The following is a 225,125-nucleotide window of genomic DNA, read 5'->3' on the forward strand; positions in this document are numbered from 1 at the left end:
CTGCGGCGTGATCGCGGCGTCGATCTGCTCGGGCGTCACCTTGTAGTTCTTGTCGGCGCCGGCCTTGATGAACACCGGGGTGCCGCCCGCGAACTGGACGATGTCCGGATAGCTGACCCAATAGGGCGCCGGGATGATCACCTCGTCGCCGGCCGAGACGGTCGCGACCAGCGCGTTGAACAGCGTGTGCTTGCCGCCGACGTTGACGCTGATCTGCGACGCTTCGTAGGTCAGGCCGTTGTCGCGCTTGAACTTGGCGGCGATCGCGGCCTTCAGCTCGGCGGTGCCGTCGACGTTGGTGTATTTGGTCTGGCCCTTGCGGATCGCCTCGATCGCGGCCTCCTTGACGAAGTCGGGCGTGTCGAAGTCGGGTTCGCCCGCCGACAGGCCGATCACGTTGATCCCCTTGGCCTTCAGCTCGAGGACGCGGCTCGACATGGCGAGCGTGGGCGAGGGCGAGATGCGGTTGAGGGCAGGGGCGATGAGGCTCATGGCGCGGCGCTTTCCTGATTGGGACGGTTTGGAAACGGGCGCGCTATAGGGGAGCGGGGGCGAAGCCTCAACCGTCAGCTTGAGCCTTATTCGGGATGGCGGGCCCCGAAAGGCGATCGCGGCTTCAACCGCGCGCCGCCGCGGGCCGTGCGGCGATCAGGCCGCGCAGCGAATTGCCAATGAAGAAGCCGCCGTCGAGGTCGCCCGGCCGGAGGTCGCCCTCGACCGCCTCGCCTTCGTCGATCAGGCGTCCGCGCAGGATGCCGGGCAGCAGCGATCCGCCGCGCGGCGTGACCAGCCGGCCGTCGCGCGGCACGAAGATGCTGGTGAAGCTGCCCTCGGTGAGCAGCCCCTCGGGCGTCACGAATAGGACCTCGAAGGTTCCGGCCCGGCGGCGGGCGTCGTCGAGAAAGCTGCGGTCGCTGGTCTTGTGGAGCAGACGCGGGTCGCTCGCGGCGACGGGCAGCGCCGCGAGCGCGACGTCGACCGGCTCGGCCGGCCGCTCGGGAAGCGCGCGAACCTCGATCGCCAGCGCGCCGCTCGGCGCCAGCATCAGCCGAACCCGGGCGTCGCTGGTCAGGCGGAAGGTGGAAGCCTGGAGGTCGTTGCGGCAGTCATGGCGGTTGAACGCGAAGCCCAGCGCGTCGGCGCTCGCCTTCATCCGGGAGAGATGGCGTTCCAGCTCGACGAAACCGTCGAGCGCTTCGAACCGCATCGTCTCGATCAGATCGAACGACCCTGTCGTCATCGCGACCGCACGCCCCTGCTCACTATGCCACGCCCCAGATACGTTGCCGTCCACTCGCTGGTTTCGAGTCGGCAACGACGGTCAGTCTATCGGCAAGCCACCGATTCGCCTCGGAAATTTTCCGGGATGGCCGATCTCCGGCTGATCCGGTCGATGCGGCGCCTTGCAATGCCGCGCGCCAGCGATCATCTCGGGCCGCATGACCAGCCCTGCCATGCCGCCGCTCAAGGCCGCGATCATTCCCGTCACGGCCTTCCAGCAGAACTGCACCCTCATCTGGTGCACCAGCACCATGAAGGGCGCCTTCGTCGATGCCGGCGGCGATCTCGACCGGCTCAAGGCGGCCGCGGCCGAGCATGGCGTGACGATCGAGAAGCTGCTCGTCACCCATGGCCATATCGATCATTGCGGCGGCACCGGCATCCTGGCCGAGCAGCTCGGCGTGCCGATCGAAGGGCCACACCCCGAGGACCGCTTCTGGATAGCGCGGCTGGGCGACGACGGACGCAGTTATGGGATCGAGGGCCGGCCGTTCGAGCCCGACCGCTGGCTCGACGACGGCGACCAGGTGACCGTGGGTGATCTGGTGCTCGACGTCATCCACTGCCCCGGCCACACGCCGGGCCATGTCGTCTTCCATCACGCGCCGTCGAACCTGGCGCTGGTCGGTGACGTGCTGTTCCAGGGATCGATCGGCCGCACCGACTTCCCGCGCGGCAACCATGGCGACCTGATCGCCTCGATCACGCGCAAGCTCTGGCCGCTCGGCGGCGAGACGGCGTTCGTGCCAGGACATGGGCCGATGTCGACCTTCGCCCACGAACGCGCCACCAACCCGTTCGTCGGGGACCGGGTGGTCGGTGTTTGATTTTTTTGTTTAGCTCTCAGGCGCCGGGCGCAGGGCATCCGCCCTGCGTGGCTATCCTCGCATAAGCTCGGGCGGCCGCCACGGCTCGCTTTGCGAGCCGATCTCCGCCTACGGACTGCCCCCGGCAGTCCGCGGACCGGCTTCGATCCGGGACGCTGGCGCGTCCCGTTCCACCGCATGAGCTTTGTGTCGGAGCCCGACAGGGCTCCGCAAGCGCGAACGCGCGCCCGAGCTTATGCGAGGATAGCCAAGGTCGCGGATGCGACCGCCGGCGCCTGAGGCTCAACCGATCAATGCCCCGCGCCGAGGCTGTCGCTCGTCACCGTGGTGATCACGCCGTTCTTCGTCGTGTAGGGGATGGTCAGGGCATAGATGGCCAGGCCCAGCAGCACGCCCCAGGTCGTCAGGATGCCGACGGCGCGGAACGGGTTGGCGGTCTGGCGGTCCAGCCCGAACGGGTGCAGCACGCGCCCGATGATGTAGATGATGCCGGCACCCCACAGCCAGTTGTTGGTGCCGCGGGCGAATTCGATCAGCCCCATCAGAATCAGCACCAGCGGGGTATATTCGATGAAATTGAGCTGGGCGCGCATGCGGGCGGACAGCAGCGTATTGCCGCCGTCGCCAACCAGCACCTTGCTCTTGACCCGGACGGTGACGATCCGGATCGCCAGCCATATGTTCAGGATCGCGGCGGCTCCGGCGATCGTCAGCGTGATGGGCAGGATCATCTTTCCCCCTCCTTGCAATGAACTGCGTGCTTGGCAGGTCGCGGCGCTACTTGCAACGCGGAGCGAAATCGCTATAGGTCGCGCGCTCGCGGCGAGCCCGCCCCCCTGGGGGTCCCGGGCGTTCGTCGCTTTATTTGTTTAGCTAGGAACAGGTGCCGACATGGCCGTCCCCAAGAGAAAAACCTCGCCCTCGCGGCGCAACATGCGTCGCAGCCATCACGCGCTGACCGCCGAGGCGTTCCAGGAATGCCCGAACTGCGGCGAGCTGAAGCGTCCGCATAACCTGTGCAACGCCTGCGGCCACTATAACGGTCGCGAAATCATCTCGGTCGAGGCCTGACAAAAGGCCAAACGGGGGCATGAGCGTGGACGAGGCACCGCGAATCGCCATTGATGCGATGGGCGGTGATGGCGGGCCGGCGACGATGATCGCCGGCGCCGCGCAGGCGCGTGATCGCGATTCGTCCCTGCGTTTCACCTTCACCGGTGATGAAGCGGTGATTCGCGCCGAGACGGCGCGTTTCCCGCAGCTCGTCGATTCGATCATCGTCCATTGCGACGACGTGATCACCGGCGACGACAAGCCCAGTCAGGCGATCCGCCGCACCAAGAGCAGCTCGATGGGCGCGGCCATCCTCGCGGTGAAGGCCGGCGAGGCGGCGGCGGCGCTGTCGGCAGGCAATACCGGCGCGTTGATGGCGATCGCCAAGCTGTCGCTCCGGACGATGCACGGCATCGACCGGCCGGCGCTGGCCGCGCTGATGCCGACGCTCGGTGACAATGACCTGGTGATGCTCGACCTCGGCGCCAACACCGATTGCGATGCGCGCAACCTGGTCGAGTTCGCGGTGATGGGCGCCGCCTATTCGCGGCTTGCGCTGGGCATCGAATCGCCGCGCGTCCGCCTGCTCAATATCGGCACCGAGGAGCTGAAGGGCACCGGCGAGCTCAAGGAAGCCGCCGCGATGCTCCGCCAGCAGACCGGCGGCGCCTGGCGCTTCGACGGCTTTATCGAGGCCGACCGGCTGGGCCGGGGCGAGGCCGACGTGATCGTCAGCGACGGTTTCTCCGGCAATATCGCGCTCAAGTCGATCGAGGGTACCGCGCGCTTCATCACCGATCTGCTGCGCCGCGCCTTCTCCAGCTCGCTCCGCTCGAAAGCGGGCTTCATCCTGTCGCGCCCGGCGTTCGCGCTGCTGCGCCATCATCTCAATCCGAACAATCACAACGGCGCGGTCTTCCTCGGCCTCAATGGCCTGGTGGTGAAGAGCCATGGCGGCGCCGACGAGAATGGCATCGCCAACGCCATCGCGGTCGCGGCGAAGATCGCCCGTGAGGATTTGACCCGTCGGATCACCGACGATCTCGAGGATTTCCGCAGTCATGCGGTGCAGACGGAAGGGGTAGCGTGAGCGGACAGGCGATGCGGCGTGCCGTGATGATCGGCACCGGGTCGGCGCTTCCGCGCCGGCAGGTCAGCAATGCCGAGCTCGCCCGGACCGTCGACACTTCGGACGAGTGGATCGTCGAGCGGACCGGTATTCGCATGCGCTATGTCGCGGGCGAGGGCGAGACCACCTCGACCCTCGCGACCGAGGCCGCGCGCAAGGCGATCGAGGCGGCGGGGATCGCACCGTCCGACATCGGGCTGATCATCCTGGCGACGGCGACACCCGACCAGACCTTCCCCGCCTCGGCAACGATCGTCCAGTCCGCACTCGGCATCGACGACTGCGTGGCGTTCGACGTGCAGGCAGTCTGCTCGGGCTTCCTCTATGCGCTGTCGGTGGCCGACAGCATGATTCGCGGCGGCAGCGCCACCCATGCGCTGGTGATCGGCGCGGAGACGTTCAGCCGCATCCTCGACTGGGAGGATCGGACGACCTGCGTGCTGTTCGGCGACGGCGCCGGTGCGGTGGTTCTGAAGGCGGAGGAGGGCGGCGATCGCGGCGTGCTCGCGACCCGGCTCCACGCCGACGGCCGCCACAACCAGCTTCTCTATGTCGACGGCGGCCCGTCGACGACCCAGACCGTCGGCAAGCTCCGCATGAAAGGGCAGGAGGTGTTCCGCCACGCCGTCACCAACCTCGCCCAGGTGCTCCGCGAGGTGATGGAAGATGCCGGGCTGACCGTCGACGACATCGACTGGGTGGTGCCGCACCAGGCGAACCGGCGCATCCTCGACGCTACGGCACGCAAGCTCGGCCTGCCCGCCGATCGGGTGATCGTCACCGTCGACCAGCATGCCAATACTTCGGCCGCCTCGGTGCCGCTGGCACTCGACGTCGCGGTCCGCGACGGGCGGATCAAGCCGGGCGATCTGCTGGTGCTCGAGGCGATGGGCGGCGGCTTCACCTGGGGAGCCGCGGCGATTCGCTACTGATATCGTCGTGCTGGTCTTCGACCGATCCCGAGCGGATGTCGCTCAGGTGCCGCGCGGGCTTTGCCAAGCGGCGATGGATCAGGATCATCGCCGCTTGGGATGAACCCTTTGGAATCGGCTTTGATTCGCCCTCCGCTCGCCGTAAGGTGACCGATACTCAATATGATTGGGGGGCTGTATGGCGTTGGATCGGGGGACTTTGACGCGAGCGGATCTGTCGGAGGAAGTGCATCGCGAGATCGGCCTGTCGCGCGCGGATTCCGCGGCGGTGGTCGAGCAGGTGCTGGAGCATATGTGCCTCGCGCTCGCCCGTGGTGAGAATGTGAAGATCTCGGGCTTCGGCAGCTTCATCCTGCGGGAGAAGGGGCAGCGGATCGGGCGCAATCCCAAGACCGGGGTCGAGGTGCCGATCGCGCCGCGCCGCGTGTTGACCTTCCGTGCCAGCCAGATGCTCCGTGATCGAATTGTTTCGGGTAATTAAGGCGTATTTTCAATGACTTCTGGCGGAGAGAAGGCCGAAGACGCGTTCCGTACCATCGGGGAGCTTTCGGCCGAACTCGGCATCCAGCAGCATATCCTGCGCTATTGGGAAACGCGTTTTCCGCAGCTTCGTCCGCTTCAGCGGGCCGGGAATCGCCGCTATTACCGCCCCGCCGACGCGGCGCTGGTGCGGCGGATCCACAGCCTGCTCAACGAGCAGGGCTATACGATTCGCGGCGTCCAGAAGCTGCTGGCGCAGAAGGCGCCGCCCGCCGAGCAGACGCCCGAGCCGGCCACGCCCGCGCCGATCGCGCCGCAGCCGGTGCTGGTCGTGAACCAGTCGACCATCCCCTCTCCGGCGCGCGCCGAGTTGCAGGCGATTCGCGAATCGCTGGTCCAGGCGCTCGCGGCGGACATGGATTGAGCTGAAGCTCCGGTTTGTCAGCCTCTATCGTCATCCCGGCGAAGGCCGGGATGACGGGAGGGGGCTTCAGTCCTGATCCGGCCCCAGCCCCGGGTCCAGGTCCCTAGGCCGCACGAACAGCGACAGCAGGCCGCCATTGGGGCGGACGTCGTCCCAATGTTCGACCGGGAAGCTGATCTCGGCGATGCTCGCGGTCGGGAATTTCTCCTCGACCTGGTCGCGCGCCGCGTCGTCGGGGCGGTCGGGCACCAGCATCAGCACCAGATCCTCGAGCCCCGGATTATGGCCGACCAGCAGCAGGCTGTCATATTGGTCGTTCGCCTCCTGGACGACGTCGAGCAGCGACACCGCCGAGGCGAGGTAGACGCGCTTGTCCCAGGCGGGAGCGATCGTCTCGCCGGTCCCCTCGGCCAGATGCTCGATCGTCTCGACGCAGCGGACGGCGGGGGAGGAGACGACATGGTCGAAATGCATGTCGTGATCGCGCAGATATTGGCCGATCCGGTGCGCGGCGCGCTTGCCGCGGCCGTTCAGCGGACGGTCGAAATCCCGCGCGACCGGATCGTCCCAGCCCGACTTGGCATGGCGCAACAGCGTCAGCTTCTTCACGATCCCCGCGCTCTCCTTCGGCATGATCCGGTGATGCCCGAAAGATGCGACAGAAGGAAGAGCGCAGCGGCGCCCGATCGCGGCATGGGCCGGAACCGGGCGCCATTCCGGCTCAGAAGCGCCGGGTCACGGTGGCGAAGATGTTGCGTTCCGCCCCGATGAAGCAGTCGCCGCGCGACAGGCAGGCGGCATAATATTTCTTGTTGAACAGGTTGGTCGCGTTGATCGCGAACGACCAGTCGCGCCAGCTCAGCTCCGCCAGCGCGTCGAACAGCGTGTAGGATGGGGTGCGGACGATCCTGGTGCTGGTCGCGCCGATCGTCCGTGAATAGTTGACACCGACATAGCGGACGCCGCCGCCGAGGCGAAGGCTGGTGTCGGGGTCGACGGCGATGCTCTTGGTGCCCCACAGCGACGCGCTCTTCTTCGGGACATTGTCGAGCTGGACGCCGGTGTCGCTCGGTTCGGCCTTGTTGTAGCTGTAATTGGCGATGAGCTGGAAATTGCCCGGCAGGTCGCGGCTCGCCTCGACCTCGAAACCCTTAGAGGTCATCGTGCCGATCTGGGTCTGCCCGCGGATCGTGCCGCCGCTGCCGTCGTCCATGACGATCTCGACCGGGCGGTTATGCTCGCGGATGTCGTAGGCGGTCAGGGTGACGAGCGTCCGTGCGTCGGGATGGAACTTGACCCCGCCCTCGAACTGCCGGCCGGTCTTCGCCTTGAACGGATCGCCGGCGATCGTCGTGCCCGAGATCGGCTCGAAGGATTCGGTGTAGCTGAAGAAGGGCGACACGCCCTTGGCGATCTCGGCGATGATGCCGGCGCGGAAGGTGGTGGCGTTCTCCTTCTCCGCCACGGACCCCGCCGCCTTGGTGCGGACATGGTCGCGCCGCCCGCCGACGACGATCGACACGCGATCCCACAGCCGGACCTGATCCTGGATGTAGACGCCGATCTGCTTCTGGCGGGTATCCTCGCTATAGGCGAAGCCGGTCGGGATGCCGCCGCCATAATCGGACAGGGCGGCATAATCGATATTGTAGATGTCGATGAGTTCATAGCCGTAGCCGCCGGTCTTGCGGACACGGTTCCAGCTATAGTCGACGCCGGCCAGCACCAGATGCTCGATGCCGGCGCCGGTGTCGAACCTGAACTGGATGTTGTTGTCGGTCGAGAAGATGTTCATCCGGGCCTTGCTGCCCTCGGCATAGAGGCCGATCGTCCGCTTGGCGGGATCGAGATAGGGATCGTCCGGGTTGGCGTAGCTGTCCGGATAATGGGTCAGATAGGTGACGTCGCTGTCGATATAGCGCGCCTTGAGGCTGATCTTCACCTGATCGCTGAAGCGATGCTCGACGGTACCGGTGCCCTGCAGCAGGCGGCCGTCATAGCGGTCCCAGCCCGGCTTGCCGATGAACAGGTCGTTGCGCAGCTTGCCGTTGGGGTTCGGGTAGAGCGTGCCGACCAGCGGCAGGAACTGCGCGGTCGAGCCGCCGTCATCCTCCTGGTAGAGGCCGAGCAGGGTGACGTCGGTGTCCTCGCCCGGCTGCCAGCGCAGGGAGGGCGATACCATCACCCGGTCGTCGGGGACATGGTCGGTCTGGGTATCGGCGTCGCGGACACGGGCGACGATGCGCGCGGCGAGGCCGTCGGCCAGCGGCCCGGTCAGGTCGGCGAGCGCTTCCTTGCGGGCGAACGATCCGTAGCGCAGCGATACCTCGCCGGCCGTCTGGAACTCGGGCACCTTGGAGGCGAGGTTGATCAGCCCGCCGATCGAGCCCTGTCCGAACAGCACCGAGGCCGGGCCGCGCACCACGTCGACGCGGGAGAAATTGTACGGGTCGGCGCGGATGCTGGCATAATAGCTGAAGATGTCGCGCATGCCGTCGCGGAACTGGAGCGCGTTGATGCCGCGGATGAAAGCCCCGTCGACCCGGCTGTCGGGGCCATAGGGATTGGCGATCACGCCCGAGACGTAGCGCAGCGTGTCCGAAACCGAGAGCGCGCCCTGCGCCAGGTAGACGTCGTCGGTGACGACCGTCAGCGCCTGCGGCGTCTGGGTCAGCGGCGTGTCGGTCTTGGTGCCGCTGTTGGTGCGTTCGAGCAGACCGGTGACGATGATCTGCTGGCCGCCGTCGGCAGCGTCGACGTCCGCATCGGCGGCGTGGGCCGCGATCGGCAGCAGGGCGGTGGTCGCGAGGAGCGCAAGGCGCAGGGCGAGGCTGGGACGATTCATGGGTGACGAACTCCGGGATCAGAAGCTGCGGGTGAGTGAGAGGCGCCAGTTGCGCGGTTCCCCCGGCGTGACGCGGTCGACGCAACAGGCGTCGGGGAAGTAGCGCTTGTCGAACAGGTTGTTGACGTTGAGGCGGACGCCCCACGGCCCGAACCGGTAGGAGAGGCCGGCGTCGACCAGCGCATAGGAGGGCAGGGTGAACGCAGCGATCGGATCGGGCGCGCCGTCGCCGTCGACATCCTCGGGGAAGTTCGCGCCGACCTTGTCGCTGTTGTACTGGAAGGCGAGGTTCAGCCCGAAGCCGGCGAACGGCCCGCGCGGCACGACATATTCGCCGAACAGGTTGATGTTGTGCCTGGGCACGTTCTGCAGCCGCGCGCCGACCGGCAGGACATTGTCGCGGGTGATCTTCGCGTCGAGATAGGCATAGGCGATCGACAGCGTCCAGGCCGGGGTCGGCCGCCAGGTCGCCTCGACCTCGACGCCGCGGCTGCGCTGCTCGCCGGCGGTGATGTAGAAGAAGGGATTGGCCGGGTCCTCGGTCGCGACGTTCTGCCGGGTCAGCTCGAAGATCGAGACCATGCCGGTCAGCCGGCTGTCGGGGGTCTGCAGCTTGACGCCGGTTTCGATGTTGCGGCCGGTCTCGGGCGGCAGGGCGTCGCCGGCGACGGTGAAATAGCCGGCCTGCGGCACGAAGGACTTCGACCAGCTCGCATAGAGCGATGCGCCCGGCACGATCGCATAGGTCGCGCCGACCCGCGGGCTGAACTTGTGGTCCTTCACGCCGCCGTCGCTCTTCGCCCAGTCGTAGCGGCCGCCCAGGGTCAGCGTCGCGCGCTCGCCGAAGCGGACATGGTCCTGGATATAGAGGCCGGTCTGGTTGGACTTGCCGCCGCCGCCATAGGCGGCAGCAGGATCATGGATGAAGGGCGGGCTATAGTCAGGGGCGAGGATATCGAGCGGGTTGGCGGCGGGATCGAAATTGCCGCCGTGGTCGGCGAAGCGGCTGCGGTTCCGGCGATAGTCGAGGCCGACCAGTATCTCCTGCCTGATCGGGCCGGTCTCGACCTTCAGCGTGAAATGGCCATCGGTGGACAGGTCCTTGTCGCGCTGGCTGAACGGGCCGTAGACGTAGCGGCCGGCGACATGCCCCTGCTGGACGCCGTCGACCACCGCGCCGTCGACGAAGCCCGCCCAGAAGATCCAGTCGTTCCAGGAGACCTTGCGGTCCGTGTAGCGCAGCGTCTGGTCGAAGGAGAACGCGTCCGAGAAGCGGTGCTTGAAGGCGTAGCCGAGATGATAATAGCGCTGGTTGTGGATCGCCTTCGAATCCTTGCCGTTGATCGTGAAGTCGATCGGCAGCTTGCCATGCGCGCTCGGCAGCACCGTTCCCCAGGCTGAGACCGGAGACCAAGGCGAATCATGGTTGCGCTCGTAGCGGGTGAGCAGGGTCAGCTCGCTGTCCTCGCCCATCCGCCAGGTCAGCGCCGGCGCGATGTGGACGCGGTTCTTGTCGGCGAAGCGGACGAAGTCGTTGCTGTCGCGATAGACGAGGTTGAGCCGCGCGAGCAGGGTGCCCGCCGCGTCGAGCCGCATATTGGCGTCGATCGTCCCCTCGACGAGATCATAGGAGCCGGTGGCGAGGCCGAGGTCCACGAAATCGTCGTCGCGCGGTCGCTTGCTGACCAGGTTGACGATGCCGCCGAGCGGCGCCGATCCGAATAGCATCGACGCCGGGCCCTTCACCACCTCGATCTGCTCGAGGCCGGCGAGCTCGTTGTTCGATCCGGCGACGTTCTGGCTGATCAGCCCGTCGAGATAGATGCTGCCATAGGCCGCGTCGAAGCCGCGGATCTGATAGGCGTCATAATAGCCGTAGGTGCTGCTGCGCGAGACCCCGGCGACGCCGCGCAGCGCCTCGGCGAGGCGGACGACGCCGCGCGCCTTGAGCTGCTCGGTCGAGATGATCGAGATCGCCTGGGGCGTCTCGATCAGCGGAATGTCCGATTTGCCGGCATTGGGCGTGGCCCTCATCTGCTCGCCCAGGACGATGATGTCGTCCCGGCCCGCGGCGGCGTCCGCATCGGCTTCGGCCCCCTGCGCCGGCATCGCCAGCGCCGAGCCCGTCAGGGCGATAATGAGAGTCTTCCTGTTGAACGACATGCGCTTCCCCGATCTGTCGCTGCCGGTTCCCCGGCCGTCGGCAGGCTGGCTAATGCGAATCAAACGCAATAGCAATCCACTTGCGTATTGGGCTCGTAACTAATATCGAGTCGCAACAGCAAAATCGAACGTGTGGCAGGGCTGCCGTCGAACGGAGGCAGGGATCGTCAATGTCGCCCAGAATGCGCGGATGGATCAGGATCGGCTTTGCGGGCCCCGGCGCGGTGATCGTCGCATTGGTGGTGATGGCCGGCATGGCGCTGTGGCTGCCTGGCGGCGCGGCGGGGATCGACAATCTCGTCCTGCCGCTGGTGCTGGTGCCGCTGATCTGGGCAGCGCTGTTCTTCCACGCCTGTCTCGATTCGCGGCTCGGCCGGATCGCGCTCGTCGCGATCGGCCTGTTCGTCGTCCATGCCGGGCTGGTCGCGAACAAATTCCTCGATACCAAATCCCATGGCCAGCCGGCCGCCGCCGGGGAGGCACGCCGATGATCCACCTGCAGAAGGAAGACACCAAGCTGATGGTGGCCGTCCATGGCTGGTCGGGCATCATCCTCGGCCTGCTGCTCTACGCGGTCGTCGTCACCGGCATGGTGGCGGTGTTCGCGGAGGAGATCGGCATCTGGTCGGCCGGGCATGTCGAGACCAGCTCGGCGTTCGAGCGGCCGATCGACGCCACGGTGCGCGAGCTCGGCCGGCGCACGCCCGCCAGATATCACGAGGGCGCCGACCTGTTCGAGATCGGCGATCATGATCTCGGCGTCTTCTTCCATCGCCACGAGACCGACGCCGACGGCGATCTCGTCGCGCGCGGCATCTACTACCAGCTCGATCGCGACGGCAGGATCGCCAGCGAACGGCACGGCACCGGCGAGGAGGTGTTCGGCCCGCGCAACGACGACGCGTTGAGCAGCTTCCTGGTCGACACCCATGTCCGCCTGCACGTGCCGGATCCCTGGGGGCTGATCCTCACCGGCATCCTCGGCCTCGCCATGCTGGTCGCGGCGATCTCGGGCCTGCTGATCCACCGGCACCTGTTCAAGGACATCTTCACCCTGCGGCGGAAGGCCAATCCGGTGCTGGTCGACCGCGACCGCCACAGTGTCGCCGGAACCTGGAGCCTGCCCTTCGCCTTCCTGCTCGCCTTCACCGGCAGCTTCTTCTCCTTCTTCGGCACGATCGGGGTGCCGATCGTCGCGATGGCGGCGTTCGGCGGCGACGTGCAGGCGCTCAACGACGCGGTGTTCGGCAACCCGGCCAAGCCCGACACGCGGATCGTCGGCATCGGCAATCTCGATCGCATCGCGGCCGATTCGATCCGGCGGACCGGCGAGGCGCCGACCTTCGTCACGATCGAGAATTTCGGCCGGGCCGATTCGCAGGTGACCAGCTTCCATCCCCCGCGCGAGCGCGGGCTCGAACCGCAGACGCTGCTCTACAGCGGCGCCACCGGCGCGTTCGAACGGGTCAAGCCGTCGATCGGCACGAGGCCCTCGGCCGGCGGCACCCTCGCCGCGGTGATGGCGCCGATCCACTTCGGCAATTTCGCCGGGATCGTCTCCAAGGCGGTGTGGTTCGGGCTGGGCTTCGCGATGTGCTACGTCACCCTGACCGGCCTGCGCCTCTGGCTGGCGCGCCGCCGCGAAGGCTCCCGCTCGCTCGGCTGGCTCGAGCGCGCCGTGACGGTGGTCGGCTTCGGCCTGCCGCTCGCGCTGCTCGTGTCGGCCGCGGCGTTCCTGATCGCGATGCCGCTGGGCAGCGCGGTGTTCTGGACCCCGGCGGCGTTCGTCGGCGCTGCGCTGCTCGCCGTCCTCGGCGGCGTCGTGCTGCGCTCCAACGCGCTGCTCGATGCGATCGTGCAGAGCGCGAGCGCGGCTATCATGATCGCGCTGCCGATCCTCCGCCTCGCGACGGGCGGTCCCGGCTGGGCGCGCGCGATCGATGCCGGCCAGCCGGTGATCGTCGCGCTCGACATCGCCTTCGTGCTGGCGGGCGGCTGGATGCTGTGGCGCCTCCATGGCGATCGCCTGCGCCGAGAGGCCGCCGCACCCGCGCTCCAGCCGGCGGAGTGATCGCGATGCTCGCCCCGATCCTCGCTATCGCCTTCTCGACGGCGATCATCCTCATCCTCGGCCGCGGCGATCCCAAGCGCCGCCGCACCGCCCGGCTGCCGGGCGAAGGGCAGAGCGTGCGGACCCGCCGGCTGCTCGCCGCGCTCGCCTGCGTGCCCGGCTTCTACTGCATCCTCACCGGCGACCCGGCCGCCTTCTTCATCTGGCTCGGCGGCTGCGGGGTGGCGGGGTGGTTCGTCGCGCTAGGATTCGGCCAGGCCCGGCAGGACGTCGCCTGACGCTCCTGCATCGGTTGCCGGGCGGGTGCCGGCGGCCGCCGCGATCCGCGCCACCGCCTCGTCGAGGGTGACGCGCAGCACCGGTACCCCGCCCGGAAAGGCATCGAGCAGTCGCGACGGCGTCGCCGCGCCGAGCAGGACGAAATGGCCCCGGTCGCTGGCGCTGCGGATCAGCCGGCCGAACGCCTGACGCATCCGCGCGCGGACGATGCGATCGTCATGGACGCTGCCGCCGCCCGCCGCCTTGCGCGCGGCGTGGAGCACGGTCGGGCGCGGCCACGGCACCCCCTCCATCACGACCAGCCGCAGCGATTCGCCAGGCACGTCGACCCCGTCGCGCAGCGCGTCGGTGCCGAGCAGCGAGGCGTGCGGATCGTCGCGGAAGATGTCGACCAGCGTTCCCGTGTCGATCGGGTCGACATGCTGGGCGTAGAGCGGCAGCCCGTCGCGCGCGAGCCGGTCGGCGATGCGGGCGTGGACCGCGCGCAGGCGCGAGATGGCGGTGAACAGGCCCAACGTCCCGCCGCCTGCCGCGGCGATCAGCCGATGATAGGCCTGTCCGAGCTGCGCGACGTCGCCGCGCTTGAGGTCGGTGACGACCAGCACCTCGGCATGGGCGGCATAGTCGAAGGGGCTCGGCACCGCGATATGGCGCGGCGCATGGTCGAGATGGACGGTGCCGGCGCGCGCCTCGGCGATCGTCCAGTCCTCCCCGTCCCGCAGCGTCGCCGAGGTGACGAGCACGCCGTGCGCGGGCTTGAGCACGGTTTCGGCGAGAGGGCGCGAGGGATCGAGCCAGTGGCGGTGGAGGCCGATGTCGATCTCTCGCCCCTCGATCCGGTCGACGGCGAGCCAATCGACGAAATCCGGGTCGAGCGGGCCGCCGAGCCGGGCCAGCATGGCGATCCAGGCGGCGACGAGCTGGCCGCGCTGGGTGAGCCCGGCGATCGCGCCCTCGATCCGCGCCCGCGCCTGGCCGTCGAGCCAGTCGGGGCCGTCGTCCATCACCGCCGCCAGCCGCTGGCGCAGCCGCGCCATCGGACGCATCAGGCTCTCCAGCGCCTCGATCGCGGGCTGGGCAGCGTCGATCAGCGCCGGGTCGGGCTCGCCGACGTCGGTCTCCAGCCCATAGCCGGCGTCCTGCGCATTGGCCCGCGCATAGACGGTGGCGCGCGCCGCCGCGAGCAGCCGCTCGACCGGGCCGAGCGGCAGATTCTCGCCGAGCCGCCCCAGCCAGCCGTCGGCGGGCAGCAGCGTCGCAGCCGCTGACGCCGCCTCGATCGCGAGCGCGCCTTCCTCGTCATAGCTGGCGACGTCGGACAGCCGCGCCGACAGCCCGCGCCGCCGCCCGCGCGACTTGGCCTCCGGACCGATGATCCAGCGCCGCAGCTCGATCGTCTCCTGTCCGGTCAGCGCGGCGGCGAAGGTGGAGTCGGCGGCGTCGAACAGGTGATGTCCTTCGTCGAACACGATCCGGCCGAGCGGGTGACCCTCGTCGGCGCGGCGCTGGGCGAGGATCATCACCAGCGCATGGTTGGCGATGACGATGTCGGCGCCTTCGGAGGCGCGCGCGGCGCGCTCGATGAAGCATTTCCGATAATGCGGGCAGCCCGCATAGACGCATTCGCCGCGCCGGTCGGTCAGTGCGGTCGAACCGGCCCGGCGGAACAGCGTCGGCAGCCAGCCGGGGAGGTCGCCGCCCACCATGTCGCCGTCGCGCGTGTACATCGCCCAGCGCGCGACGAGCTGGGCGAGGATCGCCGCGCGGTTCTGGAAGCCGCCCTGGATCGCGTCCTCCAGGTTGAGCAGGCAGAGATAATTCTCCCGCCCCTTGCGGACGACCACCTTCTCGCGCCGCACCGCCGGGTCGGGGAAGATCCGGCGGGTCTCCTTGTCGAGCTGGCGCTGGAGCGCCTTGGTGTAGGTCGATATCCATACCGCCCCGTCGGCCTGCTCGGCCCAGAGCGAGGCGGGGGCGAGATAGCCGAGCGTCTTGCCGATCCCGGTCCCCGCCTCGGCAAGGACGATGTTCGGCCGCCCTTCGCCGAAGCGCGGATCGAAGGCGCGGGCGTTGGTGGCGGCATAGAGCTTCTGTCCATCGCGCGCCTCGGCACCTTCGCCGACGAGCCGCGCGAGCCGGTCGAGCGTCTCCGCCTCGCCGAGCTGGACGTTGCGCGGTTGCGGGCGGCCGCCGGCTTCGTCCCATTCGGGCAGGCGCGCGAACAGGCCGCGTTCGGGCCGGGCCGGCGCGGCCAGCACCCGGCCGACCGCCGCTGACCAGGGCCAGCGCAGCCGGGCGAGCGACTGGGCGCTGTTCCACGCGCCATAGGCTTCGGCCCAGCCGTCGGGTTCCGCCATCCGCGTCAGCAGTGCCTGCGCGGCCTCGATCAGGAAGGCGGGCGCGCGGGCGTCGTCGACCGGCGGAGCGAGCCCCAGGGCGCGGGCGAGCCCCGCTGGGGTCGGCACCGCGAAGCGCGCCGGATGGACGAAGGCGAACAGCTCGAGCAGGTCGAGGCCGGAGAAGTCGGCGATGCCGAGCCGTGCGGCCGTCACTGCGGCGTTGAGCACGATCATCGGCGTCTCCGCCGCCCGCGCCGCCGCCTCGCCCCGCCCGATCCCGCGTACCTCGCCGTCCGGCCCGGCGATCCAGATGCCGCCATGGGTCGCGTAGAGCGCGGGATAGGGGAGGGTGGGGGACATTCGACTCGCTATGTAGGAGGTCGGGAACGATTGGGGAACAGCTTCCGTTCAAGATCCTCCCCGCGCTGCGCGCGGGGAGGATCTTGGATGGTCCGCCGGCATGACGGTTTTTTTTCGGGCGGTCTGTCGCTACAGGGGCGCGATATGACCGACAGCATCACCCCCGCCGCCCTGCGCGAAGCCGCTCTCGTCTCCAAGGCCTGGCCCTATGAGGAGGCGCGCAAGCTGCTCAAGCGCTACGAGAAGGGCGCGCCGGCCAAGGGGCATGTGCTGTTCGAGACCGGCTACGGCCCGTCGGGCCTGCCGCACATCGGCACCTTCAACGAGGTGCTGCGCACGACGATGGTGCGCCGCGCCTATGAGGAGATGTCGGACGTCCCGACCCGCCTGATCGCCTTCAGCGACGACATGGACGGGCTGCGCAAGGTACCCGACAACGTGCCGAACCAGGAGATGCTGCGGGAGCATCTCGGCAAGCCGCTGACGAAGATTCCCGATCCGTTCGGCAAATATGAGAGCTTCGCGCATCACAACAACGCGATGCTGCGCGAATTCCTCGACCGCTTCGGCTTCGACTACGACTTCCGCTCGTCGACCGAGGCCTATGAGAGTGGCCAGTTCGACGAAGCGCTGAAGGATATCCTGCGCCATTATGACGGCATCATGGGGATCATGCTGCCGACGCTGCGCAAGGAGCGGCAGGCGACCTATTCGCCGGTGCTGCCGATCAGCCCGAAGAGCGGCATCGTCCTGCAGGTGCCGGTCGAGGTGGTCGATGCCGACCAGGGCCTGATCCGCTTCGAGGACACCAGTGTCCCTGGGGGCGAGACGATCGTCCAGTCGATCCTCGGCGGCAAGGCGAAGCTCCAGTGGAAGGTCGACTGGGCGATGCGCTGGGTCGCGCTGGGCGTCGATTACGAGATGTCGGGCAAGGACCTGATCGACTCGGTCATCCAGTCGTCGAAGATCGCGCGCGAGCTCGGCGCCCGTCCGCCCGAGGGCTTCAACTACGAGATGTTCCTCGACGAGAAGGGCGAGAAGATCTCCAAGTCGAAGGGCAACGGCCTCAGCCTCGAGCAATGGCTGACCTATGGGCCCGAGGAAAGCCTGGCCTTCTACGCCTATCGCGAGCCGAAGAAGGCGAAGCAGCTCCACATGGGTGTGATCCCCAGGGCGGTCGACGAATATTGGCAGTTCCGCGGCAATTATGCCGGCCAGCCGATCGAGCAGAAGCTCGGCAATCCCGTCCACCACATCCACGGCGCGACCGGGGATGCGGTGCCCGACAGCGTGCTGCCGGTCACGTTCGGTCTGCTGCTCAACCTCGTCGGGGTGATGGGCGACGCGTCGAAGGAGCAGGTGTGGGGCTATCTGGCCAATTATGTGCCCGACGCCTCGGCCGAGAAATATCCCGAGCTCGACCGGCTGATCGGCCATGCGCTCGCCTATCATCGCGATTTCGTCGCGCCGACGCTCAAGCGCCGCAAGCCGACCGACAATGAGGCGGCGGCGCTGCGCGCGCTCGACGCGAAGCTGGCGGCGATGCCGGCCGATGCCTCGGCCGAGGACATCCAGAACGAGGTCTATGCGATCGGCAAGGAGGAGGCCTATGGCTTCGCCTCGCTGCGCGACTGGTTCAAGGCGCTCTACGAGACGCTGCTCGGCGCCGAGCAGGGCCCGCGCATGGGCAGCTTCATCGCCCTCTATGGGATCGCCAACAGCCGCCGCCTGATCGCCGAGGCGCTGGCCTGACGATAATTTCGGGCAGCGGGAAACCCTTGCCCGCGACCGGCGTTACGCAGCCGGTCCATCCCCTTTCGGACTGGCATGGCGGCGACGCGCATGTCGGCCGCGCCGTTGCGTATCAGGCGGCGCGGCCACGCGGGGGGGGGCTTCATCTCGTGGAGGGCTAAGGCATCGAGCTTTTATCTGAGCCGCTCGTCCTGAGGAGGGATCGAGCCTTGGTGAAGGCCCGTCTCGAAGGATCCCGTGTCCTTCGAGGCGCCATTTCGCCTTCGCTCAATGGCTCCTCAGGATGAACGGAGAAGAGTGCGCCAAATGAAACGCTCGATGCTCTATCTCGACGCCTTGATCCAGGCGTCGATCTTCGCTTCCAGCACCGACATCGGCAGCGCGCCGGTATCGAGCACCTGGGCGTGGAAGGCGCGCGGATCGAACTTCGCGCCCAGTTCCTGCCTGGCCTTCGCCTTGAGCTTGAGGATGGTCAGCGCGCCGATCTTGTAGGCGAGCGCCTGGCCCGGAATGGCGATATAGCGTTCGACCTCGGCGGTGGCGTCGGCCTTGCCGATGTTCGAATGGGTCAGCATGTAGTCGAGCGCCTGCTCGCGGCTCCAGCCCTTGGCGTGGATGCCGGTATCGACCACCAGCCGCATCGCGCGCAGCATCTCGTCCGACAGGCCGCCGAAGCGCTGATAGGGATCGGTCTCCATGCCGAGGTCCTTCCACAGCGTCTCGGCATAGAGCGCCCAGCCCTCGACGAAGGCGGTGTTGCCGCCGAAGCGCATGAAGGCGGGCAGCGCTTCATTCTCCTGCGCCAGGCTGATCTGGAAATGATGGCCCGGCACCGCCTCGTGCAGGTAGAGCGTCTCCATGCCCGGCGTGGTCCGGGATTTCAGGTCATAGGTGTTGTAGTAGAAGACGCCGGGACGCGATCCGTCGGGGGTGCCCTGCTGATAGCTGCCACCCGCCTCGGTCTTCTCGCGATAGGGCTCGACCGCCTTGATCTCGAGCGGGCTCCTGGGGACCAGCGAGAATTGCTCGGGGATGCGCTGGTCGACGCGCTTGCCGATCCGGAAATATTCGTCGCGCAACCATTCGGCGCTGGGCGGCTGGAATTTGGGATCGTCGCGCAGGTAGACGAAGAATTCGGCCAGGCTGCCCTTGAAGCCGACCTGCGCCTTGATCTTCTCCATTTCGGCGGTGATCCGCGCCACCTCCTTCAGGCCCAGCTCGTGGACGTCCTCGGCCTTGAGCGGCAGGGTGGTGTTGACCTCGATCAGATGCGCGTAGAGCTTGTCGCCGCCCTTGAGCCCGACCAGCCCGACGCTGTCGCGCGCGACCGGCAGATATTCGTTCTTCAGGAAAGCGCGGAAGCGTTGATAGGCGGGGATGATGCCGTCGCGGATCGCAGCGGCGGTCGCGGCCCGCAGCCGCGCCTGGTCGGCGGCGGGGATGTCGGCGGGGAATTCCTTGACCGGGCCGTAGAAGGTCGAGCCCTCGATCCCCTGCGCGATCTGCAGGTCGAGCTGGTCGATCATGTTGTTGACGACCAGCTTGGGCTCGACGACGCCGGCCTTCATCCCCTGGCGGAAGCGTTCGATCCAGCGGTCGACCATCACCACATAGTCGCGATGGCGCTTCAGGTTGTTCTCATAGTCCTGGACGGTACGGAACGGCGCGGCACCGCCGCCCGAGGCGAAGCCTGGATAGAAGGTGTGGAAGCCGGAGAAATGATCGACCGGCTGGACCTTGGTGACGTCGATCAGGTCGGGCGCGAAGCCCTTCAGCGTCACCTCGGTCTGCCATTGGAACACGTCGTAGGCGATCTGGTCGGTGGGGGTGAGCTTCGACCGGTCGATCTTGTGGAGCGCGGCGAGGTCCGCCTCTGCGGCAGCCTTCTCGCCGGCATAGTAATCGTCGCTGACATAGTCGCCGAGCCGGTCGGCATAGCGCATGTCCCCGCGGAACATCCCGCTGATCGGGTTGCGCTTCAGCGACGCTTCGTCGCTGTCGTGGAACAGCCTTGCCAGTGCGGTGTCCTCGGCCGAAGCGGCAGGGGTGGCGGCAGGTTCGGCGGCCTGGACGGCGGGGAGGAGCATCGGGCTCATGGCCGCCAGGAAGGTCGCGGCGAGCAGCGTGGGACGAAGGGTCATGGAAGGAGGCATCCTGATGAGGTTATGCCTCCGTGCTATTCCCCTAACACAGTACATGCAAGCGGCCCCGGCATCGTGGGATGCCGGGGCCGCCGGGCGTCGTCGCCTTACCAGAAGAAGGAACGATGGACCTGGACGACGCGGCCGGTTCGGACGTTCACCAGGACCACGTCATTGCCGTAGCGCACCCAGCGGTTCACGCCGGTGGTGGCCGGCAGGCGGTAGCGCCACGGGTCGTTGATCACATAGCGCGAGCCGTAATAGGCCGGCGCGAAGCGATGTCCGGGGGCGATCGGCCGATAGACATAGCCGCGCGGGCCGACATAGGCGGGGCGGCGATAGACGTCGCGGTGCGACCGGCGATAGTCGCGCCAGTCCTCGCGTGCCTCGCGCCGGGCGTCGCGCAGGTCCTTGCGGGCTTCGCGGACGTCGTGGCGGTCGCCGTAACGCTGGGCGTCGCGCAGGTCGCGGCGCTGCTCGCGGACGTCGCGCTGGCTCTCGCGGGCCTCGCGCAGCGACTGGGCCTGGGCGATCGACGGAACCGCGACCGCAGCCATCAGCGCCAGGATGATCGGTGTACGCATCGGATTTCTCCTTCTCACTCTCACTTCCGAATATCGGTCGTGGCGGCGTCAATGATCGGCGCCAGCACAGGTTCCTGATTCGCACGATGCGACTGAACGCACCGGGAACGGAGCCGTCAGTGAAATGAAAGGAAAGGCAGGTTTCCGGCGACCATCCTGCCGAAGGTCTTCGAACGATGCCGGATCAGGCGGTGCGCTTGGCCAGATAGGCGTCGATCAGCGCGTCGCTCGCCGCGACCATGGTCGCGCATGGTCCCTGGCTGCCGAAGATGTGATGGGTCGCCATGCCACCCTCGATGACCAGCATCAGCCCGTCGGCGAGTTCCTCGGGGTCCTCGATGTCGAGCTGCCGGGTCACGCTCGCGATCATAGCGCGCATGTCGGCCTTGCAGTTTTCGAGCACGGTGCGGCCCGGATGGCCGGGTTCGGGAATCTCGACCGCGGTGTTGCTCATCGGGCAGCCGCGGAAATCGGGTGCGGCGACCTTGCGGGCGAAATAGCGCACCATGGCGCGGAGCTTGTCGCGCGGATTCTCTCCCCCCTCCTCCAGCACCGATTCGAGCGCTGCGCGGCTTTCGCGGCCGCTCTCTTCCAGGCAGGCGGCGATCAGATCGTCCTTGGAGGCGAAGGCGCGATAGAGGCTGGGCTTGGTCACGCCTGCCTTGCAGACGATCTCGTCAACGCCGACGGCGCGGATGCCACGATGGTAGAAAAGGTCGCGCGCCGCCTCGAACACCCGAGTCGCCGCGGTCTTCTTCAGACCCGTCATGTCGCCGCCACAACAGTCGGCCTTCTTCGATGCAGCCACCGGCAGTCCATCCTTGTCTACGACTACCATGTAACAGTTCGGTACGCCTGTTTCAATATGCCTGCAAAATCGTGTCAATAGCCTTTGTCAGCCATTGCCGGACGATGACGGCGCCGGGGCGATCACCGGATCGATCTTGGCACGCAGCTCGGCATATTCGGCAGCCGGAATGCTGTCGGCGACGATGCCGCCGCCCGCCCGCGCGACCAGCCGGGTCGGGGTGGCGGCGATCGACCGGATGATGATCGAGCTGTCCATCGCCCCGGTCGTCGCCAGCGCGAAGACGATCCCGAAAAAGGGGCCGCGCCCCGAATCCTCGATCGCGTCGATGATCTCGACCGCGCGGCGCTTCGGCGCTCCGGTGATCGACCCACCCGGGAAGGTCGCGGCGATCAGGTCGATCGCATCGTGCCCTGGCCGCAGCCGGCCATGGACCGCCGACACCAGGTGCCAGACCGAGGCGAAGCCTTCGAGTCGCGCGAGTTGCGAGACGGTGACGCTGCCTTCCTCGGCGACGATCGACAGGTCGTTGCGCAGCAGGTCGCAGATCATCAGATTCTCGGCCCGGTCCTTGGCCGACCGGGCGAGCCGCTCGCCGTTCCGCCGGTCCTCGCCGGGGTCGGCGGCACGGGGGGCGGTGCCCTTGATCGGCCGGGTCTCGATCGCGCCGGCCGCGTCGCACTGGACGAAGCGCTCTGGCGAAGCGCTGAGCAGCGCGCGGCTCCCGCCGAGATCGAGATAAGCGGCGAACGGGGCCGGGGTGCGGTGGCGCAGCGCGCGATAGGCGCCGGCGAGCGAGAGACCCGGCGGCCGGTCGGCGACGAAGCGGGTGCTGATGTTGGCCTGGTAGATGTCGCCCGCGGCGATGTAGGCGAGCGTCGCCGCGAGCATGGCGGCGTGGCGTTCGGGGCCGGTCTCCTCGATCCAGCGCAGGGGCGGCGTCGCCGCTTCGGTGGTGGGCGCGGCGGCGCCGAGCAGGTCATCGATTCGCTCGTCGGCGCTCATGTCGGCACGGGGCCGGGCAAAGGCCCAACAGCGGCGTGCCTGATGATCGAAGCCGAGGACCAGATCGTAGCGGCGCACGACCAGCACCGGCAGCTCGGGATCGTGCGGGTGTCGGCTGGCGACGCCCAGCGCGCTCGGGCCCAGCTCGTAAGATAGCAGGCCGATCAGCCCGCCGGTGAAGGGCAACGGCCCTTGCGCATGATCGGGCCGATGCAGATGGCGCAGTGCCGCCAGCGCGTCGTCTATCGAGCCGCCGGCGAGGATGACCTCCTCGGCCGGGTCGACCGCGACATAGGAGGCCGCCGAGCGTGGATCGCCCTCGGCGGCGCTGTCGAGGAAGGCGATGCCCGGCCGGTCGGCCAGCCGGGCGAACCAGTCGGCGGGATCGTTCCAGGGCAACTGCCGGATCGTCAGCGGCCCACTCATTTCGCCCGCGCCTTGATCCACAGGTGGCGGGCCAGCATCAGCGGCGGCATCCGCATCCAGTGCGAACGGACATAGAAGCCGAGCCGGTTGAATGGGCGGATGGAGCGGCCCCAGCCGTCGCGCGCCAGCAGGCGCCGGACGAACAATGTGTCGCGCATCCGGTCATGGCCGGCGAGGCGCGGTTCGACCGGTGTCGCGAACAGCCGGTCGGCGAGGCGCAGAGCCAGGGCGACCGGCTCGATCATCTGATGCCGGCGCGCGCGTGCGTCGAGCCGCGCCCAGAAGCCGGGCGCCGCCGCGAACAGGCGCAGCAGCCGATCGACGTCCCACAGGTTGCGCAGCCCGCCGGCCAGGTCGCCGTCGGCGAACAAATGGGTGGCGGCATGAACGATCATGTCGGCAGGGGAGAGGATGCGGAGCCCCGGTGCCACCTCGACGCTATCCTCGATCAGCGCGGCGGCGTCCGGCCGGCGCCGCGCGGTCAACGGCAGGATGCTGTGGTGGACGTCGATCATGCTGCCGCGATCGCGATGCACCAGCGGCGGCAACTCGTGCATCCAGCGGCGATAATAGGCCTGGCTGTAATCATCGTCCTTCGCCCATTCGAAGCCGGCGGCGAGCAGCGCCGCTTCGGCCTCGTCGAGCCGCTCGCGCGGCAGCAATATGTCGAGGTCGCCGACCACGCGGCCGATCGCGGCGGGCAGCCCGGCAAAGGCGAAGGCGCTGCCCTTGAGCAGGATCGGGGCGATGCCGAGCGGGGCGAGCGCGCGGCGCGCCATCTCTACCTCCCACAGCGCCTGGGTCCGGCCGAATTCGGCCTGCGCGCGGGCGTCCTCCAGGGCGCGGGCGACCGGCGCCGGCAGCGGCATGTCGGCGAGGCGATAGGCGAGGCTGCCGTCGAGCCGCTCGGCGCGGGCGATGGCGAGCAGGCTCGTCCAGCCATCGGGCGCGAGGCCGAGCGTCGAGACGGGATCGGCCAGCGCGGTCGCCAGTGCGCGCGCATCCTTCATGGCCAGGGCCTCACAGGCCGGCCTCGGCGCAGAACTGCTCGACGATCGCGATGCCGCTGTCGGTGTCGGGATAGGCGAAGCGCGCGGCCGGGATCGTCTCGACGATCCGCAGCACATGGTCGAAGGCCGGCTCGCCGAGGGCGATATAGTTGGTCGATCCCTCGGTCAGCCGCATGAACAGCTCGGACCGGCTGACCCCGTCGCTCGCCGGCTCGAACCCGTAGGAGGGGAACAGGATCAGCGCCGGCTCGGCCGGTTCGTCCATCCGCGCGATCGCCTCCGCATTGGGGCGCAGGTGGCGCAGCTCGCCCTTGGGCGTGGCGCTCAGATGCGGGCCGAAGCGGGCGGGATCGGCGACCCGCGCCTCGGCCTCGGCGATCGCGCTGTTCTTCAGGCTGATCGCGCGAGGGAAGGGGATCAGCCGGCCGGTCGCCAGGTCGATCATCACGAATTCGTCCGCCAGCAGCCGCCAGCCGCGTTCGGCGAGCAGCGCGGCGAGGGTCGATTTGCCCGAGCCGGAGTCGCCGGGCATGATCAGCGCCTTGCCGCCGCGCTCGACCGCCGAGGCGTGGATCAGCAGGTGGCGGCACTCGCCGAGCGCGACCTGCATGTTCATCGCCATCTCGATCGCCAGCAGGGCGTGGCCGAACGCCATCGGCACCGTGTCGGGCAGGTTGTGGTCGCCTTCGATCGCGACCTGCGGGCGGATCCAGCGGCGCCAGGGGCGTGGTGGGCCGATCCGCGCCGTCACCGTGGCGATGCCGTCGGCCGGCGCGGGATAGCCGGCATAGAGGCGGCGCAGCACCGCGATCGGCGCGGCCCAGGCCGACCCGATCCGGTAGGATATCGGCCCCACGCGGACGTCGAAACCGTGCATCAGCCGACCTCGACCAGGCCGATGCCGGCGAGATCGGTCAGCCGCGCCTCGACCACGGCGCGCGCCTCCGCGTCCTCGGGGAGGCCGAGCGTCGCGCAGAGCGAGGTCGTCAGCCGCGCCGCATCCATCGGCTTGGCGGCGAGCAGCGCCAGCATCTGGGGCAGCGGGCTGTCGAGGAAATGGGTCGCGCCGGACGGCCGATGGAAGACAAGGGTCATCCCGTCGATCGGGTGCGTCCGGCAATGCTGGGGGAAATCAGTGCGGTAGGTCGGCGTGGTCACCGGTCAGCCTTGGCCGGCCGCCTTACTGGCGGCTCGGACTCTGCAGCGAGGCATAGCAGGTATAGCCCTGTTTCCCCATGGTCAGCTTCTTGATGTAATTATTGTAGGCGTTGGTCTGCTGCGAGGTGTAGCCCGGATAGTTGGTGCCGTACTTCAGCGAATTCTTGACGTCCTCGCCGCTCAGCGGCTGCGACGGCGGCGGATAGCTGTTACCGGTGTTGGGGTTCACCACGTCGCCGTTGTTCTTGATCCACTTGTTCGGCTGGGTGGATTGCGGCACCGGGATCTGACAGGTCAGCGCCGAGACGGCGGCGTGGGCGATGCCGGGGCGGACCGTCACCACGGCGGCGGTGCCGAGCGCACCGATCCGCAGCATCGCGCGGCGCGTCTGCGCGGTCTCCGCTTCCCCGGGCGCGGCGGCGGCGGGCCGCTCCGCTTCGGGCTGATCGTCCTCGTTACGCATAATCATCCCCCACTCGTCCGGTCGTATTACCGCCAATCGCCGGTGGAGGCGAGGCCGGAATGTCGGGCTGGCTTTTATGTCCGATAGATTTCACAATTCGGTTATAATGGGGACGGATGAAGCATGAACCGCTGCCGGATATCGGCGAGGACGAGGTCGTGAAGCGGCGCGGCAGGGGCCTGCGTGCCGCCGTGGCGTTCGGGCTGGTGGCGGTGGCCGCCTGGCTGCTGTCGGCGCCGATGGCAGCGGCACTGGTGGTCGGCGTGATCGCGGCCTTCTTCGCCTGGATGCCGGCGGTGTCGCCGTACGAGCCGCCGGCGCTGATTCCCGCCCCGGTGCTCGACATGCCCGACCGCACCCAGGAGGTCATCGACGCCGTCGACGACGCGCTGCTGATCATCGAGCGGCAGCGGATCGTGACCGCCAACGACGCCGCCCGGCGTCTGTTCGGGGCGGAACGGGTGGAAGGCGATTTCCGGCTGGCGCTGCGGCATCCCGCGGCCGCCGACCTGATCACCTCCGACCGCGACGTCGATTCCCCGATCGAGATCGCGGGGATCGGCGACGCCGACCGGCGATGGGCGATGAGCGTCCGAGCCATCGCCGGGGGCGCCAAGCTGGTCACCCTGCGCGACCGCACCGAAAGCTGGATCGCCGAGCGGATGCGTGTCGATTTTGTCGCCAATGCCAGCCATGAGCTGCGCACGCCGCTGGCGACGATCATCGGCTTCATCGAGACGCTGGGCGAGGGCGGCGGTGCCGAGGACGCGGCGATCCGGGAACGTTTCCTGGGCATCATGATGGGCGAGGCGAAGCGCATGCAGCAGCTCGTCGACGACCTGATCTCGCTGTCGCGGATCGAGGCCGATCGGTTCTCGACGCCGCAGACCCCGCTCGCGCTGGGCCCCGTCGTCGAGGAGGTGGTGGGCGTGATCCGCTCGGGCATGCGCGACGACGGCGACCGGATCGAGCTGACCATCGCCCGCGTTCCCGAGGTGCGCGCCGATCGCGTCCAGATCGCCCAGCTGCTCCACAACCTGATCGGCAACTCGATCAAATATGGCAGGGCGGGGACGCCGATCCGGGTGCTGCTGGATTCGATGCAGGGCAAGGTGCGGCTCAGGGTGGCCGACGAGGGCGAGGGGGTCGCGGCCGAGCATCTGCCGCGCCTGACCGAGCGCTTCTACCGGGTCGATGCGGGCCGCAGCCGGTCGATCGGCGGAACCGGCCTCGGCCTGGCGATCGTCAAGCATATCGCCGAACGGCATCGGGCGGTGCTCGACATCGCGTCGCGGGTCGGAAAAGGCACGACCGTGACTGTCACATTTCCGGCCTTGTTGCCCGATGCATTGTCATCATAGTGCAACAACTAGCTCACATAGGCCGCGCCAAGGCGGCGCCGGCTTCCGGAGCCGAAGGGAAGTGAAGCGATGGCATCGGGACATACCGTCAAGGCGTTCGACGAGGATCTCGGCCAGCTCAGGGCGCTGATCTCGGAGATGGGCGGCCGCGCCGAGGCCGCCATCACCGGCGCGCTCGAGGCGCTGGTCAATCGTGATCTCGAATCCGCGGTCCGCATCGTCGAGGGCGACCGCAGGATCGACGAGCTGGAAGCCGAGGTCGAGCGCCAGGTGGTGCGGCTGATCGCGCTGCGCGCGCCGATGGCCGACGACCTGCGGGAGGTGCTCGCCGCGCTCAAGATCGCCGGCGTGGTCGAGCGGATGGGCGACTATGCCAAGAACATCGCCAAGCGGATCGCGCTGCTCCAGGAAGCGCGCGGCATGGAGGCGATGGCGGTGCTGCCGGCGATGGGCAAGATCGCGGCGGAGATGGTGCGCAACGTGCTCGACGCCTTCGTGCTGCGCGATGCCGAGGCGGCGATGGCCGTGGCCGCGCGCGACCGGGCAGTCGACGATTTCTACAACAGCCTGTTCCGCACGCTGCTCACCTACATGATGGAAAATCCGCACAATATCACGGCGTCGACGCATCTGCTGTTCATCGCCAAGAATATCGAGCGGATCGGCGACCATGCCACCAACGTCGCCGAAATGGTCTATTTCGCGGCGACCGGCCACCAGATGGCGGAACGCGCCAAGGGCGAAGACCCGCTCAGCGGAGATATTTGATGGCACGTGCCCGGGTACTGCTTGTCGAAGACGATGCGGCGCTCGCCGAACTGGTCAGCTGGCACCTCGAGCGCGAGGATTTCGAGGTCGAACGCACCGCCGACGGCGAGGAGGCGATCCTGCTGGCGCGCGAGACCCCGCCCGATCTGGTGCTGCTCGACTGGATGATCGAAGGCGTCTCGGGGATCGAGGTGTGCCGCCGGCTGCGCCGCCTGCCCGACACCGCGAACGTACCGATCATCATGCTCACCGCCCGCGGCGAGGAGGAGGATCGCGTCCGCGGCCTCGAAACCGGCGCCGACGACTATGTCACCAAGCCGTTCAGCCCGCGCGAGCTGGTCGCGCGCGTCGGCGCGGTGCTGCGCCGCGTCCGCCCGGCGTTGGCCGGCGAGCGACTGTCCTATGCCGACATCGAGATGGACACCGCCAGCCACCGCGTCCGCCGCGGCGGCGCGCCGATCAGCCTCGGGCCGACCGAGTTCCGCCTGCTCAAGCATTTCCTCGAGCATCCCGGTCGCGTATTCTCGCGCGAGCGGCTGCTCGATTCGGTATGGGGCCGCGACAGCGACATCGAGCCCCGCACGGTCGACGTCCATATCCGGCGCTTGCGCAAGGCGATCAACCTGGCCGATTCGCCCGACCTGATCCGCACCGTCCGCTCCGCGGGCTACGCCCTCGACAGCGAAGGCATCGTCTGACGGCGGAAAGCGATCGGACAACTGTGTTGTTCTTATAATACAGTTCTGCTAGTCTCCCGCATACAGCATCGGGAGAAACACCCATGTACAGCGAGAGCGATATCGATTCCGCGGTGCAGGCCGGGGCGCTCAGTCCTGACGCGGCCACCGCGTTGCGCGCCCATGTCGCTGCCCTGCGCGCGGTGCCGGCGGTCGACGAGGAGAGCTTTCGCCTGCTGACCGGCTTCAACGACATCTTCGTCTCGATCGCGACCGTATTGATGCTGGTGGCGATGGGCTGGATCGGCAACATGATCCGGCTGTTCGCGCCCGATCATGGCCCGTCGCCCTTCATCGGCTTCGCGGTCGCCTGCGCCGCCTGGGGCCTCGCCGAATATTTCACGCGCGAGCGGCGCATGGCGCTGCCCAGCATCATCCTGTTGCTCGCCTTCGCGGGCGGCTTGTTCGCCGGCCTGTCGATGCTGCTGCTGTCCGCGCTGGGCCTGACGGAGACGGGGCCGGGCGACGAGCGGCTCCTCGCCCTCGTCATGGCCGCGAGCGCGGCGCTGTCCGCGGGCGGCGTCTGGCTGCACTGGCGGCGGTTTCACGTGCCGATCACCGTGGCCGCCGGTGCGGCGACGCTGGCGGCGCTGCTGCTCGCGCTGGCGGTCGCGGCGGCGCCGGTGCTCGCCGATCATCTGCTCAAGCTGGTCCTGCTCGCAGGGGGCGGCGTCTTCGCCCTCGCCATGTGGTGGGACATGAGCGACCGCACCCGCACCACCCGCCGGTCCGACGTCGCCTTCTGGCTCCACCTGCTGGCGGCACCGATGCTGGTCCATCCGATCTTTGCCGGGCTCGGCATGCTCCACGGCGAAGCGGCCGCGGCGCAGGCGGCGCTGGTCATCCTGATCTATGTCGTGCTGGGGCTGGTCGCGCTGGCGATCGACCGGCGCGCGCTGATGGTGTCGGCGCTCGCCTATGTGCTGTTCGCGCTGTCGAGCCTGATCAAGCAGAGTGGTGCGGTCGATCTCTCCTTCGGGCTGACCGCGCTGATCATCGGATCGGCGCTGCTGCTGCTTTCCGCCTTCTGGACGGCGGCGCGGCGGCAGGTCGTCGCGCTGCTGCCGGCCGAGTTGGCGGTGAAGCTGCCCGTGATCGACCGGCTCCAGCCGGCCTGAGCCGGCTGGAGCTTCGAATCCATCCGCCAAGCGGAGCTTTCCTGAAGCGAATATAATTTTTTCTGGATTAATTTCTATCTAAACGATAGAGAAATGGGTGTGGGTTGAATTCTCAACATCTCAGGAAAGATCGATGAGCAGAAAACAGGGGGGCCGGACGCAGATCCAGAGCGTGGAGTCCGCACCGATCCCATTCGACGTCACTCCCCCGCCGGCCATGATGCCGGCCAAGGTCATGTGTTCGATGCGCGCCTGATCCGCGCGCTGAAACCACTCCCATAGACCGGCCCCCGCGCCAGCGCGGCCGCGATCGCGTTCCAGCGAACCGAACACGCGGCGATCCGCCGCGAAGGCGGGCCGGTCCCATTCTTCCATCGCCTCTCATGGCGGCGACCTGTGCCCCCGCGCACCGGCCGCTTCCGGTCGCGCGCGCCATGAACCTTCAAGAAAGATCCGCCGTGAACATCCAAGGATATCTGCCCGCCTCCTCCCGCCATGATCCGCGCATCGCCGCGTCGCGGCGGCGGGCGCTCAACAAGGCCCGCCTCTATCTGGGCCTGGCGTCGATCGGGCTGCTGGGCTGGCAGAACCCGGCGCAGGCCGAGGACCAGCCGGACGAGCAGGACTCGATCGTCGTCGTCGGCTCGCGCAGCGGCACTGCCCGCGCGCTCGAAAGCTCCGCGCCGATCCAGGTCGTCGGCGGGGAAACCCTGCGCGACACCGGATCGCGGACCCTGTCCGAGGCGCTCCAGCGGACGGTGCCTTCGTTCAACTTCCCGACCTCGGTGCCGTCGTCGAACGCCGCCAGCTTCGTGAAGGGCGTGTCGCTGCGCGGCCTGGCCGCCGACCAGACTCTGGTGCTGATCAACGGCAAGCGCCGTCATGCGACGGCGCAGCTGAACGCCGGCGGCGGCACGACCAAGGGCGCCCAGACGGTCGACCTGAACAGCATCCCGCTGAGCGCGGTGGAGCGGGTCGAGGTGCTGCTCGACGGCGCGTCGGCGCAATATGGCTCGGATGCGGTCGCCGGTGTCGTCAATATCGTCCTGAAGCAGGGCAGCGAGGGCGGCGACATCGCGCTGCTCTACGGCATCAACGACAAGGGCGACGGCAAGACCAAGAGCGTCGAGGGATCGTTCGGCCTGAAGCTTCCGGGCGACGGCTTCGTCCGTTTCGCTTTCGACGCGTGGGACATCGGCCGCACCCGTCTGTCGGTGCCCGACACGCGGCAGATGTATTTCGCCGGCGACCCGCGCGAGGCGAGCTATCCGAACCGCGACTGGTTCTACGGCAGCGGCGCGACCAAGCGGCAGAACATCTTCGTCAACGGCGAGACCACCGTCGGCGGGGTGACCTTCTACGCGCAGGGCAGCTATGGCTGGCGCAAGGACGAGGGCTTCGGCAACCTCCGCCAGCCCAATTCCGACCAGACGGTGCGCGCGCTGTTCCCGGACGGTTTCCAGCCCTTCCTCCACATCCGGTCGCGCGATGCCGCCGCCGCCGTGGGCGCGCGCTGGGGTTCGGCCGCCGCGGGCGATTTCGACCTGAGCGCCAATTACGGCCGCAACCGGGTCAAGAGCGTGGTGTCGAACACCAACAACGCCAGCCTTGGCACCGCCAGCCCCACCGCGTTCAACACCGGCGACCTGCTGAACGAGCAGACCAACCTCAACCTCGACTGGAAGCGCCCGTTCGCGGTGGCGTTCCTGCCGACCCCGCTGAACGTCGCCGCCGGCCTGACCTATCGGCACGAGGCCTATGAGGTGTTCGAGGGCGACTATGGGTCCTGGGCCAATGGCGGCGTGCCGATCCTCGACGGCCCCAATGCCGGCAAGGTCGCGACGCCGGCCTCGCAGGGCTTCGGCGGCTTCTCGCCCGACGATGCCGGGCGCCTCTCCCGCAACGTCTATGGCGGCTATCTGGAACTGGAGAATTCGCCGACCGAGAAGCTGCGGATCACCCTGTCGGGCCGGTTCGAGCATTATTCGGACTTCGGATCGACCACCAATGTCCGGCTCGCGACCCGCTACGAACTCACCCCGAAGCTGGCGTGGCGGTTCAGCGCGGGCACTGGCTATCGTGCGCCGTCGCTGGGCCAGTCGGCCTATTCGCGCACCATCCCGAACATCACCAACGGCGTGCTGGCCACCAACCGCCTCGCCCGGGTCGACAGCGTGGAGGCCCGCGCGCTGGGCGCGACGGCGCTGAAGCCCGAAAAGTCGGTCAACCTGTCGACCGGCTGGGTATGGACGCCCAGCCCGGCCTTCTCGGCGACGCTGGACGTCTACCAGATCAGCATCGACGACCGCATCGTCCTCTCCGAGACGCTGACCGGGGCGCTGGTCCGCCAGGTGTTGGCCAATGCCGGTTTCCCGACCTATTCGGGCCTGCAATATTTCACCAATGCGGTCGACACCCGCACCCGCGGCGTCGATGTCACGGCCCGCTACCGGTTCAACCTGGCGTCGGGCGCCAAGCTCGACCTGAGCGCCGGCTTCAACTGGAACGAGACCAAGATCACCCACGTCAAGGAAACCCCCGCCGTGCTGAGCGGCAGCGGGCTCGTCCTGATCGGGCGCGAGGCCTCGTCGCTGATCGAGGAGGCGAACCCCGACAGCTTCCTGCGGCTGGCCGCCGACTATAGCGCGGGTCCGTTCGACGCTCATCTCTCGGGCGTGCGCTACGGCGTCTACCGCACCCGCCACACCAGCAACCCGGCCTTCGACCAGCGCTACAGCCCGCAGGTCGTGGTCAATATCGGCGCCGGCTACGCGCTGTTCGATCGGGTCAAGCTGTCGGCGGGCGTCAACAACCTGTTCGGCAGCCATCCGGACAAGGTCCTGACCGCGATCCGCAACCCGGTCGTCTCGGTCTATTCAGGCCTGTCGCCCGAGGGCGGCGCCGGCCGCACCTATTTCGCCCGCCTCGGTTATTCCTTCTGAGCCACTTTCGCGGAGACTTGCCATGAAATCTGTCGTCCTGAGCGCCCTGCTCGCCATCGCCGGCCCCTCGATCCTCGCCCAGCCCGCCCAGGCGGCCGAGGGAGGGCCGGTGAAGGAGCATGGCACCCCCCAGGTCCGCGAGCAGGTCGTCCAGGCGATCGACGCCTGGCGCGCCGCCGTGGTGGCCAAGGATCGCGCCGGCCTCGAACGCGCCTATCATGACGACCTGACCTATGGGCATACCGACGGCGCGGTCCTGACCAAGGCCGAGCAGATCGCCCGGACCATCGTTCCCGACCGCGATTTCACCGCCGTCGACGTCAGCAACCTGGCGGTCCGTTCCTACGGCAATGTCGCCTATGTCACCGCGACCTACGCCTTCCACCTCCTGTCCAAGGGCGAGACGGTCGAGCGCATCTCGACCCTGCCCGGCCTCGACGTGTGGACCAAGGGGCCGAAGGGCTGGCAGCTCATCGCGCGCCAGCTCACCCGCACCGCGAAATAATCCTTCCCCGGTTCATCGAGAGGTTTCCATGACCAAGCGCTCCATCCGTTCGACCCTGGCCCTGCTGCTGGCCGGCACGCTGCTGCCGCTCGCCGCCGCCCAGGCCGATCCCTTCACGCCCGCCCAGATCGAAGCCGCCAACGCGCTGCAGGACCGGCACGTCACGCTCGACAACCATCTCGACATCCCGTTCGAGTTCGGCAGCGGCGATCTCGATGCAGGCAAGGACGGTGCGTCGCAGTTCGACCTCGTCAAGGCCGGACGCGGGCATCTGAAGGGTGCGGTGATAGCGATCTTCGTGCCGCAGGGCGCGCGCACCCCGGCTGGCTATGCGGCGGCGGCGGTGCAGGGCCGGAAGAAGCTGGCCGCGCTCCAGTCGGTCGTCGCGGAATATCCGCAGCGCGCGGCCTTCGCCAAGTCGCCGGCCGAGCTGGAGGCGATCGAGGCGTCGGGTCGCTTCGCGATCGTCCTCAGCATCCTGAACGGCCACCTCATCGGCAAGGATCTCTCGCAGCTCGACGCCTGGTACCGGGACGGCGTCCGCATCTTCGGCTTCACCCATGCGGGCAACAACGACCTGGCCGATTCCGCGCGGCCCAACCTGCTGCGCGGCGACAAGCTGGACGAGCATGGCGGACTGTCGCCGCTCGGCCGCGCGGCGGTCGCCAAGCTCAACGACCTGGGCATCGTGATCGACGTGTCGCAGATCTCGGGTCGGGCGCTCGCACAGGTGCTGTCGCTGACCCGCGCGCCGGTAATCGCCTCGCATTCGAACGCGCGCGCGATCATCGATCATCCGCGCAACCTCGACGACGCGCAACTGGCCGCGATCGGGAAGAATGGCGGCGTCGTCGCGATCAACGCCTACAGCTCCTGGGTCCGCCCGCTGCCGCAGGAGGCGATCGACCAGGGCAACGCCGTCCGCCGCCGCTATGGGGTGCCGGAAGAGAATAGCGTGGCGGGAATCCAGCCGCTGACCGATGCCGGCGTCAAGGTGCTGCCCGCCGAGCAGTTCGAACGGTACAGCAAGGAGTTCCACGCGATCACCGGCGATCCGCGCTATCGCGCTACGCTGGCGCAATATGTCGACCAGCTCGACTATGTGGTGAAGAAGATCGGCATCGATCATGTCGGCATCTCGTCGGACTTCAACCATGGCGGCGGCGTGATCGGCTGGAACGACGTCGGCGAGTCGGCGAACGTTACGGCGGAACTGCAGCGGCGCGGCTATAGCGAGGAGGATATCGCCAAGCTGTGGGGCGGCAATTTCCTGCGCGTCTGGGCGCAGGTGCAGGCGCTCGCGAAGGCGCCGGCAGGGCATTGAGCATGGACCGGCGACAGGCACTCCGGCTTCTCGCGGCATCGGCCTTCGCGCTCGGATCGACGCGGCCGGCGCTTGCCGCCTCGGGCGGCCCGCGCAAGGTGGTGGTCATCGGCGCCGGCATCCTCGGCGCGGCGATCGGCTATGAACTGGCCAAGCGCGGGGCGGAGGTGACGATCCTCGATCGCACCGGCCCCGCCGCCGGCGCCACCGGCAACAGCTTCGCCTATCTCAACGCTTCAACCAAGGCATCGTCGCGGCCCTATTTCGGGCTGAACTGGCTGGGCATGGCGGGATGGCGCGCCTGGCAGCAGGAGCCGGGCGCGGCCCTCCCACTGCGCTGGGGTGGCGCTGTCTACTGGAGGGGCGATGCGGCAGCGACGCAGCAACTCGCCGCCTCGCTCGGCACCGTGCGGGGCTGGGGCTATTCCGGCCAGGCCGTTGACGGCGCGGACATCCGCCGGCTGGTGCCGTCCGTCACCGTTTCCGGCGATCCGAGCGGGGCCTTCTTTCCCGAGGAGGGCAGCGTCGATCCGGCTGAAGCCGTGGCGGCCCTGCTGGCCCGAGCCAGGCAGCTCGGCGCGCGAACCGTCTTTCCGGCGGAGGTCATCGGACTGATCGTCGCGGGCGGGCAGGTGCGCGGGGTCCGCACCCGCGAAGGCGGACTGACCGCCGACGCGGTCGTCCTAGCGGCGGGGCTGGGCAGCGGGACGCTGGCGCAGAGCCTGGGCGTGCCGCTGCCGCTGACCTCCTCGCCCGGCATTCTCGTCCACACCAGGCCGCAGCCGCCTTTGCTCGACCGGCTCGTATTCGCGCCGCACAGCACCATCCGCCAGACCGTCGACGGCCGCATCGTCAGCAGCAGCAGCGGCCATGAGGGCGGCGGCGGCACCGGCGATCCCGCCGCGATCGGGCAGGCCATATTGGCCGGCGCGGCGGACTATCTGCCGCAGATTCGCGATGCGGCGATCGAGCGGGTCACGATCGGCCAGCGGGTGCTGCCCGGCGACGGCTTCCCGATCGTCGGTTTCGTGCCCAAGGTCGACAGGCTCTACGTCGCCGTGACCCACAGCGGCGTCACGCTGGCGCCGGTCCTGGGGCGCTGGGCGGCGACCGAAATCCTCGACGGGGCGCGGATCGACCTGCTCGACAGCTTCCGTCCGGCACGGTTCGCGGCCTAGTCGACGAGCTTCATCAGCCGTCGTTCGACGGGGGCGAGCACCGGCCCCAGTTCCTGGCCGCGCTTGAGGATCGTGCCGCCTTCGCCGATCAGCGCCCACATGCCCTGGCGGGTGCGCAGGGCGGGGCGCTTCTCGATGCGATATTCGGGCCGCTCGGCCGAGCGGCGGAAGGCGGCGAAGGAGGCGGCCTCGCGACCCAGGTCGATCGCGTAGTCACGCCACAGCCCGGCGGCGACCATCCGGCCGTAAAGATCGAGGATGCGGGTCAGTTCGAGCCGGTCGAACCCCACTTGCAGGGGCTTGGCCGGGAAGGGGGCCACCGTCCCCATCAGGCGGTTTCGCGATCCTCGTCGATCTTGGCGCGCGCGGCATCGCGCTCGTCGATCAGCTTGCCGATGCGGCCGCGCAGCACCTCCAGCTCGCAGCGCAGTATCTCCAGCTGCTGGGTCTGCGGATCGAAGCGCTCGCTGCAGGGCGTACCATAGGGCACGAAGCCCTTCTGATATTCGCGGGCGTCGACCAGCATCGGCTTGGCCGGAATGCCGACCACGACCTGGCCCTCGGCCACGTCCCGGGTGACGACCGCATTGGCACCGACCCGCGCGCGCGGGCCGACCGTGATCGGGCCGAGGATCGCCGCGCCCAGGCTGATGATCGCGCCGTCGCCGATCGTCGGATGGCGCTTGCCGCCCTCGCCGTTGGTCGGATTGGTGCCGCCCAGCGTGGCGCCCTGGTAGATGGTGACGTCGTTGCCGATCACCGCCGTCTCGCCGATCACGACGAAGCCATGGTCGATGAAGAAATTGCGGCCGATCTGGGCGCCCGGATGGATGTCGATCGCAGTGATCATCCGGGAGAAGTGGTTCACGAAGCGCGCGAGGAAATAGAGCTCGGCCTGAAACAGCCAGTGCGCCACGCGGTGGAGCCCCAGCGCCAGCACACCCGGATAGAGCAGCACTTCCCATCGGGACCGGGGGGCGGGGTCGCGCGCCTTGATCGAATCGAGGTAGGAAATCAGTCCGTCGAACATCCGAAATCCTTCAGGGCCCACTCCATCGGGAACGGCCAATATAGGCCGGCCGTTCCGCCCTGCAAAGATGTTCCTGAACGGTACGTGATAAGTCCAGCTTGTCAGGCAGCCGGTTTCCTCCCCGAAACAGGGAGGAAACCGGGGTTTTTCACACCGCCGTCGCGTGGACGGTGGCGGCGGCCTTGATCACCGCGCCGACGCGCGCGGCGGTCTGGATCACGTCCGCGGCGACGCCGTGCTGGCGCAGCACCTTCTCATGGCTGTCGATGCACAGGCCGCAGCCGTTCATCGCCGATACGGCGAGGCTGAACAGCTCGAAATCATCCTTCTCGATACCGGGCGAACCGATCACGTTCATCCGCAGCTTGGCCGGCATCTGCCCATATTCCTTGTTCGAGGCGAGATGGACGAAGCGGTAATAGACGTTGTTCATCGCCATCACCGCGGCCGCGGCGCGGGCGGCGTTGGCGGCCTCCGGGCTCAGCTTGCCGGCGACCTCGGCTTCGGCCGCCTCCACGATCGGCTTGTAGCCCGAGCCATGGGCGCAAGCGAGCAGCAGGCCATATTTGCGTTGCTCGGTCAGCGTCTGGTCGCCGAGCAGCGAGCCGACATTGAGTCGGATGTCCTTGGCATAGTCGGGCAGGGCGTCGGCGAATTCCTTGAGCGACATCGAATCTTCCTCTCGACAATCAGACAAAGGGGCGGGGTGGTGGTCAAAAAAAGGGCGCGGAGGCCGGCCATCGTCCTCCGCGCCCCGTTTGTCGCGCGCGTGGGGGGAACGCGCGCGACGGGCTACCTGAAAAGGGGATCAGGCAGCGGGCTTGAGAACCTCGTCGCCGGCCTTCCAGTTGCACGGGCAAAGCTCGTCGGTCTGGAGGGCGTCGAGGACGCGGATGGCTTCCTGCGGGTTACGGCCCTGGTTGAGGCCGTTGACCGTGACGTGCTGGATCACGTTGTGCGGATCGACGATGTAGGTCGCGCGATAGGCGACGCCGGCCTCCGGATCGACGATGCCGAGCGCGTTGGCCAGCTTCTTCTGGTTGTCGGCGATCCAGGGGAAGTCGCAATTGGCCAGACGCTCGTCCGACTTGCGCCACGCGAAGTGGACGAAATCGGTGTCGGTCGACGCGCCGATCAGCACGGCGTCACGATCGGCGAAATCCTTCTGCAGTTCGCCATAGCCGATGATCTCGGTCGGGCAGATGAAGGTGAAATCCTTCGGCCAGAAGAAGACGACCTTCCACTTGCCACCGGTATCGCCGGTGTCGATGGTCTCGCCGGCCGGAAGCGCGGAGATGCCCTGCTGCACGGGCAGGACGAACGACGGGAATTTGTCACCAACGGTAAGCGCCACGGGGGGTCTCCTTTTTAGGCGATGGATGATCCGGTGATGGCCATTTGGCAGGCTGGACCTGAGTGTTCAAATTGATTATTTCGCCACCAATGATCGAAGGAGGCGATGAATGGCCACCTACCTGCCCACCCTGAAGCAGCTTCAATATCTGGTGGCGCTTAAGGATCATGGCCATTTCGGCCGCGCGGCGGACGCCTGTTTCGTCACCCAGTCGACCCTGTCGGCGGGGCTGCGCGAGCTCGAATCCCTGATCGGCATAACCCTGGTCGAGCGGACGCGACGAGTCGTGCGCTTCACCCCGCTCGGCCTGCGCATCGCGGAGAAGGCGCAGCGCGTCCTGCGCGAGGCGGAGGAGCTGGGCGACCTCGCGCGTGCGGCGGGCAAGCCGCTGTCGGGCGACCTGCGCATGGGAGTGATCCCGACGATCGCGCCCTTCCTGCTGCCGCGCATCCTGCCGAAGCTCCGGTCGGCCTGGCCCGACCTCAAGCTCTACCTGCGCGAGGAGACGACGGGAGCCGCCTGCGACTCGCTCCATCGCGGCCATCTCGACTGCGTGCTGCTGGCGCTGCCCTATCATTGCGGCGACATCGAGTCCGTCGACCTGTTCCTCGACCGACTGTTCGTCGCTTTCCCCGAAGGCGAGATGGAGGGGCCCGCGCCCGGCATCGTCGCCGACGACATCGACGAGAGCCGGCTGCTGCTGCTCGAGGACGGGCATTGCCTGAAGGACCATGCGCTGGCCGCCTGCAACCGGCCGGAGCTGCGCGCCGAGGCGGCGATGCTCGGCACCTCGCTCCACACGCTGGTGCAGATGGTCGACAACGGGCTGGGCGTCACCCTGCTGCCGAAGATGGCGCTCGACGCCGGCATCCTCGAGAACACCCATGTCGTCGCCAAGCCGCTCGACGCCGACCATCCGGCCCGTCGCATCGCGCTCGCCTGGCGCCGGGGCTCACCGCGGGAGAAGGAGTTCAAGCTGCTCGCCGACGCCCTGCGCGAAGCGGAGTAGCCGGCTCCTCCTATGGGGCCATTCGTCCCGTGCGGAGCGCGATCGCCCAGTCGGGCCGCTGGCGCGCCTCGGCGGTGCGGGCCGCAGCCTCCCAGTCATAGTCGACCGCGACCAACTCGGCGGTCCAGCCGCCCTCGGCCTGCCGTTCGGCGATCGCATAGCGCGCCTGCGGCGTCCCGCTTTCCATGACGTGCGGAAAGGGCCGGTCGTCCGCATAGGCGGGCAGGCCGACCGAGCCGGGGTTGACGATCGTCTGCCCGTTCGGACGGCGATGGAGCCGAGGCAGGTGGGTGTGGCCGCACAAGATCAGCGCAGCGGTTTCCGCCCCGGTCCTGGCGGCGATCTCTTCCGTCGTCGCGGGACGCGTGCCCGCTGCGTCGACATGATCGAGATAATAACCGAGGTCGCTGTCCGGCGTGCCGTGGCAGAGCAATATGTCTGGCGTGAGCCGCATCGTCGCGGGCAGGGTCGCCAGCCAGGCGTGATGCGCGTCGGTCAGCAGCGGGGCGGTGTGAGCGTCCGAAGCCCCCATTTCCGCCGGGTCGAGGGTCAGGAGCTGTCGCTCGTGATTGCCCCGGATCGTCGGCAGGTCGAGTGCGATCAGCCGGTCGGCGGTGGCGGCGGGGTCGAGCGGGCCGGACAGGATGTCGCCGAGGTTGACGATCCGGTCGACGCCGCGCCGGGCGATGTCGGCCAGCACCGCGTCGAGCGCGGCGAGATTGCCGTGAATGTCGGAAATGGCGGCGATCCTCATCGCCGGGTCCTATCAGCTGGTGGGCAGCGAGACCATCCGGCCCGAATAGATCACCGGCCCGGTCGGCAGGCCGGTCGGCGATCCGCCCTTGGGCTCGACCGACACCGCGATCGTCATCTCCTGCTGCAGATCGAGCGCCATGCGGTCGAGCTCGGTCGCGCCGTCCTCGCGCATCAGGCCGATCGACTTGGGCGCGGCCTTGCCGGCGATCACCCAGAGTTCGAGGCTGTGGCCGGGGCGCGGCGCGACGTTCACCGGCATCACCCGCATCTCCTTGCGCTCACGGTCATAGGTGACCAGCAGCGCGGGCGCGCCGCCTTGCTCGCTGAGCGCGGCGACCGATTGGAACAGCGGCGAAGGGGCCTGCTGCGCGACCTGTGGCGCAGGAGCGGGCGGTCCGGCATGGGGCCGGAGTGCGACGCCGGTGCTGACCAGTGCGACGAGCGCGGCGGCGACCGTCGCGACCTGCCAGCGGCGCAGCCGGCCATTGTCGTTGGCCGGGCCGGCGCCCGCGCCGATCCGTGTCCACAGCCTGGAGGAGGGTGCCTCCTCCGGCACGGCGAGGAGCAGCGGGGACAGCCGCTCCTGCCACGTCGCCACCGCCGCGACGGCGGCGGGATCGGTCAGCAGCCGGCGCTCGAAGGCGCGGCGCTCGGCCTCGTCGAGCGTGCCGAGCACATATTCGCCGGCCAGCATATCGATGTCATCAGCCATCGAGACAGCCCTTCAGCCGGGCGAGGCTGCGATGCAGCCAGCTCTTGATCGTTCCGGTCGGATGGCCGAGCCGTTCGGCCAGCTCCTCGCGGCTTTCGCCGTTCAGATAGGCGGCGAGCACGAGCGCGCGCTGATCGGCATCGAGCCGGTCGAGGCAGACGCGCAGCGCCGCGAGCTGCTCGGCCGACACCTCCTGCGGATCGCGGAGCGCGTCGAAATCGAAATCCTCGTCGCGGGTGCGGCCGGCGGGCCGCTCGCGCCGGCGCAGGTCGATCGCGACGTTGCGCGCGATTGTCGCCGCCCATGTGATCGGGCTGCCGCGCCGGGCATCGAACCCCGCGGCGTTGCGCCAGATCTTCGCATAGGCTTCCTGCATCGCGTCTTCCGCCATCGCTCTCTCCGGCAAGATACGCAGGACCACGCCGAAAAGTTTTGCCGAGGTCCGCTCGTAGAAGCGAGCAAAGGCGGTGCGGTCGCCGTCGGCGACGGCCAGCAGCAGGTCGGGAAGCTCCTCGGCGCTCATCGTTCGGCGGTCTCCCCTGTCCTCGCGCCCCCGCCCTCCCAGCGCGCCGCGGCGGCATCGTCCTCGGCGCGCGCCTCGACCCAGCGGCTGGTGCCGTCGGCGAAATGCTCTTTCTTCCAGAAGGGCGCGCGCGTCTTGAGCCAGTCGATCAGGAAGCTGGTCGCCTCCAGCGCCGCCGCGCGATGTGGCGAGGCCGCTGCCGCCAGCACGATGCGCTGGCCGGGCAGCAGCCGGCCGTGCCGATGGATCGCGGTGACGCCGAGCAGGGGCCAGCGCGCTGCCGCTTCCCCGGCGATGCGCGCCATCATCGTTTCGGTGATGCCGGGATGATGCTCCAGCTCGAGCGCCTCCAGTCCGCCGCCGCCACGCACCACGCCGGTGAAGCTCGCGACGCCTCCGCCGCCGAGCGCCTCGAGCCGCGCCAGCTCGGCGCCGACGTCGAAATCGGCGGTCTGGACGCGGACGAGGATCGCCGCGCTCATCCGCCGGTCACCGGCGGGAACAGCGCGATCTCGCGTGCGCCGGCGATCGGGGCGTCGGGACCGACGAAGCCGTCGCCGATCGCGGCGCGCACCCGCGCCCGGTCGGCGAACGCCTCGGCATAGCCGCCGCCGCGCGCCGCCAGCCAATCGACCAGCGCCGCGACGGTCGCAACCTCGGCGGGTGGCGACACCGTCTCGGCACTGCGGCCGATCGCCTCACGGATCCGGGCGAAGTAAAGCAGTTCGATGGCCATGGTCCGGTCCGTGTCCGCTCAGTCCATGTGCCGGATGCCGACGCGGAGATAGTCCCAGCCGGTGATCAGCGTCAGCACCGCAGCGGCCCACAGGCTGAACAGTCCAACCTGCTCGATCCACCGCCATTCGGGCAGCGCGCCGCCCAGGATGATCGCGCCGAGCGAGACGAGCTGGAAGGTCGTCTTCCACTTGGCGAGCTGGCTGACCGGCACCGACACGCGCACGCCCGCCAGAAACTCGCGCAGGCCCGACACCGCGATCTCGCGCAGCAGGATGATCAGCGCCGCGATCGTCGCGAAGCCCGACACGTCGTCGGTGAGCACAAGCATCAGGATCACCGCCGCGACCATGATCTTGTCGGCGATCGGATCGAGGAAGATGCCCAGCCGGGAGACCGTGCCCTGCGCGCGGGCCAGATAGCCGTCGAAATAGTCGGTGATCGCCATCAGCGCGTAGAGCCCGAAGGCGATGGCATAGTCGATCCTGCCCGGCTGGGGCCACAACAGGAAGACGAGGATCGGCACCGCGAGGATGCGCGACAGGGTGAGAATGTTCGGCAAGGTCAGCATTCCGGCCATGCTCTAGCGCGGATGGAGAAAAGAGATAAGCCCCCTGCTGCACGGGCGGGAATATCCGGATGCCCGCGACCGTAGGGGCGGGGAACGGTCATCGAACCGACACGCCCCGACGTTATCGGCTTGGACCTCGCAACGGCTATCGGCTATGGGGAGACCCGAGCGATGCTTAGGGTCCAAACCCTCGACACATCCGATAAGGCGCAGAATCCCCGCATGACACCTTCTTTCCGGCTTCTCGCCAAGCGCCGGTTCCTGCCGTTGTTCACCACCCAGTTTCTGGGCGCATTCAACGACAATCTGTTCCGCACCGCGATGATCATGCTGGTGATCTACCGCATCTACAATGATCCGGCCCAGGAAGCGGCCTTTTCGGCGGTGGCGGGCGGGCTGTTCATCCTGCCCTTCTTCCTGTTCTCGGCGCTGTCCGGCCAACTCGCCGATTGCCATGACAAGGCGAGGATCATCCGCATGGTGAAGACCGCGGAGATCCTGATCATGATCGCCGGGGCGGCCGGACTGCTGCTCGGCAATATCCCACTGATGCTGCTGGCGCTGCTCTGCATGGGCGCGCACTCAACCTTCTTCGGGCCGATCAAATATGCGATCCTTCCCCAGCATCTCGACGACGATCAGGTGCTGCCCGGCACGGGTCTGGTCGAGGCGGGCACCTATATCGCCATTTTGGCGGGCACGATCGTCGGCGGCATGATTGCCGCCGAACATGCGGCTTTCGGCGTGCTGCTGGTCGCGGTCATCGGCTGGCTCGCCGGCCGGCAGGTGCCCCCGGCCCCGCCGCTGACCCAGGACGCGGGCGTCGATTTCCACATCGTCCGTTCGTCGATCCGGCTGGTATCGGACACGATGCACGTGCGGCGGCTGTTCCTGGCGATCCTCGCGATCAGCTTCTTCTGGGCGCAGGGCACGATCCTGGCGGCGCAGTTCCCGCCGCTGGTCAAGAATGTCCTCGGCGCCAACCAGGATGTCGCGACGCTGTTCCTGGCGATTTTCTCCGTAGGCGTGGCGATCGGCTCGATCGCGATCAACCGCATCCTCGGCGGAACCGTGTCGGCGCGCTGTTCGCCGGTCGCGGCGCTGGTGATGGGCGCTTTCGTCTGCGACATGTGGTGGACCGCCCATAACTGGCCGGCGCCCGACGGTACGCTCCGCCATTTCGCCGCCTTCATGGAGATGCCGGGATCCGAACGGGTGATGATCGACCTGCTCGGCATCGCGGTGGCGGGCGGCATGTTCGTCGTGCCGCTCTATGCCTTCCTGACCACCACCGTTTCGAAGGCGCAGACCGCGCGCACCGTGGCTGCCAACAACATCGTCAATTCGGGGGCGATGGTAGCGGCGACGCTGATCCTCGCCTCGATGGTCCATATGGGCGTATCGGTGGCGGAGACGCTGCTGATCGTCGCGGTGGCGAGCCTCGGGGCGTCCTATCTGGCCTGGAAGCTCCACAAGGCGTGCGACTGAGATCGCGCCTCCCTGTGGTCAGGGCAGCAGCGCGCTGAAGGCGATGATCCCCAGCACATAAGCGAGGATGAACAGGCGCAGGTCGTAGCGCCACCGCTCGCTGTCCGGATCGAATCGCATCGCCCATTCATGCAGGATGGCGGCGCGACGGGAAAGCCGCGCCGCCATCCATTCTCGCCCGCCCCGTCCCGCGAAGGGACGGGCAAGCCGTTATCCGTTCGCCGCCATTCCCGAGCTCTCCGCCGACGCCTCGGTCCCGTTCTGGCCGCGGCCGCGGAAGCGGGTGATGTTGTCGCGGGCCTGGTCGATCCGGTCGTGCGCCATGGTCGACAGATCGTCGGCGGCCTTGCGCAGGCGTTCGCCGCTGCTATTGGCCGCCGCCTTCAGCCTGTCCCGGTTCATGAAGATCGCGACGCCGGCAGCGACGATGCCGGCGATGACGCCGGCCGCGATCGACAGGCTGGTGCGATCTGTCGGGACCTTCCGGGCGGCGCGGGTCGCGCGGGTGCGGACCGAACGGATCGCGGTCTTGGCCTCGTCGGTCAGTGCCTGGGCGCGCGGCGTCCGCTTGGTGGCGGTGTTCTTGGCGGCGCCGCTGTTGCTGCTGGTCCGGCGGCGCGACGTCGAACGCGTGCCGCCCGACCGCGAGCGGGTGGTCGTGCTTTTCGTGGCCATGGTCTCTCTCCATTGAAGACAGCGGAAAATACTTGGGGAGAAAACGCCACGCTTCTAGGCGGGTTCCCCTTCATTCGGCCCCCGCTGCGACGAATCCTCCGTTGGCAAGGGCAGGCGGGTTGCTGTATCTGCTTTGTTCCATGGAGCGGCCCGATCAGCCAGAGGATGGGGAGGAAAGCGCCGAGGGTGGTCGCAAGATCATCCATATCGACATGGATGCCTTCTACGCATCGGTGGAGCAGCGCGATGATCCGGCGCTGAAAGGCAGGCCCGTCGCGGTCGGCGGCACGCGCGAGCGCGGCGTCGTCGCGGCGGCGAGCTACGAGGCGCGGAAATATGGCGTGCGGTCGGCGATGGCCTCGGCGCTGGCGCGGCGGCTGTGCCCCGACCTGATCTTCGTCCGCCCGCGCTTCGACGTCTATCGGGAGGTATCGCGCCAGATCCACCTCATCTTCGCCGACTATACCGACCTGGTCGAGCCGCTCTCGCTCGACGAGGCCTATCTCGACGTCACCAACAATCATCAGGGCATCGCCACCGCGACCGAGGTCGCCCGCCAGATCCGCGCCCGCATCCGGGCGGAGACCGGTCTCACCGCCTCGGCGGGGGTCTCCTACAACAAGTTCATCGCCAAGCTCGCCTCGGACCACAACAAGCCCGACGGGCTGTGCGTGGTCCGGCCCGACCAGGGCCTCGCCTTCATAGCCCGGCAGCCGGTCGGGCGCTTCCATGGCGTCGGGCCGGTGACGGCGGCGCGGATGGAGAAGCTGGGCATCCATACCGGCGCCGACCTGCGCCGGTGCAGCCGCGAATTCCTGGGCCAGCAATTCGGCAAGTCGGGCGACTATTTCTACCTCGCCGCGCGCGCCATCGATCACCGCGCGGTGCGGCCCGATCGGGTGCGCAAGTCGATCGGCTCCGAAAACACCTTCTTCCACGATCTCTATTCGCATGACGATCTGGCGGCGGCACTGCTCGAATCGAGCGAGACGGTCGCGCGCCATGCCGAACGGACCGGCAAGGCGGGGCGGACCGTATCGATCAAGCTGCGCTATTCCGACTTCCGTACCCTCACCCGCGCCCGCACGCTGCCGGCCCCGATCGCCGACGCGGCGCGCATTCAGGAGGTCGCGCTGGCGCTGCTCGCGCCGCTTGAACCGGTCGCGCTCGGCGTTCGCCTGCTCGGCGTCACCCTGTCGAGCCTGGGCGAGGGCGACGACGAGATGGTCGTGACCGCCGAGCAATTGGCGCTCGCCTTCGAATGACTATATAAGGCGGACCCAGCGAGAGGACGCCGCCATGGCCACCCCGATCAAGATCGACTTCGTTTCCGACATCTCCTGTCCATGGTGCGTCATCGGGCTGCGCGGACTGGAGCAGGCCATCGAGCGGACTGGCGGCGAGCTGTCGGTCGAGATCCATTTCCAGCCGTTCGAGCTCAACCCGACGATGGCGAAGGAGGGCGAGAACCTCGCCGAGCACGTCGCCCGCAAATATGGCTCGACGCCCGAGCAGTCGGCGGCGACGCGTGAGATGATCCGCGACCGCGCCGCGCAGGTCGGCTTTGCGATCAACCATGGACCCGACAGCCGCATCTACAACACCTTCGACGCGCATCGCCTGCTCCACTGGGCCGGCACCTTGGGCGGCGAGCGGCAGCGGGCGCTCAAGCACGCGCTGTTCGAATCCTATTTCACCGAGCAGCGCGACCCGTCCGACCGCGCCGTGCTGATCGACGCGGCGGCGGAGGCCGGGCTGGACCGCGACGAGGCCGCGGCGGTGCTCGGGTCGGACCGCTATTCCGCCGAGGTGCGCGACGCCGAGCATCTGTGGCAGCGGCGCGGGGTCCATTCGGTGCCGGCGATCATCGTCGACGATCGCTATCTGATCTCCGGCGGCCAGCCCGCCGACGTGTTCGAACAGGCGCTGCGCTCGATCGCGGCGGAGAAGGCCCCGGCCTGATTCAGAGCATCGAGCTTTTGTCCGGCTCGCTCATCCTGAGGAGGGACTGAGCCTTGGCGAAGGCCCGTCTCGAAGGATCCTTCGAGACGCCATTTCGCCTTCGCTCAATGGCTCCTCAGGATGAGCGGACTAGCTTATCGAGTCGCTAGGCGACGGCCTGCCGCGCGCCCTCGCGCGACAGGAAGCCCGCCAGGCGATCGGCGATGATCGCCTCGGCCTCGGCCATGATCCGGTCGATCAGCTGCTTGCAGGTCGGGATGTCGTGGATCAGTCCCTGGACCTGCCCGGCCCAGACCAGGCCCGCATCCAGGTCGCCGGTGCGCAGCGCCTCGCGCCCCTTGATGCCCGAGACATAGGGACGGATATCCTCGAACACGGCGTCGGGACGGGCCGATATCTCGACCACCTTGTCCGATACCGCGCTCTTCGCGACCCGGCCAGTATTGTGGAACTTGCGGAAGATCAGGTTGGTCGCGCGCTCGTCATTGGCGACGATGAAGCGCTTGATATTGTCGTGGATCGGCGCCTCGACCGTAGCGCAGAAGCGCGTGCCCATGTTGATCCCCTCGGCTCCCAGCGCCAGCGCGGCGACCAGGCCGCGGCCGTCGCCGAAGCCGCCGCTGGCAATCATCGGGATCTTCACCTTGTCGGCCGCCGCCGGGATCAGGATCAGCCCTGGGATGTCGTCCTCGCCCGGATGTCCCGCGCATTCGAAGCCGTCGATCGAGATCGCGTCGACCCCCATCCGCTCGGCCGACAGCGCATGGCGGACGGCGGTGCACTTGTGGATCACCTTGATCCCGTGCGCCTTGAATTCGTCGACATGCTCCTGCGGCTTGTGGCCTGCGGTCTCGACGATCTTGATGCCGCTGTCGATGATCGCCTGGCGATATTCGGCATAGGGTGGCGGATTGACCGACGGCAGGATCGTGAGGTTCACCGCGAAGGGCTTGTCGGTCATCGACCGGCAGCGGTCGATCTCGCGCCGCAGGTCATCGGGGGTCGGCTGGGTCAGCGCGGTCAGGATGCCGAGTCCGCCGGCGTTCGACACCGCCGCCGCCAGCTCGGCATAGCCGACCCACATCATCCCGCCCTGGACGATCGGATGCTCGATGCCGAGCAGTTCGGTGAAGCGGGTGCGCAGGGTCATCGGCTACCTGTGAAATCGGGTTTGCGCTTGGCAAGGAAGGCAGCGACGCCCTCCTGCCCGTCACGGCTGGAGATCGCGGAAGCGATCCCGCGCGCTTCCAGTTCGAGATGCGTTTCCCAGCTATTGGCGTAGGAATCCAGAAGCAAGGCGCGGACCGAACCGATCGCATATGTGGCGGACGCCGCCAGCTTCGCGGCGATCGCGGCACCCTCGGCGGCGAGCGTGTCGTCGTCGACGGCGCGGGTGACCAGGCCCATCGCCTCGGCCTCCTCGGCGCCGACCTTGCGGTTGGTGAGGATGATCTCCTGCGCGCGGCGCAGCCCGACGAGGCGGGGCAGCAGCCAGGTCAGCCCGCCGTCGGGCGACACGCCGAGCATGCCATAGGCCGGCGTGAAGCTGGCCGAGCGCGCCATCAGCACCACGTCGCCGCTCAGCGCCATGCCATAGCCGGCGCCGGCGGCCGGGCCGTTGACGATCGTGACCAGCGGCTTGCCCATGCGGGCGAGGTGCGACATCGCCAGATGCAGGGTGCTGGCGAGTTCGGCCGTGGCGGCGGCGGTCTTGTCGCCGGCGCCGGCCATATAGGCGACGTCGCCGCCGGCGCAGAACAATCGGCCCGCCCCGGTCAGCGTGACGCAGCGGATCGCCGGATCATATTCGCAGTCGAGTGCGGCGGTGACCAGCGCACGGGCGAGGTCGATGTCGAGGGCGTTGGCCGCCTCGGGCCGGTTGAGGGTGAGCTTCGCGACCGCGCCCTCGCGCTCGACGAGCAGGTTCGCGGCGCTCATCGCGGCGCCATCCGGATCGCGCCATCGAGGCGGATCGTCTCGCCGTTGAGCATCGGGTTCCTGAGGATGCTCTCCACCAGCATCGCATATTCTGCCGGGTCGCCGAGCCGGCTGGGATGCGGCACCTGCTGGCCCAGCGAATCCTGGGCCGCCTGGGGCAGGCCCTTCATCATCGGGGTCATGAAGATGCCCGGGGCGATCGTCATGACCCGGATCTTGTGCTGGGCGAGGTCGCGCGCGGCGCACAGGGTGAGGCCTGCGACGCCGGCCTTGGACGAGGCATAGGCCGCCTGGCCGACCTGTCCATCGAACGCGGCGACCGAGGCAGTGTTGACGATCACGCCGCGCTCCTCGCCGATCGGATCGGCCGCGACCAGCCGGGCGGCGAACTTCGACAGCGTGTTGAAGGTGCCGACCAGGTTGATCTCGATCACCTTGCGGTAGAGGTCGAGCGCGTGGGGGCTGCCGTCCTTGGCGACGATGCGCGCGGGCGGCGCGATGCCGGCGCAGTTGACGAGGACGCGGGCGATGCCGTGCTTCGCCTCCGCCTCGGCGATGCCGGCGGCGACGCTGGCGTCGTCGGCGACGTTGACCGCGACGAAATGGCCGCCGATCTCGGCCGCCGCCTTGGCGCCGTCATCGGCATTGAGATCGAAGATCGTGACCCTGGCGCCGTTGGCGGCGAGCATCCGGGCGGTTTCCCCGCCCAGGCCCGACGCGCCGCCGGTGACGATCGCGGCTATGCCCTTCAGTTCCATTCAGCATTCCCTTTCCTGCGCCGCAACGGCGGCTGCATCAGACCAGTTCGACCGCCATCGCCGTCGCTTCGCCCCCGCCGATGCAGAGGCTGGCGACGCCGCGCTTCAGCCCGCGATTCTGCAACGCGGCCAGCAGGGTCGCCAGCACGCGCGCGCCGCTCGCGCCGATCGGATGGCCGAGCGCACAGGCGCCGCCGTTGACGTTCAGCTTCTCCGCCGGGATGTTCAAGTCCTTGGCGGCGATCATCGCGACCACGGCGAAGGCCTCGTTGACCTCGAACAGGTCGACGTCGTCGACGGTCCAGCCGGCCTTCTTCAGCGCCTTCTGGATCGCCGGCACCGGCGCGGTGGTGAACAGGCCGGGCTCGTGCGCATGGGCGGCGTGGCTGGCAACCTTCGCCACGACCGGCAGGCCGAGTTTCTCGGCGACGCTCTGCCGGGTCATCACCAGCGCGGCGGCGCCGTCGGAGATCGACGAGGCGTTGGCGGCGGTGATCGTGCCGTCCTTGGCAAAGGCGGGCTTCAGCGTCGGGATCTTGTCGGGACGGGCCTTGCCGGGCTGCTCGTCGCGCTCGACCACGGTGGCGCCGCCGCGCGTCTCGATGGTGACGGGGATGATCTCGCGGTCGAAAGCGCCGCTCTCGATCGCGGCGTTGGCCCGGCTCAGCGAGCGGATCGCATAGTCGTCCTGCGCCTCGCGGGTGAGCTGGTAGTCGCGCGCCGAATCCTCGGCGAAGGCGCCCATCAGCTTGCCGGGCGTATAGGCGTCCTCCAGCCCGTCGAGATACATCGAGTCCTTGACCACGTCATGACCGATGCGCGCGCCGGAGCGATGCTTGGCGAGCAGATAGGGGGCGTTCGACATGCTCTCCATGCCGCCCGCGACGATGACATCGGCGCTGCCGGCGGCGAGCGCGTCGTGCGCCATGATCGCGGCCTGCATGCCCGATCCGCACATCTTGTTGACGGTGGTCGCCTCGACCGAGCGGGGCAGGCCTGCGCCGAGCGCAGCCTGGCGGGCCGGGGCCTGGCCGAGCCCGCCAGGCAGCACGCAGCCCATGAAGATCTGCTCGACCTTGTCGGCGTCGACGCCGGCGCGCTCGACCGCGGCCTTGACAGCGGCGGCGCCGAGCTGGGTCGCCGACGCGCCCGCGAGGGCACCCTGGAAGCCGCCCATCGGCGTGCGGGCATAGGAAGCGATGACGACGGGATCGGTACTCATGCTGATATCCTTCGTTTAAAGGGCGCGGGCGATCACCATCCGCTGGATGTCGGACGTGCCCTCGTAGATCTGGCAGACGCGGACGTCGCGATAGATTTTCGCAAGCCCGAATTCCTCGAGATAGCCGTAGCCGCCCAGTGTCTGGATCGCGCCCGAGACGATCGCCTCGGCGGCTTCGGACGCGAACAGCTTCGCCATCGACGCTTCCTTCAGGCAAGGCAGCCCCGCATCCTTGACGCTCGCCGCGTGGAGGACGAGCTGGCGCGCCGCCTCCAGCCGGGTGGCAAGGTCGGCGAGACGGAAGCCCACCGCCTGATGCTCGATGATCGGCTTGCCCATGCTGCGGCGGTCGCGCGCATAGGCGACCGCGATCTCCAGCGCCGCCTGCGCCATGCCGACGCATTGCGCGGCGATGCCGATGCGGCCCTGCTCCAGGTTGGCGAGGGCGATGTTGTAGCCGCGCCCCTCGGCCCCGAACAGCAGCCCGTCCTCGACGAACAGGTCGTCGAAGCGGATCGCGCAGGTGTCGGATGCCGCCTGGCCCAGCTTGTGCTCGACCTTGTCGACCGCATAGCCGGGGCTGTCGGTGGGGACGAGGAAGGCGGAGATGCCCTTCTTGCCGGCGGCCGGATCAGTCACCGCGAACACCATCGCCACCCCGGCGATCTTGCCCGAGGTGATGAACTGCTTGGCGCCGTTGAGCACCCAGCCGCCCTCGGCCCGCGTCGCGCGGGTGCGCAGCGCGGCGGCGTCGGAGCCGGCGTCGGCCTCGGTCAGCGCGAAGGCGCCGATCATCCGCCCGCCGATCAGCTCAGGCAGGAAGCGCGCCTTCTGCGCCTCGTTGCCCTCCTTCAGCAGGCCGCCGACGAGCAGGCTGTTCTGGATCGAGACGATCGTCGACAGCGCGCCGTCTGCCGCGGCGATCTCGATCAGCGACAGCGCATAGGAGACATAGTCGGCCCCGGCGCCGCCGACCGTTTCCGGCGCGACCATGCCGAGCAGGCCGAGGCCCGCCAGCTCCTCGAACAGCCCGGCGGGATAGCCGCCGGCGGCCTCGAACGCCTGGCTGCGCGGGCGGATCTGCTCCTGCGCGAACGCGCGCACCGCTTCTTGGATCGCGGACTGGGTCTCGGAGAGAATCATGGAACCTCGGCGAACAGGTTACTCATGGGTATATTGATTGCTGATCGGTTTTATGTCAACGCTCGGCGATGGAGACCGACGCCCCGGCATCCCCGTTCCGGACCCGCGAGCAGAAGGCGGAGGAGCGTTCGGCGAAGCGCCGGGCGCTGCTGATCGCCGCAGTGCGGATGTTCAACGAGCGTGGCTATCACGCGACCCTTCTCGAGGATGTGGCGGCAAGCCTCGGCGTGTCGAAGCCCACCATCTACCATTATCTCGGCAACAAGGAGCGGGTGCTGCTCGAATGCATCGCGCTTGGCATCGAGCAATATCATCGCGCGATCGACGAGGCGCGGGAGGCGCCGGGCAGCGGCCTCGACCGGCTGCGGCATTTCCTGCGCGCCTATGCCCGCGCGAACATGGATGATTTCGGCCGCTGCGTGATCCGCACAGGGCCCGAGCCGCTGTCGCCCGAAGGGCGGCAGGGCCTGCGCGAACGCAAGCGCCGGATCGACGCGGCGATGCGCGGCTTCATCGAGGAGGGCATTGCCGACGGCTCGATTGTGCCGACCGATTCGAAGCTGCTGGCCTTTACCCTGGCGGGCGCGCTCAACTGGCCCGCGCGCTGGCACGTTCCCGGCGGCGAGCTGAGCGCCGAGGAACTGGCGAGCCGGATGGTCGACATGCTGACCATCGGTCTCGCGCCGCGCTGAACCGCTTCTAGAGTCGGTTTGGAGTCAGTCTCAGTTAGATTGACCCGTTCGTCCCGAGCCCCTCGACTGCCTGCAAGGCAGGCGCTCGGGATGAACTTCAGCCATAGGCTGAAGTCGAGGGACGTCGGCTCCCGGAACGTGTCTCGACTTCGCTCGACACGAACGGATGGTTTCGATCAATCTGAAACTGACTCTAGAAAAGCCCCGCCAGCAGGTAGAAGCCCGCGCCGAATGCTGCGGCGGCGGGGAGGGTGACCACCCAGGCGACGACGATGCTGCTGGCGACGTTCCAACGCACCGCCGACAGCCGCCGCGACGAGCCCACGCCGACGATCGCGCCGGTGATGGTGTGGGTGGTCGACACCGGCACACCCAGCCAGGTCGCGGTGAACAGCGTGATCGCGCCGCCGGTTTCCGCGCAGAAGCCCTGCGCCGGGGTCAGCCGGGTGATCTTCGATCCCATGGTATGGACGATCTTCCACCCGCCTGCGAGCGTACCCAGCCCCATTGCCGCCTGGCAGCTGATCACCACCCAGAAAGGTACGTGGAAGGAGCCCCCGAGCAGGCCCTGCGAATAGAGCAGGACCGCGATGATCCCCATCGTCTTCTGTGCATCGTTGCCGCCATGGCCGAGCGAGTAGAGCGAGGCCGAGATGAGCTGCAGCCGGCGATAGCGCTTGTCGGCGGCGCCGGGCGAGCTGCGCACGAACACCCAGCTGGTGATCAGGACCAGCAACAGCGCGAGGACCAGGCCGATCGTCGGCGACAGCACGATCGCGAAGCTGGTCTTGAGCACGCCCGACCAGACGATCGAACCCACCCCGGCCTTGGCCGTGCCCGCACCGAGCAGGCCGCCGATCAGGGCGTGGCTGGACGAGGAGGGGATGCCGAGCAGCCAGGTGATCAGGTTCCAGCTGATTGCCCCCATCAGCGCGCCGAAGATCACATGGGCATCGATGATGTCGGCATGGACGATCCCCTTGCCCACCGTCTCGGCGACATGGAGGCCGAAGAAGAGAAAGGCGATGAAGTTGAAGAAGGCGGCCATCGCCACCGCCTGGTGCGGCTTGAGCACGCGGGTCGACACCACCGTCGCGATCGAGTTCGCCGCGTCGTGCAGGCCGTTCAGGAAGTCGAACGCCAGCGCGATGGCGATCAGCCCGACCAGCAGCGGGAAGGAGATGAGTTCCATGGTCAGGCGTGGTCGAGCACGAGGCCCTGGATCTCGTTGGCGACGTCCTCGAAGGCGTCGGTGATCTTCTCGAGATGGCTGTAGATCTCACGGCCGATGATGAAGGCCATCGGCGACTTGTCGCCCTTCGCCTTGAACAGCGTCTTGAGGCCGGCGGCGTGGATCTCGTCGGCATGGCCTTCCAGCCGGACTATCCGCTCGGTCAGGCTGTGCAGCCGGCCGGCGTTGCGGCCGAGGTCGCGCAGCAGCGGCATCGCGTCGGCGGTGATCCGGGCGGCCTCGACGATCAGCCCGGCCATGTCGCGCATCTGCGGCTCGAACTCCTGGACCTCGTAGAGCGTGATCGCCTTGGCGGTCTGGTTCATCTGGTCGATCGCGTCGTCCATCGATCCGATCAGGCTGGTGATCGCGGTGCGGTCGAACGGCGTGATCAGCGTCTTGCGGACGTCGACCAGAACGTCGCGGATGATGTCGTCCGCCTCGTTCTCCCGGTCGAAGATCTCCTGGCTGTGGAGCGGCATGTCCGGGCCGCCTTGCAGCAGTCGCCCGAGCGCGTCGGCGGCGGCGACGTTGAGCGCCGCGTGCGCCTCGAACTGTTCGAAGAAGCTGCCCTGCTTGGGCAGCAATGCCTGGAACCAGCGCACGATGGTGAACCTTTCTGCTGTATGGCGGCGGGTGGCCGTGACGACCCGTTCGGCAAGGCCGGGATTCCAGACCGGCGGGGTGAACCCGGCCAGGATGTCGCGAAGCTCCTCCTCGTCGACCGCGGCGGCCGCGGCTTGGGGGGTGAACCAGCGCAGCTCGCGCTCGTCCTTCTCTGGCCAGCTGTCCAGCTGCGTCGTCACCGAGAAGGGGAAGATGTCGACCGTCGCGGGGCGTGACGTGCCGTTGCGGCGCTGCTTGCGATATTGATAGGTGCCGATCGCATAGGGACAGGCGATGCCGACCAGGCCCGCTTCCTCATAGGCTTCGTGGCTGGCAGCCTCGTGGCTTTTCAGGCCTTTGATCCGGTTGCCCTTGGGCAGCACCCACCGTTTCGTCTCGCGCGAGGTGATCAGCAGGACCTCGGTCTGGCCTGCTTCGGTGGTGCGATAGGGCAGGACGGCGATCTGGCGAATGGTGCGAATCCCCCGGGCGTATCGGGGCTCCCTACAAATGTGACAATTTCGTTGCAATGCGCTGTTGGCGATTCGGTTCTCTGCCGTCGATCGATCGCCGCTTCATGCCTCTCCTGTCGTTCGTCGACCGCCACCGGACGTTCGTCGGCCGAAATCGACCTTTGTGGAGGCGGCGGCGCGGTCGGTCGAAGTGTCGATGCGGGTCAACGGCCCTTGGCATAGTTGGTTGCTCAACGGCGGTTCGGAAGCAAGCCCGGGGCGCCGCGGAACAGGGATTTTACCGGACGAAGGTCGCCACCCCCGTCCGGCGCACAACAGGAGACACGACATGACCCGTTCGACCAAGATCATCGCCGCCCTCGCCGCCGCCCTCGCCACCAGCGGCACCGTCGCCTTCCCCGCCTATGCGGCCGAAGGGAAGGTCTCGGCGGTCAGCTATGCCGACCTCGATCTCGCCAGCGCCGACGGCGCGGCTTCGCTGAAGAAGCGGGTGGAGCGCGCGGCCCGCGACGTCTGCACCTTCGAGGGCGACCGTTCGCTCGACGGTGCGATGGAAGCCAAGGCCTGCGCCAAGGTCGCCACCGCCCGGGCGATGCCCCAGGTCGAGCTGGCGCTCGCCAAGGCCGGCACCCAGCTCGCCGACAACGGCCGGATCACCGTCGCCGCCCACTGACCCGACACGGCCGGAGCCAGCCCGGTCCCTACCTAGCCTCCCGGGAATCCCCAAGCACCTGACCCCCCGGGAGGCACCGCCTTACACGCGGCCGGACTGGCAATTTCCACCGCGTGGGACGCACCCTCGGGTTCCCTTGCCCGGGGGTGCTTTCCGTTGTGCCCGGCTTTTCCGGCGCATCCGCGCCATGAATTCGCGGCCGGAACGGAACCCAATCCCGCCGCCGCGCGTCCTCCCCGCAGTTCACCCCGGCCGATGACCGGTCCGTCCATGACCGGTTGATTCCACGGCTGTTATTGCGGCGAGGAAATGAAATGCTGTCCCGGTCCCATCAGCCGGTGCTCGCGCCCCCGCCGGCGATCGATCCAGCGAGCCACAGTCTTTTCGTCGATTTCGACGGGACGCTGGTGCCGCTCGTCGACCACCCGGAACTGGTGCGCGCCGACACCGAACTGGTCGAGCTGCTGACGACGCTGCACCGGCGCTTCGCGGGGCGGGTCGCGCTGGTCAGCGGCCGATCGATCGCCCAGCTCGACCAGATGGTCGGGCCGGTCACCGCGGAGATCGCCCTCGCCGGCAGCCATGGCGCCGAGGTGCGCCGCGACGGCCGGCTGATCGAGCCGCCCAGGCCCGAGGGGCTCGACGGCGCGATCGCGGACGTCCGGCTGTACGGCGCCGGCCATCCCGAGATGATCATCGAGGAGAAGAGCCATGGCGTGGCGATGCACTATCGCGTCGCGCCGATCCTGGAGGAGCCGGTCAAGCGCCGCGCCCAGGCGATCGCGGAGCGCCACGGCCTTGTCGTCCAGCCCGGCAAGATGATGGTCGAGCTGCGCGGCCCAGGCTGGAACAAGGGCGAAGCGGTCGAGGCGCTGATGGCCGAGGCGCCGATGGCGGGCAGCCGCCCGGTCGTGATCGGCGACGACCTGACCGACGAACCCGCGCTCGCGGTGGCGGGCGCGATGGGCGGCTTCGGCGTGCTGGTCGGCGCCCGTCGCGAAAGCGCCGCGCTCTACGGCCTCGCCGACGTCGGGTCGGTGCGCCGCTGGCTGTGGGAGGTCGCCGCGTGACCGCGACGCTCGACCTCTGGCCGATCGGCAATTGCCAGGCGTCCGCACTGGTCGACCGCGCCGGGCGCTTCGTCTGGGCCTGCGTGCCGCGGGTCGACGGCGATCCGGTGTTCTGCTCGCTGCTGGACGACAATCCGCCGGCGGCGCCGGGCGCACGCGGCTTCTGGGAGATCGACCTCGAGGACTGCGCCGAGACCCGGCAGGACTATATCCGCAATACCCCGATCCTCGTCACCCATCACATCGACGCGGCCGGCAACGCGATCGAGGTGGTCGATTTCTGCCCGCGCTTCTTCCGCCATGGCCGGATGTACCGCCCGGTCGCCTTCTGCCGGATCGTCCGGCCCACCGCGGGCAGCCCCCGCATCCGCGTGCGGCTGCGCCCCGCGCACGACTGGGGGGGCGGCGAGCCCGAACGGACGCGCGGATCGAACCATATCCGCTACATATTGAGCGAGACGACCTTGCGGCTGTCGACCTCGGCGCCGGTCGGCTGGCTCGAAAGCGAAAGGCTGTTCCGGGTCGAGCGGCCGCTCCACTTCTTCCTCGGCCCCGACGAGAGCTTCATCGGCGACATCGGCGACACGCTCGACACCATGCTCGAACACACCGCGCACGAATGGCGCCGCTGGGTGCGGGCGCTGGCCACCCCGGTCGAATGGCAGGAGGCGGTGATCCGCTCGGCGATCACGCTCAAGCTGTGCCAGCACGAGGAGACCGGCGCGATCGTCGCGGCGCTCACCACCTCGATCCCCGAGCACGCCGATTCGCAGCGCAACTGGGACTATCGCTACTGCTGGATCCGCGACGCCTATTATACGGTGCAGGCGCTCAACCGGCTCGGCGCGCTCGACGTGCTGGAAAGCTATCTCGAATATCTCCGCAACATCGTCGACAATGCCAAGGGCGGTCACATCCAGCCGCTCTACGGGGTCGGTGGCGAGGCGACGCTGGTGGAGGGCGTCGCCCCCGCGCTCAACGGCTATCGCGGCATGGGGCCGGTCCGCATCGGCAACCAGGCCTATGCCCAGGTCCAGCACGACGCCTATGGCCAGATCATCCTGTCCAACGCGCAGGCCTTCTTCGACCAGCGGCTCTACCGCATGGCGGGCGAAGAGGATTTCCGCGCGCTCGAGAAGATCGGCGAGCGCGCCTGGCAGGTCCATGACCAGCCCGACGCGGGTCTGTGGGAGCTGCGGACCAGGAGTCAGGTCCACACCTATTCGGTGGCGATGTGCTGGGCGGCCTGCGACCGGCTCGCCAACGCCGCCGAGGCGCTGGGGCTGGGGGAGCGGGTCGGTTTCTGGCGCGCCCGCGCCGACGCCATCCGCGAGCGGATCGAAGCCGACGCCTGGCGCGAGGAGACGCAGCGCATCTCCGCGACCTTCGGTGGCGACGATCTCGACGCGAGCCTGATCCAGCTCCTCGACCTGCGCTTCGTCAAGCCGGGCGACGAGCGCTTCCAGGGCACGCTGCGCGCAGTCGAGGATGGGCTGCGGCGCGGATCGCACATGCTGCGCTACGCGACCGAGGACGATTTCGGTCTGCCGCACACCGCGTTCAATGTGTGCACCTTCTGGCTGATCGAGGCGTTATGGCTCACCGGGCGGACCGATGATGCAAGGGAATTGTTCGAAGAGATGCTGTCGCGCCGTACCCGCGCCGGGCTGCTGTCCGAGGATATCGATCCGGCGACGGGGGAGCTGTGGGGCAATTATCCGCAGACCTATTCGCTGGTCGGTGTGATCAACTGCGCCGCGCTGCTCAGCAAGCCGTGGAGCTCGGTGCGATGAGCCGGCTCGTCATCGTCTCCAACCGGGTGCAGCCGCCGATCGGCGAAGGCGGCAGCGGCGGGCAGGGCGGCCTCGCGGTCGCGCTGTCGGCGGCGCTGCGCGAATCGAGCGGCATCTGGTTCGGCTGGTCGGGCGAGACCACAGAGCAGTTCACCGGCCATATCAACCTGCAGCGCAATTTTGGCGTCACCACCGCGACGATCGACCTCGAGGAGCAGGACGTCGACGAATATTATAACGGCTATGCCAATCGGACGCTGTGGCCGCTCTTCCACTACCGGATGGACCTGGCCGAGTTCGAGAGCGGCTTCGCCGAGGGCTATGAACGGGTCAACCAGCGCTTCGCCGAGACGCTGGAGCCGCTGATCGAGCCGGACGACCTCGTCTGGATCCACGACTATCATATGTTCCCGCTCGGCCAGTATCTGCGCGACCGGGGGATTGCGAACCGGATCGGCTTCTTCCTCCACATCCCCTGGCCGCCCTATCGGCTGCTGTTGTCGCTGCCCAACCATCGCCAGCTCGTCGAGACGCTGTTCGCCTATGACGTGGTCGGCTTCCAGACGCGCGATTCGCTCGACAGCTTCCGTGACTATGTTCTCCAGGAGATGGGCGGTACGATCGCGGAGGATGGTAGGGTAACGGTCGGCGGCCGCTCGATGGTGGCGATCCACTGCCCGATCGGCATCGACACCGACAATTTCAAGGACGCAAGCCAGTCGACCGCCGCGCGCTACGCCCATTACCGGATGCGGCAGAGCGCCAACGGCCGCGACATGATCATCGGCGTCGACCGGCTCGATTATTCGAAGGGGCTGCAGGAACGCTTCCTCGGCTATGAACGGCTGCTCCAGCAGAACGACAACCTCCATGGCGAGGTGTTCCTGCTGCAGATCGCGCCGCCGTCGCGCAGCGACGTCCAGAGCTATCAGGAGATCCGTGCCTCGCTCGACGCGCTGTCGGGGCGGATCAACGGCGCCTATGCCGATGTCGAATGGGTGCCGATCCGCTACGTCAACCGCGGCTATCCGCGCGACCGGCTGGCCGGCATCTATCGCGCCGCCAAGGTCGGGCTCGTCACCCCCTTGCGCGACGGAATGAACCTGGTCGCCAAGGAATATATCGCCGCGCAGGACCCGGAGGACCCCGGCGTCCTGATCCTCTCCCGCTTCGCCGGCGCGGCCGAGCAGCTCACCGAGGCGCTGCTGATCAACCCCTACAGCGCCGAGGAGATCGCCGACGCGATCGAGCAGGCGCTGGCGATGTCGCTGGAGGAACGCCAGGCCCGCTGGCGCGCCTGCATGGACAATATCGAGAAGGAGGACGTGATGTGGTGGCGCCGCCGTTTCACCGCCGCGCTCGAAGGGGTGACCCAGTCGGCGGCGTGAACGAGGCCGGTCTCCGGCTTCCATCCCTTGACCCTTGGCGCCGCCATCCCTAGCTGGGCGGTGCGAGGCCACGTCCTCCCCCGCGCTGGCGGGCTTCAAGTCCGGGACGGCCCGGCAGCCCTTTGAAGAAGGAGGCTGCCATGGCCTGGGTGTTTCTGATCGTCGCCGGTGGACTGGAGGTCGTCTGGGCCTTCTTCATGAAGCAGTCCGAAGGCTTCACGCGCCCGGTGCCTGCCGCCATCACCATCGTCGCGATGATCGCCAGCTTCGCGCTGCTGTCCTGGTCGATGCGGTCGCTGCCGCTCGGCACCGCCTATACGATCTGGACCGGCATCGGCGCGGTCGGCGCCTTCCTGGTCGGCATCATGGTGCTGGGCGAGCAGGCGAGCGCGATGCGGATCGCGGCTGCGCTGCTGATCGTCAGCGGGCTCGTGCTGATGAAGCTGTCGTCCCAGGGATGAGCGGTGCCTTTGCCGAAGCGAACAGTAATCGCCCTCAATTTCGAGAGGGCCACTGCCGGCGCGCATGGAGCACGCGGAGAATTCGGATCCTGTCCCGGCCGACATCATAGATCAGAATGTAATTGGATGGACCGTCAACTCGCGCGTGCCACCCGCCCGGGCCGGCCCAGCGCCGGATGCCTGTCCAAGGGTGCTGATTTGGCTTCGAACAGTTCGTCGAGCGTCGCCGCGGCGGCCGGGTTGTTCGCCTCTATACTGTCATAGATGTCATCGCGATCCTGAATCGCTTCATGGGTCCAGTAGATGGCTTTCATTCAGAGCCGGTGATCCGCCGCAGCGTCGCAGCGCGGCGCGCCGCGAACTTCGCTTCCACGTCCGTCGCTGATATCAAACGCCCGGCATCGGCCGACTCCACGCCGAGTTGAACCTGCTGTCGGAACCAGTCCTCATATTCGGCCGCCTCGCGTTGGCTGGCGACATAATCGCGCATGAAATCCCGAATGAGCTGCGCGCCCGTGCGATCATGCGACTTGGCGGCATCGGCAAAGGCGCTTTTCAGCGCTTCATCGACCCGGAAAGTGAATGTGGCCTCGCCCATGCCGCCGATCTCCTGTGTTACATGATCAGTGCATGGTAACATAGGCGTCGCGATATTCAATTCGTCGGCGCCCGACGCCGATAGCTCAGAGCCTCGGCGATATGGACGCGCTGCACCGTTTCCGATCCCGCGAGGTCGGCCACGGTCCGGCTGACCCGCAGGACACGGTGATAGCCGCGCGCCGAGAGGCGCATCGCTTCGGCGGCCTGGGCGAGCAGCTTGCGACCGGCATCGTCGGGAGCGGCGACCGCGTCGAGCAGTTCGCCGTCGGCCTCGGCGTTGGTGCGGGCGCCGTGGGCCGCATAGCGCTCGGTCTGGATCGCGCGCGCGGCGGCGACGCGCGCGGCGACCTCGGCCGATCCCTCGGCGGGCGGCGGCAGGACGAGGTCGGCGGCGCTGACCGCGGCGACCTCGACATGGAGATCGATGCGGTCGAGCAGCGGGCCCGACAGCTTCGCCTGATAGTCGGCCGCGCATTTCGGGGCGCGTGAGCAGGCGAGGGCGGGATCGTCCATATGGCCGCAGCGACATGGGTTCATCGCCGCCACGAGCTGGACCCGCGCCGGGAAGGTGACGTGCGCGTTGGCGCGCGCGACCGAGACCTTGCCGGTTTCGAGCGGCTGACGCAGCGAATCGAGCACGGCGCGCTGGAACTCGGGCAGTTCGTCGAGGAACAGCACGCCGAGATGGGCGAGGCTGACCTCGCCGGGCCGCACCTTGATCCCGCCGCCGACCAGCGCCGCCATCGACGCCGAATGGTGCGGCGCGCGGAACGGGCGGGCGCGGATCAGCCGGCCGTCCTGCAATTCGCCCGCGACCGAAGCGACCATCGACACCTCCAGCGCCTCGGCGGGAGTCAGATCGGGAAGGATGCCGGGCAGGCAGGCGGCCATCAGCGACTTGCCGGCGCCCGGCGGCCCGCTCATCAGCAGGTTATGACCTCCGGCGGCGGCGATCTCCAGCGCGCGCTTGGCGGTTTCCTGGCCCTTCACCTGCTTCAGGTCGGCGAGCGGCGCGGGGGCCTCGGCGCTGCCCGGCGACGGCGGGGTCAGCGGCGCGCCGCCCTTGAAATGGCCGATCAGCGAGAGAAGGTCGGGGGCGCCGATCACCTCGATCGAGCCCGCCCAGGCGGCCTCGGGGCCTTGCGCCGCCGGGCAGACCAGCCCGAGATCGCGTTCCGAGGCGTGGAGCGCGGCGAGCAGCACGCCGGGCGCGGGCGCGACCCGGCCGTCGAGCCCGAGTTCGCCGACCACCACATAGGCAGCCAGCGTCTCGGCATCGATCACCCCCATCGCACCGAGCAGGCCCAGCGCGATCGGCAGGTCATAATGCGATCCTTCCTTGGGCAGGTCGGCGGGCGAGAGGTTCACCGTGATCCGCTTGGGCGGCAATGCGAGGCCGATCGCCGACAGCGCGGCGCGCACCCGCTCGCGGCTCTCGGCCACCGCCTTGTCGGGCAGGCCGACGACGATGAAGGCAGGCATGCCCGGCGCGACCTGCACCTGCACCTCGACCGCGCGAGCCTCCAGCCCGAGAAACGCGACCGTCGCGACATGCGATACCATCAACCAGCCCCCGATGTTCGCGGACTGTTCTAGAATCGTTACGCCGTTGCCGCAACGGCCGGGTCGTGCATCACTGGCTCAGCAGGTCGACCGTGCCGCTGTCGAAGCCCGAGACGCGCACCCAGCCGAGCTGGGTCGGCGGCACGCCGGCGAGGTCGACCGTATATTGCTTCCAGCTTCCGGGCGGCAGCGGCTCGGGCGCGGTGAACAGGAGCGACTGCGTATTGGTCGCCGCCATCGGCAGGCCCTTGGCGTCGTTGGAGCCCCATTCGATCTTGGCCTTGAGCCCACTCAGCCGCGCCGCGGTCGGATTGCCGAAGTCGAGCACGACGCGCGATCCGCTGGCATAGGGCTCGATATTGGCGATCGCGACGGCGATCCGCCCCATGTCGCCTTCGATCATGCTGTAGCCGGTGGCGCCGGGCTTCAGCGTGATCGCCTTGTGCGCGTCGGCGGCTTGCTCGACCTTGGCGAGGCGGGCCTCGATCGTCTTCAGCCGCTCCTCGGTCTTCGACCCGCAGGCGGTCAGCGCGGGCAGCAGCATCAGCATGCAGAGGGTGGTAGGGCGCATTTCATACTCTCCCGGATGTTCACCGCCGTTCCGAACGTCCGTGAAACGAAAAGGAGCCATCGTCCGTAACGAAATCCCGCTTCGGTCGACCGAGCCGGGGCGAATGGCATGAAACTGCGGCGGCGGACGCGACCGGCGATTGACTCATCCGGCCCTTTTGCCTAAGCGCGCTCCCGATATGTGGCTGCCGCATCGTTCGGCGGCCCCTTTTGTTTTGGATTTGAGGCAGAGACGATGAAGCGCACTTTCCAGCCGAGCAACCTGGTCCGCAAGCGGCGCCACGGCTTCCGTTCGCGCAGCGCCACCCCGGGTGGCCGCAAGGTGCTGGCGGCCCGCCGCGCGCGTGGCCGCAAGAAGCTGTCGGCCTGAACGGGACTCCCTACGCGGTGCTCCAGCGCCGCGCGGATTTTCTCGCGGCCAATGGCGGCAGGCGGGCGCCCATGCCCGGCTTCGTCCTGCTCGTCCGGCCCCGGGGCGATGACGATCCGGTCATGCGTCTCGGTATCACCGTCACCAAGAAGATCGGCAATGCGGTCGTCCGCAACCGCATGAAGCGGCGGTTCCGCGCGCTCGCGCGCGAGCTGCTGCCGGTTGCGGGAATAACGGGCGCCGATCATGTTCTGATCGGTCGCGCCGGCGGGGTCGAGCGCGATTTCGCGCAGCTCCGCGCCGAGCTGCTCAAGGCGCTCGGCAAGACCGCGCGATGATCGCCCGACTGATCATCCTGCTCGCCAGGGCCTGGCAGATGGGTCCGTCGCTGGTTCTTCCCCCCACCTGTCGCTATGTACCGAGCTGTTCGGCCTATACGATCGAGGCCGTCTCGCGCTATGGCGCGCTCAAAGGCGGGTGGCTGGGGTTCCGCCGGATCTGCCGATGCCACCCCTGGGGTGGGTCGGGTTTCGATCCGGTGCCCTGATCGCCAATCTGATCATCCAAGGAATTCCGGGAGTTTTTGGTGGAAAACCAGCGCAACATGATCCTCGCGATCGTCCTGTCGGCGCTCGTCCTGTTCGGATGGCAGTTCCTCGGTGACCGCTTCTTCCCGCCTGCCAAGCCGCCGGTGACGAAGATCGAGGGCGGCCAGGAGAAGGTTCTTCCCCAGCCCGGCGCCGATCCGGCCGCCGACGCTCCCAAGGCGATTCGCGCCCGCGCGACCGTGCTGCGTGAAACTCCGCGCGTCGCGATCGACACGCCCAAGCTCGCCGGCTCGATCAACCTGAAGGGCGCGCGGATCGACGACCTGGTGCTCAAGGCCTATCGCGAGACCGTCGCGAAGAACGCGCCGCCGATCCGCCTGCTCTCGCCGCTCGGCTCGCCCGAAGCCTATTATGCCGGCTTCGGCTGGACCGGCGACGGCGTCGACGCGCCGGGGCCCAACACCGTCTGGACCGCCAACGGCGGGAAGCTGACCCCGGAAACGCCGGTGACGCTGAGCTGGACCAACACGCGCGGCCAGCGCTTCGAGACCGTCATCGCGGTCGATCGCGACTATATGTTCACGATCACCCAGAAGCTGGTCAATGGCGGCGCGGGCGCCGTCGCGGCACGGCCCTATGGCCTGATCTCGAAGGACGGCGTGTCGAAGGACCCTTCGAGCTGGACCCTGCACACCGGTCCGATCGGCGTGTTCAACGACGCGGCCAATTACGACCTCAGCTTCAAGAAGCTCGACGAGGCCGGCCAGCCCGGCATCCGTTTCGCCAGCACCGGCGGCTGGCTCGGCTTCGGCGATAAATATTGGCTGACCGCGCTGGTCCCCGACAGCAAGGCGTCAGTCGACGCGGGCTTCCTGTCGACGGCGCCGCAGGTCTATCAGGCGGTCGAGAGCGGGCGCGCGCTGGTGATCGCGCCGGGCAAGGCCGCCTCGGTCTCGCAGCGCTTCTTCGCGGGCGCCAAGGAAGTCGCGCTGCTCGACCGCTACGAGAATGAGCAGGGCGTGCCGCTGTTCAGCCGTGCGATCGACTGGGGCTGGTTCCGCGTACTCGAGAAGCCGATCTTCTGGGTGCTCGACCAGGTGTTCAAGCTGGTCGGCAATTTTGGCGTCGCCATCATCATCCTCACCTTCCTGGTGCGCGGCCTGATGTTCCCGATCGCGCAGAAGCAGTTCCGCTCGATGGCCGGCATGCGCCGCGTCCAGCCGAAGATGAAGGAGCTGCAGGAGCGGCTGAAGGACGACAAGCCGCGCCTCCAGCAGGAGCTGCTCAAGCTCTATCAGGAGGAGAAGGTCAATCCGCTCGCGGGCTGCCTGCCGATCCTCGTCCAGATTCCGGTCTTCTATGCGCTCTACAAGGTGCTGATGGTGACGATCGAGATGCGGCACCAGCCCTTCGTGCTGTGGATCCGCGACCTGTCGGCGCCCGATCCGCTCCATATCCTCAACCTGTTCGGGCTGCTCGACTTCACTCCGCCGGCCTTTCTCGGCATCGGCGTGCTGGCGTTGCTGCTCGGCGTGTCGATGTGGCTGCAGTTCAAGCTCAACCCGCAGCCGATGGACGACGCGCAGAAGCAGGTGTTCGCGCTGATGCCGTGGATCATGATGTTCATCATGGCGCCGTTCGCGGCCGGCCTGCTGATCTACTGGGTTACCTCCAACTTCCTGACGATCGCGCAGCAGGCGTGGCTCTATCGCCAGCATCCGGTCGAGCCGGTGCCGGCAGCGGCCACCACCATCGTCGCGAAGAAGAAGTGAGCGAGGCCGACGACTTCGAGACGCTGATCGAGCCCGCGCGCAAGCTGTTCGCGGGCCCGGTCTCGTTCCTGAAGTCGGCTCCCGACCTGCGCTATCTGCCCGATCCGGTCGCGCCCGAGGTGGCCTTCGCCGGGCGGTCGAATGTCGGCAAGTCGTCGCTGCTGAACAGGCTGACCAACCGCGTCGGTCTCGCGCGCACGTCGAACACGCCCGGCCGCACGCAGGAGCTCAACTTCTTCGATGTCGGCGCGGACGAGGAGGGCGGCGTGCCGACACTGCGTCTCGTCGACATGCCCGGATACGGCTTCGCCAAGGCGCCCAAGGACATCGTCCGCAAATGGCGCCATGTCGTGAACGACTATCTGCGCGGCCGGGTCGTGCTGCGCCGCGCGCTGGTGCTGATCGACAGCCGCCACGGCATCAAGGACGTCGACCGCGAGATCATGGTGATGCTCGACAAGGCGGCAGTGACCTATCATCTCGTCCTGACCAAGGCCGACAAGATCAAGGCCAGCGAGCTCGCCGCCGTCACTGAGCGGACGGCGACCGAGGCCCGCACCCATGTCGCGGCCCATCCCCGGCTGCTCGTCACATCGAGCGAGAAGGACATGGGAATGGCCGAGCTGCGCGCGGCGATCCTCGACGCGATCCGGGCCTGATCCGGCCGATCCCGATTCCGTGGAAGTGAAACCGCCGATCGGCTAGACTCGATCCGGTTCAGGTTGAACCGGATCGAGTCCGCTTTTCTTTGTTCGCCGTGATTTCCGAGCCGGCAGATGATTCCATCTGCCTCGAAATCACTCTACAGCCGCGGGCATCCATGCATGGGAGGCCCCGATGACGCTCAGCATCTATATCGGCAACAAGGTCTATTCGAGCTGGTCGCTGCGCGGCTGGCTGGCGGCGCGGCAGTCGGGGCTGCCCTTCAAGGAGGTGGTCGCGCCGCTCTACGACGACAGCTGGGCCGAGCGGCGGCAGATGCCCGAATTCGAGCCGTCGAACGGCAAGGTGCCGATCCTGTGGGACGATGACAAGCCTGTCTGGGAAAGCCTGGCGATCATCGATTATCTGGCCGACAAGGTCGGTCGCGACCGCTTCTGGCCGGCAGACGACGCCGCCCGCGCGCTGGCGCGTTCCATGGCGTCGGAGATGCACGCCGGTTATCAGGCGCTGCGGTCGCAATGCGGCATGAACCTGCGCCACGTCTATCCGCCCGAGCCGCTGACGCCGGAGGTGGAGGCCGACGTCCAGCGCATCACCTCGCTCTGGGACCAGGCGAAGCGTCGCTTCGGGCAGGGGGGCGATTATCTGTTCGGCGGGTTCGGGGCGGTCGATATCATGTTCGCGCCGGTCGTCACCCGCTTCCGCACCTACTCGATCCCGCTCCCCTCGCTCGCCTCCGACTATTGCGCGGCGGTCTGGGACCATCCCTTCATGGTCGACTGGAGCCGCGGTGCGGCCGGCGAGAACTGGGTGATCGAGAAGTTCGAGCGGGCAGCGGAGAAAGCGTAGCCCCGCGCTCGCCATTTCGGACAACGCCGTGCTTCCCCTTTGCATATCGACGCGGGGCGGCTAGGCGGGCGCCGTGGTGAACATGATCGACCCCCTCGACCTGACCCGGCGCCTGATCGCCTGCCCCAGCGTGACTCCGGCCGATGCCGGGGCGATGGCCGTGATCGCGGCGACGCTGGAATCGATCGGCTTCACCGTCCATCGCTTCGCGGCCGGTGAGGCGCCCGACGGGCCGGTCGAGAACCTGTTCGCGATCCGGGGGCAGGGCGGGCCGCATTTCGCCTTTGCCGGGCATAGCGACGTGGTGCCGCCCGGCGACGGATGGACCACCGATCCGTTCGTGCCCGAGGTCCGCGGCGAGCTGCTCTACGGGCGCGGGGCGGTCGACATGAAGGGCGCGATCGCCGCCTTCATCGCCGCCGCGGCGCGGCTGGAGGGCCATCCCGGCACGATCAGCCTGATCATCACCGGTGACGAGGAGGGGCCGGCGACCTTCGGCACGGTCGCGCTGATGGACTGGATGAAGGCGCGAGGCCTCTGCCCCGACTTCTGCCTGGTCGGCGAGCCGACCTCTACCCACCGGCTCGGCGACATGGTGAAGATCGGCCGGCGCGGATCGGTCAACATGTGGATCGAGCATGCGGGGACGCAGGGCCATGTCGCCTATCCGCACCTCGCCGCCAATCCGATCCCGCCGCTGGTCAGGGCGCTCGACGCGCTCGCGGCGCTCCACCTCGATGACGGCAACGCCTGGTTCCAGCCGTCGAACCTGGAGATCACGACGGTCGACGTCGGCAATGCCGCGACCAACGTCATCCCCGCCGTCGCGCGGGCACGGCTCAACATCCGCTTCAACGACGAGCATCGCGGCGCCGACCTGGTCGAACTGGTCCGCCGCACCGTCGCCGAGCATGCGCCAGCCGCGACGCTGCGCGCCGTGATCTCGGGCGAGAGCTTCATCACTCCGCCCGGCGACTTCTCGGCGCTGATCTCGACGGCGATCAAGAAGGTGACCGGGCTGACCCCCGAGCTGTCGACCACAGGCGGCACCTCCGACGCGCGCTTCCTGTCGAAACTGTGTCCGGTCGTCGAATTCGGCCTGTGCAACGCGACGATGCACAAGCTCGACGAGGCGGTGGCGATCCCCGACCTCCATGCCCTGGCCGACATCTACGAGGAAATCGTCCGCGTCGCACTGGCGCACTGACGGCCGGCGGTGGGGTCCGTCCCACCCGGGCGGGTGGGACCGATTGTGGTTTATCCTGGCCGCATCCGGCCGCATCCCATCCGGAAACGGATGAGGATCAGGCCATGGCAGTTGCGGTCGTCAAGCAGGCCGGGGACGGGGAAGAGGTTCCGGCCGCGCAGAAATCCGAACAGGACTTCCGCTTCTACGACAATCGCCAGAAATATCTGATGTTCGTGAACACCTGCTCGGAAAAATGGGTGGTCGCCGAACGGGTCGCGCGCGAGATCGGGAAGCTTCGGCCGGAGCCGCCGGCGGTGCGCTTCTTCGACGCGGGCATGGGCGACGGCACGGTGCTCGCGCGGGTGATGCGGTCGATGCACGAAGCCTTCCCGCGTTTCCCCTTCTACGTCGCGGGCAAGGAGATCAGCCTCGAGGATGTCCGCCTGACACTCGACAAGATGCCCGACCGCTTCTTCGAGCATCCCGAGACGGTGCTGGCCGTCACCAACATCTCCTATGCCGAGGCGCCCTGGCTGATGCCGGGCAGGCCCGAGGCGCGCGAACGCATGGTGTGGAAGGCCGTCGCGCTGAAGGGCGACACCACGGCGGAGTTCGAGCGCCAGATCCTCGCGCTCCAGCCCTTCCTCGCCCGGAACTGGCGCACCCGGGTGTCGGAGAAGACCGGCAGCCTGGTTCCCGAGACGCCGACCACGCTGATCCTCTATCGCGAGGATTGCGGCTTCCTGCTCGACGGCATCGTCCCGCAGCGTGATCGTCCGCGCGCCGATTTCGACCTGGTCATCGCCAGCCAGCCCTTTCGTCTGAGCGCCCCGACCGCGTTCAAGGCGCAGCGCGTGCTCGCCCCGCTGGCCCGCGCGCTGCGCGCCAATGGCCGGCTGCTCGGCATCCATTCGGCGGGCAATGATCCGGGGCTGGAGATCATCCAGCACGTCTGGCCGTCGGAGGACCCGTTCACCACCTCACGCTACGCGCTGCTCGATGCGACGCGAAAGGCGCTGGGCGAGGAGGCGGAGCGGTTCCGCTTCGATCCGCTCACCAGTTCGGAGGCGCTGTTCCGCTACGAGATGCACACGCTGCCCGACGAGATCGACAGCGAGACCGCCTCGATCGGTACCTCGACCCTGCTCGCCGCGTGGAATGCCGCGACCTATGTGGCGCAGATCGACGACGAGCGGCTCGCGCGGGCGATGAGCGGACCCGCCTATCTCGATGCGACGCGCAAGGTGCTGCGCAAGAATGGCGAGTTGTGGTTCAACGACGAGAGCTATGTGATCGTCCGCAAGCCCGATGCGCATTGAGCGGCCATGACGCGCGGTTTTCCGATGGCGACGACGATGCGTGACGAGGCCTGGCCGGTCCGAGAGCGGATCGTAGCCTTCGCCCGCGACGCTTCCTTCGAGCTGTCGCCGCGCGACGGGGCGGCACTTGCGGCGGCGGCGTCGCTCGCGCCGGGCAGTCGGGTATCGATCACCTGGCTGCCGCGCGACGCCGACGACGATCGCGTCGCCGCCGCCCGCGCCCTGCACGATCGCGGACTGGTGCCCGTGCCGCATATCGCCGCCCGGATGATCGAGGACGAAGCGCATCTCGCCGGGCTGATCGGGCGGTTGTGCGGTGAAGCGGGCGTGTCGCAGCTGTTGGTGATCGGCGGCGACGCGAAGCAGCCGCGCGGGCCGTTCGCGGCGAGCACCGACCTGCTCTCCAGTCCCGCCCTGGCACATCCGATGGTGCGGCGGATCGCGGTAGGCGGCTATCCCGAGGGGCATCCATGGGCCGGGGAGGCGCTGCTCGACGCCAAGATCGCGGCGATCGGCGCGCTTGGTGTCACTGCGGAGGTCATCACCCAGCTCTGCTTCGATTCCGGTCCGATCCTGGCCTGGGCGCGGGTCTTCCGCGCCCGGCACCCGGAGGTGCCGGTGCGGCTCGGCATCGCCGGGCCGGCCAGCATCCGCACATTGCTGCGCTATGCGCGGATCTGCGGGGTGGGAAACTCGGCCAAGGCGCTCGTCGCGCGGGGGGCCTCGATCGCACGGCTGCTGGCGGAGGCGGCGCCCGATCCGCTGCTGCGCGATCTCGCGGAGACTCCGGACATCGACGCGCTGGCGCCGGTCGGGGTCCACCTTTTTCCCTTTGGCGGCTTCGAACGGACCGCGCGCTGGATCGGTGCGGTCGCGGAGGGACATTTCCGTTTTCGCGGATCGGACTCGGGTTTCCAGGTCGACCCTGCGGGGTGAGCCGTTCTACTGGTTGGCGACGATGGCGTCCCAGTCCTGATTGGCGCGACGGATCAGCCAGGCATGGATCGCCTTGGCGTCGTCCGGGCTGATGATGTCGGCGAAGCTGACCATGCCTTTCTCGCGCCGCTTGCCGCCGATCACGATGTCCATGAACTCGTCATGGGTGGCGGGCGACATCAGGCGCAGGTCCTTCACCCCGCCGCGCGCCTGCTCGCCATGGCAGGTCGCGCAATTGTCGGCATAGAGCTTCTCGCCACGCGCGATGGTCGCGGCGTCGGCCTTGCTGTCGGCGGGGCGGACCAGGCGGGCTCCCTCGTCGGCGAGCGGCGGCAGTTTCGCCGTGCCGCCCAGCCGAAAGACCAGCAGGCGCGGCGCCGAGAGCGGGAAGCCGAGCGACTTGGCCGTGGTCGAATGGGCGAGGCCGCCGCCCCAGCCGGCGTTGACCGCGACATATTGGACGCCGTCGACCATATAGCTGATCGGCGCCGCGATCGGCACTTGCTGGACCGGCGTTTCCCACAGCCTGTCGCCGGTGTCGGCGCGATAGGCGGCGAAGGTGCCGTTGACCGTCCCCTGAAAGACGAGATTGCCCGCCGTCGCGAGCAGCCCGCCGCTGCCGCGCTGCGGATAGGGGATGCGCCAGCGCTCCTTCTGCGCCACCGGGTCCCAGGCGGTCAGCCAGGTCTTGTTGTGCTGGGCGGCATATTCGGCGGCGGCCTTGCGGGTCAGCTCATAGCCGGTCGTAGACAAGGCGAGCTGGCTCATGTTCCCCGGCGTCTGTTTGAAGTCGGGATTGACCGAATAGGCCATGTACATCTCGGTCACCGGAAAATAGGCGAGGCCGGTCTTCGGGCTGTAGGCCATCGGGTTCCAGTTGTGCCCGCCGCCCGCCCCCGGGGTCAGCAGCACCGGCACCTCGCCATAGCGCGCCTCGGGATTGACGTTGGGCCGGCCGGTTTTCGGGTCGATGCCGTTGGCCCAGTTCATCGCGACATATGGCTCGGCCGAGATCAGCTCGCCGGTCGCCCGGTCGAGCACGTAGAAGAAGCCGTTCTTGGGCGCCTGCATGAGCACCTGGCGGATCCGGCCGCCGATCTTCAGGTCGGCCAGGATCATCGACTGGGTGGCGGTGAAGTCCCATTCGTCGCCGGGTGTCGTCTGGTAGTGCCAGACATAGTCGCCGGTCTTCGCCTTCAGCGCGACGATAGACGACAGGAACAGATTGTCGCCGCCGCCGGGGCTGCGATAGCGCTGTGCCCAGGGTCCGCCGTTGCCCACGCCGATATAGACGAGGTCGAGCTTGGGATCATAGACGATCGAGTCCCACACCGTGCCGCCGCCGCCGCGCTTCCACCATTCGCCCTTCCAGGTCTTGGCGGCCATCTCCAGCGCCTTGTTCTCCAGGCCCTTCGCCGGATCGCCGGGCACCGTGTGGAAGCGCCAGAGCTGCCTGCCGGTCTCCGCGTCGTAGGCGGTGACATAGCCGCGCGCCGCGCCTTCGGCGCCGGCATTGCCGATCAGCACCTTGCCGTCGAACACGCGCGGCGCGCCGGTGATCGTGTAGGGCCAGACGGGTTCGAGCGTGTTCACGCTCCACACCGGCCTGCCGGTCCTCGCATCGATGGCGATCAGACGGCCGTCGAGCGTGGCGATCAGTATCTTGCCCTTCCAGGCGGCCAGCCCGCGGCTGACGATGTCGCAGCAGGCGAGCCGCCCCTTGTCGCGATCGACCTTGGGATCGAAGCGCCACAATTCCCTGCCGGTCCTCGCGTCATAGGCGACGGTGACGTTCCACGGCTCGATATTGTAAAGCACGCCGTCGATCACGATCGGCGACGCCTCGACCCCACGATCGACGGGCAGGTCCGCATACCAGGCGAGGCCGAGGCGCGCGACATTGGCGGCGTCGATCTGGTCGAGCGGGCTGTAGCGCTGCTCGTCATAGGTGCGGCCAGGCCCCATCCACTCGCCGGGTGACCGGTCGGCGGCGATCATCCGAGCCTGGTCGACCCTCGCGGGCGAAAGCGGCGCGGTCGCGGCGACGCACGCTGCGGCGACCAGCATGCCGCCCGCCAACAGGGTCTTCCTCACGCGCGTCGTCATCCTCGATCCTCTCCCCTCGGCGCGTTCGCCGGCTCCGTCGCGCCCGGCGGCAGGCCCGCCATCAGGCGGCGATGCAGCCGCAGCAGCGCGCGCCGGTTGTCGATACCCAGCTTGCCATAGGCCCGCCGGCGATAGGTGACGACGCTGCCGTGCGAAAGCTGCTTGCGGCTGGCGATCTCCTCCTGGGTCTCGCCCAGCATCATCGCCGCCGAAATCTCCGCTTCCCGATTGCTCAGCCCGCATTGCAGCGCGAGCAGCGACTGCGCGAGCCCGGCCTCGTCCAGCATCGGGCCGCCCGCGGCGCTGGCGTGGGCATGGCGCTCGACCGCGGCCATCAGCAGCCCCGAATGCGTTTCGATCCGTTCGAGATCGACCGCCGAGAAGCCCCCGGCGCCGCCCAGCCGATAGCCGTTGGCGACGAAGGCGGGATGGCCCGCGCGGACGATCGAGACCCGTTCGGCGACGCCGCCACGCTCGTAGCAGGCGGCGCGCCATGCGGGGTCGGCGATCTCGGCGGCCGAGGTGCGGACCACCACCGGGGCGTTGCCGGCGGAACGGGTAAGCGCCGCGATCCGCCGATCGGATTTCCAGAAGGTGCGGATATAGTCGAGCGAGGCACGCATCGGGAAACCGGCATTGATCGGATGCCGTCCCTCGGCCAGCAGCAGCCGCAAGGGCTGGCGCCGGCTGCGGACGAACACCGAGCAGAGGTCGACGTCTGCCAGCACGTTCAGCGCGTCGAGCAGGCGTGCGGCGAAACCGTCGGTGCCGATCGCGCCGACCAGATCGGCCAGGGCCCGCATGATCGTCCGGTCGGTCGCCATGTCACGTCACGGTCATGCTTCGAGCAGCCCTTTGCGGCGACTCCAGTCGATCACCGTATCGATGCAACGGGCGAGCAGCTCGGGCTGGCCGAGATAATAATGGGTCGCACCCTTCAGGCTGACATATTCCTTGTCGGGGGTCGCCAGCGCGTCGCGGATCGCCGGATTGTGGGTCGACGGTACCGCCTCGTCGGCGGTGTTCTCGATCTGCAGCACGGGCGTCCGACGCACCTTGGCGGCATTCATCGGCCCCTTGGCGTTCGACAGGTCGTAGCTCCACTGGCTCAGCCAGGAGCGCAGGGTGGTATAGCGTGCCAGCCCGACCGGGCCGACGTTCACCGCGCGCGGATCGCCCATATAGGTCCAGCCCGGCCGCCGGTCCGACGGGTCGATCGCCGGGTCCAGCCAGCGCACGTCGCACATTGTGCGGTGGACGACGAAGGCGCGTTCCTGCTCGGGGGAGTCGATCGCCCGAAGGCGCTCGAGCGTCTCCTGCACCCAGGCGGTGATCCGCCGGTTACGCGCCACCTGCGCTGCGCGGAATCGGGCGACGAAGGCGGCGTCATAAGGCGGCTGGTGCGGGCAGTCGGGCGCATAGATGTCGAGCTCGGGATCGCGCCGGTCGGGATCCAGCTCGTCGATCACCGAGGGGTCGAGCCATTCGGTCATCGTCTCGGCACGCGACAGGTGCGCGGCGATGAAGATCACCCCGTCGGCCGGCCGCAGCCCGGCGGCGGTCAGGTCGACCGGGTCGCCGGCCGGTGTGTGGGTGATGTCGGGGTTCTCGGCCTGCGCCTGGTAGAAGAGCGACAGCGATCCGCCGCCCGACCAGCCGACCAGGATCACCTTCTCATAGCCGAGGTCGTCGCGTGCATGGGCTATCCACTTGCCCAGGTCGATCGCCACCTTCTCGAAGATCAGCGCGGTGTCGTTGCGCGGATAGCGGCTGGCGGCGCACAGCACGTCCAGCCCGGCGTCGGCCAGCGCCGTCGGCATCGGCAGCAGGTGCAGCACCGACGTCGGATGCATGAAGACGTAGACGGTGCGCGCGGTCGACGCCGGATCGCGTAGCAACTGTCCTTCGAGGTTCACATGACCCGAATTGCCGGCGAAGCCATAGGTCTCGTTGAAGCGGGGATTGTCCGCGAACGACACGATCAGCGGGGTGCGGGTCCAGTTTGTCCTGGTGCGGCCGTCGGCCATGGTCTGCCTCCGGATCAGGCCGCGGCGACCGCGCCGCCGTCGAGCGGCACGCTGGTCGCGTCGTAGCGGAACAGCCATTCATAGCGTTCCACCACCTTGTCGGCCGCCCATTGCGTGTCGACATAGATCTGCGCGCTCCCGGGGTCGGCCAGCGCCGGATTGTGGAACCGCTCGGTATTGGCATAGGCGCCGTTGACCGCACGGGTGGTGCGCGGGATGCGCATCCGCTGATAGCGGTCGAGCGCTTTTTCGACCGTGTCGAATTCCTCGAAGGCGCGCCCCAGGATGCAGGCGTCCTCCAGCGCCATCACCGCGCCCTGCGCCAGGAAGGGCAGCGAGGGATGGCAGGCGTCACCGAGCAGCGCGATGCGGCCGACAACCCAGTTCTGCATCGGCGGCCGCGCGATCAGCGCCCATTTGAACGGCTGCGGGATCGCCTCGATATAGGCGTGCACATCCGGGTGCCAGCCGGGGTAGTCGGCATGATATTCGGCGTTGCTGCCCGGCGTCGACCAGGACTCGACGGTCCAGTCCTGCCGTTCGATCACGCTGGTGAAGTTCATCAGCTCGCCGCGGCGGATCGGATAGTGGATCACATGGCCCCCCGGCCCGACCCAGTTGACGCCGACCGGCTTGACCAGCTCGGGCGGCAGCAGCTCCATCGGGATGACGCCGCGCCAGGCGACGATGCCGGTGAACTGCACCGGTCCCGATCCGAACAGCAGCTCGCGCATCCGCGAATGGACGCCGTCGGCGCCGATCACCACGTCGAAGCTGGCCGGGGCCTTGTCCGCGAAGGCGATCGTCACCCGGCTGTCGTTGCGCTCGACGGCGACGAAGCGGTGGTCGAGATGGACCGCATCGGGCTTGATCCGCTGCACCGCCTTCACGAGCAGCTGGTGCAGGTCGTTGCGGTGGACGGTGATATAGGGGAAGCCGTAGCGCTCGACGGATTCGACACCCAGGTCGAACAGCTTCCAGGTGTCGCCGGTGTTCCACAGGCGGATGTCCTTGCCCTGCGGCTCGAAGCTGATCGCCATCAGCTCCTTTTCGAGTCCCAGCGACGCCAGCACCCGCACGCCGTTGGGGCTGATCTGTAGTCCGGCCCCCACTTCCTGCAGCTCGGGAGCCTGTTCGTAGACGGAAACGTCGAACCCCCGGCGCAGCAGCGCCAGGGCGGCGGTCATCCCTCCGATCCCGCCGCCGACGATCCCGATCCCCAGATTTTTCATGAACGCGAGCACCCTTCCTATTTGTCTCGGCTATAATCATGACGAATGATGTTCGTCAATATCATACATCTTCAAACGTCCGGAGAGGCGGTGGGACGCGGTCCGGGGTGGACAGATGGCCGGGCCGGAGGCAGGAAGGCGTGGTAACGGCAGGTGGGGCAGATGGTGCAGGCAGCGGCGGGCGAAACCGAGCAATCCCGGAGGCGCGTCCAGTCGATCGAAGTCGGCTTCCGCGTGCTACGCGTGCTCCGCATGGCCGAAGGGGCGCTGCCCCTGCGCGAGATTGCGAGCCGGGCCGGCATGCCGCCCAGCAAGGTGCATCTCTACCTGGTCAGCTTCGTGCGCGAGGCGATGGCCTATCAGGACCCGAAGACCGGCCATTACGGCCTCGGCAGTTTCGCGATCCAGCTGGGGTTGGCGGCGATTCGCCAGCTCGACGTGGTCGAGCTCGCCTCCGACGTGATCGCCGACCTGCGCGACCGGACCGATTGCGCGATCTACGTCTCGCTCTGGGGCGATCGCGGGCCGTGCATCGTCGCCAAGGCGGACGGATCGCTGCAGGGTGCTTTCTCAGTCCGGCTCGGCTATGTCCTGCCGCTCACGACGACGGCGACCGGCCTCGTCTTCCTCGCCCACCTGCCGCCGGCCGAGGTGGAGAAGGCGCTGGCGATGCAGGCCGCGCTCGAAGGCGGCAGCAAGCAGACCCGCAAGCTCGGCAAGGCCGAGCTCGCCGCCACCATCGCGCGGGTCCGGCAGGATGGCTTCGCGTCGACGGTGGGTATGCTGCACCGCAATTTCGCGGGCATCTCGGCGCCGATCTTCGACTATAGCCAGAGCATCGCGGCGACGATGACGCTCCTCGGGCCGGCCGAATATATGCGCGACGAGAAGCAGCAGGAGCTGCGCGCACAGCTGCTCGAGGCGGCCGAGGGGGTCTCGCTCCGCCTCGGCGCGCCGGGGGCGGCGGCCTAGCTCTAGACGACCGGATTGGCGAGCAGGCCGACCGCCTCGATCTCGACCTCGACCCGGTCGCCAGGCTGAAGGAATATCTGCGGGTCGCGGCGGACGCCGACGCCGCCGGGCGTGCCGGTCAGGATCACGTCGCCCGGCGAGAGCGGGGTGAAGGTCGAGATATATTCGATCAGACGGGGCACGTCGAAGATCATGTCGCCCAGCCGGGCATCCTGCATAACCCGGCCGTTGAGGCGGCATTGGATGCGCAGCGGGGCGAGGTCGGCGATCTCGTCGCGCGTCACCAGCCAGGGGCCGAAGGGGCCGGTCGTCGGGAAGTTCTTGCCTGGCGTCATCTGGGTCGTGTGCTTCTGCCAGTCGCGGACGCTGACGTCGTTGTAGCAGGCATAGCCGGCGACATGCTCCATCGCCGCGGCGCGGGCGATGCGCCGGCCGGCCCGGCCGATCACGACGGCCAGCTCGGCCTCATAGTCGAGCATCCGCGTCTCGGGCGGACGCTCGATCGCCGCGCCATGGCCGATCTGCGCATCGGCGAAGCGGACGAACAGGGTGGGGTGGGCGACCTCGGGATTGTGGGTCTCAATGCGGTGCTCATGATAGTTGAGGCCGCAGCAGAGGATCTTCGCGGGGTCGGGGATCACGGGCAGTGGCCGCAGCGCGGCGGCCTCGACCAGCGGTGCGGAGGTGGCCGCTGCGCGCGCGGCGTCCAGTGCGTCGCGCTCCAGCAAGGCCTTGATCGAACCGATCCCCGGCAGGGCGTCGGTCATATCGCGGACGGCGTCCCTCTCGACGATGCCCCAGCCCTGCCGGCCGCCATGTTCGAAGCTCTGAAGTCTCATCGGTCGCTTTCCTCCGTCTCAGTCGTCGCCGCGCACGAAATCGGGCGCGCGCCTGCCCGCCGCCGCGGCGTCGAGCCGCAGGCGCAGTGCCTCGTCCCTTTTGTCCGGCGCGAGCCAGGAGCGTTCATGGCCCCAGAAGCTCGGCCCGAAATCGCATTCGAACGGCTGCCAGCGTTCCGGGTCGATCGACCGGCCGCCCCAGCCATATTCGATCATGAAGCCTGATGGGGAGCGCGCATAGAAGGAGGTCATATGATCGTTGCTGTGACGCCCGAGCGTGACGCCGATCCGGCCCTCGTCGAGCTGGGCGAGGTCATAGGCCTGGCCGACATCATCGAGCGAATCGAGCTCGACCATCAGATGATGGAAGCCATCGGCGCCGGTGCCGATCAGCGCGAAGCTGTGATGGCGGCTATTGAGATGGAAGAACCAGGCTGGAAAGGGACGCAGCGCATAATCGCTGAGCCGGAAGCCGAGCAGCCCGGTATAGAAGGGTATCACCGCCTCCGGCGATCGGGCGGTCAGCACGACATGGCCGAGGCCGAGCGGTCCGGTGCGGAAGCCGCTGATCGCGCGGCCGGGGACGAATGGGCTCGGCGCATCGGCCGCGCCGTGGAAGAATTCGAGCCGGTTGCCGAGCGGATCCTGCGCGACCAGCAGACCGGCGACGCGGCGGCGCTCGACCAGGTCGCGGTCGCCGGGCGCGACGGCATGGCCGGCGTCCGACAGCCGCGCGGCAAGGACGGCGAGCGCTTCGGCATCGGCGACCTCCCAGCCCATCACGGCGACCCGATCGCCCGCGCCGGCATCGACCAGGACGCGCGCCGCGCGCTCGTCGGTGCGCAGCACGAAGCTCCGGTTGCGGCGATCGGCCACCTGCATGCCAAGCAGTTCCGAGGCGAACCCCGCCCAGTCGTCGAGCCGCCGCGTCTCGATTCCGATATAGCCCAGTGACCGCAACAGGCCTCCCGCCCTTTCCTGGACTGCGGGCGGGCGATAGGGATGGTCATTCGCCATGATGGAACATCATTTGGTTAGAGGAGATGTGATGACCGGTCCGTCGAAGCCGCCGATCGGCCTTCCCGCCAGCCTGGAGGGCGCGACCCGCGAGCAGCGGCGGGTGGCCGAGCTGATCGCTTCGGGGCCGCGTGGATCGGTGCCCAGCCCGTTCCTTGCGATGCTCGATGCCCCCCCTCTGGCGGAGGCGATCCAGGCGGTCGGTGCGGTGCTGCGCTTCTCCTCGATCCTTCCCGATGCCGAGCGCGAGATAGCGATCCTTGCGACCGCAGGCGCGGTCCGCTGCGGCTATGAATGGAATTACCATGCGCCGATCGCACGGGCGGCAGGTGTTGCGGAGGCCGTGGTCGCGGCGACCCTGCCGGACGCCTTCGGGATGGAGGACGAACCCGCCGCTACCCTGATCAGGTTGTGTCGCCGTGTCGCCAGCGAGGGCGAGAGCGATCCGGACCTGCTCACCGCCGCGGTCGAGCGGTTCGGACGCGCCGGCGCGACCGAGATCGTCGCTATCGCCGGCTACTACCGACTGCTCGCCGGCTTCATCAAGGCGGGCGGGTTCGACCAGCCCTTCTCTCCTTTTCCCTGACGGATCAGGCCGAGCGGCGCTCGGGATCACCGGCGACGGGCGCCATCGGGTCCTCGGCGACCACGGCGACGCCGCCGCCGCGATCGGAACGCACGTTGACGAAGCTGCCTTCGTCCTTGCGCCGCAGACCGAAGCTGCGGACCTCCTCGATCTCGTCGATCGTCAACTCGGCCATGCGTGGCTTGCGGGCCAGCGCGCGCTCGATGTGGGGCGCCAGCTCCGCCTGTTTCTTCGCGAGCCGTTCCTCCTCACCCTGCTTCAGGCGCGGCATCGCGGTGGTCGCGAACAGCTCCAGCGATTCGCAGATATGCTGATGGTTGGCAGGCCCCGTCTGCTGGACGAAGATGATCTGGTCCACGCCAACGTCGGCATAGGCCTTGCAGTGGCGATAGACCTGCTCGGGGGTGCCGATGCCGCCATTGCCGTGATTGTCCTCGATCGACGCCTCGGCCTTCAGGAAATTCTCCCACACCGTCGAATGCCCGGGCTTGCCCTTGCCGAACGCGGCGTAGAAGCCGAGTGAATAGCCGAAATATTTGAAGCCCTGTGATCCCCGGCGGATCGCCTCCAGCTCGTTCTCGTGGACCGACAGCGCGGTGACGATCGCGAAATTGGCGTTCACCGCATGGCCGATCGGCACGCATTCGTCGGATCGGATGATGTCGTAATATTCCTGCACCCACTTGCCCGCCTGCTCGGGCGCGGCGAAGCCGAACACCAGAGCGCCCATGCCGTTGCGCGCCGCGTGGAGGATGGTGTCGCGGCGCGAGCAGGCGACCCACAGCGGCGGGTGCGGCGTCTGCAACGGCTTGGGAACGATGTTCCGGGTCGGCATCGAGAAATGCTCGCCCTCATAGCCCGGATAGGGATTCATCGTCAGCATGTTGGCGCATTGCTCGGTCGCTTCGCGCCACATGTCCTTCTTCAGGTCCGGATCGACGCCGAAACCTTCCAGCTCCATCGCCGTGCCGCTTTCGCCCGTGCCCCATTCGATGCGGCCGTTGGACAGCAGGTCGAGCGTCGCGATCCGCTCGGCGACGCGGGCGGGGTGGTTGATCCTGGGCGGCATCACCGCGATGCCGTGCCCCAACCGCATCCGCTTGGTCCGTTGGGTCAGCGCGCCGAGGAACACCTCGGGCGCCGAGCTGTGCGAATATTCCTCGAGGAAATGATGCTCGACGAGCCAAGCATAGTCATAGCCCAGCCGATCGGCCAGCTCGAGCTCGGTCAGCGCGTTGTGGAAGGTCTGGCGATCCTTCTCGGCGCTGAACGGGGCCGGTGACTGATGCTCGTAGAAAAGGCCGAACTGCATGGTCTGTCCTCTCAGGAAGTCGGGAGCGCGCCGCGCGGCACGGGGATGCCGGTCGTGGAGAGCCGGATGCGGTGGAGGCTGCGGGCGCCGGTGAAGTAGAGCGTGCGCCAGTCGGCATCGCCCCAGTTGAGGTTGGAGGCGCGGCCCTCGATCAGGATCGTGCCGAGATGCTCGCCCTGCGGGTTCAGGACCCAGATGCCGCCGGGGCCGGTGCAGTAGACGTTGCCGTCGACATCGACCTTCATCCCGTCGGGGCCGCCGGGCCGATCGTCGCCGCGCATGTCGCAGAACAGCCGCGCGCTGCCGAGGTCGAGCATGCCGTCGGCCTCGACGTCATAGGCCATGATCAGCATGCGGTGCCGGTTGCTGTCGTTGACGTAGAGGATCGTCTCGTCAGGCGAGAAGCACAGGCCGTTGGGGTTGATCAGGTCTCGGACGACCATGTTGATCCGTTGCAGGTCGGGCGAGACGCGGTAGACGCCGGCCACATCCAGCTCCGGCGGATGATCGATCGGCGTGAACGGGACCTTGGGCGGCGGATCGGTGAAGTAGATCGCGCCGTCCGATTTCACGACGACGTCGTTGGGCCGGTTGAGCTTCAGCCCGCGATACTTGTCGGCGACGACGGTGACGCTGCCGTCCTTCTCCTCGCGGTCGACGCGACGGCTGAAATGGTGGCAGACGACCAGCCGCCCCTCGCGGTCGAGGGTCTGGCCGTTGCCGTTCTGGGTGTCTTCCTTGTCGATGCTGATTCCCTGCTCGGGGTGCCAGCGCATCCGGCGGCTGTTGTGGATGTCGCTGAACAGCAGGTGGCCGTGCTCGGCGATCCACACCGGTCCTTCGGCCGGGCCGGTCGGGCCGCCGAAGCCGCGCCCCAGCTCCTCCGAGTCGGTTCCGGGCGGGATGATGGCGTCGAGCGCCGCACTGAGCCGTTCGATCGGCATGGCCGTGAATATTCCTCTCCGCTGTGTAAAATGACAGCTTAGCTGATAACAGCTTTGCTGCCATGTTGAACGGCGTTTGTAAAGGAATATTCGCCTGGCTGATAATATGGGAGTCTTGATCAGGCCGTCGGGGGTGTCCAGTTCAGGATGCGCATAGCCGTGCCGCCGAAGATCGCTGCCTTGGCGGCCTCGTCGATCTCATCGCTGTGCAGCAGCATGTCGCGGCTCTCGCTGTAGAGGCAGCCGCGGTTGCGCGAGGGGCCGCGCGCCTCGGCCATGCGCAGCCGCGTATAGTCGCTCGCCCAGAGCAGCCGGTCGGCGCCGAACGCGGCGATCACGCGGTGGAGGTTCGGCCAGGTGTCGGCGAAGGGATAGGCCTGCGCCGACAGCAGCGGGATGCCGCACAGCTTGACGTGGACGTTGGGAAGGTCGGCCAGCGCCAGCAGTCCGTCGAGCCGATCCCAGGGATCGTCGCGCGGCGGCGACACCGGATGCTGGCTGACGCCGAGATGATCGATGATCACGGTCAGGCCGGGGTGCCTTTCGATCAGCGGCCGCATCGCCGCTGCCTGCCCATGGGTCGACAGGAACAGCGGCAGGCCGACCCGCTCGGCTGCCTCGAACCCCGCGTCCATCCCGCCCGATATGAAGCCGGGCGACAGTTCGGTGGTGCGGAAATCGGTGACGAGCAGGCGGCCGGCGACCAGCCGGCCATCTCCGCGCGCGCGCTCGACGGCGGCGGCGAGGTCGGTGCCGGTCGCGGCGAAGGTCTCGACCCCGATGAAGCGGCCGGGATAGCGGGCGACGCAGGCGCCCACATAGGGCAGCGCCGCGACCACGAGTGCCGCGTCGACCCCGACGCTGTCCATCGCCTCGCGTGCGATCTCGACGTTGATCAGCAGCTTCGCCGCGTCGGGCAGGCCGTCGTCGACCGGCAGCGGTGGGTTCGGCTGGTGGATCTGGCCGTCGATGATCGGGAAGGGGGTGGTCTTCATGAAGGTCTTTCGAAGGGTCAGTGCGCCGGCATGGCGCGATAGATGGCGCGGCCGCAGGCGGCGCAGCTGATGTCCTCGGGAGGCTCGTGCCGGGCGGGCGCCGGGCCGGCATGCGCCTCGCCCGCGCAACAGGAGCAACTCGACGCTATGGTGAAGCGATCATATCGTTCGAGCATCGCCGCGCTCCACGGCGCCCCGCAGAAGGGGCAGGCGGGGCCGCTCGGTTCAGGGTCGGTCATTGCTCCCACTCGATGATTTGACGCGTGGTCAATGCAGCCGCGCTCGTCTGGAGATCATATAGACCTCGTCGTTGAACCACAGGCCGCCATGGCGTTGCAGCACGTCGCGGGTCGCTTCCAGATAATGGTCGTTGGACAGTGCGCCCGCCAGCCGTTCGTCGGTGATCTGGGCGACGTAGCTCGCCGCGTTCCATGCCGCGAACAGGGTCGAGCTGCCGATCGGCATGCCCTCGCTGATCTCGGTCGGCAGGGTGCGGACGTCATAGCGGAACAGCGTGCTTTCGGGGGCCATGTCGTGGAAATGATAGTCGCGCGCGGCGGGGCCCAGCTCCTCGGCCACCTGCCGCAGGATCGCTTCACCGTCGTCGCGAAAGGGCGCCTCGTCGGGCCAGATGCCGTTGATGATCTCCATGCCCGGGTCGCGGCCATGGCTATGGACGCCCATCAGCTTGCCGTTCGGGCGAAGCGCACGGACCAGTGGGGTGATCACCCGCGACGTCTTGAATTCGAGCGGTGCGCTCGCGCGGTAGGGCTGCGACGCCAGCACGAAGTCGAAATCCGCCTTGGCATAGCCGCGCCGCGGCACGATCGGATCGAGCATGAAGCCATGATCCTTGCGATAGAGGATCAGCACCGTCGGCGTCTTGTAGAGCGGGTTGCCGCTCGATCCGATCGTCGTCTGCCAGTTCTTCTGGAGAAAGGGTTCGAGCGCGGTGATCTGCTCCTCGAACTCGCCGGCCGAGGTGCCGTCGAGCGCGACTTCGTGCCACACCATCCGGCTCGCCGCCGCCGCGCTGTCGGGCTGGAGCAGCGGCGTCTCGGCATATTTGAGGTTGGTGAGGACGAGGACCGTCGCCGAATGCTCACGCAGCCGGTCGGGCATCTTCTCCAGGGTCAGCCGGATGTTCTCCATGCTGATCTCCTTGGCGACGACGTAGAAGGGTACCCATGGATGGCGGCGGTGCAGCCCGCGCAGCATGCGGGCGAGTGCGGTGCCGTCGCCCGCGCCGCCGTCGAGGAGGCGGATCGCCGGCGGGCTGGGCTGGGTCTCGCACAGCTCCTGTACCGCACGATCGGCGATGATCTGCTTCTCGGTCGTCGTGTTGACGAACATCAGATATTTCTGGCGGTTATCGTAGAAGCGGAAGGCGTGCTCGGGCCTCAGGCCCGCGCGCAGGCCCTTGATCCCCGATCGTAGCGCCTCGGCTGACGTGCCGCCCTGCTCCTCGATGAAGCGGTGGACCCGTTCGACCGTCTGCACCGTCACCCGCCCGCCCTGCTGGAGCCGCGCGACGAGCTTGCCGTCGTTGACCGCCAGCCGGCCGAAGGTCGATTGCGCCATCTTCATCCGGCGGCAGGCATGCTCGATCTGCTCGAGCAGCGCTTCGGTGTCGTCCATCGCCTATTGCCCCTCCGCCGTCAGGGCATCCGCGGCCGGGTGCGCGTAGTGGCCGTCGACATAGATCAGCGGGTCGATCTCGTCCGTTCCGATCTGCACTTCGGTTACCGTGCCCACGACGATGGTATGGGTGCCGTGGTCCATGTGTGTCGCATATTCACAGACGAAGCTCGCCTCGCAGCCGCGGAGATAGGGCGTGCCGCATGCGGCGGAATCCCACCGCCCCTCGCGGAACCGCCCCTCGCCGCGTTCCGCACCGCCGCATTGCTCCGATATGGCGTGCTGGTCGGCATGCAGGATGTTGACGCAGAAATTGGCGCCGCGCGTGATCGGGCCGTGGACCCCGGCCTGCCGATCGATGCAGACCAGCAGCGAGGGCGGGTCCATGCTAAGCTCGGTCACAGCGGTGGCGGTCTTTGCCCAGCGCCGTTCGCCGTCCCAGCAGGTGATCACCGCCACCGGCCGGCCCAGCCGGCGCAGGCCGATTTCCATCTGCTCCCGGAGGCTCCGGGCCGCCACCGCGATCGTGCAGGCCTCTCCCATCTTCCCGTCCTCTCCTGGCTCAATATGCGCCGGCGTCCTGCAACGCCTCGCGCACATGGCGCCAGGCGTCGGAGACCGAGGGCAGGCCGACATAGAGCGACGCATGGACCAGCAGCTCGCGCAACTCTTCCTTGGTCGCGCCGTTCGACACGGCGCCCTTCACATGGTTGCGGAGCTGGTCGGGCCGTGCCTGCCCCACCAGCATCGCGATCGTCAGCAGGCTGCGGGTCCGCCGGTCGAGGCCGGGGCGGCTCCATATGTCGCCGAAGCAATGGCGGGTGACGAGGTCCTGGAGCGGTTCCTGGAAATCGTCGGCGGCGTCGATGCTGCGCACCCCCGGCTCACCGAACATCTCCAGCCGCATTGCCCGGCCGCGATCGTAAAGCTCGTCCTGTTTCATATCTTCTCCTTCGATCGCGGTCAGTCGTCTCGCGGCGACAGCAGCGGCCGGATCGTCGCCGCCGCCCGCGCCAGTTCGTCGCGTACCGCCGCCGAGACGCCGGCGGCGCGCAGGAAACCGTGGATCATGCCGGGCGCGATCCGGTGCGACACTTCGACGCCGGCCATCCTCATTCGTTCCGCAAGCTCACCGGCCTCGGCGCAGAGCGGATCGAGCGCCGCGGCGACGATATGGGTGGGGGGCAGGCCGGCCAGGTCGGTGCGGTCGACGGGCGCCGGACCCTCGGCCAGTCCACCGCTCCCGGCGAACAGGCGGATATAGGCCTCGATCCGCGCCCTGTTCAGCAGCGGATCGGGCGCCGTCCGATAGGCGGGCCGGGCCGCGTCCATCGCGAAGGTGCCGTAGAAGAGCAGCAGCCCGGCGGGGATCGCCGCGCCCGCATCGCGCGCATTGGCGGCGCAGGCCAACGCCATCAGCGCGCCGGCGCTGTCGCCCGCGACGAGGATGCGCGCCGGATCGATAGCGAGGGTCGAGGCCTGGCGGATCAGCCAGCCATAGCCAGCGTCGCAATCGGCCTGCGCCTCGCGATAGGGCGCATCCGGCAGGCGGCGATAATGGACGCTGGCGACGACAGCGCCGCTTGCCTCCGCGAGCGCGGCGGTGGCGATGTCAAAGCTCGCGACGCTGCCCAGCGAAAAGCCGCCGCCGTGGAAATAGCAGATCGCCGGGCGGGGGCCGTCGCCGGCTGGATCATGGATGCGCAGCGCGATCTCGCGCCCGGGCGCGGCGATGGCGGTGTCGAAGCTGCGCACCGCCGGGCGGTATCCCTCGGCGAAGCGGTCGGCGAGCAGGTCGCCGGAGAGCCGCATCGCGGGCAGGCCGGATGCGGGCGGTGCGCCGCGGAACAGCTCGACATAGCGGGCGATCCCCTCTGCGAGCGGGGGCGGCCCATCCATCGCTGCCGCCGACTGCGCCATCAGCCGACCGCTTCGTAGCGCACGTCCAGCGGGATCTCGGCCAGCTCGGCGAGGCGGGGGGCCACCTCGCGCGCGACCAGGGTCAGGTTGTCGACCGTGTCGGCGTGATCGAGTTCACCGGCCTGACCCATCATCAGCAGATTGCCGAAGCCGCCGGTCTCCGCGTTGAACCGGACGAGCTGCTCGTACACCTCGTCGGGGGTACCCACGAACATCAGGCCCGCGTCCATATATTCCTCGATCGACCCATCGACCGGCACCGGCTTGCCGTTGCGCATCCGCGGCCGCATCGCCGTCGGACCGGCCTGGAGCATGCGGACATTGGCCTCGACCGGGTTGAATCCCCAGGGATTGCGGAACTGGGGATCGAGGCGGGCGGCGGTGGTGAAATAGCTCTTCATCGCCTCGGCGCGGCGGAAGGCGGTCGCGCGGTCGCCGGCACAGGCAACCACCGCCAGATAGGCGAGCCGGTCGAGCCCAGGCTGGCATCCGTGCGCCTCGGCATAAGCCTCGCGGTAGCCGGCGAAGACCGAGCGGGCGACCGCGCCCGACAGGAAGGTCGCGCAGGTATAGCCGAGCTTGCCGTAGCCCCGCGCGCTGCCGGCGCTCGACGCGGTCATCCAGATCGGCGGATGCGGCTGCCGGATCGGGCGCGGCCAGAGGCTGGCGGTGCGATAGTGGAAATGCTCGCCCTCCCAGGAGAAATTGTCGCCCTGATTGGTGAGCGCGGCGAGGATCAAGTCGTGCGCCTCCCAGAAGCGTTCCATGAACCCGGTCGGCTGGCGGTTGGACATGAACAGCTCATAGGCCGCACCCTTGACCAGCCCGACCTCGAGCCGTCCGCCCGACAGCGCGTCGACCATCGCGATCTCCTCCGCCACCCGCAGCGGGTTCGCGCGGTTGGCGAGCGGGATGCCGAGCGCCAGGAGCCGCGCCCGGCTGGTCTGCCGCGCGAGGATGGCGAGCGTGGTCATGCAGGAGGTCGACATGCAGGTCGCGGCGGCATGGTGCTCGTTGACCATGATGTTCAGGCCCAGCTCGTCGGCCAGCATATATTCGTCGAGATAGCGATTGAGCAGCCGCCCGGCCTCGTTCGGGTCGCAATGATGCTGGGGCAGGGTGACGCGCATCGCGCCGGGAAGCTGGAAGGCCGGATGATAGGCCTGTTCGGAGAATTGCCAGATGATCATGCCGTATCCGATCCTTGAGCTTCAGCGGCCGGCGAAGGCGGCGATATGGGCGGACAGCGCTTCGGGCCTGTCGGCGTGGAGCCGGTGGCCGGCGGCCTCGATGACGGCGACATCGGCCTTGGGCAGCGCCGCGGCATAGGCTTGCCGATAGGCGGGGCCGATGATCGCATCCTCCTCGCCCCAGGCGATCAGCGTCGGGCAGGTAACGCGGTGTAGCCGGTCGGCCAGCTTGGGATTGTGCATATAGGGCGTCCAGCCGTAGCGGCTCAGCGCCTCGTCGTTGCGCATCGTGCGGCGCAGCCGGTCCTCCGGCAGGCTCGACAGCGCCGGCTCCTGCCGGTTGAGCCGGATGTTGAGCTCCTGCCGCGACAGCATGAAGATGTCGGCGACGTGCTGCTCGCGCCGGTCGGCGGTGCGCAGACCGAAGGGGGAGGCGAGGATCAGCGTCGCGACCCGCTCGGGCGCCTTGGTCGCGATCTCGGCCGCGACCCAGCCGCCGAAGCTGCTGCCGACGATCACCGGCCGGTCGAGCCCCAGCACGTCCATCAGGTCGAGGTAGAAATAGCCGAGATCGTCGACCCGGTTGAGGTTCCGCGGCTGGTCCGACGTGCCGAAGCCGGGATGCGAGGGGGCGTGGACGGTGAAGGCGCCGGCCAACTCGCGCAGCAGCGGCGCCGATCCCTCGATCCCGTCGATCCCGTGCAGGAACAGCAGCGGCGGCCCGTCGCCGGCGGTGAACAGCTCGATCTTCGTGCCCAGCACGTCGAGCGTCGACAGCGTGCCGAAATCCAGTTCGTCGAGGGCGTCGGTCGCCATCGCATCATCCCCATGTCCATTGTCGAAGGCGATGGTGTTGCACGCCGACCGATAATTCCAATTCTTTGTCATTGAGGTTTCGATACCTGCTGGTTATCTATCGGTCATGGACCTCAGGCATCTCCGCTACTTCCGGGCGATCGGCCGCGAGGAGCATTTCGGTCGCGCCGCGCTTCAGCTGCGGGTCGCGCAGCCCGCGCTCACCCGCCAGATCAAGGACCTGGAGGCGGAGCTCGGCGTCGAGCTGTTCGAACGGCTGCCGCGCGGTGTGCGGCTGTCCGCGGCGGGGCAGGTATTCCTCCGGGATGTCGAGGACATCCTTGCCCAGGTCGATCGTGCGGTCGATCGTGCGCGGCGGTTGGCAAGCGGCCATCTCGGCACGATCCGGGTCGGCCTCAGCGAGATCATCTCGGGCCATGGCTTCATTTCCTATGGCCTGCTCAAATTCCGCGAAGGTGAACCCGGCGTCGTGCTCGACCTCAAGTCGATGGGCTCGATGCAGCAGATCATGGCGCTGAAGGATGGCACCATCGATGCCGGCATCGTCTATGACGCGCATGTCGACGACCGGGACGGCCCGCTGATCGATCGTGCCCGGATCGGCGTCGGCCACACCATGCTGGCGGTGCATGAGGGGCACCGGCTGGCCGGCCGCGCTGCGGTGACGATGGACGAGCTGGCCGACGAGCCCGCACTGTGGCCGACCCGGCGGACCGCGCCCGGCTATTACGATCGGCTCATGGCCGCCTGCACCGCGGCCGGCGGGGCGCCGCGCATCGTTCAGGAATGCACGACAAACTCGATCCTGCTGAGCCTCGTCGCGGTGGGAATGGGGATCGGCTTCGTCACCGTCTCGCCGCCGCTCGCCTCCTTCCACAATATCCGGCTGGTGCCGATCACCGGCCTCGACCTGGGCTTCGACGTGCTCCTGGTCTGGCGGCGGAGCGACCGATCGGCGGCGCTGCACCGCTTCATCGAGATGATGGTCCCGGCCGCGGATCGCCCTCCTGCCTGAGCGCGTTCGTGCCGCGTCCTCCCTCGCGGGTGACAGGAAGGGCGTTCCGTCCTGCTATCCTTCGGTCAGAGGAGAGCATGATGACCGACGCACGACCGCTGAAGGGGCTGTACCACTTCGCCTATCCCTGCCGCGATGCCGAGGAAACGCGCCACTTCTACGAGGACATATTGGGCCTGCCGCTCGTCAACTGCATGTTGTCCGAACGGGTCCCGAGCACCGGCGAGGAACAGCCCTATGTCCATTTCTTCTTCGAACTGGGCGACGGTTCCTACATCGCCTTCTTCGACCTGGGCGGGGAGGAGATGCCCGCACCGTCGCCGAACACGCCGGACTGGGTGCAGCATTTCGCGATCGAGACCGAATCGGTCGCCGATGTCGAGGCGATGCGCCGGCGACTCGCCGAGCATGGCGTGAAGACGACGCCGCTGGTCGATCATGGCTTCGTCCGCTCCATCTATTTCTTCGATCCGAACGGCCTGCGGCTGGAGATCGCCGCGCGCACCGAGGCACCCGGCTTCCTCGCCGCGGCAGCGAGCGAGGCGCATGCGACGCTGGCGGTCTGGAACCGGCGCAAGCATGGCGAGCCGGCTACCGCCTGACCATCGATCGCCGCGCCGGGTGGACAGACGGGCGATGGCCCGGCAGGAATGAGGGATCGAGAGGGAGGGGCGTAATTCCGATGGCCGATGCGGAGCAGTCGCGCAGGCGGGTCCAGTCGATCGAGGTGGGGTTCCGGGTGCTGCGCGTGCTGCGCATGGCCGAAGGGCCGCTGCCGCTGCGCGAGGTCGCCGCGCGTGCGGCGATGCCACCCAGCAAGGTCCATCTCTACCTCGTCAGCTTCGTGCGCGAGAACATGGCCTACCAAGACCCGCGCACCGGCTTCTACGGGCTTGGCTCCTTCGCGATCCAGCTCGGCCTCGCGGCGGTGCGCCAGCTCGACATCGTCGGCGCGGCGGGCGACGTGCTGCTTGATCTGCGCGACCGTACCGACTGCGCGGTCTACCTGACGCTCTGGGGAGATCAGGGCCCCTGCGTCGTCGCCAAGGCGGACGGCAACCTGCAGGGCGCCTTCACGCTGCGCCTTGGTTATATCCTGCCGGCGGCGACCACTGCGACGGGGCAGGTCTTCGTCGCCCATCTGCCGCGCGAGGAGATCGAGCGCGTGCTGGCGGCGCAGCGCGAGACGAGCATGCCGCATATGGTCCGTGCGCGCGATCGCGCGGTCGACCTCGACCAGATCGCGGCCGAGGTGCGCGAGCGCGGCTACGGATCGACGGCGGGACGCCTCAATCAGAATTTCGCCGGCCTCGCCGCTCCGATCTTCGCCGCCGACGGCCGGCTGGGTGCGGTGCTGACGCTGCTCGGCCCGACCGACTATGTCTCCGGCGACCGTCAGGAGAGCTTCGCCGCGATGCTGATGGAGGCGGCGGCAGGCGTTACCGCCGGCATCCGCACCGGGCACTGAAGGCGCTGGCTCAGCGCTTCCCGGACGCGGCGTCGATCTCGGCCGCCAAGTCCTCGATGCGATAGGGCTTCAGGAGCAGCCGCACCCCCTCGGCGGCGGCCGAGGCGGCAGCGGCGCTGTATCCCGTCATCAGCACCACCGGCAGCCGCGGCCATCGCCGGGCAATCGCACGGACGAGATCGAGGCCGCTCATGGCGCCGGGCATGACCATGTCGGACAGGACAAGCTCCACCTCCGCCTCGCCTTCCAGGCATTCGAGCGCCTTGTCGGCGGAAGCGACATGGTGATGATCGAAGCCGAGCTCGTCGAGCATGCCGCCGACCATCGTCGCGACCGCCTCGTCGTCCTCGACCAGCAGCGCTCTCCGCCGCCCCTCGGTACGCCTGGCGGCCGTCGGCGCCGCGACGGCCGGAGGGCGCTTGGTGGTGCGCGGCAGCAGGACGCACATCACCGTCCCCTGTCCGGGCTGGCTGGTCACCTCGATTTCGCCGCCCGACGACTGCACGAAGCCGTAGACCTGGCTGAGGCCAAGGCCGGTGCCCTGGCCAACGCCCTTGGTCGTGAAGAAGGGCTCGAAGATCTTCGCGATCTTGTCCTCGGCGATGCCGACCCCGGTGTCGGCGATCGCGAGCAGGACGCGGTCGCCGCCTTCGGCCCGCCTCTCATTGCGCGCGGTGATGGTGATGGTGCCGCCCTCGGGCATCGCGTCGCGCGCGTTCAGCGCCATGTTGAGCACCGCCACCTCGAGTTGGGATGCATCGACCTCGACCGGCCACAGGTCGGGGGCGAGGTCGAAACGGATCGCGACATTCTCGCGCAGCGACCGGTCGAGCAGCGTGTCCATGCCGTGCAGCCGATCGGCCAGGTCGATCACCTCCGGGTTGAGCGGGGAGCGGCGGGCGAAGGTTAGCAGCTGCTGGGTGAGCTTGGCGCCACGGTCGACCGCCTGGCGGATGCCGGTCTTGAGCCGCTCGCGCTTGGCCGGGTCGCTGGTGCGTTCGAGCAGCTCAAGCCCGCTCGACGCGACCATCAGCAGATTGTTGAAATCGTGGGCGACGCCGCCGGTGAGCTGGCCCATCGCCTCCATCTTCTGGGCCTGCCGCAGCGCGGCCTCGGCCTTTTGCCGGCTGTCGATCTCGTTCTTGAGCTGTGCGTGCGAATGGCTGAGCGAGGCATAGGCGGCGCCCAGCAACGCGACCAGCAGCGAGGCGAGGATGACGATCAGGGCGATGCCGAGGTAGCGCAGCGCCCGGCGCAGCCCGCTCTCGATCGAGAAGCGCAGATAGACCGATCCGATCCGGGTGTCGTTCTGGGCGACGGGTGCCGTCACGATCAGGTCAGGCCCCTGAAGCGTGGGGGCGGTCAGCCGGCCGACCGTCGGCAGCACGGTGCCGGGCTGGGCGAAGCCGGCGACCAGATGGCCCTGCGGATCATAGGCCGCGGCGGCCTGGATCGTCGCGTCGTTGCGGAAGGCGTTCAGATATTCGCGGGTGGCGCCGTCGTCGTTGAAGGCCAGCGGCGCGGCCAGGCTGCTGGCGAGGATCTGCGCCTGGACGCTGGCTTGGCGGAGCCTCTCGGCCTTTCCATAGCGGTCGTTCTGGATCGCCAGGGCGAGCGCGGCGGCCATCAGCGCGAGCGCGATGAGCAACGCGACGATCGGGCTCGCGGTCAGGCGGCGCGCAAGGCGCATCAGGGATTCGGGCATAGCCATCACGGGTTCACCGTCACTGCCAGCTCGAGCAATTTCGAGCTGATCGTCAGATGCGCAGCGCGGGCGGCGCCGTTGTCGATCTCGAACCGGATCCGGCCGCCCTGCCGGACGAACCTGATCATCCCGCCGTCGACCCCGGCGGACTTGTCGCTGATCGTCAGCATCGATTTGCCGGCACCCTCGACCAGCGCACCGTCGGTCCCGGCGCCGATGACGAGGATCTGGCAGTCTCCCGCCGAGGCGGCGTCGGCGACGCGTCGGACCTGGACCGGCCGTCCACGGACTCTTTGCCCGCGCGCGAGGTCATCGATTACCGGCCCGAACGAATCGCGCCCCGACAGGCAGATCAGGAACGGGCTGCCGGGTCCCGCGAACGCCGCCGCCGGCCATTCGACGAACGGCGCGAATTTGGTGACGTAGCTGGCCTTGATCGCCTGTTCGAGCGGCGCCGCCGGTCCTGCGCCGGCATAGACGGCGACCATCGCTCCGACGATCGACCGGAAGCATCGCCGCATGGGCGCCGGGACGTTCAAAGATGCCATTTCAGGGCCACGAACAGGCTGCGGGGCACGGCATTGGCCTGCGTCGCCGGCAATTCGTAATGGCGCTTGTGCAGCAGATTGAAGCCGGACAGCGACAGTTCGGCTTGCTCGTTGAGCATGTAGCCGATCCGCGCGCCCAGCTCGACATAGCCGGAGACCCGCGGGTTCGGCAGCGCGCTCACATAGCGCAGGTCGGCATCGAGGTTGATTCGTGTGCCGATGTCCATCGACGACCGAAGGGTGACCCGATGCTTGGGATCGTTGCCGACCTGCGTCACGCCCAGCAGCCGGTCTGCGCCGGGCTTGAAACGGAACCGCTGGATCAGCAGGCTATAGCCCGGCTTGAGCCGCCACCAGTCGGTCAGGCGAAGATCGGCCCAGCTGTCGAAACCATAGCTGTGGCCCTTTATGCCGTTGCCCCATCGCAGCGGGAAGATGCCGACGGGCGCGAACTCGACGGTCCGCAGATCGTCATAGACATTATAGAAGCCCGAGATCGAGAAGGAGGCCGCGGCGGTGATCAGGCGGCCCCCGGCCTCGAAGGCCGACAGCTTCTCCGACCGGAAGGTCGAGGGGCCGATGAGCAGGGTCTGCCCGTCGACCTTCTCCACCACGTCGCGGTCGAACGGCGTTGGCGATCGGATCGCGCGGGAGGCCGAGCCCCAGAGCAGCAGATTCTCATCGGCCCTCCACGACAGCCGCGCGTTGGGCAGCAGTGCGGGGCCCGAATAGGGATCCTGCTCCAGCTTCAGCCCCGCGATGAAGGTGAGCCGCGGGCTCAGCTTCACGCTGTCCTGCGCGAAGATGTTGGCGAGCAGCAGCGTGCGCCGTCCGGGATCGAACTGGATGCTCGGCGTGCCGTCGATGTCGTAGCGGCTCACCCGGGCGCCGCCGCCCCAAACGACATGATGCGCCGAGCCGGCGGCGATGCTGTGCTGGATGTCGAGATCGAACGTGTCGACCGAGAAGCGGCCGCCTCCCGCGCGGGTTTCCCGGCCGCTATGATCGTAATAGGCTTGGACCTGCAACGAGGAGGTCGCGCCGTCGCGGTTCCACCGCGCGAGGATATCGCGGCCGGTGATGTCCTCTCGGGGCGCGCCCAGCTGGGCCCGCGACCCGCCATAGGCGTCGCCCTGCACCATCACCCGATCGACGTCGGTGGGGGTCCAGTCGACCTGGAAGCCGCCCTGGACCCGCCAGCTGTCGTCATCCGCCGTGCTGCTGGTGTCGCGGTTGCGGTGCGCCTTGGCATAGAGCCGGTAGTTGATCCTGTCGCCGATCCGACCGCCATAACGGAGGCCCGCGTCGCGGGTGCGATTGCCGGCGACGGCGGTGGCATAGAAGCCCTGGGTCGCGCCCGCCGGGCGGGTGATGATGTTGATGACGCCGTTGACAGCATTGGCGCCCCACAATGTGGCGCCTGGGCCGCTGATCACCTCGATGCGATCGATATCTTCGGGCAGCAGATCCTGCATGTCCCAATAGACGCCCGAATAGAGCGGCGTGTAGACGCTGCGCCCATCGATCAGCACCAGCAGCTTGTTCGAGAAATTCTGCGCGTCGGCATTGCCGCTCAATCCGCGCGCGGTGACGACCAGCCCTCCGTTTCCGCCGCGCATGACCTGGAGATTGGGCGCCAGGCGCAGCATGCCGGGCAGGGTGATGTTGCCCGAACGGACGATGTCGTCATGTGTGATCACATAGATCGCGCCAGGCGCGCCGCCCAGCGCCTCGGCCGACTTGGTAACCGACGATACGTCGAAATTGGCTAGGTCCCTGATCGACATGTCGCGCAGTTCTTCGACACTTTGCGCATGGGCACCCACTTGCGGCCACAGCATTGCCGTCGCCCATGCGCTCGCGATCAATGCGGCCTGTCTGCTCGTCGCCGTCATATCCCCCCTTGGCCGGCACGAGCCGACCTGCGCGCTACGCACTGCCCGGGATTTGGTTCCGGTTGCGTCCCCATTTTGATGCGTGCGTCCAGCGAATATATCGGGCCGCCTGTGGCGGGAAGCGCTTTCAGGGGGAGTGGCGGCGGGGACGGATTCCGGTCGACTCCGCGATGACGCCGTGCGTCAAAGCGCCATCGCGATCGCCTTGGTCTCGGTATAGGCCTCGATTCCCTCGCGGCCGTTTTCGCGCCCCCAGCCCGATTGCTTGAAACCGCCGAAGGGCAGGGCGGGATCGAGCCCACCGCCGTTCACCCGCACCGTCCCGGCCTTGAGCTTGCGGGCGAGCCGGTGCGCGGCCGAAAGGTCGTTGGTCCACAGCACCGCGCCCAGACCATAGTCGCTCGCGTTCGCCTCGGCCGCGATGCGATCGAGTGAAGCGTCATCGAAGCGCATCGCGCACAGCACGGGCCCGAAGATCTCCTCGCGCCGCACCGCCATGTGCGCCTCGGTGTCGGTCAGCACGGTCGGGGAGACGAACCAGCCGTCGCCGTCGATCGGCTTGCCGCCGCTGCGCAGGGTCGCGCCCTCGTCGATTCCCTGGCGGACATAGCCCTGCACCCGGTCCCGCTGCGCGGCCGAGATCACCGGCCCCATCGTGGTGTCGGAAGCGAGGCCCGATCCGATCCGGATCGTCTCCGCGATCCTTGCCACGCCATCGATCACTTCGTCGAAATGGCGCTGATGGACGAACAGGCGCGAGCCGGCGTTGCAGACCTGGCCGGCATTGGTGAAGATCGATCGTGCCGCGCCTTCGATCGCGCGGGACACGTCGGCATCGGGCAGGACGATGACGGGAGTCTTGCCGCCCAGCTCCAGCGTCACCCGCTTGAAGTTGCCGGCGGCGGCGCGGAGGATCAGCCGGCCGACCTCGGTCGACCCGGTGAAGGTCACCTTGTCGACGCCGGGATGTGCGGTCAGCGCCGCGCCCGCCGACTCGCCGAAGCCGGTCAGCAGGTTGAACACGCCGGGCGGAAAGCCGATGCCGGCGATGAGATGCGCAAGGCGCAGCGCGGTGAGCGGAGTCTCCTCGGCCGGCTTAAGGATCACCGCGCAGCCGGCGGCGAGCGCGGGCGCGATCTTGGCGACCGCCATGGCGAGCGGCGCGTTCCACGGCACGATCTGCGCGACAACGCCTACCGGTTCGCGGACCGTATAGGCATGCCAGGTGCCGGGGCCGGACAGCGAGATGGATTCGCCGTTGAGCTTAGTCGCCCAGCCGGCGTTGTAGCGCAACGTCTCGATCGCGTGCGGCAGGTCGAAGAAGCGCGCGTCCTTGACCGGCTTGCCGTTGTCGAGCGTCTCCAGTGCGGCGAATTCGTCGGCATTCTCCTCCAGCGCATCGGCGAGACGGTTGAGCAGCCGCGCGCGCATCGCCGGCTTCATCTCGGTCCAGGCCGGATCCTCCATCGCCGCGCGCGCGGCGGCGACGGCGCGGTCGACATCCGGCTCGAGCGCCTTGGCGACATCGGCCAGATGCGCACCGGTGGCGGGGTCTTGCGTGGCGAAGGTCTGCCCGTCGAGCGCATCGACCCAAGCGCCGCCGATGAACAGACGGTGCCGGCTCGACGCGAAGGCGCGCGCCTTGTCGAGCGAAGGCACCTCAGCCGCCTGGACCGTGGCCGAACCCGTCATCGCATATCTCCCGTCATCGTCATTTCGTTCGTCCATAGCCGATGACATTAGTTGTTGTCGAATGTAATTTGTCATGACACAAGGCGCCGCGAGGATGCACCAGGACATGACCGAGGCCTTCGACCATATCATCATCGGCGCCGGATCGGCGGGCTGTGTGCTCGCCAATCGGCTGAGCGAGGATGCGGGCTCGCGGGTCCTGCTGATCGAGGCTGGCGGCGAGGACCGGAGCTGGCTGTTCCGCATGCCGCTCGGCTTCATGATGACTGCGGCCAACCCCGCCTATGACTGGGGCTATGCCAGCGAGCCTGATCCCAAGCTTGGCGGCCGATCGCTGCCGCTGCCGCGCGGACGGGTGCTGGGCGGCTGTTCCTCGGTCAACGGCATGATCTACATGCGCGGCCATGCCAGCGACTATGACGGCTGGCGGCAGATGGGGTGCCGCGGCTGGGGACATGACGACGTGCTGCCCTATTTCCGGCGGATGGAATCGAGCTGGCGTGGTGCCGGGCCCTATCATGGCAGCGACGGTCCGCTGGCGGTATCGAGGGTTGAAGGCGGACATCTGCTGGCGGACCGGGTGCGTGCGTCGGTCCGCGCCGCCGGCTTTGCGGAGAGCGACGACCTGAGCGGCGAGCGGCAGGAGGGCTTCTCGGCCTGCGAGGTCACGGTCGACCGGCGTGGACGGCGGGCCAGCACAGCGCGCGCCTATCTTCGCCCCGCGCTCGTGCGGCCCAATCTCACGCTGTGGACGCGGACCCAGGCGATCCGCCTGCTGATCGAGCGCGGTCGCGCTGTCGGCGTCGAGCTTCGTGGGCCGGACGGCCTGCGGCAGGTCCGCGCGCGCAGGGAGGTTATCCTGAGCGGCGGTGCCTATAATTCGCCGCAACTGCTGATGCTGTCCGGCATCGGCCCCGCCGAACATCTGCGCGAGCATTTCATAGAGCCGATCGTCGACGCGCCGGGGGTGGGCCGGAATCTCTCCGAGCATCCGCTCGTCTATATGAGCTTCGCCGCGCGCGAGCCGGCCACCTTCCTGTCGGCGCTGCGGATCGACCGGGCCGCGCGCTCGGTGCTGCGTTGGGCACTGACCGGCGGGGGCCCCTTCGCCAGCCAGATCACCAGCGGCGTGCTGATGTTGCGCACCCGGCCGGAACTCGAACGGCCCGACATCCAGCTCGTCTTCCTGCCGGTGCGGCTCGATGCCAAGCTGTGGCACCCGCTGTCGCGCAATCGGCAGGAGCATGTCCTGTCCGTGATGGTGATGCAGCTCCACCCCGAGAGCCGCGGAACCGTCCGCCTCGCCTCGGCCGACCCCTTCGCGAAACCGGTCGTCGACCTCGATCTGCTGTCGACCCCGGGCGACTTTGCCGACATCCGGGGCGGTATCGCGGCGGTCCGCCGCATCTTCGCGCAACCCCCGCTCGCCGACCTCGTCCGTGTCGAGCTGGCGCCGGGCGCGGACCGGCAGGACGACGCCGCGCTCGACGTCTTCATCCGCGACAATCTCAAGATCACCCAGCATCCCGCCGGCACCTGCCGGATGGGCGAGGACCGGGACGCTGTGGTCGATAGCGAGCTTAGGGTGCGCGGGATCGAAGGGCTGCGCGTGGTCGACGCCTCGATCATGCCGACCGTGCCCGGCGCCAACATCAACGCCGCGGTGATCATGGTGGCGGAGAAAGCCGCCGACATGATCCGCGACCGATAGGGACGGACGATGGAACTGGGCTTCACCGAGGACGAAAGACGCTTCCGCGCCGAGGTGCGCCGCACGCTGATCGAGCAGGTGCCCGAGCGCATCCGCCAGGCGGTGCGCGAAGAGAAGCCGCTGCCGCGTGCATGGATGGTCGAGGCGCAACGCATCCTCAATCGCAACGGCTATGCGGTGCCGCACTGGCCGATCGCCTGGGGCGGGCGCGACTGGTCGGCGGTGAAGCGCGCGATCCTCGCCGAGGAGATCGACCGCGCCGGCGTGCCCAAGCCGCTCCCCTTCAACGTCGCGCTGATCGGCCCGGTCATCGCCGCCTTCGGATCGGAAGCGCAGAAGCGCCGATTCCTCCCTCCTATCGCCAATCTCGACCTCTGGTTCTGCCAGGGCTTCTCCGAGCCGGGCGCCGGTTCCGATCTCGCCTCGCTACGGATGGCGGCGGTGCGCGAGGGCGATCATTACCGGGTCAGCGGACAGAAGATCTGGACCACCTATGCGCATAAGGCCGACTGGATCTTCTGCCTTGTCCGCACCGGCCAGGGCGGGCGCAAGCATGAGGGTATCTCCTTCCTGCTGATCGACCTGCGGACGCCGGGGATCGAGATCCGCCCGATCCGCACGATCGACGGCTATCACCATCTCAACGAGGTTTTCTTCGACGATGTCCGCGTGCCCGTCGAGAATCTGGTCGGGGAGGAAGGCAAGGGCTGGGACTATGCCCGCTATCTGCTGGGCCAGGAGCGGACATCGATGGGCAATGTCGGCTTCTCGCGCCGCCGGCTCGACCGGGTGCGCGAGCTGGCGGGGCCGCTGCTTGACGATCCCGGCTACCGCCGCCGCCTGACCTGGGCCGAGATCGAACTCAAGGCGCTCGAGATCACCCAGATGCGGGTCGTCGCCAACGAGCGCCCACCTTCGGCCGGGCCCGACCCCAAGACCTCGATCCTCAAGGTGAAGGGCGGCGAGCTGTTGCAGACGGCGGCCGGGCTGCTGCTCGATGCGCTCGGCCCCGAGGCTTTGACCGCCGGCTTTCCGCAGGCGGCGGCGGAGGAGCCCTTCCAGGGACATGACGCGCGTTCGGCGCTGGTCTCCGCCTATTTCAGCTCGCGCAAATATTCGATCTTCGGAGGCGCCAACGAGATCCAGCGCAACATCCTGGCGAAGGCCGTGCTCGGACTGGGGAAGGCGGCATGAACTTCGAGCCCGACGAGGAGCAGCGGCTGCTCGCCGCCAGCGTGGCGCGGCTGTTCGAGGACCATGGCGCACAACCGTCCGCCGATCCGGTGCGGCAATGGCGGGACTATCGCGACATGGGCCTGCTGGGCCTGCCTTTCGCCGAGGCGAACGGCGGCCACGGCGGACGCTTCGAGGACGTCATGCTGGTGATGGAGGCCTATGGCCGCGCGCTCGGGCAGGTGCCCTATCCGGCGGTCGCGTTGCTCGCCGGGCGGCTGCTCGAAGCGGCGGGCGGACCGACGGCGCAAGCCCTGCTCGCCGAGATGATCGCCGGCACGAAACGCGTTGCGTTGGCGCTTTACGAGCCGGGACGCCGCTATCGCTGGGACGATCCCGCGACGGCGGCCGAGTGCGACGGCGAGGGCTGGACGCTGACGGGCGCCAAGATCGCCGTGCTCGGCGCCGATCGGGAAACGGTGCTGCTCTGTCCCGCGACGACGGCCGAGGGGCTGCGCCTGTTGGCGGTGCCGGCGGGGACGGCGGGCGTCGCGATGGAGATGCTCCCGACCCCCGACGGCCGCCAGGCGGCGAACGTCCGCTGCGACGACGCGCGCATCCCTGCCGCTGCCGAGATCGGCGACCCCGCCCGCAACCCGGCGCTGATCGCCGCCGCGGTCGACGGCGCGATCGCCGCGGCCTGCGCGGAGATGGTCGGCGCGATGGAGAGGCTGCTCGGCCTGACCGTCGACTATCTCGGCGTCCGGCGCCAGTTCGGCGTCGCGATCGGCTCCTTCCAGGCGCTCCAGCATCGCGCCGCCGACATGCTGATGGCGATCGAGCAGGCGCGTTCGATGACGATCCACGCGGTGGCGATGCTCGACGCTCCGGCGGCCGAGCGCACCGTGGCGGTCGCGGCGGCGAAGGCGCTGGTCAACCGCTCCTCGCGCTTCGTCGGCCAGCAGGCGATCCAGCTCCACGGCGGCATGGGCCTGACCGCCGAATATCCCGCCGGCCGCTATTTCCAGCGGCTGACGGTGCTGGAGAATCTGTTCGGCGACACCGGCCACCATCTCGACATCGTCGAGCGCGCGGGGGTCTGACGCTAGTTGCAGTAGCGGGCGATCGTCTGGCGCAGGCCCATGGCGAGGCGGCGCGTACGGGCCTCGTCGCGCAGGTTCAGGTCATGACCGATCAGGCCGATCGCGACCGGCACGTTGCTGCCCGACGGCAGCGGGCAGGCGATCGATTCGACCGCCACCGTGTCGTTGCGCCGGCACAGCGCATAGCCTTGCGCGCGGATGCGGCCGACCCGTTCGATCAGCTTGCCCATCGTCGGCGCGCCGCGCGCGGCGATACCGATCTTCTGGCTGCGTCCCGCGACGTCCATCACATCGACATTGGACTGGCTGGCCAGCAATATGCCGGCGAAATTGGTCGCGGGCCGCCAGCCATCGTCGCCATAATGGACCAGCGTGCGGCGATAATCGATCGTCTCGCCGTCGAAATGCCACGAGCCCTCGACCGCGCCCACCGTCTCCAGCCAGCAGTCGTTCTGGACGGTCATGCAGACGGTGGCGCCGGTCTCGTCGCGCAGCTCGCGCAGCAGCGCCGCCGTCCGCCCGTCGCCGAAATAGGAGCGCTCGATCGCCCGCGCGGTGCCGACGATCTTGTAGGAGGGCTGGTAGGTCTTCGACAGCCGGTTGAAGGTCAGGTAGCCGCGCGCCGCGAAGGTCCGCAATATGTCGTCGATGCTGCTGTTGGGCAGGCCCAGCGCGGCGCTCACCTCGCTGGTCCGCACCGGTCCCTGCACCGATGCGAAATATTCGAGGACGTCGATCGTCCTGTCGCACGACTTCACCGTCCCGCGTTCGGACGGATTCTTGCCGCGGCCCGGAACCACCTTGGCCATGCGCCTCTCCCGCCGTCGTCGCCGGCTGCGCGGCGCTTCCTGCTGCGGCGAAGGGTCCGCGCGGGGGCGCTTCCGCACAATCCCCATTTGGGGAGGAATGTGGTCGACGTCTCCCCTCCCTTTCAAGGGAGGGGATCAAGGGGTGGGTGCGAGCGAAGCGAGCTTTCTTGGCCGTCGTGTAGAACTGCGCCGAGGGGCATCGAGCCCCTCGGCTCCGTACCCCACCCCTACGCCCCTCCCCTGAAGGGGAGGGGAAACTTTGTTACCCCAGCACCGCCACGCTGCGCAGGATCAGCCGGACGAGGTCGGCCTGCCGTCCGACCCCGACCTTGCCGAGCACCGCCTTGCAATAGGTGCGGACGGTGCTTTCCTTGAGGTCGAGCCGGTCGGCCGCCTGCGCCAGGCTGTAGCCCATGGCGAGCAGCGTCGCGAGCTGCGCTTCCGCCGGGGTCAGATCGAAGATCTTGGTGACGAGCCGCTCGATCGGGCGCTCGCTGGTGTCGCCGGCGAAGTGGAGGATGACGGCCGGGCTCGCGTCGCTGACATAGGGCGTTGGCGAATCGATCCCGCGCACCAGCAGGCCGAGATGCTCGTCCTCGACCGACCGGATCTTCATCCCCTCGGCATAGCGACCCGCCTCGCCCGCGCGCCAGGCCTCGATCGCCTGCCCGACCAACGCCTGGAAGATGGCGTTCTCGCCGCGATCGGGAATCACCACCTTGCGGTCGGTGACGATCAGATCGCCACGCTCGGCCAGCCGCTGTGCCGCACCGTTCATCCGCACGATCCGTCCGGTGCCCGACAGGATGATCGTGGAGATGGTCAGCCGGTCTAGCGTGTCGGCCAGCGCGTGCAGCTCCGATCCGTCGCGCTGGATGCGCGAATAGAGGGTCAGCGCCTGTTCGAGATGCGGACGCAGCCGCGCCAGCATCAGCTTGTCGCGCTCGTCGAAGTCGCCGCGGCTCTCGTCGTTGACCAGGCCGACATTGCATTCCCAGCCGCCGGGCTCGGAGATGTACATGCCCAGCGCATATTCGACGCCATAGGGCTTGAGCACGCGACGGTAGAACTCGTTCTCGTGCAGCGTGCCGCGCGGCATGATCTCGTCGAGCGTGTGGATGTCGCCGGGCTTGGTCAGCGCGTTGCGCAGCGGATCGAGATGGCCGAGCCGGGCATGGGCGAGACGCGCCTCGTCGGCGTCGCCCGTGGCGAGCGCGGGGCGGTGCCCCCAGACCAGCAGCGGCGGCCGGCCGCGACCGCTCAGGCGCAGCACCATGCCCGCGCTGAGGCAGCCCATCCGCTCCTCCAGCCGGCCCAGGAACTCCTGCCAGGGCGTGGTCTCCAGCGGACCCCGGTAGATGAGCCCGATCAGTTCATCGGGCTCGGCTATGCTGTGCTCGGTCGCCATCTCGTCCTTCAAGCCGGCGCCATCATGCGCATGGGCGGCAGGCTTGGCAATCACGGGTTGGGCGCGGCGGTGCGCGCTCGACGGCGTCAGGGCGCGGAGGCGAGGTCGAGGAAGACGGGGCGCTCGCCGCCGCCATGGATGGCGATCCGCGCGCCGCTCAGATAGGCGGCCGCGGGCGAGGCGAGGAAGATCACGGTCGCAGCGACGTCGGAACCCTTCGCCATCCGCTTCATCGGCAGCGAGGCGTTGATCCGGGCGATCCCTTCGGGTCCGCCATAATGGTCGGCATCGCCCGCGCCGGTGTCGAGCAGGCCGACGATGAGCGCGTTGACGCGGATCGTCGGCCCCCATTCCATCGCCAGCGAGTCGGTGAGGTTGAGCAGGCCCGCCTTGGCCGCGGCATAGGCGGCGGTGCCCGGCGACGGGCGGGTGCCCGAAATGCTGGCGATATTGACGATCGCGCCGCCCTCGGGCTGTCGCGCCATCACCGGATGGCAGGCGCGCGCCATGTGAAGCGGGCCGAGCAGGTTCAGCGCGATGATCGCCTCGCTGAACCGGGGCGACGCCTCGGCAGCGGGGACCGGCGGCGAGCCGCCGGCATTGTTGACGAGCAGGTCGATCCGCCCGGTACGGGCGACGATCCGGTCGACCATCGCCGCGATCTCGTCGGGCTTGCGGACGTCGCACGGTTCGAAGAAGGCGGTGCGGCCGCCGGCCTCGGGCAGCGTCTCGGGCTCGTTGCGGCCGCAGATGGCGACCGTCCATCCCTCCGCCAGCAACGCTTCGCTGATCGCGCGGCCCAGTCCCTTGCCGCCCCCCGTGACCAATGCCGTCCTGCCTTCGTCCGCCACGCCTTCGCTCTCCCTTTCCGGCGCACAGTAGGCGCGGGGCGCGGGATCGGAACCCCCCAAATGGGGAGCGGGCGTCATCCCTGTATCTCTCCACGTCATGCTGAACTCGTTTCAGCATCCACCGGGAGGCTGGGCTCTTGTTTTCCGGTTTCTGCGGCGATGTGGCGTACCGTCTCCTGTCCAGCCCGAGCGACCGGGTGGATCCTGAAACAAGTTCAGGATGACGATCTGCGGAGAGGAGCGTCCGAACCTCCGCCGGCATGACGGGCAGGGCGAAAGAGTCGGCTCCCCCCTCCAAATGGTGATGGGCGGGGGTGGCGGCCCTGCATAGGCTTTGTCCCATCGAGGATGCTGGGAGAAGGCGTTTTGGACAAGCAGGGCATGGCTCCCGTCGTGGACGGCCTGTTCGCGATGGGGGATGACGGGCTGGCGCTGCTCGGCTCGCGCTGCACGGCGTGCGGCACCTATTATTTCCCGAAGCTGGAGACCTTCTGTCGGAACCCCGATTGCGCGAGCGAAGGCTTCGAATCGGTCCGCCTGTCGCGCACCGGCAAGCTCTGGTCCTTCACGGATGCCTGCTACACGCCGCCCGCGCCCTATGTCGCGGCGGACCCCTTCGTCCCCTATGCGATCGCGGCGGTCGAGTTGGAGCGCGAGCAGATGATCGTGCTCGGCCAGGTCGTCGACGGCGTCGGCGTCAAGGACCTGCGCGCCGGCATGGAGATGGAACTGGTGCCCGGCACCCTGCTCGACAGCGGCGAGGCGGGGGAGAAAGCGACCTGGAAATGGCGTCCGGTGGCGGGAGGCGCCCGATGAGCGGTGAAATCGCGATCCTCGGCGTCGGCATGCACCCCTGGGGCAAATGGGGCCGCAACTTCGTCGAATATGGCGTCGCCGCCGCGCGCGAGGCGCTGGCCGATGCAGGCGTGCCGTGGCGCGATGTCGGTTTCGTGTCGGGCGGCGCGACGATGCGCTGCGGCTATCCGGGCTATGTCGCGGGCGCGACCTTCGCCCAGGCACTCGGCTGGCAGGGGGCGGAGGTGAACACCAGCTACGCCGCCTGCGCATCGGGCTCGCAGGCGCTGGCCGCCGCGCGCGCCAAGATCCTGTCGGGCCAGGCCGACGTCGCGCTGGTCGTCGGCGCCGACACCACGCCCAAGGGGTTCCTCGCCCCGGCCAAGGGCGAGCGGCCCGACGATCCCGACTGGCTGCGCTTCCGCATCGGCATCACCAACCCGACCTATTTCGCGCTCTACGCGCGGCGCCGGATGGAAGCCTATGGCGACACGCCCGAGGATTTCGCCCGGGTGAAGGTGAAGAATGCCGAGCATGGCTTCACCAATCCGCGCGCCCGCTATCGCAAGAAGTTCACGATGGAGGACGTCGCCGCCTCGGCGATGGTCGCCGATCCGCTGCGCCTGATGGACGTCTGCGCGACGTCGGACGGCGGCGCGGCGCTGATCGTCTCCAGCCTCGACTATGCGAAGCGGATCGGCAAGGGCGACGCGCCGCGCATCGCCGCGATCTCGACGGTCACGCCGACCTTCGCCTCGGCGATCATCGAGATGCCCGACCTCGCCACCGACAGCGCGGTCGCGGTGCCGGCGAAGAGCTTCCGCGCCGCGCTGCCGGCCAAGGCCTATGAGGAGGCCGGAATCGGTCCCGAGGACATCGACGTGGCCGAGGTCTACGACCTGTCGACCGCGCTCGAGCTCGACTGGATCGAGGACCTGCGGCTGTGCGGCCGCGGCGAGGCGGCCGGGCTGCTGCGCGACGGCGCGACGCGGATCGGCGGGCGCATCCCGGTCAATCCGTCGGGCGGCCTCGCCTGCTTCGGCGAGGCGGTCCCCGCCCAGGCGCTGGCGCAGGTCTGCGAGCTTGCCTGGCAGCTCCGCGGCCAGAGCGGCGACCGGCAGGTCGAGGGCGCGAAGGTGGGCATCACCGCCAACCAGGGCCTGTTCGGCCACGGCTCCTCGGTGATCGTGAAGCGCTGAGATGGGCGATCCCCTCCAGACCGCGCTGACCGGGAAGCTCGGCTGCCGCCTGCCCGTCGTCCAGACGGCGATGGGCTGGGTGGCCGAGCCGCCGCTGGTCGCGGCCTCGTGCGAGGCGGGGGCGTTCGGCTTCCTCGGCGCGGCGGTGATGACCCCTGACGAGGCTGCGGCGAAGATCGCCGAGGTGCGGCGGCGCACGACACGGCCGTTCGGCGTCAACTTCCACATGTTCCAGCCGGGCGCGGCGGCGATCGTCGAGACGATCATCGCCCATGCCGACCAGGTTCGCGCGGTCAGCTTCGGGCGCGGGCCCGACGCGAAGATGATCGCCCGTTTCCGCGACGCCGGTATCGTCTGCATGCCGACCGTCGGCGCGGTGAAGCATGCCCAGAAGATGGTCCAGCTCGGCTGCGACATGATCACGGTGCAGGGCGGCGAGGGCGGCGGCCATACCGGATCGGTCGCAACGACGGTGCTGCTGCCGCAGGTGCTCGACGCCGTGCAGGTGCCGGTGGTCGCGGCGGGCGGCTTCGGCGACGGGCGCGGCCTGGCGGCGGCGCTCGCCTATGGCGCGGCCGGGATCGCGATGGGCACCCGCTTCCTGCTGACCCGCGAGAGCCCGGTGCCCGACGCCGCCAAGGCGATCTACCTGAAGGCCGGCACCGACGACATCGTCGTCAGCCGCAAGGTCGACGGCATGCCGCAGCGGATGGTGCGTACCCCGCTGCTCGACCGAATCGAGCGCTCGGGACGGATCGGCCTGTGGATGCGCGCGATCGAGGGCGGGCTGGCGATGAAGCGCCGCACCGGCGCCTCGATCGGCGAGCTGCTGTCCGCCGCGCGCGGCATGGCGTCGCACGGCGACGGCGGGCTGGTCGGGGCGATGATGGCCGCGACCGCGCCGACGCTGATCCAGAAGGCGGTGGTCGACGGCGACGTCGACCATGGGCTGCTCGCGACCGGCCTCGTCGCCGGCCGCATCGACGCGCTGCCGAGCTGCGCCGAATTGCTCGACCGGATCGAGGCCGAGGCGCGCGCGCGCCTTGCGGCGCTCGCCGGCGGCTGAGGAGAAGAGGATGCCGATCCGTACAGAAATCCGCGACCGCATCGGGGAGATCATCTTCGATCACCCGCCGGTCAATGCCTTCGACAGCGCGACCTGGAACGAGATTCCGGGGATCGTCCAGAATGTCGGCAGCGATCCGTCGGTCCATGTCGTGCTGATCCGCGCCGAGGGGCGCGGCTTCTGCGGCGGCGTCGACATCAAGGAGATGCAGGCGCATCCCGAGCGGATCGCGCTGCTCAACCGTGGCAACTACTTGACCTTCAAGGCGATCCGCGACTGCGAGGTGCCGGTCGTCACCGCGGTCCACAATTTCGTGATCGGCGGCGGCATCGGCGTGTGCGGCGCGTCCGACACGATCTTCGCCGCCGACAATGCCTATTTCTCGCTGCCCGAGATCGATCGCGGCGCGATGGGCGGTGCCAGCCACCTGTCGCGCATGCTGCCGCTCCACAAGGTGCGCGCGGCCTTCTTCACCGGCGGCCGCATCCCGGCGGCCGAGGCGCACCGGCTGGGCGGGGTGGAGGCGGTGGTGCCCGCCGACCGGCTGGTCGAGGAGGCGCGCGCCTTCTGCGCCGTGATCGCCGCCAAGAGCCGCAAGGCGCTGACCATCGCCAAGCAGGCGCTGAACGGCATCGAGCCGCGCGACGTCGACCGCGACTATCGCTTCGAACAGGGCTTCACCTTCGAGATGTACATGCACGAGGACAGCCAGACGTCGCGCGACGCCTTCGTCCAGACCGGCGAGGCGGCGAAATTCTGATGGAGCTCGCCTACACCCCCGAACAGCAGGCCTTCCGCGCCGAGGTGCGTGCCTGGATGGCGGCGAACGTCCCCGCCCGCCCGCTCGTCACCCTCGAACGCGAGGAGGGCTATCACCAGCACGTCGCCTGGGAGCGCCGGCTCGCCGAGGGCAATTGGGGCATGGTCACCTGGCCCGAAGCCTATGGCGGGCGCGGGCTCGACCTGATCCAGTGGCTGATCTTCGAAGAGGAATATTATCGCGCGCAGGCGCCGCTCCGGGTCAACCAGAACGGCATCTTCCTGCTCGGTCCGACGATCATGGAATATGGCACCGACGAGCAGAAGGCCCGCTTCCTGACGCCGATGGCGAAGGGCGAGGTGATCTGGGCGCAGGCCTGGTCGGAGCCCAATGCCGGGTCGGACATGGCCGCGATCAAGACCAGGGCGGTCCGCGACGGCGACCATTATGTGATCAGCGGGCAGAAGACCTGGTCCTCGCGCGCCAGCTTCGCCGACTGGGGCTTCGGCCTGTTCCGCACCGACCCGGAATCGAAGCGCCACAAGGGGCTGAGCTTTATCCTGTTCGACCTGAACACGCCCGGTATCACCCGCCGACCGATCCGCCAGTTCCACGGCGATCCCGGCTTCGCCGAGCTGTTCTTCGACGAGGTGCGCGTGCCGGTCGAGAACCGCATCGCGGCCGAGGGCGAGGGTTGGAACGTGGCTATGGCGACTGCGGGCTTCGAGCGCGGACTGATGCTGCGCAGCCCGGCGCGTTTCCAGGCGGCGGCGGCGCGGCTGGTCGCGCTGTTCCGCGAGCATCAGGACCGTGCCTCGCCTGCCGCGCGCGAGCAGGTGCTCGCCGCCTGGATGGGCGCGCAGGCCTATGCCTACAACACCTATGCCGTCGCCTCCAAGATCATGGCGGGCGGCCATATCGGTGCCGAAGCGAGCCTCAACAAGATCTTCTGGTCCGAACTCGACCGGGCGATGCACCGCACCGCGATGCAACTGCTCGGCGCCACCGCCGAGCTTCGCCAGCTCGCGGGCGACCGCGCCAACGACTGGCTCGAAGGCTATATCTTCTCGCTCGCCGGGCCGATCTATGCCGGGTCGAACGAGATCCAGCGCAACATCATCGCCGAGCGGCTGCTCGGCCTGCCGAGATAATCGCATGGATTTCCGCATAACCGAGGACCGCGCCGCGCTGGTCGACAGCGTTCGCGACTATCTGGCCGGCGTGCACGGCGTCGAACGGCTGCGCGCGCTGGACGCTGACGGCTCGGCGCGCTCCGACGAGCTGCGCCAGGGCCTGACCGAGATGGGCCTGCGCGGCCTGCTGGTGCCGGAGGCGCAGGGCGGGCTCGGCCTGTCGCTGGTCGACGCGGCGCTGATCGCGGTCGAGCTGGGCCGGGCGGCGGTGGCCGAGCCGCTGGTCGACGGCGCCTTCGTCGCGGTCCCGCTGCTGATCGCGGCGGGCGGGCAGGAGGCGCTGCTCGGCGCGATCGCCACCGGCGACGCGCAGGTTGCGCTCCAGCATCCGGTCAACGGCTGGGTCGCCGACTTCGACGGCGCGACGCATCTGATCGCCGACCGCGACGGGCGCCTGCTGCTCGATGCCGCCTCGGCACGGGGCGTGGCCCTCGACAGCGTTGACCCGCTGCGCCGCCTCAACGCGCCGGTCGCGGCGAAGGGTGACGACATCGGCGCGTCCGACGCGCTGCTCGACCATGCCGCGCTGTTCGCCGCCGCGCAGGGCGTCGGCCTCGCCGAGGCGATGCTCGCCCAGGCGACCGACTATGCCAAGGTGCGGACCCAGTTCGGCCAGCCGATCGGGTCCTTCCAGGCGGTCAAGCACCACCTCGCCAGCGCGGCGGTGGCGATCGAGTTCGCGCGGCCGCTGCTGCTGCGCGCCGCGCTCGCGCTTGAACAGGGGCTGGCGAGCGCGCCGGTCCATGTCAGCCATGCCAAGCTCGCCGCCGCCGACCTCGCCTGGTCGGTCGGCGAGGCCGCGATCCAGGTCCATGGCGCGATGGGCTACACCTATGAGGTCGATCTCCACTTCTGGATGAAGCGCGCCTGGGCGCTCGCCGGCGCCTGGGGCGATCGCGCCTTCCACCTTGCCCGCATCGACGCGGCCGTGATCGGCGGATCGCTGCCGATCGGTCCCGCGCACAGCTTTGCTTGAGGAAACCACCATGGCCGAAGCCTATATCATCGACGCCGTCCGCACCCCGGTGGGACGCAAGAAGGGCGGCCTCGCGGGCGTCCACTCCGCCGATCTCGGCGGCCATGTCATGGCCGAGCTGATGCGCCGCACCGGCATCGATCCGGGCGCGGTCGACGACGTCGTGTTCGGCTGCTGCGACACGATCGGCAGCCAGGCGGGCGACATCGCGCGGAGCTGCTGGGTGGTCGCGGGCCTGCCCGAGCATGTCCCCGGCGTGACGATCGACCGGCAGTGCGGATCGGCGCAGCAGGCGGTCCATTTCGCCGCGCAGGGGGTGATGAGCGGCACCCAGGACCTCGTCGTCGCGGGCGGCGTCCAGAACATGAACGCCATCCCGATCTCGGCGGCGATGTGGGCGGGGCAGAGCTACGGCTTCCCCGATCCCTTCTCGACCTCGCCCGGCTGGAAGGCGCGCTATGGCGACCAGGAGGTCAGCCAGTTCCGCTCGGCCGAGATGATCGCCGAGAAATGGTCGATCAGCCGCGAGGACATGGAGGGCTTCGCGCTCGCCAGCCACCAGCGCGCGATCGACGCGCGGGCGCAGGGCCGGTTCGACCGCGAGATCGTGGCGGTGGGCGACGTCGTCCATGACGAGACCCCGCGCGAGACATCGCTGGAGAAGATGGCGGCGCTCGCCCCGCTGATCGAGGGCGGGCGGCTGACCGCCGCGGTGTCGAGCCAGACGGCGGACGGGGCGGCGGCGCTGCTCGTGGCGTCGGAACGCGCGGTCAGGGACCATGGGCTGAAGCCGCGCGCGCGCATCCATCATCTGTCGGTGCGCGCCGACGATCCGGTGTGGATGCTGACCGCGCCGATCCCCGCCACCCGCCATGCGCTGGCGAAGGCGGGGATGCGGATCGAGGATATCGACCTGTTCGAATGCAACGAGGCGTTCGCCAGCGTCGTGCTCGCCTGGATGAAGGAGCTGGGCATCCCGCACGACCGGGTCAACGTCAACGGCGGCGCGATCGCGCTCGGCCATCCGCTCGGTGCGACCGGCGCCCGGATCATGACGACGATGCTGGCCGAGCTCGAACGGCGCGGCGGGCGCTATGCGCTCCAGACGATGTGCGAGGGCGGCGGCCAGGCGAACGTCACCATCCTCGAACGGCTCTGACATGACCTGCTACGCCTTCGAAGGGCTCCGGCCCGTCGTCGACCCGGCGAGCTTCGTTCACCCAGCGGCGCAGTTGATCGGCGACGTGATCATCGGCCCCGGCTGCTATGTCGCGGCGAACGCCACCCTGCGCGGCGATTTCGGGCGGGTCGTCGTCGAAGGCGACAGCAGCGTGCAGGAAGGCTGCGTCCTCCACACCTCGTCGGTCAGCGACTGCATCGTCGGCCGGGGATCGACCGTCGGCCACGGCGCGATCGTCCATGGCGCGCGGCTGGGGGAGAATGTCCTGGTCGGCATGCGGTCGCTCGTCCTCGACGAGGCGGAGATCGGCGACGAATCGCTGATCCGCGCCGGGGCGATCGTCATGTCCGACATGCGCGCGCCGCCGCGCAGCTATCTGGCGGGCGATCCCGCCATGATCCGCCGCACGCTGGGCGCCGGGGAGATCGGATGGCGCGCTGACGGGCAGGGCGAATATCAGCGCCTCGCCCGGCGCTGCCTCGACAGTTTCGAATCTTGCGAGCCGCTCGACGCCCCCGAGCCCGGCCGAGCCCGGCCGGCGCCGGGCGCGATCCCCGTGCGGCTGCGCGATCGCCATTCTCAGGGAGGACATTGACCATGGCCGGTATCTGCCAGGACCGCACCGTCATCATCACCGGCGCCGCGCGCGGCCTCGGCAAATCCTATGCGCTGGCCTTCGCCCGCGAGGGCGCGAACGTCGTCGTCAACGACATCGGCACCAGCCTGCACGGCGAGGGGCGCGACACCTCGGCCGCCGACGCGGTGGTCGAGGAGATCCGCGCCGCCGGCGGCAAGGCGGTCGCCAATTATGACGACATCACCGACTGGGACGCGGCGGGCCGGATCGTCCGCACCGCGATCGACAGCTTCGGCGGGCTCGACGTGGTGGTGAATAATGCCGGCATCGTTCGCGACCGCATGTTCGTCTCGGCGACGCTGGAGGAATGGGACGCGACGATGCACGTCCACCTGCGCGGCCATTTCTGCGTCAGCCGCCACGCGGTGGACTATTGGCGCGCGCAGCAGAAGGCGGGCAACCTCGTCGACGCGCGGATCATCAATACCACCAGCAACGCCGGCCTCCAGGGATCGATCGCGCAGGCGGCCTATTCGACCGCGAAGGGCGGCATCGCCGCGCTGACCCTGGTCCAGGCGGCCGAGCTGGGCCGCTACGGCATCACCGCCAACGCGCTCGCCCCCGCCGCGCGCACCCGGATGACCGAGGGCGCCTTCGCCGAGAAGATGGCGAAGGTCGAAAGCGGCTTCGATGCGCAGGACCCGGACAATATCGCGCCGACCGTGGTGTGGCTGGGTTCGGCTGAGGCGCGCGACGTCACCGGCTGCGTCTTCGAACTGGAAGGCGGACGCATCTCGATCGAGGACGGCTGGGACCTCGGCCCGACGATCGAGCAGCAGGCGCGCTGGAACCCGGCCGAGCTCGGCCCCGTCGTTGCGGGCCTGCTGGCGCAGCGCAAGGCCCCGCGCAAGGTGTGGGGAAGCTGATCGGCCATGCGGTTCAGCTTCTCCGACGAGCAGGCGATGATCGCCGAGACCGTCCGGTCCTTCTTCGCCGAGCAGGCGACGAGCGAGCGGACGCGCGCGGCGATGGAGACGGCGCACGGCCATGACGCCGAACTGTGGCGCTCGGCCGCGCAGGAGCTCGGCCTCGTCGGCCTCGCCCTGCCGGAGGAACATGGCGGCAGCGGGCTCGGCCAGATCGAGTCCGCGATCGTCGCGGAGGCGGCCGGCTATCAGGTCGCGGCGCTTCCCCTGCTTTCGACCGCCCTCGCGGTCCGGGCGCTGGTCGCGGGCGGGACCGCCGACCAGCGCGCGCGCTGGCTGCCGAAGCTCGCCTCGGGCGAACTGATCGGCAGCTATGGCGAGGGCGGTCGGATCGACGGCGGCAGGCTTCACGGACGGATCGACCATGTCCCCCACGGCGCGGTCGCCGACCTGTTCGTGATCGCGGCGGAGGGCGGCGTCGCGCTGCTGTCGCGCGATGCCGCCGTCGTGACCCCCTGCACCTCGATGGACCAGACCCGGCCCTATGCCCGCATCGATGCGGACGGCGCTGCGGTCGAGCTGCTCGCCGACGGCCGGACCGCGATCGACGCGGCGACGCGGGTCGGTTGGATCGCGCTGGCGGCCGACGCGCTCGGCGGCGCGCAGGCCTGCCTCGACCGCACCGTCGACTATGCCAAGGAACGCGTCCAGTTCGGCCGGGCGATCGGCAGCTTCCAGGCGATCAAGCATCGCCTTGCCGACATGATGGTCGAGATCGAGCAGACCCGCTCGGCGGTCTATTGGGCCGCCTGCGCGGCCGACGAGGGCGCGCCCGACGCGCTGCTCGCCGCGCATGCCGCCAAGGCGCTGGCGGCCGACACCTATCGCTTCTGCGCGGGCAACATGATCCAGCTCCACGGCGGCATCGGCTTCACCTGGGAGCATGACGCCCATCTGTTCTTCAAGCGGGCCCAGTCCGACGCGACCCTGCTCGGCACGCCCGAATGGCATCGCGAGCGCATCGCCGCGCTCGTCGGACTGGATGAGGCGGCCTGATGAAACTCGGTTTCTCTCCCGAGGAGGAGGCGTTTCGCGCCGAGGCGGCGGCCTGGCTGCAGGCCGAGCTGTCGGGCCCGTTTGCCGACCTGCGCGGCATCACCAGCCTCACCGCCGCGCCCGATCGGCGCCGGGCGTGGGAACGGCGGCTGGGCGAGGCGCGCTGGGGCTGCATCGGCTGGCCCGAGGCCTATGGCGGCCGCGACGCGACGCTCGCCGAGCAGGTGATCTTCGCCGAGGAATATGCCCGCGCGGGCGCGCCGCCGCGGCTCAACCATATCGGCGTCGAGCTTGCCGGGCCGACCATCCTCGCCTTCGGCAGCGACGAGCAGAAGGCCCGTCTTCTGCCGCCGATCGCGCGCGGCGAGCAGCTCTGGTGCCAGGGCTATTCCGAACCCAATGCCGGTTCCGACCTGGCCAATGTCCGCACCCGCGCCTGGCGCGACGGCGGCGACTGGGTGATCGAGGGGCAGAAGGTCTGGACCAGCCTCGCCCAGTTCTCCGACTGGATCTTCGTCGTCGCCCGCACCGAGCCGGGATCGAAGGGCCCGAAGGGGCTGAGCTTCCTGCTCGTGCCGATCGACCAGCCCGGCGTCACCGTGCGGCCGATCCGGCAGATCACCGGCGACGCCGAGTTCAACGAGACCTTCTTCGACGGCGCGCGTACCGCCGCCGCCAACATCCTGGGCGAACCCGGCCAGGGCTGGCAGGTGGCGATGGCGCTGCTCGGCTTCGAGCGGGGCGTGTCGACGCTCGCCCAGCAGATGGGCTTCCGCAACGAGCTGGACGCGGTGATCCGCGCGGCGAAGGCGAACGGCGCGGCGCGCGATCCGCTGATCCGGCAGCGCATCGCCAAGGCCGAGATCGGCCTGCGGCTGATGCGCTACGGCGCGCTGCGCATGCTCAGCGGCGGAACCGGCGGCGCGGAGGGCAATGGGGCCGCCGCGCTCACCTACAAGATCCAGTGGGCGAGCTGGCGCCGCAGCCTCGGCGAGCTGGCGATCGACGTGCTCGGCATCGCCGGCGAGATCGGCGACGGGGCCGAGTACGGCTTCGGCGAGCTGTCGACCCTGTTCCTCTACAGCCGCGCCGACACGATCTACGGCGGCACCAACCAGATCCAGCGCAACATCATCGCCGAGCGCGCGCTCGGCCTGCCGCGCGAGCCGCGCGGCGATATCGGATAGGAGAGAGAATTGGCGCGTCCCGCACCCGAATATCCGCGCCCGGCCAACATGATGGCGGGCAGGACGATGCTGATCACCGCCGCCGCCGGCAGCGGCATCGGCGGCGCATTGGCGCAGCGCGCGGCGGAGGAGGGGGCGACCCTGATGCTGTCCGACATGCACGAGCGGCGGCTGGGCGAGACCGCCGATCGCATCGCCGCGCTCGGCCTGCCGCGCCCCGAAACCTTCGCCTGCGACGTGACGCAGGAGGAGCAGGTCCAGGCGCTCGTCGCCGCCGCGATCGACCGGCTCGGCCATGTCGACGTGCTGGTCAACAATGCCGGCCTTGGCGGCAACGCGCCGGTCGTCGAGATGACCGACGACCAGTGGTTCCGGGTGATCGACGTGACGCTCAACAGCGTCTTCCGCATGACCCGCGCGATCCTGCCGCACATGTACGGACAGCAGCGCGGGGCGATCGTCAACAACGCCTCGGTGCTCGGCTGGCGGGCGCAGAAGCTGCAGTCGCATTATGCCGCGGCCAAGGCCGGGGTGATGGCCTTCACCCGCTGCTCGGCGCTCGAGGCGGCGGAGCATGGCGTGCGCATCAACGCGGTCGCACCGAGCTTCGCGATGCATCCCGCGCTCAGCAAGGTGACCCCGCCCGGCCTGCTCGAGGAGCTGGTCGGCAAGGAGGCGTTCGGACGCGCGGCCGAGCCCTGGGAGGTGGCGAACGTCATGCTGTTCCTCGCCTCCGACCTGTCGTCCTACATGACCGGCGAGGTCCTCTCCGTGTCGAGCCAGCAGGCATGAGCGCGCTCGTCATCGAGACGCCGGGCGCCCTGCTCGGCCGCGAAGGCACCGCGCTCGGCCCGACCGACTGGCTCACCATCGACCAGGCCCGCGTCGACCGCTTCGCCGATGCGACCGGCGACCATCAGTGGATCCATGTCGATCCGGTCCGCGCGGCCGAGGGGCCGTTCGGCGGGACGATCGCGCACGGCTATCTGACAATGAGCCTGGTCAATTATTTCCTGCCGCAGATGATCGACGTCCGTGGCTTCTCGATGGGCGTCAACGTCGGCGCCGACCGGCTCCGCTTCCTCAACCCCGTCCGCACCGGCAGCCGCGTGCGCGGGACCGGGGAGATCGTCGCGGTCGAGGAGATCAAGGGTGCGATCCAGAGCACCGTTCGCATCACCGTCGAGATCGAGGGCGAGACCAAGCCCGCCTGCGTCATCGACACGATCAGCCGCTATTATCCGGAGGTCACCCCCCATGCGTGAAGCCGTCATCGTTTCCACCGCGCGCACCCCGATCGGCAAGGCCTTTCGCGGCGCCTTCAACGACACCGAGGCGCCGGTGCTGGGCGGCCATGTCGTCCGCGAGGTCGTCGCCCGCGCCGGGATCGACCCGGCGATGGTCGAGGACGTGATCATGGGCTGCGCCGCGCAGCAGGGTACCCAGGGCTATAATCTCGGCCGGCTGTCGGCGGCGGTCGCGGGCCTTCCCGACAGCGTCGCGGGGATGACGGTCGACCGGCAATGCTCGTCGGGGCTGATGGCGATCGCCATCGCCGCGCGGCAGATCATGTTCGACGGCATGGACGTCGCGGTCGGCGCCGGCACCGAGTCGATCAGCCTGACCCAGAACAAGCACAAGAACGCCTATCGCGCCCGCTCGCAGGCCGCGATCGCCGCGTCGCCGCACATGTACATGCCGATGATCGAGACGGCCGAGATCGTTGCCGACCGCTACGGCGTCAGCCGCGCGGCGCAGGACGAATATTCGCTGTCGAGCCAGCAGCGCACCGCCGCCGCGCACGCCGCCGGCCGCTTCGCCGAGGAGATCGCGCCGCTCGCCACTGACATGCTGGTGACCGACAAGGCGACCGGCGAGACGAGCACCCGCCGCGTCACCCTCGACCGCGACGAGGGCGCGCGCGGCGACACCACGCTCGAAGGGCTGGCGTCGCTGAAGCCGGTCTTCTCGGGCGGCGAGGTGATCGCCGAGGGCAAGCACATCACCGCCGGCAATTCGAGCCAGCTCTCGGACGGCGCAGCCGCCTGCCTGCTGATGGAGGCGAGCGTCGCGGCGAAGCTCGGCCTGACGCCGCTCGGCGCGCTGCGCGGGCTCGCGGTCGCCGGCTGCGCGCCGGAGGAGATGGGCATCGGCCCGGTCTTCGCGGTGCCGAAGCTGCTCGAGCGCAACGGGCTGACGGTCGACGACATCGACCTGTGGGAGCTCAACGAGGCCTTCGCCTGCCAGGTGCTCTACTGCCGCGACCGGCTCGGCATCCCGCAGGAGCGGCTCAACGTCGACGGCGGCGCGATCGCCATGGGGCACCCCTTCGGCATGTCGGGCGCGCGCATGACGGGCCACGCCCTGCTCGAAGGGCGCCGCCGCGGCGCGAAGCGCGCGGTGGTCACCATGTGCATCGGTGGCGGCATGGGCGCGGCGGGATTGTTCGAGATCTACTGAGACTACCCAACCCCAACGATAACAGGAGAGGCGGGCGATGACGGTGGAGGACAGGGCCGATCGGCCCGGTGAGGAATTCCGGCCTGGTCCGGCGGCGGTCGTCGCCATGATGTCGGGCGCCTGCTCGATCGGGCTGGTGTTCGTCGTGCTGCCGCCGATCCTGCACCAGCTCGCCGACCATCTCGGCGGCGACGCCGATGCGGCGTTCGGGGTGCAGATGATGGCGGCGATGCCGGGCATCGGCCTGGTGCTGGGCGGCCTCGTCGCGAGCTGGACGATCGACCGGCTCGGCGCGCGGGCGCTGCTCAACTATGCGCTGATCGCCTATATGGTGCTGGGGTCGGCGGGACTCTACATCGACGACCTGACCGGGCTGTGCGTCACCCGCCTGCTGCTCGGCCTCGCGACGGCGGGGATATCGACCGCCGCGAATACGCTGATCGCCCATTTCTACGGCGGCGCCGCGCGCGGGCGGATGATCTCCGCCGCGACGGTGGTCGGCAGCATGCTTTGCGTCGTCGCGATGCTGGCGAGCGGCGAGGTCGCCGAGGTCGCCGGCTGGCGAGCGCCCTTCGCCATCTACATCGCCGCGCCGATGGTGCTGTGGCTGGCGGCGATCATCGGCATCCCGCGCATCTCGATCCGGGGCGAGGCGCCGGCCGAGGGCGAGAAGGGCAGCACCGGCATCGTGATCGCGAAGCTCTGGCCCTATTATCTGCTGATCACCAGCCTCTACGTGGTGCTGATGATGACGAGCACGCAGGTCTCCTTCCTGCTGGCCGAGAACGGCGTCATCCGGCCGGTCATCCAGGCGCGTGTGCTGGGCACGGCCAGCTTCTTCCTGATCCTCGGCGCGCTGCTCTACGGCTGGGTGCAGGGCCGCTACGGCGCGAACGCGGCGTTCCGGCTCGGGCTGTTGACGCTCGGCGTCGGCATCGTCGGCTTCGGCTTCGCGCATGACGCGGTCACCGCCTCGATCGCCGCAGCATCGAAGGGGCTGGCGAGCGGGCTGCTCAATTCGGGCTTCATCCACATGATCATGAACCGGTCCGAACCGCATCTGCGCGGCCGGGCGCTGGGCATCATGACCAGTGCGATGTTCCTGGGCGACTTCATCAACCCGCTGGTCGTCCATCCGATCAAGGAGATGCTCAGCCTCCACGCGGCCTTCCATGTGCTCGGCGCACTGGTGCTTGCGGGGCTGCTCTGGTCGCTGCTGCGCCGGTCGAGCCCGCCCGCGCCGGCGGCAGCCCGCTAGCGGCCGCGCACATACGAAAACACAGGGGAGAGGATATGAACAGGCTGCGGGACAAGGCGATCCTGATCGCCGGGGCGTCGGCCAACATCGGCGCGGCAACGGCGATCCGGCTGGCCGAGGAGGGAGCCCGGGTGATGCTGGGCGCGCGGAGCCCCGATCGGATCGGTGCGGTGGCCGACCAGATCAGGGCCAAGGGCGGCCAGGCCGAGACGGTCTGCTTCGATGCTACCGACGACGCGTCGATCAAGGCAATGGTCGGGCAGGTGGCCGATCGCTTCGGCGGGCTCGACGGCATGTTCGTCAACATGGCCGAGCTGACCCTGCACAAGGTCGACACCGATGCCGTCTCGGTCCCGCTCGAGGTGTTCGACAAGGCGGTGGCGGTGAACCTGCGCGGGCACCTGCTCTGCGCGCGCCATGCCGTGCCGCTGCTGGTCGAGCGCGGCGGCGGGGCGATCGTCTTCACCTCGTCGAGCGCCGCCTTCATGGGGCGCGACCGGGGCATCTCCTACACCGTCACCAAGCATGCCCTGACCGCCCTGATGCGCCATGTCGCGACGACCTGGGGCAAGCAGGGGGTCCGCGCCAACATCGTCTCGCCGGGCCTCGTCCTGTCGGAGAAGAACCGCAACCATCCGGAGATGGAGAAGGTGCTGGCGAACACGCCCAGCCCGCGCCTCGGCGAGCCCGAGGACCTCGCCGCCGCGGTGGCGATGCTGATGTCGTCCGACGGCGAGTGGATCAACGGACAGATCCTCTGCGTCGACGGCGGCGTGGTGATGCGCTGAACGGGGGAGGCGGGCGATGCTGCTGAAGGACAAGGTCGTGATCATCACCGGGGTCGGCCCGGGGATGGGATGCAAGATGGCGACGATCGCCGCCGCCGAAGGCGCCAGCGTGGTGATGAGCGCGCGGTCCGCCGCCTTCATCGACGACGTCGCGGCGGAGATCGTGGCGGCGGGCGGACAGGCGATCGCCGTCCCCAGCGACGTCACCAATATCGAGGATTGCGACCGCGTCGCGCGGGTGGCGATCGACGCCTATGGCCGGATCGACGGGCTGGTGAACAGCGCCTTCCGCTTCGTCGGCGGCCTGCCTTTCGGCCGGGAGGCGCTGCCCGAATGGCAGGCGTCGCTCGACGTCGCGCTGTTCGGCACGCTCAAGATGATCGACGCGGTCGTCCCGCACATGAAGGCGCGGCGCGAGGGATCGATCGTCAATATCAGCACCCGATCGACGATGCAGCCGCTCGCGGGCGAGGGGCCCTATGTCACCGCCAAGACCGCGCTGCTCGGCGTCAGCCGCCAGCTGGCGATGGAGTTCGGTCCCTACAACATCCGGGTCAATTCGCCGCGCATGGGCTGGCTGTGGGGCGACCCGGTCCGCAGCTACCTGACCGCCAAGGCGGAGAAGCGGGGCGTTCCGCTCGACGAGGTCGTCGCCGACATCGTCCGCGACATCCCGCTCGGCGTGATCCCGCCCGACGAGGAATGCGCCCGGTCGGTGCTGTTCTTCCTGTCCGACTATGCCCGGATGGTGACGGGCACCTCGCTCGACATCAACGGCGGCCAGTTCATGATGTAGTAGCGGCGGCCATCCGCTCCTCCGCCACCGAACGGATCATCGCGCGCAGCCAGTCGACCGCCGGCTGGTCGCCGTGCCAGCGATGCCACACGGTCGAGATCTGGAACAGTGCCGACGGATGGGGCGGCTTCCACAGCGCCAGCCTGTACCGTTCGGCGAACGCCTCGGCCAAGTTGCGCGGCATCATCGCCGCCAGGTCGCATTCGGCGACGATGGCCATCGCGACGATCGGGTTGGGCGCGGTCATCGCCACGGTCCGGCGGAGCCCGCGCTCCTCGAAATATTGGTCGAGGATGCGGGGATCGTCGCGCACCACCCGCCGTTCGAGCCCTGCGTCGGAGACGATGCCGCTGACCGCGCGGTCGTTGTCGGGGCTGGCGATCGCCAGGTGCGGCAGCGCGGCGAGCCCCTCCAGCGTCGGCTCGCGCTTCGCGAAAGGGCTGTCGGCCCGCATCACCCAGACCATGTCGTCGGCGAACAGCGGCTCGGAGGCGAGCCGCTCCGGAATCCGCTCGAACCCGCCCATCGCCAGGTCGATGCGGCCCGCGTCGAGCTCCTTCATCACCGCGCCGACCGGCTGGATACGGAGCTCGGCGAGCGGGGCGGCCTTGCGGAAGCGGGCGATCACCTCGGGCATCAGCACCGCCGTCACATAGTCGCCGCAGGCGATCGAGAAGCGGCGGTCGGTCTTCTCCGGCACGAAGCTGTCGCCGTTCAGCGCCTGCTGGATGTCGACCAGCGCGCGGCGGATCGGCACCGCCAGCGCCAGCGCCTTGGGGGTCGGGTTCATGCCCTTGGCGCCGCGCAGGAACAGGTCGTCCTTGAGGATGTGCCGCAGCCGGTTGAGCGAGTGACTGACCGCCGATGGGGTCAGGCCCAGCAGCCCGGCGGCCCCGGTCACGCTGCCCTCCTCGGTCAGCGCGTCGAACACGCGGAGCAGGTTCAGATCGAGCGATCTAAAATGAATCTGGGTCAATTCAGTCCTGACAACATCTCATTCGAATCAATGCGATTCACAGATAAGATGTTGGGGAAGTCGGAAAGGCGCAACAACAAAGCGGCGCCTTCCATCTGCACGAAGCGCGGGCTCCGAGCCGGCGCACAGGACCAGGAGACGGATGATGGCGACGCAACTTTCCCCCGAATCGCATGAGGAGAGGGTCTATAACGGCCGGGCCTGGGAGGATTTCTGCGACGGGCTGAAGGCGGCCGGCCAGGTGATCTTCCGCCCTGAGGCGCCCGACACGATGCTCGACCGGGCCGAGGGCTGGCGCTGGCTGACCCGGCTGACCCGCGCCGCGCTCGACATGGCGGTCGAATATGGCGACCCCGCCTTTCCGGGTTTCTACCAGCTGTCGAACCACACGATCCGGATCGGCGCCGACAATCCCGACAACACCTATTTCAACGCCACCATCTCGGCCGAATATGACTATAAGATCAGTGGCTATCGCGGCACCGCGCCGATCCTGACCTTCGGATCGAAGGCGAATCGCTACGCGGTCGACGGAACGATGGCGACCACCGGCGAGATCGACCAGCGCACCCTGAAGGTCGACGGGAACGGCTATTTCGAGATCATCGTCAGCCAGAAGGAGCATCCCGGCAACTGGCTGCGGCTCGAACCGGATTCGACGATGGTGATCGGGCGCGAGACCTTCCTCGACCGCAGCACAGAGAAGCCCTGCGCGATCAAGATCGAGCGGATCGGCCGGGTCGGCGGCCCGCCGCCGCTGTCGGCCAAGCAGATCGACGAGGCGCTGCAGGAGACCGCGCGCTGGGTGCACGGTACCGCCAAGACCTTCGCCGACTGGGCGCAGCTCTTTGCCAAGGACCCGAACGACCTGCCGCCCGTCCACCAGGCGATGTCGATCAACGGCGGCGGCGATCCGACGATCCGCTATTATCACGGCTATTGGGAGCTGAAGCCCGACGAGGCGCTGGTGATCGAGAGCGAGGTCCCGAACTGCCTGTTCTGGAACTTCCAGCTCAACAACTACTGGATGGAATCGCTCGAATATCGCTACCTGCCCGTCCATGTGAACAAGCACAGCGCGCGCTACCGGCCCGACGGCAGCGTGATGATCGTGGTCGCGGCCGAGGATCCAGGCGTCGGTCATTACCTGACCACCGACGGCCATGCGACCGGCACGATGCTGCTGCGCTGGATCCTCGCCGACAGCGATCCGCAGCCGCGCTGCCGCGTCGCCAAGATCGCCGACCTGCGGGCCGGGAAATAGGCGATGACCGAGGCTGTTCCGCTCGAATATGACGCGCTGATCGCCGCCGCCCGGCAGCGGTCGGGGCTGGAGGATCTCGGTCCCGACTGGATCTTCACGCCCTTCCGCGTCTATCTCGACGCGATCGCGAAGGAGGCCGAGCTCAGTGAGATCGGCCGCTTCATCCAGGCGGAAAGCATCATCAAGGGCCTCGTCGCGCGGCTGCGCCGCACCGACGACATCCGCCGCCATCCGGAGATCCTCGACGAGCAGGTGACGGTCGCCGCGACGATCGTCAGCCTGCACCGGACTGGTAGCACGCTGATGCACCGCATGCTTGGCAGCGCGCCGTCGCTCACCGCGATGGGCTGGTGGGAGACGCAGTTCCCCGCCCCGCTGGAGGGCGAGGTGCGCGGCGACCCCAGCGCGCGGCGGGCGGCGGCACAGACCCTGCTCGACCAGTGGCTCGCGGCGATGCCCGAGCTGCTGTCGATCCACCCGATGTCGCTCGACCAGCCCGACGAGGAGGTGTCGCTCCAGGAGCAGATGTTCATGGGGCTGTCGCCGGAGTCCTTCCTCCACATCCCGTCCTATGCGGCGTGGAGCGCGACCGCCGACCATCGCCCGGTCTATGAGGATTTGCGGCTGTGGCTCCAATATCTGCAATGGCAGGACCGGAGCCGCGCCGGCCGCGCCTGGGTGCTCAAGACTCCGGCGCACCTGACCGCGCCCGAGGAGCTGGCCGCCGTGTTTCCCGAGACGGTGATCGTGATGACGCATCGCGACCCGATCAAGACGATCCCGTCCTTCGCCAGCATGTCCTTCACCCTGCGGCGGATGCTGTCCGATCGCGCCGACAAGGCGCGCACCGGGCGGCACTGGCTCGATCGGCTGAGCACGCTGATGAGCCGGCTGATGCGGCTGCGTCCGTCGATCGGCGAGCATCGCTTCGTCGACATCGACTATGAGGAACTGGTCAAGGACCCGATCGCCCAGGCCCGCCGCGTCTTCGCCGCGATGGGCCGCGAGCTGGGCGGCGCCGACGAGGCGGCGATGCGCGCCTGGTTCGGCCGCAACCCGCGCGACGGGCGCCCGTCGCACCAGTACGGCCTGGAGGAATATGGCCTGACCGCCGAGGCGATCGACGAACGCTTCGCCGACTATAAGGCCCGTTTCCTGGGCCAGCGCGCGGCGGAGGCGGCATGAAGCCGTTCCGCATCGGCGACGTCGAGATCGGCCGCGTGGTCGAACTCGACGGCGTGCCCTTTCCAGCCGACCTGATCTTCCCGGGGATCGATCCGGCGGCGATCGCGCGCAGCCGCGAATGGCTCGACGAGCGGTTCGTGGTGCGCGACGCCGACCAGCTCATGTGGAGCTTCCACAGCTATGTGATCCGCGCCGGCGGACGGAACATCCTGATCGACACCTGCCATGGCAACGACAAGCATCGGCCCGCGCCGGTCGACTACTGCCATATGTGGCAGACCGACTATCTCGGCAATCTGGCGCGCGCCGGGCTGCGGCCCGAGGATATCGACATCGTCATGTGCACCCATCTGCACATCGACCATGTCGGCTGGAACACCCGGCTCGACAATGGCCGCTGGGTGCCGACCTTCCCCAATGCCCGCTACCTGATGACCCGGCTCGACTATGAGCGGTTCGAGCATATGTCGCCAGACGATCAGGAAGGCGCGATCAGCCATTATTCCTTCCAGGACAGCGTGCTGCCGGTGATGGAGGCCGGGCAGGCCGACCTGATCGAGACCGACCACGTCGTCGAGCGCGACCTGGCCGGCGGCATCTGGCTGGAGGCGGCGCCGGGGCACACCGCCGGATCGGCGCTGATCCACGTCCAGAATAACCATGGCCACGCCATCTTCTGCGGCGATGCGCTCCACCATCCGGTCCAGGCCGAGGACCTCTCGATCCATGTCGCGGGCGAATATGACAGCGCGATGGGCGAGCGGACGCGCCGCGAGCTGCTGACGCGCTGCTGCGACACCGACACGCTGCTGCTGCCCGCCCATTTCGCCTCGCCCTCGGCGGCGCGGGTGATCGCGCCGGGCGGCGGCTTCCGCTTCCGCTTCGACGGAGAATGACGATGACCGGCTTCGACCCCGCCTTCGTCCAGCTCGGCTACGTCACCGCCGACATCGACGCCGCGATCGACCATTTCACGCGCAGCGCCGGGGTCTCGCAATGGCTGCGCTGGTCCGACGTCGCGGTCGAGAAGGAGATCGACGGTACCATCGCGCGGTCGGTGCTCGACCTCGCCTTCGCCTGGCGCGGGTCGACGATGCTGGAGCTGATCCGGCCGGTGTCGGGCGCGGTCGAGATCTACAGCCTGCGCGGGGCCGAGGACGCGCCGGTGACGCTCCACCATATCGGCCATGGCGTGCCGGGCGGGGAGGCGGAATTCGAGGCGCGGCTGGAGGCGATGGCGGCGGCGGGCCATCCGGTCGCGCTCGTGACGCGGGGCGAGATGGGCAATTACGCGCTGCTCGACACCCGCGCGACGACCGGACTCTACACCGAATATCTGTGGGGAGGGCCGCAGGGAGACGCGCTGTTCGACAGCATCCCCCGCAACGAGATTTTTTACCAAGCTATCGCTTGAATTTTCTGGACGGGCGCCGCCGGCGGTGGCAATAAACGGCCGAACGACTGCCAGTCCAGATCGGCGATACGAACCGAGCAGAATGTCAGTCAGGAGGTTGCAATGGCTACGATCGTAGAAGACCGGAAGGTGGAATCCGCCGTCAAGGACATGATCATATCGGCGGACAGCCACATCAATGAGCCGCCCACCGTGTTCGACCGGTTGCCCGCCAAGTTCAAGGATCGCAAGCCCGTGATGATGCGCGGGATCGACGGCGGCGACGGCTGGAGCTTCGACGGCAATCCGCCCAAGCGTACCTTTGGTATCGAGGCGATGGCCGGCTTCGAGAAGAAGGACTTCAAGCTCAGCGGCATGCGCTTCGACGAGCTGCGCCCCGGCAACTGGGACGGCCGCGCGCATCTCGACGACATGGACATCGACGGGATCTACGGATCGGTGCTCCACCCCGCCAACGCGATCCAGGTCTATTCGCTCGCCGACCGCGAGCTCGGCGTCGCCTGCATGCGGTCGTACAACGACTGGCTGCTGCTCGACTTCCAGGCGGTCGACCCCAAGCGGATCGTCGGCCTGCCGATGCTGCCGGTCGACGACGGCATGGACGTCACCCTCGCCGAGTTCGAACGGGTGCTGAAGAACGGCGCCAAGGCCTGCTTCATCCCCGGCATGCCGGTGCGGCCCTATAACGATCCCTATTATGAGCCGCTCTGGGCGGCGGCGAGCGCGGCGGACATCTCGCTCAACCTGCACCGCACCTTCGGCGGCAAGCCCGACAAGTCCGACTGGGACGAGCTGGTCGACCAGCGCGTCAGCGTCGGCGGCATCGTCTTCCGCTATTTCTCGTCGGTGCGGCCGCTGACCTACATGATCTTCGCCGGCATCTTCGACCGGCATCCCAATCTGAAGATCGTCGCGGCCGAGGTCGATTGCGGCTGGGTGCCCTTCTGGGGCCAGACGATGGACGCGCATTGGGAGGCGCAGCAGGCCTGGTTCCCGCAGAAGCTGGAGCACAAGCCGACCGACTTCCTCGGCCGCAACTGCTTCGTCACGACGATCGACGACTATGTCGGCTACGACCTGATCAAGACCGGCCGCTACCCCTATCTGGCGGCGATGACGATGTTCTCGACCGACTATCCGCACTCGGCCACGATCTGGCCGAACTCGCGGGCGGTCGCCGACAAGCTGACCGAAGGCATGACGGAGCATGATCGCTCGCTCGTCCTGCGGGACAATGCGATCCGCATCTTCCACTTCGGCGAATGACCAACGGGCGGTACGGCAACAGCCGGCCGCGATCGATGCCTGATCGTTTGAGGCGGAGGCGCTCGGCGCCTCCGCCGATGACGTGAATCAGGCCCTTTGAAGGGCGAGGAGAGGCCATGAGCGCGACCGAAGGCACCGGAACCATGGAGCGGCCGCAGGGCGCGCGATGGGCGGCCGCGATACCCGCGATGATGGCGGGGGCCTGCTCGATCGGGCTGATCTTCACCGCGCTGACCCCGGTCCTTCCCAAGCTGTCGGCGCAGTTCGGCGGCGGCAAGGTCGGCGCCGAGATCGCCGGCCAGATGGTGATGTCGGTCCCCGCGATCGGCCTGATCCTGGGCGGCATCGGATCGGGCTGGCTGATCGAGCGGGTCGGCGCGCGCCGGCTGCTGCTCGCCTCGCTCCTCCTCTACGCGCTGTGCGGATCGGCGGGGCTGTGGGTCGGCGATCTCTGGGCGCTGTTCGTGTCGCGCACGCTGCTCGGTTTCTTCACCGCCTGCATCTCGACCTCCGCGAACAGCTTCATCGGCGAGTTCTTCGATGAAAAGGGGCGCGGGCGGATGCTCTCCGCGATGACGGTGGTGGGCAGCCTGCTTGCGACCTGCGCGGTGCTGATGTCGGGCTGGTTCGGCGAGCATGTCGGCTGGCGCGCGCCGTTCGCCATCTACCTGATCGTGCCGGCGATCCTGTTCACCCTGGCGGCGATCGGCCTGCCCGCCATCCCGATCCGCACATCGGCCCATGGCGGGGCCGGGCAGGGCGTGTTCCTGCGCAACTGGCCGATCTACCTGATGATCGGCGCGCTCTACGTCGTGCTGATGATGACCAGCACGCAGATATCCTATCTGCTCACCGAACGCGGCATCACCAGCCCGATCATCCAGTCGCGGGTGATCAGCATGGCCTTCGCCTGGCTGATCGTCGGGGCGATCTTCTACGGGACCATGCAGGGTCGGATCGGCTGGGCGCCGACCTATTATATCGGGCTGCTGTCGCTTGGCCTCGGCATCGGCGGGCTCGGCTTCGCGCCCGATGCCTGGCTGGCGGGCGCCGCCACCGCGCTCAAGGGCTTCGGCGCCGGCATCCTCAGCCCCGCCTTCATCCACCTCGTCCTCAACCGGTCGACGCCGGAGACGCGCGGCCGCGCGCTCGGCCTGATGACGACGTCGATGTTCGTCGGCGACCTCGCCAACCCGATCGTGGTGGCGCCGTTCCGCGCCGTCTTCGGGATGCACGGCGCGTTCATCTCGCTCGGCTCGCTGGTGCTGCTCGGCGCCGTCATGGCCTTCTTCACCGGGCTGGGACGCAAGGCCCCGCCCGCCGCCGGACAGAGGAGGGTCGCGGCATGAGCATCGATCTGGGCCACCCGGCGATATTGAGCATGGAGATGCAGCGCGGCGTCGTCGGCGACCGCAGCCGCATCCGCCCGCTGATCGAGGCGGTCGACGCGGTCGGGCTGGTGCCTAACCTCGCCGGCATGATGCGCCGGGCGCGGGCGGCGGGGATCACGGTGATCCACTGCAATGCCGAGTTCCGCGCCGACCTCAAGGGCTCCGGCGCCAATTGCCCGCTGCTCGCGGCGATGACGCGCAAGCCCGACCATATCCTGGAAGGATCGGAAGGGGCCGAGGTCGACCAGCGGCTCGAGCCCTCGCCCGAGGACATCGTCCTGCGCCGCTTCCACGGCGTCTCGCCCTTCACCGGCAGCACGCTCGACATGACGCTGCGCAACCTGGGGGTCGATACGGTGATCGCCACCGGCGTCTCGGTGAACATGGGCGTGCTCGGCCTGTGCATCGAGGCGGCGAACCTCGGCTATCGCGTGCTGCTGCCGCGCGACGCGGTCGCCGGCTTCCCCGCCGATTATGCCGCGGCGGTGATCGACAACAGCCTGGCGCTGGTCGCCACCATCACCGACAGCGCCACCGTCTCCGCCGCGATCGCGGCGACGGCTCCGGCGCGGGAGCTCGTCCATGGTTGATCGCACCGACGATCCGGTCCTCGTCGAAGTCGTCCGCAACGCGCTGGCCATGGTCGCCGAGGAGGCGGGCATCGCCGCCGCGCGCAGCGCCAGCTCGCCCTTCGTCAGCCAGGCCTCGGCGATCGCCTGCGCGATCTTCGATGCCGAGGGCCGGCTGGTGGTGCAGACCGCAGGGGGCATGCTCCACGTCTCGGCGCTGCAGGTGATGCTGCCCGAGATCTGGAAGAGCCATCCGCCCGAGAGCTTGCGCGAGGGCGATGCGATCATCCTCAACGATCCGTTCCGGGGCGGCATCCACCCGACCGACGTCGGCGCCTTCCGGCCGATCTTCTACGACGGGAAGCCGGTCTTCTATTGCGGCGCGATGATGATCGTGTCGGACCTGGGCGGCCTGTCGGCCGGCGGGCTGCCGGCCAATGCGACCGAGACCTTCCACGAGGGCATCGTCCTGCCGCCGCTCAAATTCTTCGCGCAGGGCGCGCGGGTGGCCGAGGTCGAGACGCTGCTCCAGGCCAACAGCCGCACGCCGCAGCGCATCGTCGGCGACATCGAGGCGCTGGTGATCGGCGGCAACATCGCGGCGGCGCGGATGGCGGTGCTGATCGAGCGCTATGGCATGGCGCAGCTCAGCGCGATCATCGACGACCTGTTCGACCATGCCGAGCGGATGACGCGCCATGGCATCGCGGCGATCCCGGACGGCACCTATCGCGGCGCCTATGCGATAGAGGAGGACGGCGTCGAGACGGGGCGCGACTTCCGGGTCGAGGTGACGGTCATCGTCGACGGCGACCGCTGCCGCTTCGACTTCACCGGCACCTCGCCGCAGGCGCGCGGGGCGATCAACTCCTCTTATTCGCAGTCGCTGTCGGGCGCGGTGTTCGCGCTGCGCTGCTACCTCGATCCGGAGATTCCGCTCAACGAAGGCTTCTACCGCTGCCTCGACATCGAACTGCCGGCGGGCACGCTGGTCAACCCGCGCCACCCGGCGGCGTGCAACCTGCGCATGGCGACGGTACAGGCGATGATCGACGCGATCAGCCGGGCGCTGTCGGGCGCCTATCCCGACCATGCCGCGGCGGCGGCCGGGCTGGTTTCGACCGTCACCGCGCACGGCAAGCAGCTCGACGGCGCGACGAGCTGGAGCTTCCTCGACGTGTTCTTCGGTATCGGCGGGGCCCGGGCGGGCGCGGACGGCGCCGACGGATCGCCGTTCATCATCTACGGCGCGTCCAACTATGACCGGAACATCGAGTCCTACGAGCTCGAATTCCCGATGGTCTACCAGGAGTACCGGCTGTTGCAGGACTCGGGTGGCCCCGGCCGCTGGCGCGGCGGCTGCGGGCTGGTCAAGACCGTGACCTTCGAGGTCGATGCCGAGATCACCGTGCGCGGCACAGATCGCTACATCGTGCCGCCGCAGGGCGCCGATGGCGGGATGGCGGGTCGGCCGGGCGCCTGGGTGTTGAACCGGGGGCAGGCCGACGAGGCGCAGCTTCCGCCCAAGAAGACCAACCATCGCATCCGGGCCGGCGACACGCTGACCATGGTCGTCGCGGGCGGCGGCGGCCTCGGCGATCCGCGGGAGCGCGATCGCGACCTCGTCCGCCGCGACGTCGAGGAGGGCTATGTCTCGGCCCGCTCGGCGCGCGACGATTATGGACTCGATATCGAGGTGACGGCATGAGCGCGCGGCGCATCTTCATCGGCGTCGACATCGGCGGTACCTTCACCGATCTGGTGCTGGCCGACAATCGCGGCGCGATCCACAACATCAAGACGCTGACGACCGCCGACGATCCGGTGCGCGGGGTGATGACCGCCGTCGCCCAGGGCCTCGACGAGGCGGGCGCCGCGCCGGGCGAGGTCACCCGCTTCGTCCATGCCACGACGCTGCCGACCAATCTCGTCCTCGAACGCAAGGGCGCGAAGCTCGGGCTGATCGCGACGGCCGGGTTCGGCGACCTGTTCCACATCGGCAAGCAGCATGCGATCGGGCCCGACCGCTTCAACCTGTCCTACACGCCGCCGGCGCCGCTGCTGCCGCGATCGATGGTCGCCGAGGTGGCCGAGCGGGTCAACGCGGCCGGCGCGGTGCTGCGCCCGATCGATCGCGCCGACGTCGAGCGCGCGGTGCTCGGGCTGATCGATCGCGGCGCGGAGGCGATCGCGGTCTGCCTGCTCAACAGCTATGCCAACCCGGCGCATGAGGCGGTGATCGGCGAGGTCGCCCGCGCCGTCGCGCCTGGGGCCTATGTCTGCCTGTCGTCGGAGGTGTGGCCCGAATTCCAGGAATATGAGCGAGCGGCGACGACGCTGATCTCGGCCTATATCGGCCCGACCCTCGCCAATTATGTCGGCCGGCTCGAGGATGCACTGCGCCGCATCGGCATCGATGCGGAGCTGCAGATCATGCAGTCGAGCGGGGCGGTGATGGGCGCGGCGATGGCGGCGCGCAAGGCCGCCTATGCGATCGAATCCGGGCCGGCCGCCGGCGTGATGGCCGCCGCCCATCTGGCGCGCGAGGCGGGGCGTCCCGGCCTCGTCTCGTTCGACATGGGCGGCACAACCGCGAAGGCCGGCCTCGTCGTCGACGGCGAGCCGCGCATCACCCACCAGTTCCGCGCCGGCGGCGGCACCAGCGCGGCGGGCCGCGCCGATGCGGGCGAGCCGATCAAGGTGCCGGTGATCGACCTGGCCGAGGTCGGCGCGGGCGGCGGCAGCATCGCGCGGGTCGACACCGGCGGCTTCCTGCGCGTCGGGCCGCACAGCGCCTCCTCCTATCCGGGGCCCGCTTGCTACGGGCTGGGCGGCGCGCAGCCGACCGTCACCGACGCCAATGTCGTGCTCGGCTACATCAACCCCGGCTATTTCGCGGGTGGTAGCATGACGCTCGACGCCGAGGCGAGCCGGCGCGCGATCGAGGAGCATGTCGCCCGCCCGCTGGGGATCGACGTGGTCGCGGCGGCGCGCGGCATCCACGCCCTCGCCAACACCGCGATGGCGGCGGCGATCCGGGTCGTCACCCTCCAGCGCGGCATCGATCCGCGCGATCATGCGCTGGTCGCCTCGGGCGGCGCCGGGCCGATCCACGCGGTGAAACTCGCCGAGCTGTTCGGGATCGAGACGGTGATCATCCCGCCGTCGCCGGGGGTCCGATCGGCCTGGGGCCTGCTGATCTCCGACCTCGCCCATGATTTCGTCGCGACCGCGATCATGCGCGCGGCCGAGGCCGATCCGGCGCGGATCGCGACGATCCTCGCCGGGCTGGAGGAGAAGGGCCGGCAGGCGCTGGCGCGCGCCGCGTCGGCCGAGACGCGGATCGTCGTCCAGCGCAGCATCGACATCCGTCTCGCCCACCAGCACCAGGAGATCACCGTGCCGCTCGGCGACGGGCCGGTCGACGCCGCGCTGCTGGAGCGGGCCGAGGCGGACTTCCGCGCCATCTATGCCCGCACCTTCGGTATCAGGCCGAAGGAGGCATGCCAGTTCGTCAACTTCCGGCTGCGTATCTCGGCGGTGGTCGAAAAGCCGGCGCCTGTCGGTCGCGCCTGGGGCGACGGCATCGCCGACCGCGCGCGTAAGGGCATCCGCGAGGCCTGGTTCGACGGTCGCGCGCTCGCGACTCCGGTCTATGACCGCGCCCGGCTCGAACCCGGCGACCGGATCATGGGGCCGGCGATCGTCGAGGAACCCGATTCCTCGACCATCTGTCCCGACGGCTATGCCGCCACCGTCGACCTGCACGGCAACCTGCTGATCTCGCCGGCCAGCGCCGACGAGCGATCGGGCCCTGAGGACGGCGACGCGGCGCCCGTCGAGCGGACCCTGCACGATGCGCTCTGCTGAGCAGCTCGACACGCCCGAGGCGGTGCTGGCGGTGATCTTCGCCCCGAACCGCCCAGGCGACATCTATCCCTGGTACCACAGGCTGCGCGCGCTCGCCCCGCTCCACCATGTCGCGGGCTTTCACGGCCAACCCGCCTGGATCGCCAGTTCGTGGAGCGCGGTGCACCGCATCGCGCGGGACCCGCGCATGCGCTCCGACCCCAAGACCCTCGATATCTACAGCGTCGGCGAGGCGGGGCGGGGCTTCGACGCGATGATGCGGCGGCTGATGCTGTTCCTGCCGCGCACCGACCATGACCGGGTCCGCGCGACGGTGAGCGCCAGCTTCACCCCGCGCGCCGTCGAGACGCATCGGCGGCTGGCGCGCCAGGTGGTCGACCGCCTGATCGACGATCTGGCGGAGGGGCATTTCGACCTGGTGCGCGACTTCGCCTATCCGTTGCCGGTCTTCATCATCTGCCGGATGATGGGCATTCCGCATGAGGATGTGCCGCTGTTCATCGGCTGGGCCCATGATTTCGCCGCGCGTGGCGACATCGGGCCGCGACTGGGGGCAGAGGCGATCCGCGCGGGCGAGGCGGCGACGGCGGGCTTCCAGGATTATTTCGCCCGGCTGATCGCGCGGCGGCGGCGCGATCCCGGCGACGACCTGATGAGCGCGATGATCGCTGGCCGGGCCGGCGGCGTCGCGCTGACCGACGACGAGATCGTCGCGGCGGCGGTGTTGCTGCTCCAGGCCGGCCATTCGACGACCGCTGACCTGATCGGCATGGGCACCCGGCACTTGCTGCTTCATCCGGACCAATGGCGGTTGCTGATCGAGCGACCCGACATCGTCGCCGGCGCGGTGATGGAGCTGCTGCGCTACGATAGTTCGGTGCAGATGTCGCACCGGGTCGCGGTCGAGGATTTCGAGGTGGAGGGCCGGACGATCCGCAAGGGCGATCTGTGCCTGCTGCTCAACGGCGCCGCGAACCGCGATCCGGCGGCGGTGCCCGATCCCGACCGGCTCGATCTGTTGCGCACCGGCATCAACACGGCGCCCTTCGGCGGCGGGCCCTATATGTGCCTCGGCCAATATCTGGCGCGGGTGGAGTTGCAGGAGGCGTTCCTGGGCCTGACCCGGCGGATGCCCGATCTGGCGCTGTGTGGCGAAGACGCCGTGTACGCGGGCGGCGTCACGCTGCGAGGGCTGGCCGCCCTGCCGGTGCGCAGCGATCGCCCGCACCGGCATGCGGCATAAGGATCAGGCGATCACGCCCGCCGCGCGGTAGCGGCCGATCTGCTCGGCATCGAGACCGAGCGCTGCGAAGATCTCGTCGCTATGTTCGCCGCAATTGGGCGCGGGCTCTTCGGCGTGGGCCGCCCGGCCGTCGACGGTGAGCGGGGCCGAGACGAGCTTCACGGGATAACCGTCGCGAGTGCCGATCTCGAAGATCATGTCGTTGGCGATGGTCTGCGGATCGGCGTAGAGGTCGTGCAGGTTCTGGACCAGCTCCCACGGTGCGTCGAACGCCTCGAAACGGGGTTGCCACGCCGCCCAGTCGCGTGCGCCGAACGCCTGTTCGAAGATGCCGATCAGCTCGCGGCCATTGGCCATGCGCGCCGCCGCGTCGTTGAAGCGGGGATCGTCGATCAGTTCGTCAAGCTCCAGCGTCGCGCACAGGCCGGGCCAGAAGCGGCTCGAATCGAGGAAGACGAGCTGGATCCAGCGGCCGTCGCGGGTGCGGTAGGTGCCGACCAGCGGGTTCTGCTCCACCGCGCGCTGGAGGATGTTGGGCGGATAGCCGGGGTCCTGCGACGCGACCAGGTCGTTCGACAGCATCCAGGTCGCCATCGACAGCAACGAGGTTTCCACGACCGACGGCTCGCCGGTCTGCGCCCGCTTGAACAGCGCGCCCGCCACGCCGAAGGCGAGCGCGACCGCGCTGGCATGGTCGCCTACCGCGCGCGGCTGGCGCGCATAGCTTCCCTCCTGCGACAGGATATGGCCGAAGCCGCCACGCGCCCAGAAGGAGCTGGCGTCGAAACCCGCCTTGCCCGCCTCGGGTCCGGCGAAGCCCAGGCCGTTGGCGCGGGCGTAGATCAGCTTCGGATTGTGCGCGCGCAGTTCCTCGACCGTCAGGCCTAGCTTGCGGATCGCCGCGGGGCGCAGGCTGGTCATGAATATGTCGGCGCTCTCGATCAGGCTGCACAGCAGCTTGTGGCCGTCGGCGCTCTTGAGGTCGATACAGACGCTCTTCTTGCCGCGATTGTTCTGCTCGAGGCTGAAATTGGGGCCCGCGGTCGAACGACGATCGACGACGAGGCTGCGATAGGGATCGCCGACGCCCGGGGTTTCCACCTTGATCACCTCCGCGCCGAGGTCGGCGAGCATGGTGCTCGCGGCGGGCACCATGACATATTGTGCCAGTTCGACCACGCGGACGCCCTTGAACAGTTGCATCCGATCCCTCCAACCGCGGCCCGTTCGATCGGCCGCGCCCGGCCACAAATATGACCAAGCGCTTTGTTGGTCAATTGGCGCTAAGCTTTTACCAAGTTGAATATTATGCATTTTCATTTTTACCAAACAAGCGCTTGGATTGTGCCTGGTGTCCCGTTAGGTTGAGCCCCACGAGATAAGGAGAGGATGGCGGCATGGCGTCTGGCCTGTCGGGAAAGGCGGCGATAGCCGGTGTCGGCTATACCGAATTCTCGCGCAATTCCGGTGTCAGCACGCTGACGCTCGCGCTGCGCGCGATCATGGCGGCGCTCGACGATGCGGGGCTCGACCCCGGAAAGGTCGACGGCATCGCCACCCATCGCGTCGGGGACTCGATCCCGGCGCCGATGGTCGCCGTGTCGCTTGGATTGACCGACCCTCATTATTATGTCGATCATTTCGGCGGCGGCGGCAGCTCGCACGGGCTGGTCGGGCAGGCGGCGCTTGCCGTCGCTGCCGGCGTCGCGGACCATGTCGTCTGCTATCGCGCGATCAACGCCCGCTCCGAATTCCGCATGGGCGGCACCGGCCGACCGCTGGTCGACCATATCGAGACCCAGTATCAGGCGGCCTACGGTTATATGGCCCCGCCGCAATATTATGCGATGATGGCGCGCGCCTATATGGACGCCTTCGGGGTCGACGAACGTCACCTCGGCGCTGTCGCGATCTCGCAGCGCGCCAACGCCGCGCACAATCCGCGCGCCATGATGCGCGATCCGATCAGCTTCGACGACTATCGTGCGTCGCGGATGATCGCCGAGCCGTTCCGCCTGCTCGACTGCTGCCTGGAGACCGACGTTGGCGTCGCTCTGCTCGTCACCACGCCCGAACGGGCGCGCGACCTGCGCAAGCCGGCGGTGATCGTCGACGCGGCGGCCTGGGGCGGCGGCACGACGTTGCAGAGCGCCGGCGCGCCGGACATCACCACTTCCTATGCCGCGCGGATGGCGCCGCGCCTGTTCGGCCTGGCCGGGATCGGCCCGGCCGACGTCGACTTCGCCAATTTCTACGACTGCTTCACCTTCTCGGTGCTGATGCAGCTCGAGGATTACGGCTTCTGCGGCAAGGGCGAGGCGGGCGGCTTCGTGCTCGACGGCCAGCACCGGATGGACGGACGACTGCCGGTCAACCCGCATGGCGGCTTCCTGTCGGAAGGCTATGCGCACGGCATGAACCATATCGCCGAAGCGGTGCAGCAGCTCCGCGGCGAGGCGGGCGGCCGCCAGGTCCGCGACGCCCGCATCGGTCTCAGCACCGGCGCCCCCGGCTATGTCGGCGGCGTGACCAGCGCGCTCCTGCTCCGGAGGGACGGATGATCGCCAAGCCTGTTCCCGTGCCCGACAAGGATTCGGCCCCCTATTGGGAAGGGCTGGCGGCGGGCGAGATCAGGGTGCAGCGCTGCGCGGGCTGCGGCACGCTGCGCTGGCCGGCGCGCGCGATCTGCAATCGCTGCCGCAGCTTCGACGCCGATTGGGTGGCGACGAGCGGACGCGGCACGATCAAGAGCTGGATCCGCACGCATCAGCGCTTCCACCCGGCCTTCGCCGACGAGCTTCCCTATGTGACGCTGCTCGTCGCGCTCGCCGAGCAGGCGGACATCCAGATCATCGGCGCCTTTGCCGATCCGGCGGCCGAACCCAGGACGGGGGCACCGGTGCGCGCGGTCTTCAGGAACGGCCAGGACGGTGGGCCGATCCTGTTCTGGGAGCCCGATGCTCCCTGACGCGAGCGGGCCGGTCAAAAATACAAAGCAAGCATTTGGTTTAATGAAGAGTGTGGGCAATGACCCGCATGAACAGGGGACGAGCATGACGGACAGGACGACGACGGTTTCGCTGCTTCTGGGGATTTCCGCGATCGCGCTGGGCGCCGCTGCGCCGGCGGCGGCGCAGGGCACGCCCGAGGAGACGGTGGCGACCACGGGCGGGGGACTCGAGGAGATCATCGTCACCGCCCGCCGCCGCGAGGAGGCGATGCAGGACACGCCGATCTCGGTCAGCGCGCTGTCGAGCGCCTCGCTGGAGCGGTCGAACGTCCAGGCGCTCGACGACATCACCCGCCTGATGCCGAACGTGGCGATCCAGGCGCAGTCGGGCTTCCTGGCGGGCAACACCGCCTTCATCCGCGGCATCGGATCGCAGGAGCCGCTGCTGTCGGTCGACTCGCCGGTCGGCATCTACATCGACGGCGTCTATATCGGGCGCAACAACGCCTCGAACCTCGAACTGGTCGATCTGGAGCGGATCGAGGTGCTGCGCGGTCCGCAGGGCACGCTGTTCGGCCGCAACACCACCGGCGGCGCGATCAGCATGGTGACCAAGAAGCCGGCCAGCGAGTTCGGCGTCGAGCAGAAGGTCACCGTCGCCCAATATGACGAATATGCCGCGCGCACCCGGATCGACACCGGCCTGCTCGGGGAGACGGGGCTCAGCGCGACGCTGTCCTACATGCACCGGCAGCGCGACGGCTGGCTGAACAACAAATATGCCAAGGGATCGCACACCCAGGGCGCGCTCAACACCGATGCGGTCTGGGCGAAGGTGCATGGCGAGTGGGGCGCCTTCCAGGCGGACTACACCTTCGACTGGACCGACATGCGCGGCGTGCCCGGCGGTTTCCAGACGCGCTTCCTGTCGCCGCTGCTGCGGGCCTATTATGGCAACACCACCGGCAATTCGCTGCTCGACGAGGTGCAGCAGGATTATAACAAGAATTTCAGCGTCCGCTCGAAGGCGCTGCAGCGGGTCAAGATCATCGGCCATGCGCTGACCGTGCAATATGACGTCAGCGACGACATCACGCTCAAGTCGATCACCGGCCGCCGCACCTACAAGGCGGCGCTCGGCACCGCCTATGCCCCGCCCGGCATCTTCGGCAATACCACCGCCGGTATCCAGGAAGTGCAGATCTACTCGGCCGACGCGAAGGACGAGGACGTCAAGCAGTTCTCTCAGGAGTTCCAGCTGCTCGGCAAGCTCGGCGACTTCAGCTATGTCGGCGGCCTCTATTATTTCGAGGAAGACAGCAAATATTTCAATCCGACGAGCTATTCGTTCGTCGTCTCGCCGACGCTGGCGTCGAACCTGTCCTCCTCGACCATCTTCGACTATCAGGCGAAGTCCTACGCCGCCTTCGGCCAGGCAAGCTGGAAGCCGCAATCGCTCGACGAGAAGCTCGAGCTCACCTTCGGCGTCCGTTACACCAAGGACAAGAAGGCGGTGCAGCAGACCGCCAGCACCGTCCGCAACGGCAAGGCCAGCTTCGACGACACGTCGATCAACGCGATCATCAGCTACAAGCCGGTCGACGACGTGATGGTCTATGCCCGCTACGGCACCGGCTATCGCTCGGGCGGCTTCAACACCCGCGCCAGCGCCACCCAGTCCTTCGTGTTCGAGCCGGAGAAGGCGAAGACCTACGAGGCGGGGATCAAGAGCGAGTTCCTCGATCGCCACGTCCGACTCAACGCGGCGGTCTTCCACACCGACTACAAGGACCTCCAGGTCACCCAGTATCTCGCCACCGCGGCGGGCGGCGGCGGCTTCACCAACAACGCCTCGGCCAGGTTCCGCGGCTTCGAGGTGGAGTTGCAGGCGGTGCCGGTCGACGGGCTGACGCTCGACGGCAGCGTCGGCTATGTCGATCCCAAATATAACGAGATTTTCTTCATCGTTCCCGCGGCGCCCGTGCCCGGCCATACGCCGGGGGCCGGCGAGGTGGCCGGCGGCCTCGGCAACTATGCCGACATCAGCAAGTTCCCCTATGTGCCGAAATGGACGGTCCATCTGGGCGGGCAATATCTGAGCGAGGATATCGGTTTCGGGAAGCTGCTGCTCAAGCTCGACTATTCGTACAGCAGCAAGCGCTACTTCATGACCAACGTCCTGAACGGGCTGAACTTCGCCGATGCGATCGCCGATCCCGGCCAGCACCAGTTCGATGCGCGCATCGGCCTGGTCGAGGTGCCGGTCGCCGGCAAGTCGATGGACATCAGCCTCTTCGTCGAGAACCTGACCAACGAGCACAATATCAGCTCGGGCATCGACTTCGGCGCGCTCGGCTTCGCCGGCAACATCTACAGCCCGCCGCGCCGGATCGGCGTGGACGCGAAGATCAGCTTCTGAGGCGATATGGAATGAGCTTCATCCGTCCATCCTGAGGAGGGGCTGAGCCCGGCGAAGCCCCGTCTCGAAGGGCGTCCTTCGAGATGCCACTTCGCCGGGCTCAGCGGCTCCTCAGGATGAGCGGGACGATCATCGGAGTTCTAACCGCACGAGGAATAGGAAGGGAGGGACGGATGCAGGACCTGCTCGAACGGCTTCCCGTCATCGACGTCGACGCCCATGAGATGGCCCCGGCCCATGTCTGGGGCGAGATGTTCGGGCCGCACAGCGCCCGCTTCGCCGAGGTCGCGGCCGACTTCATCCGATCCTTCGGCGCCAACAGCTTCTGGCGCCCCGGCCTGGCCGATGACGCGGCGATCACCCCGGCCAGCGTGTGGACCGAGAAAGGACCGTCCGCGCCGGGTGCGTTCGACTTCGATCGCCGCCGCCGGGTGCTCGATGCGATGGGCATCGCCCGCCAGCTCATCTTCCCGTCTGCCGCGCTGCTCGCCTTCGGGCCGCTGACCGGCAGCAGCCTGGCCAGCCTCGGCCTGCCGATCCCGGCTGGCGAGGAGGGACAGCGCATGCTGCGTGGGGTCGTCGCCGAATATAATGACTGGGTGGTGCGGACGACGATCGCGCCGGGCAGCCGCTTCCGCCCGGCGGCGCTGCTGTCGGGTGCGACGGTCGACGAGCTGATGGAGCAGGCCGGCGACCTGGTGGCGCGCGGCGCGCGGGCGGTGTGGCTGCCGACCGGACGCCCGCCCGGCGGCCGATCGCCCGCCGCGCCCGAGCTCGATCCCTTCTGGGCGCTGATGGCGGCCAACGGCGTCGCGGTGACGCTCCACCTCGGCACCGATTCCGGCTTCCGGTCGAGCGACGTGTGGAGCCAGGCGCCCGCCTTCGCGGTCGGCAAGGTCGACAGTGTCGAGATCGCCCTCGAACCCTTCGGCACCACCACCGTCCATATGGGGGCGAGCAACTTCCTCTCGGCGATGGTGCTGGGCGGGGTGTTCGAACGCCACCCGATGCTGCGCTTCGGCGTCATCGAACTGGGCGCGACCTGGTTCGGCCCGCTCGCCGAGCATCTCGACCTGTGGGTCGAGCGCATCTACGCGAAGCGCATGGCGAAGGTGCTGTCGATGCCGCCGTCGGCCTATATGGATCGCAACGTCCGGGTCACGCCCTTCTATTTCGAGCCGGTCGACCTCTATTTCCGCCGCTATCCGCAGCTCAGCCACGCCTGGTGCTATTCGAGCGACTATCCGCATGTCGAAGGCGGGGTCGACAGCAAGCTCGGCTTCCTGGCGCGGCTGGAACCGCTCGGCGCCGAGACGATCGAGAAATTCTTCGTCGGCAACGGTGCCTGGCTGGTGCCCGAATGATGGGGCCGGCTATGCTATCTCCAGTGAAAGGACGGACATGATCCTCTCCGGCAAGACCGTGATGATTTCGGGGGTGGGCCCGGGCATGGGCCGCAAGCTCGCCCTGCTCGCCGCCGCCGAGGGGGCGAAGGTGGCGATCGGATCGCTGCCGTCCGAACAGGCGTTCATCGACGGCGTCGCCGCCGAGGTGAAGGCGGCGGGCGGCGAATGCATCGCGGTCGGCTGCGACGTCACCGACCAGGCGCAGTGCCACGCCTTCGCCGCCGCGACGATCGATGCGTTCGGCACGATCGACGGCCTGGTCAACAGCGCCTATGTCCATGGCGGCTGGGACCTGTTCGAGGATGCCGATCTCGACGTCTGGCGCCGCGCCTTCGAGGTGACCTTTTGGGGCGCGTTGCACATGACCAAGGCGGTGCTCCCCGAGATGAAGCGCCGTCGCGCCGGCGCGGTCGTCAACATCTCGACCCAGGGCACCGTCCGCGCGTTGCCGCGCCAGGGCGACTATGCCTGTGCCAAGGCCGCGCTCAACGCCGCGACCCGCACCTGCGCGCGCGAGCTGGGCGAATATGGCATCCGCTTCGTCACCACCCGCATGGGCCGCCTCTTGGGCGTCCCCTATCAGGTGGCGATGGCCGAGCGTGCCAAGGACCAGGGAATCACCCTCGACCAGCTGCTCGACGGCGTCCGCGCCGGCATTGCGTTGGGCGTCATTCCACCCGACGAGGAATGCGCCAAGGGCGTCGTCATGTTCCTGTCCGACTATGCGTCGATGATCACCGGCGCCGGCATCGACATCAACGGCGGCGAGTATATGTCGCCGTGACGGCGGCCGCCGCCACGACCGGGCAGGAATCGCGCGCCAGCCATGCAGGGCTGATCGCGATGCTGGCCTTCGTCGTGATGTTCGAGGGTTTCGACCTTAATCTGACCAGCATCATCCTTCCTTACGCCGCCAAGGCGTTCGGGGTCGGCCCCGCCGATCTCGGCGCGGCGCTGTCGTTCATCGCGCTCGGCGCGATCTGCGCCTATCTCACGCTCCGCCTCGCCGATCGCTTCGGGCGCAAGCCGGTGTTGGTCCTGTCGTCGATCGGTTTCTCGGTCGGCACGCTGCTGACCGCGCTGGCGCCGGGCCTCGCGAGCTTCACCGCGATCCAGTTCGTCACCCGGCTGCTGCTCGTCACCCAGGTGGCGAGCGCCTATACGATCGTCAGCGAGACGTTGCCGGCGGCGGTGCGCGGCAAGGCCAACGGCGTGCTCGGCGCCTGTGCCAGCGTCGGCGCGGCGTTGCCCGCGATGCTCCTCGCGCCGCTCCTCGAAACCGCGCTTGGCTGGCGCGGCCTGTTCCTGGTCGGGGCGATGCCGCTGCTGGTCGTGCCGCTGCTGATCCGCTTCGTCCGCGAGCCGGCAGTGTTCGTCGCCGACCACGCCGGGGAGACGCGCGGCGGGCCGGTCGCCGAGCTGCGCCGGCTGTTGCGGCCCGACCTGCGGACGCGGTTCGTCGGGATGAGCCTGCTATGGTTCGCGCTCAACTTCTTCGCGGGGGCGGCGACCTATTTCTTCACCTATCACGTCATCGACGAGCGCGGCTGGGCGGCACGCGACATCGCCCTGATCGCACCCTTCGGCCTCGCGGCGGCGGCGGGCGGCTATCTGCTCGCCGGCTTCTGCATGGACCGGATCGGCCGTCGGACGACCGCGCTCGGCTTCGTCACGCTGTCCGCGCTGTCGGCGGGGCTGATCTACGGCGCGGCGGGCTGGTGGCCGGTCGCCGCCGGCTGGGTGCTGATGCAGGGCGCTATGGGGGTGTGGATCGTCGGCTTCACGATCAATGCCGAACTGTTCCCGACCGGCATCCGCGCCACCGCCAACGGCTGGTGCCATAATCTGATCGGGCGCTGGGGCCTGGTGGTGGCGCCGCTGCTGGTGGGGCAGGTGGCCCGGATCGCCGGGTCGACCGGGGCCGCCTGCCTGTTGCTGTCGATGGTCGTGCTGATCGCCATCCCGGCGGTGCTGATCCTGCCCGAAACGCGCGGCCGATCGCTGGTGGAGACCTGATCGGGGCGGCACAAGGCCCCGCCATCCGAGTCATCCACAATTTTCTGTCGCTTCGTGCTTGCCCCGGGCCACCCCCATCCGCCACTAACCCGCGCGTGACCGCACGAATCGACATGGGCACCAGCGGCCCCGGCCAGTCCGTCCATTTCGACGTCGAGGAGCTTCTCGCCACCCGTCTGCTCGTCCAGGGCAACTCGGGCTCGGGCAAGTCGCACCTGCTCCGCCGGCTGCTGGAAGGATCGGCCGGTGTCGTCCAACAGGTGGTGATCGATCCCGAGGGAGACTTCGTCACCCTGGCCGATCGCTTCGGCCACGTCGTCATCCAGGCCTTCGACCATAGCGAGGCGGAGATCATCCGGCTCGCCACCCGCATCCGCGAGCATCGCGTCTCGGTGGTGCTGGCGCTCGACGAGCTCGAGATCGAGCAGCAGATGCGCTGCGCCGCGACCTTCCTGTCGGCGCTGTTCGATGCGCCGCGCGACCATTGGTATCCGGCGCTGGTCGTCGTCGACGAGGCGCAGCTCTTCGCCCCCGCCGTCGCCGGCGAGGTGTCCGACGAGGCGCGCCGCGCGTCGCTCGGCGCCATGACGAACCTGATGTGCCGGGGCCGCAAGCGCGGACTCGCCGGGGTGATCGCCACCCAGCGGCTCGCCAAGCTCGCCAAGAACGTCGCCGCCGAGGCGTCGAACTTCATGATGGGGCGCACCTTCCTCGACATCGACATGGCGCGCGCTGCCGACCTGCTGGGTATGGAACGCCGCCAGGCCGAACAGATCCGCGACCTGCCGCGCGGCCAGTTCCTGGCGCTGGGCCCCGCCGTGTCGCGCCGCCCGATCTCGGTCACCATCGGTTCGGTCGAGACCTCGGCGCGTAGCGGCAGTCCCAAGCTGATGCCGCTCCCCTCGGCTCCGCCCGAGGACCTGCAGGGCCTGCTCTTCGCCCCGGGCGACGACCTGCCGCCGCCCCCGCCGCCGCCGCGCGCGCCGGTGCCGACCAGCGACGACCTGCTCCGCGCGATCAGCAAGTCGGGCCCGGTCCTGACCCCGGCCGCGCCGAGCAACGAACCCGCCATGCCTGACGAGGAGCGGGACGCGGTGATCAACCAGGTGCTGCGCGAGATGTGCGAGGACCCGGAGGCGACCTATCGCCAGCCGGCGGTGCTGTTCCAGGATTTCGGCGTGCGCTGCCGCATGGCGCGGCTGCCGCAGCATGGGCTCGACCTCGCCGCCTTTCGCCGCCGCCTGGCGATGGCGCGGGCGGGCCTGCCCGACGACCTCGACGAAGGCTGGCTCGACGCGATGGCGATCGGCGCGACCCTGCCCGAGGACATGCTCGCCCCCTTCCTGCTGGTCGCCAACGCCGCGCGTGACGGGCGCGAGGCGCCGTCCGACAGCCTGCTGGCCCAGGTTTACGGCACCCATTCGCAGGGCCGCGTCCGCCGTCTGATCGCCTATATGGAGGAGCAGGGCATCTTCGTCCTGCGCACCGACCTGTCGGGCAAGCGGTCGATCAACATCCCCCGCCTCGGCTGGACCACCGCCGCGACCCTGCCCGAAGCGGCGGAGTAGGGGCCCTCAGGCCGCCGGGAACAGCAGCGGCGGATCGCCGGGCCGCCACGGATCGGGCCGGACCATCGCGGCCGCGAACAGCGCCGATGCCAGTTGCCGCGCCAGCCAGTCATGGACATGGGGCAAAGGCTGCGCGTCGAACCAGCCACGGTCGGCTTCCGCGAACTGGCGGACGAAGGGGAAGATCGCCGCGTCGGTCAGGCCGCGCGCGGGACCGTCCAGATGCGAAGCCCGGCCGAGCCGTTCTTCCAGCACCGCGAGCAGGTCGAGCCCTGCCGCCCGGTGCTCGGCGCGGTCGGAGCCGTGCCGGTCCGGATATTTGTAGCGGTCGAGATGGTGCTTGAACGGCCCGTCATTGGCGGCGATCAGCGCCGCATCGGCGCGGTCGAGCCAGCCCTCGGGATCGGCCTGCCCGAGCGTCCAGCGCATGATGTCGAGGCTCTGGTCGATCACCTCGCCGTCGGGCAGGTGCAGCACCGGCACGGTCGCCTTGGGCGATGCCGCGATCAGCGCGGCGGGCTTGGCGGACAGCTTGACCTCGCGCAGCTCGCAGACCGTGCCGCTGACCAGCAATGCCAGCCGTGCCCGCATCGCATAGGGGCAGCGGCGAAAGCTGTAGAAGATGGGTCTAGCCGGCATCGCGCGGCGCGGTCGTCGCGCCGACATGCGCGACTCCGCGCGCGGCGGCGAGCGTCTCCTGCCGGTGCCGCTCGGCATAGCCGGCACGCTGTTCGTCGCTGCGCGTGGCGGCGCAGGCGGGGCAGCTCACCCCCTCGACATAGAGCGGCGAGGTGCGATCCTCGGGGCTGACCGGCATCCGGCAGCCATGGCAGAGCGCGTGGGTGCCGGGCGCGAGGCCGTGGCCGACGGCGACGCGCTGGTCGAAGACGAAGCACTCGCCTCGCCACAGGCTCTGCTCGGGTGGCACGGTCTCCAGATATTTAAGGATGCCGCCCTTGAGGTGATAGACCTGCTCGACCCCTTCGGCCTTGAGGAAGGCGGTCGACTTCTCGCAGCGTATCCCGCCGGTGCAGAACATCGCGACCCTGGGTTCCCGGCCGCCCTTGCCGAGCAGCCGTTCCCGCTCGGCCCGGAACCAGGCGGGAAAATCGCGGAAGCTGGCGGTGCCGGGATCGATCGCGCCATCAAAGCTGCCGATCGCGACCTCATAATTGTTGCGGGTGTCGATCACGATTGTCGACGGGTCGGAGATCAGCGCGTTCCAGTCCTCCGCCGCGACATAATGGCCGGTGCCTTCGAGCGGATCGATGTCGGGCTCGCCCATTGTCACGATCTCGCGCTTGTGGCGGACCTTCATCCGGTGGAACGGCATGGTCGCGGCGCGTGACAGCTTGACGTCGACATCGGCGCAGCCGGGCAGGGTGCGGACATGGGCGATCACCCGCGCGATCGCCGCGTCATCGCCCGCGATCGTGCCGTTGATCCCCTCCGCCGCGACCAGCAGCGTGCCCTTCACCCCGAGGCCGCAGCACAACCGGGCGAGCGGCGCACGCACCGCCTCGACGTCGGCGAAGCGCGCGAAACGGTAGAGCGCGGCGACGCAGACGGACGGGGCATCGAGAGGAGGTGATTCCATGCCCGGCCCTATGGCGCATCTCCGTCGGCCGAGGCAAATCGCGATCCGGTCAGGCCGGCCCGTCCGATAGCGGCTTGCCGCCCCGCGCGCGCAGGTCCTTGAGCAGCGTCTCCACCGCCCATCGGCAGGCGGTCGCCATCTGCGCGCCGTCCATGTCCCACTGATCGCGCATCTCCAGCCAGGGCGTGGTGTGCAGCACCTGGAGCATCGCCGTCGCCAGCAGCCGGTCCTCGGGCGGCAGTTCCTTCACCGCGTCCGCCGTCGCGGAGACATAGGCCGCCCGCCGCCGTTCCTTCTGGGCAAGCCGGACCGCGCGGCCCTGCGGCGTCGCCCGGACGATCGTGGCGAGGCCGGCGATCCGGTCGAAGCTTTGGAAGATGGAGAGCATCGACGAGGTCAGCTCCGCCTCGCTGTCCGGGAAGCGGACGGCGGCCCCGCCGGCCAGGCTCACGACCCGATCCCAGAGCGGTTGCATCAGCGCGTCATGATCGGGGAAATAACGATAGACGGTGCGCCGGGCGACGCCGGTCCGTTCGGCGACGCGATCGTGGTTGATGTCGATCCCCTCGCTCAGCAGCGCGATCAGGCTGTCGAGGATGCGGGTGCGGACATCCTCCTTGTGGCGTTCGCGTGCGGATATCGGCGGGGAGGCTTCGGTCATGGCCTGGCGCTAATATGTGGCACGAAAAGTGTCAAATAAGTATTGACACATTTTATGCCATATTCCATGGGGCGAGCGATCAGGGAGACATCCATGCTGTTCCACATGTCGATCGCCGCCGCCGACCCGCGCCACGTCGCCACCGTCCTTGCCGAGCTGATCGGCGGGGAGGCGATGCCCTTTCCGCCCGTGTCGCGGGACGGCTGGATCGCGCTGGCCGACGACGGCCACGGCACCTCGATCGAGGTCTATCCGGCGGGAACGCTGCTGCGCGAAGCGGAAGGGGATGCCGACGCCTATGGCGAGCCGGGCGGGCTCGACCGTTTCACTGCCACCCATGGCGCACTAGGCACCGCGCTGGAGATTGAGGAGGTCATGGCGATCGCCCGCCGCGAGGGCTGGCCGGCCAAATATCGCAAGCGCGGCAACATGTTCGGTGTCGTCGAGTTGTGGATCGAGGGCCGGCAGATGATGGAGATCCTCACCCCGTCGATGCAGGCCGAATATCTCGCGACGATGACGCGGGCGCAGTGGGGCGCCCGGCTCGCCTCCGGCGCGCCTCTCTAGCGGCGGTCACGCACCGTGCCGCCGTCGGCCCGCCAGCGCAGCTCATAGGTGACGAGGAAGCCGTCATGGTCCGACAATCGGGGCAGCGCCCCGCCGTCGAACATCGCCTCGACCCGGATCGGCCGGATCGCCACCATCGGGCTCGACCGGAAGAGCTGCAGGTCCTGCGTGTCCATCCAGGGTTCGTCGCCGTCCCATGACATCCGCACGTCGCAGCCATGGTCCGGCGCGACGCACCAGCGATGGACGATCTCCAGCGGCACGTAGCGCGAGAAGTCGGCGAAACGCTCCTCCGACCAGCGCATGTTGAAATCGCCGCCGAAGATCAGCGGATAGGCCGGCTCGTTGACCCCGGCGATGAAGCCCGATGCCTCGCGCGACTGGCGCATATGCGCGGCGAGGGCGCGGGGCTTCGGCGCGCGCGACGCGCCCTGCGAGTTCATGTGGGTGTCGTAGAGCTCGACCGGCACCGGCACGCCGGGCATGTGCAGCAGCGCGCGGACGATGCCCTTGTTGGCAAGGCAGTCGATCCCCGCGCAGGATCGCAGGCCGTAGGGGTGGAGCTCGATCCCGTCGAGCGGATAGCGCGAGGCGATGGCCAGCCCGCTGCCGAGCAGCTTGAGCCCGAGCTCGCCCCGTCGGAAGCGCGACTTGCCCGGCAATGGTTCGTCGGTCGCGCGACCCGCAAAGGTCAGCCGCTGCGGGCCCGCGACGATCGCAGGATAGCCGCTTGCCGCCACCGCTCGCTTGGCCCTGCCGCTGAACATCTCCTGGAACATCGCCACGTCGGGAGCTTCCCCCCGTTCGCGCAGCTCGGCGAGCCGGCGGCCGATCTCGCGAAGCTGCGTCTTGCGCCCCTTGCGCGCGGGCCAGCCGAGCCCTTCGATATTGTAGGTCAGCACCGACAGGGTGGTGCGCATCTCGCCGGGCGTCTCGGCCGCGACGATGGCGGGCGCGGGCGCCTTCGCGGCCGGCAGCACACGGATCGGCGGGGGCGGTGCGCAACCGGCCAGGGCAGGCAGCAGCAGCAAGCCGGACAGTCGCCCGAGCCACGATGTCATCGTCGGGATCGTCCTAGTTGAGGAAACGTCCCAGATCGGCCATGTCGACCTGCACCTCGCGCCGGCCGACATGGTCGGGCTGCGAGACGATGCCGTCCTTCTCCAGCCGCTCGATCAGCCGCGCGGCGGAATTGTAGCCGATGCGGAGCTGCCGCTGCAGCCAGCTCGTCGAGGCCTTGCGGTTCTCGACGACCAATTGGATCGCGCGGCGATAGGTCTGCGTCTCGGGATCGTCGGGGCCCGACGGGCCGCCCTCCATCGCGAAGCCGCCGTCCTCGGGTTCCTCGGTCACGGCCTGGATATAGTCGGGGGTGCCCTGCTCGCGCCAATGGTCTGCGACCGCGCGAACCTCGTCGTCCGATACGAACGGGCCGTGGACGCGGATGATCTGCTTGCCGCCGGCCATGTAGAGCATGTCGCCCTTGCCCAGCAGCTGCTCGGCGCCCTGCTCGCCCAATATGGTGCGGCTGTCGATCTTGCTGGTGACCTGGAAGCTGATGCGGGTCGGCAGGTTGGCCTTGATCACGCCGGTGATGACGTCGACCGACGGGCGCTGCGTCGCCATGATCAGGTGGATGCCCGCCGCGCGCGCCTTCTGCGCCAGCCGCTGGATCAGGAATTCGACCTCCTTGCCGGCGGTCATCATCAGGTCGGCGAGCTCGTCGACGATGACGACGATCTGCGGGAGCGGCTCGAACTCGAGCTTCTCCTCCTCGTAGATCGGCTGGCCGGTCTCGGCGTCGTAGCCGGTCTGGACGCGGCGGCCGAGCGGCTGGCCCTTGGCCTTCGCCGTGCGCACCCGCTCGTTGAAGCTGGCGAGGCCGCGCACCCCGACCGACGACATCATCCGGTAGCGGTCCTCCATCTGCTCGACCGCCCATTTGAGCGCGCGCACCGCCTTTTGCGGCTCGGTCACGACCGGGGAGAGCAGGTGGGGGATGTCGTCGTAGATGCTGAGTTCGAGCATCTTCGGATCGATCATGATCATCCGGCACTGGTCGGGCGTCAGCCGGTAGAGCAGCGACAGGATCATCGAGTTGATGCCGACCGACTTGCCCGATCCGGTGGTGCCGGCGACGAGCAGGTGGGGCATCGGCGCGAGGTCGGCGATCACCGGATCGCCGCCGATATTCTTGCCGAGGACGAGGGCGAGGCCGCTCGACAGCTCCTCGAACGCGTCGCTGGCGATCAGCTCGGACAGCGACACCGTCTCGCGCTTGGCGTTGGGCAGCTCGATGCCGATCACGGTGCGGCCTGGGATCACCGCAATGCGCGCCGACATCGCCGACATGTTGCGGGCGATGTCGTCGGCCAGCGCGATCACGCGGCTCGCCTTGATGCCGGCGGCGGGTTCCAGCTCGTACATGGTGACGACCGGGCCGGGGCGGATCTCGACGATCCGGCCCTTGACGTTGAAGTCGTCGAGCACCGTCTCCAGCAGCCGGGCGTTGCGCTCCAGCGCCGCCTTGTCGATCGTCCTGCCCGAGGAGGGCGGCGCCGGCGACAGCAGCGACAGGCTGGGCAGCTTATAGGTGTCGCCGAGCGGCAGCGAGCTCTGCCGCTCGCGCGCGACCGCCTTGGCCGAGGGGGCGGCCGCCTTCTTGCGGTCGGCGATGACGGGCGGCGGCGCCGGTTCCTCCTCCTCGTCGATCGGCGCGTGGCGCGGCGGGCGGACGGGGAGGGGCGCCTTGTCGATCGTCTCGATATCGTCGGCGTCGAAGGGGATCTCGTCCTCGTCATAGGGCTCGGACGGGCGGCGCGCATAGGCGCCGCGCCGGAACAGCCAGTCGCGCTCGTCGGCCATCAGGCCAAGGCCCCAGACCCATAGCGACAGGCCGAGGATGGCGAGCAGCGCGGCGCTGCCGAGACGCGCGCCATTGGCGATCACCGGATCGGCGATCTGATCGAGGCCGAGACGGGCGAGCGCGGCGCCGGCCAGGCCGAGGCTGCCGCCGAAGCCGGCGGGCAGGCCGGCAACCGATCCGCCCCGGAACAACCCCAGACCGATTCCGATCACCGCGACCGCGCACAGCGCGATGGCGAGCGAGCGGCCCCAGCGCCCGACCGGATGGCCACGCCACAGCCGCAGTCCCCAGACCAGCCCGAGCGGCAGGACGAGCGCGACGGCCGGCCCGAAGATGCTGAGCGCGAGGTCGGCGATCCACGCACCGACCGGGCCGAAGACGTTCTGCGAAGGGCCGCCGGCCGCCGTGTTCATCGACGGATCGGTGACATGATAGCTGGCGAGGACGAAGCCGGACGCGATCGTCCCGCCGATCAGCGCGATCGCGGCGCAGATCGATCCGGCGCGGCGGCCGAGCCCTGCCAGCGCCGCGCGCCAGCCGCCCGGCTCCGCCGCCGTCGGTACGACCTCTTCCCCCGCGATCCTGATGCTGCGACTTGCCATGGCCCAAGAATCCCATAGCGCGGAGTCGCGGTCAAGCGACGGCCCGATCGGCCCGTCTCATCGCCCCCAAGCCGTCACCCCGGCGGAGGCCGGGGTCTCAGAAGAGTCGCGCGACCTCCCATCCGTCCCAGCCTCCTGAGACCCCGGCCTCCGCCGGGTGGCGATTGCGGTTAGGTGGTGGCATGTCCGCCGCCGACGCCCTAAAGCGGGTCCCATGGAACGGCAGGACGTCATCATTCTCGGCGGGGGCCTGGTCGGCCTCACCCTCGGTATCGCGCTCGCGCGGCACGGCATCAGGGCGGCGGTGATCGATCCCGCCGATCCCGACAAGGTGCTGGCGAGCGGCTTCGACGGTCGCGCCTCGGCCGTGGCGAGCGCGCCGTGGCGGATGCTCGACGCGATCGGCGTCGGCGCGCATCTCCAGGGCCGCGGCTGCCCGATCGACGCGATCCGGGTGCAGGACGGCCTCAGCCCCGAAAGCCTGATCTTCGAGCCGTCGGCGGATGATGGCGCGCTCGGCCATATGTTCGAGAATCGCGACCTGCGCATCGCGCTCGACACCACGGCGCGCGCGGCCGACGGGCTGACCCTGCTGCGTCCCGCCCGCCCGGTCGACGTCCACCGCGATTTGGACGGGGTGCGCGTCACGCTGGCTGACGGTCGCGAAGTCGAGGGATCGCTGCTGATCGGCGCCGAGGGCCGCCAGTCGCCGACCCGCGAGGCCGCCGGCATCACCTGCGCTCGCTGGAGCTACGACCATGTCGCGATGATCGCTTCGATCGCGCATGAGAAGCCGCACGGCAACGTCGCCTATGAGATCTTCTATACGACCGGCCCGTTCGCGATCCTGCCGCTGGTCGACGATGCCGAGGGGCGTCACCGCTCGGCGCTGGTCTGGACCGTCGACAAGAAGCACGCCCCGGCGATGCTGGGCCTGCCCGACCGCGCCTATCAGGCCGAGGCGGAGAAGCGGATGGGCGGCATGCTCGGCAAGGTGTCGCTGATCTCGCCGCGCTCCTCCTATCCGCTCGGCTTCCACCATGCCGCGCGGATCACCGACACGCGCCTCGCCCTCGTCGGCGATGCCGCGCACGGCATCCACCCGATCGCCGGCCAGGGCGTCAACCTCGGCTATCGCGACGTCGCGGCGCTGACCGAGGTGCTGGTCGAGGGGATGCGTCTCGGCCTCGATCCGGGCGATGCCCAGCTCCTCGCCCGCTACCAGCGCTGGCGCAGCCTCGACAGCTTCATGGTCGCGGCCTCGACCGACGGCCTGACCCGCCTGTTCGGCATCCCCGGCCGCACCGCCCGCACCGTGCGCCGCATCGGCCTCGGCGCGGTCCAGCGGCTCGGCCCGCTCAAGGGCCGCTTCATGGCCGAGGCGCGGGGCGAGACGGGCAAGTTGCCCCGGCTGCTGCAGGGCATGGCGATCTGAGAAGGCTGCGGGGGGGGGGAGAATTGGCCAATATCACGCGACGCCGCACGGGGGAGTTCCTGCGCAAACTCTTCGAATTGCTGATGGTGGAACCGGAAGGAATGCCGGCAGCCGCTGCAATTGACGCGGTTCGAGACGCCGTGCCGCTGACCGATTTCGAAGCAGGACAATATTCGTCCGGTGGTCAAAGATTCGAGAAAATCGTGCGCTTTGCGACTGTGGACTGTGCCAAGGCTGGCTGGTTACACAAGAACAAGGGTATTTGGAGTATCACGGAGGCAGGCCAAAAGGCCTATGCGCAATATCCGGATCCCGAGGTGTTCTACAGGGAAGCCTGCCGGCTTTACGCGATTTGGAGGGGCCAGCGCGATAAGTCCGCTGTCAAGCCTGGTGAGGCGGCGGCGCCGGAGGCGATCGAAGAAGCGGCGGAAAAATTGAGCGTTACCGTGGAGGAAGCGCTCGACCATGCCTGGGCCGAAATCTCAACCTTTCTACACTCAGCAGATCCATTTGAATTTCAGGAAATGGTCGCCGACCTCCTGAGGGGGATGGGGTATCATGTTTCGTGGGTTTCCCCGCCGGGGAAAGACAACGGGGTGGATGTGATAGCCTTCGCCGATCCGTTCGGCGTGACGGGTCCGCGGATCAAGGCGCAGGTCAAACGATGGCAGCAAAAGGTCGATAGCGACGGGTTGAAGTCATTTCTTGCGACGCTGACCAGCGGTGACGTCGGCATCTACATCTGCCTGGCCGGCTTCACCAGAGATGCGCAGGACTATGCGCGCAATCAGGAAACCAGGCGCGTGACGCTTATTGACGCACGGCGGTTTTTCGACCTGTGGGTGGAAAATTATGCCAGCCTGGCTGACGAGGCCCGCCGTCGCCTGCCTGTTGTGCCGGTCTATTTTCTTGCGCCTAGGGAGGGATAGCCCCCGTCAGGGCTCATCCAGCCGCCGCGCTTCCTCGAACAGCATGACCGGAACGCCGGCGCGGATCGGGAAGGCGAGGCCGGCGGCTTCGGAGACCAACTCCCCGGCCGCCTCGTCATAACGCAGCGGCGTGCGCGTCACCGGGCAGACCAGGATCGCGAGCAGATCGGGGTCGAGCCCCGGCCCGGCCGTCATTGCAGCGTCGCCGGCTCGTCGTCGCCGCGCCGGAAGAAGCCGAGGAACTGGGCGAGCAGGTCGGCGCGGTCGGCCAGCGTCCGGGCTTCGAGCAGTGCCTGCTTGGCGGCGCTGTCAAACGGCGCGATCGCGGATATGGCGTTGACCAGCGTTTCGTCATCGAGCCGACTGACCCCGGTCCAGTCGACCGCGACGCCGCGGCTGTCGGCGAAGCGGCGTGCCTCGCGCTCGATCTCGGCGCGGACGATGCTGGGCAGCGCGTCGGGCGCCACGGCGTCGTCGAATGCGGTCAGGTCCGCCTCGACCTGCCGGAACGGCGTCGCGACGTCGAGTTCGCGCAGCAGGCGGAAGCGGGTGAGGCCTTCGAGGACGATGTTGAAGCGGCCGTCGTCGAGCCGCTCGACCTCGCGGATATGGCCGACGCAGCCGACGTCGAACAGCGTCGGCGGCTCGCGGTCGTCGCGCGGCTGGATCATCGAGACGCGGCGGTCGCGCGCCAGCGCGTCGGTGACGAGCGCGCGGTAGCGCGGCTCGAAGATGTGCAGCGGCAGATGGCCGCGCGGGAATAGCAGCGCGCCCGCCAGCGGGAAGATCGACAGGCGCTCGGCCATGATCGCGGCCGTCAGGTGAACAGCAGCGCCGACAGGCGCCGCCGCTGCTCGCGCACCCACGGATCCTCGAGCCCGACCACTTCGAGCAGCTTGAGCAGCCGCTGCCGCGCCGCATCCTCATTCCAGGCGCGATCGCGGGCGATGATCTCGAGCAGGTTGTCGGCGGCGCCGTCGCGGTCACCGGCCGCCATCAGCCCGCCGGCCAGCTCGAAGCGCGCCTCATGGTCGTCGGGGTTCGCCGCGACCCTGGCGCGCAGCGGGCCGAGATCGTCGACCGGGGCGGCCTCGCGGGCGAGCGCGACGGCCGCCTGGGCCCGCGCGATCGGCGCCTCCTTGGCCTTTTCGGGCGGAAGCTGGGCGAGCAGCGCCTCGGCCTCGTCGACCTGGCCGGCCTTGACCATCGCACGGGCGAGTCCGCTGATCACCTCGACATCGTCGGGCGCCATCTCGACGAGTTGGCCGAACACCGACAGCGCGCGCTCGACGTCGCCGGCTTCCAGCACCTCCTCGCCCATCGCGATCAGCGGAGCGATGTCCTCATGCATCTTGTCGGCGGCGCCCTGGATCGGCAGCTGGCGCAGGATCTGGTCCAGCATCTGCTTGAGCTGGCTCTCGCTGCGCGCCTGGGTGAGGTCCGCGACGAGCTGTCCCTGGAACAGCGCGTAGACGGTGGGGATCGACTGGACGCGGAACTGCGCCGCGATCATCTTCTGCTCGTCGACATTGATCTTGGCGAGGACGACGCCCTTGTCGGCATAGTCGGCGGCGACCTTTTCGAGCACCGGTGCCAGCGCCTTGCACGGCCCGCACCATTCGGCCCAGAAATCGAGGATGACGAGCGACGTCATCGACGGTTCGACGACATCGCGCTTGAACGCCTCGATCGCTTCCCGATCCGCCGCGCTCATCCCCAGGGTTGCCACCGATGATTCTCCCACATGCCCTTTTCGTGTCCCCTTATGTGGGACGCCGCCCGCTTATGCCAAGGCCTCGAAACTTTTTCGAGAATCAGGCTTGCGGAGGGAGGACCCCCACGCTAATAGCCGCGCCTCGACGGCAGGCATGGCCCGCCGGAGACGCCAGAGCGGGCGTAGCTCAGGGGTAGAGCACAACCTTGCCAAGGTTGGGGTCGAGGGTTCGAATCCCTTCGCCCGCTCCAGTTTTCCGGGGTTTTTGACAAACCCCCTTCCTGAAAACCGATGATGTTTCCTGTCCGGTCCTGTTCGGATGGCGATCGTCATCATGCTCGCATGGCATGGCGATGCGGGCCGCACGGCATGCGCCGCCATTCGTCTGGAACCCGCCATGCGGCCCAGGCCGTTTCGGGCCCGGGCCGATAGAGCACGATCCTAGCCTTCGTCGAGCATCACGCCCGCGCGGATCACCGTGTGCGACAATATCCCCTCATGGCCCAGCTCGAAGCCGACGCCCGATTGCTTGGTGCCGCCGAAGGGCAGCGAGAGGTCGAGGATATTGTGGGTGTTGATCCACACCGTGCCGGCCTTCAGCCGCTCGAAATAACGGTTGGCGGTCCGCAGCCCCTCCGTCCAGATGCTGGCGCCGAGGCCGAAGGCGGTGTCGTTGGCGATGCGCAGCGCCTCCTCGTCGTCCCGGAACGGGAAGGCGCACAGCACCGGGCCGAAGATCTCCTGCTGCACCGTGGGATGGCCATGGTCGAGGCCGGTGATCACCGCCGGGGTGAAATAGCTCCCGCTGCCCTCGACGATCTCGCCGCCGATGACCTGCGCCCCGGACTCGCGGGCGCGGTCGACATGGCCGGCGACGCGGGCGCGGTGGTCGGCGCTGACCAGCGGACCCATCATCGACGCCGGGTCGAGCCCCGGCCCGAGCCGGATCGACGCCGCGATCTCGGCGACGCCGGCGACCACCCGGTCGAAATGCTTTGCATGGATCAGCGCACGCGATCCGGCGCAGCAATTCTGCCCGGAATTGCCGTAGATCGCCCAGGCCGCGCCGGGGATCGCCTTTTCGAGATCTGCGTCCTCGGCGATGATCAGCGGCGATTTGCCGCCCAGTTCGAGATTATAATGCTTGAAGCTGCGGGCGGCCTGCTCGGCGATGATCTGGCCGACCCGGGTCGAGCCGGTGAAGTTGATCTTGTCGACCCCGGGATGCTCGATCAGCGCCCGGCCGGTGACCTCCCCGGTGCCGGTGACGACGTTGACGACGCCCGGCGGAACCCCCGCCGCGTCGCACAGCTCGGCGAGCCGCAGCGCGGTGAGCGAGGTCAGCTCGGACGGCTTGAGGACGATGGTGCAGCCCGTCGCCAGCACCGGCGCCAGCTTCCACACCGCCTGACAGAGCGGCACGTTCCACGGCGTGATCGCGGCGACGACGCCGACCGGGAAGCGCCGCGTGAAGCCGTTGAAGCGCAGGTTCGGCAGATAGGGGACCGAAAGGTCCATCGTCTCGCCATGGAGCTTGGTCGCCCAGCCCGCCATGTAGCGCAGCGTGTGAACCGACAGGTCGGCGTCGAACAGGCGGGTGTTGGCGATCAGCTTGCCGCTGTTGACGGTCTCGATCTCGGCCAGCGACGATGCTTCGTCGCGAATCAGATCGGCCAGGCGGAGCATGATCTCCTCGCGCTGGTGCGGGCGCATCCGTGCCCAGGCCGGATCCTCCAGTGCACGCCGCGCCGCCTTCACCGCGGCGTCGACGTCGGCCGCGCTCGCCTGCGCGATGCGGCCGACCTCCTGTCCGCTGCTCGGATCGGTCACCGGCAGCGTCTCGCCGCGCTCGGCGGCGCGCCATTCTCCGTCGATGAACAGCCCCTTGGTGCCGCCGATGAACTCGCGTGCCTTCGTGCTCAGCCGCGAAAGGTCGTTGGCCGTCGTCATGGGATCGTCTCCTGATATGTCGTGCGTTTATCCGGCCACCTGGCTCAGCCCGATGCGGGCGAAGACGTCGGGGCGGCGGCGGCGCAGAAGCAGGGCCTGCGCCGTCCCGATCCCGGCGATCGCGAGGAGCAGCGCGGGCAGCCGGTTGATCAAGGTCGAATCGGTGCCGGTCAGCAGCGGATAATTGGCGACCGAGAGGATCGTGCCGGTTGCCAGCATCGCGCCACCGGCGAAGGGGAAGAGCGAGACCGGGCCGAACCGTCCGGTCCGCTTCCTCAGGAAGACGGGCACGGCGAAGGCGGTGATCGTCAGCAGCGCCATCAGCCCGACCGATCCGAAGCCGGTCAGCGCGGTGGTGAGCGACAGCAGCGGGTCGAGACCGGCCAGCGCGAACAGCGAGATCACCACCGACAGCACCAGGATGACCGGCAGGCCGGCGTTGAACGGTGCGCCGTTGATCGGGCGGGTCCGCGCGAGGCGCGCGGGCAGGGCTCCGTCGCGCGCCAGCGCGAAGACGTAGCGTGCGCTGTTGTTGAACAGGCCGAGCACTGCGGCGAAGGCGCTGCTGATCACCAGCAGCGACAGGATCGCCTCGCCCTGCCGCCCGAGATAGTGGCGCGCCAGGCCGAACACGAATTGCCCGGGGTCCTTGCCGGCTGCCGCCGCGATGCCGGGGCCGCTTGCGACGATGAAGGCATAGGCCGTGAAGACGTAGAACAGGCAGATCACGCCGATCGCGGCATAGGTCGCACGGGGGATGCTGACCTCCGGGTCGCGCGCCTCCTCCTGATAGATCGCCGTCGCCTCGAAGCCGATCACCGAGTTGAAGGCATAGATGGCGCTGACGCCGAGGCCCGGCGCGAGGACGACCGACGGGGCGAAGATGCGGCCGGGCGATCCGAAGCCTTCGGCCAGCAGGATCGCTGCGTCGAGTGCGAGGATGGCGATCACCTCCGCCCCCAGCGCGATCGCGAGCAGCTTGGCGGTGAAGTCGATGCGGAAATAGGAGAGCAGCGTCAGGATCGCGATCACCGCCAGCGCGCTCACGCCCCAATGGACGAAATCCAGCCCCAGCATGTGGAGCAGGCTGGTGACGAAATAGGACAGCGCCCCCAGCGTCGCGCAACACAGAGCGACATAGGAGACCAGGGCGACATAGGAGCCGGCGAGCCCCGCCACCCGGCCGAAGGTCTGTGCGATGATCGCGTAGAAGGCGCCGGCGTTGCGGATATGGGGCAGCAGGCGGACATAGCCGATCGCGAACAGCGCGATCGCCAGGCCCGACAGCGCGTAGGTCCCCGCGACCCCCATGCCGTTGCCCAGCGCGAAGGAGATCGGCATGGTCGCGACGACGATCGCCATCGGTGCGGCGACGGCGAGCACCATGAAGGTGATGTCGACGCTGCCGAGCACGCCTTCCGCCAATACGCCCTTCGCGGGCTGGTCATCGGCGGGGCCGGACGAGGAACGGGTCCGTTCGTGCAAGGGGCGGTCTCCGGATGGCAGGGATGAAAGCCATGCTTCGTGGCAATGCGCGTGCAGTTCAACCGCGATCGGCGGCGAAAATGTTGCCGGGGACGCAACAACAGCCTGGCCCGTGGATATTGACGGCCGTCGCGCCCGGCCATCATATCGCCGGACATGGCCGGCGACCTCGGCGCGTCGCGGTACCGAACGGGGATGAGCAATGAGCAGCGGCCAGGACAGCGCCGACACCGTCAAACGTTTCTTCGACGCGTTCAACGCCGGCGATATCGCGGCCGCCTTCGCGACTCTGTCGCCGGACATCGAATGGACCTACCATGGTCCGCGCGACCGGATTCCCTTCGCCGGTACGTTCGCCGGCCATGCCGGCGTGCAGGATTTCTTCGCCCGGGTCGGCCAGGTGATCGAGGTCAAGGAGATGACTCCGCTCTCGCTGGTGGGCGTGGGCGATCAGGTGTTCGGACGCGGGATCGAGCACAGCATGTCGCTGGCGACCGGCAAGGAATATCGGGTGCAATGGTCGCACGTCTATGAGGTGAAGGACGGCCTGATGACGCGCTTCGACGAGTTCATCGATACCGCGGCCGTCGCCGGCTGTCTGGACGGGCGGGATTGACGATGCGCCCTTCCCTTCCTCTTGATCCCGGATCCCCAGGGGGCGGTGGAGCCATGGCCCATGTCTGATCAGGGTGCGGTGGCCCGGCGGGTGGCCGAAAAATGCCGGCAGTTCGAGAACCGCTTCCGGGCGGGCCAGCTCGCCGTGATGGTCCAGGAATTCTACCTGCCCGACGCGATCATGGAGGGGCGCGAACTGCCGGCCCAGATCGGCCATGAGGCGATCACCCGGCTGTTCATCGAGGTCCGTGAGGTCTGCCGCTCGATCGAGATCGAGATCGATCCGATCACGGTGATCGGCCCGGTCGCGTTCGGCAACATCACCAACCGCAACACGCTGATGACCGGCGACGTCGAGATCCATCGCGTGCTGATGATCTGGCAGGAGAAGGACGGCGACTGGTTCGTCTCGCGCGATTTCTTCTTCGCCGAGCAGGGCCTGTTGCTGAGCGAGCTCGACCTCGTCCCGCTGGTCGAGCGGCGACCGGCCCGCAATCGCAAGCCGCGCGGACAGGTCGCGTCGAAGGCGCAGGCACGGTAAGCCGCTAGATGCCGGGTATCAGCCGCCGCACCTACGAGATCAGCGTCCAGGACCACCGGCTGCAATATCTTTCCCTGTCGGCCCGGCACGGCTCGATGCGCGCCGCCGCCGACTATCTGGGGGTCGCGGCCTCGTCGATCAGCCGGCAGATCAAGCTGCTCGAACGGGCGCTGAGCATCGACCTGGTCGAGAAGGGCTCCTACAAGGTCCAGCTCACCGAAGCCGGGCAATTGCTGATCGAATATTATGAGCGTCGGGTCGTCGAGCATCAGGAGCTGTTGGCGCGCCTTGCCGAGCTGCGCAGCACGCGGACCTCGACGATCCGCATCGTCGTTGCGCAGGGCCTGCTGGCGGTGCGCTTCCTGAAGGCCTTCTCCACCGTCTCGACCAAATATCCCGACATCAACATCGAGATGAAGGCGGCCGACGGCGACGAGGCCGAGCGGCTGGTGCTCAACGACGGGGCGCAGCTCGGCCTGCTGTTCGACACCGCCCAGGACGTGCGGCTGAAGCTGCTCGCGACCAGCCGGCAACCCTTTTCGCTGTTCATGTCGGAGAAGCATCCGCTGGCGCGGGAGGAGGCGATCTGGCCGGTGCAGATCTCTGGCGAGCGACTGGTGCTGCCTGACGCCGGCTCACGCCTGCTCGAGATCATCCATTCGGTGTTCACCGAACGCGGCCTGCCGCTCAACATCGTCATGAAGTCCCCGTCGATCCAGGTCATCCTCGACAGCGTCGCGCAGGGCATGGGTGTGACCATGCTGCCAAGCATCCTGGGGCATCCCGCCGCGGCGATCGGTGGCATCGTCGAGCGACCGATCCTGAGCGACGAGCTATCCGACATCCGGCTCCACCTGGTCAGCCGCGCCGGCCGCCGCATGACGCCGGCGGCGCTCGCCCTGCAGAATGCGCTGGTGCGCGAGATGCACCGGCTCGACGAGGAGCAATCCGCCCAGCCTCCGGCGCGCGGCTGACGCCGGCCGAATTCCCCGGCGTCGAAAAGCAACGTTGCGGATCGCGCAACAACTGCGGGTCCCGGTGCCGTTGTGATCGCCCCGGCCTTCGACGACCTTCCGCCAAAATCAAGCGCAGCGTGAAATTATCCACGCGGAAAGGGAAAGAATGTCAAAGTCCAACCGGGTCAGGATCATGCTTCTCGGCGGCGTCGCGCTATGGCTGGGCGCCGGCGCGGCCCAGGCCCAGGTCGCCGCGGATTCGGCCGACGATGCGGCCGGCGGCCTGCAGGAGATCGTGGTCACCGCGCAGAAGCGGGCCCAGAACATCCAGCAGGTGGGCATCGCCATCACCGCGGTGACGCCCGAGCAGATCGCCAACCGCAACATCGCCAGCAGCGCCGATCTCGCCGGCAAGGTGGTCGGGCTGGAAAGCTATTCGCCCTACGGTCCCGGTACCTCGTCCAACGTCGTGATCCGCGGCATCGGCCTCAACGACTTCGGCGAAGGCCATGAGGCGCCGGTCACCTCCTATGTCGACGAATTCTACATCGTCGCGGTCCCGGCGGTCGACTTCGCGCTGTTCGACCTCGACCGGGTCGAGGTGCTGCGCGGTCCGCAAGGGACGTTGTTCGGTCGCAACTCGACTGGCGGCCTGATCAACTACATCACGAAGCGTCCGAGCCAGACCGCCGAGGGCTATCTCTCGGCCAGCTACGGCCGCTTCAACGACCTCAAGCTCGAAGGCGCCGCGACCGCGCCGCTGAGCGACACGGTGTCGATGCGCCTGTCGGGCACCTCGCGCCATAGCGATGGTTTCCAGAAGAACATCAACCCCGCGCTTGAGCGCGGCGGCCAGGCCGGATCGGATGCCGCCCGCCTGCAGCTCCGCTATCAGGGCGACGACGGCTGGGACATCCTGCTCAAGGGCGAATATGGCCGGACCAGGACGACCCATGCCTATTATGAGAGCAAGACGGGCTTCGTCGACGCCAATGGCCTGGTGGTCACCGATCCGACGATCGTCGACGCGGTCGGCTATGCCGAGCGCAACACCCCGGCGGCGAAGAAGAATGTCGTCAGCACCAACGACGCCGCCTTCCTGCGCTCGTCGGGCTATTCGGGCCTGCTGCGGATCGAGAAGAAGTTCGGCGACACGACCTTCACCAGCCTGACCGGCTACCAGTCGTACAAGCGCCGGATGCAGGAGGACAGCGACGGCACCCCGAACCCGCTGGTCTTCGCGAGCTTCCCCTATCAGGGCAAGCAGCTGACCCAGGAACTGCGCCTCTATCATGACGGGCGGTCGACCCGCTGGACGGTCGGCCTCTACGGCATGCGCGCGCTGGGCAAGGACCAGCCGACCGCGGTATTCAACTTCCCGCTCGATGGCCCGACCGCCGTCAATCCGGCGACGGGACTCTACAACGGCACCTATTTCCCGATCAGCCTCAACGCCGACTGGCGGCTGCGGACCAATTCGGGTGCGGTGTTCGGCCAGATCGAGCAGGATTTCGGCAAGTTCACGGCGATCGCCGGCATCCGCGTGACCCGCGACCGCAAGACCTTCTCCGATCGCGACAATGCGGCGCTGCGCGATTGCGGCGGCGGTGCGGTGGGTGACTGCTTCCTTGTCAGCGACGGCGGCACCGGTACCCCGGTCCCGTTCCGGCTGAAGTACAGCGCCACCTTGTGGTCGGGGAAGATCGAGCTCGACTACAAGCCCAACCGCAACAACCTGTTCTACGCCAGCATCTCGCGTGGGACCAAGGCGGGCGGCTTCAACAACGGCTTCTATCCGACCGGAGTCTCGCTCGCGCGGATTCCCTATGGCGACGAAACGCTGATCTCCTACGAGGTCGGGCAGAAGTCGACGCTGTTCGATCGCAAGCTGCGCATCAACACCTCGGCCTTCTATTATGACTACAAGGACTATCAGGCGTTCAACTATGTCGGCCTGGCGGGCCTGATCACCAACCAGGACGCCACCGCCTATGGCATCGAGACCGACATCGAGGCGGCGGTGACGCCGGAGCTCCGCCTCTATGCGGCGGGAGCCTATCTGCACACCGAGATCGAGGACGTGGCGAAGGTCACCCCGGTGGGCACCACGGTCGTGGCCGATCGCCCGATGGCCTTCGCGCCGAAGTGGAGCGCGAGCGGCGGCGCGACCTACACGATCGAGCTGCCGAACGACCAGAGCCTCGCGCTCGACTGGAATTTCGAGACGCGCTCATCCCGCTACTCGGGCAATTTCGGCGATCCGGGCACCCAGCTCGAAGGCTATTTCAAGCATAATGCCTCGATCACCTACGAGGCGGCCGAGCATTGGCAGCTTCGCGCGTTCGTCGACAATATCAGCAACCGGCTCAACACCACCTATGGCGGTCCGTCCTTCGCGTCGCTTGGTATCATCCAGGTGCGCTACGCGATGCCGCGCACCTATGGTGCGGCCGTGCGCTATCGCTGGTAAGCTCCCGGCAAAGGACAGGACCCATGGACCAGCCAGCCCGGCCGACCGCCTATGTCAACGGCCGCATCTACACCGTCGATGCGGCCCGCCCCTGGGCGGAAGCGATCCTCGTGGAGGATGGAAGGATAGCGGGGGTCGGCCTTTCGGCCGACATCCTGGCCGCGGCGGGTGATGGGTGCGCCATCGTGGATCTGGGCGGCCGCATGGTCATGCCCGGTATCCACGATGCGCATGGCCATATCCTGCTCGCGGGGCTGAAGCACCGCTACGAATGCCGGCTTCCCGCCGATGCGCTGGGCCGCGACTATGGCGAGAGGCTGTGCGACTGCATCGCCTGTTCGCGCGGCAAGCTCAGCGGCTGGGTGATCGGCGGCGACTTCAACCCGACCCTGTCCGAGGCGGGGGAGGTCGACCGGAAATATCTCGACGAGAAATTTCCCGACACGCCTGTCTATCTCCACGACTATTCGCTTCATCACGGCCTCGCCAACTCCAAAGCGCTCGAGCTGGCTGGCATCACCGCCGACACGCCCGATCCGTTCGGCGGGCGGATCGTGCGCCGGGCCGGATCGAACGAGCCGACCGGCGAGCTGGTCGAGCGCGCCACCTGGAAGCTGTTCAACGTCCTGCCGAGTCCCGAGCCCGACGTGCATCGCGGCGCGCTGCGCTGGGCGCTGGAGACTGCGAGCCGGTTCGGCGTGACCGGCATCCAGGAGGCGTCGGCGAGCCGCCCCGAGCTGGAGATGCTGCAGGAGATCGATCGCGAGGAAGGCCTCGCGCTGCGCGTCTATGCGCATATCCCATGGCGTGAGGAGCATTTCGGCCATGCCACCACCGAGGCGCTCGACCGGCTGATCGAGGAGCGGAAGCGCTTCGCGAGCGAGCGGGTGAAGACCGATTTCGTCAAGGTATTCATGGACGGCTCGCCGCTCGGCCCGCATTTCACCGACGCCCAGATCGATCCCGCGACCGGGCAGCCGCAGCCCGGCAAGCTGCTCCACACCCGCGAGGAGATGGCGGCCGCGCTCGCGGCGTGGGACAGGGCGGGCATCACCGCCAAGATCCACTGCACCGGCGACGCGGCGGTGCAGCTCGTCCTCCAGGCGATGCGCGACATGCGGGCGGCGAGCGACGGCGGGACGATCCAGGAGATCAGCCATTGCTGCTTCGTCCAGCCGGACGACCTGGCCTCCTTCGCCGAACTCGACGTCACCGCCGAGATGTCGCCGCCGATCTGGTTCGGCGACATGCCCGAGCTCGCCGCCTTCCGCGACCGCGGCTATCCGTTCGGGACGCTGGCCCGGATGGGGACCCGCGTGACCGTCGGCACCGACTGGACCTTCCTGCCCGAACCGAACCTGTTTCCGGCATTGCAGGGGCTGATTCAGCACGGCGCGGAATCGGTCGACCTCGCCACCGGGATCGAGATGCTGACGCTGGCGGGTGCGCGGGCCGTCGGCGCCGACACGCTGACCGGTTCGATCGAGGTCGGCAAGTCGGCCGACTTCATCCTGCTCGACCGCAACCTGTTCGACGGTCCCGTCGACGAGATCGGGGAGGCGCGCGTGCTGGCGACGGTCTTCGAAGGGCGCATCGTCCACGATGTCCGATGAGGCTGCGCCGCTCCCGGTGCTGCTCGTCACCGGCTTCCTGGGGGCCGGCAAGACGACGCTGATCGGGCGGATGCTCGACGATCCCGCCTTCGCCGGCAGCGCGCTGCTGGTCAACGAGGTGGGCGAGATCGGGATCGACCAGGAACTGCTGGTCCGCAGCGGATCGCCGCCGCCGCAACTGCTCGCCAATGGCTGCGTCTGCTGCGTCATGAATGACGATCTCGGCCTCGCGCTGCGCGACCTCGATCTGCGGCGGCGCGACGGTTCGATCCCGCCCTTCGCGCGGGTGATCGTCGAGACGACGGGCGTCGCCGATCCCGCGCCGATCCTCGCGCGCTTCATCGCCGACGGCTGGATCCAGCGGCACTTCGTGCTGAGCGCGGTGATCACCCTGGTCGACGGCGTGCTGGGTGCGGAGACGCTGCGCAGCCAGCCCGAGGCGGCCAGCCAGGCGGCGCATGCCGACGCCATCCTGATCAGCAAGGCCGACCTGGCGGACGTCGACGCGATCGACCGCCTGCGCGGCCTGCTGTCGGCCACGGCGCCGCATGCGACGATCCTGGTCGCGGGTTCTGAGGAAGCGGCGGTGGGGCGGCTGCTGGAGCCCTTCCGCCTGCTCGGCCTGCGGGCGCTGCCGCAGGATCACGGCCGTGGCCATCATCACGGCCACGCCCACGACCATGCGCTCGTCACCACGGCGTCATGGCGCTTCGACGATGTGTTGCCATGGCCGGTGATCGCCGGGGCGCTCGACGACGTCGTCACCGCGCATCGCGGGCGGCTGATGCGGATCAAGGGGCTGTTGCGGGTCCGCGACGCCGACCGGCCGGTGGTGATCGACGCGGTGCAGGACCTGTTCCACCCGCCCCGCCTGCTCGACCGCTGGCCGAGCGACGACCGGTCGAGCCGGATCGTGATGATCAGCCGCGATACGAGCAGCGAGGACGCGATGCGCGCCCTTCGGCACACCTTGGCTCCTATGAACTGAGGCGTTCGAGCCGGTAGAAAGCGGGATCGACGATCGGCGCCGCGCCGGTGGCGAGATCGGCGGCGAGCCGTCCCGCGGCGGGCGAGGTGCCGAAACCATGGCCCGAGAAGCCCGAGGCGAGAGTCAGGCCGGGCAGCTTCGCGACCGGCGAGATGACCGGCAGCGAATCCGGGGTGACGTCGATCGTGCCGGCCCAGCTTTCCTCGATCACCGCATTGCCGAACGCCGGCCAGGCGGCGACGAGGTTGCGCATCGCCTCCGCATTGAGGCCCTCGTTCACCGGTGGGTCCATCGTCCGCACCCGCTCGAACGGTGAGGTCGCCGCCGCGCCCCAATGGCGCCCGAGCGCGAGATCGTTCACGAAATCGCGGCCGAGCGACAGCCGCACGTTCCGCCACTGCGCGCGCAGCATCGGCAGGTAGCGGTGGCCGATCAGCAGGCTGTCGGGGACCAGCGGCACGATGAAGGCGCCCCGCTGGGTGATCGTGTAGCCGCCGTCGGCGCGCTTGCGGAACGAGAAGTCGGGCGCGCCCACCGCGATCTCGGTCGGCCCCTCCATCGGCGCGGTGCGCAGCACCGAGGCGACCAGCGGCAGGGTGGGCAGCGACACGCCGAGATTGCCGAGGAAGCGCCGCGACCACAGGCCGCCGGCGAGGATGACCTGGTCGCAGCCGATCTCGCCGCGCTCGGTGACGACGCCGGCGACGCGGCCCGCCGCCATCGACAGGGTGCGGACCGCACAATCCTCGACGATGACCGCGCCCTTCGACAGCGCGGCGCGGGCGATCGCGCTCGCCGCAAGCGTCGGTTCGGCGCGCCCGTCGGTCGGCGAGTGGATGCCGCCGGCCCAGCCGCCGGTGCCGCCGGGCACGAGCCGGTCGATCTCCCCGGGGGTCAGCAGCCGCGCGTCGAGCGCCTTCCCGACCGCTTCCAGCCAGGCGCGATGCCCGGCCATCTCCGCCTCGGTCCGGGCGACGTACATGATGCCGGCGCGGCGATAGCCGACATCGGCGCCGACCCGCTCGGCCATCGCTGCCCACAGCCGTTCGGAGGCGAGCGAAAGCGGCAGGTCATGCTCCTCGCGCCCGATCTTGCGGATCCAGCCGAGGTTGCGCGACGACTGCTCTCCCGCGATCCGCCCCTTTTCGAGGACGGTCACCGGGATACCGCGCTCGGCCAGGGTCAGCGCGGCCATCAGCCCGACGATGCCGCCGCCGATCACGACCACCGTCGTCGATCGCGGCATCTCCTGCGAGGTCTGGACCGGAGTGATGCGTGGGGCCACGGCGCTGATCCTTGGGCTCGATGGGCGGGGAGGGGACGTCAGAGCGAAATGGCGATCTCTTTGACGTTGGCCTTCGCCGCGCCGCGATAGGCGGTGACCTCGATCTCGACCTTGTACTCGCTCGATCCGAGCGGCGGGCTGGTCAGGGTGAGGGTTGGGTTGATGCCGCGCATCTTGTCCGCATAGGCGGTCATGACGGCGTCGATGTCCTCGGGGAACTGGACGAAGACGCGCGCCGCGACGATGTCCTCCAGCGTGGAGCCGACCGAGGCCAGCGCCGCGTCGATATTGGCAAGGACCTGGAGCGTCTGCTCGGTCAGGTCCTTGGGGATCAGCTTGGTGCGCGGGTTGCGGCCGGCGGTGTTGGAAACGAAGATCAGGTTGTCGACGGCGACGAGCCGCGAATAGCTGCCCCGCTCCTCGGCGGGGGAGCCGGTCTTCACTTTGACGATATCGGTCATGGTCCGGGTCCTTCGGGACGGAAAGAGGATCGGCGGCGGATCAGCGCAGGACGGGCTGGTCCCACAGGTTGAGCGGGACGCCGATCCCCTGCTCGATGGCGTTGCGGTAGACGACCGTGCCCCAGGCGACGTCCTCGACCGGCATGCCGCCGACCGACATGATGATGATCTCCTCGTCGTCGCGGCGGCCGGGGGCCTCGCCCGCGACGATCTTGCCCAGGTCCTCGATCTGGTCGCGCGACATGCGGCCCTCGTCGATCAGGTCGAGGAAGCGGATGCCGACCACGGGGACGTTGTTGTGGACCGGCTTCGGATTCTCCTCGTGCCAGGCGTCGTAGAGGCCGGGATTGTCGAGCACCTTGCGGATCTCGGGTGATTCCATGCCCTCGTCTATGTTGGTCAGCGACGGCATCGACAGGAAGGTGCCGGGGCTGACCCATTCGCGCTTCACCACCGGATAGATCGACGGATCGCCGATCGCGCCCGACTGGCAATAGGTCACGATGTCGGAGTTGCGGACGACCTCCTCGATCGTGTCGACGACCTGGACGGTGGTGATCTGCGGATAGGTCTCGGCCACCCAGCCGAGGAAGGCGTCGAGGCTCTTCTGGCCGCGTCCCTTGACCTTTACCGTGTCGATCTGCGGGCAGACCGCCATGAAGGCGGAGAGCGAGGTCTTCGCCATCACGCCGGGGCCGAGGATGCCGACCACCTTCGAATCCTTGCGGGCGAGGTGGCGGGCGCCGACGCCGGGCACCGCGCCGGTGCGATAGGCGGACAGCAGGTTGGCCGACATGAAGGCCAGCGGTGCGCCGGTGTCGGCGTCGTTGAGCACGAACATCAGGATCGAGCGCGGCAGCCCCTTCTCGCGGTTGGCGATGTTCGAGCCGTACCATTTCATGCCGGCGGTGCGGAAACGCCCGCCCAGATAGGCCGGCATCGCCATGAAGCGGCGATCGGGGGTCGGCTTCGGCATGTCCGGGAAGGGCGAATCCTCCGGGAACACCACGACCGAGCCGTGCGAGTTGTTGCTCGGTCCCGCCATCCGATAGTCGCCATGATAGAGGAGGGCGAACATCTCCTCCATCGTGTCGACGCAAGCCGCCATGTCGGTGACGCCCGCCCGGATCATGTCCTGTTCGGACAGGTAGATGAAGTCGATCCGGGTCGAGGTCGTCATGTCGTCAGCCATTGCAATGTTCCAGTTTCGGGGCCGCGCCGTCGCGGCCGGTTGTTTCGCTGTGGGTTGGCGCGCCGGACCATCGGACGCGCTGGGATCGGTCGCGGCCGCGACCGGTCAGTCGCGGCCATAATGGTTCGCGAGGGCTGTGATCTCGGCCTGGCCCGGAATCGCCTTCGCCGATGCCGCCATCGTCGCGCCGGCCGCATCGTCGGTGTGATAGCCACGCTTGCCGTCGCGGAAATTGACGAGCTGCTGGGCGATGTAGCGCTTGTCCAGCCGGTTCAGCGCCGGCGCCTGCATCGTCGGATTACCCTCGCCCGCTTCGCCGTGGCAGGTCGCGCAGGTCTGGACCAGCTCGCCGATCGCGGCCGGCATGGGGCGTTGCGCGACCGGGGCGGCCGGCAGCTTGGGCAGCGCGGCGATGTAGGAGACCACCGCCTTGACGCCCTCGGGCCCCGGAACGGCGGTCGCCCGCCCGACCATCTGGAAGCCGTGCGCATCGTCGGTCTTGCCGCGCTTGCCCTCGCGGAAATTGGTGAGCTGGCGGACGAGATAGTCCGGGTCCTGGCCGGTCAGGTTGGGCGCGTACATATAGGCGCGGCCTTCGCCGGCATTGCCGTGGCATCCCGCGCAGGTGGTGAAGATCGCCTTGCCGGCGCCGCTGCCGAGCGACGGCCGCGCGGCGGCGATCCCGGCGCTCTTGTCGCCCTGGAAGGCGAGCAGGACCTTGCCGCTGTCGATGAATTCCTCGAAGCTGACGATCTTGCCGTCGCGGACCTTGAAGACATGGACGAGGTCAGCCTTGTAGCGGATGCCGGTGCTGCGGACCGTGCTTTCCTCGGTGCCGGGCACCGCGACCGTGTCGCCCGTGACGATATAGCCGAACTGGGTCGCCACCGGATTCTCCAGCGTCTCGTCAACCTTGGCGAAGAAGTCGGCGACCCCGGCGGGGCCGTACCGCGTGCCGCCGAACGGCAGCTTGTCGGCCGGGCCGTAATAGGTCCAGGTTGCGTCGGGGGCGATCAGCCGCTCCAGTGCGGCCATGTCGCCGCGTTCGAACGCTTCGTAGAGCTCGCGGACGACGGTGGCTGAATCCTGGGCGGGTTGCGGCGTGGTCAGGGCCTTTCCGGCCGCCACGCCCGAGAAGAGCAGCAGCGCCGCGACGAGGCCGGCTTTCGGCGATAGCGATTTCATTGCACGATTCCCGAGGCGAGGATGGAAGGGACGACGGATGAGGGCGCCGGTCATGACTGGCCGTAAAATCCGTGGAACACGCCCTTGGGGTCCCATTGCCGGCGCAGCCTGGCGAGCCGGGCCCAGGCCTCCGGGGAGTAGCAGTCGCGGATGTCCTCGGGCCGCCCCTCCTGGTCCATCTCGTTGATGTAGCTGCCGCTGGAGACGGACTTCAGCTCCTTGAACAGCTTCAGGCAATAGGCGCGGCTCGCGGCCTCCTGGGCGGGCTCGTCCCATTCCATGTAATAAGCCAGATAGAAGCGGCCGATCCGCGAGCAGGCGGCCTCGGGCATCTTGTTGGTGCCCATGTAGAGCAGCAGAGGCGTGCCGCGCGGCGCCGGGCAATTGGGGATGTGCCGCTTCAATATCTCGACCGCTTCCATCGGCCGGTCGATCCACGCGTCGTCGCCCATCCAGAAGCCCTGCGGGAAGGACGCTTCGTTGTCGCTGTAATAGCGGTCGAAACTGCCGGCGCGGTTCTCGATCCTGTCGATCGCGCGGGCGATCAGCGGATCGCGCAGCAGCGGGGCGAGCTTGCGCCGGCCCTCGGCCTCGCTCGCGACGAAGGCGTTGATGTCGAGATAGATGCGCTGGCGCTGCTCGACCGGTGCGTCCTCGGCGACGTCGGGTGCCGCGGCGACCGCGAACAGCACCTCGACGTCCTTGTCGAGCCGCGGGACGACGGTGTCCATCACCCGCGTGACCGCGTCGAGCTCGCCATAGGCGAAGGTGTAGCTCGCGCCCCAGATCACCTTGGGCGCGTCGAAGCATTGCAGGTGGAAGCGGACGACCACGCCGAACAGGCCTGGCCCACCGCCGCGCGCGGCCCAGAACAGGTCGCGATTCTCGGTCTCGCTGGCGCGCAGCAGCCGCCCGTCGGCGGTGACGATGTCGACCGCCTTGACGGCGAACACGCTCATCCCCTGCGACCAGGCGTTGGTGTTCAGGCCGACGCCGCCGCCGAGCAGGAAGCCGCTGATCGGCACGGTGCCGCAATGCGCGCCGGGAAAGGCGAGGTCGTCCTCCGCCAGCCGCTCGGCCAGGCCGCGCGAGAAGACGCCGGGGCCGACGACGGCGATCTTCGCCGCCTTGTCGACCGCGATCCCGTCGAGGCGGCTGACGTCGATCAGCATGCCGCGGTCGCGCAGGAAGCAGGCGGCCATGCTGTGGCCGCCGCAGCGCGTGGTAACCTTCATCCCGTTGGCGGCGGCGAAGCGGACCGCCTCCTGCACATCCTCGACCCGCTCGACCTGGACGATCATGTCGGGCCGCCGGTCGGCCTTCGCCCGCTGCCAGATCATCGCCTCGCGCCAGGTCTCGTAGCCGGCGTCACCCTTGACGACGACGGTGCCGGCGATCCGCGCCTGGAGCGCCGCGGCGTCGCTGCCCTTCGCCGGCGCGGCGAAGCTCTCGGCGCCGGACAGCGCCGTCGCCACGGGGATCGAGACGGCGGTGGCGTGCAGGAAGCGGCGTCGCGACCAAAGAGCAAGGCGGGACATGAATACTCCGGTTGTTCCTTCGGAACCTATGAAGCCAGGGGGAAGGGCATACAACGCCAGCCCTCCGTCCACTTGTTGCGCAAGTGGCAACGTTTTTCGGGATCGGTGTCCATCGGGCCGCTGAGCCCGCGGAAAACCCCGATATGGTAGCTGCCAATCTATCTGCCGGGCTTGCCGCCATCGATCTCGTTCACGGCCTGGAGGATGGCGGCGAACGCCGGACCCGAAGGCGCGACCACGTCAAAATGGTTGGCGCCTTGCAGGATGACGCGGCCGACATCATTGCCCGCCGCCTTTGCCCGCTCGGCGAACCGCGTGTTGCTGGCAATCCGCCATTCCGCATCCTTGCTGCCGTCGATGACGCGCAGGCGTCCGTCGAGCGGCAGCAGGCTATCCGGGGACGCTTCGGCATAGCGAAGTCTCGCCTCTTCGAGGGTGGTCACTCCGAGGATCGACAGCGTGGATCGCCGCCCCGATTTCTCCAACGCATCCTCCAGCGAGGATACGCTCGCCACGACGACCACGCCGCGGAGGTGGATCGGGGGCCTCGACGGCGCGATCGCGCTGGCCGGCGGGATGTGGCTGCGCCCTGCCAGCCACAGTGCCAGATGCCCCCCGGCCGAATGACCGACAGCCGTCACCCTGCCTAGATCCAGCCGATATTTCTTGCTCAGCGTCGCGACGAAGTCGGCCGCTCGCGAGACATCGAGATAGGTGCCTGGAAAGCCCCCTCCGGCGTTGCCCAGGCGACGATATTCGATGCTCCAGGTGGCATAGCCCTGCCGCGACAGGTTCTCGACGAGCGCGTCCGAATAATCCTTGTTCCAGTCCGACATCCAGCCCCCTCCGTGGAGGAAGATGACGACCGGATAGCCGGCGGGCGGAGGAGCTTTTGCGGGAATGCGGAGGTCGCCGAACTGGAGGGGGCTGTCATCGGCGTAGCGCAATCGCGCCGTCGGCTGCGTGCGCGGCAGCCAGTCCATCATTTGATGGTCGGTGATATTCGCATAGCCGTTCTGAACCTGGGTGGGCGGATGGTCCGCCAGGGCAGGCGACCCGATGGCGAGCAAGAGGATGACCGATGCGAGATGTTTGAATCGTCCGGCCGTGCGGCGGACCCGGAACCGGTCGAGAAGCTGATGATAGCGCATTGTCGGGCTGCTTTCGTCGATGGACCGGCTGCACTCTGCCGGGAAATCGATCTAGATCGCGATATCGAAAACCTTTCGGGCGGTGCCGCTCAACACATTTCGTGCCATCCGCTCGCAGTCCTTGTCGGTCCAGCCATAATGACTGCGATAGTCGGCGAGCACTTTGGCCAATACCCGGCGTTCGTTGTCCACACTGTAGGCAAGGGCTTCCGGACTGGAAAAGTCGCTGCCGTGCATGATCTTTTCTGACGGGGCGAGGCCCAGGAACGTTCTCAATACGTCTTCGAGCGTGCCCGGATGATGTGAAATATAGGACAGGTCCGTGTAGACATTGGGAAACTGGCTGATGAACGACGCCACATGGTGGTGATACGGATATCCTGAATGTATCAGGACGAACCTGGTGCCCGCGGCTTGCACGTCGGCATCGGTGAAGGTGTGATAAAGGCCGCGCGGATCGTTCCAGTCGGCGCGCAGCAAGGTGTTCAGCGCGACGCAGACATGGATTATGATGTTGAGATTGAGCTCTCCGGCGCGAACGAACAGGGCATTCAGCAGATAATCTTCATAGGTCCAGAGCGCGGCCGTGATTGTATCGTCGTCATATGTCGGCGCCCTGCCTTCGATGAAGGCTGACGGCTTCGCGTCCAATGCGATCTTCAGGGCGCGGTCCGCGTCGGCGCGCGAGACCTTCCTGAACGAGATCGGCCGATAATAGGCGATGGGCAGCTTTATCCCCCTGCATCCGTTTTTCGCGCATGTCGCGACGATATCGAGGAGGGCCTTCTTGAATTGATCGATCTCGGTGATCCCTCGATCGCGCGCCCAGCCAGGCTGGATCAGCGGGCCGATGGAGAAGGTCCATACGAAGCGGTCGTCGGGGAACAGGGCCTTGGGCCGGACGGGATCGGTGGATTCCGATTGAAGGACGACCGCGGCTATCCGCTCATAATCCATTTTCTCTCGGTAATATGCCGTCGCATCAGGGTGACGGGCGATGATCGCATCCAGATTTTCGCGGGTCGGTTCGGCGCCATAGGTCCGTGCGATGTAGTTTCGCAGACCGACCTGCGGCGGCATCCGCTCCCAATGGGCGGCATATTCCGGAATGAGGCGATCGCGCAGCGCGTCTTTTTCGGGGAATGGCCCCGGCGGCAGCCCGCCATCGGCAAAGCCGCGCGCATAGACGGCGTTGCTCTTGGTGGCCGTCAGAAACGCCCGCTCATGGGTATGCGAGTCTATGGCTTCGATCTCGCGGAGGTCTGTCGAACCGACCATGATCTCCGGCCGTCGCGCCGGCGTGGAATCGAAACGACTGGGTCGGGCCCTGCCGTCGTCGGCCTGAGTCAACATCGCCGCCGCGCTGCCAAAGCCGATCATTTTCAAGGCATGGCGTCTCTTCATAGGGCCCTCCCAGAAAAGCCGGTCGGATTTGCGACGGGCGGAACACCCCGCTCATCCGACCAGTATTTCGATATCGGGTGAAGATCTCCGCTTTCTAGAAATTCACGGCGACCCCAACCCGGTAACGCCGCCCCAGGATGTCGTAGAACACGGGATTGACGGAGAGCACCGACTGCGGCGCGATGGCCGGGTCCTTGTCGAACAGATTGTCGACGGTGGCGAAGACCTTGTACTTCCCGGGATCGGAAGCCGGCCCGAGCTTATATTGGGCGTTCAGACTGACATAGAGCGCGCTGGGAAGGCTGTTGTCGTCGATGTCGCGTCCTTCGACGAAGGCGTTGTTGACCGTCCCCGCGCTGATGAACCGGCCTTGCAGGGAGGTCGAGATCCGGTCGATTTCGTAGCTTAGGATCCCGGTGACCGCCCAGGACGGGATGCCGCCGGTGCCGTTTTGCGGCGAACCGTCGTTCTGGCCGGCCAGCCGCGTGACCAGCGCGCCGTTGGTCACGGTATTCTTGATGGTGTGATTGGCGAACAGTCGCGCGTCCAGGCTGCCCTGGCCCAGGGCGGCGCGATAGCTGACTTCGATATCTATGCCCTTGGTGCGCTGGCTGGCGACATTGATGCCCGCGCTTATGATCTGGGTGATGAAGCCGGCCGCGTCGCGGGTGATCTGGTTGCAGAGATCAGTCCGCCCGCCAAAGCACAAATTGACGATGTCCTGGATCGGAATCGTGGAGATGGCTCCGGAGATCTTGATGTCATAATAGTCGACCGAAGCGCTGAAACCCTGGAACGGCTTCACAACGGCACCGAACGACAGGGTGTCGGCCTTCTCCGGCTTCAGCGCGGCATTGCCCGCGACGAACGGGAACACCAGCGACGGCACGTTGTTGCGCGCAGGGTCGAGGATCGTGATCGACTGGGTGCTGCGGCTCGGCGTGAAAAGCTCCGGAATATTCGGCGCGCGTACGTCGCGCGACCGCGTCGCCCTCAGCCTCACGGCGTCGATGACGTCCCAGGTCGCGCCCAGCTTCCAGGAACTGATGCCGCCGCTGGTGCTGTAGTCGGCGTAGCGATAGGCGCCGTTGACGGTCAGCGCCTTGATCATGGTGACGTCCGCGATCAGCGGTGCGTCCAGCTCGATGAAGGCTTCCTTGACGTTGATCTTGCCGTTCACGTTGCGGGCATTGCCGAAGGTGAAGACCGCTGCGTTCGAAAGCGGATCGGCCACCGCCTTCAGGGTCGAACGGCGATACTCCGCGCCCAGCGCGATGCCCCATCGTCCGGCGCCTATGTCGAAGAGCTTGCCGCTGATCCCCGCGCTCGCGGCGAATTCGGTCTGCTTCTGGCGCAGATCCTGGTCTGCCCTGAAATAGTTGGAGACGTCCGGAGCGTTCCGGTTCACGCCAAAGGGATTGAACGGGCGACAGGAGGTCGAGGGATTGGTGAGCGCCGAGCGGCAGACGATCGTCCCGCCAGGCCCCTGGACCGCATCGATCATCTCCGCGGCACGCGCCGCCATGAACGAGCCTAGAATCTGCTGATGATATTTATTCTCGCCATATTCGGCGCTGACGTCCCATTTCCAATCCTGCGAAAGCGATCCCCTGGCGCCTGTTACGCTGCGCCATGTCGAGTTGGTCGATACCGGAACGGGGGTTCCCACGTCCGTCCAGAAGCGGCCGAAGCCGAAGGAGGTCACGCCCGCCGCATCCATCTGCGCGGCGACGGACGCGGGCAGGAAGGCGTTGTCCCGCTGGATCGTCAGATTGCCGAAATTGAAATAATGCGGGGTGGTGGCGGTACCCTTGGTCCGGGCGTAGGAAAAATCCTGGAACACTTCCACCGAATCAGACAATTCATAACCGGTCCGCAGATATGTCGCGACCCGATCGAGCTTGGGCAGAAGCCCATCGCCGAGATAGAGGCGCTGGCCAGCGCCCTCGCCGCCGATCATGTTCTGGGCGCCTGCCAGCTGTCCATAGACGAACGGGCGAGGCGTGCCGTCGTCGTTGAAGGTGATCCCGCGCAGCGGCCCGGACGTGATCAACCCGCCGGGCGCCATGGTGGAATGATGTACGTTCGGAGCGATGAAGCGGGTCGGGAATACGCCCGCGGCGTTGGTGATCAGGCCATATTCCTTGCGGCCCCAATCCCGTGAATAGGAATCGTCGGCGCCATCGCTGCGATAGAGGTCGGCGGCAACGGTGACATAGCCTCGTCCATCGGCAAACTCCGTTCCCGCGAGAAGGGCGCCGCGATATTCCTTGCCGTCGCCCTGTTCGGTCATGCCGAAGTCGCCGCGAAGCTGGATTCCCTGCACCCTGCGCCGCAGGATGAGATTGACGACGCCGGCCACGGCGTCGGTGCCATATACGGCCGAAGCGCCGCCGGTCACGACTTCCGCGCGCTCGACCATCAGGGTCGGGATGAAATTGAGGTCGATCTGGCCAAGGTCGGAGGAGGGCACGAACCGGACGCCGTCGACCAGGGTCAGCGTCCTGTTCACGCCCAGGCTGCGCAGGTTGGCGAAATTGGCGCCGACGTTCTTGGTCAGATTGGACGTGCTGCTCGGCGTGGTCGAACCGCGAAACGCCGGCAACTCATTGAGGACCTCCGCGACGTTCTGGGCGCCGCGCTTGTCGAGCAGGTCCGCACCGACCACGGTGAGAGGGCTCGGTGCCTCGGTGCCGTCACGAATGATGCGCGAGCCGGTAACGGTGATCTCCTGATCCGTCGTCGCCTCGTCGGTCGCATTGGCGGGAAGCGTCTGTGCCGACGCAGCCGCCGGAAGACCGACGAGAAGTCCGGCCATGCCGACCAAGGCAAGTGAACTGACGTGCGTCCTGAAATGAGACCGAGACATGATGACCCCCTTTGTTGTTCCGGTAGCTTAGGTTCCGGATATTCCCATGATGGATTGTGTCTCAATCGGAGCGGGTCTCAATCGCCGCTCCGAGTGAACTTGTTGCGCAGCCCGCAACACCATGTACGGACCGAATGCTACCAAGATGAAGTCGAACTTTGAGAAAGGTGCGGTGCCTTTCCCATTATCGTTAGACGGTCATTTCGGTGCCGGTGTATTCGAATCCTGCCGTCATTGCGGCCGGGCGTAGACCTCGCGGCCCTCGAAGATCGTCGACAGAACCTTAGTCTCGCCGATCTCGGCGGCAGAGATATTGAGCAGGTCGCGATCGAGTACGATCATGTTGGCGAACTTGCCGACCTCGATCGATCCGTTGACCTTGTCCCAGCCGACCGACTTGGCGCCGTTGATCGTCGCGATCTCGATCGCGTCCTTGATGTCTATCGATTCGGGGCCGTGATCGAGCATGCCGCCGATCGCCGGGAACAGGTTGGGCACCGGCAGGACGACCCAGTCGCTGCCCAGCGTCATCAACGTGCCGCGGGCGAGCAGCGACTTGAACGGCCAGGCCCCGGCCAGGTTCTTGGTCAGCGGTCCCTTGATCTGCCAGATTGCCGGCGACATCTCCCCGACCGCGCCGAGCTTGGCGGGGCGATCGATGTCCTGCGGCGAATAGCGCAGGCTGTGCGCGACATCGTGGAGGATGCCCGAATTGCCGTTCGCGGTGCGGGCAGCCTCGATCGCGTCGAGCGCGGTGCGGATTGCGCCCGAGCCGACCGCGTGCATCTTCACCTTGACGCCCATCTTGTCGAACCGGGTCAGGGCGGCGTTGAGCACCGCAGGCTTGTCGTAAAGGCGCGCGACCTCGACCTCGCCGTGATCGTCGAGCTCGACATCGGTGGAATGGGGTTGCAGCGGACTGCCATCGACGTAGATCTTCACGAAATCGGTGAAGATATGCGCCGTCTCGTACGACTTGCGGTTTGCGATCACCTCCTCGGTCTCCTGCGGCGGCATGAGCGCGCTCGCCGGATTGCCCCAGACGATGTGGGTGGCGGTGCGCAGCGTCCATTTGCCGGCGAGGTCGAGCTTGCGCAGCTCCTCGATCATCTGGCGCGACGCGGTCGCTTCCTGCACGGAGGTGATGCCATATTCGGCGCAGAGCGCGGCGGTGCGCAGCAGCGCCTCGTCGACCGTCTTGGCGGGCAGCGCGGGGATGTGCTGGGTGATCAGCCAGGTCGCCTTGGAGAGAAATTCGCCGGTCGGCTCGCCGTCGGCGCGGTGCAGCACCCGGCCACCCTCGGGATCGGCCGTGCCGCGGTCGATGCCCGCGATCTGCAGCGCCTTCGTGTTGGCGAGGCCGTGGTGATAGGACCATTCGCGGATGTAGACGGGCGTGTCGGGGAAAGCCGCGTCGAGATATTTGCGGTCGGCATGGCCATCGGGGAACAGGTCGCCGCGATAGACGTCGGCGACGATCCAGCCGCCATATTGCCGGTCCTTCGAACAGGATTTCAGGCTGGCGACGATCTGCTCGATCCGGCTGTCGGGCGGAATCTGGCAATAGATGTAGCGCGCCTCGCCCTTGATCATGTGCTGGTGCGCATCGTGGAGGCCCGGCATCGCGAACTTGCCGGCGAGGTCGACGACCTTGGTGCCGGCGCCGATATAGGCCTGCACGCCCTTGTCGGTGCCCACATAGGCGAACTTGCCGTCCTTGATCGCGACGGCGTCGGCCCAGGGGTGGGCGCGATCGACGGTGTAGATCCGGCCATGGCGATAGACGGAATCGGCGACGGGTTCCGCCGACACTTTCGCGCCGGTCGCCAGAAGCGCGGCGCAAAGAACCATCGAACGCATCTTCATGATGTCAGCCCTCCCATGTCGCCAGCGTCGACGTTTTGCCTGGATGGCATGTTGTTTGACGGGATGGTCGCCGGAGTCGCAATCTCCCTGTCGGCGGCAGTTGTTGCGCATCGTGCAACAAGCTCCGCGATGTGCCGGGCCTATGCGGTCGTGCGCGGTAGGGCGTCGCGCCGTTCCTCCCAGTCGAGGATCAGCTCGCGCCGGGTGAACAGCCAGCGGCCGTCGATCCGGCGCAGTCGATCCTGGTAACGGATCGCCCAGCTCAGGATCGCGCGGGCGCCGTCGGCGGCCTCGGTCATATGGTCGGCGACGCAATAGGTCTCGCCGGTCGCGTCGTCGCCGTCGATGCGATGGACCTGGTTCGTCACCCGGTGCTGAGTGGCGGTGAAGGCCGCCAGCTTGGGAAGCGCCTCCAGCACCCGCGCGCGTCCTTCGATCCGGCCGCGCGGGGTGACCAGCACCATCTCCTCGGCCATGATCGCCGTCCAGATCGCCGGGTCTCGCCGGTCGGCGCCGATCGCGTACAGGGTCGCCGCGCGGCGGATCGCCTGTTCGTCGAGCAGGCGCCGGACCTCGGCATCCAGCACGTTCATCCCCGGCTGCGATAGAGCGCGACGATCTCCCCGACCGCGGTGGCGATATCGTTTCGGCGATAGCCGAGCAGCGCCGCCTCGGTCGGGTCGGGATCGAAATAGATTTCCCCGCCATGGCCGGCGAAGCTTCCGATCAGTGGGTGGGGCTTGTCGATCACGGGCACCTCGACGTCCTTGCCGAACGCCCGGAAGTAGAGCTGGAAATAGTCGCGGAAGCTCAGATTCTCGTCGCCGACCAGATAGGCCTTGCCCGACTGGCCGCGCTCGATCGCGCCGGCCGTCGCCTCGGCCAGCGAGCGGATCGACATGAAGTTGACGCCGCCCGGCGGGGCATAGACCGGGATGTCGGGGAATTTGCCGTCGGCATAGGCGGCGACCTTCTCGAACCCGCGCGGGTCGAGGCCGGGCACCGCGCCCAGCATATAGGGCGGGTTGAGGGAGATGACCCGGAAGCCGGGCCGGGCCAGCGCGCGCACCCGCTCGTCCGACGCCTTGCGCGATCGGATATAGGCATTGCCCTCCAGCAGGTGCGGCGCCGCCTGTGGATAGAAGCTGCCGATGTTGATCGCGCAGCCGACCCCGGCGTCGCGCGCCCGTTCGAACAGTTGCGGCACCAGTTCAGCATTGGTGCGCTCCCAATAGGCGGCGGCATCGTCGTCCTTACCGACATGGCGGGTGTCCTGCCCCGCCGCGAACACCATCGCGTCGAACCCGGCCAGCTCCTCGCGACCGTAGCCACCCGCGATATAGTCGCCGGCGAGGAACGGCATCCGCGCCATCGGCGTCGCGGCGAGCGGCGGCTTGCGCGAGCCGATCGTCACCTCATGTCCCAGCGCGGCGAGGTGGATCGCGGCGTCGCCGCCGATCATCCCCGATCCGCCGATCACCAATATCTTCATGATCCTCGTCCCCTCCCGATAAAGTCGCCGGCCGCGTCAGCCCGACGGATAGCCGCCGCCCTCGTAGAGGCGGTCGAGCGCCGCATAGTCGATCGCGGCGCCCGCGCGTGGCAGGGCGTCGGCGAAGACGACGCTGCGCGGCTTCTTGTAGGAGGCGATCGTCCTGCGGCAGTGGTCGATGACGGCGGCCTCGTCGATCCGCACCCCCGGCTTGGGGACGACGATCGCGCGGACGCTCTGCATCCAGACGGGATCGGGCGTGCCGATCACCGCCACCTCGGCGACGCCGTCGATCTGGGCGATGCAGCGCTCGACCTCGGCCGGGTAGATATTCTCGGCGGCCGACTTGATCAGCCGCCCCTTGGGTCCGATGAAGCTGAGCGTCCCGTCGCTCTCGCGGCGGCCGAGATCGTTGGTGCGGCGCCAGCCGTCGGCGGTGTAGCGTTGCGCGTTGATCTCGGGACGCCGCCAATAGCCGGGGCTGACCGTCCAGCCGCGCACCCCGATCTCGCCGACCTCGCCGTCGGGCAGCTCGCGCCCCGCCTCGTCGAGCATCGCCAGCCGGACCAGCGGCGAGGGGCGCCCCATGCCGCCCTTGCCTGGATCGCCCAGCGCGCTGAAGGTCGCATAGCCCATCGTCTCGGTCTGGCCGTAGCCATAGGGGCGCTTGCCCCACAGGCTGTCGTCGATCGTGACGAGCGCGTTCCATTCGGGCTTATAGGGTTGCGAGCGAAGCGAGCTGAGGTCGGGGCGCTCGTCGCCCAGTTCGAGGATCTTCTCCATCGTCGGCGGCAGGATGAAGGTGTCGCTGACCTTCTCCGCCGCGATGATCGCGCACATGTCGGCCGGGTCGGCCTGCCGCACGAACAGGTTGCGTCCGCCGACGACGAAGGTCGCGAGGCAGTCGAGCAGGGTTGCGACGTGGAAGAGCGGCGTCGCGCTGAGATAGGTGGTGGCGTGATTCCAGTCGCGCAGCGCGGCATAGTGCAGCGCCTGGAGCGCCAGCGCCTGACGGGTCAGGATCGCCGCCGCCGGTCGCCCAGAGAAGGCGGCGGTGTAGAGCAGCAGTTGCGGTGCGGCGGAAGGCATGGCGACGGCGGCCGCCTCGGCCGCGCCGGCGATCGCGGTCTCGTAGTCGCAGCCGGGGTCGAGTGAATCCTGTCGCAGCCAGGTGCAGCTCCGCTCCTGCCACTCCGCGCGCAGCGTGTCGGGCAGGCTATCGGGTTGCCAGACGACGACCTGCGGATCGAGATCTTCGAGGACGAAGCGCAACTCGTCCTCCGACTGGCGCCAGTTGAGGATCGCGAGCATCGCGCCCAGCCGTCCTGCCGCGATCAGCAGTTCGAGCACGCAGTGCGAGTTCTGGCCGAGCCAGACCACGCGGTCGCCCTGCTTCAGCCCGGCGGCGTCGAGCCAGCCGGCGAGCCGCCGCACGCGGCCGGCGAAGGCGGGATAGTCGTGGCCCCGGCCGCTTTCCATCTCCAGCACCGCCGGGCGGTCGCGCCACCGCCGGGCATGCTCCTCGAGCATCGCCGCAAGATCGAGTCCCGACACCTTGTCCCTCCGCTTTGAGCCGCTTCCCTGAGCGGCCGCTTGTATCCGTCTACCCAAGGTAAGCTGATCTTTATTCGCAGTTCAAGCTTATTGATCAAGCGATCGCTTGGTATTATCTTGAGTCGCACGGATCGAGAGGAAAGGTATAGGATATGGCCGTGCCGAGACTGGTCGCCGAAAGCGCCGACATCTCGCCGATCGAGGAGATCATCGCCGAGGCGCGGGCGGGGCGGCCATTCATCCTGGTCGATTCGGAGGACCGCGAGAATGAGGGCGACCTGATCGTTCCCGCCCAGTTCGCGACGCCCGAGGCGGTCAATTTCATGGCGGTGCACGGGCGCGGGCTGATCTGCCTGTCGCTGACCGCCGACCGCATCGCGGCGCTGCGGCTGCCGCCGATGGCGCAGGACAACCGCACCCAGCACGGCACCGCCTTCACCGTGTCGATCGAGGCACGCGAGGGGATCACCACCGGCATCTCCGCGCATGACCGGGCGCGCACCATCCAGGTCGCCGCCGATCCCGATCGCGGGCCGGCCGACATCGTCTCGCCCGGCCATGTCTTCCCGCTCGCCGCGCGCGACGGCGGCGTGCTTGTCCGCGCCGGGCATACCGAGGCGTCGATCGACATCGCCCGGCTTGCCGGCCTGCGCCCCGCTGCGGTGATCTGCGAGATCATGAACGACGACGGCACGATGGCGCGCCTGCCCGACCTGCTCGGCTTCGCCGCGCGCCACGGGCTGAAGATCGGCACGATCGCCGACCTGATCGCCTATCGCCGCCGCACCGAGCGCCATGTCGTGCGCGAGCTGGAGCGCGACTTCGACACGATCCACGGGCGCTTCCGGCTGGTCGCCTATCGCAACCTGCTCGACAACAGCCTCCACATCGCGCTGGCCAAGGGGACGATCGATCCCGACGCGCCGGTGACGGTGCGGATGCATCGGCTGGAATTCGGCCCCGACGTGCTGGGGATGAGCGGCGACCGCCACAGCTGCCTGAGCAACGCGATGAAGACCATCGCGAGCGAGGAGGGGCCCGGCGTGATCGTCCTGCTCAAGGACTGGGACCCCGACTGGCTGCTGCGCCAGCTCGGGCCCGCCGACGCCCATACCTGCCAGACGCGCGCGCTGCGCGACTATGGCATCGGCGCCCAGATCCTGATCGACCTGGGCGTGCGCAAGATGGTGCCGATCACCTCGGCCCGGCCCAATCCGGCGGCACTGCCCGGCTATGGGCTGACGATCGTCGGCTGGCGGCTGTTCGGCAAGGACGGCGTTCCCGAAGACGAGGTGACTTTGTTCGACTGAGCGGGTTCGCCGGATGACGGCGCGTGCCGCCGCCGTTATATCCACCACCATGACCGACATCGCAGAGATGAAAAGCGTGCCCAGCGTATCGCTGGCGACCAGCAATTCCGATCCGGACGGCTTCGCCCAGGCGATCGGTCGCTCGTTCGAGCGCTTCGGCTTCGCCGTCGTCGCCGATCACGGCATTCCGGCCGAACTGATCGCGCGCGCCGAGGCCGTCGCCCGCGCCTTCTTCGCGCTGCCCGAGCCGGTCAAGCGCGCCTATTTCGTCGAGGGCGGCGCCGGCCAGCGCGGCTACACCCCCTTCCGGGTCGAGACCGCCAAGGACGCGACCGACGCCGATCTGAAGGAATTCTGGCATGTCGGCCGCGAGCTGCCGGCCGGACACCGCTTCGCGGGCGAGATGCCGGCCAATATCTGGCCGACCGAGGTGGAAGGCTTCCGCCACACCTATCTGGAGCTGTTCGACGCTTTCGAGGCGACCGGACGGCGTATCCTCTCGGCAATCGCGCGCTATCTGGGGCTCGCGCCCGATTTCTTCGACGACGCGATCGAGGACGGCAATTCGATCCTGCGCCTGCTCCATTATCCGCCGATCGGCCCCGACGCTCCCGGCATCCGCGCGGGCGCGCATGAAGACATCAACGCGATCACCCTGCTGCTCGGCGCCGAGGAGGGGGGGCTCCAACTGCTCGACCGCGACGGTCGCTGGCTCGCGGTCGGCATCGCGCCGGGCGAGCTGGTGGTCAACATCGGCGACATGCTCCAGCGGCTGACCAATCGGAAGTTGCCCTCGACCAGCCATCGGGTGATGAATCCGCCACCCGAACGGCGCGGCTTCGCGCGCTATTCGATGCCCTTCTTCCTGCACTTCCGCCCCGATTACCTGATCGAGACGCTGCCGCAGACGATCGACGCCGGGCATCCCAACCAGTTCCCCGAACCGATCACCGCGAACGACTACCTCCTGCAGCGGCTACGCGAGATCAAGCTGATCTGAACCCAATAAGCCCCTCCCTTGAAAGGGTGGGGGCGGTTGGTGTTCGGGACTTCCACTCCTGTCAGTAGTTGGTCTAGCCTGATCCCATCGAAAGGGATCCCATCATCATGCGCTTCACCACCAGCCTGGCCGCCCTCGCGCTGGCCCTTGCCCCACTGTCCGCCCACGCCGCCGACGAGAAGAAGAAGGACGATGCCGCCGCCGCTGCCGCGCCGGTGCCGCCGCCCAACGTCTCGGTGACGAAGCACAAGGGCAGCTTCGGCGGACAATCGATCGCCTATACCGCGACCACCGGCGAGACCTATCTGACCGACAAGGACGACAAGCCGGTCGCGGCGATCTTCGCGACCTCCTACGTCAAGGATGGCGGCGACCCGAAGACCCGGCCGATCACCTTCCTTTACAATGGTGGCCCCGGCTCGGGCTCGCTCTGGCTGCACATGGGCGCCTTCGGACCGAAGCGTGTCGTGCTGCCCGATGGCAAGGACGACGGGGCGCCGCCCTATCCGGTCGTCGACAACCCCGAAAGCCTGCTCGACGTCACCGACCTCGTCTTCATCGATCCGGTCGGCACCGGCTTCTCGCATACGCTGGGCGGCAAGGAGCCCAAGGATTATTGGGGCGTCTCGGCCGACGCCAAGTCGATCGCCGAGTTCATCCGCATCTGGTTGAACGATAACGGCCGCTGGGCCTCGCCCAAATATATCGGCGGCGAAAGCTACGGCACCACCCGCTCGGTGGCGCTGATCAACGAGCTGGAGGGCAGCTATAACGATGTCGCGGTCAACGGGATCATCCTGATCTCGACGATCCTCGATTTCGGTGCGGCGGCCGAGGCGCAGGGCAATGAGATGCCCTATATCCTCAACCTGCCGTCGATGGCGACGACCGCCTGGTATCATCACAAGATCGCCAACCCGCCCGCTACCGTCGCCGAGATTGCGGCGCAGGCCCGCGCCTTCGCGATCGGGCCCTATGCGGCGGCGCTGCTCAAGGGCAATCAGCTCGGCGCCGAGGAGCGCGCCTCGGTCCGGGCCGAGCTCGCCCGGCTGACCGGCCTGTCGGAGGCATTCGTCGACAATGCCAATCTGCGCGTCTCCCCGGGCCGCTTCTACAAGGAACTGCTGCGCGACCGGGGGCAGGTGATCGGCCGTCTCGATACCCGCTATACCGGCGTCGACTATGACAAGGCAGGGGAGGAGCCCGACAACGATCCGAGCTTCTACGGCATCGACGCGGCCTACACCTCGGCGATCAACAGCTATGTGCGCGGGGACCTCAAGCTGAAGACCGATCGCCATTATGTGACGATCGGCGGGGTCAGCAACTGGGACTGGAAACTGGCCGACCAGCGCGGCCGTGACGGGGAAGTCTATGTCAACGTCGCGCCCTATCTGGGCAAGGCGCTGCGCGAGAATAGCGGTCTGCGCGTGTTCGTCGGCCAGGGCTGGTATGATTTCGCGACGCCCTTCTTCGGCGCCGAATATTCGCTGAACCGGCCGGGTTTCGACCCGTCGCGGATCAGCTTCCATTATTATGACGCGGGCCACATGATGTATGTCCGGCCCGACGACCTCCGCAAGCTGAGCGCCGATATCCGGGCGTTCATCCGGGGGTGACGAACAATTTCCCCCTCCCTTTCAAGGGAGGGGGATTTTCGCGAAGTTATCCCCGCCCGCGATAGCCGGGGACGCCCTGGTCGGGGACCCACAGGCCCTCGGGTGCCGGCCCGGACTGCCAGAAGACGTCGATCGGGATGCCGCCGCGCGGATACCAATAGCCGCCGATGCGCAGCCAGACCGGCCTCATCTCCTCGGCCAGCCGCTGGCCGATGCCGACCGTGCAATCCTCATGGAAGCCGGCATGGTTGCGGAAGGAGGCGAGGAACAGCTTGAGCGACTTGGATTCGACGATCGTCTCGCCCGGCGCATAGTCGATCACCAGGTGCGCGAAGTCGGGCTGGCCCGTCACCGGACAGAGCGAGGTGAACTCCGGCGCGGCGAAGCGGATCAGATAGAGGGTGCCGGGGCGTGGATTGGGAACATAATCCAGCACCGCCTGTTCGGGGGAGGCGGGCAGGGTGCTGGTCTTGCCCAGATGGAGAGTGGACGCGGACATGCCGTCGCCCTTAGACCAGCAGGGCGGATGACGCCACGCTGGGCAGAAAATTATGCCCGGAGATATTTTTCTGAAACATACTTGCAATCAAACCAGGTTCTAACTAATTAAAAATCTCCTCCCCCGGATAATCTGATTCGCCAACACATTGGCGTGTTGGTACATGTGCGTCCGTAACGAGGAGGAAATGATGGACATGCTGGTTTCGACCGAATGGCTTGCTGGCGAACTCGGGGCCAATGATCTCCGCGTCGTCGACGCGACCTATTTCGCGCTCGATCCCGCGCGCGATGCCCAGGCCGACTATGAGGCAGGGCATATCCCCGGCGCCGTCTATCTCGACCTCGCCAATCTGAAGGACGACATGTCGGAGCTGCCCGGCATGCTGCCGACGGCGGAAAAATTCGCCAGCCGCATGCAGTCGCTGGGGCTCGGTGACGGCAGCCGCATCGTCCTCTACGATAACAGCCCGCACCGTACCGCGGCGCGCGCCTGGTTCATGTTCCGCATGTTCGGCGCCAATGAGGTGGCGATCCTCGACGGCGGATTGCAGAAATGGGTCGCCGAGGGCCGGCCGCTCGAGCAGGGCAAGGTCGCGCTGCGCCACCGGCACTTCACCGTGTGGCGCGATCCGGCGCAGGTCCGCGACCTCGATCAGATGAAGGCCAATGTCGCGAGCGGCGCCGAGGAGGTGGTCGACGCGCGTTCGGAGAAGCGCTTCACCGGCGAGGAAGGCGATCCGCGCGGGCTGGCCGCAGGCCATATCCCGGGCTCGAAGAATCTGCCCTTCGACCGGCTGCTCAACGCCGACGGCACCTTCAAGGACAAGAGCGAGCTCCAGGCCGCGTTCGACGCTGCCGGCGTCGACGGATCGAAGCCACTGGTCACGACCTGCGGTTCGGGCGTCACTGCATCGGTGGTGCTGTTCGCCGCGGCGCTGCTCGGCCGCGAGGATATCGCTCTTTATGACGGTTCGTGGAGCGAGTGGGGCTTGCGGCCCGACACCGAAAAGGCCATCGGTCCTGCGTGACCGATGATGAAGGTTCAGGCCTGAAGCCCGGCACCCGGCTGGTAACGGCCGGGCGCCATGGGAAGAACCGGCGGGGGATCGTCAATCCCCCGGTATGGCGCGCGTCGACCATCCTGTTCGACAGCGTCGCCGAGCTCCGCGCCGGGGTCCGCAAGCCCGACGACGGGCTCTATTATGGCCGGCGCGGCACCCCGACCCAATGGTCGCTCGCCGAGGCACTGACCGAATTGGAGCCTGGCGCGGCGGGTACCGTCCTCTATCCTTCGGGCGTGGCGGCGATCAGCGCGGTGCTGTTGTCGCTGCTCGCGCCCGGCGACGAGCTGCTGATGGTCGACAGCGCCTATGAGCCGAGCCGGGCGATCTGCAATGGCCTGCTCAAGCGCTTCGGCATCGCGACCCGCTTCTACGATCCGATGATCGGCGCCGGCATTGCCGACCTGATCGGCGATCGAACTCGCGTCGTCTTCCTCGAAAGCCCCGGCAGCCTGACCTTCGAGGTGCAGGACGTCCCCGCGATCGCCGCCGCCGCGCGGGCGCGCGGGGTGACGACGGTGCTCGACAACACCTGGGCAACTCCGCTGCTCTTCCCCGCGCTCGTGCACGGCGTCGACATCAGCGTCCTCGCCTGCACCAAATATATCGTCGGCCATTCGGACGTGATGATGGGATCGGCGACCGCTGTCCCCGGCCATTTCGAGAAGTTGCGGCGGACCAGCCATTCGCTGGGCCAGTGCGTCAGTCCGGATGACGCCTATCTTGCCGCGCGGGGCCTGCGCACCCTGCAACTACGGCTGCGCCAGCACGAAGAGGGCGCGCTCGCCGTGGCGCGCTGGCTGGCCGAACAGCCGCAGGTCGCGCGGGTGCTCCATCCGGCCTTGCCCGATTGTCCCGGCCATGAATTGTGGAAACGTGACTTCACCGGCGCGTCCGGGCTGTTCAGCATTGTCCTGAACGGCGGCGACGATGCGGCGCGGGCGGCGCTGATCGACGGGCTCGATCTGTTCGGGATCGGCTTCTCCTGGGGCGGTTATGAGAGCCTGGCGTTGCCGGTCGACCCAGCGGGCCTGCGCACCGCGACCGCATGGCAGGCGGAGGGACCGGTTGTCCGCCTCCATATCGGGATCGAGGACCCGGCCGACCTGATCGCCGACCTTGGACGCGGGCTGGACCGATTCGAATCGGCACGCGGCTGACCGTCGGCAGAGGGATGTCGGCGGTCCGGGAAGGTCCTGGCCGGTCTTTTTCAGACGGCGCGGGGCAGGATCAGTGCTTCGAGCCGGCGGATCGAGCCGTCGAGCGAACTGCCTAAAAAACGGGCGGCAGCAAGGGTGCCGGCATCGGCCCCGCCGCCGCGGGCCGCCATGAGCTTGAGACCGGTCGTGCCGACCGCTTCCGCCTCGCGCAGGATCGCTTCGAAGCGGCGTCGGACGATCGGGCTGGCGGCGGCATAGCCCGATGCCAGCGCGTCTGGCGACCCGGCCAGACGCGCGGTTTGCGGCGGGAGATGACCAGTCGTCGAGCCTCCCAGATCCTCGAGCGCCTGCGCCATCAGGCGCAGGGCGGCGATCCCGTCCATTCGCTCGATCGCACTGCCGTCGATGGTGGCTATCTTCGACTGGAACATCGGCCGATCCCTTTGTGCAGCGCCTGTCCAACAGGCAGATCATTGCCGAAACTGCTTAATATTCAGTCAATGGCGATGATGATCCGATTCTCTGAGAATCGCAGAAAACAGCCGATTTTTACCTGTGGCGTATTGGCAACAGTTCGAAGCAAAGGAGCAATGTTTCGACATGATGCGCATTGTGCAATGCGGAATCGTCCTGCACAAATATCGCACTCGCATGCAGCTGGCTCGGCCCTGAAGGGCAACCAGAGAAGTTCGGCGCGGCGAGGCAGGGGAACGGAAACGCTTGTCATAAGGGGAATAACTATGCGCGCTTCCTTCATCGGCCTTTCGGCGCTTGCGCTGGCCGCCACCGCCACGCCCGCTTTCGCCCAGGACGATAGCCAGGAGTTCACGCTGACCGGCAGCGCCGCGCTCGTGAGCGACTATCGCTTTCGCGGCATCTCGCAGTCGGGCAAGCATATCGCGGTCCAGGCCGGCGCGACGCTGACCCACGCCTCGGGCTTCTATATCAGCTTCTGGGGCAGCTCGATCGACGATTATGTCGCGTCGAACGCCGACGCAGAGCTCGATCTGATCGCCGGCTATTCGACCACGGTCGGCGCCGTCACTCTCGACGGCGGTGCGCTCTATTACACCTACACCTCGGCGACCAAGGGCGTGCCGACCGACTTCCTCGAGCTCTACGCCTCGGCCAAGACGGCGATCGGCCCGGCGACCGTCAAGGTCGGTGCCGCCTACGCGCCGAAGTCGAATGCGCTCAGCGTCGGCTTCGGCAAGGAGGACAATCTGTACGTCTACAGCGACGTCTCGGTCGCGGTTCCCGATACGCCGTTCGGCGTCGCCGCCCACCTCGGCTATTCGCCGGACACCACCTTCATCACCGGCGACAAGTATCTCGATTGGAACCTGGGCGTCACCTACACGTGGAAGGCCGCGACCTTCGGCGTTTCCTATGTCGATACCGACCACAAGAAGGGTTTCCTGACCGATCCGTCGTCGGGCCGGGACATCGCCAAGGCCGGCGTCGTGGTCTCGGCGACCTACGCCTTCTGATCCTGCCATCTGGGGGAGGCAGGGAGGGGCCGCGGTTCGCCGCGGCCCCTTTTCCGTTCAGCGGCTCGCCGCCACCAGCTTTGCCGTGATCGGGTGGGCGGGGGCCGCGATCAGGCGTTCCGCGGGGCCCTCCTCGACGATCCGGCCCGCGTCCATCACGACGATGCGGTGGCAGAGCCGCCGGGCGACGGCGAGGTCGTGGGTGATCATCAGGATGGCGAGGCCATGCTGCTTCTGGAGCTCGGCGAGCAGGTCGAGGATCGTCCCGGCGACGAGCACGTCGAGCGCCGAGGTCGCCTCGTCGAGCAGCAGCATCGCCGGACCCGGGCCGAGCGCGCGGGCGATCGCCACGCGCTGCGCCTGGCCGCCCGACAGTGCGGCGGGTCGCCGGTCGGCGAGGGTGGGATCCAGCCCCACCTCGGCCAGCACCGCCTCGACCCGCGCGGCGACCGCCATCCTGTCGAGATCGGGGCGCAGCCGCCGCAGCGGCTCGGCGACGATGTCGCGGACCTTCCACAGCGGGTCGAGGCTGGCAACCGGGTCCTGGAACACCGGCTGGAGCCCGGCGCGGTCACGCGGGCGCATCGCCTTGCGCGGGGGGAGGGGCTCGCCACGCCAGCGGACCTCACCCGCGTCGATCGGACCGAGCCGGGCGATCGCGCGCGCCAGCGTCGACTTGCCCGATCCCGATCCGCCGACGATCGCGACGGCCTCCCCCTCGGCCACGTCGATGTCGACGGCGTCGACCGCCAGGAGGCGGCCGCGCCGCCAGCCCGGCCGAGCGAAGGAGACCGACACCTGCCGCGCCTCGACCAGCGGCGCGCCGATCGGGCCGAGCGCGGGCGGCGGCGCGTCGAGACGCGGGCTCGCGGCGATCAGCGCGCGGGCATAATCGCTCTTCGGATCGCCCAGCACGGCTCGGGTCGGACCGGTCTCGACGATCCGGCCGGCATGCATCACCGCGACGGCATCGGCATTGTCGGCGACGGCGGCGAGGTCGTGGCTGACGAGCAGCAGCGCCATCCCCTCCTCGTCGCACAGCCGGCCGAGCAGCGCCATGATCTCAGCCCGCAGCATCGCGTCGAGCGCGGTGGTCGGCTCGTCGGCGACGAGCAGCTTCGGGCGATGGGCGATCGCCATCGCGATCAACGCACGCTGCCGCTGCCCGCCTGACAGGCGATGCGGATATTGGTCGAGCCGTTCGCGTGGGTCGTGCAGCCCGACGCGCTCGAGCGCGGCGGCCATCTCCGCCCGACTCGGGCGCGGCGCCCCGGCCTGGGTCCAGGCCTCGCGCAGTTGGGCGCCGATCGTCAGGTGCGGGGTCAGTGCGGTCAGCGGCTGTTGGAAGACGAAGCCGACATCGCAGCCGCGGACATGGCGCAGTCGCGCCTCGCGTGCGCCGACCAGCTCCTCGCCGTCCAGCCGGAAGGAGCCCTGGACGATCGCGGGCGACAGGCCGAAGGGGGCGAGGCAGGTCTGGCTCTTGCCCGATCCCGAGGCGCCGACCAGCGCCAGCGAGCGGCCCGCCTCGATCGCGAAGCTCGCTCCCTCGACGATCCGCTGGTCGCCGATCCGGATGTCGAGGCTGTCTGCGACGAGGAGGGTCATTGGACAAAGCGGTTGCGCAGGCTCTCCCCGATCCGGGTCAGGCAGAGCAGCAGGGTGACGAGCACCGCCGCCGGGAGCAGCAGGGCGTGAGGGGCGACGTCCATGTCGTCGGCGCCGTCCTTGAGCAGGATGCCGAGCGACGTCATCGGTTCCTGCACGCCGAGGCCGAGGAACGACAGGAAGCTTTCGATCATCACCACCTGCGGCACGGTGAGCAGCAGATAGGCGATCGCGACCCCGGCGATATTGGGCAGCATGTGGCGCAGCACGATCGCGACCGGCGGCGCGCCGGCGGCTTCGGCGGCGGTGACGAAGGGGCGGTCGCGCAGCGCGATCATCTGGCCGCGCACCACCCGCGCCATGGTCAGCCACTCGACCGCGCCGATGCCAAGGAAGACGAGCAGGATCGACCGCCCGAACACGACCATCAGCAGGATCACGACGAACATGAAGGGCAGCGCGTAAAGCGCGTCGACGATCCGCATCATCGCCTCGTCGACCTTGCCGCCGCGCCAGCCGGCGATCGCGCCCCAGGCGACGCCGACGACCAGCGACACCAGCGCGGCGGCGAAGGCGACGCCGAGCGTCACGCGGGTGCCGACCAGCGTCCGCGCCAGCAGGTCGCGGCCGACGCTGTCGGTGCCCATCGGATGGCCGGCGGTGAAGGGCGCCGCGCGCACCGCGTCCCAGTCGATCAGGTCGTAGCGCCAGTCGAGCGCCAACGGGCCGGCCAGCGCGGCGACGACGATCAGCGCGATCAGGATCAGCGCAGGCCGCATCGCTCAGCGCCTCGCCCGCGGATCGAGCCAGCCATAGGCCAGGTCGGCCAGCAGGTTGAACAGGATGATCAGCGCCGCATAGAGTGTGACGACACCCAGGACGAGCGGATAGTCGCGGTTGAGCGCGCCCTGCACGAAATAGCGGCCGAGCCCCGGCAGCGCGAATACCGTCTCGATCACCACGGCGCCGGTCAGCAGGCCGGCGGCGGCGGGGCCGAGATAGGAGGCGACCGGCACCAGCGCGGGGCGCAGCGCGTGGACGATCAGGATGCGGGATCGGCTCAGCCCGCGCGCGCGGGCCATGCGGACATGGTCCTGCGCCAGCACTTCGGCGAGTCCCGCGCGCGCCAGCTTGGCGATCGCGCCGGTTGCGGGCAGGGCGAGCGCGATGACCGGCAGGATCATGTGCGGCGGATAGCCGTCGCCCCAGCCCGACACCGGCAGCCATCCCGCCCACAACCCGAAGGCGAGCGCGAGCAGCGGACCGACGACGAAGCTGGGCAGCGCGGTCAACAACGTCGCGCCGAGCATCAGTCCGCGGTCGGTGCGCGTGCCCGGGCGGGCGGCGGCGGCCATGCCGGTGACGAGGCCGAGCAGCAGCGCGAGCAGCAGCGCCAGCCCGCCGAGGGTCAGCGAGATCGGCAGGCCGCGCGCGATCAGATCGGTGACGCTGAAGTCGCGATAGACCAGCGATGGTCCAAAGTCGCCGTGCAGCAGCCGCCAGACATAGCGGCCGACCTGCTCAGGCAGCGGCCGGTCGAGTCCATAGGCTGCCATCAGCGCGGCACGGGTCTGCGGATCGAGCGGCCGCTCGCCGTCGAACGGCCCGCCGGGGGCGACCCGCATCAGCACGAAGGAGAGGACCACAACCGCCGCCAGCGTCGGCAGGGCGGTCAGCAGCCGGCGGCGGATCAGGTCGATCATGCGGCGCGCCCCTCAGGTGCGGAGGCCGGCCCGCCAACGATCGTCATTCCAGCGAAAGCTGGAATCTCACTGGCCTTGGCGACGTCCAGAAGGGAGATCCCGGCTTTCGCCGGGATAACGCTCCGGGGGGCTGGCCGTTGCCGCCTCAGTTGCCGATCGAGACGCTGGCGTCCGCGCTGTTCGTCGCGGCGGCGGCGAGGATGGTGCGGGTGGCGGGCCCCTTGTCGACCGTGTTCTGGGCGACTTCGGCGACCGACGAGCGGATGCCGGGCTCGGGCACCGTCTTGGTCAGGCCGATGATGTCCTTCTCGGTCTGGCTCTTCGGCGGCTGGGTGTTGGCGAACATCGCCGACAGCGCCTGCTGGCTCGAATCGGCCTCCTGCGGGCGCGAGGCGCCGGGCTTCGGCGGGACCAGCGCGAAATCGGGCGGGATGGTCAGCGGCGCGCGCTTCGACACGGCGAAGGCGTCGAGGTTCGACGAGCGACCCGCCATCACGCCCGGGCGATCGCCCCGGCTGCACGCCGACACCAGGGTCATGGCGACCAGCACCGAACCGAGAAGCAACTTAGACCGCATCGACATTCTCCGCAGGAACCTTGGGCTCACGCACCAGCAGGGCGCGCAGCACCAGGATCAACACACCTATCGTAATCGCGGCGTCCGCGACATTGAAGACCAAAAAGGGATGCCAGTCGCCGATATGGGGATCGAGGAAGTCGGCGACATAGCCGAGCCGCGTCCGATCCGCGATGTTCCCGATCGCCCCGCCCAGCACCAGGCCGAGCGCGACCACGTCGCCCTTCGCCTTTTCCCGCCAGATCCAGACGACGATCCCCACCGCGATCAACGCGGTGCCGGCGACCAGCAGCCAGCGTTCGCGATCGGACCCGGCGACCAGGAAGCCCATCGACACGCCGTAATTCTCGACCCAGCGCAGGTCGAAGAAGCTGGTGATCTCGATCAGCCCGCGCTCCCGCAGCGCGACCGGGCCCATGATCGCCCATTTGCTGATCTGGTCGAGCAGCAGCACGATGGCCGCAACGCCGAAGCCGAGCGGCCGGTGCAGGGTGCGCGCGTCAGCCATTCACCACCGTGTCGCAGCGGTCGCACAGCGCGCCGTCGCTCGCGACCTCGGGCAGGTGGCGCCAGCAGCGGCCGCATTTCTCGGCTTCGGTCTTGCTCACCTCGAAGGCGATCGGATCGCTGCCCTCGGCCAGGCTGGCGACGGCCGGATCGCCGTCGACCACCTCGACCTTGGCGACGATGCCGATCTCGCTCAGGTCGACCGAGCGCAGCAACGCGGCTTCGCCCGGATCATAGCTGATCGCGGCGACGTCGACCTCGAGGCTGGAGCCGATCACCTTGTTGCGGCGGAGCGGCTCGATCTCGCCGGTCAGCTTGGTGCGGTAGCGGCGCAGCAGTTCCCAGCGCATCCGCAGGTCGTCGTCCTTCCAGCCGGCATCGACCTCGGGCCAGGTCAGCAGGTGGACCGATCCGCCGTCCGGGTAGCGGGTGCCCCATACCTCCTCGGCGGTGAAGCAGAGGATCGGAGCGGCATAGCGGACCAGCGCGTGGAACAGCGTGTCGAGCACGGTGCGATAGGCGCGCCGCTTCGGGTCCGACGGCGCGTCGCAGTAGAGCGAATCCTTGCGGATGTCGAAGAAGAAGGCCGACAGGTCGTTGTTCGCGAAGTCGCTCAGCGCGCGGGCATAGCGGTTGAACTCGAACGCCGCGGTCGCGTCCTTGAGCTCGGCGTCGAGGGTCGCGAGCAGGTGGAGGACGTAGCGCTCCAGCTCGGGCATCGCCGCCGGCGCCACCTTCTCCCCGTCGCTGAAGCCTTCGAGCGCGCCGAGCAGGTAGCGGAAGGTGTTGCGCAGCTTGCGATAGGCGTCCGACGTGCCGGCCAGGATCTCCTTGCCGATGCGGACGTCCTCGAAATAGTCGGTCGAGGCGACCCACAGGCGCAGGATGTCGGCGCCGCTCTCGTTGATGATCTTGAGCGGATCGACGACGTTGCCGACGCTCTTCGACATCTTGCGGCCCTGGCCGTCGAGGGCGAAGCCGTGGGTCAGCACCGCGTCATAGGGCGCACGGCCGCGCGTGCCGCAGCTTTCGAGCAGCGACGACTGGAACCAGCCGCGATGCTGGTCCGACCCTTCGAGATAGAGGTCGGCGCGGACGCCGACGCCGTAGCGCGCCTCGATCGTGAAGGCATGGGTCGATCCCGAATCGAACCAGACGTCGAGGATGTCGTTGATCGGCTCGTAGTTCGCCGCGTCGTAGCCGGGGCCGAGCAGTTGCTGATGGTCGGCGGTGAACCAGGCGTCGGCGCCGCCGGCCTCGAACGCCGCGATGATCCGCGCGTTGACCGCCGGATCGCGCAGATAGTCGCCGGTCTTGCGGTCGACATAGAGCGCTATCGGCACGCCCCAGGCGCGCTGGCGGCTGATCACCCAGTCGGGGCGGCCCGACACCATCGCATGGATGCGGTTGCGCGCCTTCTCGGGCACCCAGCGGGTCCGCTCGATCGCGTCGAGCGCGGTTTCGCGCAGCGTCACGCCGTTGCCGCGTGCATGGCCGACGGGGTCGCTCGCATCGACGATCGGGGTCGCGGCGTCGCCGTCGATGCTCCGGTCCATGGGGATGAACCATTGCGGGGTGCAGCGGAAGATCACCTTGGCCTTGGACCGCCAGCTATGCGGATAGCTGTGCTGGAAATCGGCGCTCGCCGCCAGCAGCGCGCCGGCCTCGCGCAGGTCGGCGCAGATCGGGCCTTCCGGCCCGTTGAACTTGGGATTGATCACCGATCCCTGGCCGCCGAGCCATCCCCAGTCGGCGCGATACTTGCCGTCGCCCTCGACCGCGAACACCGGATCGATGCCATGTTCCTTGCACAGGAAGAAGTCGTCCTCGCCATGGTCGGGCGCCATATGGACGAGGCCGGTGCCGGCGTCGGTGGTGACGAAGTCGCCGGCCAGCAGCGGGCGCGGCCGGGCGAAGAAGCCGCCGAGCCCGTGCATCGGGTGACGGGCGACGGTGCCGGCGAGGTCCTTACCGGTGAAGTGACGATCGGTCTGCGTCACGTCGCCGATGCGCGCGCTTACCGAGCTGACGAGATCGGCGGCGATCAGCAGGCGGCGGCCATCCTTTTCTACCAGTGTATATTCGACCTCTGGTCCATAGGCGAGCGCCTGGTTGACCGGGATCGTCCACGGCGTGGTCGTCCAGATCACTGCATCGGCGCCGACCAGGTCGGGGATCTTGCTCTCGACGATCTCGAAGGCGACGTCGATCTGGGTCGAGACGATGTCCTCATATTCGACCTCGGCGTCGGCGAGGGCGGTCTTCTCGACCGGGGACCACATCACCGGCTTGGCGCCGCGATAGAGCTGGCCGCTCTCGGCGAACTTGAGCAGCTCGCCGACGATCGCCGCCTCGGCCGCGAAGTTCATGGTCAGATAGGGATCGTCCCAGTCGCCGTCGACGCCAAGCCGCTTGAACTGCTCGCGCTGCACGCCGACCCATTTCTCGGCATAGGCGCGGCATTCGGCGCGGAACTGGACGGGATCGACCTCGTCCTTGTTCAGCTTCTTGGCGCGATAGGCCTCCTCGACCTTCCATTCGATCGGCAGGCCGTGGCAGTCCCAGCCGGGGACATAGGGCGCATCCTTGCCGAGCAGCGACTGGCTGCGGACGATGATGTCCTTCAGCACCTTGTTCATCGCATGGCCCATATGGATGTCGCCATTGGCGTAGGGCGGGCCATCGTGCAGGATGAAGCGCGGCTGGCCGGCGCGGGTCTCGCGCAGCTTGCCGTAGAGGTCCTCGGCCGCCCATTTCGCCAGGATCGCCGGCTCCTTCTGGGCCAGGCCGGCCTTCATCGGGAAATCGGTCTTCGGCAGGAAGACGGTGTCGCGGAAATCGGGTGCGTCGGTCATCAACATCATCTCAAATCCGCTCATCCTGAGGAGGGACTGAGCTTTGGCGAAGGCCCGTCTCGAAGGATCCTTCGAGACGCCATTTCGCCTTCGCTCAATGGCTCCTCAGGATGAGCGGTGTAAACGGGCGGGTCAGGCCCTACGCGACCGGGCTTGAGGCGGCAAGTATCCGCTTCGCCTCGGCGCAGTCCTTGTCCATCTGCGCGGTCAGCGCCTCGAGGCTGTCGAACTTCGCCTCCGGGCGGATATAGGCGATCATCTCGACCTCGATGCACTGGTCATAGAGGCTTTCGGCGAAGTCGAAGAAATAGGCCTCGAGCAGTTCCTTGGGCGGATCGAAGGTCGGCCGGACGCCGAGATTGGCGGCGCCGTCGAGCACCCGCCCGTCGGACAGCAGCCCGCGCACCGCGTAGATGCCGTATTTCGGGCGGAGATAGCGGCCCATCGCGATGTTGGCGGTCGGGAAGCCGATGGTGCGGCCCAGCTTGTCGCCATGCTGGACCTTGCCCTGGATGCGGAATGGGCGGGTCAGCAGGCGCGCCGCCTCGACCGGATCGCCGGCGACCAGCGCCTCGCGGATGCGGCTCGAAGAGATCGGACCGCGTTCGTCGCTGACCGGGCCGATCGCCTGCGCGGTCAGGCCGTGGGCGGCGCCGATCTCGGCCAGCACGCGGACATTGCCGGCGCGGCCCTTGCCGAAGGTGAAGTCCTCGCCGGTGACGACATGGGCGGCGCCCGCACGACCGATCAGCCATTCGGTGATGAAATCGGGGGCGGAGACGTTGGCGAGCCGCTGGTTGAACTCGAACACCAGCATCGCGTCCGCGCCGGCCTGTTCGAACAGGGCGGCGCGCTGGTCGAGCGAGGTCAGGCGGAAAGGCGGCGCGTCGGGCCGGAAGAAGCGGACCGGGTGCGGATCGAAGCTGGCGACGAGCACCGGGCGCCCGGTCGCGCGGCCATGCGCCACCGCCGCGCCGACGACCGCCTGATGCCCCCTATGGAAGCCGTCGAAATTCCCCAACGCCACCACGCTTCCGCGCAGATGCTCGGGAAGCGGGCGGTCGCACGTCAGCCGATCCATGGGGGCGCTATAGAAAGTGCGGCGGCTTCACGCAATTAGCGGGCAGGGGCGACCTGCGATTTACCGCCGCCGCAGGGTGACGAAGGCGAAGGCGGGCTTCCCGTCTGCTGCGGGATGCGCCTCGCGGGCGTCCTCGCGCCATTCGGCGGGGTCGAAGGCGGGGACGACGGTGTCGCCTTCGGGCGCGTCGTCGACTTCGGTCAGCTCGATCCGGTCGGCGCGCGGCAACAGCAGCGCGTAGATTTCGGCGCCGCCGACCACCGACAGGCGATCGGCATCGGCCAGCGCGATCGCGGCATCCACGCTATGGGCGACCTCGGCGCCCCCGGCACGCCAGCCGCGATCGCGGGTCAGCACGATGTGGCGGCGTCCCGGCAGTAGCCCGGGGAGACTTTCAAAGGTCTTGCGTCCCATCAGCATTGGCGCGCCCTGGGTCAGCGCCTTGAAATGCTTCAGGTCGGCGGGAATGCGCCAGGGCAGGTCGCCGTCGCGCCCGATCACCCCATTGCGCGCGCGGGCGAGGACGAAAACGATCTCGGGCCGGCTCACACCGCCACCTCGGCCTTGATGTGCGGGTGGGGATCATAGCCCTCGATCACGAAGTCCTCGGGCGCGTAGGCGAACATGCTCGACGGCCTGCGGGCGAAGGTGAGCCTGGGGAAGGCGCGCGGCGTGCGAGATAGCTGCTCCTCGACCAGATGGCCGTGGTTCGAATAGACATGGGTATCGGCGCCCATCCACACCAGCTCGCCCGGCTCCAGGTCGGCCTGCTGCGCGAGCATGCGGATCAGCACCGCCGCCTCGAAGATGTTGAACGGGAAGCCGAGGCCGAGGTCGCACGAGCGCTGGTAGAGGATGCCCGACAGCCGCCCGCCCGCGACATGATATTGATAGGTCATGTGGCAGGGCGGCAGCGCCATCCCCGGCAGCTCGGGCACGTTCCAGCCGGTGAAGATCAGCCGACGCGAACTGGGGTTGGTGCGCAGCATCTCGACCAGCTCGGCGATCTGGTTGATGCCTTTCTCCTCGCGCCGGAACAGCCCGTCGCCGACCTGGGTATAGCGCGGCCAGTCGACCCATTGCTTGCCGTAGACGGGACCGAGGTCGCCCCACTCGGCGGCGAAGGCGGGATCGTCGATGATCCGCTGCTCGAAGGCGTCGCGGTCGATCGCCTCCCCGGTCGCCTTGCGATATTTGTCGAGCGGCCAGTCGGTCCAGATATGGACGTTCTGCATCACTAGCGGGCGGATGTTGGTATCGCCCGACAGGAACCAGATCAGTTCCTTGATCGCCGATTTCCAGAAGATCTTCTTGGTGGTGATCAGCGGCACCGTGCCGTCCGACAGGTTGAACCGCATGGTCACCCCGAACAGCGATCTGGTCCCCACGCCGGTGCGGTCGACCCGCTCGTCGCCGCCATACCAGGCGCGCGCCATGGCATCGAGATATTGCTGTTCGGGATGTTCGGTCATGGGAGAGGGGGTAGCCGCTTACCCCCCTCCCTTTCAAGGGAGGGGCAGGGGAGGGTGGCGAGCGTAGCGAGCCTCCCCGGTCGTCCCGCGGAACGCCGCCAAGGGGCATCGAGCCCTTTGGCTTCGTCACCCACCCCAGGCCCCTCCCTTGAAAGGGAGGGGATTTTCTGGGGCCACTTCCTTTCGCCCCGCCCGCTCGCTACATCGCCCGCCTATGGCAAAGCTCAAGATAGCGTCCTGGAACATCAACTCGGTCCGCGCCCGCATCGATATCGTCAGGCAGTTCCTGGAGGAGCAGCAGGTCGACATCCTCTGCCTGCAGGAGACCAAGGTCCGCGACGACACCTTCCCGTTCGGGATGTTCCGCGATCTCGGCTATGATCATTTCGAGATCAACGGCCAGCCGATGCACCATGGCGTGGCGATCATCTCGAAGCTGCCGCTGCACGACAATGGCCGGCACGACTGGCAGGACAATGGCGAGGCGCGCCATGTCGGGGTGCGGCTCGATTGCGGCATCCGGCTGGAGAATGTCTATGTGCCGGCTGGCGGCGACATTCCCGATCGTGATCTCAATCCGAAGTTCGGCCAGAAGCTCGACTTCCTCGGCCGCATGATCCGCTGGTCGGAGGAGCTGAAGGAGCCGACGCTGCTGGTCGGCGACTTCAACATCGCACCGCTGGAATGCGACGTGTGGAGTCACAAGCAACTCCTCGACGTCGTCAGCCACACGCCGATCGAGGTCGAGACGCTCGGCCGGCTCCAGGCGAGCCACGACTGGGTCGACCTGGGCCGCAGCTTCGTACCGCCGCCGGCGCGGCTCTACACCTGGTGGAGCTATCGCGCGCAGGACTGGGCGGCGTCCGATCGCGGGCGGCGGCTCGACCATATGTGGGCCAGTCCCGAGGTCGCGAAGCTCGCCACCGACCATTATGTCTGCGAGCCGTGCCGGTCGTGGATCAGGCCGTCCGACCACATCCCCCTCATCACCGAGCTCGACGTGTGAGCGGCGCGCGGGCGGCGGCGCGCGCGATCGACGCGCTCAAGCGGGGCTGGCCGGTCGCGGTGACGGCCGGCGACGGCCGGCTGGTCGTGCTCGCGATCGAGACCGCCAACGACGTGACCCTCGCCGATTTCGACGGATCGGCTCCGGCCGACGTGCTGCTGTCCGCGGCGCGTGCGGTTACCCTCAATCTCGCCAACCAGCGCGAGGCGGCGAGTCCCGCCTGCCCGGCGCTGGTCGAGCGGGTGCCGTGGATCGACCTGCCGACGGCGGTCGCGCTCGCCGATCCGGTGCGCGACCTGGCGACACCGCTGAAGGGGCCGTTCCGCGCCAAGGCGGTCGAGGCGCCCCAGGCCGCCGCCGCGGCGCTGCGCCTCGCCCGGCTTTCGGGGCTGCTGCCGGCGCTGTTCGTCCGTACGGACGGCCCGGTCGAGGCTGAGGTCGCGGCGGAGGCGCTCGACGATTATGAAGACCCCGCGCACCTCGTCATCGCCTCGCAGGCGCGGCTGCCGGTCGCGGTCAGCGAGAAGGCCGAGATCGTCGCCTTCCGCCATGTCGCCGACGCCGCCGAGCATGTCGCGCTGATCATCGGCACCCCCGACGGCACCCCGCCGCTCGTCCGCCTGCACAGCGAATGCCTGACGGGCGACGTGCTCGGATCGCTCAAATGCGATTGCGGGCCGCAGCTTGCAGGGGCGCTCGCGGCGATGACCCAGGCGAGCTGGGGCATATTGCTCTACCTGCGCCAGGAAGGGCGCGGCATCGGCCTGATCAACAAGCTGCGCGCCTATGCGCTGCAGGACCAGGGCTTCGACACGGTCGACGCCAATCTCCGCCTCGGCTTCGGCGTCGACGAGCGCGACTTCCGGGTGGCGGCGCGGATGCTGTCGCTGCTCGGCCAGGCCGAAGTGCGGCTGATGACCAACAATCCGCAGAAGGTCGAAGGGCTCGAGGCCGCCGGTATCCGTGTCGCCGAGCGGGTGCCGCACCGGATGGGCGAGAACCCGCATAACAGCGCCTATCTGGCGACCAAACGCGACCGCACCGGCCATGTGCTGTGAGCGGCATCCGCGTCGATAGCGCGGCGCTGACCCTCACCGGGCCGGACGGGCGGACGATCCGCTGCGCGATCGGCCGCTCGGGCGCCTGCCCGGCCGGGGAGAAGCGCGAGGGTGACGGCAGGACCCCGCTCGGCCGCTGGCCGATCCGGACGGTGCTGTTCCGCCCCGGCCATGCCGCGCCGCCGGCGGGCATGTCCTTGCCGTGGCGCTGGGTGCGGCCCGACGACGGCTGGTCGGACGATCCTGCCGATCCCGCATATAACCGTCCGGTGCGGCATCCCCATGCCTATTCGGCGGAGCGGCTGGTGCGCGACGACGGCGCCTATGACGTGATCGTCGTGCTGGGCCACAATGATGCCCCGCCGGTTTCGGGCATGGGCAGCGCGGTGTTCCTCCATTGCAGCGAGGGACGGCCGACCGCTGGTTGCGTGGCGGTGGAGAAGGGGGCGTTGCTGGCGTTGTTGCCGCTGCTTGGGCCGGGTGACGCGGTGGGGATCGTGTGAAAAAATAAGCCCCTTCCTGCAAGGGAGGGGAAGGGGTGGGTGGCGAGCGCAGCGAGCCCTGCTCGATCGTCCCGCAGAACTCCGCCGAGAGGCGTCGAGCCCCTCGTCTCCGTACCCCACCCTTACGCCTCTCCCCTGAAGGGGAGGGGACGCTATGGGTCTTTCAACCTGTGGCGGCTATGCGCTCCTCGCATTGGCGGACGATGTCCTGCAGCTCGTCGAGCGTCTGGTCGAGCGCCTTGCGTTGCAGTTCAAGTGCCTCGATCCGCGCGCCGACGCGGGTCAGGAGCTGCCGGGTCTGCGCGAGGTGGAGCGAATCGACGGTGTAGAGGTCGAGGAATTCCTTGATCTCGCGTAGGCTGAAGCCGAGGCGCTTGCCGCGCAGGATCAGCTGGAGCCGCGCGACCTCGCGCCGCGAATAGACGCGCATCGTGCCGACCCGCTGCGGATCGAGCAGCCCCTTGTCCTCGTAGAAGCGGATGGCACGGGTGGTGACGCCCAGCTCGTCGGCGACATCCTGGATGCCCCGGAGCGGCTGGCGCTCCTCCGCCCGTTTGAAAGCGTCCCTCGGCATCGGCTCAGTTCGCCGCCTTCTTGGTTTCCTCGGCAACCAGCTCTTTCCGGGAGAGCTTGCCGATCAGTGTCTTGGGCAGGCTGGTGCGGATTTCGACCTCGCGGGGCATCTCGATCTTGGAGACACGGCTTTTGAGGAATTCGCACAATTCGTCAACGCTCGCCTGCTGGCCGGGGCGCAGCACCACGAAGGCCTTGGGTGCCTGCCCGCGATAGGCGTCGGGCACGCCGATCACCACCGCCTCGAGGACTGCGGGATGCTCGTAGAGCGCCTCCTCGATCACGCGTGGATAGATGTTGTAGCCGCCGGCGATGATGACGTCCTTGATCCGATCGACCAGGAACAGATAGCCGTCCTCGTCGAGATAGCCGACGTCGCCGGTGCGGATCGCGCCGTCGACGAACACCTTCTCGGTCTCCTCGGGCTTGTTCCAGTAGCCCTTCATGACCTGCGGCCCGCGCGCGCAGACCTCGCCGCGCTCGCCGGTCGGCAGGATGACGTGCGGATCGTCCAGGCTGCGGATCTCCAGCACCGTGCCCGGGAAGGCGGGGCCGGCGCTGTTGTCCTTCACCGCGCCCTCGACAGGGTTGCAGGTCAGGATGGGCGAGGTCTCCGACAGGCCATAGCCCTCGACGACGCGCGCCCCGGTCAGCCGCTCGAACTCGGTGCGGACGTCGAAGGGCAGCGGCGCACCGCCCGACACGCAATAGTCGAGATCGTCGAAATGGATCGGCTGGCTGGCGGCGGCCTTGTTGATCGCGGTCAGCATGGTCGGCACCGCGAGCAGCTTGGTCGGCCGGGTGCGCTTCGCGGTCTTCAGGAACTGCTTCAGCTCGAAGCGCGGCAGCAGGATCATCTCCGCCGCCGTGTCGACCGAATAGTTGAGCACCGTCGTCAGCGCGAAGACGTGGAACATCGGCAGCACGCCCATGATCCGATCCTGGCGGGCGCCCGGCCGTTGCCCGACGTGGAGGATCATCTGGTAGCTGTTCGCGGTCAGGTTGGCGTGGCTGAGCATCGCGCCCTTGGGCACGCCGGTGGTGCCGCCGGTATATTGGAGCACCGCGACATCGTCGGGCGACACATCGACCGGGCGGAAGCCGGCGGCCTGGGCGCCATCGGTCACGGTGGAAAAGGCGATGTGCCGGCCGTCGCGCGGCCATGCCGCGATCTCGCCGCGCTTGAAAAGGCGATAGGCGATCGACAGCAGCGGCGGCAGGATGTCGGCCATCGGGCAGACGATGATCGTCCGCAGCCCGCTCTCCTCGGCGACGGCGGCGACCTTGGCGTGGATCGAGGCGACGTCGATCACGGCCATCACGGTCGTGCCCGAATCCTGGATCTGATGCTTCAGTTCATGCTCGACATAGAGCGGGTTGAAATTGACGATCGTCGCCCCGCAGCGCAGCGCCGCGAAATAGAGGATGACGAAATAGGGCGAGTTGGGCAGGCACAGGCCGAAGCGGATGCCGGGCCCGACGCCGATCGCCTGGAGGCCGGCCGCCGCGCGATCGACCAGCGCGCCGATCTCGGCATAGGTCCAGTGGCGCCCCAGGAAGTCGATCGCCCGCCGCTCGCCATGGTCGCGCACCGCGGCGTCGATCAGGTCGGTCAGCAGGCGGGACGGAATCGGCGGGGACGCTGGCCCGTCCCCGCCGCCCGGGAGAGCGGCACCGCGACCGGGGGGGATGGGGTCAGTCACGGTGCCGCTGTTCGTCATGGTCTTGCCTTTCTCCCTCAGAAGCTCATCCGGCCGCCGACGGCCAGGATGATGGCATGGGCACCGGTCAGCCGGCCGTCGGGCCGGATGATCGTCTGGGCCGGGGTGCCGACATAGAAGCCGCCGAGCCGGTCGATCGACGCGTTCTTGAAGTCGACATAATTGGCAGCGGCGTCCAGCGTGATCGACTCGGTGATCGCATAAGAGGTGCCGAGCGCGAAGTTGATGCGGCTGGCGTCGGGGACGCGCGCATCACGGAAGCCGTCCTGCGTCGGCGTCTGGTCCCACTGCACGCCGCCGCGCATCGTCCATTGCGGGGTGACCGCATAGTCGACGCCGCCCGCGACGCTCCAGCTGTTCTTGTAGTTCTGGTCGAGCGCGGCGTTGATCGGCGCACCGAGGCGGATCGCGTCGAACTTCTTCCAGCCGGCGCGGACGACCTGGCCGTTCAGGGTGAGCTGGTCGCTGACGTGGATGCGCGCGCTGGCTATCGCCTGCCACGGCGTGCGGAAGCTGGCGGTGATATCCTCGATCCGGCCGTTCTGGCCGGCGAGCGGACCGAGCAGGCCGGCGGTGGTGATGCTGCCCTTCAGCTTGTGCTTGACCGACGACTTGTAGGAGAAGCCCAGGTCGATCATCTCGCTCGGATGGATCTGGACGCCGGCCGACCAGCCGAAGTCCCAGCCCTTGCCGCGCAGCGTCTGATGCCCATCGGGCAGCAGCGGCGACAGGTTGGGCAGCGAGTTGGATAGCGACGCCTTGCTGTGTTCGATGTTCAGGCCGACGCCGATGCCGATCATCGGCGACGGTGCGAAGGCGATCGTCGGTTGCAGGTCGATCGTGGTCAGCTTGGTCTTGTCGGCGGTGTAGCGCGCCCAGCTGTTATTCTCGTAGTTGGTCGCGAAGCTGTAGGGCGCGGTGAGGGCCAGGCCGACCGACCACTGGTCGTTGAGCTTCCAGCCGACCGCGCCCGACGGCAGATAGCCCTTTTTGAGCGGATCGACCGAGACCTGGTTGCCGCCGACCGGGGCCGGGGCCTGGCCCGGCCGGGCGATGATCGTGCCCACGTTGCGGACCTTGCCCTTGGGCAGGATCGCGCTGAAGCCGAGATAGGCGGTGCTCTTCTCGTTGCCGGCGATCGCGGCGGGGTTCCACCACAGCGATTGAGCGCCCTGGTCGGCCGCCTCGCCCGAGAAGGCGCGGCCGGCGGCAACCACCGACTGTTCCTGCAGATAGAAAGCCGAGGCATCGGCAGCGCTCGCGCCGAGCAGGGTAGTGGTCGAGGCAACGCCCGCGAGGGCGATGCGGCGGAGATTCGAATTGGTCATGGGATGTGTTCCTCTCTTCCCGTTCCGCGGCGCCTCAGCGAACGCGGGTCCAGGTCTGCGTCTTGCAAAGCGGCACGAAGATGCAGCCCCTCAGCTTCAACGTGTTCGCATCGACGGGCGTGATCCGCGCGTCATAGGTCTTGCCGTCTTCGGCATTGTAGATGGTGCCCTTGTCCCAGACGCCATCCTTGAAGCTGAAGCCGCCCAGGATCTGCAGACCCTTGAGCGCGCGGCCGCGCAGCTTTTCGTCCTTGTTGTTGGTGTCCTTGAGCGCGGGGTTGGCGGTGAGGCCGTCCGAGCCCAGTATCTTCCCGCATAGCGAAGCGCCGCAGCGTGTGATCTCTACGATGCCGTTTCGCGTTTCGGTTTTCCAGCGGCCGACCACCGCGTCGGGACTTGCGCCGGCCGCCATAGCCAAGGCCATCAGTATCATGCTCATCGCCTCAGTCATCCTCCTGCCAGATGCCCGATGCTGCGACCGGGTCATCCATCACGATGCAGCATCGATTGCACAAAAAGCGGTTGACGTATAGGGTAATCTACATACCTTTAAGAGAAATCATTCGCGGCTGTTGCATAAAGGTCGCGTCGGAGGAGAAGGTTCCATGCCGAATGCCGTGATCGCGGGTTATGCGCGCTCGCCTTTCCATCTCGCCAACAAGGGGGAGCTGGCCCGCGTCAGGCCCGACGACCTCGCCGCCCAGGTGATTCGCGGCCTGATCGACAAGAGCGGAGTGAAGGTCGAGGACATCGAGGACGTCATTCTCGGCTGCGCCTTTCCTGAAGCCGAACAGGGCCTCAATGTCGCACGGCTGATCGGGTTGCTCGCCGACCTGCCGATCAAGGTCGGCGGCATGACGGTGAACCGCTTCTGCGGGTCGTCGATGAGCTCGGTCCACATCGCGGCCGGTCAGATCGCGATCGGCGCGGGCGAGGCGTTCATCTGCGCCGGGGTCGAGAGCATGAGCCGGGTGCCGATGATGGGCTACAACCCGCTGCCCAGCCCCGATCTCGCGAAGAAGCGCCCCGGCGCCTATATGTCGATGGGCGAGACGGCGGAGAACGTTGCCAGCCAGTATCAGGTGCCCCGCGCCGCGCAGGAGGCGTTCGCCGTCGAGAGTCAGAAGAAGGCCGGCGCCGCCCGCGAGGCCGGTCGGCTGAAGGACGAGATCGTCCCGATCCGGACCAGGAAGGGTGTCGTCGACGTCGACGGCACGCCGCGTCCCGACACCACCGCCGAGGCGCTCGCCTCGCTCAAGCCCGCTTTCGACCAGAACGGCACGGTGACCGCCGGCACCTCCTCGCCGCTGACCGACGGCGCGGCGGCGGTGCTGGTGACGAGCGAGGACTATGCCAAGGCCAACGGCCTCACCATCCTGGCGCGGATCAAGAGCGTCGCGGTGTCGGGCTGCGAGCCGGAGATCATGGGCATCGGCCCGGTCCAGGCGACGCGCAAGGCGCTGGAGCGGGCGGGGCTCGTGGTCGGCGACCTCGATATCGTCGAGATCAACGAGGCCTTCGCCAGCCAGGCCATCGCCTGCAGCAACGAGCTGGGTTTCAAGCTGGAGACGGTGAACCTCGACGGCGGCGCGATCGCGATCGGCCACCCGCTCGGCGCCACCGGGGCCCGGATCGTCGGAAAGGCGGCGGCGCTGCTCAAGCGCGAGGGCGGCAAATATGCCCTCGCCACCCAGTGCATCGGCGGCGGTCAGGGCATCGCCACCGTGCTGGAGGCCGTGTGATCATGGGCGCTATTCAGAAAGTCTGCGTGATCGGCGCCGGGACGATGGGCGCCGGGATCGCCGCCCAGGTCGCCAATGCCGGCGTGCCCGTGCTGCTGCTCGACATCGTCCCCAAGGAAGGGAGCAACCGCAACGCGATCGCCGAGGGCGCGGTCGCGAAGATGCTCAAGGCCGATCCGGCCCCCTTCATGTCGAAGGCGGCGGCGAAGCTGATCGAGACCGGCAATATCGACGACGATCTCGGCCGCGTCGCCGAATGCGACTGGATCGTCGAGGCGATCATCGAGCGGCTCGACATCAAGCAGGGCCTCTACGAGAAGCTGGAGAAGGTCCGCAAGCCGGGCACGGCGGTGTCGTCGAACACCTCGACCATTCCGCTGGCGAAGCTGGTCGAGGGGCGGTCGGACGCGTTCGCCGCCGACTTCATGATCACCCACTTCTTCAACCCGCCGCGCTACATGCGCCTGCTCGAACTCGTCACCGGCCCGAAAACCGATCAAGCGACCGCCGCCAGGGTCGCCGATTTCGGTGATCGCGCGCTCGGCAAGCGGGTCGTCGCGGCGAAGGACACGCCCGGCTTCATCGCCAATCGCATCGGCACCTACTGGATGCTGGTCGCGTTCAACGCCGCGACCGACCTGGGCCTGACGGTCGAGGAGGCCGACGCGATCGGCGGCAAGCCGATGGGCGTGCCCAAGACCGGCATCTTCGGCCTGATCGACCTGGTCGGCATCGACCTGATGCCGCTGCTGCTCAAGAGCCTCGGCTCGACCTTGCCCGAGGGCGACGCCTTCCACGCCGCCGTCCGGCCGATGCCGCTGGTCGATCGGATGATCGCCGACGGCTATACCGGCCGCAAGGGCAAGGGCGGCTTCTACCGCCTCAACCGCGAGGCGGGAAAGCGCAAGGAGGCGATCGACCTCGCGACGGGCAACTATCGGCCGGTGATCAAGGCCGACGTGCCGCGCGCCGGCCTGCCGCAGCTCGTCGCGCTGCCCGGTAAGACCGGCCAGTTCGCCTGGGCGGTGCTGGGCCAGTTGCTCGCCTATGCCGCCGATCTGGTCGGCACGATCGCCGACGATGTCGTCGCGATCGATGATGCGATGAAGCTCGGCTACAACTGGAAATATGGCCCGTTCGAGCTGATCGACCAGCTCGGGCCCGCCGCCTTCGCGCAGCGGCTCGCCGACGAGGGCCGGCCGGTGCCGGCGATCCTCACGGCCGCCGGCGACCGCAGCTTCTACCGGGTCGAGGGCGGCAAGCGCCAGTATCTCGGCCTTGACGGGGCCTATCACGACGTCGTCCGGCCCGAGGGCGTGCTGCTGCTGGAGGACGTCAAGCTTGCCGCCAAGCCGATCATGAAGAACGGCTCGGCCGCGCTGTGGGACATTGGCGACGGCGTCGCCTGCTTCGAGTTCACCTCGAAGATGAACGCGCTGGACGGCGACACGCTCAAGCTGCTCGGCCAGGCGATCGAGCATGTCGGCAAGGGCATGAAGGCGCTGGTCGTCTATAATGAAGGCACGAACTTCTCGGCGGGCGCCAATCTCGGCCTCGCGCTGTTCGCGGTGAACATCGCCGCCTGGGGCGAGATCGAGAAACTCGTCGCAGGCGGACAGCAGACCTACAAGGCGCTCAAATATGCGCCCTTCCCGGTGGTCTCGGCCCCCTCCGGCCTGGCGCTCGGCGGCGGCTGCGAGATATTGCTCCACTCGGACGCGATCCAGGCCCATGCCGAAAGCTATATCGGCCTGGTCGAATGCGGCGTCGGCCTCGTCCCCGGCTGGGGTGGCTGCGGCGAATATATCGATCGCTGGGTCAAGTCGGGCCTGCTGCCGAAGGGGCCGATGCCCGCCGTCGCCAAGGCGTTCGAGACGATCTCGACCGCGACCGTCGCCAAGTCGGCGGCGGAGGCGAAGGAACTGATGTTCCTGCGCAAGGACGATGCGATCACCATGAACCGCGACCGGCTGCTCGCCGACGCCAAGGCGAAGGCGCTCGCGCTGGTCGATGGCTACCAGCCGCCCAAACCGCCCGAATTCCGCCTGCCGGGCCCGAGCGGCCGGGTCGCGCTGGGCATGGCGGCGGAAGGCTTCCACAAGCGGGGCATGGCGACCGACTACGACATGGTCGTTTCCGACGCGCTGGCGGGCGTGTTGACCGGCGGCGACGCCGACCTCGTCGATGTGGTGGCCGAGGAGCAGATGCTCACCCTCGAACGCGAAGCCTTCCTCAAGCGGGTTCGCGACCCGAGGACGGTGGCGCGGGTCGAGACGATGCTCGAAACCGGCAAGCCGCTGCGGAACTGACAGGTCCGACTGGAGAGTGACCAATGCAAGTTTATGAGGCCCCGCTGCGCGACATGCGCTTCGTCATCCACGAGCTGTTCGGCGACGACGGTTTCGGCAATCTCCCCCCCCATGAGGAGTTCACCCCCGATCTGATCGATGCGGTGATCGAGGAGGCAGCGAAGCTGGCGCAGGACGTGCTGCTGCCGATCAACGCCAGCGGCGACCTGGAGGGCTGCGTCTGGGAGAACGGCGTCGTCCGCACCCCGGCCGGTTTCAAGGAGGCCTATGCCCAGTTCCGCGACGGCGGCTGGTGCGCGCTCGCCAGCGATCCGAAATGGGGCGGGCAGGGCCTGCCCGAGACGGTCAACAAGCTGGTCGAGGAGATGATCAGCTCGGCCAACCTCTCCTTCGGCCTCTATCCCGGCCTCACCCACGGCGGCACCACCGCGCTCAAGGCGCATGCGTCGGCCGACCTCCAGGAGCGCTTCCTGCCCAAGATGGTCGCGGGCACATGGTCGGGGACGATGTGCCTGACCGAGCCGCATTGCGGCACCGACCTCGGCATGCTGCGCACCAAGGCGGTGCCGCAGCCGGACGGCAGCTACCGGATCACCGGCAACAAGATCTTCATCTCGGCCGGCGACCATGACCTGACCGAGAACATCATCCACCTCGTCCTCGCCCGGCTGCCCGACGCGCCGCCGGGGGTGCGGGGGATCAGCCTGTTCGTCGTTCCCAAATATCTGCCGAAGGAGGACGGCTCGGTCGGCCCGTCGAACGGAGTCTCGTGTACCGGCATCGAGCACAAGATGGGCCTCAAGGCGTCGGCGACCTGCCAGATGAGCTTCGACGATTCAACCGGCTGGCTGGTCGGCGAGCCGAACAGCGGACTGGCGGCGATGTTCACGATGATGAACACCGAGCGCGTGTCGGTCGGCGTCCAGGGCCTCGGCGTCGCCACCGCCGCCTATCAGAGCGCGGTCGCCTATGCGAAGGACCGCATCCAGGGCCGGGCGCTCTCGGGTCCGAAGCGCCCTGATCTCGCCGCCGACCCGATCATCGTCCATCCCGACGTCCGCCGCATGCTGATGACGATGCGCGCCTATACCGAGGGCTGCCGCATGCTCAGCATCTGGGTGGCGCGCGCGCTCGACGCCGAGCGGCACTCGCCCGATCCCGAGGTGCGTCAGCGCGCCGAGGACATGACCGCGCTGATGACCCCGGTGGTCAAGGCACTGCTCACCGACCTGGGCCATGAGACGGCGCAGATCGGCGTTCAGGTCTATGGCGGCCACGGCTACATCCGCGAGCACGGCATGGAGCAATATGCCCGCGATGCCCGCATCACGATGATCTACGAGGGTACCAACGGCGTCCAGGCGCTCGACCTCGTCGGCCGCAAGATGCCGGCGCATGGCGGCCGCTACCTGCGGTCCTTCTTCCATCCGGTCGCCGCCTTCATCGAGCAGCACAAGGCGGTGCCGGGCATGGAGAAGATGATCGAGGCTCTGGAGAAGGCGTTCGGCGCGCTCCAGCTCTCGACCGCGACGATCGCCCAGAAGGGCCTCGCCGATCCGGAAGAGGCGGGCGCCGCCTCGTCCGACTATCTGCGCCTGCTCGGCCTCGTCGCGATGGCCTATCTGTTCGCCAAGGCGGCCAAGGTCGCCGGCATGAAGAAGATGATGGGCCAGGACCCAGACGGCTTCTACGCCGCCAAGCTGGTGACGGTCCGCTTCTTCTACGAACGGATCCTGCCGCAGGTCGCCGGACTGTTCCAGGCGATCAAGGCCGGCAAGCGCTCAATGATGGATTTGCCCGAAGAGGCGTTCTGATTCGCCAGCGCGCCGTTCGTCCCGAGCAAAGTCGAGGGACGAACGGCAGAGTGGGGCCGTGTGGAGGAGAGCTTACCCCCTCGGCCCACCCCGTCTGGGGGCACCCCGGCCCGGCCCGGCCTTGTAGGGCGGGCGCCCGCCCGGACGCGGACCGCGGCTGTCGCGCGGAGGGCCGCGGCGGTCGTTGCGGGGCGGGGGCGGGGCGTCGCCGGCCGGCTCGATCAGCACCCCTTCCTGCTCGCCGCCGGACTTCTTGACCGCCGACAGGAATTTGGCCGCGATCCCGCGCGGGATCTCGAAGCGGGTCTCGGTCGAGAAGATGCGGATCGCGCCGACGTCGCGCTTGGTGATGTGGCCGTGGCGGCAGATCAGCGGCAGCAGCCAGCGCGGATCGGCATTGTCGTTGCGGCCGGCATTGATCCGGAACCAGGCGGTGTCCTCGAAGCCGGGGCGGGGCCCTTGCTCGCGGGCGGCCTGCGGCACCGGCGCGGCATCGGCCAGTTCCTCGGGCGCGGGCAGGCTCTGTCGCTGCGAACGGACGAAAGCGGCCGCGATTTCCTCGGCCGAGCGGGTCTCCAACAGCTTGCGCGCGACCGCGAGGTCCTCGTCGGATACTTCGCCGACCTCAAGGCTGTCGACCAGTCGCTCCTCATCGCGGGCGTAGATATCCTCGGCGGTCGGCACCTTGTCCCAGGTCGCCTGGACATGCGCGCCGCGCAGCAGTCGTTCGGCATGGCGCCGGCGGGTATAGGGGACGATCAGGACGCAGGTGCCCTTCCTGCCCGCGCGGCCGGTGCGGCCCGAACGATGCTGGAGCGTCTCGGCGTCGATCGGCAGCTCGGCATGGATGACCAGTTCGAGGCCGGGCAGGTCGATGCCGCGCGCGGCGACGTCGGTCGCGACGCAGACCCGGGCGCGGCGGTCGCGCAGCGCCTGCAGCGCATGGTTGCGCTCGTTCTGGCTGAGCTCGCCCGACAGCGTCACAGCCGCGAAGCCGCGTTCGGTGAGCGCGGCCGACAGACGGCGGACATTCTCGCGCGTCGCGCAGAAGATCATCGTGCCCTTCGCTTCGTGGAAGCGGAGCAGGTTGACCACGGCATGCTCGATGTCGCCTGGCGCCACCGCGACGGCGCGATAGTCGATGTCGGCGTGGCGCTCCCGCTCGCTGGTCGTCTCGATGCGCAGCGCGTCGCGCTGGTAGCGCTTCGCCATCACCGCGATCGGCTTGGGCATCGTCGCGGAGAAGAGCAGCGTCCGCCGCTCCGGCGGGGTCATGTCGAGGATTTCCTCGAGATCCTCGCGGAAGCCGAGGTCGAGCATCTCGTCGGCCTCGTCGAGAATCACCGCCCGCAGCGATCCGGGCTGGAGCGCGCCGCGTTCGAGATGGTCGCGGAGACGCCCCGGCGTGCCGACGACGATGTGGCAGCCATAGCTGAGCTGGCGCTGCTCGACGCGCACGTTCATGCCGCCGACGCAGCTTACCACCCGTGCGCCGAGCTTGGCGTAGAGCCATTGCAGCTCGCGCTGGACCTGGAGCGCGAGCTCGCGGGTCGGAGCGATGATCAGCGCGAGCGGTTCGCCCGCGCGCGGCAGGCTCTCGGCGCCCTGCAGCAGCGTCTCGGCGATGGCGAGACCATAGGCGACGGTCTTGCCCGATCCGGTCTGGGCGGAGACGAGCAGGTCGCGGTCGTGCGCCTCGGCGGCGATCACCTGCGCCTGGACAGGGGTGGGGGCGGTGTAGCCGCGCTCGGTGATAGCCTCGGCAACGGGCCGCGGCAGGGAGGAAAAGGGCATCTGGTATCCGATAGCAGGGTCGCCGGCGCCTCTCCGCGCGGCATGTGATGCGGCCCTATACGCCGAAAGGCAGCGAAACGCCAGCAGCGCTGCTTGCATTTTCAACTATCGTCGCAGATCGGCGGATGGAAGAAGCACCGCGCGGGCTTCGTATCGATTTTCGGGACCCGCATTCGGCGATCCCTGACCGCAGGGAGGGGACATGTCGACGCGGGAAAGCAACGGTCCGGGGCGGAGTGTGGCGGGGGCGCGACGGATGTGCCCGGCATGCAGCTTGCGTTCATCTCCGCATTGCCAGCAAAGGGGGCGATGAGCCGCATGCTTCCCCCAGACGCGCCCGCGCGGCGGATGGCGCGACCAGCATTTCCTCCCGTATCGCAGGCGATCGGCCTTGCGCGGCTGCTCTGCATCCTCGGCATCGTCTACGTCCATGCCTGGACCGGGCTCGGCGGCGACCAGATGGCGGCGCAGATGGGATCGGCGCAGGATGTCCTGCGCTGGACGGTGGTCGAGCTGTTCGGGCGCAGCGCGGTGCCGCTGCTCAGCATGGTGTCGGGCTGGCTGGTCGCCGGGTCGCTCGCGCGGCGCGGGGCGAAGCCGTTCCTCGACAGCAAGGCGCGCACCATCCTGCTGCCGATGATCCTGTGGAACGCCATCGCGATGGTGCTGGTGGTCGGCGCCGCGACACTCGGTTGGGCGCGCGCACCCCTGCTCGGCGACACACGCTGGATCGCCGACAATCTCTTCAACCTGACGCGGGCCGGCGACATCAACGTCCAGACTGCCTTCCTGCGCGACCTGTTCCTCTGCATGCTTGCCGCGCCGCTGCTGGTGCGGCTGCGCAACCGCTGGCTGCTCCTGATCGGTGCGCTCGCCGCGCTGTGGTGGGTCAGCCTGTTCAAATTTCCGTTGCTGCTGCGCCCCACGATCCTGCTGTTCTTCGTCGGCGGCATCCTCGCCCGGCGCCACGGTCTCGCCGAACGCGCGGCGATGCTGCCGCTCTGGCAGGCGGTGCTGCCCTTCCTGTTGATCGTGCCGGTAAAGATATGGCTGTCGATCGAGAATGGCGGGCTCGCCGATTTCCATCTCCACGCGACTGCGGCGGTCGACCTGCTGACGCGCAGCACGGCCTCGCTGCTGGTCTGGCGCGGGGCGATCGCGCTGGCCTCGCGCCCGGTCGGCGCCCGGCTGCTCGCCTATGAGCGCTACGCCTTCTTCCTGTTCTGCTGCCACCTGCTGTTCATGTGGCTGGTCGCGCCCGGGATCGGCGAAGTGACGGGGACGATGGGCAGTCCGCTATGGCCGGCCTTCTTCCTGCTCCAGCCGGTGCTGGCCTTCGGGTTCGCGATCCTGCTGGCCACGGCGGTCGAGGCGGTCTCGCCGAAGTTCGCGGAACTGCTGAGCGGGGGTCGGCTGGGCCGCGATCAGGCCGCCTCGCCCGCCGCCCGTCCGCTCGCCCAGGCCCATTGAAAATTATAGCCGCCGAGCCAGCCGGTCACGTCGACGGCCTCACCGATGAAATGAAGGCCCGGTGCCTTCTTCGCCATCAGGGTGCGTTGGTCGAGGCCGTCGGTCGAGACGCCGCCGATCGTCACTTCGGCCTTGGCGAAGCCTTCCGACCCGTTCGGCATGAAGGGCCAGGCGTTGAGCCTGCGCCCGGCGGCGACCAGCGCCTGATCCTTGTGGCCCAGCATCGGTCCCGACAGGCCCAGCCGGTCGGCCAGTACGTCGGCGAGCCGGTCCGGGAAATGTTCGCGCAATATCGTACGCGGCTCGGCCCTGGGCCGCGCCTGCTTCGCCGCGACCAGCAGCGCGGCCGCGTCGGTGCCGGGCAACAGGTCGAGCGACAGCGTGTCGCCATGCCGCCAATAGCTGCTGATCTGGAGGATCGCGGGCCCTGAGAGACCGCGATGGGTGAACAGTGCCGCCTCGCGGAAGCGGGCCTTGCCGAGGCTGGCGACGACGTCGAGCGAAACCCCCGACAGCGTCTCGAACAGCCGGTCGTCCTGGCCCAGCGTCAGCGGCACCAGCGCCGGACGCGGCTCGACCACCTTCAGCCCGAACTGGCGGGCGACGTCATAGGCGAAGCCGGTCGCGCCCATCTTCGGGATCGATGGGCCGCCGGTCGCTATCACCAGCGACGGCGCGGCAAGGCTGCCGCCCGGCGTCTCCACCCGGAAGCGTTCGTCGGGTTTGGAGATGGCGCTGATGCGGGTGAGCAGCTTCGTCTCGACCCCGCTGGCCGCGCACTCCTCCTCCAGCATCGCGACGATCTGCCGCGCCGATCCGTCGCAGAAGAGCTGGCCGAGCGTCTTTTCGTGCCAGGCGATGCCGTGGCGATCGACCAGGTCGATGAAGTCGGCGGGCCGGTAGCGGCCGAGCGCCGACCGGGCGAAATGCGGATTGGCGGACAGGTAACGCTCGGCCAGCCCACCGTCGACATTGGTGAAGTTGCAACGGCCGCCGCCCGAGATCAGAATCTTCGCCCCCGCCCGGTCGAGATGATCGAGCAGCAGCACCCGCCGCCCGCGCTGCCCTGCCGTCAAAGCGCACATCATCCCCGCCGCGCCGGCGCCGATGATGATGACGTCGTGGGTGAAGCTGTTCGTCATCATACTCCGTTCGTGTCGAGCGCAGTCGAGACACGTTGGCTGGCGAAACGTCCCTCGACTGCGCTCCGGACGAACGGAAGCTTTGGGATTGGAGCCGTTGCTGCTATCGGCCCGCGCCATCATGAGCAAGCCGAACCGCCCCGACCGCCGCACCTTCGCGATCATCTCGCATCCCGACGCCGGCAAGACCACGCTGACCGAGAAGCTGCTCTATTTCGGCGGCGCGATCCATCTGGCCGGCGAGGTCAAGGCGCGCGGGCAGACGCGGCGGGCGCGGTCCGACTGGATGAAGATCGAGCAGCAGCGCGGCATCTCGGTCACCTCGTCGGTGATGACCTTCGAGCGTGACGGCATCACCTTCAACCTGCTCGACACGCCGGGCCACGAGGATTTCTCGGAGGACACCTACCGCACCCTGACCGCGGTGGATTCGGCGGTGATGGTGATCGACGCGGCCAAGGGCATCGAGCCGCAGACCCGCAAGCTGTTCGAGGTGTGCCGGCTCCGCTCGGTGCCGATCATCACCTTCGTCAACAAGGTCGACCGCGAGGGCCGCGCGCCGTTCGAGCTGCTCGACGAGATCGCCGACGCGCTGGCGCTCGACGTCGCGCCGATGAGCTGGCCGGTCGGCATGGGCGGCACCTTCGAGGGGATATACGACCTCGCCCGCGACCGGCTCTATCGCCCGGCGGCAGACGCGACCGGCGCCTATGAGGGCGATTCGGTCGCGGTCGCCGGCCTCGGCGATTCGCAGCTGGACGGCATGTTGTCGGCCGAAGGCGCGGCGCTGTTGCGCGAGGAGGCGGAGCTGGCGCAGATCGGCTATGCGCCGTTCGACGAAGCCGCCTATCTCCATGGCGACCTGACCCCGGTCTATTTCGGGTCGGCGCTCAAGGATTTCGGCGTCGAGCAGCTGATCGACGCGCTCGCCGACTTCGCGCCGAGCCCGCGCCCCCAGCCGGGCGAACCGCGCGATGTCGATCCCGGCGAGCCCAACGTTGCCGGCTTCGTGTTCAAGGTGCAGGCGAACATGAACCCGCAGCACCGCGACCGCGTCGCCTTCATGCGGCTCTGCTCGGGCCGGTTCCGGCGCGGCATGAAGCTCGCTCAGGTCGGCACCGGCAAGCAGATCGCGATCCACAGCCCGATCCTGTTCTTCGCGCAGAATCGCGAGCTGGCCGAGGAGGCCTTCCCCGGCGACATCATCGGCATCCCCAACCATGGCACGCTGCGCGTCGGCGACACGCTGACGGAGGGCGAGATGATCCGCTTCACCGGCCTGCCCAACTTCGCGCCCGAGATTCTTCGCCGCGTGAAGCTCGCCGATCCGACCAAGACCAAGCAGCTCCGCAACGCGCTCAACGATATGGCGGAGGAGGGGATCATGCAGGTCTTCCACCCGCAGATCGGGTCGCAGCTCGTTATCGGCGTGGTCGGCCAGCTCCAGCTCGACGTGCTGATCTCGCGCCTCCAGGCCGAGTACAAGGTCGAGGCGAGTTTCGAGCCATCACCCTACGACACCGCGCGCTGGATCAGCTCGGACGATGAGAAGGCGCTGGACGAGTTCATGGGCCTGCACCGCTCGGCGATGGCGCACGACCGCGACGAGGCGCCGGTGTTCATGGCCAAGGATGCCTGGGAACTGAACTATATCCAGGGCAAGTTTCCCGCGCTGCGCTTCTCCGCGACAAAGGATCGGCGCTGATCGGCCACTGGTGCCCGGCCGCCCGCGCTGGATAGCGGGAAAGAAAGCAGGGGACGCACGTTCTCTCCACGTTACGAGGAGAGGAGTTGCCTGTGCGTTCGATGCCCTTGCTTGTCCTGAGTGCTGCCCTGTTTCCCGCCATTGCTTCGGCCCAGCCAGCGCCGCCCGATCAACGGGTGATGGGTGCGCAAGTGCTGCTCGACCGGCTCGGTTTCGGGCCGGGAGTGATCGATGGAGCCAGCGGCATGAGCTTCGCCAAGGCGTTGCGCGGCTGGCAGCAGACCAAGGGGCTGCCGGTCACCGGCCGGCTCGACGACGCGACGGTCAAGAGCTTCGAACCCTATCGCGCCATGCCGACGGTGATCGATGTCAGGTTGACCCCTGATATCCTCGAAGGGCCGTTCGTCGGCCCGATCCCGGCCAAGGAGAGCGACCAGGCGAAGATGGCCTCGCTCGGCTATTCGGATGCGATGGAGAAGCTGGCCGAGCGTTATCACACGACGCCGGCGACGCTGGTCGCGCTCAATTCTCCCCAGACCAAGCTGGCGCCGGGTGTCGTCATCAAGGTGCCCAACGTCATTCCGCCCGCCTGGAATTTCCCGGCCGATCTCAAGCCCGCCTGGCGCAAGACGCTGTGGACGCTGAACGTCGGGGCGGAGCAGCCCGACGTGGCGAAGGTCGTGGTCGACAAGTCGGACGGCGTGCTTCGCGCCTTCGACGGTGCCGGCAAGCTGGTCGCGCAATTCCCCGCGACGATGGGCAGCCGGCACGATCCACTGCCGATCGGTCAATGGAAGATCCAGGGCCGTTCCTACAACCCGCCCTTCCATTATAATCCCAAGCTGTTCTGGGACGCCGACAGCAAGGACCGCAAGGCGCTGCTGCCACCGGGACCGAACGGGCCGGTCGGCGTCGTCTGGATCGACCTCGACAAGAAGCACTACGGCATCCACGGCACCCCCAATCCCGAGAAGATCGGCCGCACCGAAAGTCATGGCTGCATCCGCCTGACCAACTGGGACGCAGCGCGGCTCGCGATGATGGTGAAGCCGGGCACGCCGGCCGTCTTCCAGCCATGAGGGGAGGACGATGATCCGGAGGGTCGCGATCCTGCTGTTGGTGCTGGCGGTCGGCTATGTCGGCTGGGTCGTATTCCTCAACCTGCCGGGCCGCGACGGCGGTCCGCCCGTGGCCACCGCCGACAAGCGCGGCCCGGTCCCGGCCGCGTCTTTGCCGCCTCCTGTCGCGGTGCCGCGGGGAGCGCTCGTCATCCCCGTCGCCGGCGTCCGCGCCGATCAGCTCGGCGACACCTTCGCGGACGCGCGTGGCGAGGGACGGGTCCACGACGCAATCGACATCATGGCCCCGCGCGGGACACCGGTGATCGCGGCGGCAGCGGGCACGGTCGAGAAGCTGTTTGACAGCCGGCTGGGCGGGCGAACCGTCTATATCCGCCGTTCGGGGGGACAGTGGATCGACTATTACGCCCATCTCGACGGCTATGCGCCGGGCCTCGCCGAGGGCAAGCGGGTGGCGCAGGGCGAGATGATCGGCACGGTCGGCTCGACCGGCGACGCCAGTCCGGAGGCGCCGCACCTCCATTATGCCATCAACGCGATGGCGCCCGGTGAAGGCTGGTGGCAGGGCACGCCGATCAATCCTTATCCGCTGCTGGTGGCGGGGCACTGATTCCTTCGCGCGAGCGGAGGATGACTTTTGCGGCCGCCATGCCAATATCGCGCCCATGACGATCCTTCGCCCGCTGCTCGCCTTCCTCGCCCTCGTCGCCCTGCCCGCCGCCGCCCAGGCGGCCGACAAGCTGGTGCTCGCCTTCGGCGACAGTCTGACGGCGGGCTATCGGCTGCCGCCGGGCAAAGGGTTCGCGCCCCAGCTCGAGGCGGCGCTGCGCGCGTCGGGCGTGCCGGCGCGGGTGCACAATGCCGGGGTGTCCGGCGACACGACGGCGCAGGGCAAGGCCCGGCTCGCCTGGGTGCTCGCCTCACTCAAGGCGAAGCCCGACCTGGTGATCGTCGAGCTCGGCGCCAACGACATGCTGCGCGGTCTCGACCCCGCCCGGGCCGAGACGAATCTCGACGCGATTCTTGCTGAATTGTCGAAGCGACGTATCAGGATATTGCTGGCCGGCATGGTTGCGGCGCCGAATCTGGGCCCCGACTACGCCAAACGCTTCAATCCGATCTATCGCAGGCTGGCCGACAAATATCGTGCGGGTCTCTATCCTTTCTTCCTGCAGGGCATCGTCGGCGATCGTTCGCTGCACATCGGCGATGCGATTCACCCCAATGAACAAGGGGTTAAGGTGATCGTGCGCGGCATCTTGCCCCACGTCCGCCGGCAGCTCGCGGGCCGATAATCAGTCCGTTGCAGCCGATCCCGACTCGCCCTAAGCTCGCTTCCGTAACGGGCCGCGGGGAGGGCTTGGATGCAATGGGCGGGGTCGTCGTCGGCGCGGGGACCGGTAGGGCGGCCGGCAGGCGTTATCGATGATGGCGCTCGCGATGCCTTCCTCGATCATCTGCGTTCGGGCGTGGCGGATGCCGCCGCGTCGGGCGGCGACTTCCTTCTCGACCTCGCGGCGGTCGACCATATGTCGGCGGGTGCGCTGATGGCGTTGACGATAGCGCGCAAGGAAGCGATCACCAGCGACGTGACGATCGTGCTCGCCCGGCCCAGCCCGGCGCTGCGCGAAGTGCTGGAGATCAGCCGCTATCAGTTGATCTTCGACATCGTCGACGACCTCGACGGCGGAAGGGACTGAAGATTTGGGGATGCTGGTCCGCTTCTGGGGGACGCGGGGATCGCTGCCGGTTGCGCCTCGGGCGCGTGCGATCGAGGACAAGCTGGTCGGCGCGCTGATGCGGGCATCCGGGCGGACTTTTGCCGACGAGGACGCCGCCCGGCGCTTCGTCAACGAAGAACTAAGCTTCGGCGAGGGGCACAGCTATGGCGGCGCCACCACCTGCCTGGAGATCGAAGGCGCCGACGACAGCTTCTTCATCCTCGACATGGGATCGGGCCTGCGCGAGCTGGGCAACGACGCCTTCCGCCGGATCGCGCAGCAGGGGCGTTCGCGGACCTACAACTTCTTCATGTCGCACCTGCACTGGGACCATATCATGGGCTTCCCCTTCTTCGGGCCGGCCTTCGATCCCGACGCGCGCATCGTCATCCATTCGGGCCATGCCGATTGCGAAGCAGCGCTGCGCCGCCAGCAGGAGGAGATCAGCTTCCCGGTCGCCTTCGACTGGCTGCGTGCGAAGATCGAGTTCAAGGTGCTGGCGCCGGGCGAGGTCCACCATGTCGACGGGATCGACGTCGAACTGATGCCGCAGGACCACAGCCACGTCTCCTACGCCTGGAAGTTCCGGCGCGACGGCAAGACCTTCGTCTTCTCGACCGACGCCGAGCACCGGATGGACGACGTCGAGGACAAGGCGGCGTTCGAGACCTTCTTCCACCAGGCCGACCTCGTCGTCTGCGATACCATGTATTCGCTCGCCGAGAGCATCACCTTGAAGGCCGACTGGGGCCATTCGAGCAACGTCATGGCGGTCAACCTCTGCCATGGTGCCGGGGCGCGGAAGCTGGTGCTGTTCCATCATGAACCGACCAGCAGCGACGCCGACATCGACGCGCTGCTCGCGGAGACCATCCGCTACGAGGCACTGAACCGCCGCGACTATCCGCCGCTCGAGGTGGTCTGCTCCTACGACAGCCTCGAACTCGAGGTTTGAGGCAGGCTCGACACGAACCGGGCTGACGCCTACAGCCGCGCGCCATGCATGGCTGGATCATCATCGACAAGCCGGTCGGCCCGGGCTCGACCCAGATCGTCTCCGCGGTCAAGCGCGCGCTCCGGACCGGCGGCTACGGCAAGTACAAGGTCGGCCATGGCGGGACGCTCGACCCGCTGGCGTCGGGCGTGCTGCCGGTCGCGCTGGGCGAGGCGACCAAGCTGTCGGGGCGGATGCTCGACGCCGACAAGGCCTATGACTTCACCATAGGCTTCGGAGTCGAGACCGACACGCTCGACGCCGAGGGCAAGGCGGTGGCGGTGTCCGGCGCCTGTCCGACGCTCGATGCGATCGAGGCGGTGCTGTCGCGCTTCACCGGCCCGATCGAGCAGGTACCGCCGGCTTATTCGGCGCTGAAGATCGACGGTGAGCGCGCCTATGATCGCGCCCGTGCCGGCGAAAGCTTCGAGATGAAGACGCGTGCCGTCACCATTCATCGACTGGAGATCGTCGGGGGGCGACCGATCGGGGAAGGGGATGGACTGGCCGAGGCGACCCTGTCTTGCTCGGTGTCGAAGGGCACCTACATAAGAAGCCTGGCGCGGGACATCGCGCGCGCGCTCGGCACCGTCGGCCATGTGACCATGCTCCGCCGTACCAAGGCGGGCCCGTTCACCCTGTCCCAGGCGATTTCGCTGGACAAACTGGATGAACTCGCTAAGGGCCGGCAGCTTGAAAAAGCACTCTTGCCGCTGACGGCGGGGCTGGACGACATCCCGGCTCTATCCGTCACCCCCGATCAGGCAAGGGCGCTCCGCGAGGGGCGCAGAGTGATCGGGATTGCCGCACCCACCGGCCTCAACCTTGCGATCGACGGCGACATGCCCGTTGCGCTGGTGGAGGTCGAGGACCGCGAGGTCCGCGTGGTGCGGGGCTTCAATATGATGTCGAAGGAAGACAGATGACCGTTACCGCCGAACGCAAGACCGCGATCATTGCCGACAACGCCCGTGCCAACGGCGATACCGGCAGCCCCGAAGTCCAGGTCGCGATCCTGACCGAGCGCATCAACAACCTGACCGAGCATTTCAAGACCCATGCGAAGGACAACCATTCGCGCCGCGGTCTCCTGATGCTGGTCAACAAGCGCCGCCGCCTTCTCGACTATCTCAAGCGGAAGGATGCGGAGCGCTACACCGCACTGATCGGCAAGCTCGGCCTGCGCAAGTAAGCCAGCTTCTGAACGGCCCCGCAAAACGGGGCCGTTCGCTTATTCCGCCAGGGGCAATCCGGCACCGGGCGGGACGGCGGGCACAAGGCCCCGCCACGGCAGGCCGAAAGGCGGCCTGCCCCACGCGGCGGCTTGCAGCCGCCGGCATAGGCCCCGGGCGCATAGGGCGTCCGGAGACAAGGAACACAGATGTTCGATACGAAGAAAGTTGAAATCCAGTGGGGCGGGCAGACCCTCACCCTGGAAACGGGCCGCGTTGCCCGTCAGGCCGACGGCGCGGTGCTCGCGACCCTCGGCGAGACCGTCGTCCTCTGCGCCGTCACGGCGGCGCGCAGCGTCAAGGAAGGACAGGACTTCTTCCCGCTGACTGTCCATTATCAGGAGAAGTATTTTTCGTCGGGTCGCATCCCCGGCGGCTTCTTCAAGCGCGAGCGCGGTGCCACCGAGAAGGAGACGCTGGTCTCCCGCCTCATCGACCGTCCGGTCCGCCCGCTCTTCCCGGAAGGTTTCTACAACGAGATCAACGTCATCGCCCAGGTGCTGAGCTATGACGGCGAGAACGAGCCCGATATCCTGGCGATGATCGCCGCCTCGGCCGCGCTCACCATCTCGGGCGTGCCCTTCATGGGCCCGATCGGCGCCGCCCGCGTCGGCTACAAGGACGGTGAGTATCAGCTCAACCCGACCGACGCCGACGTCGCCGCCGGCGATCTCGATCTGGTCGTCGCCGCCACCCATGACGCGGTGATGATGGTCGAATCCGAAGCCAAGGAGCTGTCGGAAGAGGTGATGCTCGGTGCCGTCATGTTCGCCCACAAGGCGAGCCAGGACGTCATCAAGGCGATCATCAAGCTGGCCGAGAAGTCGGCCAAGGATCCGTGGGAGATGGCGCCGCAGGCCGATCTGTCCGCCGCCAAGACCAAGCTCAAGAAGCTGGTCGGCAAGGACATCACCGCCGCCTACAAGCTGACCAACAAGTCGGCCCGATCGAGCGCCCTGAACGAGGCGCGCGCCAAGGCGAAGGCCGCCTTCGCCGACGCGACCCCGCAGGACCAGATGGCCGCGATCAAGCTCGTCAAGAAGCTCGAGGCCGAGATCGTCCGCACCGCGATCCTCAAGGAAGGCCGCCGCATCGACGGCCGCGACACCAGGACGGTCCGTCCGATCGTCGCGGAAGCGCACTTCCTGCCGCGTGCCCATGGCTCGGCGCTGTTCACCCGCGGCGAGACCCAGACGATCGCGACCTGCACGCTCGGCACCAAGGACGCCGAGCAGATGATCGACGGCCTGAACGGGCTGCGCTACGAGCATTTCATGCTCCACTACAACTTCCCGCCCTATTCGGTCGGCGAAGTGGGCCGCTTCGGCGCGCCGGGCCGTCGCGAAGTCGGCCATGGCAAGCTGGCGTGGCGTGCGCTGCACGCGGTGCTGCCGACCAAGGAGGAGTTCCCCTACACCATCCGTCTGACCTCGGACATCACCGAGTCGAACGGTTCGTCGTCGATGGCGACGGTGTGCGGCGGCAGCCTCGCGATGATGGACGCCGGCGTCCCGATCAAGCGCCCGGTCTCCGGCATCGCGATGGGTCTGATCCTCGAAGGCAAGGACTTCGCCGTGATCAGCGACATCCTCGGCGACGAGGATCATCTCGGCGACATGGACTTCAAGGTGGCCGGTACCTCGGAAGGCATCACCAGCCTTCAGATGGACATCAAGATCGCCGGCATCACCGAGGAGATCATGAAGGTCGCGCTGACCCAGGCCAAGGAAGGCCGCGCTCACATCCTGGGCGAGATGGCCAAGGCGCTGGATCACACCCGCAGCGAGCTGTCGGCACATGCGCCGCGGATCGAGACGATGTCGGTTCCCAAGGACAAGATCCGCGACATCATCGGCACCGGCGGCAAGATCATCCGCGAGATCGTCGCCACCACCGGCGCGAAGGTCGACATCGACGATGACGGCACCGTCAAGATCTCGTCGTCGGATACCGCGCAGATCGAGGCCGCGAAGAACTGGATCATCGGCATCGTCGCCGAGCCGGAAGTGGGCAAGATCTACACCGGCAAGGTCGTCAACCTCGTCGACTTCGGCGCGTTCGTGAACTTCATGGGCGGCAAGGACGGCCTCGTCCACGTCTCGGAGATCAAGAACGAGCGCGTCGAGAAGGTCGCCGACGTTCTGTCCGAAGGCCAGGAAGTCAAGGTCAAGGTCCTCGAGATCGACAATCGCGGCAAGGTCCGCCTGTCGATGCGCGTCGTCGACCAGGAGACCGGCGAGGAGCTGCCCGACACCCGCCCGCCCCGCGAGGAGCGTCCGCGCGGTGAGCGTGGCGACCGCGGTGATCGTGGTCCGCGCCGCGACGGCGACCGTCGCCGCGAAGGCGGCGATCGCGGCCCGCGCCGCGACCGGGGCGACCGTCCGCGCCGTGAGCGTTCGGAAGGCGGCGACGAGGGTCCCGCGCCCGATTTCGCGCCGGCCTTCCTGACCCGCGACGACGACTGATCGGTCGGCGCTTCAACACATGGAAAAGGGGAGCGGAAACGCTCCCCTTTTTCTTTATGCTCGCCCGATGACCCAAGAGGATCTCGTCCGTTACGTCCTGATCGGCGCGGCGATCGTGATCGCGTTGCTGATCCGCCTGCGCCGGATCGGGCGGTGGCAGCGGCTGCGGGCCGGGATGCTGTGGATCGTGCCCGCGATCTTCACGGGCCTCGCCGCGATGATCCTCTGGCAATTCCCGCCACACGGGCTGGAGTGGCTCTGGGTGGCGTTCGGCCTTGCGGCAGGCGGCTTCTTCGGCTGGCAGCGCGGACGGCTGGTCGAGATCCGGGTCGACCCCGGCAGCGGCCTGCTGCTCCAGCGCAACTCGCCCACCGCCTTCCTCTTCCTCGGCCTGCTGATCGTCGTCCGCTGGGCGCTACACGGTGCGGTCGGCCTGGCCGACGCGCGCTGGCACCTCGGCGCGATGCTCGTCAGCGACATCTTCATCGCCTTCGCGACCGGCGTCCTCGTCGCCTACCGCCTCGAGCTCTACTTGCGCGCACGCCGCCTGCCGGAGAGCCGCGAAGGCCGTTGAGAAGCTGCGTCCATGCCGGCTGAGCAAGCGAAACTTATCTGGTCCGCCTCTCCCTCAGGATGGCGGGGGAATTAAGCGCTCGGCGTTCTAGCCGTGCTTGCGTGGTTTCTTCGGTGGCGGCGCGCTCTTGACCACGCTCTTCACCGCGCAGCGCTGGCCACGGACGATGATCGTCGAGAAGCGATCGAAATCGCTCGTGCCGCGGGTCTCGAAGCCGATCGCGTTGGCGAAGGGCAGGTCCTGGCACGGCGCCATCAGCGTGGCGTGATACCATTGCCGGCCCATGCCCTGGAGGTAGAGGGCGTTGCGCCCGTCGGCCTGCCAATTGTCGATCGAGCCATGGTTGGCGAAGGGGATTCGCACCTCGGGCGAGCCCTTGGCGGCGACGGCGACGTCGGCCAGACCCGCGCCCGCGAGGAGCGCGCCGGCCAGTGCGAGGATGAGGGGCTTTTTCATGACCGCCACCATGCCATGGCGGCCCTGAACGGAGGCTGAGCGAAGCGGCTATTCGATATGAGCGCCATGCCGCCAGCCCATTTGCTCGGCATAATGGCGGCGGCACAGGGCGACATAGCGCTCGTTCCCGCCGACCTCGATCTGGGCACCCTGCTTGACCGCGAAGCCGTCGGCGTCGATCCGCAGGTTCATCGTCGCCTTGCGGCCGCAGGCGCAGATGCCCTTCAACTCGATCAGGTTGTCGGCAATGGCGAGCAGCGCCGCGCTGCCGGGGAACAGCTTCGCCTGGAAATCGCTGCGCAGCCCATAAGCGAGCACCGGGATGCCGAGCTCGTCGCACACGGCGGCGAGCTGGAACACCTGCGCGCGGGTCAGCCATTGCGCCTCGTCGACCAGAACGCAGTCGACCGGCCCCTCGGCGCGCTCGATCGAGATCTCCTCGAACAGGTCGGTTTCCTCGTCAATCGCGGTGGCGTGGCTGGCGAGGCCGATGCGCGAGGTGATCCGGCCCGGCTCGAACCGATCGTCGAACGCCGCGGTGAACAGCAGCGTGCGCATGCCGCGCTCGCGATAGTTGAAGTCGGCCTGGAGCAGCGTGGTCGACTTCCCCGCGTTCATCGCCGCATAATAGAAATAGAGCTTGGCCATCAGCCTCTATCCTAGCGCGTCGCGGGCCGG

General features: G+C 68.2%; 214 protein-coding genes, 1 tRNA gene and 1 pseudogene (1 of these 216 running past the window's edge). 112 read left to right on the forward strand and 104 right to left on the reverse strand.

The window, feature by feature from the left end:
• Positions 1-492: the 5' end (the start) of a pyridoxal phosphate-dependent aminotransferase gene (locus tag B5X82_RS04015; protein ID WP_079646777.1), read on the reverse strand. Its footprint begins 711 nt before the window's first position; the window shows 492 of its 1,203 coding nt (coding positions 1-492); it begins with the start codon at positions 490-492; its stop codon lies beyond the left edge, outside the window.
• A 124-nt stretch (positions 493-616) separates the two neighbouring features.
• A complete protein-coding gene (locus tag B5X82_RS04020) occupies positions 617-1,240 on the reverse strand; it encodes an aminotransferase class IV (RefSeq protein WP_079646779.1) in 624 nt (207 codons plus the stop codon).
• A 199-nt stretch (positions 1,241-1,439) separates the two neighbouring features.
• Between B5X82_RS04020 and B5X82_RS04025 the strand changes: the two genes are divergently transcribed.
• Positions 1,440-2,108, forward strand: coding sequence for an MBL fold metallo-hydrolase (locus tag B5X82_RS04025; protein ID WP_079647312.1), 669 nt, complete (start codon positions 1,440-1,442; stop codon positions 2,106-2,108).
• Positions 2,109-2,398: 290 nt separating this feature from the next.
• Here the strand turns inward: B5X82_RS04025 and B5X82_RS04030 are convergent, their stop codons facing one another.
• A complete protein-coding gene (locus B5X82_RS04030; RefSeq protein WP_079646781.1) occupies positions 2,399-2,839 on the reverse strand; it encodes an MAPEG family protein in 441 nt (146 codons plus the stop codon).
• Between the two features lie 160 nt (positions 2,840-2,999).
• On the opposite strand from B5X82_RS04030, the gene rpmF reads away from it, so the two are divergent.
• The 5 genes from rpmF (at position 3,000) to B5X82_RS04055 (ending at position 6,126) form a co-directional block, all read left to right on the forward strand.
• Complete coding sequence (gene rpmF / locus B5X82_RS04035; RefSeq protein WP_047167873.1) at positions 3,000-3,179, forward strand: 50S ribosomal protein L32; 180 nt, start codon at positions 3,000-3,002, stop codon at positions 3,177-3,179.
• Between the two features lie 25 nt (positions 3,180-3,204).
• Positions 3,205-4,251, forward strand: coding sequence for a phosphate acyltransferase PlsX (gene plsX, locus B5X82_RS04040; RefSeq protein ID WP_079647313.1), 1,047 nt, complete (start codon positions 3,205-3,207; stop codon positions 4,249-4,251).
• Between the two features lie 11 nt (positions 4,252-4,262).
• Positions 4,263-5,222, forward strand: coding sequence for a beta-ketoacyl-ACP synthase III (locus B5X82_RS04045; RefSeq protein ID WP_079647314.1), 960 nt, complete (start codon positions 4,263-4,265; stop codon positions 5,220-5,222).
• Positions 5,223-5,400: 178 nt separating this feature from the next.
• Positions 5,401-5,703 (forward strand): integration host factor subunit alpha, encoded by a 303-nt coding sequence (locus B5X82_RS04050; RefSeq protein WP_012049742.1) that lies wholly within the window; start codon positions 5,401-5,403, stop codon positions 5,701-5,703.
• Positions 5,704-5,715: 12 nt separating this feature from the next.
• Positions 5,716-6,126 (forward strand): MerR family transcriptional regulator, encoded by a 411-nt coding sequence (locus tag B5X82_RS04055; RefSeq protein ID WP_079646783.1) that lies wholly within the window; start codon positions 5,716-5,718, stop codon positions 6,124-6,126.
• A gap of 66 nt (positions 6,127-6,192) precedes the next feature.
• On the opposite strand, the gene B5X82_RS04060 is transcribed toward B5X82_RS04055, so the two are convergent.
• From B5X82_RS04060 to B5X82_RS04070, 3 genes are all read right to left on the reverse strand, one after another.
• The gene (locus B5X82_RS04060; protein WP_079646785.1) at positions 6,193-6,759 is read right to left on the reverse strand and encodes a SixA phosphatase family protein; all 567 of its coding nucleotides are present in this window, start codon (positions 6,757-6,759) and stop codon (positions 6,193-6,195) included.
• Positions 6,760-6,847: 88 nt separating this feature from the next.
• Positions 6,848-8,971, reverse strand: coding sequence for a TonB-dependent siderophore receptor (locus B5X82_RS04065; RefSeq protein ID WP_079646787.1), 2,124 nt, complete (start codon positions 8,969-8,971; stop codon positions 6,848-6,850).
• Between the two features lie 18 nt (positions 8,972-8,989).
• Positions 8,990-11,134 (reverse strand): TonB-dependent siderophore receptor, encoded by a 2,145-nt coding sequence (locus B5X82_RS04070; protein ID WP_079646789.1) that lies wholly within the window; start codon positions 11,132-11,134, stop codon positions 8,990-8,992.
• A gap of 170 nt (positions 11,135-11,304) precedes the next feature.
• On the opposite strand from B5X82_RS04070, the gene B5X82_RS04075 reads away from it, so the two are divergent.
• From B5X82_RS04075 to B5X82_RS04085, 3 genes are read left to right on the forward strand one after another with little or no spacing between them, the layout of a single operon-like run.
• Positions 11,305-11,625, forward strand: coding sequence for a hypothetical protein (locus B5X82_RS04075; protein WP_079646791.1), 321 nt, complete (start codon positions 11,305-11,307; stop codon positions 11,623-11,625).
• Entirely contained in the window at positions 11,622-13,205 is a 1,584-nt protein-coding gene (locus B5X82_RS04080; RefSeq protein ID WP_079646793.1) for a PepSY-associated TM helix domain-containing protein, read from the forward strand. The genes B5X82_RS04075 and B5X82_RS04080 overlap by 4 nt, the downstream gene beginning before the upstream one ends.
• Positions 13,206-13,210: 5 nt before the next feature.
• The gene (locus B5X82_RS04085; protein WP_079647316.1) at positions 13,211-13,483 is read left to right on the forward strand and encodes a hypothetical protein; all 273 of its coding nucleotides are present in this window, start codon (positions 13,211-13,213) and stop codon (positions 13,481-13,483) included.
• Here B5X82_RS04085 and B5X82_RS04090 read toward each other — a convergent pair.
• Positions 13,448-16,183 (reverse strand): ATP-dependent DNA helicase, encoded by a 2,736-nt coding sequence (locus B5X82_RS04090; RefSeq protein ID WP_079646794.1) that lies wholly within the window; start codon positions 16,181-16,183, stop codon positions 13,448-13,450. The two genes, B5X82_RS04085 and B5X82_RS04090, sit on opposite strands and share 36 nt — an antisense overlap.
• A 144-nt stretch (positions 16,184-16,327) precedes the next feature.
• On the opposite strand from B5X82_RS04090, the gene B5X82_RS04095 reads away from it, so the two are divergent.
• Positions 16,328-17,935, forward strand: coding sequence for a lysine--tRNA ligase (locus tag B5X82_RS04095; protein WP_079647315.1), 1,608 nt, complete (start codon positions 16,328-16,330; stop codon positions 17,933-17,935).
• Between the two features lie 323 nt (positions 17,936-18,258).
• On the opposite strand, the gene B5X82_RS04100 is transcribed toward B5X82_RS04095, so the two are convergent.
• From B5X82_RS04100 to B5X82_RS04135, 8 genes are all read right to left on the reverse strand, one after another.
• Positions 18,259-20,076: a DUF885 domain-containing protein gene (locus tag B5X82_RS04100; RefSeq protein ID WP_176152460.1), complete on the reverse strand. Its 1,818-nt coding sequence runs from the start codon at positions 20,074-20,076 to the stop codon at positions 18,259-18,261.
• A gap of 107 nt (positions 20,077-20,183) precedes the next feature.
• The gene (locus B5X82_RS04105; protein WP_079646798.1) at positions 20,184-20,660 is read right to left on the reverse strand and encodes an RcnB family protein; all 477 of its coding nucleotides are present in this window, start codon (positions 20,658-20,660) and stop codon (positions 20,184-20,186) included.
• Between the two features lie 184 nt (positions 20,661-20,844).
• A complete protein-coding gene (locus B5X82_RS04110; protein ID WP_235862590.1) occupies positions 20,845-21,468 on the reverse strand; it encodes a TetR/AcrR family transcriptional regulator in 624 nt (207 codons plus the stop codon).
• A gap of 87 nt (positions 21,469-21,555) precedes the next feature.
• A complete protein-coding gene (locus B5X82_RS04115; protein WP_079646802.1) occupies positions 21,556-22,899 on the reverse strand; it encodes an anthranilate synthase component I family protein in 1,344 nt (447 codons plus the stop codon).
• Positions 22,896-23,909: a nucleotidyltransferase domain-containing protein gene (locus tag B5X82_RS04120; protein ID WP_079646804.1), complete on the reverse strand. Its 1,014-nt coding sequence runs from the start codon at positions 23,907-23,909 to the stop codon at positions 22,896-22,898. Before B5X82_RS04120 ends, B5X82_RS04115 begins: the two co-directional genes overlap by 4 nt.
• 10 nt (positions 23,910-23,919) lie before the next feature.
• Positions 23,920-24,789: an HprK-related kinase A gene (locus tag B5X82_RS04125; protein WP_377266375.1), complete on the reverse strand. Its 870-nt coding sequence runs from the start codon at positions 24,787-24,789 to the stop codon at positions 23,920-23,922.
• Positions 24,786-25,067 (reverse strand): HPr-rel-A system PqqD family peptide chaperone, encoded by a 282-nt coding sequence (locus B5X82_RS04130; RefSeq protein WP_079646809.1) that lies wholly within the window; start codon positions 25,065-25,067, stop codon positions 24,786-24,788. The genes B5X82_RS04125 and B5X82_RS04130 overlap by 4 nt, the downstream gene beginning before the upstream one ends.
• A 22-nt stretch (positions 25,068-25,089) precedes the next feature.
• Positions 25,090-25,536 (reverse strand): hypothetical protein, encoded by a 447-nt coding sequence (locus B5X82_RS04135; RefSeq protein WP_079646811.1) that lies wholly within the window; start codon positions 25,534-25,536, stop codon positions 25,090-25,092.
• 110 nt (positions 25,537-25,646) lie between these two features.
• Between B5X82_RS04135 and B5X82_RS04140 the strand changes: the two genes are divergently transcribed.
• The 4 genes from B5X82_RS04140 to B5X82_RS04155 all read left to right on the forward strand — a co-directional run bounded on the left by B5X82_RS04140 (position 25,647) and on the right by B5X82_RS04155 (position 29,514).
• Positions 25,647-26,891: an ATP-binding protein gene (locus tag B5X82_RS04140; RefSeq protein WP_079646813.1), complete on the forward strand. Its 1,245-nt coding sequence runs from the start codon at positions 25,647-25,649 to the stop codon at positions 26,889-26,891.
• Between the two features lie 69 nt (positions 26,892-26,960).
• Entirely contained in the window at positions 26,961-27,659 is a 699-nt protein-coding gene (gene phoU, locus B5X82_RS04145; protein WP_079646815.1) for a phosphate signaling complex protein PhoU, read from the forward strand.
• On the forward strand, positions 27,659-28,357 hold the full coding sequence (phoB, locus tag B5X82_RS04150) for a phosphate regulon transcriptional regulator PhoB (protein WP_079646817.1): 699 nt from the start codon (positions 27,659-27,661) through the stop codon (positions 28,355-28,357). Before phoU ends, phoB begins: the two co-directional genes overlap by 1 nt.
• Before the next feature lie 83 nt (positions 28,358-28,440).
• Positions 28,441-29,514 (forward strand): hypothetical protein, encoded by a 1,074-nt coding sequence (locus B5X82_RS04155; RefSeq protein WP_079646819.1) that lies wholly within the window; start codon positions 28,441-28,443, stop codon positions 29,512-29,514.
• Between the two features lie 120 nt (positions 29,515-29,634).
• On the opposite strand, the gene B5X82_RS04160 is transcribed toward B5X82_RS04155, so the two are convergent.
• Complete coding sequence (locus B5X82_RS04160) at positions 29,635-29,889, reverse strand: hypothetical protein (protein WP_079646821.1); 255 nt, start codon at positions 29,887-29,889, stop codon at positions 29,635-29,637.
• A gap of 83 nt (positions 29,890-29,972) precedes the next feature.
• Between B5X82_RS04160 and B5X82_RS04165 the strand changes: the two genes are divergently transcribed.
• From B5X82_RS04165 to B5X82_RS04180, 4 genes are read left to right on the forward strand one after another with little or no spacing between them, the layout of a single operon-like run.
• Complete coding sequence (locus B5X82_RS04165) at positions 29,973-32,456, forward strand: TonB-dependent receptor plug domain-containing protein (RefSeq protein WP_235862591.1); 2,484 nt, start codon at positions 29,973-29,975, stop codon at positions 32,454-32,456.
• Positions 32,457-32,478: 22 nt separating this feature from the next.
• On the forward strand, positions 32,479-32,961 hold the full coding sequence (locus B5X82_RS04170) for a nuclear transport factor 2 family protein (protein ID WP_079646823.1): 483 nt from the start codon (positions 32,479-32,481) through the stop codon (positions 32,959-32,961).
• A 28-nt stretch (positions 32,962-32,989) separates the two neighbouring features.
• Complete coding sequence (locus tag B5X82_RS04175; RefSeq protein ID WP_079646825.1) at positions 32,990-34,285, forward strand: dipeptidase; 1,296 nt, start codon at positions 32,990-32,992, stop codon at positions 34,283-34,285.
• A gap of 2 nt (positions 34,286-34,287) precedes the next feature.
• Positions 34,288-35,463: an NAD(P)/FAD-dependent oxidoreductase gene (locus B5X82_RS04180; protein ID WP_079646827.1), complete on the forward strand. Its 1,176-nt coding sequence runs from the start codon at positions 34,288-34,290 to the stop codon at positions 35,461-35,463.
• Here B5X82_RS04180 and B5X82_RS04185 read toward each other — a convergent pair.
• From B5X82_RS04185 to B5X82_RS04200, 4 genes are all read right to left on the reverse strand, one after another.
• The gene (locus tag B5X82_RS04185) at positions 35,460-35,792 is read right to left on the reverse strand and encodes a DUF2794 domain-containing protein (RefSeq protein WP_079646829.1); all 333 of its coding nucleotides are present in this window, start codon (positions 35,790-35,792) and stop codon (positions 35,460-35,462) included. The genes B5X82_RS04180 and B5X82_RS04185 overlap by 4 nt on opposite strands.
• Positions 35,792-36,493 carry a serine O-acetyltransferase EpsC gene (epsC, locus tag B5X82_RS04190; protein ID WP_079646831.1) on the reverse strand — a complete coding sequence of 234 codons (702 nt, stop codon included), beginning with the start codon at positions 36,491-36,493 and terminating at the stop codon, positions 35,792-35,794. The genes B5X82_RS04185 and epsC overlap by 1 nt, the downstream gene beginning before the upstream one ends.
• A gap of 148 nt (positions 36,494-36,641) precedes the next feature.
• The gene (locus tag B5X82_RS04195) at positions 36,642-37,163 is read right to left on the reverse strand and encodes a carboxymuconolactone decarboxylase family protein (protein ID WP_079646832.1); all 522 of its coding nucleotides are present in this window, start codon (positions 37,161-37,163) and stop codon (positions 36,642-36,644) included.
• Positions 37,164-37,301: 138 nt separating this feature from the next.
• Positions 37,302-37,847 carry a peroxiredoxin gene (locus tag B5X82_RS04200; RefSeq protein WP_079646834.1) on the reverse strand — a complete coding sequence of 182 codons (546 nt, stop codon included), beginning with the start codon at positions 37,845-37,847 and terminating at the stop codon, positions 37,302-37,304.
• Between the two features lie 109 nt (positions 37,848-37,956).
• Between B5X82_RS04200 and B5X82_RS04205 the strand changes: the two genes are divergently transcribed.
• Complete coding sequence (locus B5X82_RS04205; protein ID WP_079646836.1) at positions 37,957-38,856, forward strand: hydrogen peroxide-inducible genes activator; 900 nt, start codon at positions 37,957-37,959, stop codon at positions 38,854-38,856.
• Between the two features lie 10 nt (positions 38,857-38,866).
• On the opposite strand, the gene B5X82_RS04210 is transcribed toward B5X82_RS04205, so the two are convergent.
• Genes B5X82_RS04210 through pgsA form a run of 6 tightly spaced genes read right to left on the reverse strand, consistent with a single transcriptional unit; the run spans position 38,867 to position 42,153 of the window.
• Positions 38,867-39,610: a metallophosphoesterase family protein gene (locus tag B5X82_RS04210; RefSeq protein ID WP_079646838.1), complete on the reverse strand. Its 744-nt coding sequence runs from the start codon at positions 39,608-39,610 to the stop codon at positions 38,867-38,869.
• A gap of 12 nt (positions 39,611-39,622) precedes the next feature.
• The gene (locus tag B5X82_RS04215) at positions 39,623-40,324 is read right to left on the reverse strand and encodes an anti-sigma factor (protein WP_079646840.1); all 702 of its coding nucleotides are present in this window, start codon (positions 40,322-40,324) and stop codon (positions 39,623-39,625) included.
• Positions 40,317-40,847 (reverse strand): sigma-70 family RNA polymerase sigma factor, encoded by a 531-nt coding sequence (locus B5X82_RS04220; RefSeq protein WP_079646842.1) that lies wholly within the window; start codon positions 40,845-40,847, stop codon positions 40,317-40,319. The genes B5X82_RS04215 and B5X82_RS04220 overlap by 8 nt, the downstream gene beginning before the upstream one ends.
• On the reverse strand, positions 40,844-41,329 hold the full coding sequence (locus tag B5X82_RS04225) for a molybdenum cofactor biosynthesis protein MoaE (protein WP_079646844.1): 486 nt from the start codon (positions 41,327-41,329) through the stop codon (positions 40,844-40,846). Before B5X82_RS04225 ends, B5X82_RS04220 begins: the two co-directional genes overlap by 4 nt.
• Positions 41,326-41,583 (reverse strand): molybdopterin converting factor subunit 1, encoded by a 258-nt coding sequence (gene moaD / locus B5X82_RS04230; RefSeq protein WP_079646846.1) that lies wholly within the window; start codon positions 41,581-41,583, stop codon positions 41,326-41,328. Before moaD ends, B5X82_RS04225 begins: the two co-directional genes overlap by 4 nt.
• A gap of 18 nt (positions 41,584-41,601) precedes the next feature.
• On the reverse strand, positions 41,602-42,153 hold the full coding sequence (gene pgsA, locus B5X82_RS04235; protein WP_079647318.1) for a CDP-diacylglycerol--glycerol-3-phosphate 3-phosphatidyltransferase: 552 nt from the start codon (positions 42,151-42,153) through the stop codon (positions 41,602-41,604).
• 222 nt (positions 42,154-42,375) lie between these two features.
• On the opposite strand from pgsA, the gene B5X82_RS04240 reads away from it, so the two are divergent.
• Positions 42,376-43,641: an MFS transporter gene (locus B5X82_RS04240; RefSeq protein WP_079646848.1), complete on the forward strand. Its 1,266-nt coding sequence runs from the start codon at positions 42,376-42,378 to the stop codon at positions 43,639-43,641.
• 210 nt (positions 43,642-43,851) lie between these two features.
• On the opposite strand, the gene B5X82_RS04245 is transcribed toward B5X82_RS04240, so the two are convergent.
• The gene (locus B5X82_RS04245) at positions 43,852-44,316 is read right to left on the reverse strand and encodes a hypothetical protein (protein WP_079646850.1); all 465 of its coding nucleotides are present in this window, start codon (positions 44,314-44,316) and stop codon (positions 43,852-43,854) included.
• Positions 44,317-44,438: 122 nt separating this feature from the next.
• Here B5X82_RS04245 and dinB point away from each other — a divergent pair, with 122 nt between their 5' ends.
• Together dinB and B5X82_RS04255 are read left to right on the forward strand one after the other, a co-directional pair.
• On the forward strand, positions 44,439-45,581 hold the full coding sequence (gene dinB / locus B5X82_RS04250) for a DNA polymerase IV (protein ID WP_079647319.1): 1,143 nt from the start codon (positions 44,439-44,441) through the stop codon (positions 45,579-45,581).
• Between the two features lie 34 nt (positions 45,582-45,615).
• The gene (locus B5X82_RS04255; RefSeq protein WP_079646852.1) at positions 45,616-46,278 is read left to right on the forward strand and encodes a DsbA family oxidoreductase; all 663 of its coding nucleotides are present in this window, start codon (positions 45,616-45,618) and stop codon (positions 46,276-46,278) included.
• 145 nt (positions 46,279-46,423) lie between these two features.
• Here the strand turns inward: B5X82_RS04255 and B5X82_RS04260 are convergent, their stop codons facing one another.
• Genes B5X82_RS04260 through B5X82_RS04280 form a run of 5 tightly spaced genes read right to left on the reverse strand, consistent with a single transcriptional unit; the run spans position 46,424 to position 51,339 of the window.
• Positions 46,424-47,428: an NAD(P)H-dependent flavin oxidoreductase gene (locus B5X82_RS04260; protein WP_079646854.1), complete on the reverse strand. Its 1,005-nt coding sequence runs from the start codon at positions 47,426-47,428 to the stop codon at positions 46,424-46,426.
• Positions 47,425-48,216 carry an enoyl-CoA hydratase/isomerase family protein gene (locus B5X82_RS04265; protein ID WP_079646856.1) on the reverse strand — a complete coding sequence of 264 codons (792 nt, stop codon included), beginning with the start codon at positions 48,214-48,216 and terminating at the stop codon, positions 47,425-47,427. Before B5X82_RS04265 ends, B5X82_RS04260 begins: the two co-directional genes overlap by 4 nt.
• On the reverse strand, positions 48,213-48,974 hold the full coding sequence (locus tag B5X82_RS04270) for an SDR family NAD(P)-dependent oxidoreductase (protein WP_079646858.1): 762 nt from the start codon (positions 48,972-48,974) through the stop codon (positions 48,213-48,215). Before B5X82_RS04270 ends, B5X82_RS04265 begins: the two co-directional genes overlap by 4 nt.
• 37 nt (positions 48,975-49,011) lie before the next feature.
• Entirely contained in the window at positions 49,012-50,196 is a 1,185-nt protein-coding gene (locus tag B5X82_RS04275; RefSeq protein ID WP_079646860.1) for an acetyl-CoA C-acyltransferase, read from the reverse strand.
• A gap of 15 nt (positions 50,197-50,211) precedes the next feature.
• Entirely contained in the window at positions 50,212-51,339 is a 1,128-nt protein-coding gene (locus B5X82_RS04280) for an acyl-CoA dehydrogenase family protein (RefSeq protein WP_079646862.1), read from the reverse strand.
• Between the two features lie 68 nt (positions 51,340-51,407).
• Between B5X82_RS04280 and B5X82_RS04285 the strand changes: the two genes are divergently transcribed.
• Positions 51,408-52,031, forward strand: coding sequence for a TetR/AcrR family transcriptional regulator (locus tag B5X82_RS04285; RefSeq protein WP_079646864.1), 624 nt, complete (start codon positions 51,408-51,410; stop codon positions 52,029-52,031).
• Positions 52,032-52,224: 193 nt separating this feature from the next.
• On the opposite strand, the gene B5X82_RS04290 is transcribed toward B5X82_RS04285, so the two are convergent.
• Positions 52,225-53,223 (reverse strand): inorganic phosphate transporter, encoded by a 999-nt coding sequence (locus B5X82_RS04290; RefSeq protein WP_079646866.1) that lies wholly within the window; start codon positions 53,221-53,223, stop codon positions 52,225-52,227.
• A 2-nt stretch (positions 53,224-53,225) separates the two neighbouring features.
• Positions 53,226-54,341, reverse strand: coding sequence for a DUF47 family protein (locus tag B5X82_RS04295; protein ID WP_047167936.1), 1,116 nt, complete (start codon positions 54,339-54,341; stop codon positions 53,226-53,228).
• A 328-nt stretch (positions 54,342-54,669) separates the two neighbouring features.
• Between B5X82_RS04295 and B5X82_RS04300 the strand changes: the two genes are divergently transcribed.
• The 5 genes from B5X82_RS04300 to B5X82_RS04320 all read left to right on the forward strand — a co-directional run bounded on the left by B5X82_RS04300 (position 54,670) and on the right by B5X82_RS04320 (position 59,726).
• Positions 54,670-55,014: a UrcA family protein gene (locus B5X82_RS04300; protein ID WP_176152461.1), complete on the forward strand. Its 345-nt coding sequence runs from the start codon at positions 54,670-54,672 to the stop codon at positions 55,012-55,014.
• A gap of 314 nt (positions 55,015-55,328) precedes the next feature.
• Positions 55,329-56,084: a trehalose-phosphatase gene (otsB, locus tag B5X82_RS04305; RefSeq protein ID WP_079646870.1), complete on the forward strand. Its 756-nt coding sequence runs from the start codon at positions 55,329-55,331 to the stop codon at positions 56,082-56,084.
• A complete protein-coding gene (locus B5X82_RS04310) occupies positions 56,081-57,877 on the forward strand; it encodes a glycoside hydrolase family 15 protein (RefSeq protein WP_079646872.1) in 1,797 nt (598 codons plus the stop codon). The genes otsB and B5X82_RS04310 overlap by 4 nt, the downstream gene beginning before the upstream one ends.
• Positions 57,874-59,265 (forward strand): alpha,alpha-trehalose-phosphate synthase (UDP-forming), encoded by a 1,392-nt coding sequence (locus B5X82_RS04315; RefSeq protein WP_079646874.1) that lies wholly within the window; start codon positions 57,874-57,876, stop codon positions 59,263-59,265. The genes B5X82_RS04310 and B5X82_RS04315 overlap by 4 nt, the downstream gene beginning before the upstream one ends.
• 140 nt (positions 59,266-59,405) lie before the next feature.
• Positions 59,406-59,726: a DMT family transporter gene (locus B5X82_RS04320; RefSeq protein ID WP_079646876.1), complete on the forward strand. Its 321-nt coding sequence runs from the start codon at positions 59,406-59,408 to the stop codon at positions 59,724-59,726.
• A gap of 34 nt (positions 59,727-59,760) precedes the next feature.
• Here the strand turns inward: B5X82_RS04320 and B5X82_RS27320 are convergent.
• The 4 genes and pseudogenes from B5X82_RS27320 to B5X82_RS04340 all read right to left on the reverse strand — a co-directional run bounded on the left by B5X82_RS27320 (position 59,761) and on the right by B5X82_RS04340 (position 62,460).
• Positions 59,761-60,040: pseudogene (locus B5X82_RS27320) on the reverse strand (type II toxin-antitoxin system RelE/ParE family toxin).
• Positions 60,037-60,324, reverse strand: coding sequence for a CopG family ribbon-helix-helix protein (locus B5X82_RS04330; RefSeq protein ID WP_079646878.1), 288 nt, complete (start codon positions 60,322-60,324; stop codon positions 60,037-60,039). The pseudogene B5X82_RS27320 and the gene B5X82_RS04330 overlap by 4 nt, the downstream one beginning before the upstream one ends.
• A 56-nt stretch (positions 60,325-60,380) precedes the next feature.
• Entirely contained in the window at positions 60,381-61,889 is a 1,509-nt protein-coding gene (locus B5X82_RS04335; RefSeq protein ID WP_079646880.1) for a YifB family Mg chelatase-like AAA ATPase, read from the reverse strand.
• Between the two features lie 70 nt (positions 61,890-61,959).
• Positions 61,960-62,460, reverse strand: coding sequence for a DUF3251 domain-containing protein (locus tag B5X82_RS04340; RefSeq protein ID WP_079646882.1), 501 nt, complete (start codon positions 62,458-62,460; stop codon positions 61,960-61,962).
• 234 nt (positions 62,461-62,694) lie between these two features.
• On the opposite strand from B5X82_RS04340, the gene rpmH reads away from it, so the two are divergent.
• The 9 genes from rpmH to B5X82_RS04385 all read left to right on the forward strand — a co-directional run bounded on the left by rpmH (position 62,695) and on the right by B5X82_RS04385 (position 70,105).
• Entirely contained in the window at positions 62,695-62,829 is a 135-nt protein-coding gene (gene rpmH, locus B5X82_RS04345) for a 50S ribosomal protein L34 (protein WP_012049799.1), read from the forward strand.
• Between the two features lie 17 nt (positions 62,830-62,846).
• Complete coding sequence (rnpA, locus tag B5X82_RS04350) at positions 62,847-63,167, forward strand: ribonuclease P protein component (protein ID WP_079646884.1); 321 nt, start codon at positions 62,847-62,849, stop codon at positions 63,165-63,167.
• Positions 63,164-63,376 carry a membrane protein insertion efficiency factor YidD gene (yidD, locus tag B5X82_RS04355; RefSeq protein WP_047167823.1) on the forward strand — a complete coding sequence of 71 codons (213 nt, stop codon included), beginning with the start codon at positions 63,164-63,166 and terminating at the stop codon, positions 63,374-63,376. The genes rnpA and yidD overlap by 4 nt, the downstream gene beginning before the upstream one ends.
• 39 nt (positions 63,377-63,415) lie before the next feature.
• Positions 63,416-65,149: a membrane protein insertase YidC gene (gene yidC, locus B5X82_RS04360; protein WP_079646886.1), complete on the forward strand. Its 1,734-nt coding sequence runs from the start codon at positions 63,416-63,418 to the stop codon at positions 65,147-65,149.
• On the forward strand, positions 65,146-65,808 hold the full coding sequence (yihA, locus tag B5X82_RS04365) for a ribosome biogenesis GTP-binding protein YihA/YsxC (protein ID WP_079646888.1): 663 nt from the start codon (positions 65,146-65,148) through the stop codon (positions 65,806-65,808). The genes yidC and yihA overlap by 4 nt, the downstream gene beginning before the upstream one ends.
• A 178-nt stretch (positions 65,809-65,986) precedes the next feature.
• Entirely contained in the window at positions 65,987-66,661 is a 675-nt protein-coding gene (locus B5X82_RS04370; RefSeq protein ID WP_079646890.1) for a glutathione S-transferase family protein, read from the forward strand.
• 82 nt (positions 66,662-66,743) lie between these two features.
• Positions 66,744-67,868: a succinyl-diaminopimelate desuccinylase gene (gene dapE, locus B5X82_RS04375; RefSeq protein ID WP_079647320.1), complete on the forward strand. Its 1,125-nt coding sequence runs from the start codon at positions 66,744-66,746 to the stop codon at positions 67,866-67,868.
• 104 nt (positions 67,869-67,972) lie between these two features.
• Entirely contained in the window at positions 67,973-69,169 is a 1,197-nt protein-coding gene (locus tag B5X82_RS04380; protein WP_079646892.1) for a hypothetical protein, read from the forward strand.
• Between the two features lie 6 nt (positions 69,170-69,175).
• On the forward strand, positions 69,176-70,105 hold the full coding sequence (locus B5X82_RS04385; RefSeq protein ID WP_079646894.1) for a methylenetetrahydrofolate reductase: 930 nt from the start codon (positions 69,176-69,178) through the stop codon (positions 70,103-70,105).
• A 6-nt stretch (positions 70,106-70,111) separates the two neighbouring features.
• On the opposite strand, the gene B5X82_RS04390 is transcribed toward B5X82_RS04385, so the two are convergent.
• The 4 genes from B5X82_RS04390 to B5X82_RS04405 are packed head-to-tail and all read right to left on the reverse strand — an operon-like array spanning position 70,112 to position 75,470.
• A complete protein-coding gene (locus tag B5X82_RS04390) occupies positions 70,112-72,211 on the reverse strand; it encodes a PQQ-dependent dehydrogenase, methanol/ethanol family (protein WP_079646896.1) in 2,100 nt (699 codons plus the stop codon).
• A complete protein-coding gene (locus B5X82_RS04395; protein WP_079646898.1) occupies positions 72,208-73,035 on the reverse strand; it encodes a helix-turn-helix transcriptional regulator in 828 nt (275 codons plus the stop codon). The genes B5X82_RS04390 and B5X82_RS04395 overlap by 4 nt, the downstream gene beginning before the upstream one ends.
• Before the next feature lie 12 nt (positions 73,036-73,047).
• On the reverse strand, positions 73,048-74,238 hold the full coding sequence (locus tag B5X82_RS04400; RefSeq protein WP_079646900.1) for an alpha/beta fold hydrolase: 1,191 nt from the start codon (positions 74,236-74,238) through the stop codon (positions 73,048-73,050).
• 14 nt (positions 74,239-74,252) lie between these two features.
• Positions 74,253-75,470 carry an FAD-dependent monooxygenase gene (locus B5X82_RS04405; protein WP_139385026.1) on the reverse strand — a complete coding sequence of 406 codons (1,218 nt, stop codon included), beginning with the start codon at positions 75,468-75,470 and terminating at the stop codon, positions 74,253-74,255.
• Positions 75,471-75,632: 162 nt separating this feature from the next.
• Here B5X82_RS04405 and B5X82_RS04410 point away from each other — a divergent pair, with 162 nt between their 5' ends.
• Positions 75,633-76,442, forward strand: a complete 810-nt coding sequence (locus tag B5X82_RS04410) for an IclR family transcriptional regulator (RefSeq protein ID WP_079646902.1) — start codon at positions 75,633-75,635, stop codon at positions 76,440-76,442.
• 2 nt (positions 76,443-76,444) lie between these two features.
• On the opposite strand, the gene B5X82_RS04415 is transcribed toward B5X82_RS04410, so the two are convergent.
• Together B5X82_RS04415 and B5X82_RS04420 are read right to left on the reverse strand one after the other, a co-directional pair.
• Complete coding sequence (locus tag B5X82_RS04415) at positions 76,445-77,281, reverse strand: fumarylacetoacetate hydrolase family protein (RefSeq protein ID WP_079646903.1); 837 nt, start codon at positions 77,279-77,281, stop codon at positions 76,445-76,447.
• 18 nt (positions 77,282-77,299) lie between these two features.
• Positions 77,300-78,298, reverse strand: coding sequence for a VOC family protein (locus B5X82_RS04420; RefSeq protein ID WP_079646904.1), 999 nt, complete (start codon positions 78,296-78,298; stop codon positions 77,300-77,302).
• 31 nt (positions 78,299-78,329) lie between these two features.
• On the opposite strand from B5X82_RS04420, the gene B5X82_RS04425 reads away from it, so the two are divergent.
• Positions 78,330-78,884 carry a carboxymuconolactone decarboxylase family protein gene (locus tag B5X82_RS04425; protein ID WP_176152462.1) on the forward strand — a complete coding sequence of 185 codons (555 nt, stop codon included), beginning with the start codon at positions 78,330-78,332 and terminating at the stop codon, positions 78,882-78,884.
• A 4-nt stretch (positions 78,885-78,888) separates the two neighbouring features.
• Here the strand turns inward: B5X82_RS04425 and B5X82_RS04430 are convergent, their stop codons facing one another.
• The 10 genes from B5X82_RS04430 to B5X82_RS04470 all read right to left on the reverse strand — a co-directional run bounded on the left by B5X82_RS04430 (position 78,889) and on the right by B5X82_RS04470 (position 87,699).
• Positions 78,889-80,196, reverse strand: a complete 1,308-nt coding sequence (locus tag B5X82_RS04430) for an LLM class flavin-dependent oxidoreductase (RefSeq protein WP_079646906.1) — start codon at positions 80,194-80,196, stop codon at positions 78,889-78,891.
• Positions 80,197-80,207: 11 nt separating this feature from the next.
• Positions 80,208-81,140, reverse strand: a complete 933-nt coding sequence (locus B5X82_RS04435; RefSeq protein WP_079646907.1) for an SMP-30/gluconolactonase/LRE family protein — start codon at positions 81,138-81,140, stop codon at positions 80,208-80,210.
• A gap of 119 nt (positions 81,141-81,259) precedes the next feature.
• The gene (locus B5X82_RS04440; RefSeq protein WP_079646909.1) at positions 81,260-82,135 is read right to left on the reverse strand and encodes an amidohydrolase family protein; all 876 of its coding nucleotides are present in this window, start codon (positions 82,133-82,135) and stop codon (positions 81,260-81,262) included.
• A gap of 17 nt (positions 82,136-82,152) precedes the next feature.
• Positions 82,153-82,374 (reverse strand): hypothetical protein, encoded by a 222-nt coding sequence (locus B5X82_RS26205; protein ID WP_125725242.1) that lies wholly within the window; start codon positions 82,372-82,374, stop codon positions 82,153-82,155.
• A gap of 28 nt (positions 82,375-82,402) precedes the next feature.
• Positions 82,403-83,773: a hypothetical protein gene (locus B5X82_RS04445; protein WP_079646911.1), complete on the reverse strand. Its 1,371-nt coding sequence runs from the start codon at positions 83,771-83,773 to the stop codon at positions 82,403-82,405.
• Between the two features lie 3 nt (positions 83,774-83,776).
• A complete protein-coding gene (locus tag B5X82_RS04450) occupies positions 83,777-84,316 on the reverse strand; it encodes a flavin reductase family protein (protein WP_235862593.1) in 540 nt (179 codons plus the stop codon).
• A 19-nt stretch (positions 84,317-84,335) separates the two neighbouring features.
• Complete coding sequence (locus B5X82_RS04455) at positions 84,336-84,716, reverse strand: carboxymuconolactone decarboxylase family protein (RefSeq protein WP_079646912.1); 381 nt, start codon at positions 84,714-84,716, stop codon at positions 84,336-84,338.
• 20 nt (positions 84,717-84,736) lie between these two features.
• Complete coding sequence (locus B5X82_RS04460) at positions 84,737-85,693, reverse strand: alpha/beta hydrolase (RefSeq protein WP_079646913.1); 957 nt, start codon at positions 85,691-85,693, stop codon at positions 84,737-84,739.
• The gene (locus B5X82_RS04465; protein ID WP_079646914.1) at positions 85,693-86,883 is read right to left on the reverse strand and encodes an LLM class flavin-dependent oxidoreductase; all 1,191 of its coding nucleotides are present in this window, start codon (positions 86,881-86,883) and stop codon (positions 85,693-85,695) included. The genes B5X82_RS04460 and B5X82_RS04465 overlap by 1 nt, the downstream gene beginning before the upstream one ends.
• Positions 86,884-86,904: 21 nt before the next feature.
• Positions 86,905-87,699 (reverse strand): alpha/beta fold hydrolase, encoded by a 795-nt coding sequence (locus B5X82_RS04470; protein ID WP_176152463.1) that lies wholly within the window; start codon positions 87,697-87,699, stop codon positions 86,905-86,907.
• Positions 87,700-87,805: 106 nt separating this feature from the next.
• On the opposite strand from B5X82_RS04470, the gene B5X82_RS04475 reads away from it, so the two are divergent.
• From B5X82_RS04475 to B5X82_RS04485, 3 genes are all read left to right on the forward strand, one after another.
• Positions 87,806-88,714 (forward strand): LysR family transcriptional regulator, encoded by a 909-nt coding sequence (locus B5X82_RS04475; RefSeq protein ID WP_079646916.1) that lies wholly within the window; start codon positions 87,806-87,808, stop codon positions 88,712-88,714.
• Positions 88,715-88,794: 80 nt separating this feature from the next.
• On the forward strand, positions 88,795-89,316 hold the full coding sequence (locus B5X82_RS04480; RefSeq protein WP_079647323.1) for a VOC family protein: 522 nt from the start codon (positions 88,795-88,797) through the stop codon (positions 89,314-89,316).
• Between the two features lie 80 nt (positions 89,317-89,396).
• Positions 89,397-90,182 (forward strand): IclR family transcriptional regulator, encoded by a 786-nt coding sequence (locus B5X82_RS04485; RefSeq protein WP_079646917.1) that lies wholly within the window; start codon positions 89,397-89,399, stop codon positions 90,180-90,182.
• Positions 90,183-90,192: 10 nt separating this feature from the next.
• On the opposite strand, the gene B5X82_RS04490 is transcribed toward B5X82_RS04485, so the two are convergent.
• The 4 genes from B5X82_RS04490 to B5X82_RS04505 form a co-directional block, all read right to left on the reverse strand.
• Positions 90,193-91,893 carry an ATP-binding protein gene (locus tag B5X82_RS04490; protein WP_079646918.1) on the reverse strand — a complete coding sequence of 567 codons (1,701 nt, stop codon included), beginning with the start codon at positions 91,891-91,893 and terminating at the stop codon, positions 90,193-90,195.
• A complete protein-coding gene (locus B5X82_RS04495) occupies positions 91,893-92,408 on the reverse strand; it encodes a YfiR family protein (RefSeq protein ID WP_176152464.1) in 516 nt (171 codons plus the stop codon). The genes B5X82_RS04490 and B5X82_RS04495 overlap by 1 nt, the downstream gene beginning before the upstream one ends.
• A 14-nt stretch (positions 92,409-92,422) precedes the next feature.
• The gene (locus B5X82_RS04500) at positions 92,423-94,222 is read right to left on the reverse strand and encodes a TonB-dependent receptor plug domain-containing protein (RefSeq protein WP_235862594.1); all 1,800 of its coding nucleotides are present in this window, start codon (positions 94,220-94,222) and stop codon (positions 92,423-92,425) included.
• 291 nt (positions 94,223-94,513) lie between these two features.
• Entirely contained in the window at positions 94,514-96,022 is a 1,509-nt protein-coding gene (locus tag B5X82_RS04505) for an aldehyde dehydrogenase family protein (RefSeq protein ID WP_079646920.1), read from the reverse strand.
• A gap of 106 nt (positions 96,023-96,128) precedes the next feature.
• Between B5X82_RS04505 and B5X82_RS04510 the strand changes: the two genes are divergently transcribed.
• Genes B5X82_RS04510 through B5X82_RS04520 form a run of 3 tightly spaced genes read left to right on the forward strand, consistent with a single transcriptional unit; the run spans position 96,129 to position 100,009 of the window.
• Positions 96,129-97,733: a GMC family oxidoreductase gene (locus B5X82_RS04510; protein WP_079646921.1), complete on the forward strand. Its 1,605-nt coding sequence runs from the start codon at positions 96,129-96,131 to the stop codon at positions 97,731-97,733.
• A gap of 9 nt (positions 97,734-97,742) precedes the next feature.
• Positions 97,743-98,927, forward strand: coding sequence for an acyl-CoA dehydrogenase family protein (locus B5X82_RS04515; protein WP_079646922.1), 1,185 nt, complete (start codon positions 97,743-97,745; stop codon positions 98,925-98,927).
• Complete coding sequence (locus B5X82_RS04520; RefSeq protein WP_079646923.1) at positions 98,924-100,009, forward strand: acyl-CoA dehydrogenase family protein; 1,086 nt, start codon at positions 98,924-98,926, stop codon at positions 100,007-100,009. Before B5X82_RS04515 ends, B5X82_RS04520 begins: the two co-directional genes overlap by 4 nt.
• 2 nt (positions 100,010-100,011) lie before the next feature.
• Here B5X82_RS04520 and B5X82_RS04525 read toward each other — a convergent pair whose 3' ends face one another.
• From B5X82_RS04525 to B5X82_RS04535, 3 genes are all read right to left on the reverse strand, one after another.
• Positions 100,012-100,818 carry an IclR family transcriptional regulator gene (locus tag B5X82_RS04525; protein WP_079646924.1) on the reverse strand — a complete coding sequence of 269 codons (807 nt, stop codon included), beginning with the start codon at positions 100,816-100,818 and terminating at the stop codon, positions 100,012-100,014.
• 262 nt (positions 100,819-101,080) lie between these two features.
• Positions 101,081-102,238, reverse strand: coding sequence for a helix-turn-helix transcriptional regulator (locus B5X82_RS04530; protein WP_235862595.1), 1,158 nt, complete (start codon positions 102,236-102,238; stop codon positions 101,081-101,083).
• A gap of 74 nt (positions 102,239-102,312) precedes the next feature.
• On the reverse strand, positions 102,313-103,077 hold the full coding sequence (locus tag B5X82_RS04535) for an SDR family oxidoreductase (protein ID WP_190282607.1): 765 nt from the start codon (positions 103,075-103,077) through the stop codon (positions 102,313-102,315).
• 381 nt (positions 103,078-103,458) lie between these two features.
• Between B5X82_RS04535 and B5X82_RS04540 the strand changes: the two genes are divergently transcribed.
• From B5X82_RS04540 to B5X82_RS04620, 17 genes are read left to right on the forward strand one after another with little or no spacing between them, the layout of a single operon-like run.
• Positions 103,459-103,893: a Zn-ribbon domain-containing OB-fold protein gene (locus B5X82_RS04540; protein ID WP_223811033.1), complete on the forward strand. Its 435-nt coding sequence runs from the start codon at positions 103,459-103,461 to the stop codon at positions 103,891-103,893.
• Positions 103,890-105,071, forward strand: coding sequence for a lipid-transfer protein (locus B5X82_RS04545; protein ID WP_079646928.1), 1,182 nt, complete (start codon positions 103,890-103,892; stop codon positions 105,069-105,071). The genes B5X82_RS04540 and B5X82_RS04545 overlap by 4 nt, the downstream gene beginning before the upstream one ends.
• A 1-nt stretch (position 105,072) precedes the next feature.
• A complete protein-coding gene (locus B5X82_RS04550; protein WP_079646929.1) occupies positions 105,073-106,137 on the forward strand; it encodes an NAD(P)H-dependent flavin oxidoreductase in 1,065 nt (354 codons plus the stop codon).
• Positions 106,138-106,147: 10 nt separating this feature from the next.
• Entirely contained in the window at positions 106,148-106,897 is a 750-nt protein-coding gene (locus B5X82_RS04555) for an enoyl-CoA hydratase family protein (RefSeq protein WP_079646930.1), read from the forward strand.
• The gene (locus B5X82_RS04560) at positions 106,897-108,048 is read left to right on the forward strand and encodes an acyl-CoA dehydrogenase family protein (RefSeq protein WP_079646931.1); all 1,152 of its coding nucleotides are present in this window, start codon (positions 106,897-106,899) and stop codon (positions 108,046-108,048) included. The genes B5X82_RS04555 and B5X82_RS04560 overlap by 1 nt, the downstream gene beginning before the upstream one ends.
• Positions 108,049-108,052: 4 nt before the next feature.
• Positions 108,053-109,066: an acyl-CoA dehydrogenase family protein gene (locus B5X82_RS04565; RefSeq protein WP_079646932.1), complete on the forward strand. Its 1,014-nt coding sequence runs from the start codon at positions 108,053-108,055 to the stop codon at positions 109,064-109,066.
• A gap of 10 nt (positions 109,067-109,076) precedes the next feature.
• On the forward strand, positions 109,077-110,225 hold the full coding sequence (locus B5X82_RS04570) for an acetyl-CoA C-acetyltransferase (protein ID WP_079646934.1): 1,149 nt from the start codon (positions 109,077-109,079) through the stop codon (positions 110,223-110,225).
• 1 nt (position 110,226) lies between these two features.
• On the forward strand, positions 110,227-110,841 hold the full coding sequence (locus B5X82_RS04575) for a gamma carbonic anhydrase family protein (protein WP_079646936.1): 615 nt from the start codon (positions 110,227-110,229) through the stop codon (positions 110,839-110,841).
• A gap of 2 nt (positions 110,842-110,843) precedes the next feature.
• The gene (locus B5X82_RS04580; protein WP_079646937.1) at positions 110,844-111,749 is read left to right on the forward strand and encodes an SDR family oxidoreductase; all 906 of its coding nucleotides are present in this window, start codon (positions 110,844-110,846) and stop codon (positions 111,747-111,749) included.
• A 6-nt stretch (positions 111,750-111,755) separates the two neighbouring features.
• A complete protein-coding gene (locus tag B5X82_RS04585; protein ID WP_079646938.1) occupies positions 111,756-112,805 on the forward strand; it encodes an acyl-CoA dehydrogenase family protein in 1,050 nt (349 codons plus the stop codon).
• Entirely contained in the window at positions 112,805-113,992 is a 1,188-nt protein-coding gene (locus B5X82_RS04590) for an acyl-CoA dehydrogenase family protein (protein WP_079646939.1), read from the forward strand. The genes B5X82_RS04585 and B5X82_RS04590 overlap by 1 nt, the downstream gene beginning before the upstream one ends.
• A 9-nt stretch (positions 113,993-114,001) precedes the next feature.
• The gene (locus B5X82_RS04595; protein ID WP_079646940.1) at positions 114,002-114,784 is read left to right on the forward strand and encodes an SDR family oxidoreductase; all 783 of its coding nucleotides are present in this window, start codon (positions 114,002-114,004) and stop codon (positions 114,782-114,784) included.
• Entirely contained in the window at positions 114,781-115,257 is a 477-nt protein-coding gene (locus B5X82_RS04600) for a MaoC family dehydratase (RefSeq protein WP_079646941.1), read from the forward strand. The genes B5X82_RS04595 and B5X82_RS04600 overlap by 4 nt, the downstream gene beginning before the upstream one ends.
• Positions 115,250-116,452 (forward strand): acetyl-CoA C-acyltransferase, encoded by a 1,203-nt coding sequence (locus tag B5X82_RS04605; RefSeq protein WP_079646942.1) that lies wholly within the window; start codon positions 115,250-115,252, stop codon positions 116,450-116,452. Before B5X82_RS04600 ends, B5X82_RS04605 begins: the two co-directional genes overlap by 8 nt.
• Before the next feature lie 37 nt (positions 116,453-116,489).
• Positions 116,490-117,710: an MFS transporter gene (locus B5X82_RS04610; protein WP_079646943.1), complete on the forward strand. Its 1,221-nt coding sequence runs from the start codon at positions 116,490-116,492 to the stop codon at positions 117,708-117,710.
• A gap of 35 nt (positions 117,711-117,745) precedes the next feature.
• Entirely contained in the window at positions 117,746-118,498 is a 753-nt protein-coding gene (locus B5X82_RS04615; RefSeq protein WP_079646944.1) for an SDR family NAD(P)-dependent oxidoreductase, read from the forward strand.
• A 16-nt stretch (positions 118,499-118,514) separates the two neighbouring features.
• The gene (locus B5X82_RS04620) at positions 118,515-119,294 is read left to right on the forward strand and encodes an SDR family oxidoreductase (RefSeq protein ID WP_079646945.1); all 780 of its coding nucleotides are present in this window, start codon (positions 118,515-118,517) and stop codon (positions 119,292-119,294) included.
• Here B5X82_RS04620 and B5X82_RS04625 read toward each other — a convergent pair.
• Complete coding sequence (locus B5X82_RS04625) at positions 119,284-120,270, reverse strand: LysR substrate-binding domain-containing protein (protein ID WP_079646946.1); 987 nt, start codon at positions 120,268-120,270, stop codon at positions 119,284-119,286. The genes B5X82_RS04620 and B5X82_RS04625 overlap by 11 nt on opposite strands.
• Positions 120,271-120,415: 145 nt before the next feature.
• Here B5X82_RS04625 and B5X82_RS04630 point away from each other — a divergent pair, with 145 nt between their 5' ends.
• The 10 genes from B5X82_RS04630 to B5X82_RS04675 all read left to right on the forward strand — a co-directional run bounded on the left by B5X82_RS04630 (position 120,416) and on the right by B5X82_RS04675 (position 132,472).
• Entirely contained in the window at positions 120,416-121,534 is a 1,119-nt protein-coding gene (locus B5X82_RS04630; RefSeq protein ID WP_079647326.1) for a hypothetical protein, read from the forward strand.
• 3 nt (positions 121,535-121,537) lie between these two features.
• On the forward strand, positions 121,538-122,719 hold the full coding sequence (locus tag B5X82_RS04635) for a sulfotransferase family protein (RefSeq protein ID WP_079646947.1): 1,182 nt from the start codon (positions 121,538-121,540) through the stop codon (positions 122,717-122,719).
• Complete coding sequence (locus tag B5X82_RS04640) at positions 122,716-123,615, forward strand: MBL fold metallo-hydrolase (protein ID WP_079646948.1); 900 nt, start codon at positions 122,716-122,718, stop codon at positions 123,613-123,615. Before B5X82_RS04635 ends, B5X82_RS04640 begins: the two co-directional genes overlap by 4 nt.
• 2 nt (positions 123,616-123,617) lie before the next feature.
• A complete protein-coding gene (locus B5X82_RS04645) occupies positions 123,618-124,133 on the forward strand; it encodes a VOC family protein (protein ID WP_235862596.1) in 516 nt (171 codons plus the stop codon).
• 102 nt (positions 124,134-124,235) lie between these two features.
• Positions 124,236-125,399 carry an amidohydrolase family protein gene (locus tag B5X82_RS04650; RefSeq protein WP_079646950.1) on the forward strand — a complete coding sequence of 388 codons (1,164 nt, stop codon included), beginning with the start codon at positions 124,236-124,238 and terminating at the stop codon, positions 125,397-125,399.
• Positions 125,400-125,515: 116 nt separating this feature from the next.
• A complete protein-coding gene (locus B5X82_RS04655) occupies positions 125,516-126,748 on the forward strand; it encodes an MFS transporter (RefSeq protein WP_079646951.1) in 1,233 nt (410 codons plus the stop codon).
• A complete protein-coding gene (locus B5X82_RS04660; protein ID WP_079646952.1) occupies positions 126,745-127,380 on the forward strand; it encodes a cysteine hydrolase family protein in 636 nt (211 codons plus the stop codon). Before B5X82_RS04655 ends, B5X82_RS04660 begins: the two co-directional genes overlap by 4 nt.
• Positions 127,373-129,067 (forward strand): hydantoinase B/oxoprolinase family protein, encoded by a 1,695-nt coding sequence (locus B5X82_RS04665; protein WP_079646953.1) that lies wholly within the window; start codon positions 127,373-127,375, stop codon positions 129,065-129,067. The genes B5X82_RS04660 and B5X82_RS04665 overlap by 8 nt, the downstream gene beginning before the upstream one ends.
• Entirely contained in the window at positions 129,064-131,229 is a 2,166-nt protein-coding gene (locus B5X82_RS04670) for a hydantoinase/oxoprolinase family protein (RefSeq protein WP_079646954.1), read from the forward strand. Before B5X82_RS04665 ends, B5X82_RS04670 begins: the two co-directional genes overlap by 4 nt.
• Entirely contained in the window at positions 131,216-132,472 is a 1,257-nt protein-coding gene (locus tag B5X82_RS04675; RefSeq protein WP_079646955.1) for a cytochrome P450, read from the forward strand. The genes B5X82_RS04670 and B5X82_RS04675 overlap by 14 nt, the downstream gene beginning before the upstream one ends.
• A gap of 3 nt (positions 132,473-132,475) precedes the next feature.
• Here the strand turns inward: B5X82_RS04675 and B5X82_RS04680 are convergent, their stop codons facing one another.
• Entirely contained in the window at positions 132,476-133,675 is a 1,200-nt protein-coding gene (locus tag B5X82_RS04680) for a CaiB/BaiF CoA transferase family protein (RefSeq protein ID WP_079646956.1), read from the reverse strand.
• A 194-nt stretch (positions 133,676-133,869) separates the two neighbouring features.
• Here B5X82_RS04680 and B5X82_RS04685 point away from each other — a divergent pair, with 194 nt between their 5' ends.
• The 7 genes from B5X82_RS04685 to B5X82_RS04715 all read left to right on the forward strand — a co-directional run bounded on the left by B5X82_RS04685 (position 133,870) and on the right by B5X82_RS04715 (position 142,831).
• Complete coding sequence (locus tag B5X82_RS04685; protein ID WP_079646957.1) at positions 133,870-135,033, forward strand: thiolase C-terminal domain-containing protein; 1,164 nt, start codon at positions 133,870-133,872, stop codon at positions 135,031-135,033.
• A complete protein-coding gene (locus B5X82_RS04690; protein ID WP_079646958.1) occupies positions 135,030-135,440 on the forward strand; it encodes a Zn-ribbon domain-containing OB-fold protein in 411 nt (136 codons plus the stop codon). The genes B5X82_RS04685 and B5X82_RS04690 overlap by 4 nt, the downstream gene beginning before the upstream one ends.
• An 85-nt stretch (positions 135,441-135,525) precedes the next feature.
• The gene (locus tag B5X82_RS04695; RefSeq protein WP_176152465.1) at positions 135,526-137,841 is read left to right on the forward strand and encodes a TonB-dependent receptor; all 2,316 of its coding nucleotides are present in this window, start codon (positions 135,526-135,528) and stop codon (positions 137,839-137,841) included.
• A 173-nt stretch (positions 137,842-138,014) separates the two neighbouring features.
• Positions 138,015-139,205, forward strand: coding sequence for an amidohydrolase family protein (locus B5X82_RS04700; protein ID WP_079646960.1), 1,191 nt, complete (start codon positions 138,015-138,017; stop codon positions 139,203-139,205).
• Positions 139,206-139,242: 37 nt separating this feature from the next.
• Positions 139,243-140,031, forward strand: coding sequence for an SDR family oxidoreductase (locus B5X82_RS04705; protein WP_079646961.1), 789 nt, complete (start codon positions 139,243-139,245; stop codon positions 140,029-140,031).
• On the forward strand, positions 140,028-141,263 hold the full coding sequence (locus B5X82_RS04710; protein WP_079646962.1) for an MFS transporter: 1,236 nt from the start codon (positions 140,028-140,030) through the stop codon (positions 141,261-141,263). The genes B5X82_RS04705 and B5X82_RS04710 overlap by 4 nt, the downstream gene beginning before the upstream one ends.
• 95 nt (positions 141,264-141,358) lie before the next feature.
• The gene (locus tag B5X82_RS04715) at positions 141,359-142,831 is read left to right on the forward strand and encodes an ATP-binding protein (RefSeq protein WP_079646963.1); all 1,473 of its coding nucleotides are present in this window, start codon (positions 141,359-141,361) and stop codon (positions 142,829-142,831) included.
• A gap of 6 nt (positions 142,832-142,837) precedes the next feature.
• On the opposite strand, the gene B5X82_RS04720 is transcribed toward B5X82_RS04715, so the two are convergent.
• Genes B5X82_RS04720 through B5X82_RS04730 form a run of 3 tightly spaced genes read right to left on the reverse strand, consistent with a single transcriptional unit; the run spans position 142,838 to position 145,089 of the window.
• Positions 142,838-143,470: a glutathione S-transferase gene (locus tag B5X82_RS04720; RefSeq protein WP_176152466.1), complete on the reverse strand. Its 633-nt coding sequence runs from the start codon at positions 143,468-143,470 to the stop codon at positions 142,838-142,840.
• Positions 143,460-144,428 carry an oxygen-dependent tRNA uridine(34) hydroxylase TrhO gene (gene trhO / locus B5X82_RS04725; protein WP_079646965.1) on the reverse strand — a complete coding sequence of 323 codons (969 nt, stop codon included), beginning with the start codon at positions 144,426-144,428 and terminating at the stop codon, positions 143,460-143,462. The genes B5X82_RS04720 and trhO overlap by 11 nt, the downstream gene beginning before the upstream one ends.
• Before the next feature lie 49 nt (positions 144,429-144,477).
• A complete protein-coding gene (locus B5X82_RS04730) occupies positions 144,478-145,089 on the reverse strand; it encodes a TetR/AcrR family transcriptional regulator (RefSeq protein ID WP_079646966.1) in 612 nt (203 codons plus the stop codon).
• Positions 145,090-145,182: 93 nt separating this feature from the next.
• Between B5X82_RS04730 and B5X82_RS04735 the strand changes: the two genes are divergently transcribed.
• Entirely contained in the window at positions 145,183-145,656 is a 474-nt protein-coding gene (locus B5X82_RS04735; protein WP_079646967.1) for a hypothetical protein, read from the forward strand.
• Here the strand turns inward: B5X82_RS04735 and B5X82_RS04740 are convergent.
• Both B5X82_RS04740 and B5X82_RS04745 read right to left on the reverse strand, forming a co-directional pair.
• Positions 145,653-146,717, reverse strand: coding sequence for an endonuclease/exonuclease/phosphatase family protein (locus tag B5X82_RS04740; protein WP_079646968.1), 1,065 nt, complete (start codon positions 146,715-146,717; stop codon positions 145,653-145,655). The genes B5X82_RS04735 and B5X82_RS04740 overlap by 4 nt on opposite strands.
• A gap of 13 nt (positions 146,718-146,730) precedes the next feature.
• Positions 146,731-149,124 (reverse strand): DNA translocase FtsK, encoded by a 2,394-nt coding sequence (locus tag B5X82_RS04745; RefSeq protein ID WP_079646969.1) that lies wholly within the window; start codon positions 149,122-149,124, stop codon positions 146,731-146,733.
• Between the two features lie 214 nt (positions 149,125-149,338).
• Between B5X82_RS04745 and B5X82_RS04750 the strand changes: the two genes are divergently transcribed.
• Both B5X82_RS04750 and B5X82_RS04755 read left to right on the forward strand, forming a co-directional pair.
• Positions 149,339-150,559: a UbiH/UbiF/VisC/COQ6 family ubiquinone biosynthesis hydroxylase gene (locus tag B5X82_RS04750; protein ID WP_079646970.1), complete on the forward strand. Its 1,221-nt coding sequence runs from the start codon at positions 149,339-149,341 to the stop codon at positions 150,557-150,559.
• A gap of 23 nt (positions 150,560-150,582) precedes the next feature.
• A complete protein-coding gene (locus B5X82_RS04755; protein WP_079646971.1) occupies positions 150,583-151,488 on the forward strand; it encodes a restriction endonuclease in 906 nt (301 codons plus the stop codon).
• A 6-nt stretch (positions 151,489-151,494) separates the two neighbouring features.
• Here the strand turns inward: B5X82_RS04755 and B5X82_RS04760 are convergent, their stop codons facing one another.
• Genes B5X82_RS04760 through B5X82_RS04770 form a run of 3 tightly spaced genes read right to left on the reverse strand, consistent with a single transcriptional unit; the run spans position 151,495 to position 153,202 of the window.
• A complete protein-coding gene (locus tag B5X82_RS04760; RefSeq protein WP_079646972.1) occupies positions 151,495-151,683 on the reverse strand; it encodes a Trm112 family protein in 189 nt (62 codons plus the stop codon).
• The gene (locus tag B5X82_RS04765) at positions 151,680-152,294 is read right to left on the reverse strand and encodes an LON peptidase substrate-binding domain-containing protein (RefSeq protein ID WP_079646973.1); all 615 of its coding nucleotides are present in this window, start codon (positions 152,292-152,294) and stop codon (positions 151,680-151,682) included. The genes B5X82_RS04760 and B5X82_RS04765 overlap by 4 nt, the downstream gene beginning before the upstream one ends.
• An 11-nt stretch (positions 152,295-152,305) precedes the next feature.
• Complete coding sequence (locus B5X82_RS04770; RefSeq protein WP_079646974.1) at positions 152,306-153,202, reverse strand: tetratricopeptide repeat protein; 897 nt, start codon at positions 153,200-153,202, stop codon at positions 152,306-152,308.
• 176 nt (positions 153,203-153,378) lie between these two features.
• Between B5X82_RS04770 and B5X82_RS04775 the strand changes: the two genes are divergently transcribed.
• Positions 153,379-153,453 (forward strand) — tRNA-Gly (locus tag B5X82_RS04775).
• A 190-nt stretch (positions 153,454-153,643) separates the two neighbouring features.
• Here B5X82_RS04775 and B5X82_RS04780 read toward each other — a convergent pair.
• Positions 153,644-155,152 carry an aldehyde dehydrogenase family protein gene (locus B5X82_RS04780; RefSeq protein WP_079646975.1) on the reverse strand — a complete coding sequence of 503 codons (1,509 nt, stop codon included), beginning with the start codon at positions 155,150-155,152 and terminating at the stop codon, positions 153,644-153,646.
• A 27-nt stretch (positions 155,153-155,179) separates the two neighbouring features.
• Positions 155,180-156,637 (reverse strand): APC family permease, encoded by a 1,458-nt coding sequence (locus tag B5X82_RS04785; protein ID WP_079646976.1) that lies wholly within the window; start codon positions 156,635-156,637, stop codon positions 155,180-155,182.
• A gap of 202 nt (positions 156,638-156,839) precedes the next feature.
• On the opposite strand from B5X82_RS04785, the gene B5X82_RS04790 reads away from it, so the two are divergent.
• The 6 genes from B5X82_RS04790 (at position 156,840) to B5X82_RS04815 (ending at position 163,820) form a co-directional block, all read left to right on the forward strand.
• On the forward strand, positions 156,840-157,253 hold the full coding sequence (locus B5X82_RS04790) for a nuclear transport factor 2 family protein (RefSeq protein WP_079646977.1): 414 nt from the start codon (positions 156,840-156,842) through the stop codon (positions 157,251-157,253).
• A 60-nt stretch (positions 157,254-157,313) separates the two neighbouring features.
• Positions 157,314-157,793, forward strand: coding sequence for a Cif family virulence factor (locus B5X82_RS04795; RefSeq protein WP_079646978.1), 480 nt, complete (start codon positions 157,314-157,316; stop codon positions 157,791-157,793).
• Positions 157,794-157,801: 8 nt separating this feature from the next.
• On the forward strand, positions 157,802-158,767 hold the full coding sequence (locus tag B5X82_RS04800) for a LysR family transcriptional regulator (protein WP_079646979.1): 966 nt from the start codon (positions 157,802-157,804) through the stop codon (positions 158,765-158,767).
• Between the two features lie 148 nt (positions 158,768-158,915).
• Positions 158,916-161,219 (forward strand): TonB-dependent receptor, encoded by a 2,304-nt coding sequence (locus B5X82_RS04805; protein ID WP_079646980.1) that lies wholly within the window; start codon positions 158,916-158,918, stop codon positions 161,217-161,219.
• Positions 161,220-161,242: 23 nt separating this feature from the next.
• The gene (locus tag B5X82_RS04810) at positions 161,243-162,832 is read left to right on the forward strand and encodes an amidohydrolase (RefSeq protein ID WP_079646981.1); all 1,590 of its coding nucleotides are present in this window, start codon (positions 161,243-161,245) and stop codon (positions 162,830-162,832) included.
• The gene (locus B5X82_RS04815) at positions 162,822-163,820 is read left to right on the forward strand and encodes a CobW family GTP-binding protein (protein WP_079646982.1); all 999 of its coding nucleotides are present in this window, start codon (positions 162,822-162,824) and stop codon (positions 163,818-163,820) included. The genes B5X82_RS04810 and B5X82_RS04815 overlap by 11 nt, the downstream gene beginning before the upstream one ends.
• On the opposite strand, the gene B5X82_RS04820 is transcribed toward B5X82_RS04815, so the two are convergent.
• From B5X82_RS04820 to B5X82_RS04875, 12 genes are all read right to left on the reverse strand, one after another.
• Positions 163,810-165,105: an NAD(P)/FAD-dependent oxidoreductase gene (locus B5X82_RS04820; protein WP_079646983.1), complete on the reverse strand. Its 1,296-nt coding sequence runs from the start codon at positions 165,103-165,105 to the stop codon at positions 163,810-163,812. The genes B5X82_RS04815 and B5X82_RS04820 overlap by 11 nt on opposite strands.
• A gap of 38 nt (positions 165,106-165,143) precedes the next feature.
• A complete protein-coding gene (locus B5X82_RS04825; protein WP_079646984.1) occupies positions 165,144-165,566 on the reverse strand; it encodes a Rid family hydrolase in 423 nt (140 codons plus the stop codon).
• A 40-nt stretch (positions 165,567-165,606) separates the two neighbouring features.
• A complete protein-coding gene (locus B5X82_RS04830) occupies positions 165,607-166,758 on the reverse strand; it encodes a tyramine oxidase subunit B (RefSeq protein ID WP_079646985.1) in 1,152 nt (383 codons plus the stop codon).
• Positions 166,759-166,863: 105 nt separating this feature from the next.
• Complete coding sequence (locus tag B5X82_RS04835; protein ID WP_079646986.1) at positions 166,864-167,943, reverse strand: nuclear transport factor 2 family protein; 1,080 nt, start codon at positions 167,941-167,943, stop codon at positions 166,864-166,866.
• A gap of 50 nt (positions 167,944-167,993) precedes the next feature.
• Positions 167,994-169,481, reverse strand: a complete 1,488-nt coding sequence (locus B5X82_RS04840) for an FAD-binding oxidoreductase (protein ID WP_223811030.1) — start codon at positions 169,479-169,481, stop codon at positions 167,994-167,996.
• Between the two features lie 158 nt (positions 169,482-169,639).
• On the reverse strand, positions 169,640-170,632 hold the full coding sequence (locus tag B5X82_RS04845; protein ID WP_079646987.1) for an alpha/beta hydrolase: 993 nt from the start codon (positions 170,630-170,632) through the stop codon (positions 169,640-169,642).
• 51 nt (positions 170,633-170,683) lie between these two features.
• Positions 170,684-172,036 carry an amidohydrolase family protein gene (locus B5X82_RS04850; protein WP_079646988.1) on the reverse strand — a complete coding sequence of 451 codons (1,353 nt, stop codon included), beginning with the start codon at positions 172,034-172,036 and terminating at the stop codon, positions 170,684-170,686.
• A 94-nt stretch (positions 172,037-172,130) separates the two neighbouring features.
• The gene (locus tag B5X82_RS04855; RefSeq protein WP_223811029.1) at positions 172,131-174,854 is read right to left on the reverse strand and encodes a TonB-dependent receptor domain-containing protein; all 2,724 of its coding nucleotides are present in this window, start codon (positions 174,852-174,854) and stop codon (positions 172,131-172,133) included.
• A gap of 282 nt (positions 174,855-175,136) precedes the next feature.
• Positions 175,137-176,771: an amidohydrolase gene (locus B5X82_RS04860; RefSeq protein WP_079646990.1), complete on the reverse strand. Its 1,635-nt coding sequence runs from the start codon at positions 176,769-176,771 to the stop codon at positions 175,137-175,139.
• A 140-nt stretch (positions 176,772-176,911) separates the two neighbouring features.
• Positions 176,912-177,364 (reverse strand): nuclear transport factor 2 family protein, encoded by a 453-nt coding sequence (locus tag B5X82_RS04865; RefSeq protein ID WP_079646991.1) that lies wholly within the window; start codon positions 177,362-177,364, stop codon positions 176,912-176,914.
• Positions 177,361-178,263 carry an NAD-dependent epimerase/dehydratase family protein gene (locus tag B5X82_RS04870; protein WP_079646992.1) on the reverse strand — a complete coding sequence of 301 codons (903 nt, stop codon included), beginning with the start codon at positions 178,261-178,263 and terminating at the stop codon, positions 177,361-177,363. The genes B5X82_RS04865 and B5X82_RS04870 overlap by 4 nt, the downstream gene beginning before the upstream one ends.
• 36 nt (positions 178,264-178,299) lie before the next feature.
• Positions 178,300-179,817 carry an AMP-binding protein gene (locus B5X82_RS04875; RefSeq protein WP_235862597.1) on the reverse strand — a complete coding sequence of 506 codons (1,518 nt, stop codon included), beginning with the start codon at positions 179,815-179,817 and terminating at the stop codon, positions 178,300-178,302.
• A gap of 152 nt (positions 179,818-179,969) precedes the next feature.
• Here B5X82_RS04875 and ribB point away from each other — a divergent pair, with 152 nt between their 5' ends.
• The 3 genes from ribB to B5X82_RS04890 all read left to right on the forward strand — a co-directional run bounded on the left by ribB (position 179,970) and on the right by B5X82_RS04890 (position 183,746).
• Positions 179,970-181,127 (forward strand): 3,4-dihydroxy-2-butanone-4-phosphate synthase, encoded by a 1,158-nt coding sequence (gene ribB / locus B5X82_RS04880; protein WP_139385027.1) that lies wholly within the window; start codon positions 179,970-179,972, stop codon positions 181,125-181,127.
• 49 nt (positions 181,128-181,176) lie between these two features.
• Positions 181,177-182,127: an isopenicillin N synthase family dioxygenase gene (locus tag B5X82_RS04885; protein ID WP_125725199.1), complete on the forward strand. Its 951-nt coding sequence runs from the start codon at positions 181,177-181,179 to the stop codon at positions 182,125-182,127.
• 107 nt (positions 182,128-182,234) lie between these two features.
• On the forward strand, positions 182,235-183,746 hold the full coding sequence (locus B5X82_RS04890) for a S10 family peptidase (protein WP_079646994.1): 1,512 nt from the start codon (positions 182,235-182,237) through the stop codon (positions 183,744-183,746).
• Positions 183,747-183,792: 46 nt separating this feature from the next.
• On the opposite strand, the gene queF is transcribed toward B5X82_RS04890, so the two are convergent.
• On the reverse strand, positions 183,793-184,245 hold the full coding sequence (gene queF, locus B5X82_RS04895; protein ID WP_079646995.1) for a preQ(1) synthase: 453 nt from the start codon (positions 184,243-184,245) through the stop codon (positions 183,793-183,795).
• 190 nt (positions 184,246-184,435) lie between these two features.
• Here queF and sseA point away from each other — a divergent pair, with 190 nt between their 5' ends.
• Together sseA and metC are read left to right on the forward strand one after the other, a co-directional pair.
• Entirely contained in the window at positions 184,436-185,275 is an 840-nt protein-coding gene (gene sseA, locus B5X82_RS04900; RefSeq protein WP_176152467.1) for a 3-mercaptopyruvate sulfurtransferase, read from the forward strand.
• Positions 185,272-186,468, forward strand: a complete 1,197-nt coding sequence (metC, locus tag B5X82_RS04905; protein ID WP_079646997.1) for a cystathionine beta-lyase — start codon at positions 185,272-185,274, stop codon at positions 186,466-186,468. Before sseA ends, metC begins: the two co-directional genes overlap by 4 nt.
• Before the next feature lie 50 nt (positions 186,469-186,518).
• Here metC and B5X82_RS04910 read toward each other — a convergent pair whose 3' ends face one another.
• The gene (locus tag B5X82_RS04910) at positions 186,519-186,899 is read right to left on the reverse strand and encodes a hypothetical protein (RefSeq protein ID WP_079646998.1); all 381 of its coding nucleotides are present in this window, start codon (positions 186,897-186,899) and stop codon (positions 186,519-186,521) included.
• 309 nt (positions 186,900-187,208) lie between these two features.
• On the opposite strand from B5X82_RS04910, the gene B5X82_RS04915 reads away from it, so the two are divergent.
• Positions 187,209-187,958 carry a TorF family putative porin gene (locus B5X82_RS04915; RefSeq protein WP_079646999.1) on the forward strand — a complete coding sequence of 250 codons (750 nt, stop codon included), beginning with the start codon at positions 187,209-187,211 and terminating at the stop codon, positions 187,956-187,958.
• A gap of 57 nt (positions 187,959-188,015) precedes the next feature.
• Here B5X82_RS04915 and B5X82_RS04920 read toward each other — a convergent pair whose 3' ends face one another.
• The 9 genes from B5X82_RS04920 to thyA form a co-directional block, all read right to left on the reverse strand.
• The gene (locus B5X82_RS04920; RefSeq protein ID WP_079647000.1) at positions 188,016-189,566 is read right to left on the reverse strand and encodes an ATP-binding cassette domain-containing protein; all 1,551 of its coding nucleotides are present in this window, start codon (positions 189,564-189,566) and stop codon (positions 188,016-188,018) included.
• On the reverse strand, positions 189,563-190,345 hold the full coding sequence (locus B5X82_RS04925; protein WP_079647001.1) for an ABC transporter permease: 783 nt from the start codon (positions 190,343-190,345) through the stop codon (positions 189,563-189,565). The genes B5X82_RS04920 and B5X82_RS04925 overlap by 4 nt, the downstream gene beginning before the upstream one ends.
• 3 nt (positions 190,346-190,348) lie before the next feature.
• Positions 190,349-191,269 carry an ABC transporter permease gene (locus B5X82_RS04930; RefSeq protein ID WP_079647002.1) on the reverse strand — a complete coding sequence of 307 codons (921 nt, stop codon included), beginning with the start codon at positions 191,267-191,269 and terminating at the stop codon, positions 190,349-190,351.
• Positions 191,270-191,414: 145 nt separating this feature from the next.
• On the reverse strand, positions 191,415-191,846 hold the full coding sequence (locus tag B5X82_RS04935; RefSeq protein WP_079647003.1) for a DUF3035 domain-containing protein: 432 nt from the start codon (positions 191,844-191,846) through the stop codon (positions 191,415-191,417).
• Positions 191,836-192,354 (reverse strand): signal peptidase II, encoded by a 519-nt coding sequence (gene lspA, locus B5X82_RS04940; protein ID WP_079647004.1) that lies wholly within the window; start codon positions 192,352-192,354, stop codon positions 191,836-191,838. The genes B5X82_RS04935 and lspA overlap by 11 nt, the downstream gene beginning before the upstream one ends.
• Positions 192,347-195,208, reverse strand: a complete 2,862-nt coding sequence (gene ileS, locus B5X82_RS04945) for an isoleucine--tRNA ligase (RefSeq protein ID WP_079647330.1) — start codon at positions 195,206-195,208, stop codon at positions 192,347-192,349. The genes lspA and ileS overlap by 8 nt, the downstream gene beginning before the upstream one ends.
• Before the next feature lie 139 nt (positions 195,209-195,347).
• A complete protein-coding gene (locus B5X82_RS04950) occupies positions 195,348-196,289 on the reverse strand; it encodes a bifunctional riboflavin kinase/FAD synthetase (protein WP_079647005.1) in 942 nt (313 codons plus the stop codon).
• A gap of 60 nt (positions 196,290-196,349) precedes the next feature.
• Positions 196,350-196,838 carry a dihydrofolate reductase gene (locus B5X82_RS04955; protein WP_079647006.1) on the reverse strand — a complete coding sequence of 163 codons (489 nt, stop codon included), beginning with the start codon at positions 196,836-196,838 and terminating at the stop codon, positions 196,350-196,352.
• Positions 196,835-197,761 (reverse strand): thymidylate synthase, encoded by a 927-nt coding sequence (gene thyA / locus B5X82_RS04960; RefSeq protein WP_079647007.1) that lies wholly within the window; start codon positions 197,759-197,761, stop codon positions 196,835-196,837. The genes B5X82_RS04955 and thyA overlap by 4 nt, the downstream gene beginning before the upstream one ends.
• Before the next feature lie 214 nt (positions 197,762-197,975).
• Here thyA and B5X82_RS04965 point away from each other — a divergent pair, with 214 nt between their 5' ends.
• Genes B5X82_RS04965 through B5X82_RS04975 form a run of 3 tightly spaced genes read left to right on the forward strand, consistent with a single transcriptional unit; the run spans position 197,976 to position 200,328 of the window.
• Complete coding sequence (locus B5X82_RS04965) at positions 197,976-198,767, forward strand: exodeoxyribonuclease III (RefSeq protein WP_079647008.1); 792 nt, start codon at positions 197,976-197,978, stop codon at positions 198,765-198,767.
• The gene (ribA, locus tag B5X82_RS04970; protein WP_079647009.1) at positions 198,764-199,825 is read left to right on the forward strand and encodes a GTP cyclohydrolase II; all 1,062 of its coding nucleotides are present in this window, start codon (positions 198,764-198,766) and stop codon (positions 199,823-199,825) included. The genes B5X82_RS04965 and ribA overlap by 4 nt, the downstream gene beginning before the upstream one ends.
• The gene (locus B5X82_RS04975; RefSeq protein WP_079647010.1) at positions 199,822-200,328 is read left to right on the forward strand and encodes a L,D-transpeptidase family protein; all 507 of its coding nucleotides are present in this window, start codon (positions 199,822-199,824) and stop codon (positions 200,326-200,328) included. The genes ribA and B5X82_RS04975 overlap by 4 nt, the downstream gene beginning before the upstream one ends.
• A gap of 163 nt (positions 200,329-200,491) precedes the next feature.
• Here B5X82_RS04975 and B5X82_RS04980 read toward each other — a convergent pair whose 3' ends face one another.
• From B5X82_RS04980 to B5X82_RS04995, 4 genes are read right to left on the reverse strand one after another with little or no spacing between them, the layout of a single operon-like run.
• Positions 200,492-200,902, reverse strand: coding sequence for a MerR family transcriptional regulator (locus B5X82_RS04980; RefSeq protein ID WP_079647011.1), 411 nt, complete (start codon positions 200,900-200,902; stop codon positions 200,492-200,494).
• A 4-nt stretch (positions 200,903-200,906) separates the two neighbouring features.
• Entirely contained in the window at positions 200,907-202,622 is a 1,716-nt protein-coding gene (locus B5X82_RS04985; protein ID WP_079647012.1) for a long-chain-fatty-acid--CoA ligase, read from the reverse strand.
• A gap of 17 nt (positions 202,623-202,639) precedes the next feature.
• Positions 202,640-203,950 carry an OmpP1/FadL family transporter gene (locus B5X82_RS04990; RefSeq protein WP_079647013.1) on the reverse strand — a complete coding sequence of 437 codons (1,311 nt, stop codon included), beginning with the start codon at positions 203,948-203,950 and terminating at the stop codon, positions 202,640-202,642.
• A 34-nt stretch (positions 203,951-203,984) separates the two neighbouring features.
• The gene (locus tag B5X82_RS04995; protein ID WP_079647014.1) at positions 203,985-204,389 is read right to left on the reverse strand and encodes a DUF2147 domain-containing protein; all 405 of its coding nucleotides are present in this window, start codon (positions 204,387-204,389) and stop codon (positions 203,985-203,987) included.
• Between the two features lie 166 nt (positions 204,390-204,555).
• On the opposite strand from B5X82_RS04995, the gene B5X82_RS05000 reads away from it, so the two are divergent.
• From B5X82_RS05000 to B5X82_RS05010, 3 genes are read left to right on the forward strand one after another with little or no spacing between them, the layout of a single operon-like run.
• A complete protein-coding gene (locus tag B5X82_RS05000; RefSeq protein WP_079647015.1) occupies positions 204,556-205,692 on the forward strand; it encodes a thiolase family protein in 1,137 nt (378 codons plus the stop codon).
• 2 nt (positions 205,693-205,694) lie between these two features.
• Positions 205,695-208,001 carry a 3-hydroxyacyl-CoA dehydrogenase/enoyl-CoA hydratase family protein gene (locus B5X82_RS05005; RefSeq protein WP_079647016.1) on the forward strand — a complete coding sequence of 769 codons (2,307 nt, stop codon included), beginning with the start codon at positions 205,695-205,697 and terminating at the stop codon, positions 207,999-208,001.
• A 23-nt stretch (positions 208,002-208,024) separates the two neighbouring features.
• A complete protein-coding gene (locus B5X82_RS05010) occupies positions 208,025-209,815 on the forward strand; it encodes an acyl-CoA dehydrogenase C-terminal domain-containing protein (RefSeq protein ID WP_079647017.1) in 1,791 nt (596 codons plus the stop codon).
• A 72-nt stretch (positions 209,816-209,887) separates the two neighbouring features.
• Here the strand turns inward: B5X82_RS05010 and B5X82_RS05015 are convergent, their stop codons facing one another.
• Positions 209,888-211,609: a DEAD/DEAH box helicase gene (locus B5X82_RS05015; protein ID WP_079647018.1), complete on the reverse strand. Its 1,722-nt coding sequence runs from the start codon at positions 211,607-211,609 to the stop codon at positions 209,888-209,890.
• 348 nt (positions 211,610-211,957) lie between these two features.
• Here B5X82_RS05015 and B5X82_RS05020 point away from each other — a divergent pair, with 348 nt between their 5' ends.
• Positions 211,958-213,079: an acyltransferase family protein gene (locus tag B5X82_RS05020; RefSeq protein ID WP_079647019.1), complete on the forward strand. Its 1,122-nt coding sequence runs from the start codon at positions 211,958-211,960 to the stop codon at positions 213,077-213,079.
• Here the strand turns inward: B5X82_RS05020 and B5X82_RS05025 are convergent.
• Positions 213,034-214,221, reverse strand: a complete 1,188-nt coding sequence (locus B5X82_RS05025; protein ID WP_125725186.1) for a BaiN/RdsA family NAD(P)/FAD-dependent oxidoreductase — start codon at positions 214,219-214,221, stop codon at positions 213,034-213,036. The two genes, B5X82_RS05020 and B5X82_RS05025, sit on opposite strands and share 46 nt — an antisense overlap.
• 121 nt (positions 214,222-214,342) lie before the next feature.
• Between B5X82_RS05025 and B5X82_RS05030 the strand changes: the two genes are divergently transcribed.
• The 10 genes from B5X82_RS05030 (at position 214,343) to B5X82_RS05075 (ending at position 223,991) form a co-directional block, all read left to right on the forward strand.
• Positions 214,343-215,926, forward strand: coding sequence for a peptide chain release factor 3 (locus B5X82_RS05030; RefSeq protein WP_079647331.1), 1,584 nt, complete (start codon positions 214,343-214,345; stop codon positions 215,924-215,926).
• Between the two features lie 92 nt (positions 215,927-216,018).
• Entirely contained in the window at positions 216,019-217,005 is a 987-nt protein-coding gene (locus B5X82_RS05035; protein WP_079647021.1) for a L,D-transpeptidase family protein, read from the forward strand.
• Between the two features lie 10 nt (positions 217,006-217,015).
• Positions 217,016-217,615 (forward strand): M23 family metallopeptidase, encoded by a 600-nt coding sequence (locus B5X82_RS05040; RefSeq protein WP_079647022.1) that lies wholly within the window; start codon positions 217,016-217,018, stop codon positions 217,613-217,615.
• 55 nt (positions 217,616-217,670) lie between these two features.
• Complete coding sequence (locus B5X82_RS05045; protein ID WP_079647023.1) at positions 217,671-218,300, forward strand: arylesterase; 630 nt, start codon at positions 217,671-217,673, stop codon at positions 218,298-218,300.
• A 69-nt stretch (positions 218,301-218,369) separates the two neighbouring features.
• A complete protein-coding gene (locus tag B5X82_RS05050) occupies positions 218,370-218,705 on the forward strand; it encodes an STAS domain-containing protein (protein ID WP_012049990.1) in 336 nt (111 codons plus the stop codon).
• Between the two features lie 10 nt (positions 218,706-218,715).
• Positions 218,716-219,681, forward strand: coding sequence for an MBL fold metallo-hydrolase (locus tag B5X82_RS05055; RefSeq protein WP_223811027.1), 966 nt, complete (start codon positions 218,716-218,718; stop codon positions 219,679-219,681).
• A 44-nt stretch (positions 219,682-219,725) separates the two neighbouring features.
• Entirely contained in the window at positions 219,726-220,646 is a 921-nt protein-coding gene (gene truB / locus B5X82_RS05060; RefSeq protein WP_079647025.1) for a tRNA pseudouridine(55) synthase TruB, read from the forward strand.
• A complete protein-coding gene (rpsO, locus tag B5X82_RS05065) occupies positions 220,643-220,912 on the forward strand; it encodes a 30S ribosomal protein S15 (RefSeq protein ID WP_016747111.1) in 270 nt (89 codons plus the stop codon). The genes truB and rpsO overlap by 4 nt, the downstream gene beginning before the upstream one ends.
• Positions 220,913-221,101: 189 nt before the next feature.
• Complete coding sequence (gene pnp, locus B5X82_RS05070) at positions 221,102-223,417, forward strand: polyribonucleotide nucleotidyltransferase (protein ID WP_079647026.1); 2,316 nt, start codon at positions 221,102-221,104, stop codon at positions 223,415-223,417.
• 67 nt (positions 223,418-223,484) lie between these two features.
• Positions 223,485-223,991, forward strand: a complete 507-nt coding sequence (locus tag B5X82_RS05075) for a cytochrome c biogenesis protein CcdC (protein ID WP_079647027.1) — start codon at positions 223,485-223,487, stop codon at positions 223,989-223,991.
• Positions 223,992-224,078: 87 nt separating this feature from the next.
• On the opposite strand, the gene B5X82_RS05080 is transcribed toward B5X82_RS05075, so the two are convergent.
• Together B5X82_RS05080 and B5X82_RS05085 are read right to left on the reverse strand one after the other, a co-directional pair.
• Positions 224,079-224,447: a DUF6491 family protein gene (locus B5X82_RS05080; protein ID WP_079647332.1), complete on the reverse strand. Its 369-nt coding sequence runs from the start codon at positions 224,445-224,447 to the stop codon at positions 224,079-224,081.
• Between the two features lie 48 nt (positions 224,448-224,495).
• A complete protein-coding gene (locus B5X82_RS05085; RefSeq protein ID WP_079647028.1) occupies positions 224,496-225,095 on the reverse strand; it encodes a thymidine kinase in 600 nt (199 codons plus the stop codon).
• Positions 225,096-225,125 lie beyond the last annotated feature (30 nt).

It is taken from the genome of Rhizorhabdus histidinilytica, assembly GCF_900167915.1.
Taxonomy (GTDB): domain Bacteria; phylum Pseudomonadota; class Alphaproteobacteria; order Sphingomonadales; family Sphingomonadaceae; genus Rhizorhabdus; species Rhizorhabdus histidinilytica.

Excerpts from the sequence above, each read along its gene's own strand:
- B5X82_RS04020 (WP_079646779.1), bottom strand. The coding sequence starts at position 1,240 with ATGACGACAGGGTCGTTCGATCTGATCGAGACGATGCGGTTCGAAGCG.
- B5X82_RS04025 (WP_079647312.1), top strand. The coding sequence starts at position 1,440 with ATGACCAGCCCTGCCATGCCGCCGCTCAAGGCCGCGATCATTCCCGTC.
- B5X82_RS04030 (WP_079646781.1), bottom strand. The coding sequence starts at position 2,839 with ATGATCCTGCCCATCACGCTGACGATCGCCGGAGCCGCCGCGATCCTG.
- rpmF (WP_047167873.1), top strand. The coding sequence starts at position 3,000 with ATGGCCGTCCCCAAGAGAAAAACCTCGCCCTCGCGGCGCAACATGCGT.
- B5X82_RS04045 (WP_079647314.1), top strand. The coding sequence starts at position 4,263 with ATGCGGCGTGCCGTGATGATCGGCACCGGGTCGGCGCTTCCGCGCCGG.
- B5X82_RS04050 (WP_012049742.1), top strand. The coding sequence starts at position 5,401 with ATGGCGTTGGATCGGGGGACTTTGACGCGAGCGGATCTGTCGGAGGAA.
- B5X82_RS04055 (WP_079646783.1), top strand. The coding sequence starts at position 5,716 with ATGACTTCTGGCGGAGAGAAGGCCGAAGACGCGTTCCGTACCATCGGG.
- B5X82_RS04060 (WP_079646785.1), bottom strand. The coding sequence starts at position 6,759 with ATGCCGAAGGAGAGCGCGGGGATCGTGAAGAAGCTGACGCTGTTGCGC.
- B5X82_RS04065 (WP_079646787.1), bottom strand. The coding sequence starts at position 8,971 with ATGAATCGTCCCAGCCTCGCCCTGCGCCTTGCGCTCCTCGCGACCACC.
- B5X82_RS04070 (WP_079646789.1), bottom strand. The coding sequence starts at position 11,134 with ATGTCGTTCAACAGGAAGACTCTCATTATCGCCCTGACGGGCTCGGCG.
- B5X82_RS04075 (WP_079646791.1), top strand. The coding sequence starts at position 11,305 with ATGTCGCCCAGAATGCGCGGATGGATCAGGATCGGCTTTGCGGGCCCC.
- B5X82_RS04080 (WP_079646793.1), top strand. The coding sequence starts at position 11,622 with ATGATCCACCTGCAGAAGGAAGACACCAAGCTGATGGTGGCCGTCCAT.
- B5X82_RS04085 (WP_079647316.1), top strand. The coding sequence starts at position 13,211 with ATGCTCGCCCCGATCCTCGCTATCGCCTTCTCGACGGCGATCATCCTC.
- B5X82_RS04090 (WP_079646794.1), bottom strand. The coding sequence starts at position 16,183 with ATGTCCCCCACCCTCCCCTATCCCGCGCTCTACGCGACCCATGGCGGC.
- B5X82_RS04095 (WP_079647315.1), top strand. The coding sequence starts at position 16,328 with ATGACCGACAGCATCACCCCCGCCGCCCTGCGCGAAGCCGCTCTCGTC.
- B5X82_RS04100 (WP_176152460.1), bottom strand. The coding sequence starts at position 20,076 with ATGACCCTTCGTCCCACGCTGCTCGCCGCGACCTTCCTGGCGGCCATG.
- B5X82_RS04105 (WP_079646798.1), bottom strand. The coding sequence starts at position 20,660 with ATGCGTACACCGATCATCCTGGCGCTGATGGCTGCGGTCGCGGTTCCG.
- B5X82_RS04115 (WP_079646802.1), bottom strand. The coding sequence starts at position 22,899 with ATGAGTGGGCCGCTGACGATCCGGCAGTTGCCCTGGAACGATCCCGCC.
- B5X82_RS04120 (WP_079646804.1), bottom strand. The coding sequence starts at position 23,909 with ATGAAGGATGCGCGCGCACTGGCGACCGCGCTGGCCGATCCCGTCTCG.
- B5X82_RS04135 (WP_079646811.1), bottom strand. The coding sequence starts at position 25,536 with ATGATTATGCGTAACGAGGACGATCAGCCCGAAGCGGAGCGGCCCGCC.
- B5X82_RS04140 (WP_079646813.1), top strand. The coding sequence starts at position 25,647 with ATGAAGCATGAACCGCTGCCGGATATCGGCGAGGACGAGGTCGTGAAG.
- phoU (WP_079646815.1), top strand. The coding sequence starts at position 26,961 with ATGGCATCGGGACATACCGTCAAGGCGTTCGACGAGGATCTCGGCCAG.
- phoB (WP_079646817.1), top strand. The coding sequence starts at position 27,659 with ATGGCACGTGCCCGGGTACTGCTTGTCGAAGACGATGCGGCGCTCGCC.
- B5X82_RS04155 (WP_079646819.1), top strand. The coding sequence starts at position 28,441 with ATGTACAGCGAGAGCGATATCGATTCCGCGGTGCAGGCCGGGGCGCTC.
- B5X82_RS04160 (WP_079646821.1), bottom strand. The coding sequence starts at position 29,889 with ATGGAAGAATGGGACCGGCCCGCCTTCGCGGCGGATCGCCGCGTGTTC.
- B5X82_RS04170 (WP_079646823.1), top strand. The coding sequence starts at position 32,479 with ATGAAATCTGTCGTCCTGAGCGCCCTGCTCGCCATCGCCGGCCCCTCG.
- B5X82_RS04175 (WP_079646825.1), top strand. The coding sequence starts at position 32,990 with ATGACCAAGCGCTCCATCCGTTCGACCCTGGCCCTGCTGCTGGCCGGC.
- B5X82_RS04180 (WP_079646827.1), top strand. The coding sequence starts at position 34,288 with ATGGACCGGCGACAGGCACTCCGGCTTCTCGCGGCATCGGCCTTCGCG.
- B5X82_RS04185 (WP_079646829.1), bottom strand. The coding sequence starts at position 35,792 with ATGGGGACGGTGGCCCCCTTCCCGGCCAAGCCCCTGCAAGTGGGGTTC.
- epsC (WP_079646831.1), bottom strand. The coding sequence starts at position 36,493 with ATGTTCGACGGACTGATTTCCTACCTCGATTCGATCAAGGCGCGCGAC.
- B5X82_RS04195 (WP_079646832.1), bottom strand. The coding sequence starts at position 37,163 with ATGTCGCTCAAGGAATTCGCCGACGCCCTGCCCGACTATGCCAAGGAC.
- B5X82_RS04205 (WP_079646836.1), top strand. The coding sequence starts at position 37,957 with ATGGCCACCTACCTGCCCACCCTGAAGCAGCTTCAATATCTGGTGGCG.
- B5X82_RS04210 (WP_079646838.1), bottom strand. The coding sequence starts at position 39,610 with ATGAGGATCGCCGCCATTTCCGACATTCACGGCAATCTCGCCGCGCTC.
- B5X82_RS04215 (WP_079646840.1), bottom strand. The coding sequence starts at position 40,324 with ATGGCTGATGACATCGATATGCTGGCCGGCGAATATGTGCTCGGCACG.
- B5X82_RS04220 (WP_079646842.1), bottom strand. The coding sequence starts at position 40,847 with ATGAGCGCCGAGGAGCTTCCCGACCTGCTGCTGGCCGTCGCCGACGGC.
- B5X82_RS04225 (WP_079646844.1), bottom strand. The coding sequence starts at position 41,329 with ATGAGCGCGGCGATCCTCGTCCGCGTCCAGACCGCCGATTTCGACGTC.
- moaD (WP_079646846.1), bottom strand. The coding sequence starts at position 41,583 with ATGGCCATCGAACTGCTTTACTTCGCCCGGATCCGTGAGGCGATCGGC.
- pgsA (WP_079647318.1), bottom strand. The coding sequence starts at position 42,153 with ATGCTGACCTTGCCGAACATTCTCACCCTGTCGCGCATCCTCGCGGTG.
- B5X82_RS04240 (WP_079646848.1), top strand. The coding sequence starts at position 42,376 with ATGACACCTTCTTTCCGGCTTCTCGCCAAGCGCCGGTTCCTGCCGTTG.
- B5X82_RS04245 (WP_079646850.1), bottom strand. The coding sequence starts at position 44,316 with ATGGCCACGAAAAGCACGACCACCCGCTCGCGGTCGGGCGGCACGCGT.
- B5X82_RS04255 (WP_079646852.1), top strand. The coding sequence starts at position 45,616 with ATGGCCACCCCGATCAAGATCGACTTCGTTTCCGACATCTCCTGTCCA.
- B5X82_RS04260 (WP_079646854.1), bottom strand. The coding sequence starts at position 47,428 with ATGACCCTGCGCACCCGCTTCACCGAACTGCTCGGCATCGAGCATCCG.
- B5X82_RS04265 (WP_079646856.1), bottom strand. The coding sequence starts at position 48,216 with ATGAGCGCCGCGAACCTGCTCGTCGAGCGCGAGGGCGCGGTCGCGAAG.
- B5X82_RS04270 (WP_079646858.1), bottom strand. The coding sequence starts at position 48,974 with ATGGAACTGAAGGGCATAGCCGCGATCGTCACCGGCGGCGCGTCGGGC.
- B5X82_RS04275 (WP_079646860.1), bottom strand. The coding sequence starts at position 50,196 with ATGAGTACCGATCCCGTCGTCATCGCTTCCTATGCCCGCACGCCGATG.
- B5X82_RS04280 (WP_079646862.1), bottom strand. The coding sequence starts at position 51,339 with ATGATTCTCTCCGAGACCCAGTCCGCGATCCAAGAAGCGGTGCGCGCG.
- B5X82_RS04285 (WP_079646864.1), top strand. The coding sequence starts at position 51,408 with ATGGAGACCGACGCCCCGGCATCCCCGTTCCGGACCCGCGAGCAGAAG.
- B5X82_RS04290 (WP_079646866.1), bottom strand. The coding sequence starts at position 53,223 with ATGGAACTCATCTCCTTCCCGCTGCTGGTCGGGCTGATCGCCATCGCG.
- B5X82_RS04300 (WP_176152461.1), top strand. The coding sequence starts at position 54,670 with ATGACCCGTTCGACCAAGATCATCGCCGCCCTCGCCGCCGCCCTCGCC.
- otsB (WP_079646870.1), top strand. The coding sequence starts at position 55,329 with ATGCTGTCCCGGTCCCATCAGCCGGTGCTCGCGCCCCCGCCGGCGATC.
- B5X82_RS04315 (WP_079646874.1), top strand. The coding sequence starts at position 57,874 with ATGAGCCGGCTCGTCATCGTCTCCAACCGGGTGCAGCCGCCGATCGGC.
- B5X82_RS04320 (WP_079646876.1), top strand. The coding sequence starts at position 59,406 with ATGGCCTGGGTGTTTCTGATCGTCGCCGGTGGACTGGAGGTCGTCTGG.
- B5X82_RS04330 (WP_079646878.1), bottom strand. The coding sequence starts at position 60,324 with ATGGGCGAGGCCACATTCACTTTCCGGGTCGATGAAGCGCTGAAAAGC.
- B5X82_RS04335 (WP_079646880.1), bottom strand. The coding sequence starts at position 61,889 with ATGGTATCGCATGTCGCGACGGTCGCGTTTCTCGGGCTGGAGGCTCGC.
- B5X82_RS04340 (WP_079646882.1), bottom strand. The coding sequence starts at position 62,460 with ATGCGCCCTACCACCCTCTGCATGCTGATGCTGCTGCCCGCGCTGACC.
- rpmH (WP_012049799.1), top strand. The coding sequence starts at position 62,695 with ATGAAGCGCACTTTCCAGCCGAGCAACCTGGTCCGCAAGCGGCGCCAC.
- yidD (WP_047167823.1), top strand. The coding sequence starts at position 63,164 with ATGATCGCCCGACTGATCATCCTGCTCGCCAGGGCCTGGCAGATGGGT.
- B5X82_RS04370 (WP_079646890.1), top strand. The coding sequence starts at position 65,987 with ATGACGCTCAGCATCTATATCGGCAACAAGGTCTATTCGAGCTGGTCG.
- dapE (WP_079647320.1), top strand. The coding sequence starts at position 66,744 with ATGATCGACCCCCTCGACCTGACCCGGCGCCTGATCGCCTGCCCCAGC.
- B5X82_RS04380 (WP_079646892.1), top strand. The coding sequence starts at position 67,973 with ATGGCAGTTGCGGTCGTCAAGCAGGCCGGGGACGGGGAAGAGGTTCCG.
- B5X82_RS04385 (WP_079646894.1), top strand. The coding sequence starts at position 69,176 with ATGACGCGCGGTTTTCCGATGGCGACGACGATGCGTGACGAGGCCTGG.
- B5X82_RS04390 (WP_079646896.1), bottom strand. The coding sequence starts at position 72,211 with ATGACGACGCGCGTGAGGAAGACCCTGTTGGCGGGCGGCATGCTGGTC.
- B5X82_RS04395 (WP_079646898.1), bottom strand. The coding sequence starts at position 73,035 with ATGGCGACCGACCGGACGATCATGCGGGCCCTGGCCGATCTGGTCGGC.
- B5X82_RS04400 (WP_079646900.1), bottom strand. The coding sequence starts at position 74,238 with ATGGCCGACGGCCGCACCAGGACAAACTGGACCCGCACCCCGCTGATC.
- B5X82_RS04405 (WP_139385026.1), bottom strand. The coding sequence starts at position 75,470 with ATGAAAAATCTGGGGATCGGGATCGTCGGCGGCGGGATCGGAGGGATG.
- B5X82_RS04410 (WP_079646902.1), top strand. The coding sequence starts at position 75,633 with ATGGTGCAGGCAGCGGCGGGCGAAACCGAGCAATCCCGGAGGCGCGTC.
- B5X82_RS04415 (WP_079646903.1), bottom strand. The coding sequence starts at position 77,281 with ATGAGACTTCAGAGCTTCGAACATGGCGGCCGGCAGGGCTGGGGCATC.
- B5X82_RS04420 (WP_079646904.1), bottom strand. The coding sequence starts at position 78,298 with ATGGCGAATGACCATCCCTATCGCCCGCCCGCAGTCCAGGAAAGGGCG.
- B5X82_RS04425 (WP_176152462.1), top strand. The coding sequence starts at position 78,330 with ATGACCGGTCCGTCGAAGCCGCCGATCGGCCTTCCCGCCAGCCTGGAG.
- B5X82_RS04430 (WP_079646906.1), bottom strand. The coding sequence starts at position 80,196 with ATGCAGTTCGGCCTTTTCTACGAGCATCAGTCACCGGCCCCGTTCAGC.
- B5X82_RS04435 (WP_079646907.1), bottom strand. The coding sequence starts at position 81,140 with ATGCCGATCGAACGGCTCAGTGCGGCGCTCGACGCCATCATCCCGCCC.
- B5X82_RS04440 (WP_079646909.1), bottom strand. The coding sequence starts at position 82,135 with ATGAAGACCACCCCCTTCCCGATCATCGACGGCCAGATCCACCAGCCG.
- B5X82_RS26205 (WP_125725242.1), bottom strand. The coding sequence starts at position 82,374 with ATGACCGACCCTGAACCGAGCGGCCCCGCCTGCCCCTTCTGCGGGGCG.
- B5X82_RS04445 (WP_079646911.1), bottom strand. The coding sequence starts at position 83,773 with ATGGACGACACCGAAGCGCTGCTCGAGCAGATCGAGCATGCCTGCCGC.
- B5X82_RS04450 (WP_235862593.1), bottom strand. The coding sequence starts at position 84,316 with ATGGGAGAGGCCTGCACGATCGCGGTGGCGGCCCGGAGCCTCCGGGAG.
- B5X82_RS04455 (WP_079646912.1), bottom strand. The coding sequence starts at position 84,716 with ATGAAACAGGACGAGCTTTACGATCGCGGCCGGGCAATGCGGCTGGAG.
- B5X82_RS04460 (WP_079646913.1), bottom strand. The coding sequence starts at position 85,693 with ATGGCGCAGTCGGCGGCAGCGATGGATGGGCCGCCCCCGCTCGCAGAG.
- B5X82_RS04465 (WP_079646914.1), bottom strand. The coding sequence starts at position 86,883 with ATGATCATCTGGCAATTCTCCGAACAGGCCTATCATCCGGCCTTCCAG.
- B5X82_RS04470 (WP_176152463.1), bottom strand. The coding sequence starts at position 87,699 with ATGGCGACCGACGCCCTCGACGAACTGGATTTCGGCACGCTGTCGACG.
- B5X82_RS04475 (WP_079646916.1), top strand. The coding sequence starts at position 87,806 with ATGGACCTCAGGCATCTCCGCTACTTCCGGGCGATCGGCCGCGAGGAG.
- B5X82_RS04480 (WP_079647323.1), top strand. The coding sequence starts at position 88,795 with ATGACCGACGCACGACCGCTGAAGGGGCTGTACCACTTCGCCTATCCC.
- B5X82_RS04485 (WP_079646917.1), top strand. The coding sequence starts at position 89,397 with ATGGCCGATGCGGAGCAGTCGCGCAGGCGGGTCCAGTCGATCGAGGTG.
- B5X82_RS04490 (WP_079646918.1), bottom strand. The coding sequence starts at position 91,893 with ATGGCTATGCCCGAATCCCTGATGCGCCTTGCGCGCCGCCTGACCGCG.
- B5X82_RS04495 (WP_176152464.1), bottom strand. The coding sequence starts at position 92,408 with ATGCGGCGATGCTTCCGGTCGATCGTCGGAGCGATGGTCGCCGTCTAT.
- B5X82_RS04500 (WP_235862594.1), bottom strand. The coding sequence starts at position 94,222 with ATGTCGATCAGGGACCTAGCCAATTTCGACGTATCGTCGGTTACCAAG.
- B5X82_RS04505 (WP_079646920.1), bottom strand. The coding sequence starts at position 96,022 with ATGACGGGTTCGGCCACGGTCCAGGCGGCTGAGGTGCCTTCGCTCGAC.
- B5X82_RS04510 (WP_079646921.1), top strand. The coding sequence starts at position 96,129 with ATGACCGAGGCCTTCGACCATATCATCATCGGCGCCGGATCGGCGGGC.
- B5X82_RS04515 (WP_079646922.1), top strand. The coding sequence starts at position 97,743 with ATGGAACTGGGCTTCACCGAGGACGAAAGACGCTTCCGCGCCGAGGTG.
- B5X82_RS04520 (WP_079646923.1), top strand. The coding sequence starts at position 98,924 with ATGAACTTCGAGCCCGACGAGGAGCAGCGGCTGCTCGCCGCCAGCGTG.
- B5X82_RS04525 (WP_079646924.1), bottom strand. The coding sequence starts at position 100,818 with ATGGCCAAGGTGGTTCCGGGCCGCGGCAAGAATCCGTCCGAACGCGGG.
- B5X82_RS04540 (WP_223811033.1), top strand. The coding sequence starts at position 103,459 with ATGGCTCCCGTCGTGGACGGCCTGTTCGCGATGGGGGATGACGGGCTG.
- B5X82_RS04545 (WP_079646928.1), top strand. The coding sequence starts at position 103,890 with ATGAGCGGTGAAATCGCGATCCTCGGCGTCGGCATGCACCCCTGGGGC.
- B5X82_RS04550 (WP_079646929.1), top strand. The coding sequence starts at position 105,073 with ATGGGCGATCCCCTCCAGACCGCGCTGACCGGGAAGCTCGGCTGCCGC.
- B5X82_RS04555 (WP_079646930.1), top strand. The coding sequence starts at position 106,148 with ATGCCGATCCGTACAGAAATCCGCGACCGCATCGGGGAGATCATCTTC.
- B5X82_RS04560 (WP_079646931.1), top strand. The coding sequence starts at position 106,897 with ATGGAGCTCGCCTACACCCCCGAACAGCAGGCCTTCCGCGCCGAGGTG.
- B5X82_RS04565 (WP_079646932.1), top strand. The coding sequence starts at position 108,053 with ATGGATTTCCGCATAACCGAGGACCGCGCCGCGCTGGTCGACAGCGTT.
- B5X82_RS04570 (WP_079646934.1), top strand. The coding sequence starts at position 109,077 with ATGGCCGAAGCCTATATCATCGACGCCGTCCGCACCCCGGTGGGACGC.
- B5X82_RS04575 (WP_079646936.1), top strand. The coding sequence starts at position 110,227 with ATGACCTGCTACGCCTTCGAAGGGCTCCGGCCCGTCGTCGACCCGGCG.
- B5X82_RS04580 (WP_079646937.1), top strand. The coding sequence starts at position 110,844 with ATGGCCGGTATCTGCCAGGACCGCACCGTCATCATCACCGGCGCCGCG.
- B5X82_RS04585 (WP_079646938.1), top strand. The coding sequence starts at position 111,756 with ATGCGGTTCAGCTTCTCCGACGAGCAGGCGATGATCGCCGAGACCGTC.
- B5X82_RS04590 (WP_079646939.1), top strand. The coding sequence starts at position 112,805 with ATGAAACTCGGTTTCTCTCCCGAGGAGGAGGCGTTTCGCGCCGAGGCG.
- B5X82_RS04600 (WP_079646941.1), top strand. The coding sequence starts at position 114,781 with ATGAGCGCGCTCGTCATCGAGACGCCGGGCGCCCTGCTCGGCCGCGAA.
- B5X82_RS04605 (WP_079646942.1), top strand. The coding sequence starts at position 115,250 with ATGCGTGAAGCCGTCATCGTTTCCACCGCGCGCACCCCGATCGGCAAG.
- B5X82_RS04610 (WP_079646943.1), top strand. The coding sequence starts at position 116,490 with ATGACGGTGGAGGACAGGGCCGATCGGCCCGGTGAGGAATTCCGGCCT.
- B5X82_RS04615 (WP_079646944.1), top strand. The coding sequence starts at position 117,746 with ATGAACAGGCTGCGGGACAAGGCGATCCTGATCGCCGGGGCGTCGGCC.
- B5X82_RS04620 (WP_079646945.1), top strand. The coding sequence starts at position 118,515 with ATGCTGCTGAAGGACAAGGTCGTGATCATCACCGGGGTCGGCCCGGGG.
- B5X82_RS04630 (WP_079647326.1), top strand. The coding sequence starts at position 120,416 with ATGGCGACGCAACTTTCCCCCGAATCGCATGAGGAGAGGGTCTATAAC.
- B5X82_RS04635 (WP_079646947.1), top strand. The coding sequence starts at position 121,538 with ATGACCGAGGCTGTTCCGCTCGAATATGACGCGCTGATCGCCGCCGCC.
- B5X82_RS04640 (WP_079646948.1), top strand. The coding sequence starts at position 122,716 with ATGAAGCCGTTCCGCATCGGCGACGTCGAGATCGGCCGCGTGGTCGAA.
- B5X82_RS04645 (WP_235862596.1), top strand. The coding sequence starts at position 123,618 with ATGACCGGCTTCGACCCCGCCTTCGTCCAGCTCGGCTACGTCACCGCC.
- B5X82_RS04650 (WP_079646950.1), top strand. The coding sequence starts at position 124,236 with ATGGCTACGATCGTAGAAGACCGGAAGGTGGAATCCGCCGTCAAGGAC.
- B5X82_RS04655 (WP_079646951.1), top strand. The coding sequence starts at position 125,516 with ATGAGCGCGACCGAAGGCACCGGAACCATGGAGCGGCCGCAGGGCGCG.
- B5X82_RS04660 (WP_079646952.1), top strand. The coding sequence starts at position 126,745 with ATGAGCATCGATCTGGGCCACCCGGCGATATTGAGCATGGAGATGCAG.
- B5X82_RS04665 (WP_079646953.1), top strand. The coding sequence starts at position 127,373 with ATGGTTGATCGCACCGACGATCCGGTCCTCGTCGAAGTCGTCCGCAAC.
- B5X82_RS04670 (WP_079646954.1), top strand. The coding sequence starts at position 129,064 with ATGAGCGCGCGGCGCATCTTCATCGGCGTCGACATCGGCGGTACCTTC.
- B5X82_RS04675 (WP_079646955.1), top strand. The coding sequence starts at position 131,216 with ATGCGCTCTGCTGAGCAGCTCGACACGCCCGAGGCGGTGCTGGCGGTG.
- B5X82_RS04680 (WP_079646956.1), bottom strand. The coding sequence starts at position 133,675 with ATGCAACTGTTCAAGGGCGTCCGCGTGGTCGAACTGGCACAATATGTC.
- B5X82_RS04685 (WP_079646957.1), top strand. The coding sequence starts at position 133,870 with ATGGCGTCTGGCCTGTCGGGAAAGGCGGCGATAGCCGGTGTCGGCTAT.
- B5X82_RS04690 (WP_079646958.1), top strand. The coding sequence starts at position 135,030 with ATGATCGCCAAGCCTGTTCCCGTGCCCGACAAGGATTCGGCCCCCTAT.
- B5X82_RS04695 (WP_176152465.1), top strand. The coding sequence starts at position 135,526 with ATGACGGACAGGACGACGACGGTTTCGCTGCTTCTGGGGATTTCCGCG.
- B5X82_RS04700 (WP_079646960.1), top strand. The coding sequence starts at position 138,015 with ATGCAGGACCTGCTCGAACGGCTTCCCGTCATCGACGTCGACGCCCAT.
- B5X82_RS04705 (WP_079646961.1), top strand. The coding sequence starts at position 139,243 with ATGATCCTCTCCGGCAAGACCGTGATGATTTCGGGGGTGGGCCCGGGC.
- B5X82_RS04720 (WP_176152466.1), bottom strand. The coding sequence starts at position 143,470 with ATGCCGGCTAGACCCATCTTCTACAGCTTTCGCCGCTGCCCCTATGCG.
- trhO (WP_079646965.1), bottom strand. The coding sequence starts at position 144,428 with ATGGAATCACCTCCTCTCGATGCCCCGTCCGTCTGCGTCGCCGCGCTC.
- B5X82_RS04730 (WP_079646966.1), bottom strand. The coding sequence starts at position 145,089 with ATGACCGAAGCCTCCCCGCCGATATCCGCACGCGAACGCCACAAGGAG.
- B5X82_RS04735 (WP_079646967.1), top strand. The coding sequence starts at position 145,183 with ATGCTGTTCCACATGTCGATCGCCGCCGCCGACCCGCGCCACGTCGCC.
- B5X82_RS04740 (WP_079646968.1), bottom strand. The coding sequence starts at position 146,717 with ATGACATCGTGGCTCGGGCGACTGTCCGGCTTGCTGCTGCTGCCTGCC.
- B5X82_RS04745 (WP_079646969.1), bottom strand. The coding sequence starts at position 149,124 with ATGGCAAGTCGCAGCATCAGGATCGCGGGGGAAGAGGTCGTACCGACG.
- B5X82_RS04750 (WP_079646970.1), top strand. The coding sequence starts at position 149,339 with ATGGAACGGCAGGACGTCATCATTCTCGGCGGGGGCCTGGTCGGCCTC.
- B5X82_RS04760 (WP_079646972.1), bottom strand. The coding sequence starts at position 151,683 with ATGACGGCCGGGCCGGGGCTCGACCCCGATCTGCTCGCGATCCTGGTC.
- B5X82_RS04765 (WP_079646973.1), bottom strand. The coding sequence starts at position 152,294 with ATGGCCGAGCGCCTGTCGATCTTCCCGCTGGCGGGCGCGCTGCTATTC.
- B5X82_RS04770 (WP_079646974.1), bottom strand. The coding sequence starts at position 153,202 with ATGAGCGCGGCGGATCGGGAAGCGATCGAGGCGTTCAAGCGCGATGTC.
- B5X82_RS04780 (WP_079646975.1), bottom strand. The coding sequence starts at position 155,152 with ATGACGACGGCCAACGACCTTTCGCGGCTGAGCACGAAGGCACGCGAG.
- B5X82_RS04790 (WP_079646977.1), top strand. The coding sequence starts at position 156,840 with ATGAGCAGCGGCCAGGACAGCGCCGACACCGTCAAACGTTTCTTCGAC.
- B5X82_RS04795 (WP_079646978.1), top strand. The coding sequence starts at position 157,314 with ATGTCTGATCAGGGTGCGGTGGCCCGGCGGGTGGCCGAAAAATGCCGG.
- B5X82_RS04800 (WP_079646979.1), top strand. The coding sequence starts at position 157,802 with ATGCCGGGTATCAGCCGCCGCACCTACGAGATCAGCGTCCAGGACCAC.
- B5X82_RS04805 (WP_079646980.1), top strand. The coding sequence starts at position 158,916 with ATGTCAAAGTCCAACCGGGTCAGGATCATGCTTCTCGGCGGCGTCGCG.
- B5X82_RS04810 (WP_079646981.1), top strand. The coding sequence starts at position 161,243 with ATGGACCAGCCAGCCCGGCCGACCGCCTATGTCAACGGCCGCATCTAC.
- B5X82_RS04815 (WP_079646982.1), top strand. The coding sequence starts at position 162,822 with ATGTCCGATGAGGCTGCGCCGCTCCCGGTGCTGCTCGTCACCGGCTTC.
- B5X82_RS04825 (WP_079646984.1), bottom strand. The coding sequence starts at position 165,566 with ATGACCGATATCGTCAAAGTGAAGACCGGCTCCCCCGCCGAGGAGCGG.
- B5X82_RS04830 (WP_079646985.1), bottom strand. The coding sequence starts at position 166,758 with ATGGCTGACGACATGACGACCTCGACCCGGATCGACTTCATCTACCTG.
- B5X82_RS04835 (WP_079646986.1), bottom strand. The coding sequence starts at position 167,943 with ATGAAATCGCTATCGCCGAAAGCCGGCCTCGTCGCGGCGCTGCTGCTC.
- B5X82_RS04840 (WP_223811030.1), bottom strand. The coding sequence starts at position 169,481 with ATGTCCCGCCTTGCTCTTTGGTCGCGACGCCGCTTCCTGCACGCCACC.
- B5X82_RS04845 (WP_079646987.1), bottom strand. The coding sequence starts at position 170,632 with ATGCGCTATCATCAGCTTCTCGACCGGTTCCGGGTCCGCCGCACGGCC.
- B5X82_RS04850 (WP_079646988.1), bottom strand. The coding sequence starts at position 172,036 with ATGAAGAGACGCCATGCCTTGAAAATGATCGGCTTTGGCAGCGCGGCG.
- B5X82_RS04855 (WP_223811029.1), bottom strand. The coding sequence starts at position 174,854 with ATGGCCGGACTTCTCGTCGGTCTTCCGGCGGCTGCGTCGGCACAGACG.
- B5X82_RS04860 (WP_079646990.1), bottom strand. The coding sequence starts at position 176,771 with ATGAAGATGCGTTCGATGGTTCTTTGCGCCGCGCTTCTGGCGACCGGC.
- B5X82_RS04865 (WP_079646991.1), bottom strand. The coding sequence starts at position 177,364 with ATGAACGTGCTGGATGCCGAGGTCCGGCGCCTGCTCGACGAACAGGCG.
- B5X82_RS04870 (WP_079646992.1), bottom strand. The coding sequence starts at position 178,263 with ATGAAGATATTGGTGATCGGCGGATCGGGGATGATCGGCGGCGACGCC.
- ribB (WP_139385027.1), top strand. The coding sequence starts at position 179,970 with ATGGCCGTGCCGAGACTGGTCGCCGAAAGCGCCGACATCTCGCCGATC.
- B5X82_RS04885 (WP_125725199.1), top strand. The coding sequence starts at position 181,177 with ATGACCGACATCGCAGAGATGAAAAGCGTGCCCAGCGTATCGCTGGCG.
- B5X82_RS04890 (WP_079646994.1), top strand. The coding sequence starts at position 182,235 with ATGCGCTTCACCACCAGCCTGGCCGCCCTCGCGCTGGCCCTTGCCCCA.
- queF (WP_079646995.1), bottom strand. The coding sequence starts at position 184,245 with ATGTCCGCGTCCACTCTCCATCTGGGCAAGACCAGCACCCTGCCCGCC.
- sseA (WP_176152467.1), top strand. The coding sequence starts at position 184,436 with ATGGACATGCTGGTTTCGACCGAATGGCTTGCTGGCGAACTCGGGGCC.
- B5X82_RS04910 (WP_079646998.1), bottom strand. The coding sequence starts at position 186,899 with ATGTTCCAGTCGAAGATAGCCACCATCGACGGCAGTGCGATCGAGCGA.
- B5X82_RS04915 (WP_079646999.1), top strand. The coding sequence starts at position 187,209 with ATGCGCGCTTCCTTCATCGGCCTTTCGGCGCTTGCGCTGGCCGCCACC.
- B5X82_RS04920 (WP_079647000.1), bottom strand. The coding sequence starts at position 189,566 with ATGACCCTCCTCGTCGCAGACAGCCTCGACATCCGGATCGGCGACCAG.
- B5X82_RS04925 (WP_079647001.1), bottom strand. The coding sequence starts at position 190,345 with ATGCGGCCTGCGCTGATCCTGATCGCGCTGATCGTCGTCGCCGCGCTG.
- B5X82_RS04930 (WP_079647002.1), bottom strand. The coding sequence starts at position 191,269 with ATGATCGACCTGATCCGCCGCCGGCTGCTGACCGCCCTGCCGACGCTG.
- B5X82_RS04935 (WP_079647003.1), bottom strand. The coding sequence starts at position 191,846 with ATGCGGTCTAAGTTGCTTCTCGGTTCGGTGCTGGTCGCCATGACCCTG.
- lspA (WP_079647004.1), bottom strand. The coding sequence starts at position 192,354 with ATGGCTGACGCGCGCACCCTGCACCGGCCGCTCGGCTTCGGCGTTGCG.
- ileS (WP_079647330.1), bottom strand. The coding sequence starts at position 195,208 with ATGACCGACGCACCCGATTTCCGCGACACCGTCTTCCTGCCGAAGACC.
- B5X82_RS04950 (WP_079647005.1), bottom strand. The coding sequence starts at position 196,289 with ATGGATCGGCTGACGTGCGACCGCCCGCTTCCCGAGCATCTGCGCGGA.
- thyA (WP_079647007.1), bottom strand. The coding sequence starts at position 197,761 with ATGACCGAACATCCCGAACAGCAATATCTCGATGCCATGGCGCGCGCC.
- B5X82_RS04965 (WP_079647008.1), top strand. The coding sequence starts at position 197,976 with ATGGCAAAGCTCAAGATAGCGTCCTGGAACATCAACTCGGTCCGCGCC.
- B5X82_RS04980 (WP_079647011.1), bottom strand. The coding sequence starts at position 200,902 with ATGCCGAGGGACGCTTTCAAACGGGCGGAGGAGCGCCAGCCGCTCCGG.
- B5X82_RS04985 (WP_079647012.1), bottom strand. The coding sequence starts at position 202,622 with ATGACGAACAGCGGCACCGTGACTGACCCCATCCCCCCCGGTCGCGGT.
- B5X82_RS04990 (WP_079647013.1), bottom strand. The coding sequence starts at position 203,950 with ATGACCAATTCGAATCTCCGCCGCATCGCCCTCGCGGGCGTTGCCTCG.
- B5X82_RS04995 (WP_079647014.1), bottom strand. The coding sequence starts at position 204,389 with ATGAGCATGATACTGATGGCCTTGGCTATGGCGGCCGGCGCAAGTCCC.
- B5X82_RS05000 (WP_079647015.1), top strand. The coding sequence starts at position 204,556 with ATGCCGAATGCCGTGATCGCGGGTTATGCGCGCTCGCCTTTCCATCTC.
- B5X82_RS05005 (WP_079647016.1), top strand. The coding sequence starts at position 205,695 with ATGGGCGCTATTCAGAAAGTCTGCGTGATCGGCGCCGGGACGATGGGC.
- B5X82_RS05010 (WP_079647017.1), top strand. The coding sequence starts at position 208,025 with ATGCAAGTTTATGAGGCCCCGCTGCGCGACATGCGCTTCGTCATCCAC.
- B5X82_RS05015 (WP_079647018.1), bottom strand. The coding sequence starts at position 211,609 with ATGCCCTTTTCCTCCCTGCCGCGGCCCGTTGCCGAGGCTATCACCGAG.
- B5X82_RS05020 (WP_079647019.1), top strand. The coding sequence starts at position 211,958 with ATGGCGCGACCAGCATTTCCTCCCGTATCGCAGGCGATCGGCCTTGCG.
- B5X82_RS05025 (WP_125725186.1), bottom strand. The coding sequence starts at position 214,221 with ATGACGAACAGCTTCACCCACGACGTCATCATCATCGGCGCCGGCGCG.
- B5X82_RS05030 (WP_079647331.1), top strand. The coding sequence starts at position 214,343 with ATGAGCAAGCCGAACCGCCCCGACCGCCGCACCTTCGCGATCATCTCG.
- B5X82_RS05040 (WP_079647022.1), top strand. The coding sequence starts at position 217,016 with ATGATCCGGAGGGTCGCGATCCTGCTGTTGGTGCTGGCGGTCGGCTAT.
- B5X82_RS05045 (WP_079647023.1), top strand. The coding sequence starts at position 217,671 with ATGACGATCCTTCGCCCGCTGCTCGCCTTCCTCGCCCTCGTCGCCCTG.
- B5X82_RS05050 (WP_012049990.1), top strand. The coding sequence starts at position 218,370 with ATGCAATGGGCGGGGTCGTCGTCGGCGCGGGGACCGGTAGGGCGGCCG.
- B5X82_RS05055 (WP_223811027.1), top strand. The coding sequence starts at position 218,716 with ATGCTGGTCCGCTTCTGGGGGACGCGGGGATCGCTGCCGGTTGCGCCT.
- truB (WP_079647025.1), top strand. The coding sequence starts at position 219,726 with ATGCATGGCTGGATCATCATCGACAAGCCGGTCGGCCCGGGCTCGACC.
- rpsO (WP_016747111.1), top strand. The coding sequence starts at position 220,643 with ATGACCGTTACCGCCGAACGCAAGACCGCGATCATTGCCGACAACGCC.
- pnp (WP_079647026.1), top strand. The coding sequence starts at position 221,102 with ATGTTCGATACGAAGAAAGTTGAAATCCAGTGGGGCGGGCAGACCCTC.
- B5X82_RS05075 (WP_079647027.1), top strand. The coding sequence starts at position 223,485 with ATGACCCAAGAGGATCTCGTCCGTTACGTCCTGATCGGCGCGGCGATC.
- B5X82_RS05080 (WP_079647332.1), bottom strand. The coding sequence starts at position 224,447 with ATGAAAAAGCCCCTCATCCTCGCACTGGCCGGCGCGCTCCTCGCGGGC.
- B5X82_RS05085 (WP_079647028.1), bottom strand. The coding sequence starts at position 225,095 with ATGGCCAAGCTCTATTTCTATTATGCGGCGATGAACGCGGGGAAGTCG.